Source organism: Hymenobacter ginkgonis, assembly GCF_009755225.1.
GTDB classification, from domain to species: domain Bacteria; phylum Bacteroidota; class Bacteroidia; order Cytophagales; family Hymenobacteraceae; genus Hymenobacter; species Hymenobacter ginkgonis.
This window is the reverse complement of record NZ_WQKZ01000001.1, coordinates 115,344-346,029: the sequence shown is the minus strand read 5'-3', so window position 1 is coordinate 346,029 and position 230,686 is coordinate 115,344. Positions and strand designations below refer to the sequence as shown.

Here is a 230,686-nt window from a genome sequence, read left to right as displayed (position 1 = left end):
GGTCGATGGCGCTGCGCACCATGATGCGGTGCAGCCAGCCGCGCAGCGAGCCGGCCAGGTCGGGGTAGCGGGTAGTATCGAAGCGAGGCAATTCTTGAAAGACTTTCAGAAAGCCATCGTTCACGGCTTCTACCGCCGTGTCGCGGTCGTGCAGGTAGCGCAGGCAGATGCTAAGGGCAAAGGCATAGTACTCCTGGTAGAACTGGCGCTGGCTAGGCCGGTCTAGTCCCCGGCATCCGGCGAGCATCTCGGTAAGCTGGACAGGAGTAGGACTAGGCATAACCAGGGGTGGCAAAATATCATGTCTGACTGCTTGCTACTACCTAACTCGGACCGACTTTCGAAAAGGTTGCCGTTATGATACAAAAAATTACTAGGATTCTTAAATTACTTTTCCTACCCCTAACCAGCCGGGCCCCCACAAAAACACCCGTCTGAAATCAGACGGGTGTTTTTGTGGGGGCCCGGCTTTGGGAGGTGCGGTTTTTATTCGGACAGGGCCGACGGGCCGCTAGTCCCAGTGCGCCAAATGCTGGTCGAGCAGCTCGCGCAAGTCGAGCAGGCGGCGGCCTACCTGGGCCAGGCTATCGATGGGCACTGGCACCTTTGTGCCGTGGCGGGCAAACATATAGCGCACCAGCGCTGTGAGGGCCTGCACTTCTTCTTGCAGCTGCGCACGCAGGGGCACCCAGCACGCCTTGCCCCCATCGGGCTGGCTGAGGCACAGGTGCCGCACGGCCACCGTTTGGCTCACCAGCGCCGCCAACTGCTCCAAAATGCGCTGCTCGTCGGGGCTAAACGTGCGGGGCTGCCGGTCGATGATGCACAGGGAGCCGATGTTGCGGTGGTCGGGCATGCGCAGGGGCGCCGCCGCGTAAAAACGTATGTGATTGATGCGGGCCGCCTGGGCAGCTTGCGCCGTAATGTGCGGGTCTTGCTCCAGCGACAAGTCTTGGTAAACCACGGCTTTATTGTGCAAAATCGCCGTCGAGCACAGGGCCTCTTCGCGGGGCTGCGCCTCGTTGTCGGGCATCCCGTAATTGGCTTTATACACTACCTCCACTTCATCGACGAGGGCAATCAGCGAGATGGGCAGGCTAAAGATGCGGGCCGCAAGCGCCACAAACTCATCAAACACTGCTTCATTCAAAGAGTGCAAAATGTCATAATGCTGCAGGCTGCGTAAGCGCTCAGCCTCGTCGGGCGGAAGTAGGGTAGCAGGTATAGCAGCCATATAACGTTAATAAGCGTGTTCTTCTTTTTACAAACGTACACTAAACCAAGTAAATACAAAAAACTAACTACTTCGGAATCTTGGTTAATATCTTAATTTTCAACAAGATAAGTAGCCAATAATTTTCTCAAGCCAAAAAATAGCTGCGCTAGTACTCGCGCGCCCTACCTCGCTGCGCAGCAGCCAATTCGAGCGCCCAAGCGCTGGCTGAAGTCGCTGTTTTCGCCGACCCGTAAACTACAGTTTAAAATTGGTTTAATACAAAAAGCGCCTCAGCCGCATGGCTGAAGCGCTAGTGTAACAAGCCAGGCCTTCGCACTGCCGCGTGGCTAGGGAGCTACTCGATGGGGGTGAGGGGGGTAGGCGCCGGCGCAGAGGAAGCCGTGGGGCGTTTAGCAGCCGCAGGGCGGCGCGTGGGGGCAGCTAGCGTAGTCAGCGAGGGTTTGGGGCGGGCAGCTTTGCGGGGCGGCTCGGGCGGGGTAGCGGGGGTAGGCACCGGGGCTAGCTCGGCAGTGGGCGGGGCGGGGTGGCGGCGCTGCTTGATAAGCTGCTTGGCCAGGCGCTTAATACTTTTTTGGAGGGGCTTGGCGAGGCTGGTAGCACCTTCGGGCACCGGCCCTAGGTAGGGCTGCAACACCGTAACAAGCTCGGCAGCCAGGGTTTTGCGGGCTTGCTTGGCCGTGGGAGGCGCTAAGGGCGGGGCGGGTTTCGCGGGTTTTGCGGCCTTACGCTGCTGCTTGGCGAGCTGCTTGGCCAGTTTGTGCAGGGTTTTAGCCACGGCTTTGGGGCGCTGGGTGGTGACTGCAACGGGTTCGAGGCCGAGGTGCGGGGCCACAGCGGCTACCAGCTGGTCGGACAGGACTTTTTTAGATTTACTCATACCAGGAAAGAAAAAAGGGATTGGGCGGGAATAACGAGAACTTGCAGCGCAACTATACTTATTTGGCACCTTACTAAAGCGGTGGCGAGTAAGCCAGCTAGCCGGGGCAAAACAGCCAGGCCGCCGTACTACGCCCGCTGCGCCAGTCGGCTTTTGCCAACCAACTGTTCGGCGGGTAAGTTTTGTGGGCCGTTCGGCTGCCGGGCAAGCTTACGCTTACGGGCAGCACCAGGCGCTGCTGGCCTACCCTACCCCGGTTGGGGCGCTAGTAGCTGGCCATATCCTGGTCGAGGTAGCACCAGGCCCAGTGCTCGCCGGGCTGGGCCGAGGTAATAACCGGGTGCTGCGTGGCGTGGAAGTGCTTGGTCGCGTGCTTGTTTTTGGAATCGTCGCAGCAGCCTACGTGGCCGCACTGCTGGCAGATGCGCAGGTGCACCCAGGTGTCGCCCAGGGCCACGCACTCGGGGCACACGTGGCGGGTATCGTGCTTCAGATGAGCTACATCGAGTGCAGTAAGGTGCGAGCAGAGCGTTTCCATAGGCGAAGGGGGTAGGGTGAGGGCCGGCAGCACTAGCCTGCCACTGGCAAGGTAGCACTACCCAGCAAATTTTTGCCCACCTTGGCCCGCCCGCCACTTATAGCCGAGACGGGGCCACGCCATACGTTTTTTTGAAGGCAAACGAGAAGTGTGATAAGTCTTCAAACCCTACCGCCAGGTACACTTCGGATGGTGCCTGGCCTTTTTCCTTTATCAAATAATGGGCCTCCTGCAAGCGGCGCTGCTGGAGCCAGCGGCTGGGCGAGCTCCGAAATATCTTCTCGAAATCGCGCTTGAAGGTGGCCAAGCTTCGACCGGTGAGGTAGGCGAAGCGCTTCAGGGCTACATTGAAGCGAAAGTTTTGGCTCATAAAGGCTTCCAAGTCGATTTTGCCGGGCGCTGCAAAGTCAAAAAGCACGTCGCGCAGCTCGGGGTTGGCTTGCAGCAGTAGCAGCACGGCCTCGCGCACTTTGAGGGCCAGCAGGTGCTCGTTGCCGGGCTGCTGCAAGTGCTCGTAGGGCCGCAGCGACGCCACAAAGCTGCGATAAAGTGGCGTGGCGGGCAGCCGCCGAATGCCGCCCGCGCCGCCCACCGGCGGCGGGGCAGCCTGGTAGCCATAATCGAGGCTGATGCGGCGCAGCGTTTCCTGGTCGAGGTACACCGACAAAGCCTGAAACTCGCCCCCGGCGGGCGGCTGCTTGCTGAATTTCACCAGTTGGTTGCGCTGGCAAAACCGAAAATCGCCCTCCTCAAACGTGTGCGCGCCGTGCCCATCAGTCATGGTAAGCGAGCCGGCCAGCTGGTAGCCAAAAATGTGCTCGGGCACAAACTGCTCGCCCTCCCGGCTGCGGGCCACGTAGCACGAATACTGGATGGCGGACCGGCTCGGGCCGGCGGCGGAGCTGAACATAGGAAGTAGCCAAAGGGAGAAAAACAAACCCCAGCCCGCTGGGCTGGGGTAGGGCAGTTTACGAATTACCTTTCAAGCCGGTATACGCTTGGCCTGCTGTAGTTTCCAGAAAACTAACAGCTTCGTCGTGGTCGGTAGAAATGCTGACGGGCAGCCACTTTTCCAGTTCGGCTAGTTTCTCGGCTTCGGCTTGCTTGACGATGCCCACGGCTTCGCTGCCGAGGAGCAAATGAATGGGCGGCTCGGGGCTTTCGACCAGGTTAAGCAGGACTTGCGCGGCCTTATCGGGGTCGCCCATCGGCACAAACTGGCCACTGGCAAAGAAATCGGCGCGCCAGCCCACGGTGGTTTCGTAGCCTTCTACTGGCGCGGCGTAGGTCATGGAAGCGCCGGCCCAGTCGGTGCGAAAGCCGCCCGGCTCGACGCAGGTTACGCGGATGCCCAATGGCGCTACTTCCTTAGCCAGCGCCTCGCTGAAGCCGCCTAGCCCAAACTTGGCGGCCTGGTAGATGGAAACACCCGCCCCGCCCACGCGCCCGCCCACCGAGCTGATTTGCAGGAGGTGGCCCGCCCGCTGGCGCCGCAAATGCGGCAGCACAGCCCGCGTAATGGCGATGGGAGCATACAGATTAGTTTCGAGCTGGCTGCGCACCTGCGCCTCGGTAAAGGCCTCGGCCGCGCCAATGATGCCAAAGCCAGCATTGTTCACCACCACGTCGAGGCGGCCGAAGTGGGCCACGGCGGCCGCTACGGCGGCTTCAATCTGGGCCGGGTTGGTCACGTCGAGCGGCAGGGGTAGGATGCGGGCGCCATACTGCGCCACGAGGTCGGCTAGCTGCTCGGGCTGGCGCGCGGTGGCGGCTACTTGGTCGCCGTGGGCCAGCACGGCGGCGGTTAGGCTCCGGCCCAGCCCCCGCGAGCTGCCGGTAATAAACCATACATTACTCATGATTTTGAGAGGGGTTAAGTTCTCTGCAAAGGTCTGGCTGCACACAGCCAGGCACTTTGTTAAGCAGCTCAAACTTGGTTTGTTGTACGGCTCACCCGGGAATGCAACCCTAGCCCAGAGGCGTATTGCCACACCCAGCTACGGCAGTAAAAACCGAAAGCCCTACCCCCTCAACCTGAGTCGAGGGGGTAGGGCTTTCTAACTTAAAGCAAACAGGGTGTCGGCTTATGCTTCCTGCTTCAGCGAGGCCATGTCAATGACGTAGCGGAAGCGTACTTCCTCGTCCTGCATCTGGCTGTAGGCATCGTTGATATATTGAATATCAATGGCCTGCGTTTCGGGCAAGATATTGTGCTCGGCGCAGAAATCCAGCACTTCCTGGGTTTCGGCGATGCTGCCGATGATGGAGCCGGCCACCGAACGGCGGTGCATAGCTACCTCTTGGTTATTCAGGGGCAGCTTATACGGCCCCAGCAGGCCCACCGTGGTAATGACGCCGTTGCGCTTGGCCAGCTTCACGTAGTCGTTCACGTCGAAGGCATCGGGGATGGTGATGAGGATGAGGTCGAACTGCAACTCGTGGGCTTCCATGGCCTTCGAGTCGGTCGAAATCAGTATTTCGTGAGCGCCTAGTTGCTCGGCGGCTTCGCGCTTCTTCTCGTCGCGCGTTACGGCCGTTACGGTGGCGCCCAGGGCGCGGGCTATTTGCACGGCCATGTGGCCCAGGCCGCCAATGCCCACCACGGCCACGCTTTTGCCGGGGCCAGCACCCCAATATTTGAGTGGCGCATACGTCGTAACGCCCGCGCACAAAATGGGCGCGGCGGCCGCGATGTCCAGCGCTTTGGGAATGCTAAGCACGAACGATTCCTTCACCACAATGTCCGTCGAATAGCCGCCGAAGGTGTTAAAATCCTTGTTCTGGGGCTTCATGTAGCCGTTGTAGGTGGCCGTCCAGCTCACGGGGCCTTCGCAGTAGTTTTCCTCCTTTTCTTGGCAGGCAGGGCACACGCCGCACGAGTCTACCATGCAGCCCACACCCACCACGTCGCCCACCTTAAACTTGCTAACGCTGCTGCCAGCTTCCACCACACGGCCCACAATTTCGTGGCCCGGCACGCAGGGATAAATCGTGTTGTGCCAGTCGTTTTTCACCTGGTGTAGGTCGGAATGGCACACGCCGCAGTAGAGAATCTCGATGTGTACTTCGTCGGCCTTGGGCGCGTAGCGCTCCACTTCCATCTCGGAAAGGCTGTTGAGGATAGAGTTACTAGCTCCGTAGGCTTTGACTTTGTAGGCTTCCATAAGGACTGGTTAGAAAAGGGAGTGGCGTGGCGAAAACCCGCGCCAGCCGGGCTGGGCGCGAATTCTTCGTCCTAACGTATACTCTTGGAAGAGGTTGGGCCTTTTCACCTGCCTCGCCTACGCAGTGGCGGTGGAGCGGCGCTGCACCAGTTCCGAGTTCAGCACCACGCTCTGGCTGGGCGAAATGGCGCGTTTTTTCTCCACGGCTTGCAGCAGAATGCGGGCCGCCTCGCGGCCAATGTCGTGGGCGGGCTGGGTGATGGTGGTGAGCGGCGGGTCGAAAAGCGACACGCTTTCGAGGTTGGAAAAACCCACCACTTTCACATCCTCCGGAATGCGGCGGCCCAGCTGCCGGCACACGTGGTAGGCACTGACGGCCAAGCGCTCGACGGAAGCAAAAATGCCGTCGATATCGGGCCGGTGCTGCATCAGGTCCTGGAGCCGGCCCACGTTCTGCTCGTTGTTCATGGTGCCAGCCAGGATGAGGTCGGGGTCGGGGGGTAGGCCGTGGGCGTGCAGGGCATCGCGGTAGCCTTGCAGGCGGTTGCGGCCAATGGATAGGTTATTGGAAATCAGCAGGTGGGCAATGTGCCGGCAACCCGCGGCCAGCAGGTGCTCGGTGGCCTGGTAGCTGCTCTCGTAGTCGTTGGTAGTAACCTGGGCAGTGGCGATTTCACTGCGCACGCGGTCAAAAAACACCAGCGGAATATTGGCATCCCGCAGGCTGCGAATGTGGGCCGTGTCCTCGGTGCCGCTGGCCACCGACATCAAAATGCCATCGACGCGCCCGCCCTTAAGGTGCTGAATGATGGCGACTTCGCGGGCATAGTCGTCGTGGGTGAGGTAGATGAGCACGTGGTAACCGCGCTGGCGGGCAGCCTCCTCAATGCCATTGATGGCCAGGGCAAAGAAGTGATTGGTGACTTTGGGGATGACGACCCCAATGGTTTTGCTTTGGTTGCGGCGCAGGCTGCTGGCGTAGGCATTGGGCTCGTAGTGCAGGGCCGTGGCCAGGGCGCGCACGCGCTCCTTGGTGGCGGCCGACACTTCGTAGCTGTCTTGCAGGGCGCGCGAAACCGTGGCGATAGACAGGTTCAGCTCTTCAGCCAAACGCTTGAGGTTCACGGGCTTCATAACTATAAGGCGGGTAGGCGGAATAAAAGCGTAGGGTAGCGAACGGATTTTTGGGCCCGGATAAATACCTGGCAATATAAGCGGCACAGCTGCCCGCCGGGCCCAGGGCGAGCCCAGCGGGCACCAGCTGAGTGTAAACGTTTACGTAAATAAATCCCCGTTTTGGCAGCTGAACAACAGGCGAACAGGTGGTACTTCGCAGGGCAGAAAGCTATTAAAAGCCTCACGGGCAGCTAGTCGTTCCCTACCCTTCAGTAAGGAGCCAAGCTCCGCCAGCTGCTACCTGCCGCTTCTTCGAAATCTATTTTCCCACCCTCCTATGACAGCTTCTCTACGCTCGGCGCGTTGGCGCTACGTACGGCCCCTGGTACTGCTTCCGGCGCTTAGCCTGAGTACCGGGGCTACCCTGCTGGCGGCGCCGCGGCCCGCCTCCTACCCTACTGCGGTGCTGGCCGATATCACCATCACCGGGCAGGTGCTCGACGAGAAAGGCCAGGGCCTGCCCGGCGTCAACGTCATCGTGAAGGGCACCAGCAACGGCGTGCAAACTAATGCCAGCGGCGCCTACCGCATTGTGGCCCCGGCCAACGCCACCCTGATATTCTCGTTCGTGGGCTACCTGGCCTCCGAAGTGGCGGTGGATGGCCGCACCACCGTCAATACCTCGCTCAGGGCGGATGCCCAAAGCCTTAACGAGGTAGTAGTGGTAGGCTACGGCGCCCAGGAGCGCAAGCTGCTGGCCACGTCCATTTCCACCATTTCGGCTCGCAACGTGGAGCTGGTGCCGGTGGCCACGCCTAGCGAGGCGCTGGTAGGCCTGGTGGCGGGCGCCCAAATCACGGAGCCCACCGGCGAGCCGGGCGCCCCGGCCACTATCCGCATTCGCGGGCTGGGCTCTATCTCGGCCGGCAACAGCCCGCTGTACGTGGTAGATGGCTACCCCCTCAACAGTTCGGATAGCTTCAGCCAGATTCCACCCACCGACATCGAGTCAATTCAGGTGCTGAAGGATGCGGCGGCGTGCGCTATTTATGGTTCGCGCGGCGGCAACGGCATTATTATCGTGACCACCAAGCACGGCGTGGTGGGCAAAACCAAGTTTGCGGCCAATGTGTACACCGGCTTCCAAACGGTGAGCAAGCGCGTGGACGTGCTCAACGGCCCGCAGTACCTAGACTACCTCAAGGAAGGTTTTGCCAACGCCAACCGCACGATTCCGGCGGCCCTGCTGGCCGACCCCAGCACCTACGCCAACACCGATTGGCAGGACGAGATTTTCCGGACCGGCATCCAGAGCAACTACCAGGTGTCGGCGTCGGGGGGTAGCGACAAAACGCGTTTTTACGTATCGGGTGGCTATTTCAAGCAGAAGGGCATTGTGGAAGGCACCGGCTTCGACCGCTTTTCGCTGCGCGCCAACTACGACGCGCAGCTGTCGGATAAGGTAAAGCTGACGGTGAACTTCGCGCCCTCGTTTTCGCGCACCGATACCAAGCCGCTGTCGGGCAACTTCAACAACGCTACCATCTCGGGCGGCGGGCCGAGCAACGTGCCGGCGGCCATCACCAGCGCCCTCATTGCGCCGCCAATCTTCCCGGTGCGCATCGCCAACGGCGACTACTCGCTGACGACGAACGCGCTGGGTGGCAACGCTATCTCGTCGGGCCTGTTCAACGCTGTGGCGCCGCTCGACCTCTACCAAGACCGCACCAACCTCGCACGGGGCCTGGGCAACGTGGCGCTCGACTACGTGATTTTCAAGGGACTGACATTCCGCACCAACGCCGGGGCCGAGCTGCTCAACAGCCGCCGCGCCTGGTACATCCCCGCTACCCTGCCCACCAACGCGCAAGCGCGGGCCAACCTGTCGAACCCGATTCTGGCCAACATCGACGCCCGCCAGCTCAATAGCACCAACTACAATTGGCTGTGGGAGAACACACTGACGTATAACCACACCTTCGCCACCGACCACAACCTGACGCTGCTGGCTGGCTACTCGGCCCAGCGCAACACCCTGGAAGGCAGCAACGTATTTGGCCAGAGCGGCACCTATACCAACACGGCCATCGACTACGCCACGGCGGCGGGCCAGCTGTTTGGCTCGGCCTCGTACACAGCCAACTCGCTGAGCTCGGCCTTCGGGCGGCTCGACTACGCCTTTAAGGAGCGCTACATCATCACGGCTGCGCTGCGCACGGATGGCTCGTCGCGCTTCGGCCCCGACAACCGCTACGCCACGTTCCCTTCGGTGGCACTGGCCTGGCGCGCGGGCGAGGAAAATTTCATCAAGCGCTTTCCGGTCATTAGCGAGTTGAAAGTGCGCGGCAGCTTCGGCGTGACGGGCAACAACAACATCGGCGACTACACTTACCAGAGCTACCAGACGGCCGCCAACTACGTGTTTGGCGCCAACACCGGGGCCCGCGTCTTCGGCTTCGCCCCCAACGGCGTGAACGTGCGCGACCTCACCTGGGAAACTAATACGCAGTACGACGCGGGCTTCGACCTGGGCTTCTTCCACGACCGCATTTACCTGACGGCCGCCGCCTACCAGCGCAACACCACCAACCTGCTGCTCAACCGCAACGTGCCCGCCGTGATTGGCTATACCACCCGCACCTTCGGCAACGTGGGTGAGGTGCGCAACCGCGGCCTGGAGTTCCAGCTCAACACGGCCAACCTCGTGGGCCACGGCTTCACCTGGAGCACGTCGGCCAACATTTCGGTCAACCGCAACCAGGTGATGGCCCTCAGCGGCGCCACCGACCAGATTCTCTACGACGCCGTGTTTGGCTACACCAGCTCCATTCGGGTGGTGCCGGGCCAGCCGCTGGGCGCCTACTACGGCTACGAGCAAATTGGCGTGTATAAAGACCAGGCCGACGTGGATGCCAGCGCCAAGTGGGCCAGCGGCGGCTCGGCCCCCGGCGACCTCAAGTTTAAGGACATCAACGGCGACGGCGTTATCGACTCGAAGGACATTACCCAGATTGGCAACCCGTTTCCGAAGTTCACCTACGGCATGGTCAACACCTTCGGCTACAAGAACTTCTCGCTGTCGGTAACCATTCAGGGCTCGCAGGGCAACGACATCTTGTACGCCGGCGACCGCTACGTCAACAACTTTCCGGCCCAGGCCAACGCTCGCACCAACGTGCTCGGCCGCTGGCACTCGCCCACCGACCCCGGCAACGGCTGGGAGCCCCGCGTGACCTCCACGGCCCCGTCGTCGCTCACCTCGTTTAGCTCGCACTACGTGTTCGACGGCTCCTTCCTGCGGGTGCGTACCGTGAACCTGCGCTACGCCCTGCCCGAAGCTATAGTCGGCAAAGTGGGCCTGGCCAGCGCCAGCGTGTACGCCGCCGCCCAAAACCTCTTCACCTTCACCAGCTACTTCGGCTACAACCCGGAGGCCAACCTCTACGGCAATACCACGGCGCCCACCTACGGCGTCGACCAGGGGTCGTACCCCATGGCCCGCACCGTCACGCTCGGGGTAACAATTGGTTTCTAAGTAGTTTAATCACAAGTAGCTATGCGCTTGAAAAGCAATTTTGCCGCAGCCGGCCTGGTGGGCCTGCTCGGCCTGACGACCCTTGCCACCACCTCGTGCAACAAGGATTTTATTGACCTCAACGACCCTACCCGCGTTCCTACCTCGGAGACGTACCAGGACTCGCTCAGCATTGCCACCGGCGTAGTGGCTGCCTACTCGACCCTGCAAGACATTTATGGCAAGCTGAACACCAACATCGGCCTGTTTGCCTTCACCGAAGTGCCGTCCGACAACAGCTACTCGGTGGTCGACGGGCAGGGGGTAGGCGAGTTTGAGTACTTCACCTACACCTCCGGCAACGGCCGCATCCAGAGCCAGTGGGCGGCCACCTACCGCGCCGTGGCCCGCTGCAACGTGATTCTGAGCCGCGCGCCCGCCGTGAAGCTCACCGCCGCCACCCGCAACCGCTACCTGGCCGAAGTCAAATTCATTCGGGCCCTGGCCTACTTCGACGCCGTGCAGATATGGGGTGATATTCCGCTGGTAACGGGCGAAATCGCCACCATTTCCGATGCCTACACCTTCGGCCGCACGCCGGCCGCCACGGTGTACGCTCAGATTGAAAAAGACCTGATGGAGGCCCAGGCCGACTTACCCGTGTCGTACACGTCGGCCAACGACCTAGGCCGCGTAACCAAAGGCGCCGCCCGCGGCCTGCTCGGCAAGGTGTACCTCACCGAAAAGAAGTACGCCCTGGCCGAATCGACGCTGCGCTCCTTCCTGACTGACTACGACAACACCACCTACAAGCTGCAACCCAACTACGCCGACATCTTCTTGACCACCAATGAGGTGAACTCGGAAATCATCTTTGCGGTGCGCTACTCGAAGGGTGGCCTGGGGGTAGGGAGCCCGTTCACCAACTTCTTCGCCCCGACTTCGGCCCAGTCGGGCGGCAGCGGCGCCAGCCAGTACAACTCGGCTCGCCAAGACTTGCTGGACGCCTTTAAGGCCAGCGGCACCGCCGACACCCGCGCCGTGGCCTCCTACGGCGGCCCCGTGACGGTGACCGGCCAGCCCACGTACTACACCAAGAAGTACATGGACGTGCCTACCACCACCGGCGACGGCGAAAACGACTGGATAGTGCTGCGCCACGCCGACGTGCTGCTCATGTACGCTGAGGTGCTGAACGAGCTAGCACGCCCCACCGAAGCCGTGCCCTACCTCAACCGTGTGCGCACGCGGGCCGGCCTCGCGGGCGTAGCCACTACCCTTAGCCAAGCCGACTTGCGGCTGCAAATTGAGAAAGACCGCCGCTTGGAACTCAACTTTGAGGGCCACCGCTGGTTCGACCTGCTGCGCACTGGCCGCGCCCTGAGCGTGATAAATGCGCACTTCGCCACCTACCAGATTAAAGTAGGTGCCAGCGTGGTGCAGTTGCAGCCCTTCCAATTGCTGTTTCCGCTGCCGATTCAGGAAATCCAGACCAACCCCGTGTTGACGCAGAACCCCGGCTACAATTAATGTGCGACGGCGAATTAAATGAAGGAGTAAGAAGCAAATGAGTTGAGCTGCATAGTAATTCAAAAAAAAATTACTTAGACCGTCCGGCTGAGCTTGTCGAAGCAGCTCTACCGCTTCATTGCAACGAAGCAGTAGAGTTGCTTCAACAAGCTCAGCCGGACGGTCTCATGACTTGTCACATAATTTGATTTCTCCTTCTCAACTCAATACCCTGCCCTACCCCCCTCTATGCAGATAAGCTTTTGGCCCAAAACGCTGGCCGTCCTGGCGCTTTTTCTTACCCTTGGCGGCGCCGGCGTGCGCGCCCAGTCGGGCCTGATTCAGCAGGCGCCGGCCCGGCGCGTACTCAGCCTCAACGGCAGCTGGAACTACATCATCGACCCCTACGAAAACGGTTTCTACGACTACCGTCGCGAGGCGTTCGACCAGTCGAAAACTGGCAAAGGCGGCTACTACGACAACCAAAAGCCCAGCAATTCGCAGGAGCCCGAACTGATTGAGTACGACTTCGACCACTCGCCCGCCCTGCAAGTGCCCGGCGATTGGAACTCGCAAGACCCCAAGCTCTTGTACTACGAAGGCACTATCTGGTTTAAGAAGAATTTCAAGTTGACGCCCACGGCGGGCAAGCGGTATTTCATCTACTTCGGGGCCATCAACTACGAGGCGCACATCTACCTCAACGGCAAGAAGCTGGGCATGCACCGCGGCGGCTTCACGCCCATTCAGTACGAGGTGACGGGCAAGCTCGACCCGAGCGGCGACAACTTCGTGGTGGTGAAGGCCGATAACACCCGCCACGCCGACGCCGTGCCCACCATCAACACCGACTGGTGGAACTACGGCGGCATCACCCGCGACGTGTTTATTGCCGAAGCGCCCGGCACGTTCATCAAGGACTACGAAGTGCAGCTGGCCAAAAACGAGCCCGGTACCCTGGCCGGCTACGTGCAGCTAAACGGCGGGGGTAGGGCCGGCCAAACCGTGACGCTTAGCATTGCGGAGGCGGGCCTCAAGCAAACGGTAAAAACCGATACGGCGGGCCGCGCCACTTTCCGCCTGCCGGCCAAAAAACTAAGCTTGTGGTCGCCACGCAGCCCTAAGCTTTACGCCGTGAGCTTGACCAGCGGCCCCGACGTGGTACAGGACAAGATTGGGTTTCGCACCATCCAGACCAAGGGCCAGGATATTTTGCTGAACGGCAAATCGACGTTTATGCGCGGCATTTCTATCCACGATGAAAACCCGTTGATACCCGGCCGCGCCCGCGGCGAGGGCGACCTGCGCATGCTGCTCACCTGGGCCAAAGAGCTGGGCTGCAACTACGTGCGCCTAGCCCACTACCCCCACAACGAAGCCATGCTGCGCCTAGCCGACGAAATGGGCCTGCTCGTGTGGGCCGAAGTGCCGGTGTACTGGACCATCGCCTGGGAAAACCCCGCCACTTACCAAAACGCCGAAGCCCAGCTCTCGGACCTCATTTCGATGGGGAAAAACCGGGCCAGCATCGTGGTGTGGTCGGTGGGCAACGAGACGCCGCTCGGCGACCCGCGCCTAAAATTCATGACCAGCCTCATTAAAAAAGCGCGCAGTTTAGACGATACCCGCCTCGTGGCCGCCGCCCTGGAGCTACACCGCGAAGGCAGCACCGTGCACGTCGACGACCCGCTGGGCGAGTACCTCGACCTGACGAGCTTCAATGAATACGCCGGCTGGTACTGGGGCGGCATGCCGAGCGAAATCACGAAGTACAAGTTCGAGATTAAGTACAATAAACCCGTGATGATTAGCGAGTTTGGCGGCGATGCGCTGGCCGGTTACCACGGCGACGCCAACACCCGCTGGAGCGAGGAATACCAGGAGGCGCTGTACGTGAACCAGCTCAAGATGCTGGGCGCCATCCCCGGCCTGCGCGGTATGACGCCCTGGATATTGACCGACTTCCGCGCCACCCGCCGCCAGCACCCGGTGTACCAAAACGGCTTCAACCGCAAGGGCTTGATTTCGAGCACGGGCGTGAAGAAGAAGGCTTTCTACGTGTTGCAGGAATACTACCGCCAGCAGGCCGCGAAATACGACGGGAAATAACTGATGAGAACCACACTCCAGAACGTCATGCTCCATCTGGCGTCCGCTTTGCGGGTAGGGAAAGGACTGTTACTGGCTGGTGCCCTGCTCGCAACCCTCGCTGCCGCCCACGCCCAAACTCCCGCCGATACCACCGAATACACCCTGCGCGTGGCGGCTAAAAAAACTATTAACAACTCGCAAACCAACGGCAAAGCGGGCTTTTCGGCGTACCAGGAATACCCCACCCGCACCGTTGCACAGCTCCAGAATTTCACCCCGGCCGAGGTGAAGCTGAGCAAGTACGGCGGGCGCTTGGATAAGCGCACCACGGCCACGGGTTTCTTCCACGTGCAGAAAATTGGGGGCCGCTGGTGGGCCATCGACCCCGCGGGCTACTACTACCTGCACAACGCCCTGAACGACTTGCAGCCCGGCAACTCGGCCCGCAACGAGCAGGCGCTGAAGGCGCAGTTTGGCAACCGGGCGGGCTGGCTGGCCGCCACGCGCAAGCTCTTGTTTAGCAACGGCTTCAATGGCTCGGGCGCGTGGTCGGCTACCCAGGATATTCGGGCGAGTAAGGACCAAAACCAGCAGCCGCTGGCCTACACCGTCAACCTCGATTTTATGAGTGGCTATGGCAACCAGCGCGGCGGCACCTACGTGCAGCCCGGCCACAAGGGCTACCCCAACGACGCCATTTTCGTGTTCGACCCCGGTTTTGAGGCCTTCTGCGAAGCGCACGCCAAGCAACTGAGCCAGTACAAACAAGACCCCAATCTGTTTGGCTATTTTTCGGACAATGAGCTGCCGCTGCTGCGCAAAAACCTCGACGGCTACCTGGCCCTACCCCCCTCCGAACCCGGCTACCAGGCCGCCAAAAAATGGGCCGACGAGCGGGGCATCAGCCCGGCCACCATCACCGACCAAAACCGGCAGGACTTCCTGGCCTTTGCGGCCGAGCGCTACTTTTCCATCGTGGCGAAGGCCCTGAAGAAATACGACCCTAACCACATGTACCTGGGCTGCCGCTTCCACGGCGCGCAGCGCTACTACCCCGAGCTGCTGCGCGTGGCCGGCAAGTACCTCGATGTGGTCAGCATCAATTACTACAACAATTGGACGCCCGAAAAGCAGTGGGTAGCCGATTGGGAAACGTTGACGGGCAAGCCGTTTATCGTAACGGAATGGTACGTGAAAGGCGAGGATGCGCCCGGCCTGGCCAACACCGCCGGCGCCGGCTGGGTCGTCAAAACCCAGGCCGACCGCGGGTTATTTTACCAGAATTTCACCCTCGGGTTGCTCGAATCGAAGAACTGCGTGGGTTGGCACTGGTTTAAGTACCAAGACAATGACCCGACCAAAGAGGGCGCCGAGCCCTCGAACACCAACGCCAACAAGGGCATCGTCGATAACACCTTTCAGCCCTACCAGCCGCTGCTGGATAAGATGAAAGAGTTAAACCAGCAGATGTACCACCTGGCCGATTTCTTTGACAGCCGCTCGCCCCACCAGCCATGATGCGCCGCAATCTTCTTTGGCTGGGTGGCTGGGCGCTGGCGCTACTGCCCGCCGCGGGGCTGCGGGCGCAGGCGCTCAAGCCGCGCGTGCGGGAGGTGGTGCATCCACCCGCGCAACGGAGCAAGTTTCGGCTCTATCTGCTGGTGGGCCAGTCGAATATGGCCGGCCGCGGCACCGTCGAAGCCCAGGACACTTTGCCCAATCGGCACGTGCTGCGCCTAAACCCGGCCGGGCAGTGGGAGGTGGCCAAAGACCCGCTGCACTTCGATAAGCCTGTGGCGGGCGTAGGGCCGGGGCTAGCCTTTGGCCGGGCCATGGCGGCGGCCGATACCAGCCTGGTTATCGGCCTGATTCCGTGCGCGGTGGGCGGCTCGGGCATTGATGCCTGGGCGCCCGGCGCCTACTTCGCCGGCACCCAAACGCACCCCTACGACGACGCGCTGGCCCGTGCCCGCACGGCCCAGGCGACGGGCACGCTGGCGGGCATTATCTGGCATCAGGGCGAAACGGACAGCAACCCCGACAAAAGCCCCGCGTATGCCGCCAAGCTCGCGGCGCTCATTGCCCAGTTTCGGGCCGATTTGCCAGGCCCTACCCTGCCTTTTGTGGCGGGGCAGCTGCCGGCTTTTCAGTTTACCAAAACCGGCCCCGACGGCGTGGCGCACCCCAACCCCGATGCCGGCCGCGTCAACGAGGCGGTGGCGGGGCTTGGCCAAACGGTGCGCTACTACGCCTTCGTGCCCGCCAACGGCACCACCGACCGCGGCGACCAGCTGCATTTTGATGCCGCCTCGACCCGCCTGCTGGGGCGGCGCTACGCCCAGGCCATGCTGCGGCTGCAACGCCAGGCCCCACGCCGGCCGTAAAAGCCGCGTCAGCCAACTCCCCTACCCCCTCTTGCTTTCATGAGAAATATTTTCCTCGCTTTTTTGCTTGCCCCTACCCTGCCGCTGGTGGCCCAGGCCCAACAGCCAGTGGAGCAGCGCATTACCAATTTGCTCCAGCAGATGACGCTGGAAGAGAAAGTGGGCCAGCTCAACCAATACTCGGGCCGCGAGCTGACGGGCCCGGCCAGCGCCCGCAAAAACGACCAGCTCAACGCCATCCGCACCGGGCAGGTGGGCTCGATGCTGAACGTGAAAGGCGCGCAAAGCACCCGCGAGATTCAGGCCGAAGCCTTAAAATCGCGGCTGCACATCCCGCTGTTATTCAGCCTCGACGTTATTCACGGCTATAAAACGGTGTTCCCGATTCCGCTGGGCGAAGCCGCCAGTTGGGATATGGACGCTATTCGGCTGGGCGCGCACGTGGCGGCCAAAGAGGCCGCGGCGGCCGGCATCCACTGGACGTTTGCGCCGATGGTGGACGTGGGCCGCGACCCACGCTGGGGCCGCGTGATGGAAGGCGCTGGCGAAGACACCTACCTCGGCGCTCAGATTGCGCGGGCGCGGGTGCTGGGTTTTCAGGGTGAAAAGCTAGGCGGCACCGATGCCGTGATGGCTTGCGCCAAACACTTTGCTGCCTACGGCGCGGCCATTGCGGGCCGCGACTACAACGCCGTGGATATGAGCCTGCAGCAACTGTGGGAAACCTACCTACCCCCCTTTCGGGCGGCGGCCGACGCGGGCGTGGCCACATTCATGAACTCGTTTAACACCCTCAACGGCGTGCCCGCTACGGGCAATAGCTACTTGCAGCGCGACATTTTGAAGGGCAAATGGCAGTACCCCGGCTTTGTGGTGAGCGACTGGGGTAGCATCCGCGAGATGGTGCCTTGGGGCTACGCCCTCGACCTGCGCGACGCCGCCCAAAAAGCCCTGACGGCCGGCAGCGACATGGACATGGAAAGCGATGCCTACCACGGCAACCTCACCAAGCTGGTGCAGGCCGGCAAGGTAGATGTGGCGCTGGTGGACGAGGCCGTGCGCCGCATTCTGCGCAAGAAATTCGAATTGGGCCTCTTCAACGACCCCTACAAATTCTCGAGCACCGGGCGCGAAAAGCAGGTCCTCAACGACCCGCAAAACCGCCAGGCTGCCCGCCAGGTAGCGCGCAAGTCGCTGGTGCTGCTTAAGAATGACAACCAGGCCCTACCCCTGCGCCGGGAGTGGGGCAAGCTAGCCATCATCGGCCCGCTGGCTAAGGCCAAGCGCGACCTCGACGGCAGCTGGGTGCCCGAGGCCGATACCACGCTGATTACGAGTGTGTACGAGGGCCTCGACCAGCGATTGGATGCCAAAACCCAGCTGCTTTATGCCAAGGGCTGCGAGGTGCTCGGCGACTCGCGCGCCGGCTTTGCCCAAGCCGTAGAAACCGCTAAAAATGCCGATGCCGTGGTGCTGACCGTGGGCGAAACCTGGGACATGAGCGGCGAAGCCAAGTCGCGCGCCGACATCCATTTGCCCGGCGTGCAGGAAGAATTGTTTCAGGCGTTGAAAGCTACCGGCAAGCCCATCATTGTGCTAGTATTTGGGGGTAGGCCGCTCATCTTCAACACCATCGCCGACCAGGCCGATGCCATTTTGATGGCCTGGTGGCCCGGCGCCGAGGGCGGCCACGCCCTGGCCGACGTGCTGAGTGGCGACTACAACCCGGCCGGCAAGCTGCCCATCACGTTTCCACGCGCCGTGGGCCAGATTCCGATTGCCTACAACCAGCAGTACAGCACCGGCCGGCCGGTCACCAAGTCTGGCGATACCAAGTACCGCTCGGCCTACATCGACACGCCCAATACACCGCGCTATGCCTTCGGTTACGGCCTGAGCTACACCAAGTTTACTTATTCCGACCTCCAAATCAGCCGCCCGCAGCTTGCGCCCACCGAAACGGTGCAGGTGCAGTTTACGCTCACCAATACTGGCTCCGTGGCTGGCGAGGAAGTGGCCCAGCTTTACTTGCATGATATAGTGGCTTCTACGGTGCGCCCCCTCAAGGAGCTGAAGGATTTTCAAAAGGTGCTGCTCAAGCCAGGTGAAAGCAAAACCCTGACATTCAACATTACCAAAGACAAGCTGGCTTTCTACAACCAGCAGCTGGCCTGGGTGGCCGAGCCCGGCGAGTTTCAACTAATGGTGGGCAGCGCCTCCGACGACATTCGCCTGACGGGTATAGTGGAGTTGCTACCGTAGCCGCATTTTTTTGTCAATCAAGCCTCTTCCAGCACCTTGTCTCGTCAGTCATGCTGACGCAGGAAGCATCTTGGCAGGGCAGAACTGCTACCGTACGAGCCTGGCAAGATGCTTCCTGCGTCAGCATGACAAACGATTAACAAATTGCTCATAATCAAAAATATTATTGCTTATTCATGTCTGCGCTAACTCAATTTTCTTTACAGGATAAAGTCGTCGTTATCACGGGGGCTACCGGCGTGTTGGGCGCGGCCCTGTCGCTGGCAGTGGCCGAGGCGGGGGCCAAAGTCGTGGTGATGGGCCGCGATGCGGCGCGGGCCGAGGCGCGGGCGGCCGCCATTAGGGGGGTAGGCGGCGAGGCGCTCGTCATTCTGGCCGACGTGCTTGATACGCCGCAGCTCGAAGCCGCCCGCGACCACATACTGGCCACTTGGGGCCGCATCGACGGGCTCGTGAATGCTGCCGGCGGCAATATGCCCGGCGCTACCGTGAGCCCCAGCCAGGATTTATTCGACGTCAGCATTGCCGATACGCGCCATGCGGTAGACCTAAATCTGTTCGGCACCGTTATCCCGACCACCGTTTTTGGGCGCGTGATGGCGGCGCAGGGCAAGGGCTCCATCGTCAATATTTCTTCGCTCACGGCGCAGCGGCCGCTTACGCGGGTACTCGGCTACACGCTGGCGAAGAAGTCGATAGAAGCCTACACGCAGTGGATGGCCGTGGAGCTGGGCCTGCGCTACGGCGGTGGCATTCGCATGAATGCCATTGCGCCGGGCGTATTCCTCACCGAACAAAACCGCCATTTGATGCTCGAAACAGACGGCTCGCTCACGGAGCGCGCCCGCAAGTTTATCGCCAACACGCCTTTCCAGCGCTTCGGCGAGGCCGAAGAACTAGCGGGCACCCTCATCTACTTACTCAGCGACGCCTCGAAGTTTGTGAGCGGCGAAACCGTGCTGGTTGATGGCGGCTTCAACGCCTATAGCGGCGTGTGATTGAAGCTAATGATGCTTGTAGCCATTCGTGGTTAATTAATTAGGTAGTCGTGCTGGCGGGGCGCCTCCCCCCTACCCCCTCTCCTTCAGCGAGGGGGAGCCTGCCGACCGCTCAAGACCGGTGTATCCTCGCTGAAGGACAAGGAATTAGGGGGTGAGGCTTTCTATGGAGGGCGACTACTTACTCCCTTTTAAAGCCCTACTCAATACCTTAAATCATCCCACTCATCTTTTATGCCCCTTATCCAAAGCTGGCGCTGGTTTGGCCCCAACGACCCCGTGAGCCTGTCCGACATCCGCCAGGCGGGTGCTACTGACGTGGTTTCGGCCCTGCACCAAATTCCGAATGGCGAGGTGTGGCCGGTGGCCGCCATCCGCGAGCGCCAGGCGCTTGTTGCCGCGGCCGGCCTCACGTGGAGCGTGGTAGAAAGCGTGCCCGTGCACGAAAACATCAAAACCCGCACCGGCGAATACCAGCGCTATATCCTTAATTACCAAACATCTATTCGCAATCTGGCGGCCTGCGGCATTTATACGGTCACGTACAATTTCATGCCTGTACTCGACTGGACGCGCACGGATTTGGCTTTTCCCGTAGCCGATGGCTCGCGGGCACTGCGCTTTGAAAAGGCGGCGTTCGTGGCCTTCGATGCGCTGCTGCTTCGGCGCCAGACCGCGGCCCAAGCCTACACCGCTGAGGAGCTGGCCCGCGCTCAAGTCCGCTTCGAGGGCATGAGCGAGGCCGAGCGCCAGCAACTGCAACGCAACGTGATTGCGGGGCTGCCGGGCAGCGAGGAGAGCTTCACGCTGGCGCAGTTTCAGCAGGCGCTGGATGCGTACGCGGGCATTGACGCCAACCAGTTGCGCCAGCACCTGATTTTGTTTTTGCAGGCCATTGTGCCGGTGGCCGAAGAGGTAGGCGTGAACCTGGCCATTCATCCCGACGACCCGCCCTACCCCATCTTGGGGCTGCCGCGGGTGGTGAGCACGGCCGACGACGTGGCCGCGCTGGCAGCGGCCGTGCCGTCGGTGCGCAACGGGCTGTGCTTCTGCACTGGCTCGTTTGGGGTGCGGGCTGATAACGACTTGCCGGCCATGGTGCGCGCGTTTACCCCGCGCATTCACTTCATCCATTTGCGCAGTACGCAGCGCGACGCCGAGGGCAACTTCTACGAAGCCAACCACTTGGAAGGTGATGTGGACATGTACGCCGTTATGCGCGAGCTGGTCGGCGTGATGCGCCAGCGCCAGGTAAGCCTACCCATGCGCCCCGACCACGGCCACCAAATGCTCGACGATTTGCACAAGCAAACCAACCCCGGCTACTCGGCCATTGGCCGCCTGCGCGGCTTGGCCGAGCTGCGCGGCTTGGAGCTAGGCATCAGCCGCTCGCTCGGGTAAAATGCAAAGCGTGGGGGCTATTTCGCAGAAAAAAAACGTCCTGCTGCGCGTAGTGCAGCAGGACGTTTTTTTTCTGCGTGTGCTACACCTATTTAGCAAGCCAGTAGAGCGCCCCAGTTGTGAGCGCACCCACAAGTGTGTTCAGTAGGTTTACGGCATTGTTGGTGAGGTAGTGGCGGCGCTCGAGGGTGGCACCCAGCAGCGAATCGGCAAAATTGCCGGCCGTGCCAGCCAGCAGCAGCCACCCAAAAGCCGCGCTCCAGCCAGCACCCAGGCAGTAAACGGCCGCGATAAGAGCGCTACCCGCCAAGCCTAACAGTGTGCCTTCGAGACTGACCACGCCATTTAGCCCGCGGGTGTCGGGCTTGAAGGTGAGCACGTTGTAGTAGCGCCGGCCATACACATTGCCTAGCTCCGAGGCTAGAGTGTCGGCGGTAGCGGCGGCGAAGCTGCCCGCCAGCAGCAGCTGGCCCCACGGGGCGGCGGGGGGGTAGCGCCAGCTGAGTAAGCCCAGCGCGCCAGCCACGCCGGCATTGGCTATTACCTGGCCGGCGGTGCGGCGGCCTTTGTTTTCTTCGGCCAAGCCGAGACGGCGCTTGTCGGCCACTTTCCAGGCAGAAGCGGCTGTGCCCAGCCCAAAAAACAGCGCCAGCAGCGCCAGGCCCACGAACCCCGCCCCGAGGTAGATGAGCAAGCCCAGCAGCCCGCCCATCCACACAGCCGGAGTGGTGAGCTTGCCGGCCCGCGCGCTGTAGCCCATACCCAGCGCCAGCAGCAGCAACACGATACCAAGTTGGAAAAACATCATTCGGGCTTCGGGACGCTGGCGGCGACGGGAAACCTTACCCCCTGCCACCAGGCACTTCCTTCGGCACAAAGTAAAGCTCACGGCCACGGCCGGCGCACATTGGCGAGCTCTCGCCCTACCCGGGGCTGCAGTGCCCAAAGGGAGCGTCTACCCCGCAAAATCAGTGGCAGTACCGAAACTATCGCCCTACCCGATAAAATCTTGCATAGCCGCCAGCACCTCGCGGGGCGCGCTGAGGTGGGGGCAATGGCCGGTAGCTTGCAGCGTAACGAGGGTGGCCTGGGGCAGGTGCTCGAGCAGGTATTGCCCCACTTCGGTGGGCACGGCCACGTCGTCGGCGCATTGCAGCAGCAGCGTGGGCAAGTGCAGTTGCGGCAGCAGGGCGCGGTTATCGCCCCAGAAGCTGAGCTGCACAATCTGCTTGGCAATTTCGGGGTCAGACTGGCAGAAGTAGCCGGCCAGCTCGTAGCCCAGGGTAGCGGGGTAGTCTTGCCCAACTAGCATGATGGCAAACGCGTTGGCCCACTGCTGGTAGTTGGCGTCCATGGTCGCCAGCAGGTCGGCCACGTCTTTGCGCTCGAAGCCGCCGTAGTAGCCCGGCTCGTTGAGGTAGTAGGGCGAGGCGGCCAGCAGCACGGCTTTCGCAAAATACTGCGGCGCCCGAATGGCGGCCAGCAGCGCAATCATGGCGCCCGCCGAATGGCCCACGATAATGGCCTCCCGCACATCCAAGGCCCGGCAGATAGCCACCACGTCCTGGGCATAGCCATCGAGGGTGGCGTACTTCTGGGGTCGTAGGCCGCACGGTCGGCGCGGCCGGTACCCATCTGGTCAAACAGCACCAGCTGGTAGCGCGTGGCCAAAGCGGGTGTGAGGTAGTGCCACACCTGCTGGTTGCAGTTGAAGCCATTGCAAAAAATCAGCGTGGGCTGGCCACGACCGACTACCTGCACATTGTGGCGCTGGAGCACGGCCCAGTTTTCACTGTTTCGGATTAGGGGTGCTTCTCGGTGGTGAGGAACGGTAAAAGATTTCATATCGTGCAAGGGAAAGCAGGCCATCAACAAAGCTTTTACTTGCGGCGCCACCAGCTGTTTTGCTCGTGCAAATACCTTGCCTATCAAGCAATAGTCATACTTTGGGCACCCCGCCCCTACCCCCGCCCGTGGTGCCTAGCCCAGCCGGCAGCCGCCTGGCTAGGAGGCATCAGGCTTGCGGCCGAATAGAGCTTGCAGCAAGCCCACGTTGGCAATAATCAGCACCGTGGTGAAGTACGAAACCACCATTTCGGCCATGGCGCATACCTGCGCCGCCGGGCTTAGTGGGTGCAGTTCGCCGCCGCCCGCGGTCGTAAACTTGCCCAGGCTGAAATACAAAAACGTGAGCATCTGCCGCCAGGCCGCTTGTGGGCCGCTGGGTAGGTAAAACGAGTCGTCGCTGATTTCGTGAAGGCAGTAATAATCAATACCAAACGAGCAAACAATCAGCAGCACGTGCAGCGCCAAAAAGCTCAGCAGGTGCTGAAGGTGATAGGGCGAAGTCACCGTTTGGCGAATCCAGCGCAAGATGGCTACCAGAAAATACGCCACCTTGGCCGCCGTCAGCAGCAGGAGCAGCGCCGTATTCACGCGCGGGCTGTTCAGTTCATAAAAATCGAATACGAGCAGCAGCGCCCCGCCCATAATAAAGCTCACGAAGAGCAGCGTAACGCGCACAAGAGGGATTCGCATAACGAGAAAAAGCTAGGGTCGGCGGAAGGTAACGCGCACGCCCGATGCCCACCCAAATGCGTGGGCCGCTCCGCAGCAAAAAGCGGGGGTAGGGAAAGCAGCCTATGCTTTCCCTACCCCCGCTTTAGTGCCGAAGCTGCATGCCGGCTAGCGCCCGCCGGGCGGGCAGTTTTCCTTGAGGAACTTGGTGTAGGTGGCCGCCAGGTGGCGGCTGGTACCCTCGCCCTCCGAGATGCTGTGCGTACGGTTGGGGTAGCTCATGAGCTGGAAGGTTTTACCGTCTTTCACCAGCTCGTTTATCATCTGTTCGGCGTTGTTGTAGTGCACGTTATCGTCGCCGGTGCCGTGCACGAGCAGCAGGTTGCCGCGCAGGTTTTTGGCGTGGGCCAACGGCGAGTTATCCACGAAAAAGTGCTTGTCTTCGGGCACGAGGCCCATGTAGCGCTCCTGGTAAATGTTGTCGTAGTTGAGCTGGTTGTCCACGGCCGCGATGGAGATACCTGTCTTATAAATCTGCGGGTACTGGAACATCAGGTTGAGCGTAGACGAGCCGCCGCCGCTCCAGCCCCACACCGCCACGCGGCTGGTATCAACGAAGCTGTTTTTGAGTACTTCCTTGGCACCCATGGCCTGGTCGCGGATGTTGAGCGCGCCAATGTTGTGGTAGATGGCCTTGCGAAACTCGCGGCCGCGCGGGGCGGGCGCGCCCCGGTTTTCGAGCGAGGCGTAGATGTAACCGTCGTCGGCCATATTGCCCTGGTAGAGGCGGTTGAGGCCCGTACCCACGCGGTCGGTTACGGTCTGGCTAGCTGGCTCGCCATACACGTAGAATACGATGGGATACTTCTTCTTGGGGTCGAAATTGGTGGGCTTCACCATCCAGCCGTCCAGGGTCACGCCATCGGCGGTTTTCACCTGAAAGAACTCGGTTTTGGGCAGCTTCATTGCGGCCATGCCGGCCGGCGGTGTGGGGCTCTCGCCGCCGCTCAGGCGTTGGTGGGCGGGTAGGCTCACCACGTCGGCTACGGGCGTGTGGGCCGCGCTGGAGTAGGTATGCAGCGCAATTTTGCCGTTGGGCGAAATATCGTAATTGTGCCAGCCGGCTTGCGCCATGGGCGTGAGGCGCGTGGCGCTACCCCCCTTCAGGGGCACGTGGTAGAGGTAGGTTTGGGTGGCGTTGGTGGGCGAGGCCATGAAGTAGATTTCGCCCCCGACCTCGTCGATGTTTTCGAGGCTAATCACGTCGTAGTTGCCGGGCGTCAGCAGCTTCTCCTTGCCGGTGCGGTCTATCGAATAAAGGTGGCGCCAACCGTCTTTTTCGCTGGCCCACACGAAGCTCTGGCCCTTGTTAATCCAATTCCAGCCCACGGCCGGGTCTTTGGCGTCAATCCAAGCCTTGTCGGTTTCGCTGAAAATGGCCTTGACCGCGCCGGTGCTGGCGTTGGCCAAAATAATATTGCTCTCGTTCTGGCGGCGGTTGAGCTGCTGCACAATCAGCTCGCTGGGGCCGGCCCACTCCATGCGCGGCAGGTAGTGCTGCACGGCGTCGCCGGGGATATCCATCCACTTGGTAGCGCCGCCGGCCACCGGCACCACGCCAATGCGGGCGCGGCTGGGGTCTTCGCCTACCACCGGGTACTCCACGGGCACCGTATAGGGATAGAGCTGGTCGGTAGTGTTCAGCATCAAGTAGTTGCGCGTCTTGGTCGCGTCGAGCTGCCAGTAGGCCAAGCTCTGGCCGTTGGGCGCCCAGCGGAAGCCGTCGCGGCAGTCCAGCTCCTCCTCATACACCCAGTCGAAGGTGCCGTTGATGAGCTTATCGGTGCCGTCGGTGGTGAGCTGGGTAATGCGGTTATCGGCCAGGTTTTCGACGTACAAGTTGTGTTCGCTCACGTAGGCCACCTTGCTGCCATCGGGCGAAAATTTGGCAAACATCAGCGACGACTCGGGCCGGCCCTTGCCGAGCTGCACCAGCTTGTTGGTGCCTAGGTTATACACCCAGTAGTCGCCGCGGGTGTCGTAGCGCCACACTTTTTTGGTGTTGGTGTTGAGCAAAACCAGCTTGCCGTTATCAGACATAGCAAAGCGGCGCACCTTGAGCGGGGCCGTTTGGCCGGCGGGCGTTAATTGCTGCTTGCTGAGGATGGTGACGGCCTGGCCCGTTTTGCGGGCATCGAGCTGCACTATTTCATCTTGCTGCACCTTCAGGTAGCCATAGCCATCTTTGGTCCATTGGGTGCCGGGGCCCACCTGCGCCTGCGCGGCCGCGGCGGTAAGTAAAAGGGCGAGGGTCGCGCCCGCGTGGCGGACTGCGTGCTGTATCATGCGGAGAAAAACAAGAGAGTTAGTTGGCTGAAATTACCCCCCGCCAACCGAATGCGCGCGGCGCGGCAGCCCGTTCTCCCTGGTTTTACTTCGCATATAACAGACTTACAGCCCATTCAGCATTCAAATAGCCGTCGCCCTTTGCGCCCTACCCTGCCACTAGCGAACCAGCTCCGCAGTGGGCTGCAACTCGCGCAACGCATCAGCCAGCACCTGGTACGAGTGCACCCGCGCTTCGTGGTTGAAAATATTCGACACGGCCATCACTTCATCGACCTGCGTTTGGGCGATAAATTCCTGCAAATCTTGCTGAATGGTGGCTTTGCTGCCGATAAACGAGTAGGCCAGCATCTGCATCACGGCCTGCTGCTGCGCAGGGCCCCACTGCATAGTTTCGACGGGCGGCAGCAAGGGCGCCGGCCGGCCCGTGATAACGCCCAGCATAAACTGCTGCAACGACGTGGCCAGCCACTGGGCCTCGGCATCGGTGTCGGCGGCAATTACGTTTACGCAGGCGATTACGTAGGGCTGGGCCAGGGCGGCCGAGGGCCGGAAATTGCGCCGGTAGATGTCGAGTGCCGCCAACAGTTGACCCGGCGCAAAGTGGCTGGCAAAGGCGTAGGGCAAGCCCATAGCCGCTGCCAGGTAGGCGCTGTCGGTGCTCGAGCCGAGCACGTAAATCGGAATATCTAACCCCTCGCCCGGAATGGCGCGCACGGCGGCCCCGCTATTAGCAGCCGAGAAATACGTTTGCAGTTGCTGGATATCGCGCGGAAAATCTTGCGCCCCCCCGAAGCGGCTGCCCCGAATGGCCTGCGCCGTCAGCTGGTCGGAGCCCGGCGCGCGGCCCAGGCCCAGGTCGATGCGGCCGGGGTAGAGCGAGGCCAGCGTGCCCAGCTGCTCGGCTACTACCAGCGGCGCGTGGTTGGGCAGCATAATGCCGCCCGAGCCTACGCGCAGCGTAGTGGTGCCCCCCGCGATGTAGCCAATCAGCACCACCGGGGCCGAGCTGGCCACGCTGGCCATGTTGTGGTGCTCGGAAAGCCAGAAGCGCGTGTAGCCGAACTGCTCGACGTGCTGCGCCAAATCGAGGCTGTGGCGGAAGGTATCGGTAGGCGTGGCACCGGCCACGATGGGCGCCAAATCAAGCACCGAAAACGCAACTGTGGCGGGAGAACTGGTTTTCATCCTAGTAGTAGAGTAGAAAGGCCTCTAACCACGGCGGCCGCATAAAAGTTGACGCTTGCCTACCCCCTTGCTGGCTGCTTGCCGCGCCGACTGGGCCTTTGCCCCGGCAGTTCGGCGAGCCAGCGCGCATTTTTGCAGCCGGTTGTGCTATTTCGGCCCGCAGCCTTTTGTGCCTATGAAAATCTTATTAGTCGAAGACGAACCCTCGGTGGCCAGCTTTCTGCACCAGGGCCTTACGGAACAGGGCTACACCGTGGACCTGGCCGCCGACGGCCTGCTGGGGCTGCGCCGCGCCCAAAGCACGCGCTACGACTGCCTTATTCTTGACCAGATGCTGCCCGGCCTCAGCGGGCTGGAGGTGTGCCGCCAGGTGCGCGCCCACGATGCGGGCGTGCCCATTTTGCTGCTCACGGCGCTGGGCGAAACCGACGACAAAATCCGGGGCCTCGACGCTGGGGCCGACGATTACCTTGTCAAGCCCTTTGCTTTTGAGGAGCTGCTGGCCCGCCTGCGGGCGCTGGTGCGGCGGCGCACCGAAGCGCCCGCTCAACTCGCGACCCTGCACCTGGCCGACCTCAGCCTCGACCCCGCCACCAAGCGCGTGGAGCGCGCCGGCCAGCAGGTGCAGCTCACGGCCCGCGAGTTTTCGCTGCTCGAATATTTGCTGCGCAACCAAGGCCGCGTAGTGAGCCGCGCCAACCTGCTGGAGCACGTCTGGGATTTGAGCTTTGACACAGGTTCCAACGTCATTGACGTGTACATCAACTTTCTGCGCAAAAAAATCGACAAAGGTTTCGAGCCCAAATTGATTCACACGCTGGTAGGCATGGGCTACGTACTGAAAATCGGAGGGTAGGGACCAGTGATTAATGATTAATTAATGGCTGCTAATTGATAATAAAGAACGTCATGCCTATCGGGCGTCCTGACAGGAAGCATCTTGCTCGCATCGTTGCACGGCGCGAATGAAGCGGTAGCAAGGCTTCCTGTCGGGACGCCCGATAGGCATGACGTTCGTTTTGGCAATCATTAATCACTCAACTATTAACTATTAATCAATTGTCCATTAGTTAGTTAATTATTACGCAATGACTATTCGCCTGCGCTTGGCGCTGCAATTTGGGGCAATTCTGGGCGTGACGCTGCTGCTGTTTGCGCTGGTGATTTACGTGGTCACGCAGGAATCGCGGCGCGAGGTATTTACCCAAAGCCTGTTTCGGCGTACGCAGGTGGTGGGGCATGCCTACGCCGACGGCTTGCAGCACACCGATGCCGGGCAGCAGGCGTCGTACCGGCTGTATTTGCGCCAGCTTTACCGCACGCTGCCCAGCGAAGAAGGCCGGGTATACGACGCGAACAACCACCTGGTATTTCGGGAAGGCCAGGCGCTGGCCAAGCCCGTGCCCGCGGCGTGGCTGGCCGAGGTGCGCCGCACCGGCAGCGCCGTGCTCGAGCCCGAAACCAACTACCACGAAACGGTGGGCCTGCTCTACCACGATGCCCACCTGGGCCCGCTGGTGGTGGTAGCTTCGTCGGTAGATGAGGACAGCCGCCAGCAGCTGCGGCAGCTGCGGCGCCTGCTGGCGGGCGGCTTGCTGGTGGCGCTGCTGGCGGGCGGCGTGGGCAGCTGGGCTTTTGCGGGGCGGGCGCTGTGGCCGCTGCGGCGCATGGTGCGCGAGGTCGATGGCATCACGGCCACCGACCTAAGCCAGCGCCTCACCCACGCCACCGGCGCCGCCGACGAAATTGGGCGCCTGGCCCAGCGCTTCAACAGCCTGCTCGACCGCTTGGAGGCAGCCTTTGCCGGCCAGCGCACCTTCGTGCGCGATGCCTCGCACGAGCTGCGCACGCCGCTCACGGCCCTCACTGGCGAGCTGGAAGTGGCGCTGCTGCAAGCCGAACGCCCCACGGCCGAGTACCGGCGCGTGCTCCAGCGCACCCTCGACTCGGCCCGCCAGCTCAACAGCCTCACCAACGGCCTGCTGCAAATAGCGCGCGCCTCCGACGACCCCTCGCAGGTGCCCATGGGCCCCGTGCGGCTCGACGAGCTGCTGCTGCAAGCCTACGAGTTGCTGCTGCAACGCTACCCCACCTGCCGCGTCGACCTCGACTTGGGCGAAGCCGACGAGGCCGGCGCGGGCACCTTACGCGGCAACGAGGCCCTGCTGCTGTCGGCGGTGCTTAACGTGCTCGACAATGCCTGCAAGTTTTCGGCTGGTACGGGCCAGCCAGTCACGGCTACGTTGGCGCGCAGCCCTACCCGCCTCGCCCTGGTTGTGGCCGACGAAGGCCCCGGCATGAGCCCCGCCGACTTGCAGCAGGTGTTCGTGCCGTTTTTCCGGGCGGCGGCCGCGCGGGCGGTACCGGGCCACGGCATCGGGCTGCCGCTTACGGCGCGCATCATGGCGCTGCACGGCGGCACGGTGCGCGTAGCCAGCGAGCCCGGCCAGGGCACCCGCGTGCGCCTAGAGTGGCCAGCAAGCCGGTGATGGCAACACGCTTCACGGCAGTTTTCTGGCTGGATTTTTTCTGTGGAATGTTCCATCTCGTTAAAAAACCCCGCATTTCCTTCCTACAAGCACTTTAATTTCCTTTTAATCTGGCTTTAACGCCTACTTAATAGGGTATTCGTAAGCTTGTGACCCTGCGCTGAGGGGGGCCGTGCGTGCGGCTTTCTTCAGGCGCCCCCTACGCTTATGACGCACGTTATTTCTTCGCCGGCCCACACCGGGGCGCCCATCGCGGCCCCTACCCCCCCGGCCGGGCCGCAGCCGTCGCCCTTTAGCTCGCTGGGCCAAGATGCGCCCGCCGGGCTGGTGGTATTTCTGGTGGCATTGCCCCTGTGCTTGGGCATTTCGCTGGCTTCGGGGGCGCCGCTGCTGGCGGGTATCGTGGCGGGCATTGTGGGGGGGGTAGTGGTGAGCTGGCTCAGCGGTTCGCACGTGAGCGTGAGCGGCCCGGCGGCGGGCCTCACCATCATTATGCTGTCGGCCATTGCCACCTTGGGCTCGTTTCCGGCGGTGCTCACGGCTACGGCAATAGCCGGCGTGATGCAGCTGCTGCTGGGCGTGGCGCGGGCGGGCATTATTGCGCTGTACTTTCCGGCAGCAGTTATCCGGGGCATGCTGGCGGCCATCGGCATTATCTTGATTTTGAAGCAGCTGCCGCACTTCTTCGGGGCCGATATGGACTACTTCGAGGACATGGAGTTTTTCCAGGCCGACGGGCTGAATACCTTCTCGGAGCTTAGCAAGGCGTTGCAGGCCATCAGTCCCGGCTCGGTGCTGGTGGGGGTAGTATCGCTGGGGCTGCTTCTGGCCTGGGACAGGCCCTTGGTGCGCCGCCAAGCCTGGTCGCGGCTGGTGCCGGGTGCCCTGGTGGCGGTAGTAGCGGCCGTGGGCCTCAACCAGTTGCTGCACACGCTGGCCCCGGCCTGGCAGGTGCGGCCCGAGCACTTGGTGCACCTGCCCGTGGTGACGTCGCTCAGCCAGCTAGCGCACGAAATGAGCTGGCTCGACCTCGAAGCCTTCCGCCGGCCGGTTACTTACGGCGTGGCGTTTACCATTGCTATTGTGGCCTCGCTCGAAACGCTGCTTAGCATCGAGGCCGTCGATAATCTCGACCCCCAGAAGCGCCACACGCCGCCTAACCGCGAACTGCTGGCCCAGGGTGCTGGCAACCTGGTAAGCGCTTTGCTCGGGGGCCTGCCCCTCACGGCCGTTATTGTGCGCTCGTCGGCCAATATTGCGGCCGGGGCACGCACGCGCCTGGCGGCCTTCATCCACGGGCTGCTGCTACTGGCGAGCCTGCTATTTTTGGGCCGCGTGCTGAATTTGATTCCGCTCTCGGCGCTGGCGGCGGTGCTGCTGGTGGTGGGCTTCAAGCTCACCAAGCCCGCGCTCTACCGCGGGCAGTGGCGGCTGGGCTGGGCACAGTTTGGGCCCTTTATTTTCACCATTATAGCGGTGCTCTTCACCGACTTGCTCAAGGGGGTTAGCATCGGGTTGGTGCTGGGTTTCTTCTTCATTCTCAAAGACAACGCCAAGGCCGGCTCCTACCTACGCCAAGACCCGAACCCGAACGCTGACGCCGACGACCGCCTGCACCTGCACTTACCCGAGCACGTGTCATTTTTAAATAAAGCCAGCATCGTGACTACCCTCGAACAGCTGCCCACCGGCAGCCGCGTGCTGCTCGACGGCAGCCGCTCCGACGTCATCGACCACGATGTATTGGAGGCCATTGAGGCCTTTCGGCAGGCGGCCCCGGCACGCGGCATCGAGCTAGAGCTGCGCGGCATTCGCCAGGTGGCACTGGCCGGGCACTAGGCTTATGTACGCCTTGTGCTTTCTACTTACTTAGCTGCTATTATAACCTTTATGAAAAATACCAGAGCCTCTTCCGCTCCTAGCATCGACGCTATTTTAGAGAATAACAAGCAATGGGTAGCCACCAAGAATGCCGAGGACCCGGCGTTTTTCCAGCGCCTGGCCAACGGGCAAACCCCGCGCTACCTCTTCATCGGCTGCTCCGACTCGCGGGTGCCGGCCTCGGGCATCACGGGCACGGGACCGGGCGAGATGTTTGTGCACCGCAACATCGCCAACCTGGTGGTGCACTCCGACATGAACCTGCTGAGCGTGCTCCAGTACGCGGTGGAAGTGCTTGGCGTGCAAGACATTCTGGTGGTGGGCCACTACGGCTGCGGGGGCGTGGCGGCAGCGGCGGCCAACAAGCAGTACGGGCTGATTGACAACTGGCTGGTCAACATCCGCGACGTGGTGCGCCTGCACGAGACGGAGCTGCTGCGCATCAGCGAGGAGAAGCAGCGCCTGCGCCGGCTCGTGGAGCTGAACGTAATCGAGCAGGTGCATAACCTAGCCAAAACCAACATCATCCAGAACGCCATGCGCACCGACAAGCCCCCGCGCCTGCACGGCCTCGTCTACGACATCGCCGACGGCGTACTCAAAGATTTGAACGTGAGTGACGGTGCTGGCCTCTACGATTTGGCGCACATTTACCGCACCGAGGCGAAGCATACGGAGGCTACTCGCCAGCCCGTTAAACTGGCCAGCACTCCCGCAGTCGCTGCTCATGGCCTCCCCACCGGCGCGGAGCCGGCCCAGCCACCGAAGCCAGCCAAAGCAGCTAAGCGGCAAGTGGCTTAATCACGCGGCCGGCCCTACCCCCCTGCCGCGTGCCGAAGGGGGTAAGCCAGCAGTTCCTAGCTAAGAAGACGCCGGGCCCCGGCAACCAGCACTAAGTTGGGTTGCCGGGGCCCGGCGTTGGGCTTTGTGCCCTGCCAATGCCCGCGAATAGCTTGGCCGCTTGCCCATTACTTACCCGCCAGGCGGGGGCTACCCCCCTTTGGGCCGGCAACGTTTGCGTAAGTACTGCCCGCCCCAAACGTTGCCGGGCGCCGAAACTCCCTTAATATTGGTGCCGGTAAGGGAGCCGGGCAGCCTGTTGGCTGGTGAGCTTCCCTTTGCCAAACCCTGCATTGCCGCGCCTCGCTGGCGATGAAACCGCCCACCTATCCATAACCCACTCAAGGAAATGACCAAAATCAGCGTAGCGAACCCAGTTGTTGAGCTCGATGGCGACGAAATGACGCGCATCATCTGGAAATTTATTAAGGATAAGTTGATTACCCCCTACCTGGACGTAGACATTAAGTACTACGACCTGGGGATTGAGTACCGCGATGAAACCAACGACCAGGTAACCATCGACGCGGCTAACGCCATTAAGCAGTACGGCGTGGGCATCAAGTGCGCGACCATCACGCCCGACGAGGACCGCGTGAAAGAGTTCAACCTCAAGCAGATGTGGAAGTCGCCGAACGGCACCATCCGCAATATCCTGGATGGCACCGTGTTTCGCGAGCCCATTGTGATGAGCAACGTGCCCCGCCTGGTGCCCAACTGGACCGCCCCTATTTGTATTGGCCGCCACGCATTTGGCGACCAGTACCGCGCCACCGATTTTGTGACCAAGGGCAAGGGCAAGCTCACTATCACCTTCACGCCCGAAGATGGCGGCGAGGTGCAGTCGTTTGAGGTGTTTAACTTCAAAAACGACGGGGTGGCGCTGGCCATGTACAACACCGACGAGAGCATCCGGGGCTTTGCCCACGCCTGCTTCAACCAGGCCCTGATGAAGGGCTGGCCGCTGTACCTGAGCACCAAAAACACCATCCTTAAGAAGTACGATGGCCGGTTTAAGGACATCTTCCAGGAGATTTACGAGCAGGATTACACCGAGAAATTCAAGGCGGCCGGCATCACCTACGAGCACCGCCTGATTGACGACATGGTGGCCTCGGCCCTGAAATGGAACGGCAACTTCGTGTGGGCCTGCAAGAACTACGACGGCGACGTGCAGAGCGACACGGTAGCCCAGGGCTTTGGCTCGCTGGGCCTGATGACCTCGACCCTGGTGACGCCCGACGGCACCGTGATGGAGGCCGAAGCTGCCCACGGCACCGTGACGCGCCACTACCGCGACCACCAGAAGGGCAAGCCGACCTCGACCAACCCCATTGCCAGCATCTTCGCCTGGACGCGCGGCCTGGAATTCCGCGGCAAGCTCGACGGCAACCAAGAGCTTATCGACTTCTGCCACGCCCTAGAGGCCGTGTGCGTCGAGACCGTAGAAAGCGGCAAGATGACCAAGGACCTCGCCGTTTGCATCCACGGCAACAAGGTGGAGCACGGCCGCGACTACCTCTACACCGAGGAGTTTTTGGAGGCCCTCGACGAGAATTTGAAAGCTAAACTGGGCAAGTAGGCCCTACCCCCCCGTGTAGCCCGAAAGCCCCGCTGGTACTACCAGCGGGGCTTTTTTGGGTGCGTAGTAATGGCGCTAGTCAAACGATGCTGCCATCGCCCTACCCCTGCTAAACGGGCTGACCGCTACGATAGCAGCCGCGCCTGGTGGGCAGCATTGATGAGGGCGGGGGCATTTTTGAGGGTGGCCAGGGCCACTTCCTTGGCGGCTTGCTTTAGTTCGTCGGGGCTGATGTCGCGGGTTTCTTCGCGCACCAAATCGGCCAGCGTTTGGAAGGCGTGGGAAAGGGCTTGGCGCCGGGGGCGCTCGCCGTGCAGCTCGGCGTAGGCCACGGCCAGGTGCGCCTGAATTTTTTTGCGCCGGGCCCGAAACACCGACTCGCTTGCCACTTGCGGCTGAATGGCATCGAGCAACGCGACCAGGGGCAAGAGCTTGGTAGCAGTGGCCGCTGCCTTGGCCACTACTGCCCCTTCTAGGCGCGCACGCCGGCTGCGGGTAGGCTCGGCGTCGCCGCCGGGCGGAGTGCTGGCGGCCGAGGAACCCGGCGGCGCACCAAACGCCTCCTCTCTTAGCAAGTCAATGTAAACAGGCAGCATACGATGCGCTTCAAAGGGTGAGAGGCCCCGCCCAGGTAGGGGCCCAAAAGCGCCCGGCTGCAAAATGCCTGCCAAGCGGCTGCGCAAGCGGGCCAGCATAGCTACTTCGTGCCTAGGTGGCGCTCGTTGAGGGGGCGACCTAGGCCGCAAGGCAGGTTTTGACCCTGGCCGTGAGTGGGCCAGCCAAAGTAGTTGGGTACTTTGCCAACTGCCGAGGCTGCTGGCACGTTTTAGCGCCCTACCCCTAGCTCACCCCATGACTTCCTTTGCTCATCGCCTGCGAAAATTTCTGTACGAAAACGGCTTACTGCTAGCCACTTTTGTGCTCATTGCCAGCAGTTTAGTTGGCCAGGTATTGACCGGCTGGCACGACAACAACGACGATTTGCAGCAAATGGGCCTTGCTACCCTCTCGCTGGGGCAGTACCTGGGCTCGGGGCATTTGCTGGAGGCCACGTTTGAAAACTGGGAGAGCGAGTTTTTGCAGATGGGCGTGTACGTGGTGCTCACCATCGGGCTGCGGCAAAAAGGGTCGCCGGAATCGAAAAAGCTTACCGGCGAGGAAGACGTAGACCAGCAGCCCGACCCGGCCAAGCCCGATGCGCCCTGGCCCGTGCGGCGGGGCGGCTGGTGGCTGCGCCTCTACCAGCATTCGCTCAGCATCGTCTTCCTGCTTTTATTTCTGGGCGCTATGTACCTGCACGCCCGCGGCGGCACCATTGTGTACAACATCGAGCAGGCCCACGAGGGCAAGCCGCTGGTAGACGTGTGGGGCTACCTACACACGAGCCGCTTCTGGTTCGAGTCGTTTCAGAACTGGCAGAGCGAGTTTGTTTCCATTTTCTCGCTGGTCAGCCTCTCCATTTTTCTGCGCCAGCAGTCCTCGCCGCAGTCCAAACCCGTGGATGCGGCCACATCGGAAACCGGCAAGTAACGGCGATTTCACCCCGAAAAACCTTGGCGCAGTTGCTAAGGCACCTCCTGGTAGCGCACCCGAAAGGAGCCATTGGCCAAGCTCAGCTGCTCGACTTGCTTCGTCCAGTGTTTGTCGCGCTGAAGCACTGCCTCGAAACGGCCTTCCACAATTTTGGCCACGGTGTCGAGGCGCGTGACTTGCAGGGTGGGTAGGCTTGCCGCATCGGCCGTTGCGTAGCTGTTGGTAGCCGCATCGAAGCCGACCAGCACATACCAGGCAGCCGGCAGCGCCTGCACCGGCGCGAGGGCGGGCCGCGCCGGCAAGGCAAAACCCAGGCTTAGGGAGGTGGCCTCGGCGGCCGTGCCCGCCTGGCCAAATACATAGAATTGCTTCTTCGACTTGACGTAGGTGCCCGAGCCGGGGGCTACCCACAAGGCGGCGCCCGTGTTGGCGCGCACAAAAAACTCGGGTTGGCCAGGCGCCGCTTCTTCGGGCGGCACGGCCGTGTCCTTACTACACGCCCCTACCCCCCCTACTAGGAGCAAGCCAACCGCCACGCGTACCAACTTAATTTTCATATAAATAGGCAGGAAGAGTTCTTGTTCAAGAGTGCAGCCGAGCTTGTGCAGGTTGCAAGTAACAAGCCAATTTGATAATTTACCGGATAGCAGCGCCAAAAAAGAAGCCCGTACTGACGTAGTCGGCACGGGCTTCTTTCTTAGCACCAGTATGTCAAACCTACACCAGTTTATCGGGCGTAATGGGCAACTCGCGCACGCGCTTGCCGGTGGCATTGAAGATAGCATTGGCAATGGCCGGGGCCACGCCGATGGTGGCAATTTCGCCGATGCCCTTCGTACCTAAGGCATTGACGTGCAGGTCGGGCTGGTTTACGAAGTACACCTCCACAGCCGGCGCATCGGCGTGCACGGGCACGTGGTAGTCGGCAAAGTCTTTGGTGACGTAGCGGCCGTAGCGGTCGTCGATAATGGCGTGCTCCATCAGGGCCATGCCAATGCCGCCCACGGCGCCGCCTTTCATTTGGTTGGCGGCAGTTTTTTGGTTGATGATGGTGCCCGCGTCGGCGCACGACACGAGCTTGCTCACCCGCACTTCGCCGGTGAGGGCGTGCACCCGCACCTCGGCAAAGTGCACCGAAAACGAGTACATCGAATACAGCTGCCCATCGTTGCCGGTGGGCTTCGACTCGACGTTGACGAGCGCCGCGCCGGGCTGCTTCAGCAAGTCGGCGTAGGGCACGCGGGTAGCGGCGTTGCTACCCAGCGTGAGGTAGCCATTGGCCAGCGCCACGTCTTCTTTCTTGGCCGAAGCAAAGGCTGGCGCACCAGCTGCCGCCAGCTCGCGCAGCTTGTCTTTCAGCGCCATACACGCATCTTGCACGGCTTGGCCTACCGTGTTTACGGTAGAGGAGCCACCCTGCGAACCCGACTGCGGGAAGCCGGAATTGCCCAGCTCGAAACGGATTTTTTCGGGGGGTAGGCCCAGGGTATCGGCCGCAATCTGGGTCATGGCCGTGCCCGTGCCGGGGCCGATGTCGGTGGTGGCGCACTGAAGCACCACGGTGCCGTTGGGTAGCAGCTGGGCGCTGACGTGGGCCGCGCCGCGGTGCGCCCCAAACGTGCCTACCCCCATGCCGTAACCCACCAGCCAGTCGCCGTCGCGCAGCGCGCCGGGCTCCAGCTTCCGCTTAGTCCAGCCGATGCGCTCGGCGCCGGCCCGGTAGCATTCTTTGAGAAACTTCGTGCTCCAGGGACGGTTTTTCTCGGGGTCCTGGTCGGTGTAGTTGCGCAGCCGGAACTCCAGCGGGTCGAGTTTGAGCAGGTAGGCCATTTCATCCATAGCCGACTCTAGGGCGAAAGCGCCGGTGGCCTCACCGGGGCCGCGCATCCAAATGGGCGTGCCTACGTCGAGGGCCGCAATGCGGTAGCGCGTCGTCAGGTTGGGCGACTGGTACATCATGCGCGTCTGGGCCAGCGTCGACTCGGTAAACTCTTCGTAGGTAGAGGTTTGGCCGATGCTCTCGTGCGTGATGGCCGTAATTTTACCGTCGGCCGTGGCACTCATGCCCACTTTTTGCCAGGTGTAGGGCCGGTAGCCCACCTGCGTAAACATCTGCTCGCGGGTCAGCATCAGCTTCACCGGCCGGCCTACTACCTTGGCCCCGATGATGGCGGCCGACTCGTGTGGCCAGCTGTGCAGCGCGTTGCCGAAAGCCCCACCCACGAAGGTGGCAATAACTTGCACATTGGCCTCGGGCAAATTCCACTCCTTGGCAAAGTCGCGGCGCGTGCCGATGGTGCCCTGCGTCTTGTCGTAAATGGTGAGCCGGTCGGGCGCCTCCCAATGCGCCGTGATGGCCTGCATCTCCATCGGGTGGTGCATTTCGGTCGGAATCACGTACTCCTGCTCGATTTTTAGGGCCGCCGTTTTGTAGGCGTCGGCCTGCCCGCGCTGGTAGTCGGCCATCGGCGACTTCGGGTTTTTCTGAGCCGACGTTGGCAGAAAGGCATCCTTTGCCCCGGCTGCCATATTGGTTTGGTGGGTTTCCTGGGTGTAGTGCGCCATCACGAGCCGCGCCGCGTAGCGGGCCCGCTCAAACGTATCGGCCACCACCAGCGCAATGGGCTGGTCGTTGAAGCGCACCTTATCGTCGTGAAATATCTTGAGCGGCCCGCCCACTGTTTGGGGCTGTGAGGGGTCCTTACCCGTCGGCTTAAAGCCCGGCACCTGGGGCGAATTGAGGTGAGTAATGACGGCCAGCACCCCCGGCGCACCCACCGCGGCCTTGGTATCAATATGCGCGATGCGGCCCTTGGCAATCGTGCTGCCTACTAGCACCCCGTAGCTCATGCCCGGCAGTTCGTACTCGGCCGAGTATTTGGCCGCGCCGGTCACTTTTTGGTGGCCATCCACCCGGTTCATCGGGGCCCCGATTTGCTTGTCTAGCGTTTTCATATCGAATCGGAGAAATTAGACGGCAGCCGCCGTTTTGAGGGCCTGCACAATCGTATTGGGGGCCAGGCGCAGCTTGTAGGCGTTGTGCTTAAAGGCTTTAGCGCCCTGCATAGCCACCGTAGCAGCCTGCCGGAAGGTGTCTTCTGTGGCGGGCTTGCCTACCAGCACTTGCTCGGCGGCCGTCAGGCGCCAGGGCTTGTGGGCTACCCCCCCCATCGCCAGGCGGGCTGCTTTAATAGTGTTACCATCCAGGTCTAGCGCCGCCGCAACCGACAACAGGGCAAAGGCGTAGCTAGCCCGCTCGCGCACTTTTTGGTAATGCACGTGCTTGGTAAACGGGCTGTCGGGCACGTCTACGGCGGTTATCAACTCGCCGGGCTCCAGGTTGGAATCGCGCTCCGGCGTGTCGCCGGGCAGGCGATGAAAATCGGCGAAGGCCAGCTGCCGGTTGCCCTTGGGGCCGCTCACTAGCACCGTAGCATCGAGGGCTACCAGCGCCACACTCATATCCGAAGGGTGCACGGCAATGCACTTATCGCTAAAACCGAAGATGGCGTGCATGCGATTAATGCCTTCGAGCGCGCCGCAACCCGTGCCGGGCTGGCGCTTATTGCACGGCATGCTCAGGTCATAGAAATAGGTGCAGCGCGTGCGTTGCAGCATATTGCCGCCCACGGTGGCCATGTTGCGCAGTTGGGGCGAGGCGCCGGCATTCAGGGCCAAAGACAGCAGCGGATGGCGCTCGCGCACCTGCGCATCGTTGGCCACGGCCGAGTTTAGGGCCAGTGCACCCAATCGCAAGGTGTTGCCCTGCCTTTCGATTTTGGCGAGGGGTAGGCGGTTGATATCCACCAGCTTTTGGGGCGTCATCACGCCGCGCTTCATCAAATCGACGAGGTTGGTACCGCCCGCGATGAACTTGGCGTTGGCATCCTTCGCCACCGCATCGATGGCAGCTTGCGGCTTGGTGGGCCGCACGTATTGGAACTGGTTCATACTTTTTGCCCTCCCTGCTTCACGTCTTGAATGGCGGCCACAATGTTGGCGTAGGCCCCGCAGCGGCAGATGTTGCCGCTCATGTACTCCCGGATTTCACCTTCCGAGCCAGCGTGGCCTTCGCGCACGCACGCCACGGCGCTCATAATCTGGCCCGGCGTGCAGTAACCGCACTGAAAGCCGTCGTGCTTCACAAACGCTTCCTGCATCGGGTGCAGCTTGTCGCCATCGGCCAGCCCCTCGATGGTCGTGATTTCCTGGCCGTCGTGCATCACCGCAAAGCTCAAACACGCGTTTACGCGCTGGCCATCGACGTGCACAGTGCAGGCGCCGCACTGGCCGTAGTCGCAGCCTTTTTTGGTGCCGGTGAGGTGCAGCTGCTCGCGCAACAGGTCGAGCAGGGTAGCGCGCGGCTCTACCGAAAGTTTGTGCTTCACCCCGTTGACTTTCAAGCTCAACGGGATTTTTTCGAAGGCATCGGCTACTCGCTCGTCGAGCTTAGCGGCGGCAGCCGACACTACCGGGCCCGGCACCAAAGCCAGCGCCGTAAGCAACGACGACTGCTTGAGAAATGTGCGCCGGTTTTCGTCGTGGTTGGCCGGCACATCCGGCTCAGAATTCATAGCCATGTGGTAAGGGAATTTAGAAGTAGAGAAGCAAGGACAGCGCCCGGCGGGCGTAGTTGCCACCCAAATGGGCCTTTGCAACCGCCAGGCGGTAGTGCCGGTTCGGCGGGGCTTGGCCTTTTTAAGCAAGTTAAGCCGGTTTCCCTCTAAACCCTAGCGCGTAGCAGGCAGCCCCCGGCTACTAAGCACGCACCAAGTTTGAGGGGGGTGGCCGGCCGGTTTTCGGGCCCTACCCCCCTCTAGTGCGAAGCGCACCCCCGGCCGAATGGGCAACCGAAGCAAAGCCGGGCACTGGTAATTGGGGCCGTTAGGAGTTGCCCACCAGGGCGCCGGCTCAAGCTGTATGCTGACGCGCCTTGCATTCAGACAGTCGCGGCACAGGCGCACGCCGCCACTATTTCGGTCGCGGCGCCGAAATCTCAGAAACCCTCTCTAAAATTAAGTCTGCCCACCGGGCACGTGGGCGCCCCAACGGAGTGGTCGCTTTGGCCCAGTACCTCCGCTCCGACGAGGCGGGCGTCGTCGCGGGCTATGGCTTGCCCGGCGGTGGCGGGCAGCCAACGCAACTGCACGGTTTTGAGGGCCGCGCATGCTTTAAAACAAGGGGGTAGGGCAAGGGCTACGCGTGGAAGGCGGCGCGCACCGCGACTAGGCCCTCGCCAACGCGTAGTTCAGCGCTAGCGCGCTACAATCACGTGGGTAAAATCTTCTCCCAGCCAAGGCCGGGCCGGACTAGGCTGCACACCGTTGGTGGCAGGCGCCGGCCAACTTACCGGGCGCAGGGCCGCCAGGTGTTCGAGGCGATTATCAATCGAAGGCAAATAGGTGGGGAGTACTGAGTTCTTAGTCATACAAGACGGCGTAAAAAGTACTTACTGCCACTACCAGTCGGTGGGCTAAGTTGCTACTAAATTACTTTGCGCCGCTCTGCGCTTCCAACTAGCCGCTTAAAAACCAGTATTTTACCAGCCACTCTCTGCGGAAACTACGTGCTCCCTCACCAAACATACGGATGTGGCTCGCCCACCCCCTACCCCACCCCGAACAAGGACGCGAGCCAGCCAGCCGCCTGGTATAAACCGGCCAATAAAACCGCTGCTGGGCTGCGCTAAGGCCTATCTGCGAAACCCTACCCGGCTTTTTGAGGGGTAGGGTTTCGCAGGCAGGCCTGGGGGGTGGCGAGTGTACTTGCCTATTCCATCAGGAGGCGCCGCACGTGCGGCCCGGTGCGCACAGCGTATACCCCGCGGCTTAGCAGCAGGGTAGCCGTGCCGGCGGCATCGGTGGTGGTGGCAAGCACTTGGCGGCCCAGTGCATCAAACACTTGCACGAGCGCGCCCGCGGGTGCCCCCGCCAGCCGGGCCGATACGTGCGCCGGATTGGGCAGCAGCGTTAGTTCGCCAGGGCTGCTTTCTACGGCCTGCACCGGCGAGTACGTGAGCGTGCCGTCCAGGTCCACCTGCCGCAGCCGGTAGTATAAGGTAGGGCCACCGGGCGGCAGCGCTGCGTCGGTGAGGGCGTAGGAGTGGGTGGCCGTGGTTGTGCCTGCCCCTTCGACCGAGCCAATGGCCACGAACGTGTGGGCATCGGTGCTCCGCTCGGCCACAAAGCGGGCGCTGTTGCGCTCGCTGGCGGTCGTCCAGTTTAGCCGCACGGCGCCGGGCGCGGCTTGTGCCGAGAAAGCTACCAGCGTGACGGGCAGCGGGGTATTACTAATAGCTAGCTGAAACGGAAAATCTACACTGGCCCCGGCGCCCGCATCCGTGAGGGTGCTCCAGGTGCCAAAGCTGCTCTGTAGCGCATCGGCCCCCGGCACTTGCCCCTGCCCCGCCATCGTAACGGGCAGGTAATAATGCGTGGCCAGGGCCGTGGAGGCCCACTCTACCCAGTACGTGCCGGGGGGCAGGGTAAGGGCGGGGGCGATGGCCGCATCTACTTGCCAAACGTGGCGGGTAGTGCCCGCCGCCTCGTAGATGATGCGGTAGACCTGGGCATCGCGGCTGCCCACCAGGCGGTTGGTAGTAAGGTCGCCAAACACGATGGCGGAACCTACTGCGGTGGGCGGGCCATTCCAAATGCGCAGGTAGAGCGCCGTAATGGGCGACGCCTCCCCCATGTATCCCGTTTGGTACGGAAAGAACGAGGCCCTGGTCAGCGTCCACGGCTGCCCGGCCGGCACCGTAAAATTGTCGGCCAGCGTGTTGATGCCGCTTGTGGCCGAGAAGCCAAAGGTGCCCGCGTTAGCGGGCGCCTCGCTCCAGGTATAGCCCGCTGGCGCCGCCGTGCCGTTGGTCGTCAGAGCGCCCGTGGAAAACGGGCCGTTGGCATAGAGCTGGGCGTGGGACAACGGAACAATGCCTAACAGCAATAGTAAAAAACTTACAAAGGATAGACGTTTTTGCATAAGAATAAAAAATAAGCATAACTACAGTCCTGACAAAGATATAATCCTATCATCAGCAATAAAAACTTGAAATAAGTCTAAAATTTAGCCATTTCAACAGGTGTTACTATAGTCAATGAACTAGATTCAGCTTCCTGTGCAAAGCACAAAAAAGCCCCATCATCTAGTGGGGCTTTTTGAGGTGATGGCTTCGCAAACGCGGAGTTTGGGTAGCCAACTGGCCACTTGGCGGGCTGGGCAACGTAGGAAGGCGATAGGCAATTAATACTGCCAAATACGGACCGGCTAACTAGCAGGCAGCGGTGCCGGCGGCAGTGCACCCAGCGCAACGGCTGGGGCGGCCAAGGCCGCAGGGCTAACGGGGCCCTACCACCCTCGAGGAAGCTTTTACGTAAGTGGGCTACTTCTTACTCCCCTGCCGCTATGTCTACCGAATTAATTAATGGTTTTGGCAAAATTTACTTACGTATTAGCTACGACGCCGCTAACCACTGGGTCTTTAATGAGTGGATAGGCTACCAAACGTATGTGGGTATTGTGGCAGGGGCCGATGCCTGCCTGCTGCCTTTGGTAGAGCACAGCTGCGCATACCTGCTCAACGATAACCGCCAAGTAATTGGCCCCTGGGACCACGCCGTGGAGTGGATTGTGACCAACTGGGCTCCGCGCGCCATTGCTGGGGGCCTCACGCACTTTGCCAACGTCGTGAGCGCGGAAGCATTGGCAGCAACCTCGGCGCGAGCCATGGCGCTGGGCCTGGAAGGCCAGTGTCAGATGCATTTGTTTGCCGACATCGAGCTAGCCCAGCAGTGGCTGCGCGACGCCCAACTACATGCCCAGCCGAAGCACACCTAAGCCAGGGGTAGGCGGCTAGGGCACCAGGCCCAGCGCTTTGAGCACGCGCGCTTGGTCTGAGAGGTCGCCCACCAGGCGGCGCACCAAACCGGGTCGTTTTTTGATTAGGCAAGGCATGCCAAGCAGCTCTTCCTGCTCGGCAACTTCGGGATGCTGCTGCACATCGACCACGGTTAGAACGTAGCGACCAAGCAGGTGCTGCTCACACAGCTGCTGAATGTTGCGCAGTGCCAGGGCCGATTTAGACGTGGTGCCCATCACAAAGAGGTGCAGGTCGTATTCGGGCGCGGAGGCTGAGTCAGCAGGCGCTGAAAATACGCTCATCAAGGAAACTAGTACTGTGAAAGGCCGCAAAGATAACAGGCCTGCCCGCGCTGCTACTGGCAGCTACCGGTTGGGGCCGTTGCTTGGGCAGCCATTCGGCCTTGCACAGTGATTGAACGCCAGCATTGCGCCACCACACGAGCCTACTAGTTTCCTAAAAACCAAGGCACTATACCTGGGCGCGCTAACTCAGTTGGGGGCTAATGGCCCAGTTTTTCTGCGGCAGCGCCAAGCCACGCTGCTTGGGCATTGGCATTGGCATTGGCATTGGCTGCTCATACTGCTGCGCTAGCTCCTCTTCCTGCTCTTGGGCCAGCATGTGGGCCCATTCGTCCGGGGTTAGGGGGTAGGGCGGCGTTGGTTCGCCTTCCTGCAGCCAGCTTATTGCTTGCTGCCACTTCCGAATAATTATCTGTGACCATTGCATAGATAGGGGTTGCCCGGGCCAGGTAGCCTCTCCTGCCGAGCGCCGATAACTGTACTCGGCACGGCCAGCTCGAGTTACCAATTTACCAGTAAATCAGTATTTTAACCAGTAAATATCCCGATTTTACACCCTGCCCTTGTTGCCGTGCGAAAAACACTTACGGCCCGCTGCGGTGGCACCAGCCTTAGGCACTGGCCTCGGCGTCCCCGCAGTTTTACCGCGTGGCGGCCGGCGGCGCAGCCGGGGCCTACCCCCTTCTAACCGCCGCAGCTACCCTCGCGCTACTGGGAGGGGGTAGGCTATTTTTAGAAGTGCTGCTGCAGAATAGCCTCCACTTTCTCTCGCGTCAGTGGCTTGTTGATTAAGCCGGCCACGGCCAGTTCTTGCAGCCGTTGTAGTTCCCGGCTGTGCACCGACGTGGTGAGCAAAATGATGGTGCTCGGGTGCTGCGCCGCTAGGGGCAGTTGCTGGTAGGCTTCTATAAAAGCAATGCCGCCCATGATGGGCATATTGACATCTAGCAGGATAAGCACCGGGCAAGAAGCGGCGGGCGCCACGCAGGTTTGCGTGAGGATTTGCAACGCCTCGGCGCCATTCTCGGCCACTAGCAGCTGCTCGGCCACTTCCATCTTCTGGAGCAGCAGCTTATGAAGAAAATTGGTGGTTGGGTCGTCATCGACTAGCAACACGGTGGAGAGCTTGGGCACGTAAAAGTCGGGGAGTATAGCGGCAAATTTGAATTTATATGTATTACGGACTTACGCCAAAAAAGTGACGGTGAAAGTGGTACCAACGTTGGGCTCGCTTTGCACCGCAATAGTACCTCCGGCGTTCTCGACCATGCGCTTGACCATGTACAGGCCCACGCCGGTACCCGCAACGTGGGTGTGCAGGCGGCGAAAAATACCGTAGAGCTGGGTTTGCTGCTGCGCATCTAGGCCCAGCCCGTTGTCCTGCACTGCCAGCGTTACTAGCCCGTCGGCTCGGGCGGCCCGCAGCACTATTACCGGCGGCCGGTTGGGCGCGTGGTACTTAATGGCATTGCTGAGCAGGTTGTACACCACTGAGCGCAGGTTTTGAGGCGCAAACGACACGCACAGGCCAGGGGCCACCTCCACGGTAAGCTGCGCCGCGGCGGCCGTTAGCAGCGGCTCTAGGTCTAGGCGCACGGCCTCCACTGCGGCGGCTACCGGCACTTCTTCGGCAAGCGGGGCGTGGGCCCGCTGGAGGCGGGCAATATCGGTGAGCTGGCTGATGGTAGCCTGAAAGCGCTCGATGGACCCCTGCATTAATTGCAGCAGGTGCGGCACCAGCTCATCCGGTTGCGCTTCTCCGGCGGGCAGCTGCTCGCGCAGGGCCAGCAGCAGGCCCTCAATATTGGTGATGGGGGCCTTGAGGTCGTGCGACGCGGTATAAATAAAATTATCCAGGTCCACGTTGGTGCGCGTGAGTTGCGCGTTGGAAGAGTTGAGGGCCTCGTTGGTGACTTGCAGCTCTTCGTTCATGGCCGCCATTTCCTCGTTTAGGGTCTGCATTTGCTGGCGGGCGCGCACTTGCTCGGTCACCTCGAAGGCAAAAACCAGCACGCCATCAATCTGCCCCTGCTCGTCGTAGCGCGCCTGCTGAATGTAGTTAAAGTAGCGGTCCTCTAGCGCCCCGTCGCTGGGGCGGGCGAGCCGAATAAGAATGTCCAGGTCTTCGTGCATGATGCCGGTTTCGTACACCTGGCGAAGAGTACGGTACACGGCATGGCCCGCAATTTCGGGCAGGGCGGCCAGGATGGGCCGCCTCAGCAGCAGCCGGCCCGGAAAGAGCTGCTGGTAGCCAGGGTTTACCAGTTCATACACCAGCTCTGGCCCGCTCAGAATGCAAACGGCGGCTGGAGCTTGCATAAACAGGCGCTCAAGCTGCTGCTGCTGGCGCTCTGCTAGTAGGCGGGCTGCTTGCACCTCCCGGGTGCGTGCGGCCACTAGCTCGTCCAGCTCCTGGTTGAACTGCTGGAGCTGCTGCTGGGTACGCAGCAAATCAGTATTCGCGGCCAGAAATTCTTCGTTGGTGGCGCGCAGCTCTTCATTAGCGGCGGCCAGCTCCTCGTTGAGGTCCTGCACTTGGTAGCGGGTAAGCACTTGCGTCGTTACCTCATAGGCAAAGACCATGATGCCATCAATGGCCCCTTGCAGGTTGTAGCGGGCCTGGTAAATGAAGTTATAGTAACGCTGCTCGAGGTCGTGCACGCCCAGGTTATCGTGGTCGAGCTGCACCAGCATCTCGGTGGCGTGGTAGGGCTCGCCCGTTTGGTACACGCGGTCGAGCAGGCTAAAAATGGGCTGGCCAGTTAGCTCGGGCATAGCATCGGCGATGGGCCGGCCCAGCAGGGGCCGGCGGCCAACCAGCGCCTGGTAGGGAGGATTAACGAACTGGAAAATGTGCTGCGGCCCCTCAAATATGCAAATCATGGCTGGGGCCTGTTCCAGCACGTTGTGCAGCTGCGCGCGCTGGCGGTTGGCCTCGGCATAAGCGGCATATTCGCGGGCTTGGCTTTCGCGCAGCTGCTCCTCGGCCAGGCGGCTGGCCGTAATGTCTTGCACTGAATGAATGAGGTACTGCACCTGCCCTTGCGCATCTAGCAACGGGGTATTGCAGGTTTGCCAATAGCGCTCTAAAAACTGGCCTGGCGCGGCTGGGTTGGGTATGTCGTAGCGCAACGGGGCCATTTGGTGCGGCTGGCTGGTGGCCAGCACCTGCTCGAGCGACGCACGCAGGCTGCGGCTGCCCTGGGCCGTGGGCGCGGCGGGGTTATCCGGAAAAACCTCTAGTAGCGCCTGGCCGAGCAGCTCGGCGCGCGGCACGAGCGAGACGGCCACATAGCCGTCGCTAACGGCCGCAATCTGCAAGTCTGGGGTGAGCACTAGATTGGCGCCCGGTAGGACATTGAAAAGGGGTAGTTGCGGAAGTACGTCGAACACAGAAGCAGCAGATTGGATGGGCGAGGGCATCGGCACGCGCCCCCACCACGAAGTACGGAAGGCCAGCACGCTACCATTTGTACGCGAAGATGGCACATCGGCTTTCGCTAATTGCACTTTCGCTACCGCCTCCTTCCGGCAACTGCCCTATTTACTAGCAAACAGTCGGCCCGCGGGTGGGGGGTAGGGCCCGTATAAATCGCGGGCCCTACCCCCACCCGCAGGCCGACTGACCACTGGTTGGTTCGTATTACTAGCGCAGGGGTGGCCGTTCTCCCCGCTTTTTCCAGCCATTTGCGCCCTTTTAGGTAGTGGTGTGTCCTCCCCTAGCGCGGGCCTACTCCCCTTGGGTGGTCTTGGCTAGCACAATATTCTTTTTGGCAAAGTCAGCGGCAGCGTCGTTAAGCTGCTTGGCCGAGAGCGTTTGGCTACCCTCCTCAATGAGGACGCGGTAGCGAAACGTCACGGATTCCCCTTTCTTGAGTTGGAGATTCTTAGCCGTTGCGCCATTGGTGAATACTTTCTCGCCCAGCGGGTTAGCGGCAAACAAGCCGTAACCGCGCGCGTGCCAGAAGGTGGGGTAATTGGGGTTTTTCGGGTGGTCGAGAATGGCCACGCTCACCGAGTCGGCACCCATCTTGCCATACACTTTGCACCAAGCACCGCGCGTGCTCCAGGCCGCATTGCCGCTCTTACCGGCGCTGGTAATGTAATTGCCGGTGGCCGTTTTGTCGGTGCCGGCCTTCACGATGGTAACGTTGCCTTTGTCGTCGGTGTATTTTTCGTCTTTATCAGATGGCATTTGCAACTCGTGCGCCAGGCGCAAACCCAGCAGCCCGTCTTTGGCATCCGTAAACGTGACTTCGGTGGCGGCTTTCAGGGTCGTTACCCGGTCGATGGTGCGCTCGTGGCTGGTGCCGCTAAACTCGAAGCGCGTGGTTTCTTCCAGCAAAACCTCGTTTTTCTGATTGGTCCAGTTGGCATGGTAAGACAGCACACCCGTCGGGCCGCTGGCGGTGGTCAAAATCCGGTCGGTTTTAATCCAGCCGTACGAGCCTTTTTTCTCCTTCGGAATGGCGTAAGAATTATTCCAAAAGTCCAGGCCATTCACGTTTTCAAAGTTGAACCACAGGCCAATGTGGTGCGGGTGGTCGGTGGGGTCGCCGGGCTTGGGGTTAAGCGGAAAACCCCGGGTAACGATAGTCCCGTCGGCAGCGCGCAGGGGGTAGAGCACCGGCTTCTCCAACGTATCGGGGTACAGAAAGCTGGTAAACAGCTCCTTGCCCACAAACACGTCAATTTTTTTGCCGGTGGCACTCTTAGCTACCCGGACCAGCTCCGATTTTTGGGCGACGGCTTGGAAGGTGCAGGCTAGCAGCAGGGCACTGCCGCCAAGCAAAGGGAAATAGCGCATCATGTTTCGAGTTAAGTGCTTACACAATAAAGGCTTTGCCACCGACCATCACTTCCTGGGTTTTCTCGTCAAAGGTGGCTTTTTGGCCGCTGTGCACCGCCGCGTTGGTCATGATGGTGGCAATGGAGTGGCTGTAGCCCGCCTCCACGGGTGCGTTGGGCTGCTGGCGGCTGCGCACGCACTCCATCCAGTTGCGGATGTGGTTGGACGTCAGCTTGTCGCCGCCCGTGTTAGCGGAGGCGATAACGGGCTCGGCGGCCGATAAACTCATCTCGGGCAGCAAGTTGGCTTTCATTTGCATGGCCTCGGCCATTTTCTGGGTCAGGCCGCCCCTGGGCGATACCGTATTGGTATTCAGGTTAAGCTCGCCGCCGTTGGAGTAGTAGATTTCGGCCGGGTGCTCGTCGCCGTTGTGCATCCGCGAGCCAAACGTGACCTGGAATCCACTGCTCATATCCTGCACGGGGCCGTAGTCGAACACCGCCGTAATGGTATCCCAGTTGCGGCGGCCGTCTTTCCACTCGTAGATGCCGCCGTTGGCCACCACGCTGCGCGGGTGCTGCAAGCCACTGAACCAGTGTACGGTATCAATCTGGTGGCTCATCCACTGGCCCGGCAGGCCCGAAGAGTACGGCCAGAACAACCGAAACTCCAAGTACTTGCGCGCATCAAATGCCTCGGCGGGCCGGTTCATCAGGTAGCGCTTCCAGTCGGTGTCGGCTTCCTTGAGTTGCGGAATCAGTTCGGGGCGGCGCCAGCGGCCGGGCTGGTTCACGTTCCAGGTCAGCTCCACCATCGTGATGGGACCAAATTTGCCCGACTTGATAAACTGCTCGGCGGCGTGGTAGTTGGCCCCGCTGCGGCGCTGCGAGCCAATCTGCACAATCTGCTTCGAGGCCTTAATGGCCTTTAGCGCGGCGCGGTTGTCCTCCATCGTCTCGGCAAACGGCTTCTCTACGTACGCATCGCAGCCCGCCCGCACGGCCTCAATGGCGTGCAGGGCGTGCTGAAAATCGGCGGTGCTGATAAACACGGCGTCCACCAGCTTTTTGTCGTACATCTCCTCGTTGTTGCGGCAGGCCAGCACGTTATGCTGCATCTTCTCCTTCCAGGTCGCGGCGCCTTCTTCGCGGCGCTTTTTCCAGATGTCGGACACGGCCACTACGTCAAAGTTCAATTCTTTGTAGTGGCTCATAAAACACGGAATGTGCGAGCCTCGGTGGCGGTCGGAGAAGCCCACCACCCCAACGCGCACGCGGTCGTTGGCCCCAATAATGCGTTTGTAGCTACTGGCCGACCAGGAGGTAACGGGTGCCAGCAGCACGCCGGCGCCCGCCATGGCCGTTTGTTTGAGAAATTCGCGACGTGGAGTAGACATGGGGAATTCGTTAGGGGGTAGGGAAAGAATGCTAGCTAATTTAGGGTCTTGACTTTAATGCTGCGGAACGACACGCGGTTGCCGTGGTCTTGCAGCAGCAGGTGGCCGGCCGGGGCCTGCCCAAAGTTTGGCCAGATGTGGTATTTGCTCTGAGCTACCAGCTCCTTGAAAGCTGGTGAGCCGCGCACGTACTCCAGCACTTTGGCGCCGTTCAGGTAGTGCTCCACGTGGTTGTCGGGGTATACCACCACGCGCCCTACGTTCCACTCGCCAATGGGGTGAATGAAGCGCGGCGGATGCTCGGCCGTCATCAAATCGTACAACGACGCCAGCGTGCGGTCGCCGTCGCGGCCCAGCTTGGCGTCGGGGTGCAGCGCATCGTCGAGCACCTGGTATTCTAGCCCGATGGCCGAGCCCTCCGTTTTTTCGGCCAGCGTCACGAAGTATTTCACGCCGCTATTGGCGCCCGGCGTCAGCCGAAACTCGAATGACAAGTCAAAAGCTTTGTATTGGTCATTGGTGACGATGTCGCCGCCATTGGCAGCTTCCTTGCCTTCGGAGGGCAGCACCGTAAGCGTGCCGTCCGTAATCTGCCAGCCCTGCGCCGGGAAGGCGGCGGCTTTGGCACTGCGCCAGCCGGCGTTCGTTTTGCCGTCAAACAGCAACTTCCAGCCGTGCTGCTTCTCGTAGGCCGTCAAGTAGTTAGGCACGAAGTTGACCACGTAGATGTCGGCCGGAAACGCGCTCGGCTTCAGGTTGGCGGTCTTGATGCGGATGTTTTTGAAGTACACTTTCTTGCCTTCCTGCTCCTTGGTCGTGATGCCATGCACCTGCAAGCCAATAAAACCAGTTGGGTCAATGGGGTCCACCACGTAGGCCACCGGCGTGCCATTGAGCCACGTTTTCATCTCGTTGCCAATGCACTCCACTTTGACGTGGTTGTACTGGCCGAGCTTGAACAAGGTCTTGGCCTGCGGGTGCAAATCGAGGGGGTAGAGCCACTGCCGGCGGTCCTCGTCGTACACGCCGCCCGACCAACTGCGCGCCGACGGGTCAATTTCGAACTGCCGGCCGTACACCTTGTTTGCGTGGCCCTCGGTGTTGAAATGGCTGCGCGTTTGCACGCCCGAGTTGCTCACGGCGCTTTCTATTTGCAGGTCTAGCTCTAGTTGAAAATCGCCGTATTCCTTTTCCGTGACCAGAAACGTATTGCCGGAGTTCATGACCGTCGTGCCGACAATCGCGCCATTCTCCACTTTGTAGTCGGCGGTGCCAGCCAAGCGCTTCCAGCCCGTCAGGGTTTTACCATCAAACAGGTTTTGCCAGCCATCCGAGGCCTGCGCGAGCAGTTGGTGGGGCGCTCCTAACAGCAGTGATGCGCTGAAGACACAGCCAATTATCAAGTTAATCTTTTTCAAGGTGGGTGGGAGTAGGTTTTGAATGGTTAGGCAAGTAACGCAACAGCGGCCCTACCCCCTGCGCCGCAGTGCAGGGGGTAGGGCCGTTTTTTAATACCCAGGGTTTTGCGGAAAGGATGCTATACCGCCCGCCGTGCGGTCAATCTGGTCCTGCGGAATGGGCCGCAGTTCGTGCTTGCCCGCCCGAATGTTGGGGGCCGCATCGGGATTATACAATTTTACCCGGTCAATCAAGATACCCCACCGCTTGAGGTCAAACCAGCGGAACATCTCGCCGAGCAACTCGCGCTCGCGCTCTTGCATGATGAAGTCCATGGTCAGCTGGCTAGCCGTGATTTCCATAGCCGCTTCTTTGCCAGCAAACGCGGCCCGGCGGCGCACGGTATTGATAAACGGCAACGCCTCGGCCGTTTTGCCCTGCTTGAAAAGCGCCTCAGCCGCAATTAAATACGTCTCAGCCAAGCGAAACATTAAGAAGTCGCGGCTACCCGGCTGGTACTGCAAGTCGGGCCGCAGCGGGTCCAAAAATTTGGTCAGCGTCGGGAACAGGTTGGGCCGGTACAGGCTGGGCACCAGCACCTGGTAAGGCTTTTTGGCTCGTTGGGCCAGCGTCCATTCTACTCCCGGCAGGTAAATAGCCGTGTCACCAGCCTTGACGGTAATTGACGTTTTGGAAGCATCAAACAGGTTGGTAAACGTGCCCGGGTTGTTGGAGAGGTACACCGTGCGAAAGCTCTTTTGGTAGCGCGAGTCGTTGGTGCGGTTGCTAAATACGGTGTTCAGCGTGTACTCAGTGGGCCGAAACCGCCGGAACGGGCGGCCATAGAAGATATCGCGTTTCATGCCCGCCTGCACGTCGTACTCCATCACGTAGTACAGATGGGTCTCATTGCCAACACCGTTGGTGGTAGGGTCGGAGGTGTACTGGGTAGCAAAAATCACCTCGTCGTTCACCTCACCCGAGCCCTGCTGAAACACGCTGGCAAAGTCTGGCAGCAGCCGGTAGCTATAGTTCTTGATGACGTTTTGGGCGTAGGTAGCGGCCTTGGCGTAGTCGTCGGCCGCGGCGGCCTCCGAGGTGGCCTTGGTCAGGTACACCCGCGCCAGCAGGTGCTCGCACGCGCCCTTGGTTACGCGGCCGTAGTCGGGCGTGGTCGCCGTCAGGTCGGGTAGGGCCGACTCTAAGTCGCTGACAATGGCGGCGTATACCTGCGGCACGGGCGTGCGCGTGGCTTCTTTGCTGGCTGTGGTGCTTTGCTTCAGCACCAGCGGCACCGCCCCAAACTGCTGCACCAGCACGAAATAGTGGTGCGCCCGCAAAAACTTCACTTCCGCTACCCGCCGCTTTTTGGTGGCATCGTCGAGGCCCGTCACGTTGGGCGCCTGGTCGATAACGGCGTTGGCCGTGTTGATACCCACGTAAAAAGCATTCCATACGTCAATGACGGGCTGCGTGCGGCTATCGAGCTGGGTAGTGTACTGGTTCATAAACTTATACGTGCCGTCCGAGCCCATCGTGTAGGTGTCGGTGCCAAACACGGTCAGGTCCATGCCGTTTTCGCGGCCGTAGAAATCGCGCAGCGACGAGTACACTGCCTTCACGCCGGCATCAAAGCCCGCAGCGGTAGTCAGGTAATCGGCACCCACCTGCGATACCACGCTTTCATCGAGCAAACTTTTGCAGGCCTGGCTGGCCAGCAACATCACCGCCACCGCCAACAGCTTACTGTATTTCAACGCTTTCATATAAGAACGAATTAAAAATGCTGGGTGGGAGGAGCTAGAATTTGGCGTTGATGCCGAAAGTTATTTGCCGCGCCGAAGGCGTTTGGTCGGGGCCCACGATGTCGGAAGTTTCCGGGTCGATGCCCTTGTACTTCGAGCGGTAGGTAGCAAAAATGAAGGGCTGCAAAATGCTCGTGTACACGCGCAAGCCGCTGATTTTCATTTTGCTGTACACGGCCGGCGAGAAATTGTAGCCGAAGTTGATGTTGCGCACTTTCACGAAGGAGCCATCGAAGTATTGCAGCGTGGTGTTATAAATCGGGAACTCCTGGTCCTTATTCGGCCGCGGAAAGTCGTTGGTCGCGTTGGTGGGCGTCCAGTAGTTCACGTCCAGGTTGTTGTAGCGCCCGGCCAGGTTGTTGTTGGTAGTGTGGAAGGTGCTCCGAATCATGTTCCCTACCCGGGCATAAATGAAGAAGGACAAGTCGAAGCCCTTGAACTCGAAGCGGTTGGTGATGCCGCCCGACCAATCGGGGATGGTGCTGCCCAAAATCACCCGGTCGTTGACGGCGTCGATTTTCCCGTCGCCATTCTGGTCTTTAATCTTGATTTGGCCCACCTTCTGGCCGTACAGCTTGGCTTGGTCTTCCTCGCCCGTCTGCCAGATGCCGATTTTCTCGTAATCGTAGTACACTTGCAGCGGCTGCCCAATAAAGCGCTGGTTACCAATGTCATCTACCTTACCATTAAATAACTCGATAATGGCCTCGCGGTTGCGCGTGAACTGCAAGTCGGTCGACCAGCGGAAGCCGCTGGGCAGGTTCACGTTCACGGTAGTTAAAGTTACTTCGAAGCCCCGGTTGCGGGTGTGGCCCACGTTCTGGAGCACGCGGTCGAAGCCGTTGGAAATCGGCAACTGATTGTAGAGCAGCAAGTCGCGCGTATCGGCTTGGTATACTTCAACCGAGCCGTATACCCGGCCCTTCCACAAACTAAAATCGAGGCCCGCGTTGGCAGTGCTGGTCGTTTCCCACTTCAGGTCGTCGTTGCCGAGCGTGCCTACCCGGTAGCCGTAGGCCGGCGCGGTGCCGAAGGCGTAGGAGGTGCGCGCCAGCAGGCTCTGCGTTTGGTAGGGCGAGATGCCGGTGTTGCCAATCGAGCCGTAGCTGGCGCGTAGCTTCAGCTGGTCGAGCCAGGAAATGTTCTTGAAAAATTGCTCTTCGGCCATATTCCAGCCCAGCGCTACCGACGGGAAGAAGCCGTACTTATTATTAGCCCCGAAGCGCGAGGAACCGTCGTAGCGGCCGGTGAGGGTAATGAGGTATTTCTCCTTATAGTCGTAGTTGACGCGGCCCATGAATGATTGTAATGTCCACGTCTGCAAGTCGGTACCCGGCGCATTGAACGAGCCGGCCTGCCCCAGATTGTAGAACGACTGCGTTTCGGCCGACACGGCATTCACGTCGATAAAGGCCGTTTCGTAGCGGTCGCGCTGCAACGAATACAGCGCCGTAACACCCAGGTTGTGTGCCTTGGTTTCGCCAAATTTCCGGTTGTAATTGACGATGTTTTCCAGCGTGTAGTTGAAGCGCTGGCCATATTCGGTGCGGGCCGTGGGCGCGCCCAAGCGGCGGGCATTGGTGAAGGTGCCCGTGAAGCGCCCAAAGCGCTGGTTGGTGATATCGGGGCCGAAATTGAGGCGGTAGGTCAAGCCATCCGCGATTTTCCACTCGCCGTAAATACTGTTGAAAAGGCGGACAGTTTTGGTTTCGGCAACGTTGGCGCCCGGCACCACCTCGGCGGCCGGGTTGGAGCGCAACCCGTCGGGGGTAGGCAAGAAAATCAGGTTGCCTTGGTCGTCGAAGGGCTGGCCCAGGGGGTTTTCGGCCAGTGCACCACCAAATGGGTGGAAGCCCCGGGCCACGTAGTTGGGGTTAGCAAAGCCGTCAAAATTCGGGTTGTTGATGGGGCTGTCGGCCCCGTTATTGACGCTATACACGCCAAACGTGGATGTACCCACCCGAATGTGGCTGTTGATTTGGTGGTCGAGATTCACCCGAAACGTGTAGCGGGTAAAGTCCGTCTGCTTCACGATGCCTCGCTCCTGAAAGTAGTTGCCCGAAATCGCAAACTGCGTTTTCTCGCTACCCCCCTGCACACCAATCTGATGGCTTTGGATGGAGCCCGTGCGCAGCAGCAGCTTTTGGTAGTCGGTGCTGCGGCCCTTAGCAATGCCATCGAGCTCAATGGCGCTGAAGATTTTCTTGTCCGAAGCGGTCCGGTCGGCATCGTCGTAGAGGCCAGCCGTGCGGTAGGCTTCGCGCTTATACTCAGCAAACTGCGGCCCGTCCATCATATCCACCTCGCTCAGGGCGTTGGAGAAGCCAGCGTAGGCATCGTAGCCCACCGTGGTTTTGCCCGCTTTGCCGCGGCGGGTAGTTACCAGCACTACCCCGTTGGCCCCGCGCGAGCCGTAGATGCCGGTGGCCGAGGCGTCCTTCAGCACCTCCATCGAGGCAATATCCTGCGGGTTGATGTCGTCGATGCCGCCCGCCAGCGGAATACCATCGACCACGTACAGCGGGTCGTTGGAGGCGTTGATGGACCGCCTACCCCGGATGCGCACCGCCACGCCCCCGCCCGGCTCGCTGCCGGTCTGGATAACATCGACCCCGGCTGCCCGCCCTTGCAAGGCCTGCCGCGGATTGGAGATGGGCAACTCCGTAATTTCCTTGGCCGTAACGGAGGAAATGGCGCCCGTAGTTTGGCTTTTCTTTTGGGTGCCGTAGCCTACTACCACCACATCAGTGAGCGCCTTCACATCCTCCTGCATGGTTACCGCCAGCCGCCGCTGGCTGCCAACGCTAACCGACTGGGTAGCATAGCTGATAGAGGAGAAAACCAGCGTAGCGCCGGCCGGCGCTTTCAGCGAAAAATTGCCGTCGGGGCCAGTACTCGCACCGGTAGTAGTGCCTTTCACTACCACCGTTACGCCGGGCAATGGCTCGCCTTTTGGGTCTACGACCTTGCCGCTGATTTCAACGGCGTTTTGCTGCGCCCAAGCCCCGTGGGTAGCGCCGGCCAGCAATAGGAGGAACAGGAGTGCTACCCTTGCGGGAAGCCACGAGTAACGTGTTGCCATAAGTGTGGGAATTCTAAGAGTAGGAAAGAACCAGGGGAATCGCAAGACGGCGCAAGACTCGAAGACCGTAACCAAGGCTCTACTAGGCAGCTGCCATTCAAGTAGTTGGGCTAGGCTTTACTTCTCAATCACCAGGCACCAGGCAAACGCCTAGCGAGTGACTACTCAGAGGGGCACTTTAGGATAAGACGGACTCTATGGAGCATAGAATACCTGCCAACTCAAGATTGATGGTATAAATATCCTACTTATTCATCTAAAAATCATCCTGTACTCTCCCGATTATGGGTTTTTGATGAAATAATAATTCAGTTGCCTTGTGTGCCTCTCCACTGCACTTATGGCATTACAACTATTCTTATAAGCAGCGCTTAAAAAAAGAAGCAGATAAGTAAGCTGGGGTAGCAGGTGAGTACAGGACGCGGCGCCTACCCTAAAACAGAAATTGCTCTTTGGTTGGGGCTGTACAAAAGATAAGCAGAACAATATATCAAAAGCAGAGAAGACTTTGACTATAAACTTATTAGAAAGAGCAACCGCTTGCTCGTTTTGCGGCAAGCAAAACCTAACTTGGTAGTGCTTCTAGCTGCTTTGCTAGAGCTGCTGGCAGCCAGGCACACCGACCCAAAAGCCAACGAGAAAGAATTTGCACAATAAGCTGTTATTGGCTTCTTACCCCCTCCCCCTTTACACCATGCTCCTTGGGCTTCTCGTTGTACTTGCTGGCTGGTTGCTTCCGCCTACCCCAGCCTCGGAGGTGCGGCGGGCCTTCCATTTGAGCGGCTATGCCCAGGGCACGACCTATGCCATTACGTACTACGCCCCCGATAGCCTCGTAACCAGCCAAGACATTACCACCCAGCTAGCCGAAATCGATGCGTCGATGTCGCTCTACCAGCCGGGCTCGCTGATTAATCAGTTCAACCAATCGGCCAGGGGTATTGTGGCCGACCAGCACCTGCGGGTGGTAGTGCGCAAGGCCCTGCAAGTGTACCAGGCCACGGGCGGGCGGTTTGATGCTACCGTTGAGCCGCTGGTGCAGGCTTGGGGCTTTGGCACTCGGCCCGTGGCAGCCCCACCTTCGGCGGCAACTATTCGGGCGATTTTGCCGCACATCGGCTCCGACAAAATTCATTTAAAAGGTGATTCGCTGGTGAAGGATTTGCCGGCTATGCACCTCGACCTCAACGGCATTGCGCAGGGCTATTCCGTAGATGTGCTGGCCACGCTGCTAGAGCGCCACCACATTCAGGACTACTTGGTGGAGCTAGGGGGTGAGATTCGGGTACGGGGCCACAAATGGCCCAGCGGCGAGCTAATGCGCATTGGCATTGAGCAGCCCGATACCAGTGCCTTCGCGGCGGCGGCCATGCAGCAAGTCATCTGCCTGCCCGCGGGCGGAGTTACCACCTCAGGCAACTACCGCAAGTTTCGGCAATGGGGAGGGGTAAGGAGCGCGCACCTAATTGACCCTAAGACTGGATACGCTTTTCAAAACGAGTTAATTAGTGTAACCGTTGTGGCCACCGACGCCCTAACGGCTGATGCTTATGATAATGCCCTGATGGGCATGGGGCTCGCCAGCGCGCTCACTTTTTTAAAGCAAAACCCGGCGCTGCAAGCCTACCTCATCTACCAGCGGCCCGACGGCACGGCGGCAGCCACCGCCACTGCCGGGCTGCAACAACTTCTTTCCCACCCATGACAAACGTGCTTCGAAGAGATTTTTGCAAACAAGCTGGCCTGCTCACGGGCAGCCTATTGCTACACCACCAATTGGCTGAGGCCTTCGCGCCTCGGCACCTGACGGGCAAAATCCGCATTGGCATTATTGGCTGCGGCGACCGGGGCACGGGGCTGCTCAAAATTTTGCAGGAGCTACCCTCGCTGTTTGAGGTGACAGCGCTGTGCGACGAATTGCCCTTCCGGCTGCATGATGCCCAGAAAATCGGTACGGCCAGCAAAGCCAAAACTTATGCCGATTACCACGCCCTACTGGACTCGCGGGCGGTGGAGGCTGTCATCATCTCGGTGCCGCTCGACCGGCACTTCCAGATAGCCAAGGATGCGCTACTAGCCGGCAAGCAGGTGTACCTGGAAAAAACCATGACCTATGACATTGCCCAGGCTCTAGAACTGGTGCGCTTGTCTCAGCAGCGACCCAACCAGACGCTGCAAATTGGGCATCAGTACCGGTCCTCGCCGCTATACTACCGGGTGAAGGAAATGATAAAGCAGGGCTACCTAGGCAAGGTAACGCAGATAGACTGCCGCTGGGACCGCAATGGCAGCTGGCGCCGCCCGGTGCCGGAGCCGGGGCTAGAGCGCAAAATCAACTGGCGCATGTACCGCGAATACTCGGGGGGCCTAGCAGCCGAGCTGCTGTCGCACCAGCTAGATTTCATCAACTGGGCCTTCGACACGCACGCCGACGAAGTTTTCGGTACTGGCGGCATCGACTACTATAAAGATGGGCGCGAAACCTACGACAATGTGCAAGTAATGGTGCGCTACACCCAAGCTGGCATGGTGGGCAATTTTGGGGCTACCTGCGGCAACGCCCGCGATGGCTACTTGTTTAAGCTAAAAGGCACTAAAGGCACTATTTCGCTGCTGATTGACCAGGGGATTTACTACCCTGAGCAAGAAACCCTCAAACAATACGGCACCGTAGATGGCGTGACGGGCGCCACCAAAATAACTTGGGACAAGAATGGGGGCATCCCCATCGTCACTGGCAAAGAGCCCCTCAAAGATGGGTCGTGGTACGCACTAAGTGATTTTTACCGCGCCATCAGCGAGAAGCAGTTACCTGATTCTAACGTTGTAACCGGCGCCCGAGCGGCCTGCACCGTGCACCTAGCCAATCGTGCCATTTATAACCACACGGTGGAAAAGTGGCAGCCCGCATACGACCTAAGCTAGTAGTCTGACTGACAGTAAAATTCACTTGCATTGCGGCGCATTTTCCGTGCCTCCAGGGTAGGTAGCTACCGCAGCAAGTAGACCTAGCTATTGCTGCGTTGAGTAACCTATTTTCAGGAATATCCTCTACTATCTGAGCCTCATAAGTTCAGTGTTAGCACTGTAGCGCCTGAATATATCCGACATCTACCTTCATTATAACAGAAGGCCGCTTTCTCAACGGCGCTGTCGTTTTGGTTATTTGCATTTTTTAGTACCAAAAATTACTTTCAATTGCACTTTACACATTCGCAGTCATGGCAAACACACGCAAGTTTCCAGACAAGTTGACTTTGACTAAGTCTGACTTAGCAATGATAGACCTTGGTATCAAGCTTTTGCAAGATAATAAAACCAAGAACGTACGCGATTTAGCGAAGCTCAAAGCAACTCACGAACCTGGCGTTCTCGTGAGTAGGAATCCAGGGGGAGATGTAGCCATCTGGGTAGAAATTGCCGTAGCAGCGGCAACCTTGGCTTGGGAAGTCTACAAGGCTTGGAAATCAGGCGCGGTACTAGGGGCGAATGTTTTGCCAGCCGAACTTCTGAATAGAATGAAGGTTGAACACGATTTTTCAATCGACCAATTGATTACTGCAAGAGAGCAAATCAACAGAGAGATGAATCTTTGATTGATTAGCAAGATTAGAATACTTTACTAAGTAGTGAGTAGCAGTAGCGCGCAGAGCTTACGTATCAACTCTGCGATTTCAACCTCTAAATATTCTGGGTCTATGATAGGTTTTGGTGCTTGGTTGCCCTGCAATTCCATTAGGAACGCTGCAGGACAACCAAGCACCCACCTGCTTTTCAAAATGGTTTAGCCTGGCCCCTTTTGACTAATCACAATACAAGTAGATACTTTGGTAATACCCCTATTAGGCTACAAAAAGTATCTGTACTACTTAATTTTTAATCTAAAAAGTAATACTTATAAAATGGATATATTCGTAGCCATTTTTTTAGGATTATGGTTTTTTATATCCGTAATCTGGCAATTCCAACTCAATATACTATTAAAGTACCGAGGCTACGACTTTATTGGAGTCTTACCTAATTGGACTTTTTTCGCTCCAAATCCAGGAACTAGCGATTACCATATAATATACAGATTAGCGCAAGGCGATGAAATTACTTCTGATTGGCAAGAAGTACCATTGATAGTTTTTAGAACGTCTTATAATTTTATTTGGAACCCTGACAAAAGAGAAATTAAACAATTATTTGATTGCACAAGCTCCTTAATTAGGTTGGCCCAGAGATGCCACAAAGAACAAATGAGTCAGCATCTGCTTACCAACAATTTATGCACATGCGTCCCGTATTTACTTATCTTGAACACAGTCAATAGCTTTTCTTTTAAGTACTCAGACGCGAATGCATCGCACATACAGTTTGCGCTTGTTGAAAGCTTTGGCCTGCATTCTGAAGAGAGTCCTAGGCCAATACTAAGTTCTCCATTTCACCAAACTGCCATCCGCACTAGCAATCATGAATACGCCCACGTATTTTAGAATAGTAATAATCTTATTTACTATAGGGCAACTTATTACAACCACTGAACTTCTTTTTTTATATAATAAAGGTAATTTTTCTGATAGGGGGGCATTTCCTTGGAGAATAATCAGCTTAGATATAAATACATGGCTCAATAATAAGTACGCCGCCAAAATTCTAGATTACTTATTGAATAAATACTTGTTATATATACTCATTTTAGAACTCATCCTATTAACATTACTGCCTTTTATCACTATTCATACCTGGACATTTACCTTTGTTGCGCTAATTCTTGTAGTTTGCTTGCTTCTAATTCAGCTTAGAACTACTTATGGAGGCGAAGGGTCGGACCAAATGGCTTTAATACTTGTAGTAGCTATTTTCTTAGGGCTAAATAAATACTCATCGCAACTAAGTGAAAAATATTGCCTGTATTTCATCGCATTCCAATCTTGCTTGGCATACGAAACGGCAGGCGTTGCCAAAATAATATCAAAAAAATGGCGTAGCGGAGAAGCAGTTTACCAAATATTTAGTACTGGCTCTTTTGGTAGCCTAGGTTTTTCCTCGCTTTTGAAGAGAAGCGGATATTTGAGTTTATTCTTGTGCTGGAACGTGATAATAATGGAAATAACGTTTCCGTTATGCTTAGTTGTTCCTTTACCATTTTCTTATATCATTTTGTTTTGGGGTGTTACTTTTCACTTATTCAATGCTGTATTCATGGGACTAAATTCGTTTTTTTGGCTATTCACGGCTACTTACCCAGCTATATTATTTGTGATAAGTAATCTAAACATCTACCCCTAAATAATAGCGCTTCATTTATACGAGCAAACTCAAACAGTGCCTGGTAGGCAATTGATGCAAGCCTACTGTAAAGCGACCCGTGGGTACTCAAGCCGAGGTAACTATAGCGCACCTGCTTCTCGGGTAGCAATGCCAGTAAAATGGAACTACCGGACTACTACATCACCACAATTTCACGGCGGTAGTCTAGGGTGCATATGGGCAGCGCCCCGCGTTTCATCAGGCCATTTGCGCCTACCAACGACTTCTACCTGGACATATAAGGGTACAACGACACCACGCTTCGCAGTAAGGCAGTGTTCCCGTCTATACACGTGCTGACGCCGTTGGACAGCTGCCGCATCGCGCTCTCACAGGTCACATCGAGTACGAGGCGGCAGCAACCGTCTTTGTAAGGGCGCAAGAGTATTTGAGGGAAGGCGTACTGCCTAGGTCCGCGAGCTAGTACGGGGGGTAGTGGTGCTAACAATAGAACACCCCGTATGTGCGTCCCCTACTAGCGGTGCCTAGCGAACGTGGGGTTGCCATGCTATTAGCACTACCTATATTAACGGCTCATTCCACTTCTACCTACTCATTTACTTCATGGAAAAAGTAACGGGCCTCGGCGGCGTATTTTTCAAATGCGATAATCCGCAAGAAATGAACGACTGGTACGCGAGAAATCTCGGACTGGCTACCAGTGAGCACGGGACAACGTTTAAGTGGCGTCAAGTCGATAATCCGTCGAAACAAGGTACCACTACTTGGAGCACGTTTCCGCAGGATACCACCTATTTCAACCCGTCAGCCAAGCCCTTTATGATTAATTACCGGGTGGAAAATATCGTGGAGTTAGTAGCAGAACTACGGAAGAACGATGTGACTATCCTTGATGAGATTGCCGAATATGCCTATGGCAAATTCGTCCATTTGCTCGACCCGGAGGGAAATATACTTGAGCTTTGGGAGCCAGCCGCGGAAGAAGCTCCAGCGAACGAGGACGGGTAAACCAGCTGGCTTTCGGTAGTAGGTATAGAAGAGTCTTGCCGTACGCAGGGCTCGCTTCCATTCGCGGGGTTTGCCGGTGTAAGGTTTGCGTGGGGTCTAGGAGAATAGGGGGTGAAAGCACTATTTCAGCGGCACTGACTTGGTTTTAGTAGCGATGAAATCGTTGACAAACTCGCTGTAGTGAATGAGGACGTGGCCCGCGTGGGCACTATTGCGTACAATCGGAATCACGTCAGCCTCCCATTGGTTGTAATGAGTGGGGAAGGGGACTACGCTCTGCTGCCAGCCGCCCGGCCGGCAAGTAACTAGGTGGTAGCTACTCCGGCAGTTAGTGAACCAAGATGGAGAATGCCTAGATAATCGCGCCGGCCAGCCCCCAAGTGGTGAAAGACGTTTAATTCGCCCCCAAGGAATTGGTCAAGGGCATAGGGGCGCAGGGCCTGATTGGAACTAGTAAGATAGCTGACGCACCGGCCCACGCAACCCTCCCCGGTCGAATCTACCTCGGGTAACACTAGCCACACGTATTCGGCCGTACCGTTGCCATCGAAATTGCCTTGCACGGCTCCAGGAGGAGGAACTGAGCTAACGGGGGCAGCGCCGCGCGAGGGGCAGTAGGTAGGTGAGCGGCCGGACGCTCGCAACCCACAAGTAGGCCTAATGTAGTGAAAGTAAAAAACACCCTGGGGCTGCGGGGCTTTTTGCGTGGTACCGGCCTAGCAGACTACTTGGCTACCTGCCGGGCCATGCGCTGCCGAATAGCATCGTGGCTGCGGTAAAAATCCATCTCGTAAGAGTAGGGGTCTGTATTCCAGAAGGCATTAAAGGCCTCCAGGTTGTTACGGAGGCGATTGAACTCCTTTTCTTGCGCTACATCGAGTAGCAGGGCAGTCGAATCAGCTTGCAGAGCGGTAAAGCGCCCCGCTAGCAATTGCTCAATTGCAATTACTTCCGTACCACCCTGATTAGCGCGAGGGACTTTCTTGGCGGGGGTGCGTTTCTGCGAAAATGTGTGCGCCTGGTAGGTGGCAGGCAGCACGAAAAGAGTGGCCTTCTGCTGGGATGTGTTGCGCTGGGTAGCTAGCCTGCCTGCTAGCCCAAGACCATTGAGAAGGTTAGGGCTAAGTTGTGCGTGTGCAGAAAGAGTGCCACTAAATAAGCCGGTTAAGAGTAGAAGTTTCTTCATAGACAAATATAGTAAAAGCTCCTCTGTTGAGCGAGAATTATTCCCTACTCTCGGGGCCAGCAAGTGCCACCCTGCGTATAGCTAAAAGTAGAAGCGACCCTACAGATGAGGGTTGCGAGAGCAGTGAAGCTGCATTTTGGTGCTGATAATCAAAAATCCCAACTAAGCACGACTTCTGTAGCGCTGTGCTACCTGAGATGCTAATGACGACGCCGAATACTTCGGTCGGCACTCTCGGCGGAGGTAAAACAGGGGTGTAAAATAAAAAAAGGCCTCTACGCTAGCGTAGAGGCCTTTTTAGTGGGCCCACTTGGAATCGAACCAAGGACCTGCTGATTATGAGTCAGCTGCTCTAACCGATTGAGCTATAGGCCCGGTGCCGCAAACGCAGGGCTTTTGGCTGGATCAAAGTTACGGCGGGTTTTGGTTTTTTGAGTGGCTGGCATGGGTTTTCTATCCCGACCTTTGTGGGCTAGTACCATCCTTGACTCGCCGCCTACCCCACTTATGAAGCCCAACCTGCTCTTTGACTTTGGTGGTGTCATCATTAACATCGACTATGCCCGCACGCCCGATGCGCTACGCCGCCTCAGCCGAGCCAATAGCGCGGTTGACTTAAGCCAAGCAAGCCAGAGCGAGCTGTTTGACCAGATGGAAACCGGCCAGCTTTCGCCCGCCGAGTTTCGGGCTGCCCTGCGCGAACACTACGAACTGAACGCCACCGACGCCGAAATCGACGCCGCCTGGAATGCCCTGCTGCTCGACGTGCCCGCCGAGCGGCTCGCCCTCATTGGCGAGCTACGGCGGCAGGGGCACCAGACGGCCCTGCTTTCTAATACCAACCAGCTGCACATTGAAGAAGTGAACCGCCGCTTGGCCCAGCAATACGGCTTCAAAAACGGAATTGCCGATTGCCTCGACCGCGTGTTTTATTCACAGGAAGTGGGCTTCCGCAAGCCGGGTGAGGAGATATTTCGGCACGCGCTGCGCGAAATGAACTGGCAGCCCGCCGATACGTTATTCATTGAAGACAGCCCGCAGCACATTGCTACGGCTCGCCGCCTAGGGCTGCGGGTGCTTTACCTGGCCCCGCCCCTCACCCTTACCACCGCCCTGCCCGAAGCCCTGCGTGCCTTTCCCCGAGAATACCCCGAACGCCCTACCCCCCCTGCCACCCACTGACGACCTCCTCGGCGGCTGGCCCGCCGATGCGGCCGCTGCACCCGCGCCTACGCGCGGAGCCTGGGCGCGCCGCCTGTTTCGACGCTACGAGCGGCCGCCCATGCGGCCCGGGGTACGCTACGCTTTGCACCTGGGGCTGTTTTTACTTACCCTGCTGACTACCGTGCTAGCGGGGGTGCAGCTGGTGCGCCAGGGCCCCGAGTGGCTGGCGTTTGACGTGCTGGGCCACCCAGCGGCCCAGCGCTGGACGGAGCTGGGCTGGGGCTTGGCCTACGCGGTGCCGTTTTTGGGGGTGCTGGCGGTGCACGAGTTTGGGCACTATTTTGTGGCGCGCTATAACCAGGTGCGGACGTCCCTACCGTACTTTTTGCCGGTGCCGTTTGGGCTAGGCACGTTTGGGGCAGTAATTCAGATTAAGGAGCGCATTTTTTCGCGGCGCGAGTTTTTTGACATCGGGCTGGCCGGGCCGCTGGCGGGTTTGCTGGTGGCGGTGCCGCTGCTCATCTACGCCTTCACGCACCTGCCCGACCCGGTCGAGTACTTGCTCGTTACCAATCCGCAGCTAGGCCATTCGGCTCCCGAACTCACGCTGGCCCGGCCCCTGCTCTACCAGCTGCTCGAAAAAGTATTTGCCGCGCCCGGCCGCATTCCGCCCACTAACCAGCTGCTGCACTACCCGCTGCTGCTGGCTGGCGAGCTTAGCTTGTTTTTCACGGCCCTCAACTTGTTGCCCATCGGCCAGCTCGACGGCGGGCATATTTTGTACGGCTTGCTGGGGCCGCGCCGGGCGGGTCGGCTGTCGGCGGGGCTATTTGTGGTGTTTATTTTTTATGCTGGGCTAGGCATTTTCTCGCTGCGCAGCGGCTGGCAAACCTGGCTCTATGGCGGGGCGCCCTACGCTTGGTACCTCTGGCTGACCTTGCGCAAGTTGCTGCCCCAGGCGCGGCAAGTGCTGGCGGTTGCGGCACTGGTGTGGGTAGCACAGCTCACCGTGGCTACCCTGTGGCCAGGCACGTTGGGCCAACCTGGCTGGCTGATTTTTGGGCTGTTGCTGGGGCGAGTATCGGGCATTTACCACCCCTCGGCGCCCGACGAGCGCCCCCTCAGCCGGGGCCGCCAAGTGCTGGGCTGGGTAATGGTTATCTTATTTATTCTTTGTTTTTCGTCGTCGCCCCTTGTCGAGGTGCGCTGGACAGCTATTTAGCCAAAGTGGGGGTAGGCGCCCAGCTTTTCGGCTGTATTTTTAGGACTTCATGCAATTTCACCAACGCCAATTTACCCGCTCTACGCAGCTTGCGCTGCGCGAGCACGGGTTTTATATCAGCCAGCGCGACGGCCGGGGCCAGGTCGCTATGGCCGTCGAGCTACCCTACGAAGAATTGCTGCCCTTGCGCCTCGAATACCGCAACACCGTGCCTCGCCGCCAGCTGCTTTGGGGCTTGGGCGGCCTGCTTTACGTAGGCTTGCACCTGACTCGGCCGCTTTTGGCGGATAGCCAGCCGCTATCCAACGAGGCGTGGGCCGGAGCATTTGGCGTGGGGGTAGGGCTTATTCTATTTTTCTTATACGGCCTCCACAACTGGTGGCACCAGGCTATTTTGCACACCTCGCGCCTGCAAGTAGTGCTGGCCGACCACCCCCGCGACCGCCGCCAGCTGCGCGCCTTCGTTAGCAATTTGCAAAGCCATACCAAGGCCTACCTGCGCCGCGAGTACAGCCTCGTGAACCCGCTGGGCCTCATTGAGCCGCAGTTGCGGCGCCTGGCCTGGCTGCACGAGCTCGACGTGCTCAGTACTCCCGAGGCGCAGGCGCTGGCTACCCGCCTCACGGGCCGCCTGCCCGGCCGCGGCATCAAGAGCATGGGCCAGCGGCTAGAGGCTCCGTATGTGAATTAGGTGGGAAAGTGGTAAGCCCAGCCATAACCCCGTGGCCCTCCCCCCTCGTATCGGCGAGGTACTCTACCCCCCTCCCACGCTATGAGCATTACCCTAAATCGCACGGCGCTCACTTTCGCCAAAAGCCTCATTAAAGAAGGCAAAATCAAGAACGACGAAGGCCACTGGGGCCAGCACAACCCCGGCTCAGCTCAGGAAAATGCATTCCTCAAAAAACACGAAATCGACGAGTATGCCCAATGGCACCTTGGCGAAGACAAAACCCAGAGCGAAGACAATAAAGGCCGCTACAAATTCCCGTACGGCGACTTCAAAACCGTGCATCGCGACGGGCTGATTGCCGCTAAGGAGCGCGCCGCGCAGCAAGGCTACCACGACATTGAAAAAGCCGCCGACGAGTTGCTGCAAGCGCTAGAAAAAAAGGCAGCCTGAGCATAAGCCGCTCGTAAAGCAAGGGGGTAGGGATGGGACGCGGCGAACGCATTTCCCATCCCTACCCCCTTGCTTTGGCGGCACCAGCTGGGCCGCGGACATACACAATGGTTTATTAAGCAGCCTGGTAACCCATCATGCCGCCTACTAGGTTGCGCACATTGGTAAAGCCTTGCTGGGTGAGGAAAGCCTTGGCCGAAGCCGAGCGCCCCCCGCTTTTGCAATGCACGATTACTTCCTGGTCTTTTAATTCTTCGAGGTCGTCGAGCTTTTCGGGCAGGGTACCGAGCGGGATATTTTGGCTGCCGGGAATGCGGCTTTCTTCGGCCTCCCAGGTTTCGCGCACGTCGATGATGTGGGGCGTTTCGCCGGTTTGCTGGCGCTGCTTCAGTTCGGCGGAGGTGATGTCGGGCATAAGGTATGCTATAAGGAAAACATTGAAAATGAGCAGCCTATTCTACCACCAATCGGCGAGTGGCACTGCTACCGTCGGGCAAAGTTAGCTGCACCATATACACCCCGCCCGGCAAGCCAGCCGGCAAGCGCAGCGTCGGCTGCCCAGCCTCGGCGGCGGCTTGCTGCCACACTTGGCGGCCCAGCACGTCGAGCAGCGCGGCGCGGCTAAAGGTGGGCCCGCTCACGGCTACCGTGGTATTGGAGGGGGTAGGGTTAGGGTAAAGGCTAAATTGGGCGCTAACGGCTTGCTGCGCTTGGGTAGCCAGCACGCTATTGTTCATAACGGGCCGCAGCAGCAGCGCGCCGCCCGTAGCGGGCTGAAAGGGCGTCCAGGTGCCTTGCTGGGTATAAAACAGCGAAGAGGCGGGCGTCTGGTTGTTCAAATCGAGGCCATAGAGCAAAAACTGCCCGTTGGCAGGCTGGCCATAGCCCACGTAAAACCGACCCGACACGGCGACCGGCGTGGCAAAGCGCACCTCATAAAACCCCTGACTAACCAACTTTTGGTCGAGCGTAAACGTGCTGGTGGCTAGCGGAGTAGGACCCGGCTGGCCATTAGCATCTGCCCACACCGCTACCGTCACCGAGCGATTCAGAAAGTTCTCGCCCCCTTGGCTAGTAGGAATATTATTGAATACGGGCAGCAGGCGCACGGCACTTACCTGGTCGGCTTTAGTAGCGGCAAAGGCTACGGCTAGGTAGCTCGTCGGCCCGGTGCTAACGGCAGGAATGCCAAAGCTTTGCTCGGCCGTGCCATCGTCATAGGCATAGTAATTACTCAGTTCCAAGTCGCGGCTTACGGTGTCATTGGCCAGCGTTAGGGGGTTGGTTTCCCTTGTTTGCAGCGCCAAAGTGTAGCGGAAGCGCCGCGCCTGCGTCGAAAGCGACAGCGGGGCTGTGCTAGCGTCACCCGTAATGACATCTTGCCGGGCATTGGCCAGTTCGGGGCGGTTGCCTGTTACCCAGGTGGCGGGGCCAAAACCGCCGGTAGTCAGCTCGCGCACCGTACCCTGCCAAGCAATAGGGATGGGGTTGCCGGTAGCAGTCAGGTTATTGACAGTGGCCGTTACGGCCGGGTTTAGCTCGCTCGTTGTGGCTGCGTTGTACTGCCACACCGGCATAGCGGTGTAGCGGCGCAAAGGGCTGCTCAGCCCCCGGCTGATGGCAACATCTTGAAAGATAGTGTCATTATCCGCCCGGTTGTTATTCACATAAATGTAGTCGAGCCCAAATGCGTCGCGGGCCGAAGACTGATTGCCCGACGCCCGAAACCGGAACCGAAAGCTACTGTGAAAATAAGCAGCCTGGTTAATGGCAAAAATCTGCTGCCGGAACTTAGTCGATTTATTGGCGCCTAGGTACGTCCAGATGGTGTTCCAGCGCCCCGCATTATCCAAAAATTCCAACGTTAGGCTCACCGGCGTGCTGCTGCTATTGCTCACTGGCGACCCGGCCAGCGACCCGGCCTGCCAGGCGTAGCTCAAATACACCCGGCTACCCGCCGAAAACGCGCTCAGGTCGAGGGGCAGCGAAGTCAGCGTGTCGGTTTTGCTATAAAACGAAGCGGAGCTACTATTATAGGGTAAGCCATTGGCGCGCAAGCCATCTAGCGTAACGGTGCCGCGCGTAAGGGGCTCAATGGCCAAGCGGTTGCTTACGTAGGCGCCGCCCCCGCCGTAGTGCTGCGTCAGCCCTACGCCATCGGGGTAGTCGGTGGCGGCCGCTTGCCAGCGCAAAGGGCTCGGCTGGCCATCGAGGGGGGTAGTAAAATCGTCGAAAAACGGCAGCCCGAGCGCCGCCGTGCGCTGCTGCGCCGAAGTAATGGCCGGGACGGGCGCCGTTGTCGTCCGGCCCAGGTCGGCCGAAAGGGGTTGGGTGGGGAGGAGTACGGGCGTCGTTTGGGCCTGGGCCGCGAAGCCTAGCAGCACAGCCGGCAACCCAAGTAAGCGGAGCAATTGGCGCATAGCGAGTAGCTAAATAGTTATTGACGGATAGCTTTTTTAGGGCAGCCGCTTAACCAACGCAAAACGCCAGCTAATAGTCAACTGCTACCCGCCAACAGCTCAAAAATTTATTCGGCAACCCACAGGTCTACCAGCTGGCCCATGCGAATGGTGGCACCGGGCGCCGCTACTGGCCGCTGGCGCACTACGGTGCCGGGCGTTTGGCCGGTTTCGGCAGGCTGTTTAAACACCTCGCCTACTTCTAAGTGCTGGCCAGCTAGTAGCGTACGCGCCTCATCCTCGGGCATGTTTAGCAAGCTGGGCACCTCAAACTCGGTATTGCCGAGGCCGTCGCCCACTTCCAAGTCTACCTTGGTTCCCTTGGCAATGGCCGCGCCGGGCGCAATTTCCTTACCCCCCACCAGCTGCTTGAGCACAGCATTTTGGGCCACGTTGGGCACCAGCTTTATCTGGCCGATGGCCAAATCGTAGCTTGCCAAAATGAGCTGCGCGTTCTTCACCGAGCCATCCGTGAGCTTGGGCATCTTGATGACCGGCGGCCGGCGCATCGAAATGGAAATGTAGATTTTGCGGTCCTGCTTCACCTTTTCGCCGGGCGCGGGCTCCTGCGTGAGCACCGTAAAAGGCCGGGTACCTGGCGAGTAGCTACTGTCATCGACGAAGTATGCCAGCTTGCGCTCGTCGAGGTAGTTTTCGAGGTCAGCCACGTTCATGCCCGTTATTTTGGGCACCACAATGGTTTCGCCGTGGTGCGTAGTAAGGGGCAGGTAGAGGTAGAAAAAGCCCAGCACCAGCGTAGCCACTAGGGCCGCAATCACGGCTAGGTGCTTGAAAACATCGAACCAGGTATCAGATTTTAGAAAGGACATACTGCAAAAGAACGTCATGCGGAGCTTGCCGAAGCCCTTGGCATGGATTGGTAACTTAATCGCTAAACGATTGAATTAGTACACCACGCAGAGGCTTCAGCAAGCTCCGCATGACGTTCTGGGTTGATTAATTACTCGTGATAATTTTCTCGGCGCGCGCTTTGCCAAAGTCCAGAATCCGGTCGATGAACTGGTACGGCGTGTAGCCGGCCAGCGCCGTTTGGTGGAAAATGCAGGTAGCGGGCGTCATGCCGGGTAGGGAGTTGACTTCAATAATGAGCACTTCTACCGCGCCCGACTGCCGCACCCGCACAAAGGCGTCGATGCGGGCGTAGCCCTCAATGTGCAGTATTTCGGCCACTTGGCGCAGCGTGCGCTTCACTTCGTCGCTGATGCGCTGGCGCTCGGCGGCGTCGGTGGCGTAGCGGGCGGGCGTGATATTCTGTCCTTCGCCGGCCAAAAACTTCTCCTCCAAGCTCAGCACTTCGCCGGTTGCCAGGGCTTCGCTGGCCTCAAAAACCTCGATTTGCAACTGGCCCGTAGTGTCGTACGACGTGAGCAGGCCGCCCGTAACCTCCAGGAACTTCGCCGCGCCATCGGGGCCGATGAGCGTTTCGACCAAGAAGGCCTCTTTCTGCGGAAACTCCTCCTTAAAGCCTAAATGAAGCACCTCGGCCGGGCCAGCCAGCAAGTCCTCTTGCTGCCGGAAAATCTGCTCGCTAAAAGCGGCCAGCTCGGCGCGGTTCTTTATCTTTTTCACCGCCGACGAGCAGCCGTCATCCGCTGGCTTGGCAATGAAGGGGTAAGGGAATTCGTCCTCCAGGCTGCGGTAAAACGCCTCCGCATCGGCATTCCACTCCAGGCGGTAAGCCAGGCGGTGGTTGGCCACGCGCAGGCCGGCCTCGCGCAGGCGGCGGTTGGTTTCGAACTTGTTGATGGTCACAGCGCTGCTGGCCGCGCCCGAGCCGTTGTAGGGCAGGCCAAATTTCTCCAGCTCCTGCTGCAAGGCGCCATCTTCGCCGGGCCGGCCATGCAGGGCAATGAATACTTCATCGGCCCGCTCGGCCAGTTCTTCAAATGAAATGCGGCGCGGCGCGGCCACCGGCTGCCCAGCGTAGGTGCCTGTAATGCCCGCCGCCTCTTGCCGGATGCGCGCCAGCACCGGATGAGCCGCGTGGCCGGCTTCGGCCTGCTCGATTTTCTCACGAATATCGTCGGCATTATCCTTGAGCATCACGTTGATGGGTAGCTCGTAGAGGCGAAACTCCTCACTGTTGCCGGCCAAGAAAATCGGCATCGGCCGGTACTTCACCGACGACGAGAGCTTCTCATAAATATTGCGCCCACTCTCCACCGAAATATGCCGCTCGGAGGAGTAGCCGCCCATGATTACGGCCACGCGCAGGCGGTCGTCCTGCACCTGCTGGCGCGCCGCAATGGCCGCGTCGAGCTGGCCCAGCTGCGCCGTGAGCTGCACGGGCTTCAGCCCGCCGCGCCGCCGCGCCGCCAGCGATGTGCGAATGAGGTAAGTAAGGAACTGGCTGGGGTTCAGCCCAATCTCGGCGGCTTGGTGAAAGAAGAACGACGCCGGCAGCATGCCGCTGGTCGTGTTCGGGTCGTTGAGAAAGATGGTGCCATCGGCCTGAATAAAGCCGTCGAGCCGCGCATACACTTCGAAGCCAAAAGTGCGGAACATGGCCTGGCACTGCTGCCGAATGCGCTCAATGTCCGCCTCGGGCAAGTCGATGGGCGTGACCTTGCGGGCCAGGCCCGGCAGGTATTTGGCGCGGTAGTCGAAGACCTCGGTGCCCTTCACGATTTCGGTGGGGGGTAGGGCCAGTGGCTGGCCGTTTTCATCTTCCACCACAATGCACGAAAACTCGCGGCCGGCCACGAAGCTCTCCACCAGCACTTGCGTTTCGCCCGTGGTGCTGGCAAGCACCACCGCCGACGCGCTCGGGAAAGCCGTCATCAGGAAGTCGAGCAGGGCCTCGGGATGTGCAAAAATTGTGGCGGTTGCGCCGGGTACCGCCGGCAGGTCGGCGTGGTGGGCGGTGGCCGTTACGGGCAGGCCAATGCCCTCGCGGATGTCGGCAAGCTGCCGCACCCAGGCCAGGCGGCCGTGCTCGTCCAGCTCCTCCCATTCGGCAGCGGTGAGGGTACGGCGAAACAGCGCCCGGTCTACGGCCGCGCTGAACAGTGCGGGGTCTTCCGCCTTTAAAATACTGATACCGATGCTACTACCCTGGCGCGGCGCCTTCAGCACCAGCGGCAGGCCCAGTTCGCGGCCCAGCATAGAGAGCGTAGCGGCCGGGTCGGCGGTGGCCCAATCTTCGGCCGTGAGCACGTAAAAATCGGGGGTAGGCAGCCCGGTAGCTTTGAGCAGTTTCTTCTGCGCAATCTTATCAATGCCAAACGCCGAGGGCAAAATACCGGAGCCCGAGTAAGGGATACCTACCCACTCCAGCAAGCCCTGAATGGCGCCGTCTTCGCCACCCGGCCCGTGCAGGGCCAGAAAGGCAAAGTCCATCAGCTTAGGCAATTCGCTGGCTTGCACTTGGCGGCCGACGTGGCCAATTAGCTCCGCTAGGGCTTCTTCGCTCAGCTCGCCTAGGCTTTCGAGGTACACCTGCCAGGGGTGGCGCGCGGGGGGTAGGGCCGCCACGGGCGGGTAGAAATCGCGGATGGTACCCTTGTAGAGGTACTGCCAGTCGAGCAGAATAAAGTGCCCCTGGCTATCTACAAAAATGGGGACGGGCTGAAACAAGCCTTTATCCAGGTTGTCAAAAACAGTGCGCCCGCCGGCGAAGGAAATTTCCCGCTCGCGCGAGGTGCCGCCAAAGAAAATGCCGATTCTCATCATGTCGGGTGCAAAGGTAGTTTAGGCAAGGGGGTAGGGCCGGCAGGGCAAAGAAGAACGGCTGGCTTCTACTTTGCACCCGCAAACTCGTACACCTGTTCTGTACTGGTTCATTTCTCACCTACTCACTTTCTCGTGAACACCCTCGCCAACTACAACTTCGCCGGCCACCGTGCCGTGGTGCGCGTCGATTTCAACGTGCCGCTCGATAAAGACCTGCACATCACCGACGACACCCGCATTCGGGCCGCCACGCCCACTATTCAAAAGATTTTGGCCGATGGGGGCGCGGTAGTGCTGCTCTCGCATTTGGGCCGGCCCAAAGGCGGCTACGAAAAGAAATATTCGCTCGAAAGCCTGGTGCTGCGCTTGCAACAGGAATACGGCCGCGAGGTGATTTGGGGCGGCGACGTGCTCTCCGACGAAGCTTTTGCCAAGTCGCAAGCCTTGCAGCCTGGCCAAGTGCTATTGCTTGATAACGTGCGCTTTCACCCCGAGGAAGAGGCCGGCGACGACGCCTTCGCTACCAAGCTGGCGCGCCTCGGCGATGTGTACGTAAACGATGCCTTCGGCGCGGCACACCGCCGCCACGCGTCTACGGCCGTAATGGCTAGCCACTTCCCCGCCCAAAACCGGGTGGGCGGCCTGCTGCTGCAAGGCGAGCTCGACAACGCCCAAAAGGTGCTCGACAACCCCGAGCGCCCCTTCACGGCCATCATGGGCGGCGCCAAGATTTCCGATAAAATTCAGCTCATCGAAAAGCTACTCGATAAGGTGGATACCCTACTTATCGGCGGGGGCATGGCCTATACCTTCGCCGTGGCGGAGGGGGGTAGCGTAGGCGGTTCGCTGCTCGAAGCCGACAAAGTAGACTTGGCCAAGCGCCTCATCGAGCTGGCAAAAGCCAAAGGGGTGAACCTAGTGCTGCCCGGCGACAGCCTCATTGCCAACCGCTTTGCCAACGATGCCGACGTAGACGTGGCGCCCAACCACAGCATTCCCGTGGGCTGGATGGGCCTTGACCTAGGCCCCGACGCCCGCGAGGAGTTTGCCGAAATCATTCACCATTCCAAAACCATTCTCTGGAACGGCCCCATGGGCGTGTTTGAACTGAGCAACTTCTCGCTTGGCACCGAATACATAGCCCGCGCCATTGCCGAAGCCACCGAGGCCGGCGCCTACTCGCTCATTGGCGGCGGCGACTCGGCGGCGGCGGTGCAGCAGCTCGGCTTTGCCGACCGCGTGAGCTATATCTCGACCGGTGGTGGCGCCCTGCTCGAATTTATGGAGGGCAAGGAGCTGCCTGGCGTCACGGCGCTGGGGTAGGGCTGGCTTAAAGTATAGGTAAGGCACTCTATAAGCAAAGGCCGTCCTGCTGAGCTGCTTCGGCAAGCTCAGCAGGACGGCCTTTTGTCAATAGTTATGTAAAAAACCTGGCCATATTCTGGCCGGGTTTTTTGTTGGGTGGCAACGGCAAGGCGCGTTCGGCAGTATAGCTTATTATCCACCCCAATTGAAAACAACATGACTGACCACGAAATAGAATTCGCCAAAATGGCCCGCCTAGCTTACCGCGAACTGACCGACCAGCGCCCGCAGTGGGAGCAGCGCAGCCCCGCGATGGTAGCCGATTTTGAGCAGCTTAATAACTTCCTGCAAGCCTTTGAGGAAGTGTCGTCGCGCGAGGGTACCAAGAGCGGCAAAGAATATACCGACGCCCGTGACCGCGCCGAGCATGCCGCCGAAGCAGCCGCTGGCCGCATTGTGCGCGGCCTGCGCGTGCTGCAAGTGAATAGCCACAACCCCGCCCTAGCCACGGTAGCTAGCTACACGCCCAACGCCCTCAACCCGCTGCACGGCGAGGAACTCCTAGGCGCCCTCAACGCGATTGCATCCGCGGCCGCTGGCGTGGCGCCGCTGCTCGCCAACGAGGGCGTGACGGATGAGCACCTCAAAACGCTCGATGACGCTATTGCACTTTACACTCCGCTGGCGACGCTCAACAACAGCACTGTGAAACAGGGTGACGGCCTGCGCTCGACGGCCCGCCAAGTGGTGAAAGGCCTGCGCACCGTGCTCCAGCGCCTCGATGCCCGCATCGACAACTTACGCGATGAGATTCCGGGCCTCGCCCAGCGCTACGACGATGCCCGCCGCACCGCCGACTCTTCCTACTCCGCCCCCACCGGCCAACGCGAAGGCGGCGATGGCTCGGAAGGTGGCATCGGCCGCGAAGCCGCTGGCAACGCCTTCGGCCCCGAGGCACAGCCCGGCTCGTAATGACGGAGTAGGGTAACTAATTAGGCCGTCCTGCTTCGCAGGACGGCCTTTTTTACGTATTACGCCTTTGTGGCGCCAACGCTCAGCCGGCCATCGGCGGCGTAGGCTAGTTGGCCCAGCTCGACCAGCGTGCGCAAGGCACTCGCTATCGTAGGGGCTTCGGCGGTGGGGTAGCGGGCTACTACCTGGCGGGGCAGCAGCGGGGTAGCCCGTAGCAGTTCTAGCAACCCGGCTTGTAGCCGGGCAGTGTCGGGAGGCGCTTGCCGGGCTTTTTTGTGGGCCAGGCACACATCGCACACGCCGCAAGCCAGGGCATCGGGCTCAGCAAAATAATTGAGTAAAAGCTGCTGGCGGCAGCGGCTGGTGCTAGCCGCGTATTCGATAACGGCGGCGGTTTGCTGCTCAGTAAGCTGGCGGGCTGCCTGGAGGCGGCGCTCGTCAAGCGGCAGCTGGGGCGCGTCGTAGCGGGGGGTAGTGAAAAGGGCCTGCGGCAACTCGCGCTTCGGCTGGTAGTGCAGCACGCCGGCGCTGTGCAGGTAGCGCAGCTGGCGCACCACATCGGTGGTGCTCTGGCGCAAGTGCCGGCTCAGCGCGCCTTCCGAAATGGGCTGAAATGCAACGAACAACTCGCCGCCGTATAGCCTTAACAGGGCTTTAATAAGCAAATCGTGCTGCGCATTGGCTACCTGAAACTGGTATAAATCCTGCTGATTGCTGATGAGCTGCACCCGCGCCGGTTGGTTCACGGCTTCCGTCACTTGCACAAAGCCCTGCTGCTCCAGCGCCTTGAGCGCGTGGTGGGTATCGACGGCCTTGAGGCGGTAGGTTTCGGCAAACAGGCCCAAGTCGAAGTCGAACGCTACCAGCTCGCCGCCCCCCACGGCCGTGCGCGAGTAGTTGGCCAGTGCCTGGTACACGCGGCGCACAACGTCGGCGGGCGGGTGGGCCAGCGTGGCTTGGCGGCGCAGACTGTCGGCATCGGCCGGGCCGCTCAGCAGCACCGCAAACGCGTAGAGGCCGTCGCGGCCGGCGCGGCCAGCTTCTTGGTAGTAGGCTTCGAGGGTGGCGGGCGCGTCGAGATGTGCTACCACGCGCACGTCGGGCTTGTCGATGCCCATACCAAAGGCATTGGTGGCCACAATGATGCGTATTTTGTCCGCCAGCCAGGCCTGCTGCACGCGGGTGCGCTGCTCGGGGGGTAGGCCGGCGTGGTAGGCCGCGGCGGGCAGCTTCTGCTGCACCAGCCACGCGGCCGTATCCTCGGCTTGGCGGCGGGTGCGGGCGTACACAATGCCGGTTTTGCCGGGCCCTACCCCCCGCAAGACCTCCAACAGTCGGCGAAATTTATCCTCGGTGTGCAGCACCGAATACGAGAGCTTGGGCCGGGCAAAGCTTTGGGTGAAAATGCCGTAGCCGGGCCGGAAATTTAGCTTCTCCACGATGTCCTGCCGCACCTGCCCGGTGGCCGTGGCCGTGAGCGCAATGCACGGCACCGTGGCCGGCAGCAGTGCCCGCAGCTCAGCAATGCGCAGGTAGGGCGGCCGAAAATCGTAGCCCCACTGCGAGAGGCAGTGTGCCTCGTCAATGGCCAGCAAGCCCACGTTCATGCGCGCCACCCGGGCCCGAAACAAGTCGGTGAGCAGCCGCTCGGGCGATACATACAAGAACTTTATTTCCTTGCTGTACACGCAGTTGTCGAGCGCCTGGTCGATTTCCTGGTGGCTCATGCCCGCGTATACCGCTTCGGCCTTGAGGCCGCGCTTGCGGAGGTTCTCCACTTGGTCGCGCATCAGGGCAATGAGCGGCGACACCACCACGCAGATGCCCGGCCGCGCCAGCGCCGGCACCTGGAAGCACACGCTTTTGCCCCCGCCGGTGGGTAGCAGCGCCAGCGCATCGTGGCCCGCCAGCACCGCCTCCATGATTTCCTGCTGCCCCGGCCGAAACTGCTGGTGCCCCCAGTACTGGCGCAGCAGGGCAAGCGGTTCGGCGGCAGAGGTGGCAAGCATACAGTAAAATTACGCCAACTGCGCAAACGCATGGCGCCGTCCCCTACCCTCTTTCGCAGTAAAGAGCCTACTTTCTACTATGGTGCGGTAGCCACCGCTTTCTTTGAGAGGGGGTAGTAGCACGCAAAAAAGCCCGGCACCTCACGGCGCCGGGCTTTTCGTTGTATTCTCCATTAAAGTTTAGGCGGCTACGGCCGTCGTGCCTTCGCGGTCTTCAATGGCTTTGCGCAGCTTGTCGATGGCCTGGGTCGCACGCTCCTCGTCGAGGCGATTGATGTTGAGCAACATCTTGGTCTTCTCTTGGCGCGTGATGAGCGGGTGGTTTAGCAAGCGAATGATTTCTTCCTTCTGGCTAGCGGTAGCATACTGCACTGGGGCAACAACAGGGGCTTCAGCCGCTGGAGCCTCGGCCGGTGCGGCGGGGGTAGGGGCCGTGGTCACAGCGCGCATGACGGGTGCAGCGGGTTCAGCAGCTACGGGCAGCGCCGGAGCCGGCACGTTGCCCGAGTATTCCATTTCCTCGGCGGGGGTAGGCTCGTAGCCAGCGGCGCGGATAATCCAGGCCAGGATGTTGCGGTAAGCCTTGCCCACGGCGCGGGTCTGCGCCATGCTAGCAATGGCAAACTCTTGGTAGAATTTCTTGCCGCTCTCCTTATTCGAGCAGATGGCAAAGCCAGCGCCTACCGTAGTGCCGTGGCGCAGGTCGTAGAGCGTCACTTTAGCTTGGTATTTCAGCTCCTGGTCGTTGCTCACGTTGATGACGTGCTCCACGATGGGCACGATGCCCAAGCGCGAGCCAGCGTACTGCCAGCCCTCCACATTCACAAACTCTTTGCCTTGCACCTGCGTGCTAAGCTTGTTGTCTTTGATAAACTTGGCCAAGTCCTTCGCCAGGTCGAGCGTCTCGTCCGATTTGGCGATGTCGTAGCTCTCCACGCGAACCGTCTTTTTGGCGGCAGCAGTAGTTTCCTTCGGGGTTTTGGTGGCTTCGGTCATGGTTTGGGTGGCCAGGGGCCGGTTATCGTTCTGTAGTACGAATATCAAACCAACCAGGGACAAATAGTGTTCCACTAAAGCCAATTTTATTAGTAAAATTTAGTGCTGATAATCAAGGTGTTTAGGAGAGGGTTAAAATAATTTTTTACAGGGACGATTTTCCAAGCTCCTTAGCTAATCTTCCGTTAGTAAAAACGCTAAAAAGACGGTCATACTAAGCAAAATAAAGTATCTCGTTCGCGCCGTTGGGTTAGTAACCCAGCGATTTGAGCGCGATGCTTCGGTTTGCTTAGTATGACCGTCTTTGTTGGCTGCTTATCAACGCCACCCCTACCCCCTATTCCTCCACAATGTGGCCGTCGCGCATCACAATGCGGCGGTCGGCCATCTGGGCTAGGGTGTCGTTGTGGGTCACAATGACGAAGGTTTGGCCAAACTCCTTGCGCAGCCAGAAGAATAGCTCGTGCAATTCCTGGGCATTGCGCGAGTCGAGGTTGCCGCTGGGCTCGTCGGCAAAGATGATTTCGGGCGAGTTAATGAGGGCGCGGGCCACCGACACGCGCTGCTGCTCGCCGCCGCTCATCTCGCTGGGTTTGTGGTCTACGCGGTGGTCGAGGTTGAGCAGGCCGAGCAGTTCGCGCGCCCGCACGCGCACTTCTTTCTCCGAGCGGTTGGCCAGGAAGGCAGGCAAGCACACGTTTTCGAGGGCTGTGAACTCGGGCAGCAAGTTGTGAAACTGAAACACGAAGCCGATGTGGCGGTTGCGAAACTTAGCCAGCGATGTGCGTCCAAGCTTTGTAACCGCCTCTCCATCAAAAAGTACGTCGCCCGAGTCGGGGTTGTCGAGCGTGCCCAGAATATGAAGCAGCGTGCTTTTGCCGGCCCCCGACGAGCCTACGATGCTTACTACCTCCGCCCGGTCGATGGTGAGGTCGATGCCCTTGAGCACTTCCAGCGAGTTGTAACTTTTACGAAGGTTGATAGCTTGCAGCAAAGCGTGGGCAGGGTTGGGTAGTACAGTATATGTACGGCAAAGCTACGCGGAAAGACTAGCGGCCATCGGGCCAGCGGCTGTGATGAGCCCGGTAAAGCAGCTGCTCCCGAATGAGCAGCCAGAACGGGTCGTGCGGGGACAGTTTGGGGGCGATTGCCGGGCTACTATTCGCTGCGCTCGCTATAACGGACAATTTTACGCTCCCCGTTCCCCCTCCCGGCCCTACCTTCGCGCCCAATAACTATCTCCCCCCTACCCCCCTCCGATGAACATTCACGAGTATCAAGGCAAGGAAATTCTGAAAAAATACGGCGTGCGCGTGCAGGAAGGCATTACCGCCGACACGGCCGATGACGCCGTGGAAGCCGCCAAAAAGCTCAACGAGCAAACCGGCACCAGCTGGTACGTCATTAAGGCCCAGATACATGCCGGCGGCCGGGGCAAAGGCGGCGGCGTAAAGCTTGCCAAAAACCTGGAGCAGGTAAAAGATATTGCTGGCCAAATTTTGGGCATGCAGCTCGTGACCAAGCAAACGGGCCCCGAAGGCCGCTTGGTTAACAAAGTGCTTATCGCGCAGGACGTGTACTACCCCGGCGAAAGCCCCACCAAGGAGTACTACATGAGCGTGCTGCTAGACCGCACCAGCGGCAAAAATGTTATCATCTACACCACCGAGGGTGGCATGGATATCGAGGAGGTAGCCGAGTCGCACCCCGAGAAAATTCTGAAGGAATTCATCGACCCTGCCGTGGGTCTGCAAGGCTTCCAGGCCCGCAAAATTGCCTTCGGCCTTGGCCTCGAAGGCGAGGCGCAGAAGGAAATGGTGAAGTTTGTAACGGCTTTATACAAAGCTTACGACGAAACCGACTCGGCCATGTTCGAGATTAACCCGGTGCTGAAAACGTCGGACAATAAAATTTTGGCCGTAGACGCCAAGGTGACGCTGGACGACAACGCGCTGTACCGCCACAAGGATTTCATTGCCCTGCGCGACATCAACGAAGAGGACCCCTTGGAAGTAGAAGCCTCCGAGTCGAACCTGAACTATGTGAAACTCGACGGCAACGTGGGCTGCATGGTAAACGGCGCCGGCTTGGCCATGGCCACTATGGACATCATCAAGCTTTCGGGTGGCGAGCCCGCCAACTTCCTCGACGTAGGGGGTGGAGCCAACGCCCAAACGGTTGAGGCGGGCTTCCGCATCATCCTGAAGGACCCGAACGTGAAGGCTATCCTGATTAACATCTTCGGTGGCATCGTGCGTTGCGACCGCGTGGCCAACGGCGTGGTGGAAGCCTACAAAAAAATCGGCGATATCCGCGTGCCCATCATTGTGCGCCTGCAAGGCACCAACGCCGAAGAAGGCGCCCGCATCATCGACGAAAGCGGCCTAAAAGTGTACTCGGCTACCCTGCTGAAGGACGCTGCTGCCCGCGTGAAAGAAGTGCTGGCCGCTGCGTAAGTAGCAAGCCGCCACTTGTTTTTTAAAAGCCCGTCTAGTAACCCAGACGGGCTTTTTTGGTTAGTAGCTTAGCATATACTGCACCCGGAACGTCATCACTCTTTCCCCTTTTCCACTATGGAATTCACCCGCTTAGGAAACACTGGCCTCCAGGTTTCCAAAATTTGCCTGGGCACCATGACCTACGGCACGCCCACCGAACGCTGGCCCTGGGCACTCAACGAAGAGGCTAGCCGGCCTTTTATTCAGAAAGCCTTAGAGCTGGGTATCAACTTCTTCGACACAGCCGACGTGTACTCGAATGGCGCCAGCGAAGAAGTGGTGGGTAGGGCACTGCGCGACTTTGCCAAGCGCGACGAGGTGGTGCTGGCCACTAAGGTTTTTAACGCAATGGGGCCGGGGCCGAATGACAAAGGGCTGTCGCGCAAGCACATTATGAGCGCCATCGACGCCAGCCTTCAGCGCCTAGGCACCGACTACGTAGACCTCTACCAGATTCACCGCTGGGACTACAACACGCCAATTGAGGAGACGCTGGAGGCGCTGCACGATGTGGTGAAGGCTGGCAAGGCGCGCTATATCGGAGCGTCGTCGATGTTTTCGTGGCAGTTCGCACAGGCTTTATACCTGGCCGACAAGCATAATTGGACGCGCTTCGTGAGCATGCAGCCGCACTACAACTTGGTGTACCGTGAGGAGGAACGCGAAATGCTGCCGCTATGCGCCGACCAGAAAATCGGCGTTATTCCGTGGTCGCCACTCGCCCGCGGGCTGCTCACTGGGGGCCGGGGTAGGGAACGCAACGAAACCGAGCGCGCCAAAACCGACGGCTTCGGCAAAACCCTCTACGGCCGCGACGACGATTTTGCGGTGGCCGACCGCGTGACCGAAATTGCGCAGGAGCGTGGCCTACCCAACGCGCAAATTGCCTTGGCTTGGATGCTAAGCAAGCCGGTCATCACTTCGCCCATTGTGGGCGCCAGCAAGCCCGGCCACCTCGAAGACGCCGTAGCCGCGGTAGAGGTAAAGCTGTCGGCTGATGAAATTAAGCGCCTGGAGGAGCCTTATCAGCCCCACCCGGTATTAGGCTTTAGCTAAAGCTAAAAGGCAGGGGTAGGGCTGCCTTACTCCTACCCCACCTCAAACTGCTAACATAAAAGAGGCCCGCCTGAATAATTCAGGCGGGCCTCTTTTATGTTAGCAACTGTGAACTAGGCAGCTACGCCGCCTTTTTCAGCTACCCCAGCGTTTTCTTCGGGGGCTACCGGAATGGCTTCGCCTTTTACTTTGAGTTCAACTTCCATGTTGCCACGCGTACCAACCGAGTAAGGGCAAATTTTGTGGGCAGCTCGTACCATTTCAATGGTCTTAGCTTGGTCAAACGACTTCAGGTCTACGTCCAGAATAGCGCTCAGGCCATAGCCTTCGCCCTCTTGGAACAGCGTTACCGAGCATTTCACTTCGGTACCGGGGTCGAGTTTGTCGCCGGCGCGCTGCGCAATCACGAGCAGGGCCTGCTGAAAGCACGACGAATAACCGGCCGCAAATAGCTCTTCGGGGTTAGTAGCCCCTTTTTTACCACCGAGGCCTTCGGGCACCGACATGTCGAGGTCGATAATACCCGTGGTCGAGCGCACGTGGCCGCTGCGGCCACCCACAGCCGTAGCGTCGGCCGTGTAGAGAGTTTTCTTAGTAGATTCCATGAGGAAAAGGAAATGAGCGGGTTTGGAGAAGACTAACCGATTTTTGGCGCCTAGGGTTGTGTTCGGCACACCCGAATCGGACAAAAACCTGTCTAGGTTTGGCTGCGCCAGCTTTTATGGCTAGTTTTGCACCCCCGTACTGGTCGCGTAGTACAACGGATAGTATGGGAGCCTCCGAAGCTCTAGATCTAGGTTCGATTCCTAGCGCGACCACTTAAAAGCCCTTTGCGCCAGCGCAAGGGGCTTTTTTATTTACTAAGGCAGCTGTTTAGAAGCAAATACCGCTCGGGTTGGTGGCGCGGCTTCCGGCAAGTAATTGGCTAAGCGCCGGGTAGCGCAAGGCCATGCAACCCGGCAACGTGCTTCTTACTCTTCTTCCTACCTATACCTTTCTTTCTGATTTTATGAAACGGATTTTTCTACTGCTGGGCAGCACATTGCTGCTAACGGGCACTGCGCAAGCGCAAGCCGGCCTGCGCGTGGGGGGTAGCCTTTCGCGCTTCAACAATTCTACCGGCAACTACATTTACCACAACAGTTCGGGCAGTCTACTCGGCTACCAGGTAGGTTTGTACTACCAAGTATCGCTGGGCAAGCATTTGTCGCTGGTGCCCGAAGTGCAGTTTAGTAGGGAGCGCATGACCCTAACCCGCTATACTTCTGATATTACCGATGGCGGCTTAAATGCCGACTACCGCGAGCGCTTTAGCTATTTGAACGTGCCCGTGCTACTGCGCCTAGCCCTGGGGCCCGTGTACGTGGAGGCTGGGCCGCAAGCCAGCTACCTACTAGGCGGCCGCGAAACTGGCACCGTGGTAGCCGGCGGTTTTGCGGGCACCACAGTCTATACTGTAGACCGGGAAGTTATCAACCGCTACCGGCGCTGGGACGTGGGCCCGAGCATAGGGGTAGGCGTGCAGCTACCCGCGGGCGTTGGCCTAAATGTGCGGGCGTATCAGGGTCTGGCTTCGCTGCCCCACGACTCAGAAGCCAACACGGGGCACCTATACCGCAAATCACTGCAAGTTTCGCTGACCTACCAGCTTCCAGGTCATTAACTAAGTGCAGCGGTTGCTCTTCGCTTGGCGCAACCAAACCGGTGCCCTCATCAGGAGTGGTTTACGATAACGTAAACCACTCCTGATGAGGGCACTAAACATATAGTAGGCTTTTATAAAACTTGGAATAGTTGCTGATAGGCCGTAGCATAACCAACCCAAGTAAGTGCTTTTGGGAAAGAGCTGATGAGACAAAATAATTGAGCTATCAAAAATGCTTTTGCTCTTATCCGTTTAATAGTGCGCTACAAAAATTTAATTAATTGGACGAAAACAGTATGGTGAATTGATAGTTGCCCCCTAACTTTAGGCCATGAACTATCCCTATCCCACCTACCAATCTTTGCAAGTTTCTTCATCTGTTACTGAGCAAAGCCGTCAGCGCTTGGTTACGGCCATTCTTTCGTTTGGCAAAAATACCGCGCTGTTTCCCGAACCCTATCAGCAACAGCTACTTGAGCAGTTCAACCGTGGGCGCCTGACAATTGACGAAGTAGTATATTACCTAGAAACTAAAGAACTCTCCCAGCAAGGCAACTGGCAGTTTTAAGCACGAAGGCTACCAATGGGTTAAGGGGGTAGGGCCCAGCTACGGCACCCTTACCCCCACCCTAGCGGCCCAACTCAAGCAGGGTTTGGTAACCTAACGTACTGGCATCTATTTAGCCACTTAAAGGCTACGGTTACTCAGGGCTATGCTGGCAATTTTGTACAAGACTAGCTGTGCTTCGACTGCCGGCAGTTACGTTGGCTCAACAAGTAGTTTATTATTTGGGAAATAAGTCACTTGAAAGGCAAGATTGCTTTTTAGGCGTAGCAACGAGCTAGGCACGCGGAATAGGGCTTTGGCTATGAATAGTTTACTTATTCTTCAGCGCCTTTTGACAATGGGTAAGATTGACAATTGGGCTAAATTTGGTTTGCCACCCCGAAGACTAGGCTGGTTGGAAACTCTAAAAAAAGTTCCATCCGCAATCCAGATACTTCTTGCTATCGTACTACCGAGTATATGGAGCATGATTACCCCAATAGATTTGCCATTTTTACACGCGCTAACAACACTTCTTGGCAGAGCCAACTGCGTTGTAGCGTTCGCTTGTACCTCGCGATGGGCGAGCATCCGGTACAGGCCCAAGAACTAGAAGCTCATTTGCGCCGCACGGAGGATGAATTAGTGCATTACCTGTTGGAGGGCGAGCCGCCGACCACCGCGACCCTGAAGCAGGCCCAAACTGTTTTGGATATGGCCCAGAGCGCACTATTAGCATCGGAGCCTGAAGTGCAGACCTTGCTCCGTGAACTGACAGCGGAGCAGGCAACCAAGCTCTGGGCCCCGGAGTTTACTCCGGCAGCTGAGCCCGGAGAGTAGCAAGTGCCTAAGCAGCCCGGCTAGCTTTGCTTGCAAACAGTTTAATACCAGGCCCAAACTTAGGCAGCACTATGACTGGTTTAGGAGGGCAGGAAACGCCGCCTCGGGGCAGCTTTTGGGCCCTACCCCATCCAAAACGAACCAGGAAGCAGCAAAACCCGCATGTTTAATGACGGAGAACTAGTCAAAAAGGCTAGCTCGTTGTTTTCTTTGCGGGCGCGCCGCCCTTTGCGCCGCCCCTATCTGCTCATGGCAACATCCACCCTCACCGGCCTGCGCGCCGGCGTTCTGCACGGCGACGAAGTGCAGGCCCTCTTTCAGCATGCCAAAGCCAATGGCTATGCTTTGCCCGCCGTGAACGTGACGGGCACCGATACCGTAAACGCCGTGCTGGAAGCTGCCCGCGACCTCAACTCGCCGGTTATCATTCAGTTCTCTAACGGCGGCGCGCAGTTTTTTGCTGGCAAGGGCTTGCCCAACGACAAGCAGCAGGCCAGTATTGCGGGCGGTATTTCGGGCGCGCACCACGTGCACCTCATGGCCGAAGCCTACGGCGTGCCCGTAATTTTGCATACCGACCACGCCGCCAAAAAGCTGCTACCCTGGATTGATGGCCTGCTCGACGCCGGCGAGAAATACTACGCTCAGCATGGCCAGCCGCTATTTAGCTCGCACATGCTCGACTTGTCGGAGGAGCCGATTGAGGAAAACATCGAAATCTGCCGCGAATACCTGGCTCGCATGGCCAAAATTGGTATGACGCTCGAAATTGAGCTTGGCGTGACCGGCGGTGAGGAAGACGGGGTAGATAACTCCGATGTGGACTCGTCGAAGCTCTACACGCAGCCCGAAGAAGTGGCTTATGCCTACGAGCAACTGCGCGAAATCAGCCCGCGTTTCACGATTGCGGCAGCATTTGGCAACGTGCACGGCGTGTACAAGCCCGGCAATGTGAAGCTGCAACCCAAGATTTTGCACAACTCGCAGGAGCACCTGCGTGCCAAGCACAGCATCGCCGACGAGTTGCCCATCGACTTCGTATTTCACGGCGGCTCGGGCTCTTCGCAGGAGGAAATCCGCGAGGCCATCGGCTACGGTGCCATCAAGATGAACATCGACACCGATTTGCAGTGGGCGTTCTGGGAAGGCATCAAGAATTATTACGTCAAGAACGAAGGCTTTTTGCAGGGCCAGATTGGCAATCCCAATGGGGTCGATTCGCCTAATAAGAAGTACTACGACCCGCGCGTGTGGCTGCGTGAAGGCGAGAAAACCTTCGTTACGCGCCTTAAAAGTGCTTTCGAAGACCTGAACGCCGTGAACCGCCGGCCCTAATGGCCGAACCTAAAACAGAAAGCCCAACCGTTTTGCCGCGGTTGGGCTTTCTGTCTTTCAAGAGGTTAGCGAAATATTACAGGGGGTAGCAAACCCCAACCCCGAGGCTACCCGTATAGTCGGCCAAACATTCTCTCACCCCGACCTTATGAAAAAGACCCTTTTCCCCGTTGCTGCGCTGGCCCTCACCTTGTTTGCCGCTGCTCCTGTTTTGGCTCAAACCTCTACCAGCGATGGTGGCGACAAAAATAAAACCACCACCGACGGCATGACCGTTAAAACCAAGGTGGCTGACGATGGCAAAATGAAGGTGAAAGGCAAAGACGATGCGGGCAACAGCATGAAAGCCACCACCAAGCCGCGCAAAGGCAAGAAAGGCATGGATAACATGAGCGGCCCCGGCGTGATGGTAGGCGGTGCCATGATGGTGCCTAATAAAGACATCGTGGACAACGCCGTAAACTCTAGCGACCACACGACGCTGGTGGCCGCCGTGAAAGCCGCTGGTTTGGTTGAAACGCTGAAAGGCGCCGGCCCCTTCACCGTATTTGCGCCCACCAACGCAGCTTTTGATAAGCTACCCGCTGGCACGGTATCGACCCTCACCCAGCCCGAAAACAAGGTTACCCTCACCAAAATCCTGACCTACCACGTGCTGCCCGGCCGCATTATGGCCGAAGACCTCACTGATGGCCGCACGCTGACCACGGTAGAAGGCGAAACCCTGACCGTAGTGAAGAAAGACGGCAACGTAATGTTGCGCGACGCTAAAGGTGGCATGAGCACGGTAGCCATCGCCAACATTGTGGATTCGAACGGCGTAACCCACGTGATTGACACAGTGTTGATGCCAGCCAACTAAGGCTCTACCCCACTGCTTAGGCATCGGCTTTTAAAAGCTGCTTTCCGCGTGTTACCTAGTTTCGGGTAGCACGTGGAGAGCAGCTTTTTTGCTAAATAGTACATTTTTAACGCTGTAGCTAAGAGGCCTGTTGGGTTATTTTTCTGTAAAGGCTTCGTAAGTGCGGCCCTACCCCCTGCTTTTAGCCTCACCTTTGCTGAGTGATTCGTATTCCATTTTATCGTTTTCCTATGCATAGACTTTTCCGCTTAGTATTAGTATGCTTGAGTTTGGGGCCACTGCTGGGCCGGGCCCAAACGGTGCCCACAGTGCCTGCTCCGGCCCCGGCTAACCTTACCAGCCAGGCGCTACGCGACTGGCTGCGCACTAACTGGTACGACCCCTACCGCCGCGAATTGAGCTACGCCGATGCCCGCGCCAAGATGTACAACTACGCTGACAACTACGATAATAAAGTAGTGTGTGTATACTCGGGTTATTCAGAAACGGTGCCCTATAGCTTCACCAACACCAGCACGAGCGTAGTAACGAGCATCAACTGCGAGCACAGCATTCCGCAATCGTGGTTTAAGGAAACCGTGCGGATGCGCTCGGATATGCACCACCTCTACCCCACCTATATTACCTGGAACAGTAACCGCGGCTCGGACCCCTACGCCGAGATTCCGGACGCGCAAACCCGGCTGTGGATGCGCCTAACGCAGAGCCAGACCAGTATCCCAACCACCAACATCGACGAGTACAGCGAAGATACCAATTCGCAGTTTGAACCCCGCGAGGACCACAAGGGTAACCTGGCGCGCACAGCCTTTTACTTCTATACGATGCACGCTGGCCAGCCCGACCTGGTAGCAACTGGCCACAACGACATCAATACGCTAGCCGACCTCAACACGTTGTATCAGTGGCACCTAGCCGACCCGGTAGACGAGCACGAACGCGAGCGCAACCGCCGCGTAGCCGCCAGCCAGGGCAATTATAACCCGTATATCAACGACCCGACGCTGGTGGCGCGAGCTTGGGGCTTTGCGCCAACGGGACCGGTTATCTCGTTTGCGACGGCCACGAGCAGCGTTCCCGAAGGCAACAGCGGCTTTACTACCTACACAGCCACGCTCAACGTAAGCCCGGCCCCTACGGCTGCCCTCGTGGTGCAAGTGGCGCTGGATGCTACCAGCTCGACGGCAACCAGCGGAGTAGATTTCACCTTCCCTACCCCCACCACCGTAACCTTTGCCGCCGGCCAAACCAGCCAGACGGTAAGCCTGACCGTGACCGGCGACACCCAGCCCGAAGCCGATGAAACGGTAGTACTGACGCTGCAAAACCCGGGCACTGGCGCCAGCCTGGGCGGTCCCAGTACTCACACGCTCATACTCACTAATGACGATGGCAACCCGCCCACGGTGGCTTTCGCTACTGCCACGGGCAGCCTACCCGAAGGCAACAGCGGCACCAGTACCTACGCCGCCACCGTCACGCTCGCTAATCCGGGCAACCTTCCCTTTCCCATCATGGTGCCCGTGCTGGTGGATGCGGCCAGCACCGCTAGCAGCCCCAGCGATTATATTTTGGCTACCAATACCTTAACATTTGCCAGCGCTACGGCCTTGAGCCAGACAGTACGCGTGACCGTGATAGGCGACTTGCTCCCTGAGCCCAACGAAACAGTGGTACTGCGCTTGGGCACACCTAGCGCAGCCGGCCTAGTGCTGGGCGCGGCGCGCACGCATACGCTCACCATCGGCAACGACGATGCCGCGCCTGTTGGGGGCAGCTGCACCGACCCTTTTTTCTCGAAATATTTTGAGTCGGCGGCGGGCAATACAAAGGCGCTAGAAATCTTCAACCCTACTGCTTCGCCGCTGGATTTGAGCGGGTTGCGGGTCGAACTGTTTGCGCCCGGCGCCACTACTCCTACTTCTACGGCTACCCTTACGGGCACAGTAGCGGCCAGTGGCGTGTACGTAATCGCCAATACGGGCGTCACCGATACGGGCGTCAAAGCCGTGGCCAATTTGCAGTCGAATGTGTGCTTCTTCAACGGGCCGCACGCGCTGGTGCTGTTTGATGGCACTGATACGCTGGATGTTATTGGCGTGGTAGGTCGCACGCCGGCCGGTGCAGGCACGAGTTGGGCCGTGGCTAGCGGCGGCAACACCCGCGACAACTCGCTGGTGCGCCTGCCCACTACCGGCCGCGGCAACAGCCGCTGGTTTGGCCCTACTGGCGCGGCCACAACCTGGCAAGCCCAGGGCACCGACAACTTCACTGGCTTGGGCAGCTATACTTCAACGGCTTGTGCTACCGTGCTGGCCGTGCGCGGCGCCAGCGCCGGCCGCCCTACCCTCACTATTTATCCGAACCCGGCCACTGGCCACGCCAGCTTGCTGCTGCCTGGCGCCCCAGCCACCCAACCAGCCACCGTAGAAGTACTAGATGCAGTGGGCCGCTTGGTGCGCCACCTCACGGCGCCGCTTGGCGCTACGCTCCCCGCCGAACTGGGGCTAACCGGATTGCCCGCAGGCCTCTACGCAGTGCGTGTGGCTACGGCTGAAGGTCAATATATAGGCCGACTGGTCGTAGAATAGCCGGTGGGTGATTAAAATGCTGGTTTAAACCGTTTATCGTGCACCAACTATTGGGTAATTTAGAAGGTTCTTGCGGTATACTAAAAGCCCGGCGGCATCCAATGCCGCCGGGCTTTTAGTATACCGCAAGAACCTTCTAAATTACTCGCGTACAATGCGCTGCACTAAGCTACCGGCAGGCCCAGCTACCCGCAGTAAGTACAGGCCAGCGGGCAGCGCGGCGAGGGTTATTTCTCCGCCGGTAGCGGGCAAAGTTGCCTGCACCACTACCCGACCCAGCGCGTCGAGGACCTGAGCGGTGGCTGGGCCAAACTGAGTGGGTAGGCGAATGTGCAACTCGCCAGTTGTGGGGTTTGGATACACTTGCCCCAGCACCGCAGGCGCAGCCGGCACGGTAGCCAATACTTGCTGTGTATACAGAGCCGCGGCGGCTTGAGCGGCCGCTTGCAGTTCGGCCAGCGAAGGCGCCGCTAGCACGGCAAAAGCCACGGTGGCCGAGTCGCCGGGAGCCAGGCGCGGCACCAACGTGCTCACTACCGTCGATACATCGGCGCCCTGGTTAGCCCCCGCCTCGCGGTTTGTGCGGCCAAAGCCGCCGCTGAGTGCCAAATACTTTTCGGCGGGGCTAAAGCCATCAGCTAAGTAAATAGGGGTACCCGCGGGAGCGCCGTTGTTAATGGCGTACACGCCGGCCGGCCGCGGCCCCAGCACCTGCACACCCGTGTACACCTGGCTGGCTACGGGGTCGAAGCAGTAGCTCAAACGGTTGACAGAATCCCAGCGAGCTACGTTGAGGCCAGGATTGCCGGGCAAATCCCAGTCGGTAAAAATCCCAGCGTAAAGTGCCTTCAGCGTGTCGGCCGTTAGGTTACGCAAGGAGTAGTCGAGCAAAATCAGGTTGCGGCGCGCGGCGGGGGTAGCCCAGCTTTGGCCGTGCTGGCGCACGCGCACCCCCACCGAGCGCGGAAGCTGCGGGTCGGGCAGCGAATCGCGAAACGTGCCGCGCACTTCCTGGTCGGCGCGGGGGCCGGGAGCCAGCCGCACGGCCTGGGCCAAGGTGAAGAATGACTGCCGCGACGCGCTACCCCGGCTGCGCAGGCGGTCGGCCACGCGGGTCGGCGAGGTGGCCAGCAGCAGCCCGCCCTCGCTAAGCAGTGGCTCACCGTCTCGGTAGCGCGCGCCTAGCCCCACCGCCGCCGTCAGGTCATCGTAACCCAGGTTGCCCCGGCTGGTAAGGCTCAGGCTCAAGTCGCCGGCGTCGAGCTGCGCAAAATCAGGGTTTACCAGCACCGTCACGTATTGGTCAGCCTGATAGCCATCACTTCCTACAAAATGATACCGCAGCAGGGCCGACGTATTCACGGGCACGCCGCTAGCCGCCACCGCCAGCCGAAACGGCGCCGCCTCGTTGGTGGCCTGCGTCAGCGTGGCCAGGTTGCCTACGGCAAATGTGCCCTGCCGCACCGTGACGTAGGGCGACTGCGACGTAAGCGTTACGGTGAGGCCACTGATAGGCAGCAGCAGGTTGCGCACCGTCACGGCCAAACTGATGGTATCGCCGGGGGTATAGCCCGTGGGCTTGGCCGGCAGGTAGGTGCTCTGCACTACCCGCGCCTCGCGCTGATTAAGCGCCGCCACGGCCTTACCCACATTGAGGGTACCCGTGCCTAACAAACCAATGTAAGGCACATTGGCCGGCAGGTTATAAATAGCGGCATTGGCCGTGCGGCGCAGCTGCGCCCGCACCTGCTCGGCACGCAGTTGCGGAAAGCGCGCCCGCACCAGCGCTGCCGCGCCCGCCACCTGCGGCGCCGAAAAGGAAGTACCCGTACCCGCTCGGTAGTCCGTATCCGTAACGCCGCCCGTACTCGGTATTTCTACCCCCGTAGCTGCTAGGTCAACGCGAGTGTTATAGGTTGAGAAGGCGGCGATAACACCGCCGCCATCCGTAGCGGCTACCGCTAGCACATGGTCGTAGGAGGCCGGGTAAACGAGTACATTGGCGGGCGTGTTGCCGGCCGCGGCCACCAGCACCGCGTCGCGGTTTACGGCCGCATAGGTGCACACATCTTGCTCGAAGCGCGAGTAGCCCCCTACCCCACCCCACGACATGTTAATGATTTGGCAGCCGTGGTCGGCCGCGTACACGATGGCCTCGTAGCCCGCGAAAGCCCCCGGCACCGAGCCCGGAAATATTTGCAGCGGCAGCCATTTGCAGCCAAACCCTACGCCGAGAAATCCTTTGCCGTTATTGGCCTGCGCCGCCGCCAGGCCAGCCGACATACTGCCATGAACGTCAACGCTTTCGTAGGAGGGGTCGTTGTTGTTGTGCGCCATATCCCAACCCCGAAAGTTGTCGATATAGCCGTCCTTATCATCATCAATGCCATTGATAGGGTCGGCATAATTGTATTTTATCTGCCGCACTAAATCCTCGTGGTTGAGGCGGAAACCGGTATCCGTAATGCCAATTACGATGCTCGTATCGCCTTGCGTCGCGTCCCAGCCCCGGTAGGCGTTTATCAGTTTCAGGTATGTCGCGCTGCTCTGCGTCGAGTCGGCGCGCGGGTCGTTAGGTTGGTAAAATGGCGCACGCACGTACACCGGCTCCACGTATTCTACCGCACCAGTGGCCAGCAGCAGCGCCCGGGCCTTGGCTAGGTTAAGGGGGGTAGGCACCGTGCAGTGGTAAATCAGCCGCAGGTCTACGCTGCCGGGCTGCTCGGGACTTGGGACCTGCGTAAAGGGAAATTTTTGCGTTAGCCCCGTGGCTGCCAAGGCCCGCAGGGCTGGTTGCACTGTACCCAGGCTGCTGCCAGGTGCTAAGCCCTGTTTTAGTTTAATAATAAGTTGCCCTGGGGCAGTAGCAGGTGCCACTTGCCCCCAGGCTGGCAGCAAGCCGCCGCACAATAGTATTAAGAAAGTAAAAATTTGCCTCATAGATTGTTATGTACCAAAGCAGAAAGCTAAATTAAGCGCAAAAAATCTCACTGACCCGTACCTACCAAAAAAGCGCGTCCGGGTAGGAATACTTATTCGCTGCAACAGCCATTTCTATCTTAATTTATAATTTTTAGCAGAGTGCAACTGCTCGCGGCACAACTATTACGCGGCGGGCCAGTGTCGAGGCAGCGCCACCTCACGCGCTAGCGGCGCCGCCCCCGACGCATAAAGGCCGGCCAATACAGCACTCGCGGCTTCGGCCAGTTCCAGGTGGTAGTCGGGGTGCAGCTTTTCAGCTTGGCGCAGGGCCTCTTGGGTGCGGCGCACTAGGTGCTGCAATAGCGGTTGGGTAGGGCCGTGCAGGCGCGCCACCAAGTCGGCCTGGTGCCGAAATACGTTGGCCAGCAGCCGAAAGCTCAGCTCCAACTCGCCCCAGCTGTCGCCCGTGATGCGGGTGTGGTAAGCCAGCCGCGCCTGCAACTGCCGCAAGATAACGAGCAGGTCGTTAGGCGTTTGGTGGTAGCCGCGCACGGGGTCATCAACTTGGTGCTGTAGGGCGGCGCGGCGGTCGGCCAGCGCATCGGGCCCTTCGAGCAAGCGAAAAGCCAGCTGCTCGGTCAGCACGGCATCTTGGGCCACGAGGCGGGCCAATAGTTGGTCTTTTTCCTTCTGCGGCAGGTCGAAGAGGGCGCGGCGCAAATCGGGGGGTAGGGCGGGCAATAGGGCGTGCGTTTTAAATTGTAAGATTCAGGCACAAACGGTTTTTGCCTAAGCTAAAGTTATAACTTCTTCAAACTACCGAACTCTTTAGCGGGTCAAACGAAACAGGCTTAAAATAATAAGCATAACAAGTACCAGCACAGACGGTCGCCAAATTTGCTGCTGTAAGCTTTTAAGTTCTGTTAACCAGTTTGGTTCGTCTGGAGCTAAGGGGACATATGATACACAGACGCAACAGCCCCATGCATTATTAATGGAATTATAAGTTCTTCGTTTTCGAGGCAGTTCTTTGTTTGTGATAGCATAAAGAATTATAGGTTTATGACGCGTATCAAGCCAATACCTTTTTTGGTTAGCCACAAGCATCATATCTAGCATCTTAACCAAGTCTTTATAGGTAGCGCTAGCCCGAAGGCGAATGCGTAGGCCGCTAGCATAAGTGGAATCAGCTTGCATAGCCACTAAAGAAGCTTCTATTGTGCTGGCACTAAAAAAATCAGCTAAAGGATTACCCCCATATTCTACGGTGCGCCAGGGCCGCAGCTCATCCAACTTGCTTACTGATTGATAGGGAGTGTTAAAAGGAGTTTCCGTACTGCCGGAAAAGCGCTTGTAGGAAGCTAGGCCAGTGGTGTCCGGCTTTAGGGCGGGCATGGTCAGTTGCACCATATTTGCTAGGCGTAGCTGCCGCCACTGGGTTCGCAATTCCAGGCAGCCTAGTAGCAATAAAAACCCCAGCGACAGCCAGCCTGGTGGCAATAATAAACGACGGCGAAACCGGTAGGGCACGAACATATACGGCAGCAAAAAGAATCACTACCAACCCTGATGCCCCTACCCCTTCTATTCCACAAAAAGAGCCAGTAGCCTTGCGGCTACCGGCTCTTTTTGGGTAGTTTACACAGTATGGAAAGAGGTGTTATTCGGCATCGCCCTCGGTAGAGAGGGTTTTGCCTTGGTGCTGCATTTCGGGCAGCGTGAAGTTGGCTTCGCTGGGGCGAACCAATTCATCGGGGAGGTTCTCGTCGGAAGCGGGGGCCGAGCCGGTGGGAGCCTGCATATCGGAGCGCATCGAATCGTCCATCATGTCGGCCATTTGCTGGCCGCTGTTGTCGTCGAATACTTGGCCAGCCGTTTCGCGGTCGAGGAAGCTATCCGATTCCTTTTCGGTTTCGGTGCGCGCGTTGTTCGAGGCGTCGGCTTGCGAATCGGTGGTGGCCGTAGCGGCAGCTTTACCGTTGAGGTTGTTGCCGGGGGCGGTTTGAGGAATGGAAGCCATATGATTAGTCGTTGGAACCGTGTTCTTTATTGTTTTCTTCCTGCCAAGTAGGTGTGGCGTGGCCGCCGGCGTAGCGAGGGTCATCTTGAGCCCAGGCGGCGCCTTGTACGTCGGCATCGGCGTTTTGGGAGGCGCGCACAGCCTGCGGGTCTTGGTTTTGGGTTGCGTGGCCGCGCTGTTCGGTAGGGTCGGCGCCGGCGGTTTCGGAGGAATAATCTTCGGTACCCGAAGCGTTGGGCTTGCGAAACTCGCTGAATTCGTCAGGGTTATCGTTGCTACCGTCGTTGTTGGCAGTTTTAGCAGCAGCCGCATCTACGTCGCTGGGCTTGCCGAAGCTGCCGTACTGCGGGGTGCCGGCTTCCGCTTCCTTGGCTGGGTCGTTGGGATTGAGGTGGGCATGCTCGGCGCGGTCGCGCTGACCAGCGGGCCGGGGGTCGGCAGCCGCGTCTTCGGCAGTGTCGGGGGAGGACGAGAAGATACTCATGGGAGGGAAGGAAAAGGAATCGAAAAACCATTCGGGCCACGCCCGGCTTTATGTTTACTCCCCTTTACGGGTTCTGGTTTTTTCTGGCCAATTCGCCCCGTGGCAACGGCGTATCAACCAGCCCTCCCCTACCCCCTTTCTACTTGACTATGAATATCAAACACAACGCAGCCGACCAGGAATTTACCAGCGGCCCCGCCGACGACCAAGCCGAGCTCGCCTATTCGCTCCCTACCCCCGGCGTGATTGATTTCGTGCACACCTTCGTGCCCGAGGACCGCCGCGGCCAGGGCGAAGCCGACCAATTGGCCCGCGCTGGCCTCGCCTACGCCCGCCAGCACCACCTGAAAGCTCGCACCAGTTGCGAGTTTATGGCTGCCTTTGCCGAGCAGCACCAGGATGAGTACCAGGATGTGCTGGAAGGGTAAGCGCTAACTAGGGTAAGCACTAACGCCTTCTTACAAAAAGAATATTAGGCATAATAAAGCGAAGCATCTCGCTTTATTATGCTGACGTTCTTTATCATCTATTTCCAACAACTCCTTACCGCCGGCTAAAGCGCAGGCGCAGCTCGCCATTTGGCCGCAGAGTAATGAGCGGGTTCATGCCCGGCGTAAGCTGGGCAGCGGGCGCTACCCGGAAGCGGCGCAGGGTTTGAATAAGCACTAATTGCAACTCGGTGAGGGCAAACTGGTTGCCCACGCACAGGCGCGGCCCGCTGCCGAAAGGCAGGTAGCCGTAGGCAGGCGGCGCGGGCACGGCACTTGCTGCAAAGCGCTCAGGGCGAAACACTTCGGCGTCGGGCCAGAGGCCGGGGTGGTGGTGCAGGCCGTAGATGTAGAGCGAAAACAGCGTACCCTTGGCAATGGGCACGCCTTGAAACTCATCGGCTTCGGTAGCCACGCGGTCCATTATCCAAGCGGGGGGGTAGAGGCGCATAGCCTCCTGCACCACTTGCAGGGCGTAGGGCAGGCGGGGCAAGTCGCCGAACTCCACGGCTTGGTCATCGGGCAGCTCGTGGGCAATTTCGTCGGCCAGCTTTTGCTGCGTTTCGGGGTGGTGGGCCAGCAGCGAGAAGGCCCAAGCCAGGGCGTTGGCCGAGGTTTCGTGGCCAGCCACGAGCAAGATATTTAGCTCGTCGAGCAATTGGTTTTCGCTCATCGCGGTGCCATCGTCTTCGTAGCGAGCATCGAGCAGCATCTGCAACAGGTCGTCGGGGGGTAGGGCGCCGGGCGCGGCGGCGGCCTGGGCCGCCTGGTGCCGGCCAATGGCCGCGCGCACCAACTCGCGCAGGTTGGTGGCCAGTTGGTCGTGGCGAGTGTAGTTGCCGCGCGCCCAGTGCCAGGGCCGCAAATACGGCTGCCGAATGGTATTGACGTAAAACGCCTGAATGGCCGTGAGCCAGTCGCTCAGCTGGGCGAGTTGGTTTTCGCCCAGGCTATTGCCAAACACCGACCGCGCCACGATGCGAAACGCTACCCCCGTCATAGCGGCGTGGGCGTCCAACGCCACTACCGGTTGCTGGTCAGAAAGTTGAGCTGCCAAGCCGTTTACCCATTCATCGGCCGCGGCCCGCATAAGCCGCGTGAGGCCAGCCAGCCGCTGGCGGTGAAAACCCGGCTGAATAAGCCGGCGCTGGCGCAGCCAGTCGGCGCCCTCGTTGGTGAGCAGCCCGCGGCCCAGGTAGCGCAACAACCCGTGCGTGAGGTCCGATTTGAAGTAGCGGCGGTGGTTTTTCTGTAAAATGTGCTGCACCAGCGCCGGGTCGCGCGTGACTACCGACGGCCGCACACCGCCCAAATACAGGCGCACGGTGTCGCCGTAGTGGGCCAGCAACTGGTTGAGCGCGCCAATGGGGTCGCGGGCCGACTTCATCGAATTGCGCAGCGTGAGCAGGCGCGGCACCTGCGGCCAGGCTGCGGGGGTAGGGGCGTTGGCAGGCATGGCTTAAGCAGGTAGTTCCAGCTCCCGCGGCAAGTCGAATTTCAGCTCGCGGCTCTTTTTGCGGCCGTGCAGCTGGGTCAGGAAGTCATCCAGCTCCGACTTGTATTCAAGCCACAGGTCTTCGTGCAGGTGCTTCACAATGAGCTGGGTAAGGCGCACCGCTAGCCGCGCCGTGGTCACGTAAAACCCCTGGTACACGCTGTCGAACTGCCCGGTGTAATTGTCAAAAATCAGCCGCAGCGTATACATGCCCAAGTCTACTTCGAGCTGCTTGCTTTTGGTGACGCGCCGGGCGCGGCCCGCCTCTTGGTTGGCCCCGCGCAGGGCTTTGACGAGGCTGCGGTTGAGCAAGCGGCCCGTCACGGCTACGTTGAACAGTTCGTGGATGCGGTCGGCGCTGGCCTCGTACACGCTGGCGAGCGTCACGTCGGGCAGCAGCTCGAAGCTGAAGGTGTCGTAGAGCTCAGCGTCGCGGCGCACGGCGCGCAGCAGCAGGGCCTCTTTTTCCTTGTCGGAGAGGCGGGCCAGGGCTTTTTTAAACGGGGCAGAAGGAACGGGCATAGGGGTAGCCGGCGCTGGGCCGGGCCGAAATTTACGGCGCGCCGGCCCCTACCCCCTCGCCCGGCCGCAACACCAGCGCCGCCCGGCGGTTTAGCTAGCCACGGCCCTTGCCCTACCCCCCGCCCTGGGCCGGAGGTAGCCGCGCGGGCAGGCAACGCTCACTCTTTTTTCCACCAACATGAAATACAACCTCTTAGGCAATACCGGCCTGAAAGTATCGGAGCTCTGCCTGGGCACCATGACCTTCGGCCCCAGCACGGGCCGCTTTGCCGCCATCAATGGCGTAGACCAGGCCGGCGCCGATGCCCTGCTCAAGCGCTCACTTGATGCGGGTATCAATTTTATCGACACGGCTAATATCTACACCGAAGGCCAGTCGGAAGAAATAACTGGCCAGGGCCTGCACAACCTCGGCATTAATCGCTACGACGTGGTGCTGGCCACCAAAGTGCGTGGCACCATGGGCCCCGGCCCCAACGATGTGGGCCTCACGCGCAAGCACATCATCGCCCAGGCCGAAGCCAGCCTCAAGCGCCTCAAAACCGATTACATCGACCTGTACCAAACCCACAGCTTCGACTCGCTCACGCCTTGGGAGGAAACCCTGCGCGCCCTCGACGACCTAGTGCGCAGCGGCAAGGTGCGCTACATTGGGGCTAGCAACGTGGCCGCCTGGCAGCTCATGAAGGCGCTTGGCGTGTCGCACTACCAGCGCCTCGAAAAGTACGTGTCGCTGCAAGCCTACTATACCATCGCGGGCCGCGATTTGGAGCGCGAGCTCGTGCCCCTTTTGCTCGACCAGAAGGTGGGCCTCATGGTGTGGAGCCCCCTGGCCGGAGGCTTTCTCAGCGGCAAATACACCCGCGAAAACCAGCAGGCCGATGGCCGCCGGGGCGGTAGCGGCTTCGATTTCCCGCCCGTCAATAAAGAATTGGCTTTCAACATCATCGACGTACTGAAGTCCATGGCCGACGCCAAAGGCAGCACGGTAGCGTCGCTGGCCCTGGCTTGGCTGCTGCACCAAAAGGTAGTGAGCACCGTCATCATCGGGGCCAAAAAAATGGAGCAACTAGAGGACAACCTCAAAGCCGTAGACGTGCAGTTTTCGCCCGAAGAATTGCAGCAGCTTGACGAAGTAAGCAAGCTTGCCCCCGAGTACCCCGGCTGGATGCTGACCATGACCGGCGGCGACCGCAAGGCCGAGTAAGCTCGCCTAATTAGTTTAAGAAGAACGTCCGGCTAAGCTGGCGCAGCATCTTCTATTGCTTCATCCAATGATGCAGTAGAAGATGCTGCGCCAGCTTAGCCGGACGTTCTTTTCGGGGCCACTTATTATGTTTTCCACCCCATTATCCTGGGCTTTTGCGAAACGAAACCGCCGGCCGTGGGGTTATTATTCGAATGCTGCTTTCCTACTGTCGGCTTCAGCCGCCGTATTTTTGTGCCATGGCTTTCCCTGCTACCCGCCCGCAAATTGACTACGATGATGACGTACTGCTGCTCGAAGAAGAGCAGGAGCTGCGCACACTCGTGGTGTATAATGATGATGTCAACACCTTCGACCACGTCATTCAGACGCTTATCGATGTGTGCGGCCACGAGCCCGAGCAGGCCGAGCAGTGCACGCTGCTCATCCACCACAAGGGGAAATGCGCGGTCAAAAACGGCACGTTTGACGAGCTAGCCCCGCGCTGCTCGGCCATCCACGACCGGGGTATTTCGGCAGATATCGTTTGATTTTTATCCTAAGTACCCGTCATGCTTTGGCAAGCAACTGCTACACGAGCATGATTGTCCCACGCCCTGAATGGATTTTCCTTCCAAACTGATTGAAAACGCAGTAGTTGAACTGTCGCGCCTACCCGGCATTGGCAAGAAAACGGCGCTGCGCCTGGCCTTGCACCTGCTGAAAGCCGAAAGCGATACCACCGCTAACCTGGCCGAGGCGCTTGCCAAAATGCGCTTCGATATCACGTATTGCCGCACCTGCCACAGCATTTCGGACAGCGAGGAGTGCTTTATTTGCGCCAACCAGCTGCGCGACCACAGCACGGTGTGCGTAGTGGCCGACGTGCGCGACGTGATTGCCATCGAAAATACAGGCCAGTACCAGGGCGTGTACCACGTGCTGGGCGGCGTCATCTCGCCCATTGAGGGGGTAGGGCCGGCCGACTTGCAGGTTGATTCGCTGGTGGCCCGCGCGGCAGCCGACGATTCCGAAATCCGCGAAGTCATCTTGGCCATTTCACCCACTATGGAGGGCGACACTACGGCTTTCTACCTCTCGCGCCGCCTGCGCGACTTCGAGCAACTCAACATCAGCACCATTGCCCGCGGCATTCCGATGGGTGGCGAGCTGGAGTATGCCGACGAGATAACCCTCGGGCGTTCTATTGTGGAGCGCCAGCGCCAAGCGCGCTAACCCACCCTAAACTAGCCTAACGTCCTGCTTCGTTTACCGAAGCAGGACGTTTCTTTTTGGGCGGCACTACTAACTTCGCTGCCCCGTGGTGAAGCTTTCTGTCGTCATTGTCAACTACAACGTTTGCTACTTTCTGGAGCAGGCCCTCTTGTCGGTTCGCCAAGCGGTGGCGAAGTTGGGCCAGCCCGTCGAAGTATTTGTGGTCGATAATAACTCGGCCGACAATTCGGTAGCCATGGTGCGGGCGCGGTTTCCGGAAGTTATTCTTATCGAGAACAAAGACAACCCCGGTTTCTCGAAAGGCAACAACCAAGCCCTGCGCCGAGCCACCGGCCAGTACCAACTGCTGCTGAACCCCGACACGCTGGTGGAGGAAGACACCTTCCGGCTGTGCTGCGAGTTTATGGATGCGCACCCGCGCTGCGGCGGCCTGGGCGTGCAAATGCTTGATGGCCAAGGCCAGTTTCTACCCGAAAGCAAGCGCGGGCTCCCTACCCCCTCGGTGGCGTTTTACAAGATGTTTGGGCTGGCGCAGCTTTTGCCGCGCTCGCGCACCTTTGGACGTTACCACCTGGGGTATCTCGACAAGAACGAGGCGCACCAGATTGAGGTGCTAAGCGGCGCGTTTATGCTACTGCGCCAGGCGGCCCTGGCCGAAATAGGGCTGCTGGACGAAGATTATTTTATGTACGGCGAGGACATCGACCTCTCGTATCGCCTCACGCAGGGCGGCTGGCAAAATTGGTATTTCCCCGGCACCCGCATCATTCATTACAAAGGCGAAAGCACGAAGCGCACGAGCGTCAACTACGTGTTCGTGTTTTATCGGGCGATGGTCATTTTTGCCCAGAAGCACTTCGCGCCGGGCCGGGCCGGGCTGTTTTCGGGGCTGATAAACGGGGCCATCTGGCTGCGGGCCGGCGCGGCGGTAGCCCGCCGCTGGGCCACCGCCGCCGCGCCCATCCTGGCCGATGCGGGCCTGCTCTACGCCGGCATGTACGCCCTCAAAACCTACTGGGAGCACAACCAGAAGTACGTGCGCCTGCCCTACCCCCCCCAGTACATGCTGGTGGCTGTGCCGGTGTACATCGTGGTGTGGCTGCTAGCTACTTGGCTAAGCGGCGGCTACGACCGCCCCGCCCGCACAGGGCCCGTGATGCGCGGCATCGTGGTGGGCACAGTGCTGATTTCGGCTGGCTCTAATTTCCTAGATAGCTGGCGTTTTTCGAAGGCGCTCATTGTGCTGGGCGGCGCCTGGGCGGTGGCCGCACTAGTGGGGCGCCGGCTGCTGGCCCACTGGCTGCGCCACGGCAACCTGCGCCTCAGCGAAACCCGGCCCAAGCGCCTGGCCATCATCGGCTCGGCGGCCGAAAGCCAGCGCGTGCGCCAGCTGCTGGCCGCGGCGCAGGTGCCAGCCAGCATCATCGGCTACATTCCGCCAGCAGCGGTGCAGCCGGGCCAGGGGCCAGCCCTACCCCCCTCGTCTGAGCAACTCGGCGAGCTGCGGCAACTACCCGAATTGGTGCGGATTTATGAGTTGAACGAGCTCATTTTTTGCAGTAAGGACCTGCCGGCCAGCCAGATTATAAGCCTCATGCTGAGCCTACCCCCCCAGCCGACGGTCAACTACAAGATTTTGCCCGAGGATAGCCAGTACATCATCGGCAGCAACGGCAAAAATGCCTCCGGCGACTACTACACCCTCGACCTGAACCTGCGCCTGGCCCAGCCCGCCCAGCGCCGCACCAAACGCCTGCTCGACCTACTGGCTAGCCTGGCGCTGCTACTCGCTACCCCCTTCCTTATCTGGGGCCTGCGCCAGCCCGGTGGGCTGCTGCCCAACATTGGCCGGGTGCTGCTGGGCCGGCGCAGCTGGGTGGGCCTGCGCTACACCCCCGAGGCGGCGGGGCCGCCCGCGGTGCTTTCGCCGGCCGATGCAGCCGGGCCCGCCCTACCCCCCGCCGACGCCGCTACCCGCCGCCGCCTAGAGTTTTTGTACGCCAAAGACTACGAGTACGACATGGACCTGCGCACGCTCTGGCGCGGCTGGCGCGGCCTGGGCAGCCGCTGATGGTAGCCACTGATGTTAGCGAAAAACACCTACCAGCGAACCAGCCGGAGGCTGTGTCCAAACCCCGCCAGGCATTAGCACAGCAGCCCGGCCATGCCTTTCACTTGCAGCCGGGCAAAATTCCGCACCCGCTCAAACCGCGCCTGAGTAGCTTCCAACTCGGCGTCTTTGGGCAGCCGCACGGGCACCTGCACGGCCAGCCGCTCAAACACGGCGGCGGCGATGTCGAGGTAGCCGAGCAGCAACAGATAGAGCTGCTTTTTCTCGTCTTCCGAGTAGCCCTTCGTGCGGATGGCTTTGGTCAGCGTATCCAGCTGGGCCGTTTCGTCGGTGAATAAGTCGCGCAGGGCGCTGCGCTGCCGGTCGTACTCGGCCAGCAGCTCGGCCTCCACAGCTGAGGCCAAAAAAGGGAAGGCATCAGCAAAAGCTACTGCTTTCGTAAAGGCTGCTTCGGCCTGGTAAATAAGGGCTAGGTGCTTTTGCAAGCTTACCCACAGCCCGGTGCGGGCACGGTCGAAGGCGGTACTAGTTGTTTCGGTCATGATTTGCTTGAAACGGCGATTCGTAGCTGCACAGTTGCTTGGGGTGGTCGGTCTAGCGCAGTGCCCGCGTTAGAGTGGCAAGCGTAAAAATGAGGCGGGGCGCCGCCGCGGCGCACCAGCCACAGAAGTACGGTTAAAGGAGAACCCGGTAGCCCGCAAAAGAGAATTCGTGCGCTTTTTTAGTTGTAAATGCCTGACTTTCAGACAAATTTTGACTGTCAATGGCCAGCAGCTGTAAGCAACAAATTGCCTCACTAGCAATGCTGAAACGGTTTCTGTTGCTAATCAGGCCTACCCATGCCTGCCAGTTGCTATTGGTTAGCATCGGCAATTTGGTAGGGCTCCTTACACCGTTGATTACTCATATCCTTTAGCTATTCCACTGTTCGGCTTAAAAATACCCACTAGTGGGTATTGCTGCCCGTTTACAGGCCCAGTAGTTTTGCTTCAATAGAAACTAAACAAGTTTTTATTGTACTAATTTTCCCCAACTTTATGAAAAAAATCTACACGGCCTCTTGTTTACTCGTAATCACAGCCCTGTCGGGATTTACAACTCCAACCACGAAGCAGCCATTAGTCACTCACTACGCGTTTGTGACTGCCACGGAGTGGGATAAATCCTTGGACGAGCCGGGTCATGCTGGTCGCGTAGCGCTCACCACGGGCATTGTAGAGTTTTCGTGCGACAATAGCGGGAGTATGGTCGCGCATCAGTTTATAACTTACTATAAAGGTGAAGAGGAAACGACCACTAGAGGGTTAGAGTACGGCTCCCCTTTAGATGGCTGGGTTTATGACACCTACGACAAGGCAGTGGCGGCTCGCCGGTTTATGATAGCCAATAATAATAACCTAGAGCATAAGCGAAGAATTGAGGGTTTCTCTGCTACCTGCGAGTAAGCTGAGCCTAGCCGTCATAACGACTCACTACTAGCACCAGCTAACCGTCATTTGCAATAAGCAGATTTACTGTATTTAGGCAATGAATAGCTGTTTTCACCTATTCATTGCCCAAATACAGTCGCTGCTAGTAGCAGCTTAAGTGACAAGTAGCTAGCACCTCCTACCCTCAAAATTTATGAAAAGACTTTTTACTTGCTGCTACTTTTTCATGTGCACTTTCGCTGCCCAGGCGCAGCAGAAACCAACCCAAGAAGCTACCCTGGCTTTCATGAACCGGGTTTTAAATGAAGCTAAAGGAGTAGCTGTGGATAAAGGAACGAGCAACGAGCACCGGTATCTCGATGTAACGCTCAGAAAAGACTATTACCACTCGCAAACAGCAATACCAGGAAGCGACTATACAAATAATGTGTACATCGAAGGCATACCCTGGGACACCTTCGACGGATTTGGTCGTTCTACTGAAATTGGTAACTGCACGGACATATTTGTGCGTTTTAAAGCTACCCTACGCGTTAGCATGAAAAGGGGAGATACCCAGAGCTGGGATAGCTTTTATATAAACGGATTAGATTTCATTGTCTTAACAGAGAAAACGGATAGTTTTAGGAAGGCTTGCCTCCGGCTGGCAGAAACGGTTACAGAAGAAAACAAAGACCCGTTTAAAGATTAGTTTTCCGTTCTAGCTGCTTCAGTTTAATCAGAAGCAACTAAAGCTGAAAAAAGCAAAAAGCTGCGGCAAAAAGCAATAGCTGATGCTATTGCTTTTTGCCGCAGCTTTTTGCTAAATAAGCATCTACATAATTCTTGTAGTTATTAATCCGGGCAAAGCCGGCCGAATTGCTTTGCAGCTTGGCATTGTAGCTGGCAATGGCTTTGTCTAGCAAGGTTACCTGCGTTTCTATAACTTCCCGGCTGCCATAGTACTCCTGAAAAGACGCGATATTGCCCGCCAAATTTTGGAGTAAAGCCGCGCTTTTTGTGAGTTGATTTAAATCACTAAGCGCTTCAGCGGCTACAGTCATGACGATGTCATCGGTAGTGGCACCAGATAAGGCCGTTTTGCCCCCTTTGACGTAGAGTTCTATACTTTCCTTGTTGGCTACTAAAAAACTCACCGGCTTTTTCGCCATTCGCCTCAGCGCGCCCTGCGGCGTGGCAATTCCTAAAAAGTCTTCGGTGGTGTTAGCCAGGGTTTTTACGGCAAGCAGCCCTACCTGCCAGTTAGACGTGGACCAGTTGCTTTCCTTCAGCAGGTCGCTTTTAAGGCGTTTGACGTCCGCGACGTGATTCTGCTGAATCGCGTATTTATCTCGCTGCTTATTCCACAGGCTCAGCAGTTCCACGTCGCGGTAATACACCAAGTCTTCGCAGCTCATGGCTCGGCCCGTCGCAGGCCGCGACGCCGCTTGCTTGCCCAGTACCGCGCGGCAGTCAATTACGTTCACGATGCTGAAACCCACATTTTCGGGGTATAGCTTCATATCAGTAGCTACCTGCGTGTCAATGGATTCGCGCGTGGGGCCGCCGTAAAAGGTATAATGCGGAACTACCTTCCGCTCCCTACCCTCCGAACACTGCCTCGACTTGAGCACCAACGCCACGTAATACTCCTGGCTGGCAGCCACGTAGTAATTAGTGTAGGTGTACTTGCCCCGCCCTACGGCCTGTATCAAGGAGTCGGTCAGGCGCTTGCGCGTATCGGCTGCTACTTCGGCCGCCACCCACCGGGCCTGCGGACGCACACAAACGGGGTTTCCGCAGGGGGGCACCATTTCTAGCTGCAGCACGCCCATAAAAACCCAACGCTTAGCCGATTGGGCTTGGCTAGTATGGAAGGCGCACCCCCAAATAGCTAGGGCAACAAACCAACTAATAAGTCTCTGTGAATTCATAGGAGCAGAAAACAGCGAGAATAGTGCAAGATATTAGTAGCAAGACCGATAGCAAGGTCATTTCACGTGGCCAAGCTACGCACAGAATAGTAGCGGAAGCAAAGGCAGCTTCCACATTATCAGCTGTTTTGAGTTACTAGCTACTGCTTTGCACAATATGGGTGTGCCATTAGAGCCCCGCCGAGGCCCACTCCTCGAAGAAATACGATTAAAAGTGAAGTAAATACCAAGTGGATAGCCCGCAAAAGGAGGCCACCGAATACTTTTGTTATTCGCACACCTTATTATCCTAAAGTTATGACGCCTAGTAGTGTTGCCCCGGCCCCAATGGCCGACCCGACCGCCTACCTCTCCGACCGCGTGCTGCACATGCAGGAATCGGCTACCATCGCGATGGCTAAAAAGAGCCGCGAGTTGGCGGCTAAGGGGGTCGATGTAGTCAATTTGAGCTTTGGTGAGCCCGATTTTCAGACGCCGCAGTACATCAAGGACGCTGCCAAGCAGGCACTCGACGAAGGCTTTACGTTTTACACGCCCGTACCCGGCTACCTTGACTTGCGCCAGGCTATCTGCGACAAGTTTCAGCGCGACAACAACTTAAGCTACAAGCCCACCGAAATAGTGGTGAGCACCGGTGCCAAGCAGTCGCTCACCAATGCCGTGCTGGCGCTGGTGAACCCCGGCGACGAGGTCATTATTTTCTCGCCCTACTGGGTGAGCTACGCGGCCATCGTGGAGCTGGCCGACGGCGTGCCCGTGCCCATCATGGGTAGCCTCGACAACGACTACAAGGTGACGGCCGCCGAGTTTGCCGCCGCCATCACGCCGCGCACTAAGCTGGTGATGTATTCGTCGCCTTGCAACCCGACTGGCGCCGTATTCAGCCGCGCCGAACTGAGCGCGATTGCCGACGTGCTGGCGCAGCACCCACACATTTTTGCGCTGGCCGACGAGATTTACGAGTACATCAACTTTACTGGCGAGCACGTAAGTCTGGCCCAGTTTGCAGCCGTGAAAGACCAGGTTATTACCGTCAATGGCTTCTCGAAAGGCTACGCCATGACGGGCTGGCGCCTGGGCTATATGGCTGCCCGCCAAGATATTGCCGCTGCCTGCGACAAATTGCAGGGCCAGATTACGTCCGGCACTTGCTCTATCGCGCAGCGCGCCGGCCTGGCCGCCCTGAAGGGGGGTAGGGCCTCGGCCGATGAGATGGTGGCCGCCTACCACCGCCGCCGCGACTTGGTGCTGGAACTTGCCAAAGATATTCCGGGCCTGAAAACGCCCACCCCCGACGGCGCTTTCTACATTTTCCCCGATGTGTCGGCTTTCTTCGGCCGCACCGCGCCCGATGGCAGCACCATCAACGACTCGTCGGATTTGGCTTTGTACTTGCTCAATGATGCGCACGTGGCCTCGGTGAGCGGCGACTCGTTTGGCGCCCCCGACTGCATTCGGTTCAGCACCGCCGCCGCCGATGAGAAGCTGCGCGTGGCCTTCGAGCGAATTAAGGTGAGCCTAGCGAAGCTGAGTTAGCGGGTAGGCCCGCAAAGTACTGCTTTAAAAGAACGTCCGGCTGAGCCTCGCGAAGCATCTCGCCCGCTTTGTTGGGTTGCTACCCCCAATAGCGTGCGCGAGGTGCTTTGCGAGGCTCAGCCGGACGTTCTTTTTAAATACCCTCTCTGAGGAGGAAGGCTACATGGGCGCCGCCGTACCTTTGGGGTACTTATGAATTTGCTATCCGCCGAGAATATCTCGAAGAATTACGCCGACCGTTGGCTATTTAAAGACCTCAACTTTGGCCTGCAACAGGGCCAGCGCGTGGCTTTTGTGGGCATAAATGGCACCGGCAAGACCACGCTGCTGCGCGTACTAGCCGGCCTCGAAACCCCCGACACCGGCTCGGTAAGCACCCGCAAGGCCATTCGGGTGACGTATTTGGGCCAACAGCCGGTGTTTGATGAAAGCCTGACGGTGGAAGAAACCATCTTCGCTAGCCAGAACGACACACTGCGCGCCATCAAGGACTACGAGCACGTGGTGAACGACCCCAACCACAAGCCCGACGACTTGCAGCGGGTGATGGAGCTCATGGATACCCTCAACGCCTGGGATTACGAGGCGCAGGTGCAGCAGATACTCGGGCGCCTGGGCATCCTAGGCGAGCTTTTACAGCGCAACGTGAGCATGCTTTCGGGCGGGCAGCGCAAGCGCGTAGCCTTGGCCCGCGTGCTCATCGAAGAGCCTGACGTGCTGCTGCTTGATGAGCCCACCAACCACCTGGATTTGGCCACTATCGAGTGGCTCGAAAACCGGTTATCGTCCCCTACCCTCACTTTGCTGATGGTGACCCACGACCGCTACTTCCTCGACAAAGTGGCGAACGAAATTGTGGAACTGGACAAGGGCCAGATGTACCGCTACCAGGGCAACTACGCCTACTTTGTGGAGAAAAAGGCTGACCGCGAGATGCGCGAGGCTACGGAGGTAGAAAAGGCTCGCCAACTCTTCAAAAAGGAACTGGACTGGATGCGCCGCATGCCTCAGGCCCGCGGCACCAAGCAGAAGGCGCGCATCGACGCCTTCTACATTACTAAGGAAAAAGCCAGCACCAACCTCAGCAAGCAGCAGGTAGAGCTAAGCGTGAAAACGACGCGCCAGGGCGGCAAAATCATTGAAGCTGAACACCTAAATAAAAAGTTTGGCGACAATGTGGTGTTGGATGATTTCAGCTACGTGTTTAAGAAGAAGGACCGGATTGGGCTAGTTGGGCCCAATGGCGCGGGCAAGTCTACGCTGCTCAATATGCTGACCGGCAAGCTTAAGCCCGACTCCGGCACCATCGATGTAGGCCTCACGACGGTGTTTGGCTACTATACCCAGACCGAGTTGGAGTTTGACCCTACGCAGCGCGTGATTGATATTGTGAAGGAAGTGGCCGAAGTGGTAGAGCTTGCCAACGGCGACGTGCTCACGGCCAGTCAGTTCCTGAATTTATTCTTGTTTCCGCCGGCCCAGCAGTACACACTGGTGAGCAAGCTGAGCGGCGGCGAAAAGCGCCGCTTGCAACTGCTGCGCGTGCTGATTAAGAACCCCAACTTCCTGATTCTTGACGAGCCGACCAACGACTTGGACTTGGCCACGCTCAATATCCTGGAAGATTTTCTGCTGCACTTTACGGGCTGCTTGCTCATTGTGAGCCACGACCGTTACTTCCTCGATAACCTGGCCGAGCACTTGTTTGTGCTGGAGCCAGGCGGGGCCGTGCTCAATTTCCCCGGCAACTACACCGACTACCGCGACTACCTAGCCGAGCGCGAAACTGAAGCAGCCCTCGAAGAAGAGGAAAAAGCCGCCAAGGCCTCCCGTGCCGCGGCTAAGGCTACGGCCGCCGCCCCTGCCCCTACCCCCCCACCCGCTGCTCAGCCACCCAAGCGCCGCGCTTCCTTCGCCGAAAAGAAAGAGTTTGAGCAGTTGGAGAAGGACATTGCCGCCTTGGAAAAAGAAAAGGAGCAATTGGTGGCCAACCTGGCCACCGGCCAAGGCTCGCGCCAAGACCTGATTGCCTGGCCTGCCCGCCTGCAAGCCGTTGATAAAGAGCTCGATGCTAAGGGCGAGCGCTGGCTAGAGCTGAGCGATTTTATGTAGTAAAGTAGCGCAGTGTAAGCAAAGAAAGAACGTCCTGCTGAGCTTGCGGGGCATCGCGCTCGAATCATTGGATTCACAACCCTTTTGATTCGAGCAAGATGCCTCGCGTTGCTCGGCAGGACGTTCTTTTTTATTTAGTAACCTATTAAAAACCTACGCTTTCCAGAGCTCGTGCTCCTGGCCTTTGCTGGTGGTGAGGATGAAGCGCGGCGGGTTGGCGCGCAGCACGAGGCGCACGCGGCCGGGGTACTTCTCCGAATCGACCCACACGCCATCTTCTTTCTGAGGCTTGTCGGTGGCGGGCAAGTAGGCAGTGGGCAGCAGCACGTCGGTATCGGACTTGAGGTCGAGGTGGACTTTTTCGAGGGCTGCTTCGAGGTCGGCGCCAAAGTCGTCGTTGAAGTCATCTTCGAGGTCGTGCAAGGCCTCCTCCACGTCGTCGTAGCGCGCGTCGTCGTAGGTGAGCGTGTGCAGCTCGGCTTTCTTCTCAATCAGGGCCAGCAGGGCGGCATTCAGGTCAGCGGCGTTCATCGGGGAAAGCGGGGAAAAGACAAAGGAATGTGGGTGCGGCACAAATTTGCGCATGAAACGGCAAACAATCTGCCCAACCGCGGCGCCGCTGGGCCGTTTAGACAAGGCATGTCCCTTTCCTACCTATTGGCTAGCGCGGTGCTGCTGGCGCTGCTACTGGTTTTTTACCGCTACCTCACCGCCGACCAACGCCGCCGCCGCGCGGCGCTGGCTACCCCCTTTCCAGTGGCTTGGCGCACCTTACTAGCTGAGCATGTGGCCTTCTACGACGGCTTGGCTGATGCCGACAAAACGCGCTTCGAGCAGGCTATGCAGTTGTTTTTGGCCCGCACCCGCCTCACGGGCATCCAAACCGAAGTCGATGACCTCACGCGGGTGCTTACGGCGGCCGCGGCAGTTATTCCGGTATTTGGTTTTCCGGGTTGGGAATATCCGACGCTGCATGAGGTGCTAATAGTGCCCGATGCCTGGCAACTCGAAACCCGCCCCGACCAAGAAGTACGGCCGCTGCAAGGCACGCTGCTGGGCTCGGTGCAACGCTTCCAAAACGACCAATACATGCGCCTGAGCCGCGCTGCCCTAGTGCAAGGCTTCACCGACGCCGAGGACAAGCACAATGTGGGCGTGCACGAGTTTGCCCACTTGGTAGACGAGGCTGATGGCCAAATTGACGGTATTCCGGGCGCGGGCCTACCCCCCGCCCTGCTGCGCCCCTGGGCCGAGGTGATGCAGCGCGAGCTGGCGGCCATTCGGGCCGGGCACTCCGACATTGACTCCTACGCGGGCACCAACGAAGCCGAGTTTTTTGCGGTGGTAAACGAATATTTTTTCGAGCGCCCCGAAAAGCTCCAGGAAAACCACCCCGAGCTGTTCGACTTGCTCAGCCAGGCCCTGCACCAGCACCCCGAGCAAACCCTCGGCGCCAGCCCCGGCCACCTCGACCCGCGCCAGTGGCTACGCCAGCTGCGCGCCAAAAAGAAGGTGCTGGGCCGCAACTCGCCTTGCCCCTGCGGCTCGGGCAAGAAGTATAAGGATTGTCATTTGGCCAGCGCAGCTTGAATCGTTAAAAAAGAAACAAGCACGTTAGGCGGCACCAGTTTAGTCGTTGTTGCTGAGTAGTATTGTAGGAAAGACGTTAGTTTATCGGCTACCTTGTTCCTACTTAGTACTTTTCTAATTTTGCGTTATTCTATTTTAGTAGCAGGCTTTGCAGTCGGTATAGCGCTTTGCAGCCGAGAAGGCCAAGCGCAAGGAATTTATTACCTGCCAGCGCCTCAGGTACAGGCGCCGGCCGCCCCAGGCTCAGCATTTGTAGCTAGGGTAGTGGATGCCCGGCCGCAGCGCACCAGCATCGGACGGGTTAACGTAAGCAAGTTCGTGCTGCCGGCACCAGCTACTTTCCGCGATGGGTTAGCACCTACCCTGCTCGCGTTTTTTGCGCAGTATGCACCCGGTCAGAATGGTGCTACGCCGCTGGTGCTACGGGTGACTAACCTGGAAATCGGCGAAACGCCGGAACCTACCGCTAGTTTCATCGCCGATTTCTATGCCCCTCAGCCTGATAGCAGTTACAAACTGGTAGCTCACTTCGCCCAAACGCTTAGCAAGCGGCTCGGGCTTTTCGCCGATGCTACCGCTAAGCTCAACAGCACCTTAGGCGAGCTGCTGCTGAATGCTGCGCTACTGGGCCGCGACCAAGCCACTTGGCTCCACTCTGGCATCAACTACCCCGCCGCCTATGTACTGGCCACGTCAACGCAGCCGGCCGAAATGCTGCCGGTGCTAAACCCGGGTGTGCAACTGCGGGCAGGCTTTTATTATTCGCTGCCTGAGTTTTGGTATAACCAACCGGGTGAGCCCTGCCAGCCTGAGGTCGAGTCGCATCCCTACTACACCGCCGAGTGGGCTGGTGATAGGGAGGTTAAGCCTTACCGCCGCACTACCGATAACCAGCGCGTGCTGGCTACGGATGTTTGGGGTTTTAGCGATGGCCAAGATTTCTACTTAAAACGAGGTGCTAGCTTCTACCGGCTGGAACGCCGCGGCCAGGGCTTTGTTTTTCACGGCCGCATTGGCGACGACCCAGCCTACCAGGCGGCAGCTAGTAGCCGTGCGGCTGGCCAAGCATATATGACAGGCTGGGCCTTGGCCGCCGCGGCCGCGCCTTCCCCTTCGCGTAGGGCCTTATTCAGCCTAAGTCCGCTTACGGGCGGCACTAGCCTTGACCCAGCCGCTAGCAGTCCGCCGCTGGCCATGCGGCCTGCCCAGCTGTTTGTGTATCGGCCTCGCAACGCCAAAGGGCCGGTGGCCCGCATCCGGCTGGCGCCCGGCCAGCCTCTTCAGGAGCTAGCAGCCGGCGACTATCTCACGCTTTCGCCCCCAGCCGACCAGGCTTTGCAAGTAGGCACCTTGCTTGGCACTGGTCTCGAAGCTAATTTGTCGGTTATGCCCACCGCCGAGGCGCCGATTTATCTGGAATATCGGCCCGTGGAGACGTCGCCTCTTCGGCAGGTAGCAACTAATGAAGGCACGGCCGCGCTCAATCGACTAGTGCGGTAGCCAGCAAACTCAGAAAGCGGGGGGTACCTCATAATAGGCCTACAGAGAACAAGTTGAAGTTGCTACATTAGCACCTGAACTTCAACCTCTTCTCCCACGCTCATGAAAACTGCTGCCCCCTGGCTGCTCCTGTTGCTGGCGCTGCTGGCCCTACCCCACCCTAGCGCGGCGCAGCCTGCGCAACCTGCGCTCATTGACCGCGAGCTATTGTTTGGCGACCCCGAGATTTCGGGCGGCCAGCTCTCGCCCGATGGCAAGTTTCTGTCGTTCATCAAGCCTTATAATGGGACGCGCAATATTTGGGTGAAGGGATTGAAAGAACCCTTTGCCAGTGCCCGGCCCATGACCAACGACCAGGCCCGGCCGGTGCGGGACTACTTCTGGAGCCGCGATGGCAAGTACCTGCTGTACTCGCAGGATAAGGGCGGCGACGAAAACTTCAACATCTACGCCGTAGACCCCGCGGCGGCCCTACCCCCCGGCCAGGCAGTGCCTATGGCCCGCGACCTCACCGGGCTCAAGGGTGTGCGGGTTGTCATTTATAATGTGCCGCTGACCGACCCCAACACGCTCTACATCGGCCTCAACGACCGCGACAAGGCCTGGCACGACTTGTACAAATTGAACCTGACTACCGGCCAAAAAACCCTGGTGCGCCAGAACAATGACCGCCTCACGGGCTGGATATTTGACTGGAGCGACCAGCCGCGGCTGGCCTCGCGCTCGAACCCCGACGGCAGCACCGAGTGGCTACGCATCAGCGGCGAGCAGTTTTTGCCCTGCTACCGCACTACGCTCAATGAGGAAAGCGACGTGGTGGGCTTTGCCAAAGACAACCAACACGTGTACCTGACCACTAACAAAGGTGCCGGCCGCGACCGCTCCGAAATCTTACTGTTTGACCCCGCTACTGGCCAGGAAAAGCTTTTCGCCGCCGACCCGCTGCACCGCGTAGACGCTGGCCGCCTGGAGATATCAGAAAAGACGCACGAGCCGGCGTATTTGGACTACGACGACGACCGCCTGCGGCGCGTGTGGTTGGATAAGAGCTACGAGCAGGATTTCAAAACTATAACTGCTAAGCTGCCGGGCCTCGAAGTGTACCCTGCCTCGCACACCACCGACGAGCGCCTGTGGCTGCTGAGCGCCACCGACGCTACCCACCCCAGCGTGTCGTACCTCTTCGACCGCCAAACCAAACAGCTCACCGAGCAGTACCAAACGCGGCCTAAGCTGCCGGTGGCCGACCTGGCCCCCATGACGGTGGTGCGCTACAAGTCGTCGGATGGCCTGGAGATTCCGGCCTACCTCACGCTGCCCAAGGGGGTAGCCGCGAAAAACCTGCCGGTGATTATTTTCCCGCACGGCGGGCCCTGGAGCCGCAGCACCTACGGCTTCAATGCCTACCACCAGTTTTTGGCCAACCGGGGTTACGCGGTGCTGTCGCCCAACTTCCGGGCCTCGACTGGCTACGGCAAGAAGTTTTTGAACGCCGGCAACAACGAGTGGGGCCAGAAAATGCAGGACGACCTAACCTGGGGCGTGAAGTACTTGGTGGCCCAGGGCCTGGCCGACCCGAAGCGCGTGGGCATCATGGGCGGCTCGTACGGCGGCTACGCCACGCTGGCGGGGGTAGCCTTCACGCCTGACCTGTATGCGGCGGGCGTGGCCATTGTGGCGCCCTCCAACCTGATTACGCTGCTCAACTCGATTCCGGCGTATTGGGAGCCCATTCGCAAGCAGTTTTACGAGCGTATGGGCGACCCCAACACGGCCGCCGGCAAGGCGCAGCTCGTGCGGCAGTCGCCGCTTACTTCGGCCGCCAAAATCAAAACGCCGCTTATGGTAGTGCAGGGCGCCAACGACCCGCGCGTGAACAAAGCCGAAGCCGACCAGATTGTGGTGGCTCTGCGCGACCGCAACTACCCCGTGCAGTACTTGCTAGCCCCCGACGAAGGCCACGGTTTCGCCCGCCCCGTCAACAACTTGGCGATGATTGCGGCCTCCGAAAAATTCTTGGCCCAGTACCTGCACGGCCGCTACCAGGAAAGCATGACGCCCGCCGTGGCCCAGCGCCTGGCCGAGATTACGGTAGACCCGAAGACGGTGACGCTGGCCGCGCCGAGTATGGCGGCGAGTAAGTGATGTGGCAAGGGCAGGTATTTCTACCTGTTTTGTTTTTAGCCTTGCGTTAGGCAAATTAACTGCCTGATTTTCTGATGGCTTTGCTATTCATTCCACGCTCCTCCTCTGCGCATGCAAACCTCCCTACCCCTCTTGGCTACGGCTACCCTATTGGCATTTGGCGGCGGCCACGCCAGCGTGCCCGCCGCTACCCGGCCCGCCGCGGCCGGGCCAGCCACGATGACCGCCTTATTCCAACAATTCTCCGATGCGATGCAGCAGCAGGATATAGCCAAAGCCACTGCCTGCCTAGCAAAGAATGTGCGGCTACTTGGCAATACAAATGCGCTCAGCGGCCGGGATTCACTCAGCACTTACTGGCTCAAGAATTCATTCGGCACGACCACCAATTTAAAGCTTACTCCCTTGCGCTTGGGCGGCGATGCAAGCATGGGCTACGCTACAGGTACCTATACCTATGACCTCAAGCCGATGGCGACTTATCCGGCGGGTGCCTCATCGCGCGGCTCATACATGATATTAGGCCGTAAGGAGGGTGCTACCTGGCAGATTGCCTATGTGCACTTAGCTGAGGAGCCTATTAAGGCCAACAAGTAATACCTGCTTTTTCAGTTACAAAAGGCTGCTGGGAGCCCATCTACCAGCAGCCTTTTGTAGCGCGTTTTTCACGAGCATTGTCTCCTAATTCACCCTCTTCCTTAACTATGAAAAACGCCCTACCCCTCCTGGCGCTGGCTACGCTGCTAGGCGGTTGCTCTAGCAACGCGAGCACGCCACCCGCCGAAGCTGCCGCTTCTAGCACTGCCATGGCTTCTACCACCATTGGCGAGCAGTTTATGGAAGCCGCGATGAAAGAAGACACCGCTAAAATCCGGAGCCTACTGGCAGACCGCGTAGTGGTACTGGGGTCTTCGCCAAAACAACGGCTAACCGGCAAAGACTCGGCAGCTACCATTGCTTTTGCGAAAGATGGTAGAACCGCCGATTTCAAGTTTACGCCACTAGCCAAAGGTGGTGATGCCAACATGGTCTACTATTCGGGCTTTTACTCCCAAAAAGTATTGCCTTCGCCCAAATACAAGCAAGGTGGAATAGATGCAGGCTCCTACCTGATGATAGCCAGCAAAGACAGCAAGAATGACTGGAAGATTAGCTACTTCCATTTTGCCTCGGTTCCCTTGCAGGTAAACAAGTAGTACCCAATAGCTACGCTTGCCCGAAGGCTGCTGGCAACTTAGTTGCCAGCAGCCTTTTGCTTTAATGAGCGGCCCTACCCCAGCTCCACGGCCGGGTCCCAGTACAGCTTTTTGAACTCGACCACCACATCGTCCTCCACGCGCACGCCTTCGGCTTCGAGGCGCTCCTGCATGGCGGTGGGGGTAGGGAAATGGTGGCGCCCCGTGAGCTGCCCCAGCCGGTTGACAACGCGGTGGGCGGGCACCGGCGCATCGCGCTGAAGGGTGGCGGCGTCGAGGTTGGCGGCCATGAGGGCGTAGCCCACGGCGCGCGAGCCGTGCTTGGCGCCCAGGTAATGCGCAATGGCGCCGTAGCTCGTGACGCGGCCCGGCGGCACCAGCCGCACTACCTCGTGCACATCGGCAAAGTAGTTGCGCTCGGTGGGGGGGGTAGGCGGCGGGGCGAGGGGCTTTTTCATGGACGTGAAAATACGCGCCCGGCCCTGCCAGCGGCGCAACCTCCGGCTGCGGGGCCGCGTCATTGCGCTCGCGCACTGAACCCGAACTTAGTGCCTGCTGTTGACCGCCTCCCGGCTGCTAGCCCGCTTTGCAAGCGTGCTTACGGCTGATTCTCACCTTATTCTATGCGCTTTTTTACTTCAGCTCCGCTTTTATTAGCCAGTGCTACGCTGGTGTTACTGGCCAGCTGCCAAACCAAAACCGATGAGAAAGGCGGTAAGGATGCCAAAAAGAATGCCGGCCCGGCCTTAGTTGATGTGCTGGTAGCCCGCCCCTCAGCCGTGAGCGATTCGCTCGAAGCCAACGGCGCGGTAGTGGCCAACGACTACGTCGAGCTGCACCCCGAAGTGAACGGCCGCCTCACCTATCTCAACGTAAATGAGGGCCGCCACGTGAGCAAGGGCGCCATTATTGCCCGCATCAACGATGCCGACTTGCAGGCCAACCTGCAAAAAACCCGCGCCCTGCTGCAAGTGTCGCGCCTCTCGCAAGAGCGCCTCGAAAAGCTGCTGAAAGTGCAGGGCGTGAACCAGGCCGACTACGACTTGGCCGTAAGCCAGGTGCGCAGCAACGAGGCCGATGCCGCCTATACCCAGGCCATGCTGGCCAAAACGGTTATTCGGGCGCCCTTTACCGGCGTGCTGGGCTTGCGCCAGGTGAGCCCCGGCGCCTACGTGACGCCCACCACCATCATCGCTACGCTGCAGGCCGATACCAAGCTCAAGGTCGATTTCACCCTGCCCGAAGCCAACGGCGCCATCGTGCAGCCCGGCTCGGTGGTGACGGTGCAGCTGGCCGGCAACCCGCCGCGCCGCTACCCCGCCACCGTGGTGGCCCAAGAAAGCCAGGTTAACCAAACCACCCGCAACCTGACGGTGCGCGCCCAGCTACCCCCCGGTGCGCAGGCCAGCCCCGGCGCATTTGCCAAGGTGAGCGTGAGCACGGGCGCGGCCCGCCGCAGCGTGCTGCTGCCCACCAACGCCATCATGCCCGGCGACCAGTCGGACCAGGTGGTGCTCGTGAAAAATGGCAAAGCTTTAATGAAAGACGTGCGCACCGGCGACCGCCAAAGCGACCAAATTGCCGTGATAAGCGGCCTGGCCGCCGGCGACTCAGTCGTGACCAACGGTGTGCTGTTTACGCAGCCCGGCAAGCCGGTAAAGGTGCGGCGGGCGGCGGCTAAACAGTAAAAAGAATCAAAAAAGACCGTCGTACCGAACGCAGCGAAGCCCCTTGCTCGCTTCATTTGAACCAGTAATTCAACGACTCACGCGAGATGCTTCCCTGCGTTCAGCATGACGTTCTTTTTGCGTTGTATTTCGATAAACTATGAACATATCTGAGTTATCTCTGAAGCGGCCCGTGCTGGCAACGGTGCTCAACCTGCTGCTGATACTTTTCGGGGGGGTAGGGTTTTCGTTTCTGGCGCTGCGCGACTACCCGGCCATCGACCCGCCGATTATCAGCGTGAGCACCTCGTATACGGGCGCCAACGCCGACGTGATTGAGAACCAGATAACGGAGCCGCTGGAGAAGCAGATTAACGGTATTCCCGGCATCCGCTCCATCACCAGCAGCTCGTCGCTGGGTTCGAGCAACATCACAGTCGAGTTCAACCTAGGCGTCGATTTGGAGGCGGCCGCCTCCGACGTGCGCGACAAGGTGGGCCAGGGCGTGCGCTCGCTGCCGCAGGATATTGATGCCCCGCCGGTGGTGTCGAAGGCCGACGCCAACTCCGACAACATCCTCATTTTGGCGGTGCAGAGCCGCACCAAAAGCCTGCTCGACCTCAGCGACTACGCCGAGAACAATTTGCAGCAGCGCTTCCAGACGATTGATGGGGTATCGGGCGTTAACATCTTTGGCCAGAAGCGTTTTGCGATGCGCCTGTGGCTCGACCCCAACAAGATGAACGCCTACAACGTGTCGTTTACGGACGTGCAGAGCGCGCTCAACGCCGAGAACGTGGAGGTACCGGCCGGTAAAATTTACGGCGGCAAAACCGAGCTGACCATCCGCACCATGGCGCGCTTCACCACCGAGCAGCAGTTCCGCGACCTCATTTTGCGCGAAAGCAAAACCGGCATTGTGCGCCTCGGCGACGTGGCCCGCGTGGTACTCGGCCCCGAAAACTACGAGCAGAGCTGGAAGGTAAATGGCGCCTACGCCATCGGGCTAGCCATTGTGCCGCAGCCGGGCTCCAACTATGTGCAGATTGCCGAAGAGTTTTACAAACGCCTCGACGAGGTGAAAAAGGAGAACAAATCGGACATCCAGTTGCGGGTGCTCACCGACAATACCAAGATTGTGCGCAACTCGATTGACGAAGTGATTGAGACACTGCTCATCTCGTTTGGGCTAGTGGTATTGGTTATTTTCTTCTTCTTCCGCAACTGGCTCATCGCCCTGCGCCCACTCATCGACATTCCCATCTCGCTGATTGCCACGTTCTTCGTGATGTATCTGGCGGGTTTTACAATTAACATCCTGACGTTGCTGGGCATTGTACTGGCCACTGGCCTGGTGGTAGACGACGGCATTGTGGTGACGGAAAATATCTTCCGCAAGCTGGAAGACGGTCTCAGCATCCGCGACGCGGCGCGGGAGGGTAGCAAGGAGATTTTCTTCGCCGTTATTTCCACTTCGCTCACGCTAGCCGTGGTGTTCCTACCCGTCATTTTCCTAGAAGGCTTCACCGGGCGCTTGTTCCGCGAGTTTGGGGTGGTAGTGGCCGGCGCGGTGCTTATTTCGGCGTTTGTCTCGCTCACCATCACGCCCGTGCTCAACGTGGCGTTGCACCGTGAAGGCGCCGGCCACGGCAAATTTTACGAGAAAACCGAGCCCTTCTTTACCGGCATGGAAAACTGGTACGGGCGCTTAGTAGGCAGCTTTTTGCGGGTGCGCAGCGTGGCGTGGGTGGTCGTAGCGGTGTGCGGCGCCCTCATCTACTTCGTGGGTAAAAGCATTCCCACCGAGCTGGCCCCGCTCGAAGACCGCAGCAGCGTGCGCATATCCATGACGGCGCCCGAAGGCACCAGCTTCGCGGCGATGCAGAAAATCGGCGACCAGGTGGCGGGTTTCGTCACCGATTCGGTGCCCGAGAATGACTTTGTATTTGCCGTTACGCCGGGCATGGGCGGCGGAGGCGGCTCAAACAGCGGCCAAGTGCGCGTGGGCCTTGTGCCACCCGACGAGCGCAAGCGCACGCAGGAAGTAATCGCCAAGTACTTAACCAAGAACACCAAGCGCTTCAACGACGCCCGCATTTTCGTGGTGCAGGAGCAGACCATCGCCGTGGGCTCGGGGGCGAAGAGCGGCTTGCCCGTGCAGTTTGTGCTGCAAAATGTGGACTTGGCGCGCATCCGCACGTCCCTACCCAAGTTTTTGGCGGCTGCCCGGCAAGACCCGACCTTTCAGAACGTCGATGCTAACCTCAAGTTCAACAAGCCCGAGGTGCAGCTTACCTTCGACCGGCTTAAAATCAGGGATTTGGGCCTAACTACGCAAGACGTGGTAGGGGCCGTGCAGGGCGCCTTTGGCGGCCGGCGCATGGCCTACTTCCTCATCAATGGGCGCCAATACCAGGTGATTGGGCAGGTGGAGCGCGGCGAACGCAGCGCGCCCACCGACATCAGCCGCCTATACGTCACCAATAGCCGCGGCGAGAGCATTCCGCTTTCGGCCGTGGTGCACCAGGTAGAAGACTCGAACCCGGCTACGCTCTACCACTTCAACCGCCTGAAATCGGCCACGGTATCGGCCCAATTGGCCGAGGGCAAAACGGTGGGCGACGGTGTGCGCGCCATGCAAGCCATCGCCGACAAAGTGCTCGACCCCTCGTTCCAAACGGCCCTCACGGGCTCGTCGCGCGACTTTGCCGAAAGCTCGGGCAACACGGCTTTTGCCTTTATGCTGGCGCTGGTGTTGATTTATTTGCTGCTGGCGGCACAGTTCGAGAGCTTCCGCGACCCGCTCACCATCCTCATTACGGTGCCGCTGGCGCTGGCTGGCGCGTTGCTTAGCTTGTGGGCCTTTGGGCAGACGCTCAACATCTTCTCGCAAATTGGGATGATTATGTTGATTGGCCTCGTGACCAAAAACGGTATCCTCATCGTGGAGTTTGCTAATCACCAGCGCGATGCCGGCCTACCCCTCCGCAAAGCGGTGCAGCTGGCCGCGCAGCAGCGCCTACGCCCTATTTTGATGACTTCACTGGCCACGGCCCTCGGTGCCCTACCCATCGCCCTAAGCCTGGGTGCCGCCAGCACCAGCCGCCGGCCGCTGGGCATCGTGATTGTGGGCGGCATTCTGTTTTCGCTCCTGCTCACGCTGTTGGTAATTCCGGCCGTGTACACCTTTGTGGCCAAAGAACACAAGCCGGAAGCGGCCGATTCGGAAGTGATTCCTGCCCACGAGCCAGCCGAGGTAGTGGCCTAGCCAGCTTCACCCTACCCCCTCTCGGGTGGGGAGGGTAAACTGGCTGCTAACTGCTAGTTTTAGAGCGAAGATTTAAAAACTGGCTCCTCCTTTTTTGAAAGGGAGGCTAAGGGGTGAGGTTAGCCAGGCCAATTACCCCTGCTATTTCAAACAGTTCATGAAAGTATTGTTCAACAGCTTGTTGCTGTTTAGTTTCAGCTTGGTCGCCTCGGCCCAAACGGCACCGGGCACCACCCCGGCGCGCTCGCCGGCAGGCCCTACCCCCGGCCCGGTGCTCACGCTGCACGATGCCCTGACGACGGCGCTCAAAAACAGCCTCGACATTCAAATCAGCCAAACCAATGTGGAGGTGCAAAACCTGCGCAACAACGCGGGCTTTGCTGGTGCGCTGCCCAACGTGGCGCTGAATGCCAGCAACAACGTGATAATCAACAATACCCGGCAGGAATTTAATGCCGGCGACCCGCGCGCCGCTACTGGCGCACGCTCGACGCAGTACAACGTGGGGCTGGCGGGCAGCTACCTGCTCTACAACGGCGGCCGGGTGGTGGCCACTCGCAAGCGGCTGGATGAGCTGGCCCAAATCAGCCAGCTCCAGCTGAATTCGACGGTGCAGAACGTGCTGGCCGACGTGAGCCTGAAGTACTACGCCGTGGTGCAGCAGCAGCGCTACATCCGCACCCTGGAGGCCTCGGTGGAGGTGTCGCGCCAGAAATTGCGCCTCATCGATGCGCGCCAGAGCGTGGGCTTGGCCAACAACGCCGACCGCTTCCAGGCGCAGCTCGACCTCAACGCCCAGCTGCTCACGCAGCAGCAGCAAGTACTGGCCGCCCAGCAAGCAACCGCCGATTTGCTGCGCGCCCTCACCCTGGATTTGAACCAAGCCGTGGCCGTGGAAGACACCATTCCGGTAGACCGCAGCCTGAGCTGGGCCGAGCTGCAAGGCGCCTTGGATAAGAACCCCGACCTGCTGGCGGCCGACCGCCAAGTGCGCGTTAATGAGCTGATTGAGCGCGAAACCCGCGCCAATCGCTACCCCTCCTTTGGCCTGAATGCCGGTACCAACTTCGCCCGCAGCCAAAACGCCGTGGGCAACACACTTTTCAACCAGAGCTACGGCCCCTACGCTGGGCTGGGGCTGTCGGTGCCCGTTTACACTGGGGGCGTTAATAAAAAGCTGGTCGATATTGCTCGCCTCAACACCCGCACTACCGAGCTGCAACGCGAGACCTTGCAACGCAACTACCGCCTCAACGCACTGAAGGCGTGGGAGTCGTACGAAAAACAGCTCAGCCTCGTCACCACCGCCGAGCAGAGCTATACTACTGCCCGCCAACTCCTCAAGCTGGTGCAAATGCGCCTCGATGCTGGACTCTCAACCCTGGTTGATGTGAAGCTTGCCCAACAAAGCTTCGAGGACGCCGGCTACCGGCTCGTCAACTACCGCTACGCCGCCAAGTCGGCCGAGATTACGCTGCGGCAGCTAGCGGCGCTGCTCACGCCGTAGCAGGGGGGTAGGGCTGTTGATGCTACTAGAGCCAGAAAAAACGTCAGGCTGAACAAAGTGCAGCACCTCGCTTACATCGACAGGTTTTTAACCCAACGATGCCAACAAGATGCTGCACTTTGTTCAGCCTGACGTTCTGTTTAATAGCGCCCTACCCCTCGTTGTTACGGGCAGCCTCGTCGCGGTTGGGCTTAGTGAGAAAACTGCGCGTGATGGGCGTTTCGCTTTCGTAGCCTTTGCGGCGCTCGTTGGCGGCGGCGCTTTCGCCGGTGGCGGGTAGGGCCCGGTTTACCCAAGCCAGTACATCGACGGTGGTGCCGGGTAGCAGGCCGTGGAAGCCGGCCAACAGCTTGGCGGGTAGGGAAAGAATGAGCTCGCCGTCGCCGCGGCGAGCGGCGTTCCAAATGCGGCGGGCGGCCTGTTCGGCGCTCATCGTGAAGCCGGGTAGGGCATCGGCAACGCTAAACCAGGCGTATTCTTTTTCGTGCTGGCCTTTCACATCGGCGTTTTGAGCGCTGCCGGTGCGCAGCAAGCCGGGGCACACGGTGGTCACATAAATACCAAATTGGCTCAGCTCAGCCCGGAAGCCTTCGGACAAGCCCACCAAGGCAAATTTGCTGGCGCTGTAAGCTGTGAGGTGCGGAATGGCCACTTTGCCGCCCAGCGAGGAGATATTGATAATGCGCCCCTCGCCGCGCAGCCGCATGCCCGGCAGCACCGCCTGCATGGCGTGGAAGGGTGCCCAGAAGTGCGTGTTCATGGCATCCTCAAAGTCACGGGCATCCATGTTTTCGAGCGGCCCGCCGATGATGATGCCGGCATTGTTGACCAGCACTTCCACCGGCCCCAGTTGGCTTTCAACTTCGGCCACCAGGGCGCGCACCTCGTTGCCATCGGTGAGGTCGCGGCTGAAGGTGAGCACGCTCTTTTCCGTGCCGCCATAGGTTAGCAAATCTTGGCGGGCGCGGGCCAGTTCCTGTTCATCGCGAGCGCAAATGGCCACGCGGGCACCTTCGGCTACAGCGCGCCGGGCCAGTACCAAGCCCAGGCCGCGCGAGCCCCCGGTGATGAGCACGGTGCGCCCCGTAAGCTCGTACGAGCCCCGGCGATTGCGCCAAACGGTGGTGGCCAGGGCTGCCAAGCCGAGGCTAGCAGCCCAAACCCAGGAGGAAGTGCGGGAAGTTGGTTTCATGCCCTACTGTATGGTTTTTGGGCCCGAAAGGTTGCATTCGCACCCACAACCTAGAACGGGCCACCGGGCCGCACCAACTGCGCCGCCCGGTGGCCCGTTCTACAACAGGTAGCTTAAGGGCTTAGTTGCCCAGCTTATCTTGGAAGAAGGCTAGGGTGAAGGCCCAGGCCTCGGCGGCCGCGTCTTTGTTGTAGCTAGGGCGCTCGTCGCAGTTGAAACCGTGGTCGGCGTACGAGATAACGGTGTTGATATAGGGCTTACCCGTCGCGTCTACGGCGTCGATGATGGTCTTGATATTGTCTTTGGAAATGTGAGCATCGAGCCCGCCCCAGAAGAACAGATGCGGGGCGTGCAGGTCTTTAGCCATCGCGGTGCGGGTGTGCAGGCCACCTCCGTAGTACGATACGGCCGCCGACAGCGGCACCGTGGCATTGGCCACGAACGACACCTGGCCACCCAGGCAAAAGCCGATGGCGCCAATTTTATCTTGCTGCACATTGCCCTGGCTTTGCAGCCAGTCGTAGGCAGCCCGCGCATCCTGGGCCAGGCCCTCGGGTGTGATGGCGCCGTAGTGCGGCATGGCAGCGGCAAAATTATCGTACCCAATTTCGAGGCCCGCCTCGGCGGTGCGGTGAAACAGTTCGGGCGCTACTACCACGTAGCCTGCGGCAGCCAGGCGGTCGGCTACGCTGCGAATGTGGTGGTTTACGCCAAAAGCCTCCTGAAAGAGAATGATGCCGGGCGCGGCAGTAGTATTCTGAGGCTGGGCCACGTAGGCGTGCATCTCGGTGCCATCGGCCACCTTCAGAATTTGGGAATTGGGAGTGCTCATAAACGGGGTTGAGAGGGGAATTTGCAGCCAGAAACAAGGCGTTGGAGGTTGATGTTTTAACCCAGTCTATCCTATTTGCCTATTCTTCCCAAGCTATGTCTCCTACCCCCGTCTTACGCCTGAGCGTGCTCGACCAGTCGCCCGTGCGCCCCGGCGCCACCGCCCGCCAGGCCCTACGCGAAACAACTGAGCTGGCCCAGCTCGCCGACCGCCTAGGCTACACCCGCTTTTGGGTGAGCGAGCACCACAATACGACCACGCTGGCCGGCTCGGCGCCTGAGGTGCTCCTGGCCCACCTTGGCGCGCACACCCAGCGCATCCGGCTGGGCTCGGGCGGCGTGATGCTACCCCACTACTCGGCCCTGAAGGTGGCCGAAAACTTTAAGCTGCTCGAAGCGCTGCACCCCGGCCGCATCGACCTGGGCATAGGCCGCGCCCCCGGTGCCGACCGCCTCACAGCCTATGCCCTCAACCCCAGCAACAAGTTTGACGAACAGACTTTTGTGGAGCAGCTCATGGACTTGCAGGCCTATTTGCAGGATGAGGAAGTGCCCGAAACGATTCACGAGCGGGTGAAAGCCATTCCAAAAATTGACACCGCGCCCGCGCTCTGGCTGCTGAGTTCGAGCGGCCAAAGCGGGCTGTTTGCGGCGCAGCTGGGCATGGCGTTTTCGTTTGCGCAGTTCATCAACCCCAGCGGTGGGCCGGCCGCAGTGCGGGCCTACCGCGAGCAGTTTCAGCCGTCGGCTATGCTGGCGGCGCCCGCAGCCAACGTAGCGCTGTTTGTGCTGTGCGCCGATACCGAGGAGAAGGCCGAGCAGCTGCGCAAAGCCATGCTGATACAGCTGCTGCGCTTCGACCAAGGCATTCGTGGGCCCTACCCCACTGCGGCCGAGGCAGCTGCCTATACCTTCAGCCCCGAAGAGGAAGCGCGCCTGAAATACCACAAGGGCCGCGTGGTCAGCGGCACGGCGACGCAGGTGCACGCCCACCTCACACGCATTGCGGCGGCCTACGACGTGGACGAGCTTACCATCGTCACCATCACGGCCGATTTTCAAGACCGGCTGCGTTCGTACGAGCTGCTAGCCGAGGCATTTGCCCTCCCGGCTACCCCCACCACACCGGCTCCGCAGCTGGCCTATGCCTAGCCCTACCCCTGCCTTTCACAACGAGCCCTGGCCAACTGGCCGGGGCTTTTTGTTTGGTTTGTTTGGATTGATTCTACGTAAGCTCCTTTTTTTTCGTGGCTAAATACGTTGTATTCAGCTTTTCCTCTCTACCGGTAAAAAAACTATTTGGAACCCTTCTAAACAAGTAGCACATTTGCATCAGATTTGAACGATTCTAAATAACTGATGCGTCAACTTTTCCTCCCTGTACTGCTCTCGGGCAGCTTGCTGCCGACTCTCACCTTTGCCCAAGCGCCGGCTCCTGCCGCACCGCACCATGCGCGCCATAGCCGCATGGGGACCATTGTGGGCCACGTGGAACTGGCTGATGGCCAAAGTGCCGACCATATTTCGGTGATGGTGCGCGGCACTACGCAGGGCACCACGCCCGACGCCGCGGGCAACTTTAGTCTCGAAGCCCCCACGGGTTGGCAGGTGCTCACCTTCACCGGCCTGGGCTACTCGGCGCAGGAAAATACAGTGGAAGTATTCGCCAACCGCTCTACCACGGCGCCGACCTTGAAGATGGAGCGCGGCAACCGCCAGCTCGATGAGGTGACGGTAACGGGCACGAGCGTCATCAACCGCCCAGCCACGGCTAGCAAGAGCGACATCGCGCCCCTCGACCTGCCCCAAAGCATTGGGGTAGTGACGAGTACTATTATTACCGACCAGCAAATAAACCGCCTGGGCGACGCCCTGCGCAACGTGAGCGGCGTGTCGCTCACGCAGCAACGGGGCGGCGTGGCCGAAACGTTTTCGGCCCGCGGCTACAGCATTGGCGTGGCCGGCTCGGGCGGCAGCATCTTCAAAAACGGCTTGCTTTCGAACACCCAGGGTTTTCCCGACGCTAGTACCCTGGAGTCGGTGGAGGTCTTGAAGGGCGCGGCGGCGCTACTCTACGGCAACGTATCGGGCGGCTTGATTATCAATACCGTAACTAAGAAGCCGCGCTATAACTGGGGCGGTTCGGTGGAGATGCGCACCGGCAGCTACGGCTTGTACAAGCCAATTATCGACCTGTACGGGCCGCTGACTAAAAACCTGGCTTTCCGGGTGGTGGGCACTTATGAAAACGCTAAGAGCTACCGCGACGTGGTGACCTCGAAGCGCCTCTACGTGAACCCTTCGCTGATGTACAAATTTGGCGAAAAAACCGATTTGCTGGTGCAAGGCGACTACCTGCGCTCCGACATCACGCCCGATGCGGGGGTAGGCATTATCAACCAAAATGTGGATGCCCGCCTGCCCGATGGCATTACGCGCTCCAACTTCATCAATGCAACGTGGGCCTACAACGTGACCGACCAGGCCAGCGCCTCGGCCGTGCTCAACCACCGCTTTTCTGACCAGTGGCGCATCAATGCCATTGCCGGCATCATGGATACCCGCGTGCACGGCCTCGGGGTGGCCGTACCGAATGGCAATATTGCCCTTAACGGCGATTGGGGCCGCTCGCTGAGCGGGGTGCAAACGGCTGAGCGCGATTACAACGCCCAACTGAACCTGAACGGCAAGTTCGAAACCGGCCCGCTGACTCACCAACTGCTGGTGGGGGCCGATGCGCTGCGCATCGTCACCAACAACGCCTCGAGCTATGCCTACTATGGGTTGAACGGTAGCCCCGTAACGTCGAAGACGACCAACGGCATTAGCTATAACTACGACATTATCAATATCAGCGACCGCAGCAAGTATGTAGAACGCACCGATGGCATTACGTACAATGTGACGGGCTACACAGTGTCGCCGTCGTACCGCTTCGGCGGCTACGTGCAGGATTTGATTACCATTGTGCCCATGCTGAAAGTGCTGGGCGGCGTGCGCTACTCGTATCAGAACGTGCTGCAAACCACCAGCACCAACACCCTGAATGGGGTTGAAACCCTTGGGGCCGCGGCCGATAAGGCCGACCGGGCCTGGTCGCCCAAGGGCGCGCTGATTTTCCAACCCCTACCCACCCTTTCGTTCTACACCAGCTACGCCAACAACTTCATTACCAACGCGGGCCTACTCGATACCAACTTGCAGCCGCTGCGCCCGTCGTACGTTAACCAGTACGAGGCCGGGGTGAAAGCCGAGCTCTTCGGCAGCCGCCTGTTTGCCAATGCCGCCGTGTACCGCTACCGCAACAGCAACCTGGCGCAAACCACTTTTACACTGGCTGATGGCTCTGCTACTACCCTCACTACCGTGCGCGACCTAACTGGCGAAACCACCAGCGACGGCGTAGACTTGGACGTGAGCGGCAGCTTCTCGAAAGACTTCTACTTCAATGTCGGCTACGCCTACAATTTTGCCCGCTACACCCACACCACGGGCGTGGTAGGTACCCAGATTGAGGGCGAGCGCCTGACCAACAACCCGGCAAACACCGCCAACGGCTCCGTTTTCTACACCTTCGACCGGGCCGGCCTGCGCGGCCTCAAAGTAGGAGCCTCGGCCTTCTACACCGGCCAGCGCCTGGGCGGCAACAACAACGCAGTCCTCGACCCCATCACACTGCAACCCACCCTGGCCAATGGGGCCGCCAACCCCCGGTATGTGCCCTACTACAGCCGCACTATTTCGCTAACTGGCTTCACCACCATCGACCTGTCGGTGGGCTACGCCTACAGCCACTTCTCCATCTTGGCCAAGCTCTCCAACATCACCAACTCGCTGAACTACTTGGTGCACGACCGCTACAGCATCAACCCGGTTCCGCCCCGCCAGTTCCTAACCACGGTGGCCTACCGCTTCTAAGCCCAGCTAAATCAGGGTATGTTGAGAATCTATGAAAAACTCGAAAAGACGGTCCTGCTGAGCTGGTCGAAGCATCTCGCTCGCACCATGTGGGTTCGTTCAACGAGGCGAGCAAGATGGTTCAATCGGCTCAGCAGGACGTTCCAGAGGCCTTTTTCAGTAAATCCCGAACACATTCTTACTTATCAAAGCACCAAGAAGCCTCCGATTGCTTAGCACAATCGGAGGCTTCTTGGTGCTTTAGTTTTCTCGCCTTGCCTACCCCCTCGCTACCTCCCAGCCTAGTTTGAGAATAAACCCGCTTACCACCACCAAAAACAACACCCGCACGAAGCTCGTGCCGCGCCGCAGCGCTAGCCGGGCGCCTAGCGTCGAGCCCAGCACGTTGCAAGCGGCCATGGGCAAGGCAATGTGGTAAAGCACTTGGCCGGTTGAGATAAAGTAGGCCAGCCCGGTAATATTGGTGGCGATATTCACTACCTTGGCCGAGGCAGAAGCGGCCAGAAAATCGTAGCCAAACAGCCCCACGAACGCAAACAGCAGCAGGCTGCCCGTGCCCGGCCCAAAAAAGCCGTCGTAAAACCCGATGGCGGCGCCCAGCCCTACCCCCGTCCACAGCTCGCGGCGGCCGTGTAAGCGCGGTGCGTGCAGGCTGCCGAAGTCTTTGCGCCAGAAGGTGTAGGCGGCCATCAGCACCAGCAGCGCCAGCACCAGCGGCTTCACCAAGTCTTTGTTGAGGCCACTCACGGCGCGGGCGCCGAGCAGCGCAAAGCAGCCCGCCACCACGGCCGCCACGGCCACCGTGCGCCAGCGAATAGGTACGCCACTAAGCCCCCGCAAGTAGCGCAGCGCCGATGCCGAAGTGCCCGCCAAGCTGGCTACCTTGCCCGTGCCCAGCACAGTTGGCACCGGCACTTCGGGCAGCAATAGTAGCAAGGCGGGCAGCTGAATGAGGCCCCCGCCGCCCACCATGCCATCAATCAGCCCGGCCAAAAACGCGAAGAAACAGAGCAGAGGCAGCACGACGGGGGTAGGCATAATGCGGGCAAAAGTAAGGGCCGGCTGGCCCGGCCGCATCTTTCAACCAGCTTTCACCGTAGCTTCATTTACGGGTGTACTTGCCTGAAAGTCAGTATTAACAGCCAACTCGCCACCAACTTATTTACATCATATTTTTTCCGTCCAGGATGAAAAACGTTACGATTTGCTGGCTAGCTGGCGCATTAGCGCTGGCTAGCTGCCACGCCCAGGCGCAGTCGGGCGCGGTGCTGGGCACGTACCAAGTGGGCACAACTACGCTCACGGCTACGGCCCTCACTACGGGCCTGCGCACGCCGTGGGAATTGCTGTGGGGCCCCGATAACTTCTTATGGATGACGGAACGCGGCGGCCGCATCAGCCGCGTAAACCCGACCACGGGCCAAGTCCTACCCCTGCTTACGGTGGCCGATGTGACGGAGACGGGCGAGAGCGGCCTGCTGGGCATGGCCCTGCACCCCGACCTGCTTGGCGCCGCGCCCTACGTGTATGTGGTGTACAACTACACGGCCAGCGGCGCGCTTAAGGAGAAGCTGGTGCGTCTCACGTACTCGGCCAGCACGGGCACGCTGGGCAGCCCGCTTGTGCTGCTCGATAATATTTCGTCAGTGCCAACGCATAATGGCTCGAGGCTGCTCATCCTGCCCGACCGCACGCTGCTCATGACTACCGGCGACGCCCAAAACCAGCCCGAAGCCCAGAGCACGATTTCACTCAATGGCAAGATTTTGCGCCTCAACCTCGATGGCACGGCCGCGGCCGACAACCCTACCCCCGGCAGCCGGCTCTACACCTTCGGCCACCGCAATCCGCAGGGCCTCGTGCAGGCGCCGTCGGGCAAAATCTACAGCTCGGAGCACGGCCCCGACAACGATGACGAGGTAAACCTCATCGAGCCCGGCCGCAACTACGGCTGGCCCACCGTGCAGGGCTTCTGCAACTTGACGGCCGAGCAAACCTTCTGCACCGCCAACAACGTGCGCGAGCCGCTAGTGGCTTATACGCCTACCCTGGCCGTGGCCGGCATCACATATTACAACAACCCCGCCGTGCCGGGCTGGGACAATTCGCTGCTCATGACCAGCCTAAAAGCCGGCACCTTTATCCAGCTTCAGCTGAACGCCGACGGCACCCAGATAACCAGCCAAACCAACCTCTGGGCTGGCACCTACGGGCGGCTCCGCGCCGTGTGCGTGTCGCCCCAGGGCCGCGTGTACCTCAGCACCAGCAACCAGGATGGCCGCGGCAACCCCGGCGCCACCGACGACCGCGTTATCGTGCTCGAAAACCGCGCTTATCTGGCCGCTGCCAGTGCCAGCACCCCGGCTCCTACCCTCAGCATTTCGCCTAACCCCGCTTCGGCCCTAGTTTCATTGCGCCGCAGCAACGCTACCGGCACGGCGGCCGTGCGCGTATTCGACGGCCTAGGCCGGGCGGTGCGGCAGGCCAGCTTTGCAGCGGGGCAAACTGATATAGAGTTACCCCTTAGTGGCTTAGCAGCTGGGCTATACGTGGTGGAAACTGCCTCACTGACTAACCAACCCAGCCGGGCGCGGCTGGTAGTGCAGTAGGCACTCCTGGATTGCTACCACTAAAGAACGTCCTGCTGCGCTTGTGCGCAGCAGGACGTTCTTTAGTTAAGTGGTTTGCAGCCTTCGAGACGGCTAAAATGGCGGCTCCTCGCCAAAGCTGTTGCTCTTCGGAAAAGCCACGGGCGAGGGCGCATCGTTCATCTTGCTACCCAGGCGAATAGTATTGGGCGCAAAGCCGGCGCCTGGGGCCCCTCCCCCCCCGCCAGCCTCCGAGTCGAAGTTGCTGGTAGGAAAAGAGTTCGGCGTGTACGCGGCAGCGGCGTCGCCAAATCCCGCGTCGCCACCATCGAAGCCGTCGAGGTCAGCAAACTTGGTGAAGCGGCCGATGAACTTGAGCTGCACCGTTTCGAGCGAGCCGTTTCGGTGCTTGGCAATGATAACCTCGCCCATACCCTGGGTAGGGTTACCCATCTCGTCTTCGGTAATCTTATAGTATTCAGGGCGGTACAAGAAGATAACCATGTCGGCGTCCTGCTCGATAGAGCCCGATTCACGCAGGTCACTCAGCTGAGGCTTCTTGTCGCCGCCGCGAGTTTCCACCGAACGCGAGAGCTGCGACAGCGCAATCACCGGAATGTTCAGCTCCTTGGCAATGCCCTTAAGCGCCCGCGAGATGCTGGCAATTTCCTGCTCGCGGTTGCCACCCGGCCGGCCGGCTTCGCCGCCGCTCATCAGCTGCAAGTAGTCGATGATGATGAGCTGAATATCGTGCTGCGACTTGAGGCGCCGGCACTTGGCCCGCAGCTCGCGGATACTGAGCGCAGGCGTGTCATCAATAAAAATCGGGGCCGACGACAGGGCCGAAATCTTGTGGTTGAGCTGCGCCCACTCGTAGTCGGCGAGGTTGCCTTTCTTAATCTTCTCAGAGTCTAGCTCCGCCTCGGCCGAAATCAGACGATTGACGAGCTGCAACGACGACATTTCAAGTGAGAAAATGGCGACTGGCTTTTTAAAATCGACCGCCGCGTTGCGCATGGCCGACACCACGAAAGCGGTTTTGCCCATGCCTGGCCGCGCCGCAATAATCACGAGGTCAGAGGGTTGCCAGCCGCTCGTAACGCGGTCGAGGGCCGAGAAGCCGGTGGGTACACCGGTGAGGCCGTCCTTCTGGTGCTTCTTTTCTTCGAGTTCCTTAATGGCCTTCACCATCAAGTCCTGCATCGAATCGACGCCCTTGCGCATGTTGTCTTCCGACACTTGGAAGATGTTTTTCTCGGTGGCGTCGAGCAGCTCAAAGACGTCGGTAGTTTCCTCGTAGGCGTCGCGCAAGATGTCGGTAGCCGTGCGAATGAGTTCGCGCTTAATGGCTGCCTCCAAGATGACGCGGGCGTGGGCCTCGATGTTGGCGGCCGAGTTGATTTGCATTGTGAGGCCGGCCACGTAGCCTACCCCCCCAGCGGCCTCCAGCTCGCCCATTTCGCGCAGCTCCTGCACCACGGTGAGCTGGTCGATGGGCTCCGACTTATCGAACAAGTTACTGATGGCCTTGTAGATGCGCTGGTGGCCGTCTTTATAAAAGCTTTGCGATTTGAGAATATCGACCACCGTAGTAAGGGCATCCTTCTCCAGCATGAGGGCGCCAAGCACGGCAGCTTCCATTTCGAGGCGCTGCGGGGGCAGCTTACCGCTAGGCGACAGCGGCACGGGCAGCCGCGCGCCGCGCCCGCCCTGGAAGGCGGCAGCGGCGCGGGCCGCAGATTGCTTAAGGCGGTCGTCCATACGGTCGTTCATGTAGGCAGGCAGGGGCAAAAGGCGGATAATAGAGCAAGTGGCCACCTCCGAAAAAGCGACCAGGCCAGGCAGGACCTGAACTAACAAAGCTAACTTAAAGCAGACGAAATGAAAGCTGGCCCCGCCTATTTCTTTTAAGCAGCAGGCCAGCTCGACTGGGAACGCCGCCGTACTTTCGCCCCCTTCAACCGGCTGGCTGCGCGCTGCTTAGGCACTGGCTTTGCGTGGGCTGGCGGCCCTACCCTGGCCGCTAGCAGAGAGCAGTATTAAGCCGTAAGTATTTAACAAAAAGACACTTGGAAAATATCCATCTGATTGCCGTGGGCGGTAGCATTATGCACAACCTGGCCCTGGCACTGCACCGGCGCGGGGCCCACGTAACGGGTTCGGACGACGAGATTTTTGAGCCCGCCCGCGCTCGCTTGGCCGCCGCCGGCCTCCTACCCCCCTCCGAAGGCTGGGACGCTGCCCGCATCACCCCCGACCTTTCGGCCGTGATTGTGGGCATGCACGCCCGGCCCGACAACCCCGAGCTGGCGCGTGCCCAAGAGCTGGGCCTGAAAATTTATTCCTTCCCCGAGTACATCTACGAGGCCAGCAAAGACAAGCAGCGCGTGGTAATTGGCGGCTCGCACGGCAAGACGAGCATCACGGCGCTGATTCTGCACGTGCTGCGGTTTCACGGCCGCAAGTTTGACTACGCGGTGGGCGCGCAGCTGGCAGGCTTCGATTTGATGGTGCAACTCACGGACGACGCGCCGATTATCATTATCGAAGGCGATGAATATTTGTCGTCGCCCATCGACCGGCGGCCCAAGTTTCACTTGTATCAGCACCACATCGGCGTGATTTCGGGCATCAGCTGGGACCACATCAACGTGTTTCCGACCGAGGAAATCTACCGCGAGCAGTTCGAGATTTTTGCTCGCCAAACCCCCAAAGCTGGCGTGCTCATCTACGACCGCGACGACGAGCAAACCCAGCTGGTGGCCGTGCCCACCAGCCCCGATGTGCGCTACGTGGGCTACGGCCCGCACGAAAATATTATCCGCGACGGTCAAACATTCCTTGTCACTAAGAAGGACGAGGAAGTGCCCATTCAAATATTTGGCGAGCACAACCTGCGCAATATTTCGGCGGCTAAGGAGGTGTGCAAGCAGCTGGGCATCAAGGGCAAGGATTTTTATAAAGCCGTGGCCACGTTCAAGGGTGCGGCGCGGCGGCTCGAATTGGTGCAGGCCGGCGCTACCTCGGTGGTGTACAAGGATTTTGCCCACGCGCCCAGCAAGTTGCGCGCCACAGCCCGCGCCCTGAAGCAGCAGTTTCCGGCGCGTCGGCTGGTGGCGTGCCTCGAGCTGCACACGTTTAGCTCGCTCAACCCGGCCTTTTTGCCGCAGTACGCGCACTGCTTCGACGCGCCCGATGTGGCGGTGGTGTATTTCAACCCCCACGTGCTGGAGCACAAGCGCCTACCCCCCCTCGCGCCCGAGCAGGTGGCGGCGGCCTTTGCGCGGCCCGACCTGCGCGTGTTCACCGACAGCCGGGCGCTGGCGGCCTTCCTGCACGAGCAGCAGTGGGCTAATGCCAACCTGCTGCTGATGACTTCCGGCACCTTCGACGGCCTCGACCTCCCGGCCCTAGCCGCCGAAGTGGTGGGGTAGCGTTTGGGCTAATTAGCTGCTTTTTTCGTGCCTGAGGCTTCGCGGTGAGGCCCGCGGGGTATCAGGCACGTTTTATCCTCACCTTCATGACTATTCCGCCGCCTACGCTTAAGCAGGTTATTGACTTCGTGCTCTTGATGCTCACGGTGGTGGGAGGGGCAGTTATTGGCGCGGTGCAGTATCGCCGCCTGCCGCAAAACCTGCGCTACCTCGCCTGGCTGGCTTGGTTTGAGCTGCCGCTGGAGCTGCTGGGTAGTGCGCTGGGGTTTTTGCACCACAACAACCTGTTTATCATGCCTTTTTACACGGTGGGCGAGCTGGCGCTGCTGGCGCTGGTGTACCGCAGCACCTTGCAATCGGCCGCTTTCAACCGGGCCCTGCCGTGGCTGGTGGGCGGCTTCACGGCCTACACCGTGCTCGATAGCCTGCTGGCCGCCGACCTCACGTCGTGGTTCCGGCCTGGGCAGCAGGTCATTCAGAGCTTGCTTATTTTGGGAATGGTAAGCCTTTATTTTCGCAAGCTGCTGCGCGAACTGCTCGTGCGGCACCTCGAGCGCGAGCCCATGTTCTGGGTGTCGGTGGGGCTGGCGCTCTATTTTGTGGGCTACCTGCAAATTGCGCTGTTCAGCAACTACATGCTCAAGCACTATTCGCTGCAATTCAACCGGAACATCTGGAATATCAATTTCGGGCTGACCCTCGTGCTGCACAGCTGCTACTGCTGGGCGCTGGGGCGGCGCGGGCAGCCCACGGCGCCGGCTTGGCCCACCGAGGTGGGGTAGGGCTGGTTTTGCTTGAGCATTTGCTTTACGTAGTTTTGGCAGCAAACCTCAGCTAACCAGCGCAGTAAGCGGCGCCGAGAGCGGGGTTTTGCCCCGGCATGTCTCCCTTACCGTTTTTGCTATGAACCTGCTCGAAGCCCGCGCCGAACGCATTCCGACCACCATCTACCCCGACTCGGAACAGGCCTCCGTGGCGGTAGCCCGCGAGGTGGCCCGTCTCATTCGGGAGCGGGCGGCGCAGGGGCGGCCCGCCGTGCTGGGCCTAGCCACCGGCTCTACCCCCACCCGCCTCTACGAGGAGCTGGTGCGGCTGCACCGCGAAGAAGGCCTGAGCTTTGCCAACGTCATCAGCTTCAATCTCGACGAGTATTATCCCATGACGCCCAGCTCGTTGCAGAGCTATGTGCGCTTCATGCACGAGTATTTGTTCGACCACATCGACATTCGGCCCGAGAACGTGCACATCCCCGATGGCACGGTGCCACCCGAGCAAGTGGCCGAGTTTTGCCGCCGCTACGAGGAGCAGATTCGCGAAGCCGGCGGCATCGATTTGCAGCTTCTGGGCATCGGGCGCACCGGCCACATCGGCTTCAACGAGCCGGGTTCGGGGCCGGCGTCGCGCACCCGCCTCATCACCCTCGACCACATCACGCGCACCGATGCGGCCTCCGATTTTTACGGCGAAGAGCACGTGCCGCGCCGCGCACTCACGATGGGGGTAGGCACAATTTTGGAGGCCCACGAAATTGTGCTGCTAGCTTGGGGCGAGGGCAAAGCCGCCGTGGTGAAGCGCATGACCGAGGGCGAGCCCACCGACTCGGTGCCCGCCACCTACTTGCAGCGCCACCCCCACGTGCGCGTGGTGCTCGACGAGGCCGCCAGCGCCGAGCTCACCCGCGTGAAAACGCCCTGGCTGGCCGGCATCGCCAGCAATTGGCAGCGGCCCGCCACCGTGCGCAAAGCCGTGACGTGGCTGGCCCACCAACTCGCCAAACCCATCCTCAAGCTCACCGATGAGGAATACAACGAGCACGGCCTCTCGGATTTGCTGGCCGAATCGGGCCCGGCGTATAGCATTAATATCAAGGTGTTTAACGAGCTGCAACACACCATTACGGGCTGGCCGGGCGGCAAGCCCGACGCCGACGACACCTATCGCCCTGAACGCGCCCTACCCCCTCATAAGCGAGTGCTCATCTTCTCGCCGCACCCCGACGACGACGTGATTTCGATGGGCGGCACGCTGCTGCGTCTCGTGGACCAGGGCCACGAGGTGCACGTGGCCTACCAGACCTCGGGCAACATTGCCGTGTTTGACGACGAGGCCATTCGCTTCGCGGATTTTGCGGCGGAATACGACCAGCTATTTCAGCAAAACGACCCGGCGGGCGAGCAGTTCTACCACCGCGTATCCGACTTTTTGCATACCAAAGCGCCCGGCCAGGTCGATTCGGCCGAGGTGCAGCAGCTCAAGGGCCTCATTCGGCGCGGCGAAGCCAAAGCTGCCTTGCGCTACGCCGGCCTCGACCCCGACCAGCGCGCGCACTTTCAGGACTTGCCGTTTTACGAAACTGGCCGGGTGCGCAAGAAGCCACTGGGCGAGGAAGATATCCAGCTCACCATCAATCTGCTGAATCAGATTCGGCCGCAGCAACTTTACGCAGCCGGCGACCTCTCGGACCCGCACGGCACGCACCGCGTGTGCCTAGCGGCCATTTTTGAAGCGATACACCGCCTGCAAGCGGCGGGCAGCGAGTGGCTGCCCGACTGCTGGGTGTGGCTCTACCGCGGTGCCTGGCAAGAGTGGGACGTGGACCAGATTGAGATGGCCGTGCCGCTTTCGCCGCAGGAGCTGATTCGCAAGCGCCGCGCCATTTTCAAGCACCAAAGCCAGAAAGACCGCCCGCTGTTTCCGGGGGCCGACCAACGCGAATTTTGGCAGCGCGCCGAGGAGCGCAACCGCACCACCGCCAAGCTCTACGACCAGCTGGGCTTGCCCGAGTACGAGGCCATTGAGGCGTTTGTGCGCTGGCATTTTTAGACTGATTAAAAGGGCCTGTTCTCCTCTTAACAAAAAGAACGTTATAAAAGAGGCGGTCCTGCTCATCTGGTGTCCGCTTGCCGAAGCACCGCGCTCGCTTCATCTAACGAGGCGAGCGCGGTGCTTCGGCAAGCGGACACCAGATGAGCAGGAGGTTCTTTTCAGCACTATTCCTCCCAATTCCTTACCAGCCCTACCCCTCCCTTTATGCGCTACCTACTTATGCCCTGCACCGTGTACACTGGCACCGAAGTTTTGCCCGACCACGCGGTGCTTATTAACGGCGAGCGCATTGAAGCAGTGCTGCCCGCCAGTGGCGAGCTACCCGCCGAGGTGCCCCGCCGCGATGGCCGTGGCCTGCACCTGTGCCCGGGCTTCGTGGACTTGCAGATTTATGGCGGGGGCGGCGTGCTATTCTCCGTAGAGCCCACGCCGGCAGTGTTGGCGCGGCTGCGGGCGCACACGCTGCGGCACGGCACCACCAGCTTTATGCCCTGCCTGCCCACCAGTCCGCCCGCCCTGATGGCGCAGGCACTGGCCACCGTGCAGGCCGCGCTGCCCACCATGCCCGGCCTGCTAGGCCTGCACCTCGAAGGGCCCTACATCAACCCGCTTAAGAAAGGTGCCCACCAGGCCGAGTTTATCCAAACCCCTACCCCCCAAGCTATTGACGAGCTGCTGACCGCTGCCGCCGGCGCTCTCCGCTTGATGACGCTGGCCCCCGAGCGCGTGAGCCCACCCGTGGTGGCCCGGCTGCGGGCGGCGGGGGTAGTGCTGTCGGCGGGGCATTCGGCGGCCACGTACGAGGAGGCTTCGGCAGCTTTTGAGCAGGGCGTTAGCACGACTACGCACTTGTTCAATGCCATGTCGGGGTTTGAAAGCCGGGCACCGGGTTTGGTGGGGGCCGTGTACGACGCGGCCCAGGTCCAGGCAAGCATCATCGCCGATGGCGTGCACTGCGCTTACGCAGCCCTGCGCATCAGCCAAAAAATACTGGGCGAGCGCCTGTTTCTCATCACCGATGCCGTGGAAAATAGCACGTACGGCGCCTACCGTTTTCACCAGCAGGGCGACTATTTTGTGGATGAAAACGGCACGCTGGCCGGCTCGGCGCTCACCATGCTCACCGCCGTGCGCAACTGCGTGCAGCACGTGGGCCTACCCCTACCCGAAGCCTTGCGCATGGCTTCGCTGTACCCCGCGCGAGTGATTGGCTTGGCCAACGAAATCGGCCGCATTGCGCCCGGCTACCGCGCCGATATGTGCTTGTTTGACGACGACTACCAGGCCCACGCCACTATTATAAGCGGCGAATTTCACGCCTATAGCGCGGCACCTCACGCCTATAGCGCGGTACCTACGGCTTAGGCGCGGTGGGTAGGGGTCGGGTGCGGCGGCCGCTGTCGTTGGCAAGCAGTACGGCTAGGGCCGTAAGGGCGAGGCGCAAGGCCCATTTGCTGGCAGTGTTCATCGGCGCACAAATACTTCGTTAGCGGTTAAGACTTGGAGCGTGCAGCTGCTACCCCCCACGGTATCGTCGCAGGTAGTGCCCACGATTTGGCCATCCTCAAAGTCGAAGTAGCAGGTGGGGCAGCCCGTGCTGCTGAGCACGTAGCGGTCGGCGTTGGGCGTGAGGTAAAACGTGCCGTCGTCGGTGCCGCGCAGGGGCAGCGCCATGGCCCGAAACTTCCCATTGTTCAGGCCCATACCTATCAGGAAGTAGGCGGGCTTGTCTTTGGGGTCGCCGGGGGCTTTGCGCACTAGCACGCGGTCGATGACTGTGCCATCGTGAAACTGCCGGATGAGCGCCGAGGCCAGCACCGACTGCGGCGTTTTATAATCGACTACCCCCGCCTCGGTCAGCTGCATGATTTGCCGGCTGCTGGCCGCGCCGCTCAGGGCCGCGTCGGCGTTGCTGATGCTCTGGCCTGAGCGCGTGGGGTCGGCCTGCTCGCGGCGCCGGGTAGTTTCGCACGAAGATGTTGAGAACATTAACAACCCCGTGAGCAAGCCCAGCAGCAGCAGTCCAAATAAGCGGGAAAGGGTACGCATTGCGGTAGAAGTAGGGCGTATAAAGTATAAATTAGCGGCGCTCAGATTGCAAAACGATAAATGTAACACGCACCCAGTCAAGCACATGAATAATCATATTTAATTCATAATTTATAACTTCTAACTCCTACTTCCCGCGCTAGCGCGGCTTGTAGTACTTCTGGGCTTCGGGTAGCAAGCGCTGCAAATCGGCCACGCGGGTAGCATCGGCGGGGTGGCTCGACAAAAATTCGGGGGTAGTGTTTTGGCTCTGCGCGGCCATGCGCTGCCAGAACGGAATTGCCTGCGCTGGGTTGTAGCCGGCCATCGCCATGAAGATGAGCCCCAGGTGGTCGGCTTCGCTCTCCTGGTTGCGGCTGAACTTGAGCAGCAAGCCCTGGGCACCTAGCTGCGTACCCGTGCCCACGGCACTAGCAAAAATGCTGTTAGTGGCCGCCGGGTTCTTGGTCAGCGCCGTCGATACGGCCGTGGTGCCGAGTTGCGCCAGCATCTGGTCGCTCATGCGCTCGGCACCGTGCTTGGCTACGGCGTGGGCAATCTCGTGGCCCATTACCACGGCCAGGCCGGTTTCGTCGCGGGTGAGGGGTAGGATGCCGGTGTACACGGCCACTTTGCCGCCGGGCATGCACCAAGCATTCACCGTTTTGGGGTCGTCGATGAGGTTAAACTCCCACTGGTAGCCTTCGAGCTGGCTCGACTGCCCTTGCTGCCGAAAATACTGCTCCACGGCCGCCTGAATGCGCTGGCCTACGCGCCGCACCATGGCTACTTCGGTGGCATTGGTCGAGAGCTTGGCCGTGCCCAGCGTTTCCTTGTACTGGGTAACGGCTAGGGCGTTCATCTCGCTATCGCCCACTAGGCTCAGCTGGCGGCGGCCCGTGATGGGCACCGTGGTGCAGCCAGCGGCGAGTAGCAGGCAACTGGCAAGTACAATTTTTTTAAGCATGGGAAAGGAAGGTTTTGCTGAAAGAAGAGCGAGGCGAACCCGGCTTAAAACAGCACATATAAGGCCAGTTTTAAAGCCGGGCAGCCGAGCCTATACGCAACCGGGCGGGGGAAATGTTTACTTTGTGCTTTGGAGAACGCCCCAGGCCGGGCGCAGCCCCCACCCCAAAACCAGCGTACTCCCCCTGCCTTTAGTCCCTCTGTTCATGAAAATTATTTGCATCGGCCGTAATTACGCCGACCATATTGCTGAGCTGCAAAACGAAACGCCCGCCGCCCCCGTCATTTTCCTTAAGCCCGAAACGGCGCTGGTGCAGCGCGGCCAGCCGTTTTTTGTGCCCGCCTTCTCGCAAGACGTTCACCACGAGCTAGAGTTGGTGCTGCGCGTGAGCAAAAACGGCCGCCACATCGAGGAAAAATTTGCGCACACCTACTTCGACGCCATTGGCCTGGGCATCGATTTCACGGCCCGCGACCTGCAAAGCGAACTCAAGAAAAAAGGCTTGCCTTGGGAGCTGGCCAAAGCCTTCGACGGCTCGGCGCCCGTGTCGCCCACCTTTAAGCCAGTGGCCGACTTCCCCGATTTTGCCAACATCAACTTCCAGCTCGAAGTAAACGGCGAAGTGCGCCAGCAAGGCAATTCGGGGCTGATGCTGCACCCGTTTGCCAAAATTATCGCCTTCGTGTCGCAGTACATCACCCTCAAGCAGGGCGACCTCATTTTTACGGGCACGCCCGCCGGCGTGGGCCCAGTAAAGCCGGGCGACGAGCTAGTTGGCTACTTAGAAGGCGAGAAAATATTGGAAGTGCCCGTGCGGTAATACTGGCGTAGCCCTACCCCCTACCCCTGCCCTGGGGAAAGGGGAGCTACGGCGACGTTACATTAGAGAACGTCCGGCTCCCCTCGCCCGCAGGGCAGGAGTAGGGGGTAGGGCTGCACATACAGTTAGCGCTAGCCACTGCTTTATCCTTCTTCTCTTCCGTTATCCAAGCTATATATTTTGCTGACTATAAACTTGTTGCGCCGGCTCGCGTTGCCGGCGTTGGGTGCTATTCTATTGCTACCCCCTACCGCCCGTGCCCAAGACGAGGGAGATGACACGGCGGCGCATCGGCCCACGGGGCCCATTCGGCCGGCGGCTACGGCCGCCGGAACCTCGGCATCGGCCGTGGCAACCGGCTACTTCCTCATACCAGTGGCGCCCGGCCAGCCGGGCTACCTGGCCGCCAGCATGGGCGAGCTGCGGCCCAACCACTTCCACGGCGGCCTCGATGTGAAAACCGGCGGCGGGGTTAATAAACCCGTGTACGCCTCGGCCGATGGCTACATCTCGCGGCTCAAGCAGTCGTCGTTTGGCTACGGCAACGTGCTGTATATCACCCACCCCAATGGACTGACAACGGTGTACGGCCACCTCAATAAGTTTGAGTGCGCAGTGGGCGCCGAGCTCCTGCGCCACCAGTACGAGAAGCAGACCTACGAACTAGAGCTGTTTTTCGACAAAAACCAGTTCCCGGTGAAGCGCGGCCAGGTGGTGGCGCTTTCGGGCAACACCGGGGGCTCGGCCGGCCCGCACGTGCACTGGGAAGTGCGCGACGCTGAGCAGCGCCAACTAAACCCCTTGCAATGGGGCGGCCTGCCCGAAATTCAGGACCATGTCGGGCCCATTTTGCAGGCCCTGGCCGTAGAGCCGCTGGCTATCGGCGCGCGGGTGCGCGGGCGTTTCGAGCGGGCCCTGCTGGTGCCGAAGTTGCAGCCGCTGGCTGGCGCCCACACTACCTGGCCCGATACCATTGCCTGCTTTGGGCAGGTGGGGCTGTTGCTGCAAGGCTTCGACCGCTTTGATAATGCCTGGAATAAGAACGGCATCCAGCGCGTGACGGTGCGCGTGAATGGCCAGCCGCACTACCAGCACGTTATCGACGCGGTGCCTTTTCCGAACGGCTCGCGGCAGGTCAACAATTTTGTCGATTATTTCTACCAGCACACCACTGGCCGCATGCTGCAAAAGCTGTGGGTAGACGAAGGCAACGACCTCGGCTTCTACACGCCCGCCGGCGCTGGCCAGGGCAAGCTGAACGTGGAAGCTGGCAAGGTCTATAGCATTGATATTGAGCTGGCTGACTCCTACGATAATAAGAGCACAGCCCACTTGGTGCTGCGCGGCGAGCCTGCCAAATACGCCGAGTTTTCTGGCGCAGCCGCGGCACCCGCTATCCCGAAGCTGCGCTACGACATTACCCGCAACTTGCTAAAAGTGACCGTGGCGGCCGCCGACAGCGGCAACCTGGTGCTGCGGCGCGGCAACCGCACCCTCCAAATCCGGCCTAGCTACGCGGCTGGGCACGAAGCTACTTACCTCTACGACCTGCGCGCGGGCCTGCCCGACTCGCTGTTTTTTGAGGGGGTAGAGAAGGCGTTTGACCGCCAAGTGATGATACCAACCGGCCAGGAAACGAGCTACACCACGGCGCACCTCAACCTGATTTTTGGGCCGCAAACGTTGTTTTCGCCCCTTTACTTAGGCACGGCCTACCACGCGGCCACGGCCGCCGCCCCCGAAACTTGGACGATTGGCACGCCACTGGTGCCGCTCTACCTGCCGTTGCGCCTCACCCTGAAGCCCACTACCCCCCCCGCCGACCTACCCCGCACCGCCATCTACAGCGTGACGGCCAAGGGCGGCCGGGCCTACGTGGGCGGCACCTGGAACGAGACGGGCACCCAGATTTCAGCCAACGTGAAGCAGTTTGGGCAGTTCCGCCTCTACACCGATACCAAGGCGCCCGAGGCGCGGCTGCTGGGCCGCCAGGGTGGGCAGTTGCTGTTTCGGGTGGGCGACGATATGTCGGGGCTGGCTTCGTACCGGCTGCTCATTGGCGGGCGCTTCCGGTTGCTACGCTATGAGTATAAGAACAATACGCTCTTCACGGTGGCCGGCGATACCCTAGGCCCGGCCCTGCGCGGCCCCGCCGAGCTGCGCCTCACCGACCAGGTCGGCAACGAGCGGGTAATTCCGCTGAGCTTGTAATTTTATTTTGCCCGTCATGTTGCGCAAAGCGCAGCATCTCTACCGCTTCGATTGATTAGTAACCTGAACAACGTGGTAAAGAGGCTGTGCTTTGCTCGGCATGGCATTTTTTTTCAGTGTCTTTCACCTCCGACCAGTTAACGAAAATGCTTCCCGAACCCGGCACCATTGCGCCCGATTTCACCGCTCCCGACCAACACGGTAATACTTTCGCCCTAAGCAGCTTGCGGGGCAAGAAAGTGGCTTTGTATTTCTACCCCAAGGATGATACGCCCGGCTGCACCGCCCAAGCCTGCAACCTGCGCGACAACGAAGGCCTGCTCGCCGCCCAGGGCATCCAAGTAGTGGGCGTGAGCACCGACGACGCGGCCTCGCACGGCAAATTTGCGGCGAAATACGACCTGAATTTTCCGCTCGTGGCCGATGCCGACAAAGCCATTGTGCAGGCCTACGGCGTGTGGCAGGAAAAGAAAAACTACGGCAAAACTTACTGGGGCACCGTGCGCACCACCTTTCTCATCAACGAAGAAGGTGTCATTGAGAAGGTTATCAAGCGCCCCGATACCAAGGAGCACGCCGCGCAGGTACTGAAATAGGTACGGTCAAAAAAGAACGTCATACTGACGAAGGAAGCATCTTAGTAGGTTCGCTGGGGTGCAAATCCACTGAACCTGCCAAGATGCTTCCTTCGTCAGCATGACGTGCTGTATAAATCAGGAGAGTAACGCTATATTTCCTACCCCCCATTCACCAGCAGAAGCTTGCCGACGTGGGTGCTGCTTTGCATCAATTTTTGGGCCTGAGCGGCTTCCGCTAGCGGAAAAGTGCGGTAGATAACCGGGTTAAGTTGGCCGCTGGCCGCGAGCGGCCACACGTGCTTTTCTACCTCGGCAGCCAGCGCGGCTTTGAAATCGGCGGAGCGCGGGCGCAGCATACTGCCGCTGAGGGTGAGGCGCTTGGTCATGATGTCGAGCAAGTTGATTTCGGCTTTGGCGCCCTGCATGGCGTTGATGGATTGGAGGCGGCCGTCGGGGCGAAGCAAGCGCAGGTTTTTGGCGGTGTAGTCGCCGCCTACCATGTCGAAAATGACGTCGATGGCCTCGTCCTTTAGGGCTTCCTCAAAATCCGCTTCTTTATAGTTCACGCAGGTAGCAGCGCCAAATTCTTCGCAGGCGCGGCACTTATCGGCCGAGCCGGCGGTGGCCAGTACCCGGCTGCCCAGCGCGTGCGCCACCTGAATAACCGTGAGGCCGATGCCGCTGCTGCCGCCGTGCACGAGCAGCGTTTCGCCGGGTTGCAAGGCGGCTTTCTGAAACACATTGAACCACACCGTGAACGCGGTTTCGGGCAGGGAAGCGGCTTCTTCGACCGACCAGCCAGCCGGGATAGGTAAGCAGTGCCGGGCATCGACGACCACATACTCGGCATAAGCGCCTTCGCTGACGAGGGCGCACACCTCGTCGCCCACGTGCCAGCGCGGGGCGGTGGCCCCTACCCCCACTACTTCGCCCGATACCTCGAGGCCGGGCACCACGCCGGCCACGGGGCCGCCGCCGTACTTGCCCTCGCGCAGGGCAATATCGGAGCGGTTGAGGCCGGTGGCGCGCACCCGGATGAGCACTTCGTGGGCGGCGGGCACGGGCTGCGGGCGCTCTTGGAGTTGAAGCACGTTGGGGCCGCCGGCCTGAGTAATCACAATAGCTTTCATGAGGCGTAAAGACGCAGCGAAGCCGCTGGCCGTTGTGCCCGCGGACAAATTAGTACGGGGCCACGGCCAGCGGCTGGCGCGCCCTACCCCCCAACTTCTGGCCAACCCAGCTGGTTAGGGTGGCGTTACCTCACTGAAAACTTCATTTATTCCCATGGAAAAGTTAACCGGAAAAGTCGCCCTTGTAACGGGCGCGGGCAAAGGCATTGGCAAGGCTGTGGCACTGGCACTAGCCCACGAAGGTGTGCATGTGGGCCTGCTGGCGCGCTCCGCCGACCAGCTTGCCGAGGTGGCCGCCGAGCTGCAAAAGCTGGGCGTGAAAACCAGCGTGGCTACCGCCGATGTGGCCGACGAAGCCGCCGTGAACGCCGCCGTGGCCCACATCACCGGCGAACTGGGAACGCTTGATATCCTGATAAATAACGCCGGCATCGGCACGTTTGCCAAGTTCTTGGACATGCCGCCGGCCGACTGGGAGCACATTATCCGGGTGAACCTGCTGGGCGTGTACTACGTGACGCGCGCCGCCTTGCCCGCCATGATAGAACGGCAAACGGGCGACATCATCAACATTTCCTCGACCTCGGGGCTGCGTGCGGCGGCGGGCAGCAGCGCCTACAGCGCCTCCAAATTTGCCGTAATGGGGCTAAGCGAGGCACTGATGCAGGAGGTGCGCAAGCATAATATCCGCGTGTCGGCCCTCACGCCTAGCACAGTAGCTACTGAGCTGGCTATCAGCAATAACCTCACCGACGGCAACCCCGACAAGGTGATGCAACCCGAGGATATTGCCGAGTTTATTGTCTCGCAGCTGAAGCTGAATCGGCGCATTTTCATCAAGGAGGCCGGGTTGTGGTCAACTAACCCGTAGGGCTCTATAAAGCACCAGAAAACCAAAAAGGACGTCATGCTTCGTTCAGCATGACGTCCTTTTTTTATGCATATCGAGCTTTTTTTATTCGTTGAATAACGTGTTTGTGCAATAAGCTGCGCGGTGGCATCAGGTAGCCAGTCCCTACCCCACCGCTTATGTATCAACTCGTACTCACGTTGCTTTTGTGCTGGCTGGCTCTGCCAGTTTTGGCACAGCAGCAGCTGGCTAAGGCCCGCCAGAGCAGCTACCTCACCAAGGTTTTTCGGCTGACTGAAGCCCAGGCGCGTCGCCTCTACGAGCGCGGGCTGCGAGCAGCGCGGCCCGATTTTTTTGCGGTGGCCGTCGATTCCTTTCGCACCGATTCGCTGGTGCGGCACCCGCTGCCACTGGGCTACTACTTGGTGGCCCACACCGAAGGCCCCGAGCTAGTGTACTGGCTGCGAGCCGATACCGACCGCACCGTGGAGGTGCTCGACAACCAAGTGGACCTCGTGCTAGTGGTGCGCGACTCGCTGGGCCAGCCGCTGCCCACTGCGCAAGTGGCGGTAGGGGGCCACGCCGTGCCCTACGACGCGGCCACCCACACCTACCGCCGCGCCCACGCCGGGCGGGCGGGCCTGGTAGCCGTGACGCAGGCCGGGCGCACCACGTTTCACCCCTTAGAGCAGTCGTTTCCGAGGGCTGCATACCGCCAGAGCGGCTTCGTGAGGCTGAGCAAGCGGGTCGTGTTTGGGGTGCCGTTGGGCTACCTCACCGTGCCCGCCTGGAACCTGGGGCGCGATGTGAAGCATCCGTCGTACACCACTAGCGGGCTGGTGGGGCTGGTGCGCTCGGCCTTTAGCGAGGAGGTGCGCGAACGGCGCCAGGAGCAACGCCGGCAGTGGCGCGGTGCCCGCTGGCGCAGCTACCTGGTAGTGAGCCAGCCACGCTACCGGCCCACCGGCGACACCCTGCGCCTGAAGGCGCGGGTGCTGCGGCGCGGCAGTGGCCGGCCTGCTACCCTACCCCTCACGCTGTGGCTGAGCGGGGGTGGCCTGGGCCGCGAAAAGCGCCTGGCTACGCTGCGCCCGGTGCGGCCCGGCTCCTACGAATTCTCCCTACCCCTCGCCGATACGCTGGGCCTGCGGACCGACACGTCGCCGGTGCTGCGCCTGGCCGATAAAGACGATAACACGCTGGCTACTGGCAATTTTCAGCTTGAAGACTATGAGTTGAACAACGCGCAGTATGCGCTGCGGGCGCTCGAAAAAGAACCCCGGCGCGGCCAGCCGCAGGCCGTGTTTTTGCGCGGCACCGATGCCAACGACTTGCCCCTGCTCGATGCGCGGGTGCGGCTGGCGGTGGTGCCTGGCGGTGAGCCGGGCGTGCTGGCCGGCCGCCGCTTGTTTGTGCCCGACACGCTTTGGACGCACACCCAGGCGCTGGACGCGCTGGGCGAAACCCGCGTGAACTTGCCCGCTCGCATTTTCCCCAACGCGGATATCAGCTACGAGATAGCGGCCACGTTTCTGACTACCGACAACGAGCGGCACGCCGAAAACCTATCTCTCTTTTACCGCCGCGACCCCGGCCGGTTGCACCTCACTCTCGGCCACGATTCGGTGCGCCTGAGCTACGACTCGCTGGGCCACTACCGGCCGCACCGTGCGCTGCTGCGGGTGGCAGCCAGCCAAGCGCGCGGCAGCGCGGCGGCCCTCCAGCCGCGGCCAGTGCAGCTACCCACCTCGCTACCCCTCAACCCGCAGGCCTACGGCTACACCCTGACCGATGCGGCCGGACGCTCGGAATACCTCAACCTACCCACCCAAAATGCGGACCTTAGCCTGGCCTCCGACCGCTCGACGGACTCGGTGCACCTGGTGGTGAACAACCCCCGGCGGCTGCCGTTCTGGTACTTCGTGTACCGGGGCAACGCGCTGCGCTACCGCGGCTACGCCACCGATTATCAACTGAAAGTCAAAGATAAAAGCCTGACGCCCTGGCATGTGTCGCTGCACTACTACTGGGGCGAGCGCCTGCGCGCCGACGAGTACACCGTGGCGCCACCCCAGCCCCGGCTGGCCGTGGCTACCGACCAGCCCGAGGTGGCTTACCCCGGCCAGCGGCTGCGGCTAGGCTTCACGGTCACGGACGAGGGCGGCCGACCCGTGCCCAACGCCGACCTCACGGCCTATGCTTATACCAGCAAGTTTGGGGCGGCCGTGCTGCCAGCGTTGCCCAGCTTTGCGCGGCCAGTGCTGGGGCGGCAGTCGCGGCGGCGCTTTGGGCTGAGCGAGCAGTTTGCAAATAGGCCCAACGCTACCGGCCAGCAGCTGCTCGACTGGCGGCACTGGCGCACGCAGCTGGGGCTCGATTCGCTGCGGTTTTACAGCTTTCTGTACCCCGATGGTGGCGCATTTTACGAGTACCGGCCGGCACCGGGCGGGCTTACGCAGGTGGCCCCGTTCGTGGTCGATTCGGGCCGGGTGCAGGCGCCCATTGCGTTCTATATCGACGGCCAGCCAGCTTATATTCACTCCCTTAACCAACACGAGCCCTACACCGCCGTGGCTACGAGCGGCTACCACACCATTAGCCTGCGTACGGCCACCCGGCTCGTGACGCTGCAAGCGGTGTACCTACGGGCGGGCCACAAGCTCACGCTCAGCATCGACCTCAACCAGCCGTGCCGGGAGCTGCACGTAGAGAAGCGCCTACCCCTGCTTTCGCCCACCGAGGAGCTGGCGTTGCAGCGCACCATCGTGGCGGTGGCCCCGGAGGATGCGCGGGCCCATGTGCCTGCCATGTTGCGCCAGGGGCTGGTGCTGCACCCGCTGTTGGGCAATAGCTACACGTATAGCCGCTTGCAGCTGGCTGGCCCGTTCCGGCCCGATTCGGTGGTGCTGAATCCCCTGTCAGAGCGGCCGCGCACGTTTTTGTTCGCCCCGCTGTACAGCTACACTTTTTACCCAGGGGTGTTGAAAATGACGTGCATCGAGCCGGCTCAGCTGGGGCGCATGAGCCAGGCCGGCCTGGCGCGGCCCTTGCCGCTGGGCGACTTTGCCTATAGCGAAGTACCTAAGGAACAGCACCAGCAGGTATATTCCTGGCCAGTGGTAATGCCGCGCCTACCGGTATTTGCCGAGCACTACCGCACTCTGCCGGGCCAGGGCCGGCTGGCGGTGCGCCTACCCCCTGTTGCGGGCGCAACCACTCCCTCAAATGCCTTGCCCGAGGCGCTGTGCACGTTGCTCACGCGGCCCGACCAGCCGCGCTTCTCGCGCCTGGGGCGGGGGGTAGAGGTGCTCCAGGCCCTGGCGCCCGGCCGCTACCGAGTGGCCGTGCTGCTGGCCGATAGTACCTGCCTGGCCCCCACCGAAATTATTTTGGTCGAGGCCAATGGCCAAACCTACGTGCAGCTGCGCCGAGCCGACCGGCAACCATACGGCCCGCTCAGCCGGCGCCTGCTGAAAATGCGGCGCGCCCTGCTGCCGGTGCTGGCTGCCGAGCGCCCCACCCGCCGCGAAACCCGCGCCGAGCAGCCGCTGCACCCCCGCCTCGACTGGCGCACGCTGCACGGCCGCGTCACGGAGGCGCAGTCGGGCGAGGGCCTGCCCGGCGTAACGGTGCTGGTGAAGGGCACTGCCCTGGGCGTTTCGACTGACGCCAGCGGCGCCTACTCGCTGCAAGTACCCCCGGCAGCGCGGATATTGGTTTTTTCGTCGGTCGGCTACGCTTCGCAGGAGTTAGCTATTACGAATAATGGCCCATTCAATACGGCACTTGCTGCTGATATCAAACAACTTGACGAAGTAGTGGTGACCGGCTACGGCACGCAGTCACGTCATGACCTAACCGCTAGTGTAACCACCGTAAATATGCTGCAAGGCCGGGTGGCGGGGGTTGCCATTACGAATGCTACGTCCGTCATAATTCGGGGCAACACCGCCATTGCGGCCTCGCAGCAGCCATTGTATATCGTTAATGGCCTGACTTTTAATGGCAAACTGAGCGACTTGGCCCCGGCCGATATTGCCGAAATGCGCACCCTGGATGTGGCCGCCGCCACGGCCCTCTACGGGACGCGGGCCAGCCATGGCGCCGTACTCATTACGACCAAGAGTGGCGCCGCGCTGGCCGGCTTGCCCGACTTGCAGGCGGGCGGCGACCCGCGCCTGGGCTTGCGCCAGCATTTTGCCGACCATGCTTGGTGGCGCCCTACCCTCACTACCGACGGCCAGGGCCGTGCCCACGCCGATGTGGTGCTGCCCGACGACGTGACGAGCTGGGACACTTTTGTGGTGGGCTCGGATGGGCGCGGGCGCGTGGGCGCCGCTACCGGGCGGCTGCGGGCGTTCAAAGCTTTGCGGGCTGAACTGGCGGTGCCGCGCTTTTTGGTGGCCGGCGACCGGGTGCAGGTGCTGGGCAAGGTGCTCAACTACCAACCCGACACGGCACAGGTGACCACAACTTTCCGGGTAGGCGAGCGGGTGGTGCGCCAGCAGGCCCGGCGCGTGAGCGCAGCCTTTATCGACACGCTAACCGTGACGGCCCCGGCTGTGGCAGTGGCTGATTCGGTGCAACTCACCTTCGGCTTGCAGCAAGCCAATGGCTTTGCCGATGGCGAGCAGCGCCGGGTGCCGGTGCTGCCCGCCGGCACCCGCGAGCGCGTGGGCACCTTTGCCCTCCTCACGGCTATCGATACTACGGTGGCCCTACCCCTCGACCCCCAGCTGGGTGAAGTGACGGTGCGCCTGGAAAGCGACGCGCTGCCCGTGCTGCTAGCCGAAATTCAGCATTTGCAAGAATATGCCTACCTCTGCAACGAGCAAATGGCCTCGCGCCTGCACGGGCTGCTGCTCGAGCAGCGCATTCGCGAGCAACAGCATGCGGCGTTTAAAGGGAAAAAGGCGGTTAGCTTTCTGGTTCGCCGCCTGCAAGAAGGCCGCGACAAAGGCACTGGCCTGTGGGGCACCTGGCCTACTTCGGAGGTGAGCCCCTGGGCCACGGTGCACGTGGTAGAGGCGCTGCTGGCCGCCGAGCGGGCCGGCTACCCCGTCGATTTTAACCGCGACGAGGTACAGCGTTTTTTGCTGAGCGAGCTGGACCAAAGCGCCAACCACCTGCCGGAACTGCGCGGGTATTTCCGGCGCGACGACGACCAGATTCGGCTGCTGCACCTGCTACACGCCCTGGGCGCGCCGGTCGACTACGCCACCTACGTGCGCCACATCGAGCGGGCCGCCCCGCGCCGCCTACCCCTCGACCGCTACCTGGCCCTCAGCGCGTTGCGCCAGGAGCTACGTCTGCCTTACCAGCTCGACAGCTTGCAGCGCTACCGCCTGCGCACCGAGCTGGGCGGCGTTTTTTATACCGATACGCTGCACACGAGCTCGTACTTCCGCTACCTACTGCCCGACCGCGTGGGCACCACGCTACTTGCCTATACGGTGCTGCGCACGCAGGGCGGCCACACGGCCGAGCTGGCGCGCATCCGCGCGTTTTTGCTGGGGCTGCGCGGCGGCGGGTACTGGGAAAGCACCTACCAGGCAGCCCAGATACTGGCCACCATTGGGCCCGATTTGCTGGCGCCCGGCGGGGGCGCGGCGGCCCAGGTGCAGGTTAGGGGGCCGGCGGGGGCAGGGCTGCCGACGGGCCTCATCACCACCTTTCCGTTTGTGGCCAAGCTGGCGGCTACGGGCCCACTTACGCTGCGCAAAACGGGCGGCCTGCCTGTGTACGCCACCGCCTACCAAACCCGCTGGAACCCTACCCCCCTCGCCGCGGCCAAGCCCTTCGTAGTCACGACCACGCTGGCCGGGCAGGCAGGTGGCCGCGTAGCCTTGCCCGCCGGCAAGCCCACCGAACTGGTCGTTACGGTGGAGGTGAAAGCCGAGGCGCGCTACGTGCTGCTGGAAGTACCCATTCCGGCGGGCTGCTCGTATGGCCCGCCCGCCACGCCCAGCCCCTTGGAGGTGCACCGCGAGTACTTGAAGCAGCAGGCGGGCATTTTTATCGATTGGCTGCCCATTGGCAAGCACACGTTTCGGGTGGCGTTGCAGCCGCGCTACCGCGGCAGCTACACCCTCAACCCGGCACGGGCCGAACTGCTGTACTTCCCCACCAAGTTTGGGCGCACGGCTAGCAAACAGGTGCTAGTGCGGTAGCGTAGCTAACACGTGAGGCCGGGGCTGCTTTGCGAGTAGCCCCGCCGTGTTGCCTGGTCTAGTCTATCGTTTGCAAAAGCGCAGTAGTAGCGTTGGTTTCTAACGCCGGCCACGCCGCGGGCAAATAGCTTTTGCTACCCCTTCCGGGCAGCAAAAGCTATTCGCCCGCGGCGTGGCCGGCGCTGGCATTTGGGGCACGTGTCCTGTCTAAAAATTTCTGAAAGCTGGAAGCTGTGTTGCTTGCCGGCAGGGTAGCCTTAGGGCGTAACCGCTGCCTAGGGGCCGTATTCTTCCTATTTTAATAGGGATAAAACTGCTTTCTAGTGCGTTGGGGCCGTACTGCTTTTTTGGCAGCATTCAGACTGCCTTTATGTTGTGTATAATTGTGAGAAAATGGGATATTCACAATAGAATCTACTTTACCCCATGCGAGGAATGTGATGCTGCCATTAGCTAAACAAGCTATTACTTGCTTTATCGGTGGGCGCTGGGTCGTGCTGCTTGCGCTTGGCCACAAGCCGGGCGACTAGCGCCCGCCTTCGGCGCGCGACCAGCTGCCTGGGCCACGCGGGCGGCGCAAGCTCATACGAGGCTTCGGCTTTGTAGCGCTGGCCGCAACTGCTTGCTTACCTGAGGCATTGCTAGCTACTTGGCACGTTGGCGGCGCTGGCAGTTGCTACTGGTGCTGCCCCCTGGGCCCAGCCTGCACCGGGGCTAAGCAAGTGTTCTCCCCTACCCCCGCTTGGCTCCCAAACGACTGCTTTTTTTCTACTCTTCGGCTACTCTCACCGCCTTTATATGATTTCAACTCTACTTCGCTGGTTAGGTTCGCTGCCAGGGCTGGTACTTTTCCTGCTGGTACTGGGGGCGGCCCACCCAGCCCTGGCCACACACTTGCTGGGCGGTGAGATGACGTATCGCTACGTAGATGCTAACGGCCCGACTACCGCGCCGCTGCGCTACGAAATAACCGTGACGCTGTACAACAACTGCGCCTCGAGCACGCTGCGCACGTCGGCCAGCGTCGGCATTTATGACCAGGCTACCGGGTCCCGGGTGATACTGACGTCGGTCAACTACCCGTATACGACGACTTACGCCGGCCAAATAGGCATGATGAGCATGGACCAAACGTCCATCACGCCGTGTATTGCACCAGTCATTCCGCCGGGCTGCACCATAACGGGGGCGTCGTTGCCCTACCGGCTGCAAAAGTTTGTGGGCATTGTGAACCTGCCGCTGTCGTCTCAAGGCTACTACGCCTTGTTTACCGACGGCAACCGCAACGTGGACATTACCAACCTGTACGTGCCCGGCGACCAGTCGCTGACGCTGTACGTGGCCCTGAGCCCGCCGCAGATACCCAACCACTCGCCGGTGTTTTCGGACGAGGCCGTGGCTATTGTGTGCGCCAACGATACTACCGTGCTGCTCAACAACGCCGTAGACGCCGACGGCGACCGGCTGGTGTATTCGTTTGGGCAGCCCTTTGGCACCGTTAGCGGCCTGGGCGTACTACCTACCGGCAGCTTTGTGCCTCCGGCGCCACTGCTCGCTTATGTGCCGGGCGCGGGCTATTCGGCCACTACCCCCTTCGGCACGAGCGCGGGTAATTTTGCCATTCTTGACCCCACTACGGGGCTGGCTAAGTACGGCGCTACCGTGGTGGGGCGCAAGTACGTGGTGGCGGTAGATGTGAAAGAATACCGCACCATCGGTGGCCAGGAAGTGCTGATAGGTACTACCCGGCGCGATTTGCAGCTGGTGGTGGCTTCGTGCCCACCCACCAAGCCGCCGGTGCTGCCGGCGCATGCCGTTACGCCACGCGACTATACTGTGGAGGCGGGCGGCACGCTCAGCATTCCCATCACCGTCACGCAGTCCGACAACCACCCCATGACCCTGACGCTCAACAGCGTGCTGCTCGATGGGCCAGGCGGCTACCAAGCCACGCTCGACGGCAACCCCGGCACCGTGGCGCCGGGCAACCCCACGGGCACGGCCACCGTGAGCGGCACCAACGGCACCGTAACCGGCACTTTGGTATACGCCACTAGCTGCGCCGATGCCCGCGCCACGCCCTACGATGTGGCCCTAACTGTGAAGGACACCGGCTGCGCTGGTAAAACGGTGGCCGACATTTTCCACATCACTGTGACCAAGCCGAGGGGACCGACGGCCATCAGCGGCGACCAAACGGTGTGCATTCTCAACCCGGTGCGTACCTACACGGCCAGCGGCGGCACCGCGCCCAAGCTAAGCTGGCGCGTGGTGGGTGGCACCATTGTGGGCAGCAACACCGCTAATCCCGTGCAGGTACAGTGGACCACGCCCGGCGGTGGCACCCTCGTGGCTCGCGGCGTTACGCAGTATGGCTGCCCAACCGACTCGGTGACGCAGCGCGTGACCGTGACGCCCAGTAGCCCCCTAGTGGTGGCGGGCGCGCTCAACCTTTGCCAGGGGGGTAGCACTACCCTAACCGTAACGGGTGGCAACGCGCCGTATACCGTAGTGGGCGGCGCTACCCCCCTTACGGGGGCCGGTCCGTTTGTACTGAACCCCACCCAAACGACCACTTACACCATTACGGGCACTAGAATAGGCCCCAACTGCGGGTACAATGCGCAGGTAACGGTAACGGTGAATCCGCTGCCAGCCGCGGCGCCCGGCTCGGGCGCCGCTATCTGCTCGGGCGGCACTGCGCAGCTGGGGGCGGCGCCGGTGGCGGGCCTTACGTACAGCTGGAGCCCAGCTACCGGCCTCAGCAGCACGAGCGTAGCCAACCCCACGGTGACACTGACTAACACCACGGGCGCGCCCACCACCCAGACGTATACCCTGACCACAACTAGTGCCGCCGGCTGCACGAGCACCGGCACGGTAACCGTGACAGTAAACCCACTGCCGGTGGCTGTGCCCGGCGGCGCCCTCACCACCTGCTCGGGCACGGCGGCGCCGCTAGGAGCCGCACCGGTGGCGGGCCTTACGTATAGCTGGAGCCCGGCTACCGGCCTCAGCAGCACGAGCGTAGCCAACCCCACGGTGACACTGACTAACACCACGAGCGCGCCCATCACCCAGACGTATACCTTGACCACGGCCAGTGCCGCCGGTTGCACGAGCACCGGCACGGTGACTGTGACGGTCAACCCCGCAGTGGCGGCAGGCACTATCGGCAGCGACCAAACGGTGTGCGCAGGTACTACCCTACCTACCCTCACCAGCACGGCCGGGGCCAGCGGCGGCACCGGCACGTATACCTATCAATGGGAATCATCTACCGACAATGCGACCTGGACGGCTATAGCTGGCGCCACCGGGACCACCTACACACCAAGCTCGATTACGGTCGTTACTTACTACCGGCGGCGGGCCGCTTCGGGCACGTGCGCGGTAGACTTTTCCAACGTGGTGACGCTGCGCTTGCAGCCAATGCTCGTGTCGGGGGTAACGCTGGCCACCCCGCCAGCGCAATGTGCGGGCACAGCCTTCACCTTTAGCCCGGCACCCTCCAATGCGGGGACGGCCCCCAGCTACCGTTGGTTTGTCAACAATGTGCAGGTGGCCACCAGCGCCACATTCACCAGCAGCACGCTGGCCAACGGCGACCAGGTGCGGGTAGAGCTAACGCCTACCCCCGGCTTTTGCGCCAGCGGCCCGGCAGTGGCTACCGTCACCATCAGCCTAACGCCGGTGGCACTGCCCACGGCCACCATTAGCGCCAAAACTTTGCTGCCGGTTTGCGCCGGCGACCCGGTTACGTTTAGCCTCGACAACACGGCCAATCCCGGCCCTACCCCCCAGTACCAGTGGCAGGTAAATGGCGTGAACGTGGCCGGCGCCCAGGCCACTACCTTCACCAGCAGCACGCTGCGCGATGGCCAAACCGTGACGCTAACCATGCGCACCACCACAGCGTGCGGCCCGCTCACGGTAGTGTCAAACGCAGTGCGGGTAGCCGTTAACCCGGCCGTGGTAGTCAGTGCTGGGCCCGACAAAGAAATCATGGAAGGCGACCAAGTGACGCTCGAAGGCACGGCCAGCGGCAGCTTCCCCGTGACGTGGACGCCAGGCCTTGGCCTGACGTTTGCGGGCGGCAACCAGCTGCGGCCCGTGGTGTCGCCGGCCGCCACAACCACCTACACGCTGGCGGCCAAGGTGGGCGACTGCGCCGGCAGCAGCTCCGTAACCGTGACGGTGCGGCCGCGCCTGCGCATCCCGAGTGCCTTTAGCCCCAACGGTGACGGCCAAGACGATACTTGGGAAATCGACCACATCGGCGACTACACCGCCAATCACGTGCTGGTATTCAACCGCTGGGGCAACAAGATTTTTGAAGCCTCAGGCTACGGCCGCAGCAACGAGTGGAACGGCAACATGGGCGGGCAGCCGGCTCCCATTGGCACCTACTACTACGTCATCACCTTAGGTAATGGCAAGTCGTATAGCGGCCCTATCACGGTCGTGTATTAGGCCTTGCGCCGGGCACGTGGCACACTGTCAATCAGCTTATTGCTGGCCATTGACAGTGTGCCACGTGCCCGGCTATTTTTTTCTAACCGGAAGACTATTCAACAGCATCGCTTTGTGAGAAAACAACTACTTAGGTTACTGCTTTTGCTGGGGGTAGCAACGGGGACTGCTCGGCCAGGGCAAGCGCAGCAGCTGGCTCAGTACAGCCAGTACATGAACAACAACTACTTGCTGAACCCCGCGGTGGCGGGCACCGAAGACTATATCGACCTCAAGTTCAGTTACCGCACGCAGTGGACCGGCCTGGAGGGCGCCCCCAAAACGTACTACGCCAGCGTCAATTCGGCGCTGGGCGGCTTCCACTCGCAGCCCAAGCGCACGATGCAGGACTGGCACCGCAGCTACCACTCGCTGGGCGCCATCGTGTACAGCGACGTGACGGGGCCCACCAGCCGCACCGGCGTGTACGGCTCCTACACGTACAACCTGCCCCTGTCGCGTACCCTGCGCCTGGCGCTGGGCGTGTCGCTGGGCATGCAGCAGTTTGCCGTCGATGGCTCGCAATTGCAGTTTCACAACGTGAATACGATTGCCGCCAGCCAGGCGTCGATGGTGCCCGATGCCACGTTGGGCGCGTGGCTTTACAGCCTCGATTTCTACGCCGGGCTGTCGTCGGCCCAACTATTGGGCAATCAGCTTGATATTGCTTACTCGCCCACCAACCAACTGGTATACAGCAACAAGCTAGAGCGCCACTACTTTGCTACGGCGGGCGTACGCCTCCCCCTAAGCAACGATTTTTCGCTAGTACCGTCGGTGCTCGTCAAGTTTATGTCGCCCGCCCCCGCTGCTCTCGACCTCAACGCCAAGGTCAAATTTCGGGATTTATTGTGGGCGGGGGCCTCGTGGCGCGCTTCCGATGCTTTTGTGGGCATGTTGGGCGTCAACTTCAGCACCGTAGGCAGCCTGAGTTACTCCTACGACGCTAGTACCTCCGCCCTAGCCGCTTACCAGTGGGGCAGCCACGAAGTCCTGCTTACTATCAAGCTCAAGAAAACGCCCAAAGTCGTGTGTCCCGACCGGTTTTGGTAGGCTAGCCGGTTCTACCCTACCCCCCTCGGATGGCGGCAGGGGGTAGCGCGCAGGGTTTATCGCCGCTCAATTATTGGTAAGGAAACCGTGCAACGCCAAGTGAGGCACGTCTTGGGCCTTACCCCCTGCTACTCCACATGGAACAGCACCTTCACGGCCGTCACGAAGAAGTTGACCCCAATCGCCAGCGTCAAAAAGCCCATAATGCGGGCCAGCGCTGCCATACCGGGCCGGCCCATCAGGCGCGTGAGCCGCAGCGACGACACCAGAATAACGAAGGCCGCCAGCGCCACCAGCGCAAACCCCAGCACGGTCAGGGCCTTGTCGGCATACGTGGGCCGGATGAGGCCAATGCATAGCGCCATCGAGCCTGGCCCCGAGAGCATGGGCATGGCGAGCGGCGTAAAGCTGATGTCGTCTTTTTGCATGCTTTCTTCGAGGGCATCGGGGCCCACGCGGTCGCGATTAGCGCCCGGCGTCAGCAGCTCGAAAGCCGAGCGCATGAGCAGGATGCCGCCCGCAATGCGCAAATGCTGAATGTTGATGCCAAAGAAGTTAAGAATATATTGCCCCCCAAAAAATGCCACTGACAAAATAGCCACCATGTACACGCAGGCTCGCAAGGCAGTAGCCGTGCGCGCGCGGTTGCTGTCGTCGCTGGTCATGGTCAGAAAAACCGGCATGGCCCCAAAGGGATTAACCACCGAAAACAACGTCGTGAACGTAGCGAGCAAAACTTCCATGCCCAAAGGTAAGGCGGGGTAGCAAGGCCGAAAGTAACTGCCTAAAAAAGCTACTTTTACTCGCCTGGCTGGCTCGTGGCTCGCCGAATAAGCGCGGCCGTAGTTTACCCATCCCCCTGCCTACTTTTGCTTGCGTGTCCACTTTTTATTTATTGCTGCACGGCCTAGGGCTGCTGCTGAGTGGGGCCGGGCTGCTAGCAACCCTACTCCCACTGCTTCGCCAAACTGCCTGGTGGATTCGCGTTTTCGACTTTCCTCGCCTCCAGATTGTGGCCGGGCTGCTGCTGAGCTTGTTGCTGCTGGCTGTGCCTACCCCCTCCCTCACGGCCACCCAAACCTTGGCCCTGTGCTTGGCAGTACTGGCCGCCGTGGCCTACCAGGCCACCCGCATCTGGCCCTACACGCCCCTGCACCGCAAGCAGGTGAAAGACAGCCAGCGCCCCGCCACCGACGACGCCAATCATGTCAGCATTTTAGTCACCAACGTGCTGATGTACAACCGCGATGCGTCGCGTTGCCTGGGGCTCATTCGCGAGTTTCGGCCCGATGTGGTACTAGCTGTCGAAACCGATGACTGGTGGCTGAGCCAGCTCGCGGGTATCACAAAAGACTACCCCTACACTTGCCACGCTCCACTGCCCAACACCTACGGCATGCTGGTATTTTCGCGCCTGCCGCTGGTCGATTTTGAGATTCGCTACCTGCTCGACGCCGATATCCCGTCCTTCCACGGGCGGGTGGTGCTGCGCAATGGGGTGCAGGCCGCGCTGCACTTTGTGCACCCTAAGCCGCCTGCCCCGCAGGAGGCCAAAACCAGCACCCGGCGCGATGCCGAATTGCTGCTGGTCGGCCGCGCCATTCAGCACCACGATGGGCCTACCATCGTGGCCGGCGACCTCAACGATGTGGCGTGGTCGCATACTTCAGAGTTGTTTCGGCGGCTGGCGCGGCTCCTCGACCCACGCATCGGGCGCGGGCTGCTGCCTACCTTCCACGCCGACTATAAGCTGCTGCGTTGGCCCCTCGACCACGTGTTTCATTCGGCGCATTTTCGCTTGCAGCGCATCGAGCGGTTGTCCCACATCGGCTCCGACCACTACCCCATCTACCTACGCCTAAGCTACGAGCCTCAGGGCTGGCAAGAACAAGAGCAAGAGTTAGAAACCCCTAACGCCGAAGACCGCCTCGAAGCCAGCGAGAAAATCCACCAAGCTGCCGTAGAAGAGCCTGCTTAGCGCACTGAGCTGAATACTGAGCCACCTAATAGACTTGCACGGTTTTACTCACAAAAAACGCCTGGCGCTACCGCCAGGCGTTTTTGTATAAATAGGGAAGGCAGGATATAGTAGAGATAATAGTGCTTGAATATTATAGGTTAGGGGCGCGCTTTGGGGTAGGGCGCGCTTCGGCAGTGGCGGTACTCGTGGAGGGGCGCCGCCGAATGAGGCTGCTAAGGCGGCCCTTGGGCGTGCGCATCGTGGGCCGAATCCGCAGCGTTACCCGCTCGCGGCGCAGTTCGCCAAAGCCTAGCGCAAAGTTGCGCAAAGCCGGCATGGCGTCGTTGCCGAGCAGCTTGTAGGTGTTCATCGCAAACGAGAGCGGGATAGTTACGGAGTCGCGCGCAGGCAGCTCGACGTTGGTGGCAAGGCGGCCGGCGCCCAGCACTTTGCCGTCTACTAGCACCGTATAGTCGAAGCCCGTAAGGGCGGTTTCCTCCAGATTAGGGTTGTAGGCGCTGAGCTTAAGGCTCATTTTCAGGGGCAAGTCGCGGTTCACGTAGCCGGTAATCAGCTGGTTGCGGCGGGGTAGGTCCACGTCGGCAGGCTGGTGCAGCGGCAGCACATCGAGCGAGCCCAAGCTAGCCGCATCAATAGCCCGCACCCGAAACCGGGGCTCTAGGTTAACGGCTCCTTCCTGGCGGGTTTCGCGCAGGGTGCAGCTCGTGCCAAGCATCAAGCCAAGTAGGGGTAGCAAACAAATAAGACGGCGAATAAATAGCATAGCAGTGTTTATTAGCCGACCTACGAAGTGTTTCAACTAACCGATGGGCAAAGCAAGAAATAAAAACCGTGCCGGGAACTGATTTTTCGCTGAACAAGCGACGCGACCGGTTGTAACCAACACTTTCCACTGCGGAAAAATTGTGGTCGTGGTATTATTTCTTTTTCTGTTGAGGTTATTTCCAGATGAGGCAGCTAGTTGCTACCTACTCTAGCTCACCATCAAAGTGGTTGATAAATTAGAGGTCGACTCAAATAAGCAATAATTAGTAATTATTAAGCAAGTTATACAAAATACTTTCACCAACCCTACCACCTCCTAAGCATTGTTCAAAAATAAAATTACTCAACAGTAGCAATAAGGCCTAAAATCGTGATTTTATCATGCAAATTGACTTATTAATTTTTATAATACAACGGTTTATAAACCATGTGCAAACTTATTTTTTTCATATAAAATAAAAATAGTAAGCTGCTAGTTATTGGCTATCTATTTTCTTATAACACCTTATCTCCAGGCCTACATAAAGCAGTTGTTGCCTGCTGGCGCTAACCTAGCTGGTCCCCGGCAAGCAAGGCAGGTTGTGCTGTGGCCTGCGCTGGTAAGCTTCACCTACTAAAGCTGGTTAGGATTGGCTAGGGCCGCACGGGCTCGAATATCATCTGCCGAATCGTTGTTTCATACGTCAGGTATTGGCCCGGTAGGCGGCGCTCCTCCACAGCGCAATAGTGCACCATTAAGTGGCCTTGGGCATCGATGCCCGTTTGCATAATACCGCCGCCGCTTTTCAGCAGCCCGTGCAGCAGTAGGTAGCGCTGGTTTACTAGCTCATAGTTGCGCTGCATGGCTTGCGGCCCCGCTACCTGGCCCGGCTGCTGCGCTAGCAGCTTGAATTTCTTATCCGTAAACTCGGCATCTACCCCCGCTGGTATATCGATTGCGCGAGCGCTCCGGTAGAATCGCTGGTCGGCCACCCGAAAGGAATCGCGGTGCACCACTAGCCGGTGCGCCACGCCGTGCCACTGCCCCAGCAGGCGGCGTGGGTCGGCTACGCGCAAGGCCGTGTCGAGCTGGGCGTGCGGCCGGGCCGAGGGCTGGACGGTCCACACCCGTACGCCATCGGGGCGCACGTAGCCTAGGCCTACTTGGGTGCGGCGCAAGGTCGGCGTTAGCAGGCGCTCGTAGGTGGCATAGGCTTGCTCCCACTGGGTGGCGGGCAACAATTGGGGTAGGGCCGTTGCATAAATAGCCGGAAACCGGCTGGTATCAACTGCTGCTCCGGGCCTCGGCAACGCTAGTAGGGGTAGGGCATCCGCCCCTGCCTGGGCCGGCTTATCCTGAGCAGCAGTAACCAGCGCTACGCCCAGCAACATGGCTAGTAGCCCCACCTTTTGGCGCATTTGCACACCTATTTTCATGGGCGCAAGCTAAACAAAAAAGGGCCAAAAGCATCAGCTTTCGGCCCTTTTTCACGTCCACAAAATCTATGAAATCCGTGGTCTATTTACCATCCACTTCTTCGTAGTCAACGTCCGTTACGTGGTCGCCGGCTGGCTGGCCCTGGCCGTTCGGCTGGCCTTGGCCATCGGCGCCGGGGAAACCTTGGCCGCCGGGCTGGCCACCTTGGGCACCAGCCGCCGCGTACATTTCCTGCGAAGCAGCTTCCCACGCCTTGTTCAGCGCAGCCACGCCAGCGTCGATGCTGTTGAGGTCTTTGCTTTCGTGCGCTTTCTTGAGGTCGGCGAGGGCGCCTTCTACGGCGGTTTTGTTGCCGTCGCTTAGCTTGTCGCCAAACTCCTTGAGTTGCTTCTCAGTCTGAAAAATGAGCGAGTCAGCGTCGTTCACCTTCTTAATGCGCTCAGCTTCAGCTTTGTCGGCGTCGGCGTTGGCAGTAGCCTCGTTGCGCATGCGCTCGATGTCCTGCTCCGAAAGGCCCGAGCTAGCTTCGATGCGAATTTTTTGCTCTTTGCCGGTGCCTTTGTCCTTCGCCGTTACGTTCAGGATGCCGTTGGCGTCGATGTCGAACGTTACCTCAATTTGCGGTACGCCGCGGGGTGCGGGCGGAATGCTGTCGAGGTGAAACTTGCCGATGGTGCGGTTTTGGCCGGCCAGTGGGCGCTCGCCTTGCAGCACGTGGATTTCTACCGAAGGCTGCGAGTCCGAAGCCGTCGAGAAGGTTTCCGATTTCTTGGTCGGGATAGTGGTATTCGACTCGATGAGTTTGGTCATCACGCCGCCCATCGTCTCAATGCCCAGCGAGAGCGGGGTTACGTCGAGCAGCAGCACGTCTTTTACTTCGCCGGTGAGCACACCGCCTTGGATAGCCGCGCCGATGGCCACTACTTCGTCGGGGTTTACACCTTTCGAAGGCTTCTTGCCGAAGAACTTCTCTACCTCTTCCTGGATGCGCGGAATGCGGGTCGAACCACCTACGAGGATAACCTCGTCGATTTGCGAGGCCGACAAGCCAGCATCTTGGAGCGCTTTTTTGCAGGGCTCCATCGAACGGCGCACCAGCTCATCGCTCAATTGCTCAAACTTGGCCCGGCTCAGTTTTACTACTAAGTGCTTAGGGCCCGAGGCGGTAGCCGTGATGTAAGGCAGGTTGATTTCGGTCTCGTTTGAGCTCGAAAGCTCTACTTTAGCCTTTTCAGCGGCTTCTTTCAAGCGCTGGAGGGCCATGGGGTCATTGCGCAGGTCGAGGCCTTCATTTTCCGACTTAAACTGGTCGGCCAGGAAGTTGATAATAACTTGGTCGAAGTCGTCACCGCCCAAGTGCGTATCCCCGTTGGTGCTCAGTACTTCAAACACGCCATCGCCCAGCTCGAGGATGGAAATATCGAACGTACCGCCACCGAGGTCATACACAGCGATTTTCTGGTCTTTATGCTTCTTGTCGAGGCCGTAGGCCAAAGCAGCGGCCGTAGGCTCGTTGATAATGCGTTTTACATCGAGGCCCGCAATGGCACCGGCTTCTTTCGTAGCCTGGCGCTGGGCGTCGTTGAAGTAAGCCGGCACCGTGATAACGGCTTCGGTCACAGTCGTACCGAGGTAGTCTTCGGCCGTCTGCTTCATTTTTTGCAGCACCATCGCCGAGATTTCCTGCGGCGTGTAGTTGCGGTCGCCAATTTTAACGGCCACCGTATTGTTGGGGCCGGGCACTACGTCGTAGGCCACGTACTTGCTTTCGGCAGTCACCTCATTGAAGTGGCGGCCCATAAAGCGCTTGATGCTGGCAATGGTATTTTTGGGGTTGGTAACGGCCTGGCGCTTAGCCGGGTCGCCCACCTTGCGCTCGCCCTTGCCGTTGTCTAGGAAAGCGACAATCGACGGGGTAGTGCGGCGGCCCTCGGAGTTGGGGATAACGACCGGCTCGTTGCCTTCCATTACAGCGACGCACGAGTTGGTAGTGCCTAAGTCAATACCGATGATTTTGCCCATGATACTAGGGTGATGAAGTTTAAAAGTAAGGAGGTGTTCGGGTTGGGGTAGCAGCTAGGCGCCGCTGCTGGCTTACTTACAAGGGCCGTACCAGCCGCATTTTTCTGCCAGAATGGCGGGGGCTACCCCCCCTTTGGTGGCGCACCTGCCAGCCCGGCGGCGCCTGGCACCGCAAGCGGGGGGTAGGCCTGCCGTAGTAGCAGGTTGGCGGCAACAGCGTGTGGATAGCCTGAGCCAGAAAAACCAACAGTTTAGCAAGGATTGCACTGTTTTTATAACAAAAACGCGCTTAAGGTGGGGTTTATCTATTTACTTTGCTAGGAAATATTCAACTAAACTTCATAATTTACAATTTTTTACTTTTTAAATGAAGAAACTTCTTCTCGTAGCCTTGGCAGCACTCACCCTGACGACTGCTTGCAAAAAAAATGATGACAGCACGCCTACCCCGGCGGTGTCCACAACCATGCAGGTATCAAGCAGCCTGACGGGCGCCCAAGAGATTCCGGCCGTTACCACGTCGGCCACCGGTGCCATGACGGGCACCTACGACACGAGCACGCGGGTACTCACCTATGCTGTTACGTACGCGGGGTTATCGTCGGCTCCTACGGGCGGGCACTTGCACTTGGGTGGCCCCACGGTGGCCAGCGGCCCGGTGTCTATTGCGTTCACCAACGTGGCTACGTCGCCCATCACGGGCACCGTTACGCTGAGCACCACGCAGGCTGATGCGCTACTAGCCAGCGGCGGCGGCATGTACGTGAACCTGCACACGACGGCCAATGGCAACGGTGAAATCCGGGGCAACGTGGTGGTGAAATAACCACGGCAGTCCGCTCATTCTACCTGGTTACCGAGCCGGTCGCTACCCCAGCGGCCGGCTCGTTGCGTTTTAATCTGGGTCGGGGGTAGCAACTTTGAGGCGGGGTAGGGCGTCCTTGCCCTCACGTACCCGACTTTTCCGATTTTTCGCTTACTCATGAAGTTTTTTTCTGCCGCGTTGCCGGGCTGCCTGTTGCTCGCCCTAACGGCTCAGGCCCAGGCTCCTACTACCCCCACCGCCGCGCCCGACTCGCCCTACCGGCCATCCTCTACCAAGGTCAGCGACCTGGTGCACACCAAGCTGGCCGTACGCTTCGACTACGCCAAGCACTACCTCTACGGCCAGGAATGGGTAACGCTGAAGCCCCACGCCTACGCCACCGATTCGCTGCGCCTCGATGCCAAGGGCATGGATATCAAAACGGTAGCCATGATGAGCGGCGGTGCCCAGCAGCCGCTCAAATACGACTACTCGGATAAAATGAACCTGCGCATCAACCTGGGCCGCAGCTTTAAGCCTGACGAGGAATACGTTATTTATATCGAGTACACCTCGAAGCCCGACGAACTGAAGGTGCAGGGCTCGGCCGCCATCACGGATGCCAAGGGCCTGTATTTCATCAACCCCGACAGCACCGTGAAGGGCAAGCCGGTGCAGGTGTGGACGCAGGGCGAAACGGAAGGCTCGTCGGCCTGGTTTCCGACCATCGACCGGCCCAACCAGAAGACGACCGAGGAAATCGCTATGACGGTGCCGGCCAAGTACACCACCCTCAGCAACGGCCGCCTCGTGAGCCAGACGCCCGCCGGCCCTGGCCTGCGCACCGACACCTGGAAAATGGAGCTCGCCCACTCGCCCTACCTGTTTATGATGGCGGTAGGCGATTTCAAAATCTACAAGGACACCTGGCGCAATAAGGAAGTTAATTATTACCTGGAGCCCAAGTACGCGCCCTTTGCCAAGCAGATTTTTGGCAACACGCCCGACATGCTGGAGTTTTTCAGCCAGCGCCTGGGCGTCGAATATCCGTGGAATAAATACGCCCAGATTGTGGCCCGCGACTACGTGAGCGGCGCCATGGAAAACACCAGCGCCACGCTGCACGGCGAGCAGGTGCAACTGACGGACCGCGAGTTGCTAGACCGCGAATACTCGGGCGAGTCGGTGATTGCGCACGAGCTATTTCACCAGTGGTTTGGCGACTACGTGACGGCCGAATCGTGGTCGAACATCACCGTGAATGAGTCGATGGCCGACTTTTCGGAGGCGCTCTACGCCCAGCACAAGTACGGCCAAGACGCCGCCGATGCCCACAACTACCGCTACTTGCGTGCTTACCTGGCCAGCCCCCGCGACGCGGGCAAAAACCTGGTGCGCTTCCACTACAACAGCCAAGAGGACGTATTCGACCTAGTGAGCTACCAGAAAGGCGGCGCCATTGTGCAGATGCTCCGCACCTACTTGGGCGACGATGTATTCTTCGCGGGCTTGCAGAAGTATTTGACTGACAATAAATTCGGCAACGGCGAAGCCCACCAGATGCGCCTGGCCATGGAAGCTGTATCGGGCCAAGACCTGAACTGGTTCTACAACCAGTGGTACTTCAACAGCGGCCACCCGGTAGTGACGATTGACTACGGCTGGGACGCGGGCACCAAAACCCAGAGCGTTACCATCAAGCAGACGCAGGCGGGCCAGGTATTTCAGTTGCCGCTGGCCATCGACTATTATGTGAATGGCAAAGCCCAGCGCCAGCGCGTGACCATGACGCAGGCTACGCAAACGTTCTCCCTACCCCTCGCCACCCGGCCGACGCTGGTAAACGTGGACGCCGAGAAATTCACGCTCTGGCAAAAAACCGACAACAAGCCGCTGGCCGAGTACCTATATCAGTACAGCCACGCGCCGCTATTTGTGGACCGCCGCGAGGCCGTGGATGCTGCCCTGGCCCAGCAGACGACTAATCCCGCCGCCCGCGCCGTAGTGCTGGCAGCCCTCAAAGACAAGTATTACCAACTGCGCATTACGGCCATTCAGGGCCTGAAGCTGGATAACAAGGACGTGGCCAAGGCCGCGGCGCCCATCTTACGGCAGCTAGCCACTACCGAAACTGAAAACCACGTGCGCGCCGCGGCTTTGGTAGCCTTAGGGATGCTCAAAGACAAAAAGGACGAGAAAGTGCTGACGGCCGCCCTCAGCAGCCAGTCGTACGGGGTGCAGGGCGCAGCTTTGCAAGCCCTGGGCGAAATCAGCCCGGCTGCGGCGCTGGCGCGCGCTAAGACGTTTGAGCCCGATGCACACTTGGCACCGGCCATCACGGCCACGTATGCCCGCCAGGGTGGCGCCGCGCAGTGGCCCTACGTGCGCACTGCTTACGATGCCGCCTCGGGCCGCAGCCGCTACGGCCTGATGCAGCCGATGCTGGCAATGCTGAACCGACTCGACGACCCCACTGCCTTTGCCGAAGATGTGGACCGCCTCCAGAAGCTGGCTTCCTCCTCGCAGTTTAAGGCGCGCGGCATGGACAAAGGCATTGTAGCTGCCCTGCAAAATGTGTCCGCGGCCCAAAGCGGCAAGCCCAACGCCGCCCAAAACCAAGCGACTATAGCGGCGGCCGTGCAGGCTATTCAGGCCGCCAAGTAGGGGCAGGGAAGGCAAGGCCGTTTGTATTAAAAAGAACGTCTTGCTGGGCAAAGCGAAGCATCTCGCTCGGGTCGTTAGAACAGTATTCTAGCGATTTGATTGAGATGCTTCGCTTTGCCCAGCAGGACGTTCTTTTTTGGTTTTGCTAGTTGTTCGGCTTAGGCTGTGCCAAAAAAGCTGGACGCTACGTTGAACCATTCCCGCGGGTTGCGTGTCGGGATACCTATGCGCAAGACCACTCCGCTGGTGCTGGCGGCCCTGCTCGCAGGCCACCTCACCCCCGCCCTGGCCCAAAACACGCCGGAAGAAAACAACGACAACGCCGACGCGCCCTTTGTGCAGCACGTGCGGCCCGACCGGCCCGGCCAGACCATCACGGCCGGGGTGCTGCGGCCGGGTCAGTTTCAGCTCGAAACCGGCTGGCAGCGCTACTCGTCTGGCGGGGGGGTAGGGCTTAGCAGCACTGCGGCGCTGCTACGCATCGGGTTCTTCAACAGCATGGAGTTTCGAGTAAGCCAGGGCTACGTGTTTGGTACGCCGGGCCTACCCCAGCTAAGCGGCGAGAGCCCCACGTTGCGCCCCGATTCGGTGGGCTGGGCGCCGCTCACCGTAGGCACCAAGCTGATGCTAACCCCCGACCGGGCTAGCCGCTTCCAAGTTGCCCTTTTGGCTGAAGTGGCCCTCCCCCACACCGGCACCAATGGCCTGCGCCGCAGCACCTGGGCCCCTGGCGGGCGCCTGCTGGTGAGCCAGCAGCTAGGCCGCCGAGCCGCCCTAGAGGGCAACTTTGGCTTTAGCCAGCAGGGCCTCACCATGGCCGATGCCTTGCGCGGCCAATACCTTGGCTCGCTGGCCCTTACAGCTCCCCTCACCGATAAATCTGGCTACTTTGTGGAGGCCTACGGCCGGGGCCGCGACCAGCTAACTACCGGCGGCACGGCTGGCCTCTACTACCGCCCCTGGACCGGCCTGCGCTTCGATGCCACGGTGGGCAAGGTGCTGGGCGGTGTGCAGGCCGGGGCTACTACAGTGGGGGTAGGGCTGGCTTTCCGGGTGGGCGGCAACTAATTTCACTTAATTACCAAGCTTAAGTACAGGTATATAGCTCGGCTCGGCAAGGAGAATAACGCAGCTTGGCCGTTGACTTAAATAATTTTCAGGTTAATTTCTGCTACTCTAGGCCGGCTCGCAACGTATAGTAGCGGACCGGCCTTTTTAGAAACAGCTATTACCTATGCGCTCCCTTTTTTTTGCTCTTCCTTGTCTGTTACTAGTTGGTGCCGCGTGCCAGCGCACCACCGAGCGCGGTAACTCGGCCCCGATGGTTAGCTCCATTACACCCGATGCGCCGCTGCGCGAAACCCGTTGGGTACTGCGGCAGCTAGCTGGCCAGCCCGTGCCCGCCGTAGAGCCCAATGGCCAAGAACCTTTTCTGCGCATTACTGGCGCGGGCACGGCCGAGGGCCAAGGTAGCTGCAACCATTTTCGGGGTGGCCTAAAGCCAGTTACCAACGACGGTGAGCTGCAATTTGGCCCGCTGCTGAGCACGCGCATGGCCTGCCCAGGCCTGGAAACTGAGCAGAAGTTTACACAAGCCCTAGACTCTACACGTGCCTACCGAGTAGCGGGCAATACGCTGCTGCTCTATGCCGATGCCGAACGCACTGGCACGCCACTGGCGCAGCTAGAGGCCGTGTATTTGCGCTAAGCTACTTTTCGGGGGCTACGCGGGTGGGCGTTTGCGTGCCCGCCACAATACCTTGTGCACTGCGGGCAATGGCCGAAATAACGGCTGTCATATTCTTGACGTCCAGGCTGCTTACTTCGTCATCGACACTGTGGTAGAGTTTATCGGTCGGAATTTGGTCGGTACTGATGGTATGCGCTGGCACGCCCAGCCGGGCCAGGGTAGCATTGTCGGAGCGGTAGAAAAGGTTTTGCTCGGGATACGGGTCAGGCTCGAATCTAAATTCGGTCCCCTTTAGATTGGCTTGTAGCAGCGAGCCAAAATCGGATTTCTCATACCCCGTGATGAACGCCGTGTTGGGGCCAAACTTGGCGGGCTTGCCAATCATCTCGATATTAAACATGGCCGTCAGCTGCTTGGGGTCGAGTTGCTGCGAGAAGTAGCGTGCACCAAAACCACCGATTTCCTCCGCCGTAAAGGCCACAAAAATTAGCGGGCGGGCATTATCGCGGCGCTTCTTAAAATACTCGGCTAGCGCCACTACCGCCGTAGTGCCGCTGGCATCGTCGTCGGCCCCGTTGGCAATAGAATCGCCATTTACTACCGGCTTGATAATGCCCAAATGGTCGTAGTGGCCCGAAAAAATGACTTTTTCGGCGGCGCGTGCCTTGTCTCGGCCGGGCAGGTAGCCCACCACGTTGCGCAGCGTTATGGATTTGGTGGCCGCGCTGGCCACCACCTGAAACGTTGGGCTGGGTGGTACCGGCGCACTGGCCAGCACCAACACGCTCGCGTAGGGGCTACCCCCCTGCTCGGCCCGCAGCTGCGGCTCTTTAAACCGGCTAGCCAACGACTGAAAAGCCGTGGCCTGCGCGGGGTCAAACACGACCAGCGTATTCTTAGTGGGCCGAAAAATCTCTCGGTAATGCGCCTGCACCTTATCCTGCGAGCCCAGCAGCAGCACGTGCACGCTGTCTTTCTCAGTCCAGTTCAGCTGCGGCTGCGTGGTAAGGGCTACGGCGCGGCCCGCGGGTACGGCGGCGCCATTCAGCGTTACGGCCAGGCTTGTCACCGCCGATTGGTAGGCCGGAAACTCCTGCATGAAGCCCGTGGCACCGGGCAGCGGCTGCAAGCCAATGCGCGTGAACTCGCCAGCCAGAAATTCGGCGGCCTTCAATTGGCCGGGCTGGGCGGTAGCGCGGCCCTGCATATCGTCGGCCGCCAGGGTCGTGAGCACCCGCTCCACCGTGGCGCCCGAAACGGCCGCTTTGGTTTGGGCAATTGCAGGCGCGGCGCTGGTTAGCAGCGCGCACGCCATCCATAAAATACGCATAGAGAAATTTCTTAGTACCGTCAAACGTCGTTTTTCTACCCCCCTACCCCACCGTCAGCACTAAGTCGTCGGCTTGCACCCGGGTGCCCTCGCCGAGTGTGATGCTGGCCACCGTGAGGTCTTCGGGCGCCGTAACGGTGGTTTCCATTTTCATAGCCTCGATAACGAACAGCGGCGCATTGCGTGGCACCTGCTGGCCGGGTTGTACCAGCATTTTGCTAAGTAAGCCTTGCAGCGGGGCCGCAATTTGCTTGGTGTTGGCGCGGTCGGCTTTGGCATTGTGCACCGTTTTAACGGCCACGCTTTGGTCGCGCACTTCGAGGTTGCGGGTTTGGCCGTTGAGCGCGAAGAACATCGTGCGCATTCCCTCCTCATTCACCGGGCCGATGGACTGGAGCCGGATAATAATCGACTTGCCGCGCGCGATTTCAATGATGGTTTCCTCGCCCTCTTTTAACCCAAAGAAAAAGACGGGGGTAGGAATGCGGCTCACGTCGCCGTAGCTCTGCCGGAAGGCCCAGTAATCGGCGAACACCTTGGGGTAGAGCAGGCTAGAAAGCAAATCGGTGAACTGCGCGTAGGGGTGCGTTTTCTCAAATTCTGCCCATTCCTGGTCGAAATCAATGGGGGCGAGGTGCTCGCCTGGCCGGTCAGTGAATGGCTTTTCGTCGCGCAGCACGGCGTGCTGGATATCGGCCGGCCAGCCGCCCAGTGGCTGGCCAATATCACCGCGCAGCAGCTCGCGCACCGACTCGGGGAAGTTCAGCGTCTCGCCCTTGCTGATGACCTCCTCGGGCGTGAGGTCGTTAGAAACCATGAACAGCGACAAGTCGCCGACGACCTTAGACGAAGGCGTCACCTTCGGAATATCACCCAGTAACTGGTTGGCATCGTGAAAACGCTGCTTCACTTCCTCAAACTTGTCGAGCAAACCCAATGCCGCCGCCTGCGGCCGCAGGTTAGAATATTGCCCGCCCGGAATCTCGTGCTCGTACACTTCGGCGGTGCCCGCCAGCAGGCCCGATTCGAAGGGATAGTATTGCTCGCGCAGCGCCTCCCAGTAATCGCTAAACTGATTAAGGCTGGCCTGGTCGAACTCGCGGTGGCGCGGCGAGTGGCGCAGCATCTCAACCACCGCGTTAAAATTGGGCTGCGAAGTGAGGCCCGAAAGGCCGCCCAGCGCCACATCAATCACATTTACGCCCGCCTCCACGGCCTTGAGGTAGGTAGCAGCTTGCAGGCTGCTCGTGTCGTGGGTGTGCAGGTGAATGGGAATTTTGACGGTTTCGCGCAGGGCGGGTATCAGCTCGGCGGCGGCGTAGGGCTTCAGCAAACCCGCCATATCCTTGATGCAGAGGATATGCGCGCCGGCATCTTCGAGCTGCTTGGCCAGCGTGAGGTAATAAGCCAGGTTGTATTTGGGCCGGCTTGGGTCAAGAATATCGCCGGTGTAGCAGATGCTGCCTTCGGCGAGCCCCGGCGTTTGCTTGCGCACGAAATTGAGGCACGATTCCATGCCCTTCATCCAGTTGAGCGAATCGAAAATGCGGAAAATATCCACGCCTTTTTCGCTGGCCGTAGCCACAAATTTCTCCGTTAGGTTATCCGGATAAGCCTTGTAGCCTACCCCATTGGCCCCGCGAATGAGCATTTGCAGCAAGATATTGGGCACCGCCTCGCGCAGCCGCGTTAGCCGCGCCCACGGGTCTTCGTGCAGAAAACGTAGCGCTACGTCGAACGTGGCGCCGCCCCACACTTCGAGCGAGAATGTTTGGGGGTGCTGGCGGGCGTAGCGGCCGGCCACTTTCAGCATGTCGATGGTGCGCATACGCGTGGCCAGCAGGCTCTGGTGGGCGTCGCGCAGCGTGGTGTCGGTATAGTGAATGTACGGTTCCTGGCGCAGCCACTCGGCAAATTTTTCGGGCCCTAGGGCCTGCAGTTTTTGCTTGGTACCCTCGGCGGGGGGTAGGCTGAGGTCGGCGGCGGGCAGCGGCGCTTTGCGCACTTGGCGGCGCTCGTCCACGCGGCCGGCTACGTCGGGGTTGCCGTTCACCACAATCTCGCCGAGGTAGTTGAGAATGCGCGTGGCGCGGTCGAGCCGGGTTTTAAATTGCAGCAGCTCGGGATGGTCCTTGATGAAATCGACGGTTGCGTGGCCCGCCTGAAACTCGGGGTTACGCACGATATTCTGCAAAAATTGCATATTCGTTTTCACTCCCCGCACCCGAAACTCGTCGAGCGTGCGCAGCATTTTTTGGGCCGCACTGGCTAGCGTAGGCGCGTGCGCCGACACTTTCACCAGCAGCGAATCGAAAAACGGCGAAATAATGGCGCCCTGGTACACCGAGCCCTGGTCGAGCCGAATGCCAAAGCCGCCCGCCGAGCGGTAGGCCACAATGGTGCCGTAGTCGGGCTTGAAATCATTGGTTGCGTCCTCAGTAGTAATGCGGCACTGCACCGCCACGCCCATGCGCGGCACCACCACGTCGGGTCCCAAGCCGATTTCGGGCGATTCGAGGGGGTAGCCCGAGGCGATGAACAACTGCGTTTTAATCAAGTCGACGCCCGTAATCATCTCCGTTACGGTATGCTCGACTTGGATGCGGGGGTTGACCTCGATAAAGTAAATGCGGTCCAGCTCCGGATTTACTAAAAACTCGACCGTGCCCACGTTGTCGTAGCCTACCGCCCGGCCAATCTGCAAAGCGTAGCCGTAGAGGCGCTGGCGCAGCGACTCGGTAAGGTCCACGGCGGGCGCTACCTCCACTACTTTTTGGAAGCGCCGCTGCACCGAGCAATCGCGCTCATAAAGGTGCGTGAGGTGGCCGTGCTGGTCGCCCACCAGCTGCACTTCGATGTGCTTAGGCCGCTCCACAAATTTTTCCAGGAAAACGGTGTCGTCGCCAAAGGCGTTTTGCGCCTCACTGCGGGCTTCAAAAAAACCTTTTTCCAGCTGCTCATCGTCGCGGATGACGCGCATGCCCCTACCCCCCCCGCCCGAGGCCGCCTTCAGCATCACGGGGTAGCCGATGCGGTGCGCTTCGGCCAGTGCCACGTCGATGTCAGTTAGCTCATTTTCACTGCTTTCGATGAGCGGCACCTCGCACTTGAGGGCCACGGCCTTAGCGGCTACTTTGTCGCCGAGCGCTTCCATCACTTCGGGGCGCGGGCCCACAAAAATGATGTTTTCGGCGCGGCAACGCCGGGCCAGCTCGGCATTTTCGCTCAAAAACCCGTAGCCCGGATGAATGGCGTCGGCGCCATTTTCCTTGGCCAGCTTGATGATGCCCTCAATGTCCAGGTACGGCCGCAGCGGCTCGTCGTCGCGGCCAATCTGGTAGGCTTCATCGGCCTTGTAGCGGTGCAGCGAGTTACGGTCCTCGTAGGTGTAGAGGGCCATCGTGGGGATGCCTAACTCGCTGGCGGCGCGAAACACACGAATCGCTATTTCGCCGCGATTAGCAACGAGCAACTTGGTAATTTTCATACGAGTAGGGGTGGCAAGGGCGACAGACTAGCGGCTAAACTACGCCGCCTGTCCCAGCAACCCAAACCCTACCCCTCCCCTACTCTGCCACTGCAGCACCGGCCCAAGGCAACCGCGCCCGCACCTGCTGCAACCGGGCTGCCAAATCGGACAGGCCCGGCCGGTGCACACTACCCAAGTGGGTAGTAGCAAACTCCTTATGCGGCACATAGTTACCAGCCTCTACTGCCTGGCCTACTTGCTTGTACGCATCCCGAAATGGCACGCCGCTTTGAATGAGCTGATTAATATTTTCCACCGAAAAAATAGCATCGTACTTCGGCTGGTCTATCACACCGGACACTACTTTCAGGGCCGGCACGGCAAACAGCAGAATATCCAGAATATTGGCAAACTGCGTCATCGGCCGAAACAGTATCTCCTTCAAAATCTGGAAGTCGCGGTGGTAGCCGCTCGGCAGATTGCTAATGGTGAGCATAATATCGTTGGGTAGGGCTTGCAGGCGGTTGCAATGCGCGCGCACTAGCTCAAACACATCGGGGTTTTTCTTGTGCGGCATGATGCTGGAGCCCGTCGTGAATTCTTTCGGCAATTCCACAAACCCCAAATCCTGGCTATTGTATAGCACCAAGTCGTAAGCGAGTTTGGCTAATGTGCCCGCCACGCCCGCCATGGCAAATGCCAGAGTTTTCTCCGTTTTGCCACGCAGCATCTGCGCCCCTACCGCACTAATAGCGACGTTGGCAAAACCCATTTCGCGCGTCGTCTGCTCGCGGTCGATGCCAAAGCTGCTGCCAAAACCCGCACCCGAGCCCAACGGATTATGGTCGGCCACGGTATGCGCCGCCTCCAGCAGGCTCATATCGAGCAGCAAGTGTTCGGCATACGCCCCAAACCACAGCCCGAAACTGCTTGGCATTGCTGCCTGAAAATGCGTGTAGCCGGGCAACAAGTCGTTTTTATATTTCTCGCCCTGCTGCAATAATACCTCGGCTAATTCGAGAATTTTGGCGCCAATTTTTTCGGTATAATCCTTAATAAATAATTGAATTGCCGTCAAAACTTGGTCGTTGCGCGAGCGAGCAGTATGGATTTTTTTACCCGCATCGCCGAATTTATCGGTCAGGTAATATTCGATTTTTGAGTGCACGTCCTCAAACTCGGACTCAATCACAAAGGTGCCCTTTTCCACTTGCGCCAACAACTCGTCCAAGCCCGTCAGCAACTGGCTTTCTTCTTCCTTGGATAGTAGGCCGATACTAGCCAGCATTTTCGCCTGCGCCTTCGACGCTTGCATATCAAACTGCGCCAAATACAAGTCTAATTCGCGGTCTTGCCCAACGGTAAATTGCTCGATTTTATCGTTAACGGAAAAGCCTTTCTCCCAAATTTTCATAGCAAATAATTAAGGCTGCGATTTAAAAGTGAAATCGGTCAGCAGTTCAATATAATCCGCAATTCCACTGCGAATTTCGCTCAGTAAAATATACTCGTCCGGCGCGTGCGAACGAGCACTATCGCCGGGGCCCATTTTCAGCGTATCAAAGCGCATCAATGCTTGGTCAGATAGCGTGGGCGAGCCATAAGTAGTTTTACCCATTGCAACCGCCTTACGCACAATCGGATGCTCTAAATTGAGTCCTGATGATTGCAAATGCGTGGAGCGCGGCGTGATTTCAGCCTGCACATTTGCGCGTACCTCGGCAAGAATTTCCTCGTTCGAGTAGCATTCATTTGTACGAATATCAACCACGTAGCGGCACTCGTCGGGCACTACATTGTGCTGAGTGCCCGCGCTAATTTGCGTCACTGTCATTTTCACCGGGCCTAGCAACTCGGACACCTGCGGAAACTGGTACGTGCGCAGCCACGCCACATCGTCCAGTGCTTTGTAGAGCGCGTTTTCACCCTCGTTGCGCGCGGCGTGGCCGGTGCGGCCCCGCGCTACCCCATCAAGTACGAGCAAGCCTTTTTCAGCTACCGCGGCGTGCATACCAGTGGGTTCGCCCACGATACCAAGGTCAATTTTACCCAGTTTAGGCAGAATACTTTTGATGCCATACGCACCCGAAATTTCTTCCTCCGCCGTGACGGCGCAAATTAAATTATAGGCCGTAAGCCGGTTATAAAAATACCGAAATACGGCGAGCAAGCTCACGGCCGACGCCCCAGCATCGTTGCTGCCCAGGCCCGTTAATTTATCACCTTCCAACACTGCGCCGAATGGTGGATACGTCCAGGCAACGCCCGGCTTTACCGTGTCGTGGTGCGAATTGAGTAAGATAGTGGGTTTTTGTGGGTCAAAGTCGTTGCTGAGAGCCCACACATTATTGCCTTGGCGCTGCGCTGGGATAGCGTGTTGCGCCAAGAATTTTTCCAGCATATCAGCCGTACCCGATTCTTCCCGCGAAAATGATTGGATTTGAATTAATTGCTGCAACAAACCAATTGCATCTTCGCTCAACCGGTCAATTAATTCAGACATAAGACGGTGTGCAACGAACGCTGAATATGCAGTGCATGGCCAATAATTACGCGGCTAACACCTTGATGCAACGCAGCAAACGCATTTTCTAATTTAGGGAGCATTCCATCGGCAATAATTCCTTGCTGTTTTAACTCAGCGTAGCTGCTTGAATTAATTTCTTGAATTACCGAATTATCATCGTTCACATCGCGCAGTACCCCATTTTTTTCGAAGCAGTAATGCAGCGTTACTTCGTAAAAATCAGCCAGCGCCACTGCTACTGCCGAGGCGATGGTATCGGCATTGGTATTTAATAATTGACCGTGGCCGTCGTGAATAATAGGGCACAGCACGGGCGTGAGGTTAGCAGTTACGAGTTGCTGTATAAAGGTTGCGTTGACACTGGCCGGCGTTAAGTCGCCTACAAAACCATAGTCAACATCTTTCACAGGCCGCTTAATACCTTGAATAACATTGCCATCGGCACCGCTTAGGCCGAGGGCATTTACACCTAGGCGTTGCAGTTCGGCCACTACTTGCTTGTTGGTTTTGCCAGCATAGAACATGGTGACAATATCCAGCGTGGCGGCGTCCGTAACGCGGCGCCCGTTGATGAGTTGGGGGGTAAGGCCTAGCTCGCGCATCATCGTGCTGGCACCTTTGCCGCCACCATGCACCAAGATTTTAAGGCCGGTAGTTTGCGCCAGCAACTCCAGGAATTTGATTAATTCGGCCGTGTCGTCGATAATGCCGCCGCCAATTTTATATATAGTTAATGCAGGCTTGTTCATAATTTGTTCATCGCCAAGGCTACCTACCACCGCGAAAAAAAACACCTTTTCTATTGCAAGCAAAAGTAGGAACTTTTACCTTTGCGGCTCCATTATGGCCCTTGGTTTGCTAGTTCACTTACTAGCCCACGGCTGCTTTCTGCAATGACTTACTTGGTTCGCACCAATTCTCTGCTTTCCACCACGGCCCGTTTGGGCTTGGAAAGTGTGCGCACGCTAGTCTGTGCGTTGTTGCGACGACCCTAGCCGGCTTCAACCGCCGGATGCTGGCCTGTGAGGCCAGCTTTTACCGGGCAACTCTCGTATTAGCTAGCTTATCCTAGTAGAGAGCCCGGCCGCTTAACCGATAGATTTCGGGTTTTCTGCCGCTAACTCGCTTGTCGCGAGGGCCGGTTAACTGCGTCTCTTCCCTTAAGTCTTTCCCTTTTATAATCATGACAATTCGGGTTGCAACGGCAGCAGACACGCACTATGCGGACCTGCTGTGCCAGTGGTACATCGAGTCGGCCAAGCAGCGGGGCACTGGCATCGCTAAGCGCGACCCGGAATATGTGCGCGAGAAAATGCGCCAGGGGAACTCCGTTATCGCTTTCGTGGAAGGTGAATTGGCGGGTTTCTGTTACATTGAAACCTTCGAAAGCGGTAAGTTTGTGGCTAATTCGGGCCTCGTTGTAAATACCGAATTACGCAAGCATGGCTTGGGCCGCGCTATCAAGCGCGAGGTTTTTCGGCTATCGCGCACCAAATATCCTACCGCCAAGATTTTCGGTATCACAACCAGTCTGGCCGTGATGAAAATCAACAGCGACTTGGGCTACAAGCCGGTGACTTTCTCGGAGTTGACAACCAGCGAGGACTTCTGGAAAGGCTGCAAAAGCTGCAAAAACTTCGGCATCCTCACCGAGAATGAGCGCAAAATGTGCCTCTGCACAGGCATGGTATTCGACGATGTCAACGCGCCCCTACCCGCCTCCGAAATGGATGAGGACACGTCGGGCATCGCCGAGGACCTAAAACTGCCAATTGTGGCTGCATCGCCAGCATAGCCTTGGTTAGGAATTATGGGGGTAGGGATGCCCCCGTATGCTCGCCCTCTTTCCATACATTTCACTAGTTAGTTTCTTTTAAAAACGGAGTATCGCTCTGTTTTCCATACAGATGAAGAAAAAGGCAATTGTAGCGTACAGCGGCGGCCTCGACACGTCGTACTGCGTAGTAAACCTCTCGCAGGAACATGACTTGGAGATTCACACGGTTATCGTCAATTCGGGCGGTTTTTCGGCCGAGGAATTGGTGTCTATCGAAAAGCGCGCCTACGAGTTGGGCTCGGTGAAGCACGAAGTAATTGATATTACCGAGCGCTATTACCACGACTGCCTGCGCTATCTATTGTTTGGCAATGTGTTGAAAAATGACACCTACCCCCTCTCGGTGAGTGCAGAGCGTATGTTTCAGGCGCTCGCCATTGCTGAATATGCCAAGCGCGAAAACGCCGAGTATATCGTGCACGGCAGCACCGGGGCCGGCAACGACCAGGTCCGTTTCGACGTGGCCTTCGCCGTCATTGCGCCGGATGTGGAGATTATTACGCCCATCCGCGACCAGAAATTGACGCGCCAGCAGGAAATCGACTACCTGCAAAGTCAGGGCTTCGAGATGAGTTGGGAAAAGGCCAAGTACTCCATCAATCGGGGCATTTGGGGTACCAGCGTGGGCGGCGTCGAAACGCTGACTTCGCGCCAAGCTTTACCAGAGAGCGCCTACCCTACCCAGCTTTCTAAGACCGAGCCGAGCCAGCTGGAAATCACCTTTGAAAAAGGCGAGCCAGTGGCGCTGAATGGCGAGAAAATGGGTGCCGTGGCGCTCATTCAAAAGATTAACGAATTGGCTGGTGCTTATGCCATTGGTCGCGACACGCACGTGGGCGATACCATTCTGGGTATCAAAGGCCGCGTGGGTTTTGAGGCTCCAGCGGCGCTGCTGCTCATCAAAGCGCACCACTTGCTGGAAAAGCACACGCTCTCGCGCTGGCAGCAGCTACATAAGGAGCCGGTGGCGACCTGGTACGGCACGCTGCTGCACGAGGCGCAATACCTCGACCCGGTGATGCGCGATTTTGAGGCCTTCCTCACGTCGTCTCAGGCGCACGTGTCGGGTACGGTGTTCGTAGAGTTGCGGCCTTATCACTTTGAGCTACTGGGCATTGAATCGAAATACGATATGATGCAATCGAAGGTGGCGACCTACGGCGAGGAAAACAATGCCTGGGATTCGCGCGATGCCCGTGGCTTCATCAAAATCTTCGGCAATCAACTGAAAATTCACGCTAGCCTGAACGATGAGCAAGCGTAAGGCCGGCATTGTGGGGGGCGCCGGCTATACAGCCGGCGAATTGGTGCGGCTGCTGCTGCACCATCCAGCGGTTGAAGTTGGCGCCGTGGTCAGCTCTACGCAGGCTGGGCAGCCGCTATACAGCGTGCACGACGACCTGTTGGGCGACACCGACCTTCTATTTCAGAGTGAGCTGAACGGCGATGAGGACGTGGTCTTTCTGTGTTTAGGGCACGGAAATTCCCGCGAGTTCTTGCTGAAGAATTTCCTACCCCCCACTACCAAAGTAGTAGACTTAAGCAATGACTTTCGGCTCGCCGCCGACCGGGAGGTTGTAGGTCGGCACTTCGTGTACGGCTTGCCGGAAGCCAACCGCGAGACTATTCGCACTGCCGATAGCATTGCCAATCCAGGCTGCTTTGCTACGGCTATTCAGCTAGCACTATTGCCACTGGCAGCGGCTGGGCAACTGAACGACGCAGTGCACGTGTCGGCCATCACTGGCTCGACGGGCGCAGGGCGCGGCCTGGTTGAGACGACTGGCTACACCTGGCGCACGGGCAACGTGTCAGTTTACAAAGCCTTCACGCACCAGCACTTAGGTGAGATTGGCGAGACGCTGGTGGGCTTGCATTCGGGCTTCGAAAAGGCGATTAATTTCATTCCCTACCGGGGCAACTTCACACGAGGCATCTTCGCATCAGTTTATACTACCTGCGAACTTTTAATACCAGAAGTACAAAAGCTGTACTCTGACTATTATCACGATGCGCCTTTTACAGTGATTTCGGAGAGGGAAATCCATCTGAAACAAGTAGTTAACACAAACAAGTGTATACTACACCTTGAAAAGCACGGCGACCAGCTGCTTATCACCTCGGCCCTCGATAACTTGCTGAAAGGCGCATCAGGGCAGGCCATTCAGAATATGAACCTGCTGTTTGGCTGGCCCGAAACGGCCGGCTTGCAAAGCAAAGCCTCTTTCTTTTAGCCATGAACTTATTCGACGTTTATCCGCTCGTAGATATCACGCCGGTGCGGGCGCTCGGCGCGACGCTTTGGGACGAGAACGGCCAGCAATACCTGGATTTTTACGGCGGCCACGCCGTGATTTCCATCGGCCACAGCCACCCGCACTACGTGCAGCGCGTGCAGGAGCAGGTGGCCAAAATTGGCTTTTACTCCAACTCGGTGAAAATCCCGATTCAGCAGGAGTTGGCCGCGAAGCTGGGCGAGCTGTCGGGCTACCCCGACTATACGCTGTTTCTGTGCAACTCGGGGGCCGAGGCTAACGAGAATGCGCTGAAACTGGCGTCGTTTCACACCGGCAAGAACCGTGTGGTTGCCTTCAAGGGCGCCTTTCACGGCCGTACGTCCGGCGCAGTAGCCGCCACCGACAACCCCAAAATCGTAGCGCCCTTTAATGCAGGCCATGCCGTTTCGTTTGTAGAATACGACCTGAAGGAGGTAGCTGCAGTGCTACAAGGTGGCGATGTCTGCGCGGTCATTATCGAGCCAATTCAGGGGGTAGGCGGTGTTATTCTACCCTCCGATGAGTTCTTGCAGGGCCTGTCGCTGCTCTGCGGAGCGCACAACGTGGTGCTGATTGCAGACGAGGTGCAGAGCGGCTACGGCCGGAGCGGCGAGTTTTTCGCACATCAGCACGCGGGCATTCGGCCGGGTATTATCACCACGGCCAAGGGCATGGGCAACGGCTTTCCGATTGGCGGCGTGCTAATTTCGCCAGAGTTTAAGGCGTCGTATGGCTTGCTGGGCACTACGTTTGGCGGCAACCACTTGGCTTGCGCGGCGGGCCTGGCGGTGCTCGAAGTTTTGGAACAGGAAAACCTGGTAGCGCACGCGGCCGAGCTAGGCGCGTACATCATGCAGGAGCTGCGCACCCACAGCCAGGCCTCGGTAGTGCGCGGGCGCGGGCTGATGATAGGCGTGAAGTACGATTTCCCCATCAAGGAAATCCGTGACAAGCTAATGTTTGAGCACCACATCTTCGTGGGCAATGCCAGCGACCCGAACGTACTGCGTTTGCTACCCCCCCTAAACATCACTAAGGCCGAGGCTGACCTATTTTTGCAGGCGCTATACGCGCTGGAACCGGCCAAGGTGCCGGTTGACAACACAGTGGTCGAGCAGGATTAACGCCTATCACCTATCATGCTGAGCTTGCGAAACATCTTATTACGCCAGAACAAATCGTTCAAGCCTAATAAGATATTTCGCAAGCTCAGCGTGTAAAAAAGGCTTTGTGAATTAATCGATTAGCGACAAACGGAGTAGCACTCTACTTTACACATACTCAACAAGCGTGGAAAATACGAAGCTGGTAAAACTGGTATTAGCCGACGGTACCGAAATTGAAGGCAAGTCGTTTGGGGCCTACACGGCATCGGCGGGCGAGGTCGTGTTCAGCACGGCCATGACGGGCTACCCCGAAAACCTGACCGACCCTTCCTTCCGGGGCCAGATTCTGGTGCTGACCTACCCGATGGTGGGCAACTACGGCGTGCCGATGGAGCAAATTGAGCAGGATATTTCGAGTGCGCTCGAATCGAGCCAGGTGCATATTTCGGGCCTCGTAGTGTCGTATTATTCAGAAGAATACAACCACTGGAACGCCTCGCAAAGCCTGAGCGAGTGGCTGGCCGCGCACGATATTCCGGGCATCTACGACGTGGATACCCGCTTCTTAACCAAGAAATTGCGTGAAGAAGGCGCAATGCTCGGCAAAATCGTGACGCCCGACCACGACATCCCGCTGCACGACCCCAACGAGGACAACCTCGTGGCCCAGGTGAGCGTGGACGGCGTGAAGCACTACGGCAGCGGCAAGCACAAAATCGTGCTGGTCGATTGCGGCGTGAAAAACAACATCATCCGCTGCCTGCTGGAGCGCGACGTGGAGCTAACCCGTGTGCCCTGGGACTACGATTTCAACCAGCTCGACTACGACGGCCTGTTCCTAAGCAACGGCCCCGGCGACCCCACCACCTGCGAAAAAACCATCGGCCACCTGCGCACCGCGCTGGCCGGCGACAAACCGATTTTTGGCATCTGCCTGGGCATCCAGCTCATGGGCTTGGCCTGCGGCGGCAGCACCTACAAGCTGAAATACGGCCACCGCAGCCACAACCAGCCTGTGCGCCAGCTCGGCACCAACAAGTGCTACGTGACCTCGCAAAACCACGGTTTCGCGGTGGATATGAAGAACCTGCCCGCCGAGTGGGAAGGCTTGTTTGAGAACCTGAACGACGGCACTTGCGAGGGCATCCGCCACAAAACCAAGCCGTTCTTCGCCGTGCAGTTCCACCCCGAAGCCGCCGGCGGGCCAGTGGATACCGAATATCTGTTTGACGACTTTTTGGCTTCGGTGGAGACGTATAAGAGTACCAAGTAACGTTAGAGCCCGTCCGTCATGCTGAGCGGAGCGCAGCGAAGTCGAAGCATCTCTACCGCTTCGTTGCGACCGTCCGCTCATAATTCAAAGTCTTATGCGACCAAATGACTTGCCCGAACGCTGGAAAGTCAAACTGCAAGACCATTTAATTGCAATAGGCAGTAAATACAAGACGCTTGGTTCCGGTGACTTTCCACGTGACAATGTGGTACGCATCAATTTTGAAGACGAATCAAAAGTTGAGTTCAGGTATGCGTTTATTATCAATGCTCCTGAATTGCAAGAAATATGCGTATTCACCGAGCACTGTGGCTATCACATTTTCCATTCTTATGACGAATTGAACGTTGTGATAGAAGACCCTAGCGACTCTTTGGAAAACTACTAGCATGTACGTCTACATCTTGACCAATCCGACCAAAACGACGCTATACCTCGGTGTTACCAGCGACCTCAATCGGCGGCTCTACGAGCATAGCAGTGGGCGCGGTGACGCTAACAAATTCAGCGGAAAATATCAGACGGATTTGTTAATGTATTTTGAAATATGCCTTGATGCTACGCAAGCCATAGCGCGGGAAAAGCAATTGAAAGGCTGGACGCGGCGTAAGAAAGACGCGCTGATTAATGCATTTAATCCCACTTGGGAAGCAATTGATTTAGAGACTTGGGCAGGTTGAAAGCAACGAAGCGGTAGAGATGCTTCGACTTCGCTGCGCTCCGCTCAGCATGACGATGCGGGGTTACTGCGCTACAAACGTTATTTAATTTTTACACTCGCTTCCTTCTCACTTAGAAGGCTTTAAGCAACCAATGAAAGACATCAAGAAAGTACTGGTTCTCGGCTCGGGCGCTCTAAAAATCGGCGAGGCGGGCGAATTTGACTATTCCGGTTCGCAGGCGCTGAAGGCGCTGAAGGAAGAAGGCATTACGACCATCCTGATTAACCCCAATATTGCCACGGTGCAAACGTCGGACAATATTGCCGATGATGTGTATTTTCTGCCCGTCACGCCGTATTTCGTCGAGGAAGTAATTAAGAAGGAAAAACCCGACGGCATTCTGGTGGCGTTTGGGGGGCAAACGGCGCTGAACTGCGCGGTGCAGCTCTACCGGAATAATATTTTCGAGAAGTACAACGTACGCGTGCTCGGCACGCCGGTGCAGTCGATTATCGACACCGAGGACCGGGATATTTTCATTGACAAACTCAATGAAATCGACGTAAAAACGGCCCGTAGTCGGGCCGTTACCACGATGGACGATGCCATCGCGGCGGGCCTGGAAATTGGCTTTCCGCTGATTATTCGGGCGGCGTTTGCGCTGGGTGGCCTGGGCAGCGGCTTTGCCGATAACGAGGACGAGCTGCGGGCGCTGGCCGAGCGGGCGTTTGCGACTTCGAGCCAGATTTTGGTGGAAGAGTCGCTGAAGGGCTGGAAGGAAGTGGAGTACGAAGTGGTGCGCGACTGCTATGATAACTGTATCACGGTCTGCAACATGGAGAACTTCGACCCCATCGGTATTCACACCGGCGAGAGCATCGTGGTGGCCCCGTCGCAGACGCTCAGTAACCGCGAGTACCACAAGCTGCGGCAGATTGGCATCAAGACCATTCGGCACCTGGGCATCGTGGGCGAGTGCAACATTCAGTACGCGCTCGACCCAGTGTCGGAAGATTACCGCGTGATTGAGGTGAACGCGCGCTTGTCGCGCTCGTCGGCGCTGGCCTCGAAAGCGACGGGCTACCCCCTCGCTTTTGTAGCGGCCAAGCTGGCGCTGGGCTACGGGCTGTTTGAGGTGAAAAACAGCGTGACGCAGACGACCTCCGCGCTATTTGAGCCGGCACTCGACTACGTGGTGGTGAAGCTACCGCGCTGGGACCTGGGCAAATTTGACGGCGTGACCCGGCAGATTGGTAGCAGTATGAAGAGCGTGGGTGAGGTAATGGCCATCGGGCGCTCGTTTGAAGAAGCCATTCAGAAGGGCCTGCGGATGCTGGACACCGGCCGCCGCGGCTTCGTAGCCAACCGGCCCGAAGCACCCGTGACTAATGCCCAGGTAGACAAGCTCCTGAGCGACCCTAATGAGGAGCGCATATTCGCTATCAATCAGGCGTTTGAGCTAGGATACACGGTGCAGCAAATCCACGATTTAACGAAAATCGACCTGTGGTTTTTGCAGCGCCTAAGCACTATTTTTGAAATGGGCCAGCGCCTTCTACCCCTAGGTGATGGCACGTCTGCCGATAAAGCGCTACTAGCCGAAGCCAAGAAATTAGGCTTTTCGGATATGCAGTTGGCCGCCAAGTTCTATGGCGAAAATGACTTGCGCAACAGCGAGTTGCGCGTACGTAAGCGCCGCAAGGAGCTGGGTGTTTTGCCGGTAGTGAAGCAGATTGATACCCTAGCGGCGGAGTTTCCGGCCAAGACCAACTACCTCTACCTCACCTACCACGGCACGGAGAACGACCTGGCGCCCGAAACTGAGAAGGCGGTGGCCGTGCTTGGCTCGGGCGTGTACCGCATCGGCAGCAGCGTGGAGTTTGACTGGTGCGGCGTGAACGCGGTGCAAACCGCCGCCGCCGAGGGCTACAAAACCATCGTTATCAACTACAACCCCGAAACCGTTTCGACCGACTACGACGTGAGCGACCGGCTGTATTTCGAGGAGCTGTCGTTTGAGCGGGTGATGGATATTCTGGATTTTGAGCAGCCGGGCGGGGTTATTCTCTCCACGGGCGGCCAGATTCCGAACAACCTCGCCATGCGCCTGCACCAGGAAAACGTGCCGGTGCTGGGCACCTCGCCCGAGCGCATCGACGAGGCCGAAAACCGCCACAAATTCTCGTCGATTATGGACGAGCTGGGGATTTCGCAGCCGCGCTGGAGCGAGCTTTCGACCTTGGAAGGTGTGTTTGAGTTCGTGGGCAAGGTAGGTTTCCCGGTGCTCATCCGGCCGAGCTACGTGCTTTCGGGCGCGGCGATGAACGTGGTTTCCAACAAAGAAGAACTGGAAAACTTCCTGAAAGTGGCCAAGGAAGTGAGCACCGAATACCCAGTGGTGGTATCGGAGTTCATCGAGGAAGCCAAGGAAATCGAGCTGGACGCGGTGGCCGACCACGGCGAAATCGTGAGCTACGCCATCTCGGAGCACGTCGAGTTTGCAGGCGTGCATTCGGGCGACGCCACCATGTACTACCCCCCCCAAAAGGTGTATGTGGAGACGGTGCGCCGCCTCAAGGCCATTGCCGAGAAAATCGCCAAGCGCTACGAAATCAGCGGGCCGTTCAACATCCAGTTTCTGGGCAAAAACAACGACCTGAAGGTAATCGAGTGCAACATCCGCGCCTCGCGCAGCTTCCCCTTCGTGTCGAAAGTATCGGGCAATAACCTGATTACGAAGGCCACGAAAGTACTTTTGGGCGTGCCCGTAGACCGCGACGCCAGCGAGCTGGTATACGATTCTAACTTCGTGGGTGTCAAAGCTTCGCAGTTCTCCTTCACCCGCTTGGCCGGCGCCGACCCGGTGCTGACCGTGGATATGTCCTCAACCGGCGAGGTCGGCTGCCTGGGCGACACCGCCGATGAGGCGCTGCTTAAATCGATGTTGTCGGTAGGCTACCGCATCCCCCAAAAATCGGTACTGATTTCGGGTGGCCCCATCGCCTCGAAAGTGACGCTGCTGCCGGTGGCGAAGCTGCTGGGCCAGCGCGGCTTCACGCTTTACGCCACCGAGGGCACGCACAAGTTTCTCGCCGAAAACGGCCTGGACACTACCTTACTCCACTGGCCCGACAGCCAGCAGCAGCCCAACGTGCTCGACTATCTGCGAAACAAAGAAATCGAAATGGTCATCAATATCCCAAAAAACCTGACGAAAGGCGAGTTGGATAATGACTACAAGATTCGCCGCATGGCTGTCGATTTTAGCATTCCGCTGCTGACGAATGCGCGATTGGCGAGCGCATTTATTAATGCATTCTGCGAGTTGGAAATGAGCGACTTAAAAATCAAGAGCTGGAACGAGTATAAAGCTCAGTAGCAGTCTTAAATGATAAATAACAGAACGTCATGCTGAGCTCGTTGAAGCATCTCTACCGCTTCGTTGGATTACGAACCCTAACGACACAGTAGAGATGCTTCGACAAGCTCAGCATGACGTTCTACTTTTGGCTTTATGCTACTTTAATTAAGAAATGAAGAACTTCCTCTCCTTCGCTGATGCAGGCGAATACAAGGCACTGTTGCGGCAGGCACTGGATATCAAAGCTAACCCCTACGGCTACCAGCACGTGGGCAAAAACAAAACCGTTGGTTTGATATTCTTCAACCCTAGCCTGCGCACCCGCCTTAGCAGCTTAAAAGCCGCTTACAACCTAGGTGCGCAAGCCTGGGTGCTGAACGCAGGGGCCGACTCGTGGACGCTGGAAATGGCTGACGGAGCCGTGATGAACGGCACCACGCAAGAGCATATTAAGGATGCCATCGCGGTGATGAGCCAGTATTGCGATGTACTGGGTGTGCGCACGTTTCCGACCTTAAAAGACAAGGAGGCCGACTACAGCGAGGAGGTGCTTACCAAAATTCTGCACTACGCCACGGTACCAGTTATCAGCCTGGAAAGCGCTACGCTGCACCCATTACAGTCGTTTGCTGACCTCATTACGGTGGCCGAAACGAAGAAAAAGGAGCGCGTGAAAGTGGTGCTAACCTGGGCCCCGCACGTGCGCGCCCTACCGCAGTGCGTGCCAAACTCGTTTGCCGACTGGTTTTCGGAAATCGACTGGGTGGATTTTGTCATCACCCATCCGCAAGGCTACGAGCTAGACCCAAAATTCACGAAGGGCGCGACCATCGAGTACGACCAGCGCAAGGCGCTGGAAGGGGCCGACTACGTACAGGCCAAAAACTGGAGCAGTTACCGCGACTACGGCCAAGTGCTCAGCAACGACCCGAGTTGGATGCTTACGCCCGAGCACATGGCCCGCACCAACGACGCGAAATTTATTCACTGCCTGCCCGTACGGCGCAACGTAGAAGTATCAGATGCGGTGCTCGATTCACCTAATTCACTAATCGTCCAGGAGGCGGGTAACCGGACGTTTTCGATGCAGACGGTGCTGCATGAGTTGCTGAAATAATGGCTGACCTCACTATCCGCTCTATCGCCCCTGGCGATAATGTGGCCCTGGCTCGCGTTATCCGCGACACGCTCACTGAATACGGCGCGGCCAAGCCCGGCACCGCTTACTACGACACAGCTACTGACCAGCTCTACGAGCTGTTTCAGCAGACGCCCCGTAGTGCCTATTTCGTAGCCGAACAGGAGGGCGAAATATTCGGTGGCGGCGGCATTTTCCCTACTGAAAACTTACCATCCGATACGGTAGAGCTGGTAAAGCTCTACCTGCTGCCCGCCGCTCGGGGTAGGGGCGTGGGCAAAGCGCTCATCGACCAGTGCCTGCAAGCCGCTAGCGCTGCTGGCTACACCCGCGTATATCTCGAAACCACGGAGGAATTGACGCAGGCCATTCCACTTTACGAGCGGCTGGGCTTCACCTATCTGCCGCAGGCGCTGGGCAACAGCGGCCACTTCGGCTGCCAAATTTGGATGATTAAGGCGGTTTAATAGCGGATGGGTGGCCTCGCCCGCTGGCCTATATTTATGCCCTAGCCCGCCCGCTACCTACCTGCGTGCGAGCTAGCGGTGAGCCTTGAGGGCTTGTTGCTGAAAAGAACTTATCTGATGCTGAGAAAAACTCCCAAAAACTACGGCTGCTGTTGTGGCCCCGCTCCCCGTTGAGTTGGTGAAATAAGGTCCCTAGGGCCAGTTCTTGGCGTTTTCATTTTCATAGCATGCTTTCTACCCCTGAGGTTGCGGCCCGACCTGACCTAGTTCGCGGCATTCGGCGCTGGGACTTCGTTGCCCTCATCGTCAACATTACCATCGGGGCGGGGATTTTGGGTTTGCCAGCCAAGATTTACGCGCTGGTCGGCGATTATAGCTTGGTGGCGTATGGCGTGAGCGCGGCCATTGTGGCGCTCATTATCCTGTGCTTTGCGGAGGTCAGCAGCCGGTTTAGCGGGGCGGGAGGGCCGTATTTGTACGCCCGAGAGGCGTTTGGGCGGCTGGTGGGGTTTGAGGTAGGCTGGCTGCTGTGGGTTTCGCGGCTAGCAAGCTTCGCGGCGCTCTGCAATTTATTTGTGGAATACGCGGCGTATTTCTGGCCGGCCGTGGGCAGAGGGGCCGGGCGGGCGGCATTTATGAGCGGACTCATTGCCAGCTTGTTGCTGCTCAATCTGGTGGGCGTGCGCACGGCTTCGCTGGTGAATAACCTATTTACCGTCAGCAAGCTGCTGGTATTGGTGGCGTTTACGGCGGTGGGACTGTTTTTCGTTGATTGGCACGCGTTTTCCTTCGCGGTGCGGCCTACTTACCCGAGCTTTTCGGGGGCGGTGCTGTTGCTCATTTTCACCTTTTCGGGGTTTGATGTAGCGGCCATTCCGGCGGGTGAAATTCAGCAGCCGCAGCGCAACGTGCCATTTGCGCTGTTTACGGCCATTGGTACGGTGGCCGTGCTGTTTTTGCTGGTGCAGGTGGTGTGTATCGGCACACTGCCGGGGCTGGCCACTGCTGAGCGCCCCCTGGCCGCCGCCACTGCTCAGTTTATGGGTCCAGCGGCTGCGGCGGGGGTAGCGGCCGCGGCCATGCTCACGGCCCTAGGCACTCTCAATGCATTGATGCTGACCGGCCCGCGCCTGCTGTTTGCGCTAGCCGAGCAGGGGCAAATTCCGGCAGTTTTTGGGGCTTTGCACCCACGCTTTCGCACGCCCTACGTGGCGTTGTTTGTGTCGGCGGCTCTGAAGCTGGTGCTCGCCATTTCGGGCACGTTTCTGTATGCGCTCACGCTCAGCACCATTATTCGGCTCACGTATTTTGCCCTCACCTGCGCCGCGTTGCCGGTGCTGCGCAGCCGCTACCCTAGCCGGCCCGCGCCGTTTCGGGTGTGGGGTGGCGGCGTGGTGGCGGTAGTGTGCGTGGGCCTGTGCCTGTGGCTGCTCGGTAGTAGCAAAGGCACCGAGGCGCGCGATGTGGCCGTGGCCGCCCTGGCGGGGCTAGGGCTTTATTTCTTGTTTAATTACCGCAAACCGCTGGCGGCTAGATAGACAACCACACCGCTGTTTTATAAACCATGAAAATCACGTCTGTCATGCAGAGCGCAGCGAAGCATCTCGCGTGCAGCAGTAAACCCAGACGTCAGCATGCGAGATGCTTCGCTGCGCTCTGCATGACCTGAACAATGATTTTTCAAATAGCTTTTAAAGCTGTCTTCTACCTGTCTACTTTATTCGATGCCCCTAGCCTCTCCTATTGCCTCAGTAGCTATTCGCACGCCGCAGCGCGTGGCCGAAATATCATGGTTTGATGACCTCTGCGGGGGCGACACGCAGTATTTGAGCGTGCTCGATGGCGCTTATCGTAGCTCGTGGGCGCACTGCCGCGACATCACACTAGCGGCCGAGCGGCTGGGCTATTCCAATATTCTGCTGCCTACTTCCTACACCGTGGGGCAGGATGTGATGACGTTCGCGGCTGGAATTGCTCTGCAAACGTCGCGCATCAACCTGCTCACGGCTATTCGCACTGGCGAGATTCACCCGCCCATGCTGGCCCGCGCCCTGGCCTCGCTCGACCACATGCTTGAGGGTCGGCTTACTATCAACATCATCAATTCTGACCTGCCTGGCCTACGCGAAGATGCGGGCCTGCGCTACCAGCGCTGCGCCGAAACCATCGAGATTTTGCGCCAGGCCTGGACGCAGGAGCGCATCGTGCATAAGGGCGAACTCTACCAATTCGACATGCCCTCTGACCCGGCCAAGCCTTATCAGCAAAACGGTGGGCCGCTACTCTATTTCGGTGGCACCTCGGAGGGGGCTAGGGCGGTGTGCGCGCAGTACTGCGACCTGTTTCTGATGTGGCCTGAAACCGAGGAAATGCTCTACGAAACGATGCAGGACCTAAGTGTCCGCGCCGCCCGCCACGGCCGCCAGATTGATTTTGGTTTGCGCATCCACGTTATCGTGCGCGAAACCGAGGACGAGGCCCGCGCCTACGCCCGCAAGCTCATGTCGAAATTCGACCCCGTGAAGGGCGCCGAAATCAAGAGCCGCGCCCAGGACTCGTGGTCGCTGGGCGTGCACCGCCAGAACCAGTTGCGCGAGCACGCCGACAACGAAGGCTTCGTGGAGCCATTGCTGTGGACTGATATCGGCAAGGCTCGCTCGGGCGCCGGCGGGGCCCTAGTGGGCACGCCTGACCAAATAGTGGAGAAGCTCAACCGCTACATGGACATGGGTTTCCGGGCCTTCATCTTCTCGGGCTATCCGCTGCTCGACGAGGCCGATTATTTCGCCCGCTATGTGCTGCCGCGCCTGCCCAATGTCTCGATGCCCGAGGTACAGGGGCGGCGGCCGCTGACCACGCCCGTCACGCCACTCACCACGGCGCCCCTCCGCTAGGGCTCGCACTGGCCTATTTTCCCTACCCCCAAGCGGCTATGCAACCGATACTTCCCCTCCTATTTGCGGCGATAGTGGGGATGCGCCACGCCTTCGAGCCCGACCACCTGCTGGCCATAAGCACCCTCGTAGCGCGCCACGACCGCCTACGCCCAGCCCTTAAAGACGGCCTGCTCTGGGGCCTGGGCCACACCACGATGCTCGTAGTGTTTGGCTCGCTCATCATCTTCAGCCGGGCCACGTTTTTGCAGTCGCCCTATTTCGAGGCGGCCGTGGGCGTAATGCTGATTGGCCTGGGTATCAGCCGACTGGTCGATAAGAATTCCTACCGTCCCATTCAGCTTTCCAAGCAGCGGGCGGGCTTTGCCTACACCGTAGGCCTGGTGCACGGGCTAGCCGGCAGCGGCGCGCTGGTCTTATTGGTAATGAGCGAGATACGGCAGGCTAGCTGGGCCATTGTCTACATTCTCATTTTCGGGCTAGGGTCGATGCTGGGGATGCTGGCCGCCGCTAGCCTCATGCGCCTGCCCTTCACCTCGCGTATGCGGCTGGGCCGCCGGCTGCAAGCCGGCGCGGTGGTGCTGTCGTCGGTGCTAAGCATCGGCTACGGCGGGTGGATGGTGTGGACGCACGTGTAGGCATCTGCCCTCTTAACCCGTCCGTCATGCAGAGTGTAGCGAAGCATCTCGCTCGCACCGCTACTTACTTTTCCTACATATTGTCATGCAGACCGAAGGGAAGCATCTCGCTCGCTTCGTTGATTTAGTACCCCTAGCGTCAGCACGCGAGATGCCTCCCTTCGGTCTGCATGACAATGACCTGCTTTAGTCTTACCTCCATGTACGTCTACATGCTCACCAATAATATCCGTACCGTACTCTACATCGGCGTGACAAATGACTTGGTACGGCGGCTTTCCGAGCATAGTGATGCCCTAGGCCAACGCACTAAATTCACTGGCCGCTATCAAGCCAACCTACTTGTGTACTTCGAGCTTTGCGCTGATGCTAACCAGGCCATTGCCCGCGAAAAAGAATTGAAAGGCTGGAGCCGCGCCAAAAAAGAAAAGCTACTAGCCAGCTTTAACCCAGCATGGGAAGCCATAGATTTGGAAACGTGGACTGGCGCGCCTGACTTACATTAGCCCGCTAAATACCATCCGTCATGCAGAGCGCAGCGAAGCATCTCGCGTGCTGACGCTAGGGATAATAATCCGACGTCAGCACGCGAGATGCTTCGCTGCGCTCTGCATGACCGAATATCGCCCCCTATACCCATGCACCTCGCCCCCAAAGACCTTGACAAGTTGGTATTGCACCAGGCCGGCGTAGTGGCCCAGAAGCGCTACGCCCGCGGCCTACGCCTCAATTACCCCGAGGCCGCCGCCCTGCTCGCCACCCAGCTGCTGGAGTTTATCCGTGACGGCGAATCGGTGGCCACGCTTATGGACAAGGGCAAGCAGCTCCTGGGCCTGGCCGACGTGCTGGAGGGCGTGGCCGACCTGCTGCACGAGGTGCAGGTAGAGGGCACTTTCCCCGACGGCACCAAGCTCGTGACCGTGCACCAGCCCATTTGCCGCGAGCACGGCTCGTCCGAGCTGGCCCTCTACGGCAGCGGCCTCAGCCGCACGGCCCCGGCCGCCGCGCCGGTGCCCGCCGCCGTGCCGGGCGAGTACCTGCTGGCCGACGGCGACATTATCCTGAACGAAAACCGCCCCGTTATCGAGCTGGAGGTGCTTAACCGGGGCGACCGGCCGGTGCAGGTGGGCTCGCACTACCCCTTCTTCGAAACCAACGCGGGGCTGGACTTCGACCGGGCGGCGGCCTTCGGCTACCGGCTCCACATCCCGGCCGGCACGGCGGTGCGCTTCGAGCCGGGCGAGCGCAAGCGCGTGCAGCTGGTAGCGCTGGCCGGCGAGCGCCGCGTATACGGCGGCAACGGTTGGATTGATGGCTCGCTCGATGAAGCCGGCAAGCAACAGGCGCTCGGGAAGCTGGGGTAACGCTTTACTAGTTACAAGTCATGAAAGGCATACCTATTACAGCAAGCGTATTACTCTTTTGCAGCTTATCAGTTAATGTCTGTTATGGACAGCGTCACAATAAAATATATGAGGCCACTTTCGATAGTAGCCTTAAAGCTCATGTACTAATTGATAAAGCAAGCTTTACTAAATACGTTTTAGATACAGCACGCGTATATATTACCGCCGTTGATAGTAGTGGTAGGCAACTATGGAAAACCCATCCTAGAGAAGCGAATAAACTTGAACCCTATCGCACCTCGAAACCTATAATATGGAGATTTTATTTCGATAACTTTTCACCAGACGATTATATAAGTAAGAAAGAGAAAAGAAAGAAATTGAAGAACGGTACTCTTGATAAGGGCAGAGAGGTCATTTGGATAGTTTACAATAATTCTCAACTTGGTTTTGTAGACAAACGCACTGGCGAATTCACATTATTATTTCAGTTGTAAAACCTAATCTATGTCCCTACCCCTTTCCCGGCAGGCGTATGCTGCTATGTATGGCCCGACCGTGGGCGACCGGGTGCGCCTGGGCGATACCGACCTGCTGCTGGAGGTCGAGCGCGACTACTGCGTGTACGGCGAGGAATGCAAGTTTGGCGGCGGCAAAACCCTGCGCGATGGCATGGGGCAGGCGGCCGGCATCGGGCAGGCCGACGCGCTCGACCTGCTGATTACCAACGCACTGGTGCTCGACTACACCGGCGTGTACAAGGCCGATATTGGCATCAAGGGCGGGCGCATCGTGGGCATTGGCAAGGCGGGCAACCCGCACATCATGCCCGGCGTGGACCCGCGCCTGGTGGTGGGCGTGACCACCGAAGTGGTGGCCGGCGAGGGGCACATTCTCACGGCGGGCGGCATCGACTGCCACATCCACTTCATTTGCCCGCAGCAAATAACCGAGGCGCTGGCCTCGGGCGTGACCACGATGGTGGGCGGTGGCACCGGTCCGGCCGCCGGCACCACGGCCACCACCTGCACGCCGGGCGCATTTTACATCGAACTGATGCTCAAGGCCACCGACGCTTTCCCGATGAACTTCGGGTTTTTGGGCAAGGGCAACTCTTCGAAACCCGAGGGGCTAGCCGAGCAGGTAGAGGCCGGGGCGCTGGGCTTTAAGCTGCACGAGGACTGGGGCACTACCCCGGCCACGATTGATAACTGCCTGACCATCGCCGACAAGTACGACGTGCAGGTGTGTATCCACACTGATACGCTCAACGAGAGCGGCTTCGTGGAGAACTCGGTGGCGGCCTTCAAGGGGCGCACCATTCACTCGTACCACACGGAGGGCGCGGGCGGCGGGCACGCGCCCGACATCATCAAGATTTGCGGCGAGCCCAACGTCATTCCGTCGAGCACCAACCCCACGCGGCCGTTTACGGTGAACACCATCGACGAGCACCTCGACATGCTGCTCGTGTGCCACCACCTCGACAAGAACATCCCCGAGGACGTGGCCTTTGCCGAGAGCCGCATCCGCCCCGAAACCATTGCCGCCGAAGATATTCTGCACGATATGGGCGCGCTGAGCATCATCAGCAGCGACTCGCAGGCGATGGGCCGGGTGGGCGAGGTCATCACCCGCACCTGGCAAACGGCCCACAAGATGCGCCAGCAGCGCGGCCCCCTGCCTGAAGATGCTGACGCGAAGCGCCCGAACGACAACTTCCGCGCCCGCCGCTACGTGGCCAAGTACACCATCAACCCCGCCCGCGCCCACGGCATGGCCGACGAAATCGGCTCCATCGAAATCGGTAAGCTAGCCGACTTGGTGCTCTGGAAACCGGCCCTGTTCGGCTCGCGGCCGGAGATGATACTCAAAGGCGGCGTCATCGTGCAGGCCCAGATGGGCGACCCGAATGCTTCGATTCCGACGCCGCAGCCGTCATTTTCGCGGCCCATGTTTGGGGCCTACGGCGGGGGGGTAGGGTATTGCTCGGTGGCGTTCGTGTCGGGCGCTTCGCTAGAGAAGGTGTCGTCAGAATATGGGTTGAGTAAGCGTGTGGTGGCGGTGAAGGGCTGCCGCACGGTAGCCAAGAAGGACATGGCCCTGAACGACTACCTACCTAATATTTCGGTGGACCCGGAAACGTACCGGGTGATGGTCGATGGCGTGCACCTGACGTGCGAGCCAGCGCAGACGCTGCCGCTGGCGCAGCTGTATAATCTGTTTTAACGGGTAACCTTACCCCCCACCTTCTCCTTGGGGAGAGGGGGAGCTTGGCGACTTTTAACGCAAACTCACGGTCGCTTACGGTCGGCTCCCCCTCTCCCCAAGGAGAGGGGCCCGGGGGGTGAGGTTACCCGCCCGCCGAGCTACCCTAGCAGCAATTTCAAATGCCGCTCAATATCCGCCAGCACCTCGGGCAACCGCTGCAACACCGCCGCATTGCTATAACGCACCACCAAAAACCCGCGCTCCTGCAACGCGTGCGTACGCCCGCCGTCATAATCTGCTTCTTCCGGCACCGCGTGAATTTCGCCGTCCACTTCCACCACCAACCAAGCTGGCAAGCACACAAAATCCACGATGTAGTCCTCAATGGCATGTTGGCGCCGAAAGCGCGGGCCTAGCTGATTACCCCGTAGCGCCTGCCATAGCTGTACTTCGGCCGGTGTGGGCCGTCGGCGATTTTCGCGGGCAAAGCCCTTCAGATTTTTCCACCGCTGCCGGTCGGTGGTGAAGGTATGAATAGAGCTATCGCTAGGGCCAAGGTTTGCCATGCAGGCAAGTTACACGTTTTCAACGCGCCTTGGCCGATGGCCCTGCCATCCTAGTAGTAGCGCTACTTTCGCTCTTATGCCGCACCTCGCCCGCCTGCTCCACCTTGCCGATTCGGCCTTGCCCACCGGCTCGTTCGCCTATTCTTACGGGCTGGAAAGCAGCATAACTTTTGGCCTTGTCAAGACCGAAACCGAGTTTCGCTCCTACCTCTATTCGTTTTTGCAGCAGGCGATGGGGTTTGAGATTCCTTTCGTCACGTCGGCGGCGCAGGCCACTGACGGCGACCTCCCTACCCTGCTCACCGAGTACGATGCCCAGCTACTCACGCCGGCGCTGCACCGGGCTAGCCTCACGCAGGGCAAAAACTGGCTGAAGCTGCTAGATACTTTTTACCCGGAGGCCGAGCTAGCCGAACTGGGCCGGGCGCTAGCGCGGCAGTTGCTGCCGGCGCATTTCGTGCCGCTATTTGGGCTGAGCCTGGGGAAAACCGGCTTTTCGCTGGCTGATATTCAGGCTACTTACCTACATCTTGCCTTGCGCGACCAGCTGAGCGCGGCCATTCGGCTGGGCTTTATTGGGCCGATGGCGGGGCACTTGTTGCAACACGATTTTTACGCTATTTTTGAGAGTTTACTGGATTCAGCCGATATTCGGCCTTATACCCAAGCTACTCGCTGTACCTTGCTACTCGACGTGGCCCAGATATTTCACGACGATATTTACTCGCGACTCTTTCAGAATTAACCGCTTATGGCTTTCGTTGAGAAACTGGCGCTGCTGCTGCACGGCCACAGCCACGAGGCGCTAGAGTCGCCGGGCAGCTTTGCGGAGCGCGAAACCCGCCGCCTACCCCCCTACCGCAACTTCCGCAAGCGGGCGTTTACGGTGGGTATCGGCGGGCCGGTGGGCACTGGTAAGACTGCGCTACTCAAGGCTTTATGCGAAAATTTGCGCGACGATTACCGGCTGGGCGTAGTCACCAACGACATTTTTACCCGCGAGGATGCCGAGTTTTTAATTAGCCAAAGCGCCCTCACCGCCGACCGCATCGTGGGCGTTGAAACCGGTGGCTGCCCGCACGCGGCCATTCGGGAAGACATTTCGCTAAATATGGATGCGCTCGAAGGCCTGATGCTACGCTTTGATAATCAACTAGATTACCTCTTTGTAGAAAGCGGCGGTGATAACCTAGCTGCCCATTTTAGCCGCGAGCTGGTCGATTATTCGATTTACGTGATTGATGTATCGGGCGGCGACAAAGTGCCGCGCAAAGGTGGGCCGGGCATTACGCAGGCCGACTTATTGGTTATCAATAAAATAGACTTAGCTCCAATGGTAAAAGCCGACCTCGCCGTGATGGACCGCGACTCGCGCCGCATGCGAGGCGATGGGCCATTCGTTTTCGCCCGCGCCTCCGACGGCCACAACCTGGGAGTGATTATTGACCACATTCACATGGCTAGAACGCAGGCGCTAGCCGCCGTGCGCGAAGACCGAAGATAACTGACAATCACCTGCTTACCCTCATGCGCAGGTGAACCCCTTGCCTACCCCCTCTGTCTGACAGAGGATGCCCTGGCGGTACTCTGGTACCGCACCCCTTACCCTACCCCTCCCCACCCGCCTCACTCTGGAAAGCCTCTGTCGGCTTCGCACTAGCTCCATTTTTGGAGCCTAGCCGCGACGCCTACCGGCGTGGCTAGCCTAACCCCAACTCCGCCCCTCCAGCGAGGAGCGCTTGGGCAAGTGAGCGCGTGTTTCCCCAGCAACTACAATTAGCTAGCAATCAGCCATGACTACGCCCACCCTTTACCGGCCCGAGTTTGAGCACGATTCGTGCGGCACGGGTTTTATCACCTACATCGACGGGCGCAAAAGCCACCAGATTGTGGCCGATGCCCTCACAATGCTCGCCAACATGGAGCACCGCGGGGCCTGCGGCTGCGACTCCGACTCGGGCGATGGCGCGGGGGTACTTATTCAGCTGCCACACTGGTTTTTACTGGAGGAGTGCGTGGCGCACGGCATTCGGCTGCCCGAGCCGGGCGGCTACGGCGTGGGCATGGTTTTTTTTCCGAAAAAGGAAAAGCTGCGCGAGGCGAGCCGGGCCATCATTGCGGAGGCAGCGCAGCGGCTGGGTATCACGGTGCTGGGCTACCGGCCGGTGCCGGTGCGCACCGAGGGCATTGGCGTCACGGCTTTGTCGGCCGAGCCAACGATTGAGCAGCTATTTTTGGGCCGGCCGGCGGGGCTAGCCACCGAGGCCGACTTCGAACGCAAGCTCTACGTACTGCGGCGGTTGGTTATCAAGCTCTTGAAGGAGCAGGCGCCAGCCGCACTCGATGCGTTTTACTTCGCGTCGCTCTCGTGCCGCACGATTGTGTATAAAGGGCAACTGACGACGTTTCAGGTGGGCATGTACTACCCCGACCTGAGCGACGAGCGCGTGACGTCGGCTTTTGGGCTGGTGCATTCGCGCTTTTCCACCAACACGATGCCCTCGTGGAAGCTAGCCCAGCCGTTTCGCTACCTCGCTCATAATGGGGAGATTAATACGCTGCGTGGCAACCTAAACTGGTTTTACGCGGGCCTCCCTACCTACACCTCGCCCTACTTCTCGGCCGAGGAAATGGAGATGCTGCTGCCGGTGGTAGACCCTGGCCAGTCGGACTCGGCCTGCCTCGACAACATTGTGGAACTGCTACTGCACTGCGGCCGCTCGCTGCCCCATGTGATGATGATGCTGGTACCCGAAGCCTGGGACGGCAACGAGCAGATGGACCCACTCAAAAAGGCCTTCTACGAGTTCCACGCCACATTTATGGCCCCCTGGGATGGCCCAGCAGCGCTCAATTTCACCGATGGCACGCTGGTTGGTGCGATGCTCGACCGCAATGGCCTGCGGCCTTTGCGCTACGCCATCACCAACGACGGGCGCGTGCTGGTGGCTTCTGAAGCAGGGGTACTGCCGCTAGCCCCGGAGAGTATTATTAAGAAGGGCCGCTTGCAGCCGGGTAAGATGTTTGTGGTTGATACGGCGGCCGGCCGCATCCTCACCGACCGCGAAATAAAAGCGCAAGCCGCTGGCCAACAGCCGTATGGCACTTGGCTCGAAAACTACCAGATTCGGATGGAAGACCTGCCCGAGCCGCGCCAAGTGTTTACCGACCTCGGCGCGGAGGCCGTACTGAAGTACCAGCAGGTGTTTGGCTACAGCCGCGAAGACTTGGAAACTGTGCTTGCCCCGATGGCCCTCGACGCCAAAGAGCCCATTGGCTCGATGGGCGTGGACGTGCCGCTGGCGGTGCTTTCCGACCAGCCGCAGCACATCAGCAGCTACTTCAAGCAGTTCTTTGCGCAGGTTACCAACCCGCCCATCGACCCTATTCGGGAGCGGCTGGTGATGAGCCTAGCCACATTTATCGGTAATAATGGCAACATCTTGGATGAGAACCAGATGCACTGCCACTGCGTGGCCGCCAAGCACCCGATTCTTACCAATTTAGAGCTGGAAAAGCTGCGGAGTATTGACACGGGCTCCTTCCACGCCAAGACTTTGCAGACTTACTTCAAGGCCGATGGCAAGCCGGGCGCCATGCAGCGCGGCTTAGAGCGGCTTTGTCGCTACGCGGAAGACGCTGTCAGTGACGGCTTTGAGGTACTCATTCTTTCCGACCGGGCGATGGATTCGGAGCATGCGCCGATACCGTCGCTGCTGGCGGTATCGGCCGTACACCACCACCTCATTAAGCGCGGCATGCGCGGTTCGGTGGGCCTCGTAGTGGAGGCCGGCGATGTGTGGGAAGTACACCATTTTGCCTGCTTGCTGGCCTTTGGGGCCACGGCTATCAACCCGTACTTGGCGCTGGCTACCATTCAGACGCGCCACGCGGCGGGACATCTGGCGTCGGACTTGCCGTATAGCAAGTTGGCTTACAACTACATCAAAGCCGTGTGCGACGGACTGCTGAAGATTTTCTCGAAGATGGGGATTTCGACTTTGCAGAGCTACCACGGCGCGCAGGTGTTTGAGATTCTGGGTATCAACCAAAATGTTGTAGACCAGTACTTTACGGGAGCTGTGACGCGTATTCAAGGGCTGGGGCTGGACGAGATTGCCAAGGAAACGCTCTACAAGCATTTTCATGGCTTTAAGCAGGAGACGACCGTCGGCCCCGAATTGCTGGCCACGGGTGGCGTATACCAGTGGCGGCGCAAGGGCGAGGCGCACATGTTTGACCCTGAGACGGTTCACTTGCTGCAACACGCCACCCGCACCGGCAACTACGCTACCTATCAGAAATACGCCAAGCTGCTCAACGAGCATCCCAACCAGCTGTTTACCATTCGCGGGCTGCTGGGTTTTGCCAAGCACCGGCCGAGCATCGCGCTGGAAGAAGTGGAGCCAGCCGAGGCCATTATGAAGCGGTTTGCGACGGGCGCGATGTCGTTTGGCTCCATCTCGCACGAGGCGCATAGCACCTTGGCCATCGCCATGAACCGCATCGGCGGCAAGAGCAATACGGGCGAAGGTGGGGAAGACCCGCTGCGCTACGAACAGATGGAAAACGGCGATTCGATGCGCTCGGCCATCAAGCAAATTGCCTCGGCCCGCTTCGGTGTGACGGCGCACTACCTGACCAATGCCGACGAGCTGCAAATTAAAATGGCCCAAGGCGCCAAGCCTGGCGAGGGCGGCCAACTGCCTGGTCACAAGGTGGATGATTGGATTGCCAAAGTGCGCCACGCCACGCCGGGGGTAGGCCTCATTTCGCCGCCGCCGCACCACGATATCTACTCCATCGAAGACCTGGCGCAGCTGATTTTCGACCTCAAAAACGCCAACCGCGCGGCCCGCATCAACGTGAAGCTGGTGAGCAAAGCGGGGGTAGGCACCATCGCGGCGGGCGTGGCGAAGGCGCACGCCGATGTGATTCTCATCTCGGGCTACGACGGTGGCACGGGCGCGTCGCCGCTCAGCAGCATCCGCCACGCCGGCCTACCCTGGGAACTAGGATTAGCTGAAGCGCACCAAACGTTGCTGCGCAGCCAGCTCCGCAGCCGCGTGGTGCTGCAAGCCGACGGCCAACTAAAAACCGGCCGCGACCTCGCCGTGGCTGCCCTGCTAGGGGCCGAAGAATTTGGCGTAGCCACGGCGGCGCTCATCGCGGGCGGATGCATTATGATGCGCAAGTGCCACCTCAACACCTGCCCGGTGGGTGTGGCCACCCAGGACCCCGAGCTGCGTAAGTTGTTCAGCGGCAAGCCCGAGCACATTGTCAACCTCTTCCGCTTTTTGGCCGAAGAACTGCGTGAAATCATGGCTGAGTTGGGCTTCCGCACGCTGAACGAGATGGTGGGCCGCAGCGAATTTTTGAAAGTAAACTCCGAAGCCGGCCACTGGAAAGCCAAGCTCATCGACCTCGACGCGGTGCTGCACCCCGCCCCAAATATCTCGGGCGGCACCCTTTACAATAGCGAAAGCCAGGACCACGGCATCGCCGAGGTGCTCGACTGGCAACTGCTGGCACACGCCCAGCCCGCCCTGGAGCGCCAGGAGACCGTAATGGCTGAGTTCGACGTAAGAAATACCGACCGCACCATCGGCACGCTGCTCTCGAATGAGGTGGCCAAGCGCTACCAAGCCGCTGGCCTGCCTAGCGATACCATCCGCTACAAGTTTACTGGCTCGGCTGGGCAAAGCTTTGGTGCATTCTCTTCCAAAGGCTTGACTTTTAGGCTAGAAGGCGAAGCCAATGACTACGTGGGCAAGGGGCTAAGCGGGGCGCGGCTGGCCATTTTCCCGCCCGCCGCCAGCACGTTTATCCCCGAAAACAACATCCTCATCGGCAACGTGGCGCTCTATGGGGCAACCTCGGGCGAGCTTTACGTGCGCGGCAAGGCGGGCGAGCGCTTTGCGGTGCGCAACTCGGGCGCGACGGCCGTCGTGGAGGGGGTAGGCGACCACGGCTGCGAGTACATGACCGGCGGGCGGGTGCTGGTATTGGGTCGCACGGGCCGCAATTTTGCGGCGGGCATGAGCGGCGGTCTGGCTTGGGTCTACGACCCCACCGGCCAGTTCCCCGTGAACTGCAACCCCGATATGGTGGCGCTGGAAGGGTTGACGGAAACAGACGAAGCCGACATCCAGGCCTTGCTTAAAAACCACCACGAGCTAACGGGCAGCCACTTGGCTAATTTCCTGCTGGGCAACTGGGAGGAGGAAGCGGGGCGGTTTGTGAAGGTGTTTCCGCTCGAGTATAAGCGGGTGCTGGAGAAGGCAGCAACCCACTAAGTGCCTAAGCCACGTTTTAAAAGCAGTAACTACTTAGTTTGTAATGGGCAATATTACCGGCTTCAAAGAATACCCGCGCACTGTGCCGCCCAAAGCGGCCCCGACCGAGCGCGTGGCGCACTACCAGGAATTCATCGGCCTCTATCCCGAAAAAGAGCTGCATAACCAGGCCGCCCGCTGCATGAACTGCGGGGTTCCCTTCTGCCACTCGGGCTGCCCGCTGGGCAACATCATCCCCGAATTCAACGAGGCAGTGTATCGGCAAGACTGGCGCGAGGCGTACGATATCCTCTCGGCTACCAATAACTTCCCCGAGTTTACGGGCCGCATCTGCCCTGCGCCGTGCGAGTCGGCGTGCGTGCTGAGCATCCACAGCGCGCCGGTGGCCATTGAGGAAATTGAGAAGCACATCATCGAAATTGCCTTCGAGAAAGGCTACGTGCAGCCCACTGCGCCAGTGCTCAAAACCGGTAAAACGGTGGCCGTAGTGGGCTCGGGCCCAGCCGGGCTAGCGGTGGCGGCGCAACTCGCCGAGGCCGGTCACATCGTCACCGTTTTCGAGCGCGACCCGCACCCCGGCGGATTGCTGCGTTACGGCGTGCCCGATTTCAAACTCGAAAAATGGGTGATTGAGCGCCGCATCAAGCTGCTCGAAGACGCCGGCGTAACCTTCCGCTGCAACGTCGAAATCGGCCGCGATATGACCGCCGACGAGTTGCGCCGCACCTTCGACGCGGTGGTGCTGGCGGGCGGGGCTTCGGCCCCGCGCGAGCTGCCGCTGCCCGGCCGCGACCTCAAGGGTATTCACTACGCCATGGAATACCTTACCCAGCAAAACCGCCGCGTGAGCGACACGCCCGTGGACAGCGAGCACATTCTGGCCGATGGCCTCGATGTGGTGGTCATCGGCAGCGGCGACACGGGCTCCGACTGCGTGGGCACTGCCAACCGCCAGCAAGCCAGATCGGTAGCGCAGTTTGCCATGATGCACCAGCCCGGCGAGGAGCGCCCCGCGCACACTCCCTGGCCGCTTTACCCCACTATTTTCCGCACCAGCAGCTCGCACGAAGAGGGCTGCCAGCGCTATTGGGGCGTGAATACCAAGGCCTTCTTGGGCGACGAAAACGGCGACGTGCGCGCTCTGCTCGTGAGCGACGTCACGTGGGAAACCGACGACCTGGGCCGCCGCGTCCGCTTCGAGGAAGTGCCCGGCTCCGACCGCGAAATCCCGTGCCAACTGGTGCTATTAGCCCTGGGCTTTACCGGCCCGGCCAACGCGGGCTTGCTCGGCCAACTAGGGGTAGGCCTCGACACGCGCGGCAACGTGCACGCACCCGAAACTACCTACCATACCAGCGTGCCCGGCGTATTTGCGGCCGGCGATATGCGCCGCGGCCAGTCGCTCATCGTGTGGGCTATTTCGGAAGGCCGCGAAGCCGCCCGCCAAGTCGATATGTACTTGATGGGCAAGACGAACCTACCAAGCAAGAACGCGGTGGGGATGTTTGGATGAGAACTGGGAATTGGTCTAAAAAGGAAAGCCCCGCAAGCAGCTGCTTGCGGGGCTTTCCTTTTGGTTTTGGCCAAACTAGTATGTGTAAACAACGTGACAAGTCACTAAGGGGAGCAAGCTGAACAATCACCCCGCTGGCGACAGCGAATCTACTAATTCGCACAGTTCGTCGGTGTCGGTAAAAAGGGTGTCGCCGGCAAAGGCCAGGCTATCGAGTGAGCGCTGGGCGGCTTCGGGATGACCCGCGCCGCAGGCATCGCGCACCACTATGGGCAGGTAGCCGAGGTCGGCGGCGTGGCGCACAGTGGGCTCGATGCCGATTTCCATAGCTGCACCTATGAGGATGATGGTGCGCACGCCCAGGTCGCGCAAGGCGATGTCGAGCCAAGTGCCTTCGAAAGCCGACATGCTGAGCTTATCAAACACGGCTTCGCTGGCCAGGGGCGCCAGCTCGGGTAGCACACCGAGGCCGGGGCTATCGCGCAGAAACCAGGGGCGCACCTGGCGCGGGTCATCGGTGCGCTGCCAAGCCAAAGCCATGCGCATTTGGGCGGTGCCCATTAGCTCAACGGGCAGCGACAAATGCCGCGAAAAGAAGACGGGCAACCCAGCCGTGCGAGCGGCGGTTACTATTCGCAGCAGGCGGGCCGTAAGGGGCGCTGGCTCGGGCAACTGCGAAAAGATGCCTACTTGGGCATCATACACGAGCAGCGCTGGGCGCACTGCCCGCAGGCTTTCGGGCAAGGTGCGCGGCACCGGTAGGCCCCGGTGCATAGTAAAGGAGGCATCCATAGGCAAAGGCGAAGCGCATACTGGTGCGCCGCAATGGGTGGCAAACCAGCCTAAATTACACTTGAACTAGTGAATTAGTACGCAGCGGCTTACGCTGGCAGCCCAACTTTGTAGCCGCCCGTAGCCATGTTGCGTGCTACGCAAAAATGTGCCTACCCTACGCTAGCCTAACTGGCAATCCGTTGGCATAGCCTTGCCGGCACTAGCACGAGAGCTCATGGGTCGGCTCACCGCCACTAAATAACTCTACCAAATGCGCTAGCCCACCCGGCGAGTGCAGCGCCGCCGTTTGCGCCAGCGTTTCCTGCGCTACTGTGGCGGCGCGCTGACGCATAGACTGCTCGTAGGCAGCAATAGCGGCTTGCGCATTTGAAAATTGACTGTCGGCCAAGCAGTTGCTTAGCTCAAGTGCGTCGAGCATGGCCATGTTCACGCCTTCGCCGGCGTAGGGCGGCATGAGGTGGGCCGCGTCGCCGAGGAGGGTGAGGTTGGGCTGGGAGGCCCAGGCTTGGGTTGGGGGGAAGCAGTACTGTGGGCGGGGCACGAAGTAGGCGTGGTCGGCGGCAAATAACTCGTCCCAGAGGCTAGCCCAGCCCACAAACTCTTGCCGAAACCAGGTTTGCACCTGCGCTGCATTTTTGAAATCTATGCCGCTGTCGCGGGCCCACAACTCGGGGGTTTTGCAGCCGGTGTAGAACGCCAGGCCGCCGTCGCCTTTGGCGCTTACTATCAGGGTTTTTTCGTCGCCCAAGGCGAATATTTTGCCGCCTTGCAGCAAGGCGCAGATGCGGGGCGCGTGCTGCGCGGCGTCGGGCAGGGCGCCTTCTACCACCGTAATGCCGATGTAGAACGGGGTAACTGGCGTTACGAAAGGCCGGATTTTAGAGTTGGCTCCGTCGGCCCCAACTACGATATCGGCCGTGGTGGCAGTGCCATTTTGGAAGGTGATTTCCCAGCCTGGCCCGGCTGGCTTCATCGACGCAAAGTGGCTGTCCCAAACCACCGTGCCGGGCTGCAACGAATCGAGCAAGAGGTCGCGCAGCGGGCCGCGGTCGATTTCGGGGCGGAAGTGCGGGTCGCCAAAGGTGGCGGTTTGGGCTTCTGCGTGCTCGTCGAGCACGAGGGTGGCGTGCTGGTCTACGAGGCGCAGGTGCTCGGCTCCCGGCCGGTAATGCTTTTTAAACTCGTCGAGCAGGCCGGCTTGGCGCAGGGCAGCTAGCCCCGACTCGTGGTGCAGGTCGAGGGTAGCGCCCTGCACACGCACATCGCGGTCGCGGTCGCGCTCATAAACCTTGACGGTGGCACCACGCAGCTGGAGCAAGCGGGCGAGGGTAAGGCCACCGGGGCCGCCGCCGATGATGGCTATCTTCTTGTCTTGAATAAGCATGGCTGAATACGGGGTAGGATTCAGCACAAAACTATGGGGGGGGGTAGGGCGGCGAATTGTATAAATCGGTCGTCTTGGTTGCGGGCCAATTCTTTGGGGACCACGCCTGCGTATTTCTTGACTTCCCGAATAAAATGGGCTTGGTCGGCGAAGTTTTGCTCGGGAAATAGTTTACCAGCCTTAAGGTGCTGGAACGAGGCGCGAAACCGCAGAATATTGGAATAGGCTTTCAGCGGAAGGCCGAACATCTGCTGGAAATACCGATTAATTTGGCGACTACTCCAGGCGGCCGCGGTGGCCAACTCCTCCACGGCCAGCGCGCCATTGGAGGCGTAAAGTAGGTTGAATAGTTTGCGCTTGCGGGCATCTAGTTCGAGGGGAAGCAGGTGCATAATTTGCGCAGATATTTTCGCGCAAAAACCATCGAAATCGCTAAAATCCTCAGCAGTAATGCCCAGGTAGTCGGCGGGCAGGTAGCGGCCGGTATGCAGCAAATCTGCAATGCGAATGGGGAGGATGTATTCGACTGCCAAGAGCTTCCAACTGACGGCGAGCATCCGGCATTTGGGCGGAATGATTTGCGTGCTGGGCTGGCTATCCAGGCCGACAAGCGCGACGTGGTACGGCTCGGTGGCCGAGTCCGAAAATAGCACGTCGGGCCGGCCATCGGGCACGAGGGTTACGCGCTGCTCGCTATCGGAATGGTTTAGCAGCAGCCAGTAGCTTTCTACCAGTTCAGCGAGCGCTGGGGGCGGCTGCGCCACGCGGTAATCGAGGTCGCTGAAGGGCATTTTGCGCGCGGAATTAAGGTCGTTTTTAGGGGTAATGTACGGCCGCTCTGCTGGATGACCTCGCCCCTACCCCCCTCCCCGCGTAAGGAGATAGGACCCGAAGGCCCGCCACTAGTACCACCGCTTTAACCTGCTTCTAGACTGGCAGGCCAATGGTATAGGTGCCGATGTAGCCGCCGGTCGCCGCATCGGGAACGATATGGAGGAGGGTGTGGGCCAGCACGGTAGAAGACTCGCCAAATACGTGGTCGGCCGCGTTGGCGACGACGGAGGTATTGTTGCCGTGCTTGTTGTAGGGCGGCTTGGCGTACACGGCGGCATTGATGGCGTCGGGGAAGGCCACCTGGCTGATAAGCACCTTCTTTTTGCCAATAAATACTTCGAAGTGGATGTGGGTAATGCGGCCCTCGTACCAACCGGGGTAAATGCTCTCGAACGTGACCTGGCCGTGGGCGTCGGTGCGCTGGATGCCGCGGCAGAAGGTTTGGTTGGTAAAATCGCGGTTGCCGAGGTAGCCGCGCTCGCTGAACTCAGAATAGTAGCCGTCGGCGTCGCAGTGCCACACATCGATGCGGGCGTTGGGAATAGCGGCGCAGCCATTTTTGGTATCAACCAGCGTAAGGGTAAATTGCAGGGGTAGGCCCGCGCGCTGCTCGGCAATGCTGCGGCGCACCAGGGCGCCCTTGCTGCTGAGGTCGTAGGGAAAGGGGCCTTCCTCTAGCTCGGGGGTAGAGTAGCAGGCGCTGCCATCGGCGGTGTGGCCGGTGGGGCCGGGCTTGCTGGTATGGTGGGGCGGCGGGGGGCCACCAGGCCCCCCGGGGGGCGGGCCGCTAGGGCCGTCACCGGGTGGGGGGCCGCCTTTCCAGCCGGGCGGGGGACTGCCGCCCGGTGGAGGGCCTGGGCGGCCAGCAGTGCGGGCGCTGTCGGCTGAGGCGGTGCCGGTGTTGGCAGTTTGGCTACCATCGGAGGCGCAGCCGAGCTGCTGCAACAGCAGCGGGGCCACGGCCGAGCCCAGCGCTATTTTGCGAATAAAGTCTTTGCGGGTGAGCATACTAATTGAATCTGTTCGGGCATCAGGGTACCAACGAAACAAAATTCAGCTTAGCCCCGGGCTACGGGGCCATGCAATCGGCGGGGGTAGGCGGACTACCGACGAGCGGGGAAGAATCGCCGAATACGACCTGCCCGGCGGGCGGCCTCAATACTTCCGTTTTAGCGGGCTAAACCCCAGCAGTTCCTTCCCCGCTAAGGCGGCCGATAGCGCTTGGTACACCGGCTCTAAATCGAGCCGCGAGTTGCCTAATGCGCGCACCAGCAATACGTTGTCCCGCGCCTGAGTCACGGCCACTACATAGGGCCGGCCGGTTAGCTGCGCGTGCAGCTCGGTTTGGCCAGGGGGGGGTAGGCGGCGCAGCGCCGCGGCCAGCTGCTGAAAGCGCGCCGCACCGGGCGGCCCCACGAGGTACAGCGACAGTGCCGAATGATACGGCCCAAACGTGGCCTGCGAGGTAGCTAAATGCTCGGCGGGCCGCAGGGCAAAACGGTCGAGCACAACTAAGCGGCCACCCACGCTCACGCGTAGTTCGGTCGCGAAGGACGTGAAGGCGAATTTCTCGCCTATATCGGTGCGGCCGGCGTGCCACCAGTCGGCCAGCAGCAGGGTAGCGCTATCGGCCAGGTGCCAGTGCTGAGCTTGGTGGTAGCGGCTATTGGCCTGGGGCACCAAGGGGTCGGGCAGCACCACGGCCAGGGCGTTTTCGGCTACGTGGCCTTCGGTAAGCTGCTCGGCCTGGCGGCCATCTATCGACTTGAAGATGCGCGTATTGGCTTGCGTGGTGAGTAGCAGGCCGCTCCCCGCCTCGCAATGCACCCGCAGCCGGATGCTATCGCCGGCCACCAGGCCACCGCCGTAGCTGGCCAGTACGGCGTGGCAGGCGGAGCCGGCCGGCGCGGCAGGATTGATAATCTTGAGCGGCTGCATGCTGCGGCTGGCCACCAGCCGCGACTGCTGCCGCACCTGCGCCACCGCCAGCTCGCTCCACTGGTAGTCGGGAGGGTCGGGCATAGTTGGAGCGGCAAGATAGGGGCGCCCCGTGGCCCTACCCCCTTATTTGTGCACGAGGTGCAGCTCCTCAGCGGCAAATATGCGTGCGAGCTTACGCTTGCGCTCCACCAGCTGGAAGGTGGCGCGGTCGTCGCGCTCACTCCAAAATACGTCGGAAATAAGGCCGCGGTGCGGCAGCTGGCCGGGGGCCGGCTGCACCTCCTCCACCAAGTCGCCGAAGCTGAAAGTAGGCTTGTTGTACAGCTCTTTAAACAGCTCACCGCGCACCAAAAACTGCTGCTCGTCGTAGCGGATAGTTATCCAGTCCGAGTCGTCATCGGCGGGGCTTATCTTTTCAAACACCTTGCCCACGGGCTCCAGCAGCTCAAACGAACGGCGGTTGGCGGGGTGCAAGTAGCGGTAGCCGTAGGCGGGCAACCAGGCATAGAGACCGTAAATGAGGGGGGTAGGGCGGCGCATAAAAGGAAAATAACAGGTGCTCCACACGGGGAGAGGGCTGCTTAGCTACGCCTGGCTAACCAAAAAGAACCGGCCGTGGTTGCCGGCCCTATCCCACTAGCGGGCTTTTTGCCTGATTATCAACTAGTGCGGCTAGCAATATTATCGAAAATCCAGTTTGTTCACAATTTAGTAATACTGCCAAACCACCCTAGTACAGAAGGGCCAGTACATTTACTTTCTACCTTTTGAGGTGCAGTATTTTCCCATTTTCCTTCTTTTACTATGATAAACTTCTCCTCTTTCACTATTCGCCGTACCCTGTTTGCCGCCACGCTGGGGCTGCTGAGTGCGTCGAGTGCGCTGGCCCAAGCGCCCGTGGCCTTTACGGCCGGCAACTTTGTGGTGGTGCGCGTGGGCGATGGCGCGGCCGCGCTTAGCAGCGCCGCCACGGCTACTTTCCTGCAAGAATACACCCGCACGGGCACGCTGGTGCAAACCATTGCGCTGCCCACGGCCGACGCCGGCACTACGCTGGCCTTCACCGAAACCGGCTCTTCTACGGCCGATGCCAGCCTTTCGCGCTCGGCCGATGGCCGCTACCTCATACTGCCCGGCTACAACGCGGCCGCTGGCACGGCCGCCGTAGCTACTACGGCCTCGGCCACTACCAACCGCCTCATTGGGCGCATTGGGGCCGATGGCGTCCTCAACGCCACGACCCGTATTTCGGATGCTTTTAGCGGCACTACTGGCAGTGGGGTCAACATCCGGGGAGCCGCCTCGGCCAACGGCAGCTCGTTTTATGCGGTAGGCAGCGCCGGCGGGGTGGTTTATACCACGTTTGGCAACACGGGCGCCAGCACTACCCTCTCAACGGGTTCGCCAACTAACCTGCGGTCAGTTAATATTTTCGGAGGCAATCTGTACGTGTCGTCGTCATCGTCGCCCACGTTTGGGGTGCTGCAAGTGGGCACGGGCCTACCTACCGCCGCGGGCCAGACCCTGGCGCTGCTCAACGGCTTTTCTACTACCACCGGGCCTAGTTCGTACGGCTTTTTCTTCACTGACCAGAGCGCCGCGGTGCCGGGCCTGGACGTAGTATACGTAGCCGATGACCGCGCTACCGCCGACGGCGGCATCCAGAAATGGAGCCTAGTCGGCACTACCTGGACCCTGAATGGCACCATTGGCGGCAGCACCACGGCGGCGCTGCGCGGCCTGGCGGGCAGCGTGAGCGGCACTACCGTTACGCTAGTGGCCAGCGGGGGCGGCGGACTGTACGCCGTCACGGATAATGCGGGCTACAACGCGGCGCCTAGCATAGCCGCCCTACCGGCCGCCATTGCCACGCCGGGCACCAATACGGCGTTTCGCGGGGTGGCGCCGGCGCCGCTGGCCACGGCCCTCGCGGCCCGCACTGCCACCGCAGCCGAGTTGTCGCTCTACCCCAACCCCGTGCAAGACATGCTGACCATCAGCCTACCTACGGGCTCGGTAGCGGGCCACACGGCTGAACTGCGTGATTTGCTTGGCCGCTCGGTGCGCACCGCCGCCACCCTACCCCCCTCGGGCCAGTTGAGCCTGGCAGGGCTAGCGGCTGGCACGTATTTGCTCACGCTCGATGGCAGCCTGACGCAACGCATCAGCAAGACGGAATAAACCTATATTTTGCTAATTAACAGTCTATTGTTCAGCAAGAAGCTCCCGCCTTATGGTGGGAGCTTTTTTGTGGTATTTCGGCAGTGAGCGCGGCAGTTTTACTAGCAGGCTTCGTGAGCGCCCAAATTTGTGGGCGACTCGCCTAGTATTAATAAGCAATTTATTCTCAATATTTTACTAAACCTTCGCCAACTGAATTAGCCAAGTGCCACTGGCCAAAAATAACGCCTGCTATATCCGGAAGGCAGCGGTACTCGTACACAGGTGCTTTAACTGCTGGCCGCGCCAGTTGGCCCTGTCTGTTGGGGCCAGCGCGACAGCTTTTTTTTATGTCCACTTCTACCGCCTCAAAACGCGCCGCTAAGCCGGCTGCGGCTGCCTCTAAGGCTACTAATACTCCTACTACGGCCCCCAGCGCGGCCCCCGTTCGCGAGGGATTTGGGGCCCTACCCCACCCCGGCGGCACCACCTTCCGGGTGTGGGCGCCGGCCGCCAGCGCCGTATCGGTGGTGGGCACTTTTAATAATTGGGACAAGCAGGCGCACCCGCTGCAAGCCGAAACCGATGGCAACTGGGCCGCCGACTTGCCCGGCGTGCAAGCCGGCGCAGGCTACAAGTACGTGCTGCAAACCCCCGCCGGCGAGCTTACCCGCAACGACCCCTACGCCCGGGCCGTCACCAACTCGGCGGGACACTCGCTGGTATTTGACCCCTTTGATTTTGACTGGGAAGGTGATAATTTTCAGATGCCCGTTTGGAACGACCTGATTATTTACGAGCTGCACATTGGCACTTTCAACGTGAAGCAAGAAGGCCAACCTGGCACGTTTCGCGATGTGATTGAGCGCTTGGACTACCTGAGAAATCTGGGTGTCAATTGCATCGAGATTATGCCGGCTACCGAGTTTCCGGGGGCGTATTCGTGGGGCTACAATCCGTCGAACCCCTTCGCGCTCGAAAGTGATTATGGCGGGGCCGAGGGCTTCCGCGAGCTGGTGAAGGCGGCGCACCAGCAAGGCATTGCGGTGATACTGGATGTGGTGTACAACCACTTCGGGCCCGGCGACCTCGATTTGTGGCAATTTGATGGTTGGCAGGAAAATGATGGCGGCGGCATTTATTTTTACAACGACTGGCGCGCCAAAACGCCCTGGGGCGACAACCGCCCCGACTACGGCCGCCCCGAAGTGCGCCGCTACATCCGCGACAATGCCCTGATGTGGCTCGAAGACTACCACTGCGACGGCCTGCGCATGGATGCCATCGCCTTCATTCGCAACGTGAATGGCGAGGAAGACCCCGGCGCCGACCTGCCCGATGGCTGGAGCCTGATGCGCTGGGTAAACGAGGAAATTCGCAACCGCCAGCCTTGGAAAATTACCATTGCCGAGGACTTGCGCTCGAACCCCGCCATCACGGCCGGCCCCGACCAGGGCGGCGAGGGCTTTTCGGCCCAGTGGTCGGCGTCCTTCATCTACCCGGTGCACGAGGCGCTTACCCAAATGGAAGACCGCGACCGCGACATGCACGCCGTGAGCCGCGCCATTTGCACGGCCTATAATGGCGATGCCTTCCAGCGCGTTATCTACACCGAAAGCCACGACGAGGTAGCCAACGGCAAAAGCCGCCTACCCGAAGAAATCATGCCGGGCAATGTAGACAACTACTTCGCCAAGAAGCGCATGGTGCTGGGCGCGGGCTTGGTGTTTACGGCGCCGGGCATCCCGATGCTGTTTCAGGGGCAGGAATTTTTGGCGCCCGGCTCGTTCAACGACACCGAGCCGCTACAGTGGGATTGGGCCGAAGCCCACGGCGGCCTCACCCAGCTCTACCGCGACCTGATTGCGCTGCGGCGCGATTTGCGCGGCGTCACGCCGGGTTTGCGCGGCCAGGGCTGCCACGTGTCGCATGTGAATAACGACGACAAAATCCTGGCCTTCGCCCGCTGGGACGACAGCCCCGAAAACGCTACTATCGTGGTCATTAATTTCGCCAACCAATCGCAGCAGGGGTACACCATCGGCTTGCCCGCGGGCGGCGAGTGGACGGTGCGTTTCAACTCAGACTGGGCCGGCTACGATGCGGACTTTCAAGACTTCCCGTGCTTTGGCACCCACACCGAAGACGGTGAATACGATGGCTACGCCCAGCACGGCCACCTCGACCTGGGGCCGTACGCGGTAGTTATCTTGTCGCGCGGCTAAGCCGCTGCCTAGCTGACTACAAAGCGAGGGGGTAGGGAAGGCGTTCATCCGAACGTCCTCCCTACCCCCTCGCTTTGTAGTCAGCTAGGCTAGCAAGCTATACTGGTGCCTGGTCGTAGCGCTCGTCGGCGGGCTGGGGCCAGCCACCCTCAAACATAAACTCGGCCAGCGGCTTGCGGGTGCGGGGCGCCAGCTCGCGCTCGCGCAAGTCGGCGGGCACGGCATCGGCGGCGGCGGGGTAACCGATGGTGAACACCGCTACTGACTGGTAGCCGTCTGGAATACCGAACGCCGTGCGGGCTCCTTCCTGCGAGAAACCCGCCATTTGGTGGATTTGCAGGCCCAGCTCTACGGCCTGAATGGCCAGCGTAGCGGCGGCCTGGCCCACGTCGTGGGTAGCCCAGGCATTGGGGTTGTTATCGTGCGAGAAGGTGGTTTTGGCAATGCTGATGGCCAGCACCGGCGCCTGTTTTACCCACGCCTGGTTGAAGGGCGCCAGGGTACCTAGTATCTTCTCAAACGCCGCGGGGCTGGTAGCCTTGCTGCCCACGATAAAGCGCCAGGGCTGCTCGCCAAAGCACGAGGCAGCCGAGCTGGCAGCCGTAAAGAGTTGCTGCAAAGCCTCGGCTGATACGGCCTGGTCGGTGTAGGCGCGGGGGCTGCGGCGCTGCGTCAGTTGGGGCAGAATGGCGTGCGCTACGGGCAACACGTTGGTAAGGTCAGACATAGAAAAAGGAATAAAATGCGAGTTCTAAATAAGCTCAGCGGCACTTATGTTTTGAACAGCAGGGCCGCCAAGGGCGATTTTTTAACGTAGGAATAATTCGCCTACCGGCTTACCTTTCGCACCCATTCCCCGCCCGTTCTCTACCCGCTTATGCAGCTCCAGCCCTCCGCGCCCGACGCCTTGTTCCCCGATTCTTTGCTCATTGAAGTGGCCTGGGAGGTGTGCAACCAGGTAGGTGGTATTTACACAGTTATCCGCTCGAAGGTGCCGGCCACCATGCCCGCCTGGAACGAGCGCTACTGCTTGCTGGGGCCCTACTTTCCGCAGCAGGCACAGGGCGAGTTTGAGACGTATGACGATGCCCAGCTAGCCCGCATGACCGACCCCTACGCGGTGGCCGTGCGCACGTTGCGCGAGCAGGGCATGGACATTTGCCTCGGGGTGTGGCTCGTGACGGGCCGGCCGCGTACGGTGCTCATCAACCCATTTCAGGTGTACGACCGCCTGGGACAGTTGAAAAGCGACCTCTGGCGCGACCACCAGATTCCGGCGCCCGACAACGACGATTTGCTGCACCAGGTTATTGCTTTTGGGCACCTGGCTGAGCGTTTTATCGAAACGGTGGCTCGCCAAACCGTGAACCAGTGGAAAGTTATCGCCCACTTCCACGAGTGGATGACGGGGGTAGCAATACCCGAGCTGCGCCGCCAGCAAGTGCCCGTGCACCTGGTGTTTACGACGCACGCGACGCTGCTAGGCCGCTACCTGGCCATGAACGACCCCGACTTCTACGACCACCTGATGCTGGTAGATTGGCGCTCGCAGGCGCGCCACTTCAACATTGAGCCGGCCGTGAGCATGGAGCGTGCCGCCGCCCACGGCAGCCACGTGTTTACTACGGTGAGCGAGCTGACGGTGCGCGAGTGCATCTATTTATTGGATAGAATACCCGATGCAGTGCTGCCCAATGGCCTCAACATCGAGCGCTTCGTGGCCCTGCATGAGTTTCAAAACCTGCACAAACTCTATAAGGATAAAATCCACGAGTTTGTAATGGCGCACTTCTTTCAGAGCTATTCCTTTGACCTCGACGAGACGCTGTACTTGTTCACCTCGGGGCGCTACGAGTATCATAACAAGGGTTTTGACCTTACGCTGGAGGCGTTGGCCCGCCTCAACCACCGCCTGCAAGCCAGTGGGCTGAATGGGCAGGTCGTGATGTTTTTCATCACCAAGCGGCCCTACACCAGCATCAACCCGCTGGTGCTGCAAAGCCGCGCCCAGCTCGAGGAAGTGCGCCAAACCTGCCGCGCCATTGAGGAGCAGGTGGGCGAGCGCTTATTTTACGCCGCTGCGGCCAGCCAGGACCACCGCCTGCCCGACCTCGACAACATGGTGGACGATTACTGGAAGCTGCGCTACCGCCGGGGCCTGCAAAGCTGGAAAACTTCGGCCCTACCCTCCGTTATTACCCACAACCTGGTGAACGACCAGGACGATGATATCCTAAACTTCGTGCGCCGCGCCAATTTGGTAAACAACCAGCACGACCGCGTAAAAATTGTGTATCATCCTGACTTTGTGAGCACTACTTCGCCACTTTTTGGCATGGACTACGGGCAGTTTGTGCGCGGCTGCCACCTAGGCGTGTTTCCGAGCTACTACGAGCCCTGGGGCTATACCCCGCTCGAGTGCGTGGCGCGCGGCGTGCCAGCCGTTACGAGCGACCTCTCGGGCTTTGGCGACTACGTGCAGAAAAACGTGGCCGACCACGAGGACAAAGGCATCTTTGTGGTGCGCCGCCAAGAGCGCAGCTTCGACCAAGCCGCCGAGGAACTCACCGAAATGCTCTGGAATTTTGTGCTGCTGAGCCGCCGCGAGCGCATCAGCCAGCGCAACCGGGTAGAGAGTTCCGCCGACATCTTCGACTGGAAAAACTTGCGCGTGTACTACGACCGCGCCTATGCCCTGGCGCTGGAGCGGCAGTAGCGTAAACTTCCATAGGCTTAATTATATAAGTTTGTCAGGGCAAGCGCCGCGTGGCAATTATCTCGGAATACCCTCCAAAGGGGCTCGTTCCGGGATATTTGCCACGCGGCGCTTGCCCTGACAAACGATTTTACAACGTTCGCCAGGAGTAAGGAGGAATGAAAGCCCGAATTTTTACGCTCCTCTTTCTTATTGCTGCCACTGCGGCACTAGCGCACGAGTTTTGGCTGCAGCCCGCTTCCTTTCGAGTGCTGCCGGGCACTGCGGTGCCGCTGCGCCTGCTGAGCGGCGAAAACTTTGCGGGCGAAACCTGGCCCCGGCCCACGCGCCGGGTGCGGCGCTTTGTGCGCTTGGGTCCTACCCCCCTCGATTCGGCTGACCTGCGCCCGGTGCTGCTGGCCGATTCGGTGGCGCCCGCGGTGCGCTGCGGAGCGCCGGGCACGCACGTAGTGGTGCTTACCAGTCAGCCGGCGTTCATGGAGCTGCCGGCTGCGCAGTTTACTGCCTACCTGCGCGAAGAAGGCCTTGACCTGGCCCTGCGCCAGCGCCAGGAAGCCGACGAAAGCGGCACCAAGCCGGGCCGCGAAGCCTACCGCCGCTGCGCCAAAAGCCTGGTTTTTGCCGCCGGGCCCACGGCCCCCGCCGCGGCGGCCGATACCACGTTTCGGCGGGTGCTGGGCCTACCCCTCGAATTGGTGCCCGAGCAAAACCCATATCGCCTGCGGCCTGGTGCGGCCCTTACGGTGCGGGTGCTACGCCAGGGCCAGCCGGTGCCGGGCGCCCTGGTGCAGGTGTGGGATGCCAGCCCGCCCGCGGTGACGGGGCTCAGTCGTTTTTCCGCCAAACCTACGGGCGTTATTACCCCTCAGCATTTTACTACGCACACCAATGCCCAAGGCCGCGTGCTGGTGCGCCTGCCGGGCGCGGGCCCCTACTTGCTGGCGGCCGTGCGCATGGAAGCCGCCCCACCAGCACTGGCCAACCGCGCCGATTGGCTTAGCACATGGGCTTCTCTCACGTTTGGCGGTCCTTCATTTTCTATGAAAGTTTATTAAATTCAACCTATCAATTAGTTAAGGTTGCACCTTCGGTGCCGGTTCATTTTGCATTTTGCAATTTCTTCCTACCTTCGCCCCCCAGCATCCAATTCTCATCGTCCCGCCACGGCTTTTATGAAATACTCCATCGATAAAAAAGAAAGCTACACCGTCATCACCATTGATGAAAAGAAGCTTGATACCACCGTTGCTCCCGATTTGAAATCGGAGTTTGTCAAGCTCAACGCGGAGGGTAACAACAACCTGATACTCGACCTTCAGAATGTTAAGTACACCGACTCGTCGGGCCTAAGCAGCATCCTCATTGCCAATCGCTTGTGCAACTCGACGGGCGGCCTGCTGGTGCTTACCGGCCTGCAAGACCACGTGCTGAAGCTCATCACCATCAGCAAGCTGGAGTCGGTGCTGCACATTCTGCCCACGGTAGAAGAAGGCATTGACCGCATTTTTCTGCACGCCATCGAGCGCGACCTGACGGACAAGGAGTAATTTTTTTTGAGGCTGTTGGCTATTGGCTGTTAGCGCGCGCAAAGCTGGGCTAACAGCCAGTGGCTTTTTTATTTTCGGTGGCTTTGGCCGCCGGCAGCTCGTAGCAGGCAGTTGGGCATGTACGGTAAAAAAGCTATCCCCCAACTATTCGTAGCTAACCGCTTTTTTCGTGACATTTGAGCTTCAGATTCTGGGCAGCGGCTCGGCTACCCCCATGGTGGGCCGCCACCCCACGGCGCAGCTACTGGCCGTAGAGGAAGGCCGCTACCTCATCGATTGCGGCGAAGGCACCCAGCTGCGGCTGCTGGAGCACCGCCGCCGGCTCAGCTCGCTGCGGGTAGTGTTTATTTCGCACCTGCACGGCGACCATTTTTTTGGGCTATTTGGCTTGCTGAGTACCATGCACCTGCAAGGCCGCCAGGAGCCCCTGACGGTAGTAGGCCCGCCCGGCCTCGACCTGGTGCTGACTACCCAGGCCTTCCACTCGCGGATGCAGCCGGGCTACAACATCACCTTCGTGCCCGTTGATACCGAGGCGCACGCCGTGGTGTATGAAGATGCGCTGGTGCGGGTGTGGTCGTTGCCCATGCACCACCGCATTGCGTGCGCGGGCTACTTGTTTGAGGAACAGCCGCGCCGCGACAAGCTCGTGAAGGAGAAGCTGCCCGCCGGCCTTACCCCTACCGAATTGGCGCAGCTCGCCCAGGGCCAGGATTTACCCGCCGACCCGGCTACTGGCCGCCCCGCGCTGGCCCACGCCGACGTGTCGGTGCCGGCCGCGCCGCCCCGCCGCTACGCTTTTTGCTCCGATACCATTTATACGCCCGCCCTGGCCGAGCTGGTGCAGGGCGTGGATTTGCTGTACCACGAGGCCACCTTCTTGCACGATATGCGCGAGCGGGCCGCCCAAACCTACCACAGCACTGCTCGCCAGGCCGCCGAGCTGGCCCACACAGCCGATGCGCATCGCTTGCTAATCGGCCACTTTTCGTCGCGCTACAAGCAGCTAGATGCGCACTTGCAGGAGGCGCGGGAGATTTTCCCCTGGACGGAACTTGCCACCGAAGGCCTATTGGTGAGCGTATAACCTGCTTAGCTTAACGTTTTAAGAAAGTGGTCAGGCTGAGCTTGCCGAAGCATCTCGCGTGGAGCACTAACTCAATCGGCCAACGAGGCGAGCGCGATGCTTCGGCAAACTCAGCCTGACATTCTATTAGCCATTACTACCGTGCCTCCTACCTACGCGCACAAAAAGCAGCAACTGTACCTCGTACTCAGCGGCATTTTTTTGGTAAATGCGTTGCTGGCCGAGATTATCGGCGTGAAGATATTTTCGGTAGAAAAAACCTTTGGCCTTACCGGCAACCTTACGGCCGGGGTACTGGTGTGGCCAGTCGTGTTTATCACCACCGACGTCATCAACGAGTACTTTGGGCGCAAGGGCGTGCTGCGCATCACCTTCCTCACGGTGGCGCTCATTCTGTACGCCTTTCTGGTCATTCTGGGCACTACCAAGCTAGTGCCGGCCGACTTCTGGCTCGACCTGAACAAGACTGACCCGCAGGGCCGGCCCTTCAACATTGAGTTTGCCTACCAAAGCATTTTTCGGCAGGGCTTGGGCATTATTATCGGCTCACTGGTGGCGTTTATCATTGGGCAAGTGCTCGATGCCAGCGTATTTCAGCTGTTTCGGCGCGTCACGGGCAGCAAATTTATTTGGCTGCGGGCCACGGGCTCTACCCTCATTTCACAGCTCGTCGACAGCTTTGTGGTGCTGTATGTGGCGTTTTATGTGTTTGGCAATTGGTCGATGACTCAAGTCCTGGAAGTAGCCAAATTCAACTACTGGTATAAGTTCGCCGCGGCCATTGTGCTTACCCCTGTGCTGTACCTGGCGCACTACGCCATCGACCGCTACCTCGGCCCCGCCGAAACGGCTGAACTGCAGGAAGAAGCCTTGGTTGACAAAAGCGTGTAGCCTACCCCCTATTATTTCTATCATGCGCTCTACCCTATTATTCCTCAGCTTAGTAGCTCCCTTAGCCAGTCGCGCACAGGTGTTCAAGAATGTGGAGGTGGGCAGCTACGTGCTGAGTACTACCCCCCAGGTGCGGCAGCAGGGTGGGTTGTTTTTGCGCAACAGCGAGCAGCTGGTGGTGCGCGATTTGGCGGGCAAAACCGCCACGCTCACGCCGCAGCAAGTAAGCTCATTTCGCCTTGATAACAAGCAGTTTGTAAGCACCGGCGGGTTTCAGCTGCGCGGTGGCTTTGGCGATGCGTACGTGAGCCAAGCCTTTGCCGAGCAGGTGGATAGCGGCCAGGTAGTGCTGCTGCGCTACCGAAGCGTGGCCAGCAACGCGCCCTCCCGGGGCAACCTGGGGTACGGCCAGGGCTCGGCGGGCAGTGTGTATTTACTGCGCCAAGCTACTACCTTAGTAGTTACGCCCATTCAGGCTAGCTGGACGAAGGGCAACCGTCAGTTTCAAGCTGCCCTGCGCCCCTACTTAGCCTCGCGGCCCGACCTACTCCAGCTGCTGGAGGCCAGGCAGTTGGCGCCCGAGCAGTTGCCTCAGGTTATTCACGCCCTCAACCACAACTTGCCCTACCAAGCGGCGGCCAATGGCGCCGCGGCCAAGTAACTATTACCGCATTATTTCGCCATGTCCCGCATTCTCACCGGCATCCAGAGCACCGGCCGCCCACACCTAGGCAACTTGCTCGGCGCCATTCTTCCGGCCATCGAGCTATCGAAAAACCCGGCCAACGAGTCGCTCTACTTCATTGCCGACCTGCACTCGCTCACCACCGTGCGCGACCCGGCGCTACTGCGCGCCAATACCTACGCCGTGGCGGCAGCGTGGCTAGCCTGCGGCTTCGACACCGAGAAAAACCTGTTCTACCGGCAGTCTGATGTGCCGCAGGTAACGGAGCTGGCTTGGTACCTGAACTGCTTCACGCCCTACCCCATGCTGGCCAACGCGCACAGCTTCAAGGACAAAAGCGATAGGCTATCGGACGTGAATGCCGGTGTGTTTTTCTACCCCGTGCTGATGGCGGCCGACATCCTGCTCTACAACGCCGAGGTGGTGCCGGTGGGCAAAGACCAACTTCAGCACCTGGAGATAGCGCGCGACATTGCCCAGGCTTTCAACAACCGCTACGGCGACACGCTGGTGCTGCCCCAGTCCCGCGTCGATGCTGAGCTGATGACCATTCCCGGCATCGACGGAGCCAAGATGAGCAAGAGCTACGGCAACATCATCGACGTGTTTGCCCCCGAAAAGGAGTTGCTGAAAACCATCAAAAGCATCATATCGGACAGCACGCCGCTAGAAGCGCCTAAAAACCCCGACACCGATACCACCTTCAAGCTGTATTCGCTGCTCGCTACCCCCCAGGCTACGGCCGAGATGCGCCAGCGCTACGAGGCCGGTGGCTACGGCTACGGCCACGCCAAGCAGGCCCTCTACGAGCTGATATTGCAACGCTTCGGCGCTGAGCGCGAGCGCTTTTCCTTCTACATGAATAACCTATCCGAGATTGACGCCCAGCTTGCCATCGGTGCTCGCCGCGCCCAAGACTACGGCGCCGGCGTGCTAGCTAAAGTGCGCGCGAAAGTGGGGTATGGTCGGTAGCATTTGAGTTATATAACGCAGAAAAGAGTGTCCTGCTAAGCTTGCCAAACCATCTTGTCCGAATCGTTGGGTTAGTAGTCCAGCGGCGCAAATGAGGTGCTTCGCCAAGCTTAGCAGGACACTCTTTTTAAGCCCCCTCAGAATTGCTGTTGGTGCGAGAAGCTAAAGCCTACTTTGCTACCGCGGCTTACTTGCTGGTTTTCGAGTTTTTGCTTGACGCTGATGCGCTGAATTTCGGGCAGCGGCGGGGCAATCAGGTCGTTGTTGACGGCCGCAATCATGGCGCTTTCCACAAATAGGCGCAGCGATTCGGCGCTTATCACGCTGCCGCTCATGTCGTGGTCGGGCAGTTCGAGTTGCTCCACGCCTTCCAGGAAATAGTGGCTGTCGATGTTGATGAGCAGGCGGCCGAGCAAGTAGCCGGGGTCGTTGAGGCGCTGGTAGCGAATGCTGTCGGCCATAAAATTGTAGGCCATGATGTGCCCAAAGAAGCGCCGCCGGAAGTCGGCCGCCACGTAGGGGGTAGTAAGCGGCCCAAAGTCGTCGGGGAAGGTGACAATGTTGGAGTGCATGACGAACACCAGCAAGTCGCCCGAGAAGCGAATGTGAAATTCCATTTCGTTTACCGACTGATACTCAATCTTTACACTCTGGTCAGCGTCGGCCGTTACCTTTTGGGTCAGTTCCAGGCATAGCTCCTGCGATACTTGGCGCAGCAGCGCAAACGCAGCCTGCGTAGCCCGGTAGATAGCCTGCTTGGCGCTCGATTTTTCGCGCAGGCCCTCGGCAATGAGGTTTACGCGGTCGGGCGGCAGCGTTTCAATGCCCGCTTCGGCGAACTCGGGAGCGGGGGGCGTAGCGGGCGCCTTGGCGCGGGGCTTGCGGGAGCGGGCGGGCTTGGCCGGGGCCGACCCGGTAGCGGGGGTAGAAGCCATAGAGAAGGAATAAAACGGGCGAAACCGGCACCGCGCCGGCCCGCGCAGGCTAGGCAAGAAGGAAGGTGGTGGTACGAAAGCTGGGCAGTTAGGGGTTACAAGAGCGCAAGTAGGGCCCTGAATATGGGTTTACCAACTAGTGAACAGCATACGGGGAGGCAGTTGCCTAATAGCGCTGAGCGCGTCGCCGGCCGCCAAAGATGGTTTCAGTGCCTAATTTCTCAGACAACCTTTGGCGGCTGGCTGCGCCTTTGGAGGGCCTATTACTGTTTATGCCCCCACAAATTACCCCTACTATCCTGTTATTAGCCACTGCGTTAGGGAGCATTGTTTCCTCCGCTAATGGCCAACGGCTTCCTACCCGCCCCGCTACTACCCACCCGGCGGCCACTGCCCGCACAGCTGGCCGCCTAACCGGCTCGGTCACTAACGGCGCTACCGGTGAGGCCATTGCGTATGCTACTGTGGCAGTGCTAACGGAAGCGGGCACGCCCGTGAACGGCGGCGTGTGCGGCGCCAATGGCCAGTTTGTGCTGCCTGGCATCCTACCCGGTACGTATATCCTTCGCGTTAGCTTTTTGGGCTACCAGGACCTTACCCGTTTGGGGGTGGTGGTGCCCGAAGGCGGCACGGTGAATTTGGGAATACTGCCGCTGACGGCGGTGGCCCGCAGGCTAGGCGAAGTGGTTGTGACGGCTGAGAAGCCCTTGGTTGAGGAAAGGGTTGACCGCACGGTGTACCACGCCGAGAACGACCAAACTACCCGCGGGGGCGATGCCACGGACGTGCTCAAGCGCGTGCCCCTGCTCAGCGTAGACCTAGAGGGCAATGTGAGCCTGCGCGGCAGCCAGAATATCCGGGTTCTGCTTAATAACAAGCCCTCGACCATCATGGCCAACAGCATTGCCGATGGCCTGCGCCAGCTGCCGGCCGACCAGATTAAGGCGGTGGAAGTAATTACTTCCCCTTCGGCCAAATACGACGCCGAGGGGTCGGGCGGCATTATTAACATCGTGACCAAGAGCCCTACCCTGCGCGGCGGCCAGCTGAGCCTGGATGGCAGCGGCGGCACCCGTTCGGGTACCCTAAACCTGAACGGGGACTACCGCACGGGCAAAATGGGCTTTGCGCTCGGTGGCTTTGGCCGGGCGGGCTACAACACGCCGGGTAGCTTCGACAATGCCCAGCTGACGACCAACCCGGCGACGGGCCAGCAAACCCAGAGTACCCAGGCGGCGGCTACGCGCCAGCAGCAGCTATTTGGCCGCTACACGCTGGGCTGGGACTACGACCTGGATGCCCATAACTCGCTTGCGGCCTCCCTGGCCTACGGCACGCGCAACGCGACTACCTACCAAGATGCCTTGGCCACCAGCACGACTGCGCTGGCGCTGGGGAGTACCGCGACCTCGGTGCGTAACGTTACAACAACTGACGAGTCGGGCACGGTGGACGCCAGCTTGAGCTATACGCATGCCTACGAGGTGGCCCAGCGCGAACTGAGTGTGCTGGCGTTGTTCAGCCGCAACGACCGCACCTACAACTTTGCCAACGACACCTACGCTGCCAGTGCTGTTGACGTGACCGGCCAGGCGGGCAACGACAACCCCAGCGCCAACCAAGAAGTAACGGCCCAAGTGGACTACCAAACGCCCACGGGTAAAAACCAACTGCTGGAAATAGGCGCGAAAGACATTCAGCGAACCGTGCAAAGCGACTACCGCTACTACGGCCAGTTGGCCCGTACGCAGGCAGATAATTCCTTTCGCTACGACCAGAACGTGGCGGCGGGCTACGTGGCCTACGCCGTGGCCCTGCCCAAAAATTTCACCCTGAAGCCGGGTATGCGCTACGAGTACGCCAGCATTGCGGCCGACTACGGTAGTGGCCCGGTGGGCGACATTCCCAGCTACGGGGTGCTGGTGCCCAGCCTCAATCTATTGCACAAGCTTGCCAACGGCAACGCGCTGCGGCTGGCTTATAACCGGCGCATTCAGCGGCCTTCCCTGCCATTTCTAAACCCGAACCTACAAGCCGCTAACCCCCTGGTTCAAACGTTGGGCAACCCCCTGCTGCACCCCGAATACACCCATAACTATGAGCTAGGATACAGCACTTTACTAAAGCAGGCCAACCTGAATTTCAGCGCTTTCGTGCGCACTACTACCGGCTCCATCCAGTCGGTGCGCACACCGCTCGGCGCCGCAAGCTACCCCGGCGCGGTGCTTGTCACTTACCAAAATATTGGACAGGAGCGCGCTTATGGGGGCAGCGCGTTTGCGGGCCTCAACATCGGCCAGAAGTTTAGCGTCAATGGGGGGGTAGATGCCTACTACCTCGTGCTGCGCAACAACGTAACTGCCCCTAACTACGCCGCCCGCAATGCGGGCCTGGTGGTGGCCGGCCGCCTGTATGGCAGCTACGCGTTGCCCAAGGGCTGGGGGCTACAGGTATTCGGCTTCTACCGGGGGCAGCAGGTGCAGCTGCAAGGCAGCCAAAGCAGCTTTGCCGTCTACAGTTTCAGCCTGAAGCACGACTTGGCCCAGAAGAAAGCCAGCCTGGGCTTCGGGGCCGAAAACTTCTTTTCGCCGCGCAATACAGTTCGCAGTGAGTTTGCGAGCCCGCTGCTCACTCAAAGCAGCCGCGCGGTGCAGCACCTCACGAGCTTTAAAGTGTACTTCAGCTACCGCATCGGGAAGCTGACTGCTGAGCCGCGCCCCCATAAAAACCTGCAAAACAACGACTTGAAACTAGACGAAAATGGGGGCGGCAGCCAGGGCAGCGGCAGCACGCCCGACGCTACCCGACCGGCCCCTCCCGCAACGGCGCCGGCCCCAACGGATAGTACCTCTGGGGTGGCCCCCCGCTTGGTACCAGCCGGGGGCCCGCCCGCGCCCGCCCTACCCCCCAGTTTGGCCCCAGCCCCACCCACGCCAACCACGATGCCGCGTAAGTCACGCCCTTTGCCGGTGGGGCCGCCCTCGCCAGGCACAGCATCACCGGGCGGTAGTGCGCCGGCAGGCAGCCCAGGCGGGCGCCCATAAGCCGCCGGGGCGCATCTTTGTGGCCCCTACCCCCTCCTCTCCTGCTATGGCCGCTCCGATTGTTTGCTTTGGTGAAATCCTCTGGGATATGCTGCCCACGGGCAAACAGCCGGGCGGCGCCCCGTTCAATGTGGCGGTGCACCTGCACCAACTGGGCGTGCCGGCCCAGCTCATTAGCCGAGTGGGCGACGATGAGCTGGGTACCGAGCTGCTCGACTTTATGACGAGCAAAGGCCTGGCTACTAGCTACGTGCAGCGCGGCCACAGCCACCTTACCGGCGTGGTGAAGGCCAACGTGGACGACCGCCAGGAGGTGAGCTACAAGATTGTGCAGCCCGTGGCCTGGGATTATATTCAGCCCGCGCCGGAGCTGGCCGAGCTGGTGGCCGGGGCCGCTATGCTGGTATTTGGCAGCCTGGCCGCCCGCAGCCCCGCCACCCGCGACACGCTGCTGCAGTTGCTGCCCCAGGCCCGCTACCGGGTGTTCGACGTGAACCTGCGGCCGCCGCACTACACCCGCCGCACCGTGGAGCACCTGCTGGGCCAGGCCACTATGGTGAAGCTCAACCACCACGAGCTGGCCGAGCTGCTGGGCTGGCAGGGCCAGGCGGCCCTGCCCGACGCCGAGGCCCTGCCCTACCTGGCGCGGGTGTTTGGCCTAGAGGCAGTGTGCCTCACGCGCGGGGCCGATGGCGCCGCGCTCTGGACCAAAGGCGCATTTTACGAAAGTCCCGGCTTTGTGGTGGAGGTGCAGGACACCATTGGCAGCGGCGATGCTTTTTTGGCGGCGCTGCTGCGCGGCTGGCTGGCCGGCCAGCCGCCCGCCGAGTGCCTGCGCACGGCCTGCGCCCTGGGCGCGCTGGTAGCAGCCCAGGCCGGCGCTACCCCCCTCATTACGCCGGAGGCCCTGGCGGCGCAGCTGGCGGCGGGGTAAGGCCCCTACCCTGCTGCCGTGGCGGCGGGCACGGGCAGCGCCAGAAAAACCCCGGTGCCGTGCCCGGCGTGCGACTGGATATCGAGGGTGCCGCCGAGCAGGCCCACCCGCGTGCGAATGCCGGACAGCCCAATGCCCCCGCGCCCCACCGGCTGGTTGGGGTCGAAGCCCACGCCATCGTCTTCGACGCTGATGTGCAGCTGCTCGTCTTCGCGGCTCACCTGCACGAATACTTCCTGGGCCTGGGCATGCTTCATCACGTTATTAAGCAGCTCTTGCACAATACGATATACGGCGATTTCGAGCATATGGGGCAGCGCATCGCCTAAGCCGTGCAGGTTGAGGTCGACGCGCAGCTGGCTGGGCGGAATGCGCTTCGCAAGTTCTTCGAGGGCCACGACCAGGCCAAAATCTTCGAGAATACCGGGCGTGAGCTCAAACGAGATAGTACGCGTGGTGCGAATGGCCTCGTTGAGCAGCTGCTGGCTGGCGTGCACAGCCTCGGAGGGGGGTAGGGAATCGAGGTGCAGGCGCGTGCCGTAGAGCAGCTGGCCCAGGCCGTTGTGCAGGGCCTCGGCAATGCGGCGGCGCTCCTCTTCCTGGGTAGTGAGGATGGCCGACAGCACTTCCTGCTGCTGGCGCAGCTCCAGGCGGGTAGCTTCCTGGGTGAGGCGGTCGCGCTCGGTCACGTCGCGAAATATTACCAGCACGCCCGTGGGGGCCGCCCCATCGGTGGGCTTCAGGGGCACGTGGTAGGCGTCGTAGTGGCCCTCGCGATGGGTGAAGGACTGGCTGGTCCACGTCACCTGCTCGCCACCCAGCACCCGGCCTACCAGCTGGCGCGCGTAGTCGGTGTCGAGGTGGGGCAGCAGCTCGAAGAGGGGCCGGCCCACCGCTTCGGCCGCCGCGTGACCAAAATAATGGGCGGCTTGGTTGTTCCAGGCCGTGACGCGGCCCGTGGTGTCGATAGCCACAATGCCGTCGATGCTGTTTTCGAGCAGGCTTTGGGTGAAGTCTTTTTCGGCGCGCAGCTGCCGTTTCTGCCGCTCGGCCTCCGTGATGTCCACGGCCAGCACCACGGCCTGCTGGCGCTGCTCATCAAAAAAGCCATAGTCCTTGAAGGCCACCTGCTGGCCCTGCACTTCCGCTTCAAATACAAATTCGACTGGCTGGCCGCTTAGCACCTGCTGCATGGGCCCGCGCATGGCCGGAAACACTTCAAAGACGTTTTTTCCTACCAAGCCATTGTCCTTTATTCCCAGCGCTCTGAGGCCGGCACCTGCCATTTCGAGGTAGGAGCCATCGGGGCGCAGGCGCAGCAGCACCATGGGCATGTGGTTGAGCAGGCGCTCGAGCACCAGGGTTTTGTAGTGCAGGTCGGCTTCGGCGTCGTACAAGGCCGTTACGTCGCGCAGCACCCCTATAAACTGAGGCGGCTGCCCTACCTCCCCGCTCACCACGCGGCCCGCCGACGACACGTGGTGCACTGCGCCCGTGGGCCACACCACGCGGTAGTCGGCGGCCAGGGTTTCTTGGGTGGCAAAGGCCTGCTCCAGGTCGGCCCACACGCGCGCCGTGTCGTCGGCGTGGATGCGGGCCAGCAGCTGCTGCACCGGCACGGGCCCTGGGGCAAAGCTGCCGCCAAAAATAGCCCGCGAGCGCTCGTCCCAGTACACTTGGCGGGTGGCCGTGTCCAGGGTGAAAACGCCGGTTTCGGAGGCCGAGAGGGCCATATTCAGGCGGGCTTCGCTTTCCTGCAGCTGCTGCTCGTTGCGCTTGCGCTCGGTTATGTCGCGCCAGGCAGCGTGCAGCAGCGGCTGGCCCTGCACCTGCACGGGGTTAAACGACATCTCGTCCCACACGGGCTGGCCGGCCGCGTTGAGGCGCTGCCACTCGAGGCGGCACCAGCCGTGGCGCTGGGCGCGCTCCATGCACTGCGTAAGCACCGTCATCGAGCGGCGGCCATCGGGCTGAAACTCGGGCCAAAACTCGCTGAGGGGGTGCCCCACCATCTGCGTAGCCTGCGTGCAGCCCAACAAGCGCATGGCGGCCGCATTCACGTCCACAAAGCGGTGGTCTTCGAGCAGCACCATGCCATCGTTGCTTTGCTCGAAGGTGGCTCGGAAGCGCGCTTCGCTGGCGGCTAGCTCGTCGGCGGCCCGGCGGCGCTCGCTCACATCGAGCAGCACGAGGCGCCAGTAGGCGGGCGGCTGGGTTTCGTCGGGGCCTTCGCTGGCGGCTACCCCCTCTATCTGGGCAAAGAACACGCTGTTGTCGCCCCGGCGCATGGCTACCTCGCAGGTAAGGCGCTCGCCGGGGGCGGCCCACAGCCGCGTCAAAAAATCGGCAAACCGCCCGCGGTCGGCCGCGTCTATGAACAAGGACAGCCGCCGGCCCAGCAGCCGCTGGCGCACCTGGCCCAGCAGCTGGCTAGTGCGCAGGTTTAGCTGGTGCAGGGTGCCCTCGGCCGAGAGCGTGCAGTAGCCCACGGGCGCGAAGTCGTACAGCTCGAGGTATTGCACCCGGCTGGCTTCGGCATCAGACTGGGCCAGCAGCAGCTCCTCGTACTGCATCTCCAGCTCTATCTGGTGCACTTGCAGCTCTTGCACCAAGCGCTGCATATCGGCCGGGGCAGCATCGGGCGGCAGGCTGGCCGTAACCAGCCGGCGGCGCTCGGCGCGGGCGCGCAGGTTTTGCAAGTCCGTCAGCGAATCAAGGTTCTTCATATGCCAGCAAAACCAGTTAACTCCTGTAGCAAGATTACGGGCGCTACCCAGCTTTTGCAAGCTCGACAGGGCAGCTTGCGCAGCCGGCCTTTGGGGGGCCTACGCTGCTACAAGCTACTAAAATAAACTTGCTTTCTCCTGCCGCTAGGTAGTTGAAGGGGAAAGGGTTAAGGACGCCAACTTGGTTTTGCTAGCCGGCTCTTGAATGAGCGGGGCCTACCCCGCCCGCCGCCCGCCAGCTTCGCTAATCGGGCTGGGGCGCGGGCAGCTCGCGCACGCGCAGCAGCACCTGCCCGGTAGGCGCGCCCTGGTATTGCAGCTGGCGCCCGCTCAGCAGCAGGTAGCGGCGGCCCAGGCCCCCAAAGTCGGCCTCCAGGGGCAGGTCGTCAAACTCCTGGTTGCCGGAGGTAGCCTCCAGCAGCTGCTGAAGGAGGTGCAGCAGCGCGGGCTGGTTCCAGGCGCCGCCGTGCAGGCTGGCCAGCGGCTGCCCGGCCAGCTCGGCAGCCGGGCCCCCAAAGGCCCCGGCAAAAGCTTGGTTGGCCCGGTACACGGTCAGGTCGGAGGAGAGGGCCAGCAGCGGCTCGCGCACGGCATCGTGCAAGCTCTCGGTGAAGCGGGCCGTTTCCTGCAAGCGCGTCTCCAGCAGTTTGAGGGCCGTAATTTCGGTGAAAGTGATGACGGCCCCGTTGATGTAATTTTCGAACGAGCGGTAGGGCAAAATGCGCATCGTGTACCACTCATTGCGCGCGGTTTGGATGTTGATTTCGAAGCTCGTGAGGCGGTCGAGCACCTGCTGCACATCGCGCACCAAGTGCTCGTAGCGCAGGTTGGAGGCAAAGTGCGTAAGCGGCCGGCCCACATCGGCGGGCAGCAGGTTGATGATGCGGCCCACCCGCGGCGTAAAGCGCTTCACCACCATGTCATTATCGAGGAAAATAATGGCGATATCGGTGGCATCGAGCAGGTTTTTCATGTCGTTGGCCGTTTGGCCCAGCTCCTCGGTTTTGCTCAGGTACTGCAAGTTGAGGGTCATCAGCTCCTCGTTCAGGCTCTGCATTTCCTCCTTGTTGGTCATGGCCTCCTCGTTGGTGCTTTGCAGCTCCTCGTTGGCGCTTTGCAGTTCCTCGTTGGTGCTTTTGAGCTCCTCCAGACTGCTTTCCATCTCCTCGATGGTGGTTTGGAGGCGGTGCTTGGTATACTGCAGCTCCTTGGTGAGGGCGTCCACCGCGGCGTCGTGGCTTTGCTCGGTGGGCCTTGGCATTTTGGCCTGGCGCACACGGCGGGGGGTAGGCTGGTCCTCAAACGACACCAGCAGCAGGCTAGCCAGCGCCTCGGGCTCGAGCAGGCGCCGCACCACCAGGCGCAGCAGCTGGTGGCCAGCTTCGGTTTTGAGGTGCACATTGTCCACCACCACGTCTTCGCCGGTTTCTACGGCGCGGTGCACAGCGCCGCTTAGCTCAAAGCTCAGCTCCTCGCGGGCCATCTCAAAGAGGTTCATGCCGCTGAGGCCGGGGGCGGGCTCCAGGTACTTGCCGGTGCGCCCGTTCACGTACAGGATTTCGCCCTTGGCCGTGATGACAACTGCCGGGGGGGCATAGGCCTGGAGCAGCGCTTTTTGCACGAAACCGGCAAAAGGGCCGCCTTGGCGGTGGGCAGAGGGGGTAAGCGGCATATGAGCAGTGGGGGGCAGCGGCACCGCCGGGTGGTGGGTAAGAGAAAACGGAAAATTGACCAGCCGCGGCATCGATACGGCCACTTCGGTGCGGCGCGAAATCTTCCACTTCACGTCTAGGGGCTGAAACAGGTCCTGAAAACCCGTTAGGTTTTCGCTCGGCCCCAGAAAAAGCAGCCCGCCGGGGTTGAGGGCGTAATGAAAAATCGGCAGCAGGTTCTTTTGCAGCTCGCCGCTGAGGTAAATCAGCAGGTTGCGGCAGCAGAGCAGGTCGAGCTTGGTGAAGGGCGAGTCCTTGTTGATGTTGTGCAGGGCAAATACTACCACGTCGCGCACTTCTTTGCGGATGTGGTAGTGGCCGTCTTTCTTGAGGAAAAAGCGGTGCAACCGCCCGGCGCTCACATCGGCCGCAATGTTTTCGGAATACACGCCGGCGCGGGCCGTGGCTACGCCGTCGGCCGAGATGTCGGTGGCAAAAATCTGCACCCGGGGGCGGCGGTTGGGGTCAATGGCATCGAGGCACTCGAAAAGCGTCATGGCCAGCGAGTAGGCTTCCTCGCCCGTAGAGCAGCCCGGCGCCCATACCCGAATGGTGCTTTCGGGGGATTTGGCCAGCAGCAGCGG

Annotated in this window: 179 protein-coding genes and 2 tRNA genes (2 of these 181 only partly in view); 103 read left to right on the top strand and 78 right to left on the bottom strand. The window is 59.7% G+C overall.

Going from position 1 to position 230,686, the window contains the following annotated elements; genetic code table 11:
• The 8 genes from GO988_RS01385 to GO988_RS01350 all read right to left on the bottom strand — a co-directional run.
• Positions 1-280 carry the beginning of an RNA polymerase sigma factor gene (locus GO988_RS01385; protein WP_157561741.1) on the bottom strand. 314 nt of this gene lie to the left of the window's left edge, so only the first 280 of its 594 coding nucleotides appear in the window; the start codon lies at positions 278-280; the stop codon falls past the left edge of the window.
• Positions 281-511: 231 nt separating this feature from the next.
• Entirely contained in the window at positions 512-1,234 is a 723-nt protein-coding gene (locus tag GO988_RS01380; protein ID WP_157561740.1) for a GAF domain-containing protein, read from the bottom strand.
• Positions 1,235-1,571: 337 nt separating this feature from the next.
• The gene (locus GO988_RS01375) at positions 1,572-2,114 is read right to left on the bottom strand and encodes a hypothetical protein (RefSeq protein WP_157561739.1); all 543 of its coding nucleotides are present in this window, start codon (positions 2,112-2,114) and stop codon (positions 1,572-1,574) included.
• A 265-nt stretch (positions 2,115-2,379) separates the two neighbouring features.
• Positions 2,380-2,652, bottom strand: a complete 273-nt coding sequence (locus GO988_RS01370) for a UBP-type zinc finger domain-containing protein (RefSeq protein WP_157561738.1) — start codon at positions 2,650-2,652, stop codon at positions 2,380-2,382.
• Between the two features lie 97 nt (positions 2,653-2,749).
• The gene (locus GO988_RS01365; RefSeq protein WP_157561737.1) at positions 2,750-3,562 is read right to left on the bottom strand and encodes a helix-turn-helix domain-containing protein; all 813 of its coding nucleotides are present in this window, start codon (positions 3,560-3,562) and stop codon (positions 2,750-2,752) included.
• Positions 3,563-3,620: 58 nt separating this feature from the next.
• Positions 3,621-4,511, bottom strand: a complete 891-nt coding sequence (locus GO988_RS01360; RefSeq protein ID WP_157561736.1) for an oxidoreductase — start codon at positions 4,509-4,511, stop codon at positions 3,621-3,623.
• 225 nt (positions 4,512-4,736) lie between these two features.
• The gene (locus GO988_RS01355) at positions 4,737-5,816 is read right to left on the bottom strand and encodes an NAD(P)-dependent alcohol dehydrogenase (RefSeq protein ID WP_157561735.1); all 1,080 of its coding nucleotides are present in this window, start codon (positions 5,814-5,816) and stop codon (positions 4,737-4,739) included.
• 117 nt (positions 5,817-5,933) lie between these two features.
• Positions 5,934-6,950, bottom strand: coding sequence for a LacI family DNA-binding transcriptional regulator (locus GO988_RS01350; RefSeq protein WP_157561734.1), 1,017 nt, complete (start codon positions 6,948-6,950; stop codon positions 5,934-5,936).
• Between the two features lie 319 nt (positions 6,951-7,269).
• On the opposite strand from GO988_RS01350, the gene GO988_RS01345 reads away from it, so the two are divergent.
• The 8 genes from GO988_RS01345 (at position 7,270) to uxuA (ending at position 21,091) form a co-directional block, all read left to right on the top strand.
• Positions 7,270-10,467 carry a SusC/RagA family TonB-linked outer membrane protein gene (locus tag GO988_RS01345; protein ID WP_157561733.1) on the top strand — a complete coding sequence of 1,066 codons (3,198 nt, stop codon included), beginning with the start codon at positions 7,270-7,272 and terminating at the stop codon, positions 10,465-10,467.
• Between the two features lie 21 nt (positions 10,468-10,488).
• On the top strand, positions 10,489-11,976 hold the full coding sequence (locus tag GO988_RS01340; RefSeq protein WP_157561732.1) for a RagB/SusD family nutrient uptake outer membrane protein: 1,488 nt from the start codon (positions 10,489-10,491) through the stop codon (positions 11,974-11,976).
• 228 nt (positions 11,977-12,204) lie between these two features.
• Positions 12,205-14,064: a glycoside hydrolase family 2 protein gene (locus GO988_RS01335; RefSeq protein WP_157561731.1), complete on the top strand. Its 1,860-nt coding sequence runs from the start codon at positions 12,205-12,207 to the stop codon at positions 14,062-14,064.
• 3 nt (positions 14,065-14,067) lie between these two features.
• Positions 14,068-15,564, top strand: coding sequence for an agarase (locus tag GO988_RS01330; protein WP_157561730.1), 1,497 nt, complete (start codon positions 14,068-14,070; stop codon positions 15,562-15,564).
• A complete protein-coding gene (locus GO988_RS01325) occupies positions 15,561-16,430 on the top strand; it encodes a sialate O-acetylesterase (RefSeq protein WP_157561729.1) in 870 nt (289 codons plus the stop codon). The genes GO988_RS01330 and GO988_RS01325 overlap by 4 nt, the downstream gene beginning before the upstream one ends.
• Before the next feature lie 39 nt (positions 16,431-16,469).
• The gene (locus GO988_RS01320; protein WP_157561728.1) at positions 16,470-18,692 is read left to right on the top strand and encodes a glycoside hydrolase family 3 N-terminal domain-containing protein; all 2,223 of its coding nucleotides are present in this window, start codon (positions 16,470-16,472) and stop codon (positions 18,690-18,692) included.
• A 176-nt stretch (positions 18,693-18,868) separates the two neighbouring features.
• Positions 18,869-19,690 (top strand): SDR family oxidoreductase, encoded by an 822-nt coding sequence (locus tag GO988_RS01315; protein ID WP_157561727.1) that lies wholly within the window; start codon positions 18,869-18,871, stop codon positions 19,688-19,690.
• Positions 19,691-19,924: 234 nt separating this feature from the next.
• Positions 19,925-21,091, top strand: coding sequence for a mannonate dehydratase (gene uxuA / locus GO988_RS01310; protein ID WP_157561726.1), 1,167 nt, complete (start codon positions 19,925-19,927; stop codon positions 21,089-21,091).
• 88 nt (positions 21,092-21,179) lie between these two features.
• On the opposite strand, the gene GO988_RS01305 is transcribed toward uxuA, so the two are convergent.
• The 6 genes from GO988_RS01305 to GO988_RS01280 all read right to left on the bottom strand — a co-directional run bounded on the left by GO988_RS01305 (position 21,180) and on the right by GO988_RS01280 (position 27,142).
• Positions 21,180-21,899, bottom strand: a complete 720-nt coding sequence (locus GO988_RS01305) for a DUF92 domain-containing protein (RefSeq protein WP_198172459.1) — start codon at positions 21,897-21,899, stop codon at positions 21,180-21,182.
• 186 nt (positions 21,900-22,085) lie between these two features.
• Positions 22,086-22,652 carry an alpha/beta fold hydrolase gene (locus GO988_RS01300; RefSeq protein ID WP_157561725.1) on the bottom strand — a complete coding sequence of 189 codons (567 nt, stop codon included), beginning with the start codon at positions 22,650-22,652 and terminating at the stop codon, positions 22,086-22,088.
• Positions 22,583-22,936 (bottom strand): alpha/beta fold hydrolase, encoded by a 354-nt coding sequence (locus GO988_RS01295; RefSeq protein ID WP_157561724.1) that lies wholly within the window; start codon positions 22,934-22,936, stop codon positions 22,583-22,585. The genes GO988_RS01300 and GO988_RS01295 overlap by 70 nt, the downstream gene beginning before the upstream one ends.
• Positions 22,937-23,095: 159 nt before the next feature.
• Positions 23,096-23,629, bottom strand: a complete 534-nt coding sequence (locus GO988_RS01290) for an ion channel (protein ID WP_157561723.1) — start codon at positions 23,627-23,629, stop codon at positions 23,096-23,098.
• Between the two features lie 147 nt (positions 23,630-23,776).
• On the bottom strand, positions 23,777-25,954 hold the full coding sequence (locus GO988_RS01285) for a S9 family peptidase (protein ID WP_157561722.1): 2,178 nt from the start codon (positions 25,952-25,954) through the stop codon (positions 23,777-23,779).
• A gap of 159 nt (positions 25,955-26,113) precedes the next feature.
• On the bottom strand, positions 26,114-27,142 hold the full coding sequence (locus GO988_RS01280; protein ID WP_157561721.1) for an LLM class flavin-dependent oxidoreductase: 1,029 nt from the start codon (positions 27,140-27,142) through the stop codon (positions 26,114-26,116).
• Between the two features lie 175 nt (positions 27,143-27,317).
• Between GO988_RS01280 and GO988_RS01275 the strand changes: the two genes are divergently transcribed.
• The 5 genes from GO988_RS01275 to GO988_RS01255 all read left to right on the top strand — a co-directional run bounded on the left by GO988_RS01275 (position 27,318) and on the right by GO988_RS01255 (position 33,934).
• A complete protein-coding gene (locus tag GO988_RS01275) occupies positions 27,318-27,998 on the top strand; it encodes a response regulator transcription factor (protein ID WP_157561720.1) in 681 nt (226 codons plus the stop codon).
• Between the two features lie 232 nt (positions 27,999-28,230).
• Positions 28,231-29,631 (top strand): sensor histidine kinase, encoded by a 1,401-nt coding sequence (locus GO988_RS01270; RefSeq protein WP_157561719.1) that lies wholly within the window; start codon positions 28,231-28,233, stop codon positions 29,629-29,631.
• A 207-nt stretch (positions 29,632-29,838) separates the two neighbouring features.
• Complete coding sequence (locus GO988_RS01265) at positions 29,839-31,470, top strand: SulP family inorganic anion transporter (protein WP_157561718.1); 1,632 nt, start codon at positions 29,839-29,841, stop codon at positions 31,468-31,470.
• 51 nt (positions 31,471-31,521) lie between these two features.
• Positions 31,522-32,313 (top strand): carbonic anhydrase, encoded by a 792-nt coding sequence (locus GO988_RS01260; protein WP_157561717.1) that lies wholly within the window; start codon positions 31,522-31,524, stop codon positions 32,311-32,313.
• 388 nt (positions 32,314-32,701) lie between these two features.
• Positions 32,702-33,934, top strand: coding sequence for an NADP-dependent isocitrate dehydrogenase (locus GO988_RS01255; RefSeq protein ID WP_157561716.1), 1,233 nt, complete (start codon positions 32,702-32,704; stop codon positions 33,932-33,934).
• Between the two features lie 125 nt (positions 33,935-34,059).
• On the opposite strand, the gene GO988_RS01250 is transcribed toward GO988_RS01255, so the two are convergent.
• Positions 34,060-34,530, bottom strand: a complete 471-nt coding sequence (locus GO988_RS01250; protein ID WP_157561715.1) for a hypothetical protein — start codon at positions 34,528-34,530, stop codon at positions 34,060-34,062.
• Between the two features lie 256 nt (positions 34,531-34,786).
• Between GO988_RS01250 and GO988_RS01245 the strand changes: the two genes are divergently transcribed.
• Positions 34,787-35,464, top strand: a complete 678-nt coding sequence (locus GO988_RS01245; RefSeq protein WP_232341329.1) for a DUF6766 family protein — start codon at positions 34,787-34,789, stop codon at positions 35,462-35,464.
• Between the two features lie 35 nt (positions 35,465-35,499).
• Here the strand turns inward: GO988_RS01245 and GO988_RS01240 are convergent, their stop codons facing one another.
• The 6 genes from GO988_RS01240 to GO988_RS01215 form a co-directional block, all read right to left on the bottom strand.
• Complete coding sequence (locus GO988_RS01240; RefSeq protein ID WP_157561714.1) at positions 35,500-36,024, bottom strand: hypothetical protein; 525 nt, start codon at positions 36,022-36,024, stop codon at positions 35,500-35,502.
• Positions 36,025-36,184: 160 nt separating this feature from the next.
• A complete protein-coding gene (locus GO988_RS01235; RefSeq protein WP_157561713.1) occupies positions 36,185-38,422 on the bottom strand; it encodes a xanthine dehydrogenase family protein molybdopterin-binding subunit in 2,238 nt (745 codons plus the stop codon).
• Between the two features lie 15 nt (positions 38,423-38,437).
• On the bottom strand, positions 38,438-39,418 hold the full coding sequence (locus GO988_RS01230) for an FAD binding domain-containing protein (RefSeq protein WP_157561712.1): 981 nt from the start codon (positions 39,416-39,418) through the stop codon (positions 38,438-38,440).
• A complete protein-coding gene (locus tag GO988_RS01225) occupies positions 39,415-40,047 on the bottom strand; it encodes a (2Fe-2S)-binding protein (protein WP_198172458.1) in 633 nt (210 codons plus the stop codon). Before GO988_RS01225 ends, GO988_RS01230 begins: the two co-directional genes overlap by 4 nt.
• A 674-nt stretch (positions 40,048-40,721) precedes the next feature.
• A complete protein-coding gene (locus tag GO988_RS01220; protein WP_157561711.1) occupies positions 40,722-40,895 on the bottom strand; it encodes a hypothetical protein in 174 nt (57 codons plus the stop codon).
• A gap of 341 nt (positions 40,896-41,236) precedes the next feature.
• On the bottom strand, positions 41,237-42,391 hold the full coding sequence (locus GO988_RS01215) for a hypothetical protein (RefSeq protein WP_157561710.1): 1,155 nt from the start codon (positions 42,389-42,391) through the stop codon (positions 41,237-41,239).
• A gap of 480 nt (positions 42,392-42,871) precedes the next feature.
• Between GO988_RS01215 and GO988_RS01210 the strand changes: the two genes are divergently transcribed.
• Positions 42,872-43,303, top strand: coding sequence for an STAS/SEC14 domain-containing protein (locus GO988_RS01210; protein ID WP_157561709.1), 432 nt, complete (start codon positions 42,872-42,874; stop codon positions 43,301-43,303).
• Positions 43,304-43,318: 15 nt separating this feature from the next.
• On the opposite strand, the gene GO988_RS01205 is transcribed toward GO988_RS01210, so the two are convergent.
• From GO988_RS01205 to GO988_RS01165, 9 genes are all read right to left on the bottom strand, one after another.
• On the bottom strand, positions 43,319-43,627 hold the full coding sequence (locus tag GO988_RS01205) for a circadian clock KaiB family protein (RefSeq protein ID WP_157561708.1): 309 nt from the start codon (positions 43,625-43,627) through the stop codon (positions 43,319-43,321).
• Between the two features lie 184 nt (positions 43,628-43,811).
• Positions 43,812-44,054 carry a hypothetical protein gene (locus GO988_RS01200; RefSeq protein ID WP_157561707.1) on the bottom strand — a complete coding sequence of 81 codons (243 nt, stop codon included), beginning with the start codon at positions 44,052-44,054 and terminating at the stop codon, positions 43,812-43,814.
• 305 nt (positions 44,055-44,359) lie between these two features.
• On the bottom strand, positions 44,360-44,761 hold the full coding sequence (locus GO988_RS01195) for a response regulator (protein ID WP_317164762.1): 402 nt from the start codon (positions 44,759-44,761) through the stop codon (positions 44,360-44,362).
• A 51-nt stretch (positions 44,762-44,812) separates the two neighbouring features.
• Entirely contained in the window at positions 44,813-47,020 is a 2,208-nt protein-coding gene (locus tag GO988_RS01190; RefSeq protein ID WP_198172457.1) for a PAS domain-containing sensor histidine kinase, read from the bottom strand.
• 337 nt (positions 47,021-47,357) lie between these two features.
• The gene (locus tag GO988_RS01185) at positions 47,358-48,437 is read right to left on the bottom strand and encodes a DUF6807 domain-containing protein (protein WP_157561705.1); all 1,080 of its coding nucleotides are present in this window, start codon (positions 48,435-48,437) and stop codon (positions 47,358-47,360) included.
• Positions 48,438-48,453: 16 nt separating this feature from the next.
• Positions 48,454-49,812, bottom strand: coding sequence for a Gfo/Idh/MocA family protein (locus tag GO988_RS01180; RefSeq protein ID WP_157561704.1), 1,359 nt, complete (start codon positions 49,810-49,812; stop codon positions 48,454-48,456).
• A gap of 35 nt (positions 49,813-49,847) precedes the next feature.
• Positions 49,848-51,230 carry a 3-keto-disaccharide hydrolase gene (locus tag GO988_RS01175; RefSeq protein WP_157561703.1) on the bottom strand — a complete coding sequence of 461 codons (1,383 nt, stop codon included), beginning with the start codon at positions 51,228-51,230 and terminating at the stop codon, positions 49,848-49,850.
• A 90-nt stretch (positions 51,231-51,320) separates the two neighbouring features.
• Positions 51,321-52,976, bottom strand: coding sequence for a RagB/SusD family nutrient uptake outer membrane protein (locus GO988_RS01170; protein ID WP_157561702.1), 1,656 nt, complete (start codon positions 52,974-52,976; stop codon positions 51,321-51,323).
• Between the two features lie 34 nt (positions 52,977-53,010).
• A complete protein-coding gene (locus tag GO988_RS01165) occupies positions 53,011-56,097 on the bottom strand; it encodes a SusC/RagA family TonB-linked outer membrane protein (RefSeq protein ID WP_157561701.1) in 3,087 nt (1,028 codons plus the stop codon).
• Between the two features lie 694 nt (positions 56,098-56,791).
• Here GO988_RS01165 and GO988_RS01160 point away from each other — a divergent pair.
• From GO988_RS01160 to GO988_RS01140, 5 genes are all read left to right on the top strand, one after another.
• Entirely contained in the window at positions 56,792-57,802 is a 1,011-nt protein-coding gene (locus GO988_RS01160) for an FAD:protein FMN transferase (RefSeq protein ID WP_157561700.1), read from the top strand.
• On the top strand, positions 57,799-59,022 hold the full coding sequence (locus GO988_RS01155) for a Gfo/Idh/MocA family protein (protein WP_157561699.1): 1,224 nt from the start codon (positions 57,799-57,801) through the stop codon (positions 59,020-59,022). The genes GO988_RS01160 and GO988_RS01155 overlap by 4 nt, the downstream gene beginning before the upstream one ends.
• Before the next feature lie 296 nt (positions 59,023-59,318).
• The gene (locus GO988_RS01150) at positions 59,319-59,693 is read left to right on the top strand and encodes a hypothetical protein (protein ID WP_157561698.1); all 375 of its coding nucleotides are present in this window, start codon (positions 59,319-59,321) and stop codon (positions 59,691-59,693) included.
• A gap of 859 nt (positions 59,694-60,552) precedes the next feature.
• Positions 60,553-61,371, top strand: a complete 819-nt coding sequence (locus tag GO988_RS01145) for a hypothetical protein (protein WP_157561697.1) — start codon at positions 60,553-60,555, stop codon at positions 61,369-61,371.
• A gap of 585 nt (positions 61,372-61,956) precedes the next feature.
• A complete protein-coding gene (locus GO988_RS01140) occupies positions 61,957-62,361 on the top strand; it encodes a VOC family protein (RefSeq protein WP_157561696.1) in 405 nt (134 codons plus the stop codon).
• A 724-nt stretch (positions 62,362-63,085) separates the two neighbouring features.
• On the opposite strand, the gene GO988_RS01135 is transcribed toward GO988_RS01140, so the two are convergent.
• Both GO988_RS01135 and GO988_RS01130 read right to left on the bottom strand, forming a co-directional pair.
• Complete coding sequence (locus tag GO988_RS01135; RefSeq protein ID WP_157561695.1) at positions 63,086-63,400, bottom strand: hypothetical protein; 315 nt, start codon at positions 63,398-63,400, stop codon at positions 63,086-63,088.
• 448 nt (positions 63,401-63,848) lie between these two features.
• Positions 63,849-63,922, bottom strand: a tRNA-Ile gene (locus GO988_RS01130).
• 132 nt (positions 63,923-64,054) lie between these two features.
• On the opposite strand from GO988_RS01130, the gene GO988_RS01125 reads away from it, so the two are divergent.
• The 4 genes from GO988_RS01125 to GO988_RS01110 all read left to right on the top strand — a co-directional run bounded on the left by GO988_RS01125 (position 64,055) and on the right by GO988_RS01110 (position 67,056).
• Complete coding sequence (locus GO988_RS01125) at positions 64,055-64,729, top strand: HAD family hydrolase (protein WP_198172456.1); 675 nt, start codon at positions 64,055-64,057, stop codon at positions 64,727-64,729.
• Positions 64,677-65,933 (top strand): site-2 protease family protein, encoded by a 1,257-nt coding sequence (locus GO988_RS01120; RefSeq protein ID WP_317164761.1) that lies wholly within the window; start codon positions 64,677-64,679, stop codon positions 65,931-65,933. Before GO988_RS01125 ends, GO988_RS01120 begins: the two co-directional genes overlap by 53 nt.
• Before the next feature lie 49 nt (positions 65,934-65,982).
• A complete protein-coding gene (locus GO988_RS01115; protein WP_157561693.1) occupies positions 65,983-66,624 on the top strand; it encodes a hypothetical protein in 642 nt (213 codons plus the stop codon).
• Between the two features lie 81 nt (positions 66,625-66,705).
• Entirely contained in the window at positions 66,706-67,056 is a 351-nt protein-coding gene (locus GO988_RS01110) for a hypothetical protein (protein WP_157561692.1), read from the top strand.
• A 115-nt stretch (positions 67,057-67,171) separates the two neighbouring features.
• On the opposite strand, the gene GO988_RS01105 is transcribed toward GO988_RS01110, so the two are convergent.
• The 4 genes from GO988_RS01105 to GO988_RS01090 all read right to left on the bottom strand — a co-directional run bounded on the left by GO988_RS01105 (position 67,172) and on the right by GO988_RS01090 (position 73,205).
• A complete protein-coding gene (locus tag GO988_RS01105) occupies positions 67,172-67,471 on the bottom strand; it encodes a rhodanese-like domain-containing protein (protein WP_157561691.1) in 300 nt (99 codons plus the stop codon).
• A gap of 37 nt (positions 67,472-67,508) precedes the next feature.
• The gene (locus tag GO988_RS01100; RefSeq protein ID WP_157561690.1) at positions 67,509-69,476 is read right to left on the bottom strand and encodes a T9SS type A sorting domain-containing protein; all 1,968 of its coding nucleotides are present in this window, start codon (positions 69,474-69,476) and stop codon (positions 67,509-67,511) included.
• Between the two features lie 107 nt (positions 69,477-69,583).
• Positions 69,584-70,345 carry a PASTA domain-containing protein gene (locus GO988_RS01095; RefSeq protein WP_157561689.1) on the bottom strand — a complete coding sequence of 254 codons (762 nt, stop codon included), beginning with the start codon at positions 70,343-70,345 and terminating at the stop codon, positions 69,584-69,586.
• Between the two features lie 127 nt (positions 70,346-70,472).
• A complete protein-coding gene (locus GO988_RS01090) occupies positions 70,473-73,205 on the bottom strand; it encodes a D-alanine--D-alanine ligase family protein (protein WP_198172519.1) in 2,733 nt (910 codons plus the stop codon).
• Between the two features lie 135 nt (positions 73,206-73,340).
• On the opposite strand from GO988_RS01090, the gene GO988_RS01085 reads away from it, so the two are divergent.
• Both GO988_RS01085 and GO988_RS01080 read left to right on the top strand, forming a co-directional pair.
• Complete coding sequence (locus GO988_RS01085; protein WP_317164760.1) at positions 73,341-74,531, top strand: phosphoglycerate kinase; 1,191 nt, start codon at positions 73,341-73,343, stop codon at positions 74,529-74,531.
• A 198-nt stretch (positions 74,532-74,729) separates the two neighbouring features.
• Positions 74,730-75,485 carry a hypothetical protein gene (locus GO988_RS01080; protein WP_157561687.1) on the top strand — a complete coding sequence of 252 codons (756 nt, stop codon included), beginning with the start codon at positions 74,730-74,732 and terminating at the stop codon, positions 75,483-75,485.
• A 59-nt stretch (positions 75,486-75,544) separates the two neighbouring features.
• Here the strand turns inward: GO988_RS01080 and GO988_RS01075 are convergent, their stop codons facing one another.
• The 3 genes from GO988_RS01075 to GO988_RS01065 form a co-directional block, all read right to left on the bottom strand.
• Positions 75,545-77,494 carry a RecQ family ATP-dependent DNA helicase gene (locus tag GO988_RS01075; RefSeq protein ID WP_157561686.1) on the bottom strand — a complete coding sequence of 650 codons (1,950 nt, stop codon included), beginning with the start codon at positions 77,492-77,494 and terminating at the stop codon, positions 75,545-75,547.
• A gap of 180 nt (positions 77,495-77,674) precedes the next feature.
• Positions 77,675-78,538, bottom strand: a complete 864-nt coding sequence (locus tag GO988_RS01070) for a hypothetical protein (protein WP_232341328.1) — start codon at positions 78,536-78,538, stop codon at positions 77,675-77,677.
• Between the two features lie 289 nt (positions 78,539-78,827).
• Entirely contained in the window at positions 78,828-79,484 is a 657-nt protein-coding gene (locus GO988_RS01065) for an ABC transporter ATP-binding protein (RefSeq protein WP_157561685.1), read from the bottom strand.
• Between the two features lie 265 nt (positions 79,485-79,749).
• On the opposite strand from GO988_RS01065, the gene sucC reads away from it, so the two are divergent.
• Entirely contained in the window at positions 79,750-80,946 is a 1,197-nt protein-coding gene (sucC, locus tag GO988_RS01060) for an ADP-forming succinate--CoA ligase subunit beta (protein ID WP_157561684.1), read from the top strand.
• Positions 80,947-81,063: 117 nt separating this feature from the next.
• Positions 81,064-82,044: an aldo/keto reductase gene (locus tag GO988_RS01055; RefSeq protein ID WP_157561683.1), complete on the top strand. Its 981-nt coding sequence runs from the start codon at positions 81,064-81,066 to the stop codon at positions 82,042-82,044.
• 113 nt (positions 82,045-82,157) lie between these two features.
• On the opposite strand, the gene GO988_RS01050 is transcribed toward GO988_RS01055, so the two are convergent.
• Positions 82,158-82,649: an organic hydroperoxide resistance protein gene (locus tag GO988_RS01050; RefSeq protein ID WP_157561682.1), complete on the bottom strand. Its 492-nt coding sequence runs from the start codon at positions 82,647-82,649 to the stop codon at positions 82,158-82,160.
• 141 nt (positions 82,650-82,790) lie between these two features.
• Here GO988_RS01050 and GO988_RS01045 point away from each other — a divergent pair.
• The 7 genes from GO988_RS01045 to GO988_RS01015 all read left to right on the top strand — a co-directional run bounded on the left by GO988_RS01045 (position 82,791) and on the right by GO988_RS01015 (position 89,864).
• Positions 82,791-82,862 (top strand) — tRNA-Arg (locus tag GO988_RS01045).
• 191 nt (positions 82,863-83,053) lie between these two features.
• Positions 83,054-83,707: a porin family protein gene (locus GO988_RS01040; protein ID WP_198172455.1), complete on the top strand. Its 654-nt coding sequence runs from the start codon at positions 83,054-83,056 to the stop codon at positions 83,705-83,707.
• Between the two features lie 313 nt (positions 83,708-84,020).
• Positions 84,021-84,257: a hypothetical protein gene (locus GO988_RS01035; RefSeq protein WP_157561680.1), complete on the top strand. Its 237-nt coding sequence runs from the start codon at positions 84,021-84,023 to the stop codon at positions 84,255-84,257.
• A gap of 459 nt (positions 84,258-84,716) precedes the next feature.
• Complete coding sequence (locus GO988_RS01030) at positions 84,717-85,076, top strand: hypothetical protein (RefSeq protein WP_157561679.1); 360 nt, start codon at positions 84,717-84,719, stop codon at positions 85,074-85,076.
• Positions 85,077-85,325: 249 nt separating this feature from the next.
• Positions 85,326-86,411, top strand: coding sequence for a class II fructose-bisphosphate aldolase (gene fbaA, locus GO988_RS01025; protein WP_157561678.1), 1,086 nt, complete (start codon positions 85,326-85,328; stop codon positions 86,409-86,411).
• A gap of 379 nt (positions 86,412-86,790) precedes the next feature.
• Positions 86,791-87,273, top strand: a complete 483-nt coding sequence (locus tag GO988_RS01020; protein ID WP_232341383.1) for a fasciclin domain-containing protein — start codon at positions 86,791-86,793, stop codon at positions 87,271-87,273.
• Positions 87,274-87,503: 230 nt separating this feature from the next.
• Positions 87,504-89,864 (top strand): endonuclease, encoded by a 2,361-nt coding sequence (locus GO988_RS01015; RefSeq protein WP_157561676.1) that lies wholly within the window; start codon positions 87,504-87,506, stop codon positions 89,862-89,864.
• A gap of 141 nt (positions 89,865-90,005) precedes the next feature.
• Here the strand turns inward: GO988_RS01015 and GO988_RS01010 are convergent, their stop codons facing one another.
• The 5 genes from GO988_RS01010 to GO988_RS00990 all read right to left on the bottom strand — a co-directional run bounded on the left by GO988_RS01010 (position 90,006) and on the right by GO988_RS00990 (position 95,290).
• Positions 90,006-92,663, bottom strand: a complete 2,658-nt coding sequence (locus tag GO988_RS01010; protein ID WP_198172454.1) for a S8 family peptidase — start codon at positions 92,661-92,663, stop codon at positions 90,006-90,008.
• A 306-nt stretch (positions 92,664-92,969) separates the two neighbouring features.
• Positions 92,970-93,527: a hypothetical protein gene (locus tag GO988_RS01005; protein WP_157561674.1), complete on the bottom strand. Its 558-nt coding sequence runs from the start codon at positions 93,525-93,527 to the stop codon at positions 92,970-92,972.
• 87 nt (positions 93,528-93,614) lie between these two features.
• The gene (locus tag GO988_RS01000) at positions 93,615-94,322 is read right to left on the bottom strand and encodes a hypothetical protein (RefSeq protein ID WP_157561673.1); all 708 of its coding nucleotides are present in this window, start codon (positions 94,320-94,322) and stop codon (positions 93,615-93,617) included.
• 124 nt (positions 94,323-94,446) lie between these two features.
• Positions 94,447-94,806 (bottom strand): hypothetical protein, encoded by a 360-nt coding sequence (locus GO988_RS00995; RefSeq protein ID WP_157561672.1) that lies wholly within the window; start codon positions 94,804-94,806, stop codon positions 94,447-94,449.
• 4 nt (positions 94,807-94,810) lie between these two features.
• Positions 94,811-95,290, bottom strand: a complete 480-nt coding sequence (locus GO988_RS00990; RefSeq protein ID WP_157561671.1) for a hypothetical protein — start codon at positions 95,288-95,290, stop codon at positions 94,811-94,813.
• Between the two features lie 50 nt (positions 95,291-95,340).
• Here GO988_RS00990 and GO988_RS00985 point away from each other — a divergent pair, with 50 nt between their 5' ends.
• Positions 95,341-95,718, top strand: coding sequence for a GNAT family N-acetyltransferase (locus tag GO988_RS00985; protein WP_157561670.1), 378 nt, complete (start codon positions 95,341-95,343; stop codon positions 95,716-95,718).
• A gap of 115 nt (positions 95,719-95,833) precedes the next feature.
• Here GO988_RS00985 and GO988_RS00980 read toward each other — a convergent pair whose 3' ends face one another.
• Positions 95,834-97,234: a cytochrome P450 gene (locus GO988_RS00980; protein WP_157561669.1), complete on the bottom strand. Its 1,401-nt coding sequence runs from the start codon at positions 97,232-97,234 to the stop codon at positions 95,834-95,836.
• 3 nt (positions 97,235-97,237) lie between these two features.
• Entirely contained in the window at positions 97,238-97,795 is a 558-nt protein-coding gene (locus tag GO988_RS00975; RefSeq protein ID WP_157561668.1) for a hypothetical protein, read from the bottom strand.
• A gap of 178 nt (positions 97,796-97,973) precedes the next feature.
• On the opposite strand from GO988_RS00975, the gene GO988_RS00970 reads away from it, so the two are divergent.
• The 4 genes from GO988_RS00970 (at position 97,974) to GO988_RS00955 (ending at position 102,288) form a co-directional block, all read left to right on the top strand.
• Positions 97,974-99,002 carry an aldo/keto reductase gene (locus GO988_RS00970; RefSeq protein ID WP_157561667.1) on the top strand — a complete coding sequence of 343 codons (1,029 nt, stop codon included), beginning with the start codon at positions 97,974-97,976 and terminating at the stop codon, positions 99,000-99,002.
• Between the two features lie 239 nt (positions 99,003-99,241).
• Positions 99,242-99,532 carry an ATP-dependent Clp protease adaptor ClpS gene (locus tag GO988_RS00965; RefSeq protein WP_157561666.1) on the top strand — a complete coding sequence of 97 codons (291 nt, stop codon included), beginning with the start codon at positions 99,242-99,244 and terminating at the stop codon, positions 99,530-99,532.
• Between the two features lie 70 nt (positions 99,533-99,602).
• Positions 99,603-100,217, top strand: a complete 615-nt coding sequence (gene recR / locus GO988_RS00960; RefSeq protein WP_157561665.1) for a recombination mediator RecR — start codon at positions 99,603-99,605, stop codon at positions 100,215-100,217.
• An 85-nt stretch (positions 100,218-100,302) separates the two neighbouring features.
• A complete protein-coding gene (locus GO988_RS00955) occupies positions 100,303-102,288 on the top strand; it encodes a glycosyltransferase (protein WP_198172453.1) in 1,986 nt (661 codons plus the stop codon).
• Between the two features lie 74 nt (positions 102,289-102,362).
• On the opposite strand, the gene GO988_RS00950 is transcribed toward GO988_RS00955, so the two are convergent.
• Positions 102,363-102,830 carry a hypothetical protein gene (locus GO988_RS00950; RefSeq protein WP_157561664.1) on the bottom strand — a complete coding sequence of 156 codons (468 nt, stop codon included), beginning with the start codon at positions 102,828-102,830 and terminating at the stop codon, positions 102,363-102,365.
• A gap of 495 nt (positions 102,831-103,325) precedes the next feature.
• Between GO988_RS00950 and GO988_RS00945 the strand changes: the two genes are divergently transcribed.
• A complete protein-coding gene (locus tag GO988_RS00945) occupies positions 103,326-103,733 on the top strand; it encodes a hypothetical protein (RefSeq protein WP_157561663.1) in 408 nt (135 codons plus the stop codon).
• A gap of 178 nt (positions 103,734-103,911) precedes the next feature.
• Positions 103,912-104,409, top strand: coding sequence for a hypothetical protein (locus tag GO988_RS00940; protein WP_157561662.1), 498 nt, complete (start codon positions 103,912-103,914; stop codon positions 104,407-104,409).
• Between the two features lie 85 nt (positions 104,410-104,494).
• Here GO988_RS00940 and GO988_RS00935 read toward each other — a convergent pair whose 3' ends face one another.
• Positions 104,495-105,481 (bottom strand): hypothetical protein, encoded by a 987-nt coding sequence (locus GO988_RS00935; protein ID WP_157561661.1) that lies wholly within the window; start codon positions 105,479-105,481, stop codon positions 104,495-104,497.
• 447 nt (positions 105,482-105,928) lie between these two features.
• Here GO988_RS00935 and GO988_RS00930 point away from each other — a divergent pair, with 447 nt between their 5' ends.
• Together GO988_RS00930 and GO988_RS00925 are read left to right on the top strand one after the other, a co-directional pair.
• Positions 105,929-107,167 carry a pyridoxal phosphate-dependent aminotransferase gene (locus GO988_RS00930; RefSeq protein ID WP_232341327.1) on the top strand — a complete coding sequence of 413 codons (1,239 nt, stop codon included), beginning with the start codon at positions 105,929-105,931 and terminating at the stop codon, positions 107,165-107,167.
• A gap of 192 nt (positions 107,168-107,359) precedes the next feature.
• Positions 107,360-109,279 (top strand): ABC-F family ATP-binding cassette domain-containing protein, encoded by a 1,920-nt coding sequence (locus GO988_RS00925; RefSeq protein WP_157561660.1) that lies wholly within the window; start codon positions 107,360-107,362, stop codon positions 109,277-109,279.
• A 153-nt stretch (positions 109,280-109,432) separates the two neighbouring features.
• Here the strand turns inward: GO988_RS00925 and GO988_RS00920 are convergent, their stop codons facing one another.
• Entirely contained in the window at positions 109,433-109,810 is a 378-nt protein-coding gene (locus tag GO988_RS00920) for a hypothetical protein (protein WP_157561659.1), read from the bottom strand.
• A gap of 108 nt (positions 109,811-109,918) precedes the next feature.
• On the opposite strand from GO988_RS00920, the gene GO988_RS00915 reads away from it, so the two are divergent.
• The 5 genes from GO988_RS00915 (at position 109,919) to GO988_RS00895 (ending at position 115,710) form a co-directional block, all read left to right on the top strand.
• Positions 109,919-110,869 carry a zinc-dependent peptidase gene (locus GO988_RS00915; RefSeq protein ID WP_157561658.1) on the top strand — a complete coding sequence of 317 codons (951 nt, stop codon included), beginning with the start codon at positions 109,919-109,921 and terminating at the stop codon, positions 110,867-110,869.
• Positions 110,870-111,133: 264 nt separating this feature from the next.
• Entirely contained in the window at positions 111,134-112,369 is a 1,236-nt protein-coding gene (locus GO988_RS00910; protein ID WP_157561657.1) for a hypothetical protein, read from the top strand.
• A 102-nt stretch (positions 112,370-112,471) separates the two neighbouring features.
• Positions 112,472-114,514, top strand: coding sequence for a S9 family peptidase (locus tag GO988_RS00905; RefSeq protein ID WP_157561656.1), 2,043 nt, complete (start codon positions 112,472-112,474; stop codon positions 114,512-114,514).
• 111 nt (positions 114,515-114,625) lie between these two features.
• The gene (locus GO988_RS00900) at positions 114,626-115,111 is read left to right on the top strand and encodes a DUF4440 domain-containing protein (RefSeq protein ID WP_157561655.1); all 486 of its coding nucleotides are present in this window, start codon (positions 114,626-114,628) and stop codon (positions 115,109-115,111) included.
• A 107-nt stretch (positions 115,112-115,218) separates the two neighbouring features.
• Positions 115,219-115,710: a hypothetical protein gene (locus GO988_RS00895; protein ID WP_157561654.1), complete on the top strand. Its 492-nt coding sequence runs from the start codon at positions 115,219-115,221 to the stop codon at positions 115,708-115,710.
• 74 nt (positions 115,711-115,784) lie between these two features.
• Here the strand turns inward: GO988_RS00895 and GO988_RS00890 are convergent, their stop codons facing one another.
• Complete coding sequence (locus GO988_RS00890; protein ID WP_157561653.1) at positions 115,785-116,168, bottom strand: MGMT family protein; 384 nt, start codon at positions 116,166-116,168, stop codon at positions 115,785-115,787.
• A gap of 165 nt (positions 116,169-116,333) precedes the next feature.
• Here GO988_RS00890 and GO988_RS00885 point away from each other — a divergent pair, with 165 nt between their 5' ends.
• The 3 genes from GO988_RS00885 (at position 116,334) to GO988_RS00875 (ending at position 122,152) form a co-directional block, all read left to right on the top strand.
• Positions 116,334-117,398: an efflux RND transporter periplasmic adaptor subunit gene (locus GO988_RS00885; protein WP_157561652.1), complete on the top strand. Its 1,065-nt coding sequence runs from the start codon at positions 116,334-116,336 to the stop codon at positions 117,396-117,398.
• 139 nt (positions 117,399-117,537) lie between these two features.
• Positions 117,538-120,645 carry an efflux RND transporter permease subunit gene (locus GO988_RS00880; RefSeq protein ID WP_157561651.1) on the top strand — a complete coding sequence of 1,036 codons (3,108 nt, stop codon included), beginning with the start codon at positions 117,538-117,540 and terminating at the stop codon, positions 120,643-120,645.
• Between the two features lie 157 nt (positions 120,646-120,802).
• Complete coding sequence (locus GO988_RS00875) at positions 120,803-122,152, top strand: TolC family protein (protein ID WP_157561650.1); 1,350 nt, start codon at positions 120,803-120,805, stop codon at positions 122,150-122,152.
• Positions 122,153-122,303: 151 nt separating this feature from the next.
• Here the strand turns inward: GO988_RS00875 and GO988_RS00870 are convergent, their stop codons facing one another.
• Together GO988_RS00870 and GO988_RS00865 are read right to left on the bottom strand one after the other, a co-directional pair.
• The gene (locus GO988_RS00870) at positions 122,304-123,344 is read right to left on the bottom strand and encodes an SDR family NAD(P)-dependent oxidoreductase (RefSeq protein ID WP_157561649.1); all 1,041 of its coding nucleotides are present in this window, start codon (positions 123,342-123,344) and stop codon (positions 122,304-122,306) included.
• A gap of 121 nt (positions 123,345-123,465) precedes the next feature.
• The gene (locus tag GO988_RS00865; protein ID WP_157561648.1) at positions 123,466-124,176 is read right to left on the bottom strand and encodes a dienelactone hydrolase family protein; all 711 of its coding nucleotides are present in this window, start codon (positions 124,174-124,176) and stop codon (positions 123,466-123,468) included.
• A 95-nt stretch (positions 124,177-124,271) separates the two neighbouring features.
• On the opposite strand from GO988_RS00865, the gene GO988_RS00860 reads away from it, so the two are divergent.
• Positions 124,272-125,327: an LLM class flavin-dependent oxidoreductase gene (locus GO988_RS00860; RefSeq protein WP_157561647.1), complete on the top strand. Its 1,056-nt coding sequence runs from the start codon at positions 124,272-124,274 to the stop codon at positions 125,325-125,327.
• Between the two features lie 207 nt (positions 125,328-125,534).
• Positions 125,535-128,093, top strand: a complete 2,559-nt coding sequence (locus tag GO988_RS00855) for a TonB-dependent receptor domain-containing protein (protein WP_157561646.1) — start codon at positions 125,535-125,537, stop codon at positions 128,091-128,093.
• Between the two features lie 258 nt (positions 128,094-128,351).
• Here the strand turns inward: GO988_RS00855 and GO988_RS00850 are convergent, their stop codons facing one another.
• Positions 128,352-129,131, bottom strand: a complete 780-nt coding sequence (locus tag GO988_RS00850; protein ID WP_157561645.1) for a sulfite exporter TauE/SafE family protein — start codon at positions 129,129-129,131, stop codon at positions 128,352-128,354.
• A gap of 149 nt (positions 129,132-129,280) precedes the next feature.
• On the opposite strand from GO988_RS00850, the gene GO988_RS00845 reads away from it, so the two are divergent.
• On the top strand, positions 129,281-130,702 hold the full coding sequence (locus GO988_RS00845) for a PQQ-dependent sugar dehydrogenase (RefSeq protein ID WP_157561644.1): 1,422 nt from the start codon (positions 129,281-129,283) through the stop codon (positions 130,700-130,702).
• Between the two features lie 93 nt (positions 130,703-130,795).
• Here GO988_RS00845 and dnaB read toward each other — a convergent pair whose 3' ends face one another.
• Complete coding sequence (dnaB, locus tag GO988_RS00840) at positions 130,796-132,442, bottom strand: replicative DNA helicase (RefSeq protein ID WP_157562660.1); 1,647 nt, start codon at positions 132,440-132,442, stop codon at positions 130,796-130,798.
• A 308-nt stretch (positions 132,443-132,750) separates the two neighbouring features.
• On the opposite strand from dnaB, the gene GO988_RS00835 reads away from it, so the two are divergent.
• From GO988_RS00835 to nagA, 4 genes are all read left to right on the top strand, one after another.
• Positions 132,751-134,115: a UDP-N-acetylmuramate--L-alanine ligase gene (locus GO988_RS00835; RefSeq protein WP_157561643.1), complete on the top strand. Its 1,365-nt coding sequence runs from the start codon at positions 132,751-132,753 to the stop codon at positions 134,113-134,115.
• Positions 134,116-134,201: 86 nt separating this feature from the next.
• Positions 134,202-134,897 carry a hypothetical protein gene (locus GO988_RS00830; protein ID WP_157561642.1) on the top strand — a complete coding sequence of 232 codons (696 nt, stop codon included), beginning with the start codon at positions 134,202-134,204 and terminating at the stop codon, positions 134,895-134,897.
• Positions 134,898-135,018: 121 nt separating this feature from the next.
• On the top strand, positions 135,019-136,938 hold the full coding sequence (nagB, locus tag GO988_RS00825) for a glucosamine-6-phosphate deaminase (protein WP_157561641.1): 1,920 nt from the start codon (positions 135,019-135,021) through the stop codon (positions 136,936-136,938).
• A 207-nt stretch (positions 136,939-137,145) separates the two neighbouring features.
• Positions 137,146-138,306: an N-acetylglucosamine-6-phosphate deacetylase gene (gene nagA / locus GO988_RS00820; protein ID WP_157561640.1), complete on the top strand. Its 1,161-nt coding sequence runs from the start codon at positions 137,146-137,148 to the stop codon at positions 138,304-138,306.
• Between the two features lie 99 nt (positions 138,307-138,405).
• Here nagA and GO988_RS00815 read toward each other — a convergent pair whose 3' ends face one another.
• Together GO988_RS00815 and GO988_RS00810 are read right to left on the bottom strand one after the other, a co-directional pair.
• Positions 138,406-138,990, bottom strand: a complete 585-nt coding sequence (locus tag GO988_RS00815; protein WP_157561639.1) for a hypothetical protein — start codon at positions 138,988-138,990, stop codon at positions 138,406-138,408.
• 139 nt (positions 138,991-139,129) lie between these two features.
• Positions 139,130-139,936: a M48 family metallopeptidase gene (locus tag GO988_RS00810; RefSeq protein ID WP_157561638.1), complete on the bottom strand. Its 807-nt coding sequence runs from the start codon at positions 139,934-139,936 to the stop codon at positions 139,130-139,132.
• 205 nt (positions 139,937-140,141) lie between these two features.
• Between GO988_RS00810 and GO988_RS00805 the strand changes: the two genes are divergently transcribed.
• The 3 genes from GO988_RS00805 (at position 140,142) to bcp (ending at position 143,563) form a co-directional block, all read left to right on the top strand.
• The gene (locus tag GO988_RS00805) at positions 140,142-140,756 is read left to right on the top strand and encodes a fumarylacetoacetate hydrolase family protein (RefSeq protein WP_157561637.1); all 615 of its coding nucleotides are present in this window, start codon (positions 140,142-140,144) and stop codon (positions 140,754-140,756) included.
• A 180-nt stretch (positions 140,757-140,936) separates the two neighbouring features.
• Positions 140,937-142,967, top strand: coding sequence for a M23 family metallopeptidase (locus tag GO988_RS00800; protein WP_157561636.1), 2,031 nt, complete (start codon positions 140,937-140,939; stop codon positions 142,965-142,967).
• 146 nt (positions 142,968-143,113) lie between these two features.
• Positions 143,114-143,563 carry a thioredoxin-dependent thiol peroxidase gene (gene bcp / locus GO988_RS00795; protein ID WP_157561635.1) on the top strand — a complete coding sequence of 150 codons (450 nt, stop codon included), beginning with the start codon at positions 143,114-143,116 and terminating at the stop codon, positions 143,561-143,563.
• Positions 143,564-143,703: 140 nt separating this feature from the next.
• On the opposite strand, the gene GO988_RS00790 is transcribed toward bcp, so the two are convergent.
• Positions 143,704-144,675, bottom strand: a complete 972-nt coding sequence (locus GO988_RS00790) for an NAD(P)H-quinone oxidoreductase (protein ID WP_157561634.1) — start codon at positions 144,673-144,675, stop codon at positions 143,704-143,706.
• 154 nt (positions 144,676-144,829) lie between these two features.
• On the opposite strand from GO988_RS00790, the gene GO988_RS00785 reads away from it, so the two are divergent.
• From GO988_RS00785 to GO988_RS00770, 4 genes are all read left to right on the top strand, one after another.
• A complete protein-coding gene (locus GO988_RS00785) occupies positions 144,830-145,546 on the top strand; it encodes a 3-ketoacyl-ACP reductase (RefSeq protein ID WP_157561633.1) in 717 nt (238 codons plus the stop codon).
• A 158-nt stretch (positions 145,547-145,704) separates the two neighbouring features.
• The gene (locus GO988_RS00780) at positions 145,705-151,695 is read left to right on the top strand and encodes a carboxypeptidase-like regulatory domain-containing protein (RefSeq protein WP_157561632.1); all 5,991 of its coding nucleotides are present in this window, start codon (positions 145,705-145,707) and stop codon (positions 151,693-151,695) included.
• Between the two features lie 798 nt (positions 151,696-152,493).
• A complete protein-coding gene (locus GO988_RS00775) occupies positions 152,494-156,168 on the top strand; it encodes a gliding motility-associated C-terminal domain-containing protein (protein WP_157561631.1) in 3,675 nt (1,224 codons plus the stop codon).
• A 57-nt stretch (positions 156,169-156,225) separates the two neighbouring features.
• Positions 156,226-157,260, top strand: coding sequence for a PorP/SprF family type IX secretion system membrane protein (locus tag GO988_RS00770; RefSeq protein ID WP_317164758.1), 1,035 nt, complete (start codon positions 156,226-156,228; stop codon positions 157,258-157,260).
• Positions 157,261-157,388: 128 nt separating this feature from the next.
• Here GO988_RS00770 and GO988_RS00765 read toward each other — a convergent pair whose 3' ends face one another.
• Entirely contained in the window at positions 157,389-158,003 is a 615-nt protein-coding gene (locus GO988_RS00765) for a MarC family protein (protein WP_157561629.1), read from the bottom strand.
• Positions 158,004-158,137: 134 nt separating this feature from the next.
• Between GO988_RS00765 and GO988_RS00760 the strand changes: the two genes are divergently transcribed.
• Positions 158,138-159,238 (top strand): endonuclease/exonuclease/phosphatase family protein, encoded by a 1,101-nt coding sequence (locus GO988_RS00760; RefSeq protein ID WP_198172451.1) that lies wholly within the window; start codon positions 158,138-158,140, stop codon positions 159,236-159,238.
• Between the two features lie 133 nt (positions 159,239-159,371).
• Here GO988_RS00760 and GO988_RS00755 read toward each other — a convergent pair whose 3' ends face one another.
• From GO988_RS00755 to dnaK, 3 genes are all read right to left on the bottom strand, one after another.
• Positions 159,372-160,004: an LEA type 2 family protein gene (locus GO988_RS00755; RefSeq protein WP_157561628.1), complete on the bottom strand. Its 633-nt coding sequence runs from the start codon at positions 160,002-160,004 to the stop codon at positions 159,372-159,374.
• Between the two features lie 635 nt (positions 160,005-160,639).
• Positions 160,640-161,422, bottom strand: a complete 783-nt coding sequence (locus GO988_RS00750; RefSeq protein ID WP_157561627.1) for a hypothetical protein — start codon at positions 161,420-161,422, stop codon at positions 160,640-160,642.
• Positions 161,423-161,504: 82 nt separating this feature from the next.
• Complete coding sequence (gene dnaK, locus GO988_RS00745; RefSeq protein WP_157561626.1) at positions 161,505-163,445, bottom strand: molecular chaperone DnaK; 1,941 nt, start codon at positions 163,443-163,445, stop codon at positions 161,505-161,507.
• A 367-nt stretch (positions 163,446-163,812) separates the two neighbouring features.
• Here dnaK and GO988_RS00740 point away from each other — a divergent pair, with 367 nt between their 5' ends.
• From GO988_RS00740 to GO988_RS00725, 4 genes are all read left to right on the top strand, one after another.
• Positions 163,813-164,271, top strand: coding sequence for a CHRD domain-containing protein (locus GO988_RS00740; protein WP_157561625.1), 459 nt, complete (start codon positions 163,813-163,815; stop codon positions 164,269-164,271).
• 156 nt (positions 164,272-164,427) lie between these two features.
• Positions 164,428-166,914: a M1 family aminopeptidase gene (locus tag GO988_RS00735; protein WP_157561624.1), complete on the top strand. Its 2,487-nt coding sequence runs from the start codon at positions 164,428-164,430 to the stop codon at positions 166,912-166,914.
• Positions 166,915-167,139: 225 nt separating this feature from the next.
• On the top strand, positions 167,140-167,982 hold the full coding sequence (locus GO988_RS00730; protein ID WP_157561623.1) for a transporter: 843 nt from the start codon (positions 167,140-167,142) through the stop codon (positions 167,980-167,982).
• 166 nt (positions 167,983-168,148) lie between these two features.
• A complete protein-coding gene (locus tag GO988_RS00725) occupies positions 168,149-168,622 on the top strand; it encodes an META domain-containing protein (protein WP_157561622.1) in 474 nt (157 codons plus the stop codon).
• A gap of 1 nt (position 168,623) precedes the next feature.
• Here GO988_RS00725 and GO988_RS00720 read toward each other — a convergent pair whose 3' ends face one another.
• From GO988_RS00720 to argB, 5 genes are all read right to left on the bottom strand, one after another.
• On the bottom strand, positions 168,624-169,934 hold the full coding sequence (locus GO988_RS00720) for a M20/M25/M40 family metallo-hydrolase (RefSeq protein WP_157561621.1): 1,311 nt from the start codon (positions 169,932-169,934) through the stop codon (positions 168,624-168,626).
• A 43-nt stretch (positions 169,935-169,977) separates the two neighbouring features.
• Positions 169,978-173,421, bottom strand: coding sequence for a pyruvate carboxylase (locus tag GO988_RS00715; RefSeq protein WP_157561620.1), 3,444 nt, complete (start codon positions 173,419-173,421; stop codon positions 169,978-169,980).
• A gap of 79 nt (positions 173,422-173,500) precedes the next feature.
• Positions 173,501-174,817 (bottom strand): argininosuccinate lyase, encoded by a 1,317-nt coding sequence (gene argH, locus GO988_RS00710; protein WP_157561619.1) that lies wholly within the window; start codon positions 174,815-174,817, stop codon positions 173,501-173,503.
• Between the two features lie 9 nt (positions 174,818-174,826).
• On the bottom strand, positions 174,827-175,906 hold the full coding sequence (locus GO988_RS00705; RefSeq protein ID WP_157561618.1) for a M20 family metallo-hydrolase: 1,080 nt from the start codon (positions 175,904-175,906) through the stop codon (positions 174,827-174,829).
• Positions 175,894-176,679 carry an acetylglutamate kinase gene (argB, locus tag GO988_RS00700; protein ID WP_157561617.1) on the bottom strand — a complete coding sequence of 262 codons (786 nt, stop codon included), beginning with the start codon at positions 176,677-176,679 and terminating at the stop codon, positions 175,894-175,896. The genes GO988_RS00705 and argB overlap by 13 nt, the downstream gene beginning before the upstream one ends.
• A gap of 434 nt (positions 176,680-177,113) precedes the next feature.
• On the opposite strand from argB, the gene GO988_RS00695 reads away from it, so the two are divergent.
• From GO988_RS00695 to ureC, 17 genes are all read left to right on the top strand, one after another.
• Positions 177,114-177,725: a GNAT family N-acetyltransferase gene (locus GO988_RS00695; protein WP_198172450.1), complete on the top strand. Its 612-nt coding sequence runs from the start codon at positions 177,114-177,116 to the stop codon at positions 177,723-177,725.
• Between the two features lie 112 nt (positions 177,726-177,837).
• On the top strand, positions 177,838-179,031 hold the full coding sequence (gene argG, locus GO988_RS00690; RefSeq protein ID WP_157561616.1) for an argininosuccinate synthase: 1,194 nt from the start codon (positions 177,838-177,840) through the stop codon (positions 179,029-179,031).
• The gene (gene argC / locus GO988_RS00685) at positions 179,018-180,001 is read left to right on the top strand and encodes an N-acetyl-gamma-glutamyl-phosphate reductase (protein ID WP_157561615.1); all 984 of its coding nucleotides are present in this window, start codon (positions 179,018-179,020) and stop codon (positions 179,999-180,001) included. Before argG ends, argC begins: the two co-directional genes overlap by 14 nt.
• Positions 180,002-180,003: 2 nt before the next feature.
• On the top strand, positions 180,004-181,167 hold the full coding sequence (locus GO988_RS00680) for an aspartate aminotransferase family protein (protein ID WP_157561614.1): 1,164 nt from the start codon (positions 180,004-180,006) through the stop codon (positions 181,165-181,167).
• Positions 181,168-181,333: 166 nt separating this feature from the next.
• Positions 181,334-182,422 carry a glutamine-hydrolyzing carbamoyl-phosphate synthase small subunit gene (carA, locus tag GO988_RS00675; protein WP_317164757.1) on the top strand — a complete coding sequence of 363 codons (1,089 nt, stop codon included), beginning with the start codon at positions 181,334-181,336 and terminating at the stop codon, positions 182,420-182,422.
• A gap of 94 nt (positions 182,423-182,516) precedes the next feature.
• On the top strand, positions 182,517-182,810 hold the full coding sequence (locus GO988_RS00670) for a hypothetical protein (protein ID WP_157561613.1): 294 nt from the start codon (positions 182,517-182,519) through the stop codon (positions 182,808-182,810).
• Between the two features lies 1 nt (position 182,811).
• Positions 182,812-183,102 carry a GIY-YIG nuclease family protein gene (locus GO988_RS00665; protein ID WP_157561612.1) on the top strand — a complete coding sequence of 97 codons (291 nt, stop codon included), beginning with the start codon at positions 182,812-182,814 and terminating at the stop codon, positions 183,100-183,102.
• 133 nt (positions 183,103-183,235) lie between these two features.
• Complete coding sequence (carB, locus tag GO988_RS00660) at positions 183,236-186,463, top strand: carbamoyl-phosphate synthase (glutamine-hydrolyzing) large subunit (RefSeq protein ID WP_157561611.1); 3,228 nt, start codon at positions 183,236-183,238, stop codon at positions 186,461-186,463.
• A 154-nt stretch (positions 186,464-186,617) separates the two neighbouring features.
• On the top strand, positions 186,618-187,562 hold the full coding sequence (locus tag GO988_RS00655) for an N-acetylornithine carbamoyltransferase (RefSeq protein WP_157561610.1): 945 nt from the start codon (positions 186,618-186,620) through the stop codon (positions 187,560-187,562).
• Entirely contained in the window at positions 187,562-188,050 is a 489-nt protein-coding gene (locus GO988_RS00650; RefSeq protein ID WP_157561609.1) for a GNAT family N-acetyltransferase, read from the top strand. The genes GO988_RS00655 and GO988_RS00650 overlap by 1 nt, the downstream gene beginning before the upstream one ends.
• Positions 188,051-188,277: 227 nt before the next feature.
• Positions 188,278-189,588, top strand: coding sequence for an APC family permease (locus tag GO988_RS00645; protein WP_157561608.1), 1,311 nt, complete (start codon positions 188,278-188,280; stop codon positions 189,586-189,588).
• 186 nt (positions 189,589-189,774) lie between these two features.
• The gene (locus GO988_RS00640; RefSeq protein WP_157561607.1) at positions 189,775-190,944 is read left to right on the top strand and encodes an LLM class flavin-dependent oxidoreductase; all 1,170 of its coding nucleotides are present in this window, start codon (positions 189,775-189,777) and stop codon (positions 190,942-190,944) included.
• 38 nt (positions 190,945-190,982) lie between these two features.
• Positions 190,983-191,582, top strand: coding sequence for a HoxN/HupN/NixA family nickel/cobalt transporter (locus GO988_RS00635; RefSeq protein ID WP_157561606.1), 600 nt, complete (start codon positions 190,983-190,985; stop codon positions 191,580-191,582).
• Between the two features lie 200 nt (positions 191,583-191,782).
• Positions 191,783-192,088, top strand: a complete 306-nt coding sequence (locus tag GO988_RS00630) for a GIY-YIG nuclease family protein (RefSeq protein WP_232341326.1) — start codon at positions 191,783-191,785, stop codon at positions 192,086-192,088.
• A gap of 132 nt (positions 192,089-192,220) precedes the next feature.
• Positions 192,221-192,946, top strand: a complete 726-nt coding sequence (locus GO988_RS00625; protein WP_157561605.1) for an urease subunit beta — start codon at positions 192,221-192,223, stop codon at positions 192,944-192,946.
• A gap of 20 nt (positions 192,947-192,966) precedes the next feature.
• Positions 192,967-193,425, top strand: coding sequence for a hypothetical protein (locus GO988_RS00620; RefSeq protein WP_157561604.1), 459 nt, complete (start codon positions 192,967-192,969; stop codon positions 193,423-193,425).
• A 10-nt stretch (positions 193,426-193,435) separates the two neighbouring features.
• Complete coding sequence (gene ureC, locus GO988_RS00615) at positions 193,436-195,157, top strand: urease subunit alpha (protein WP_157561603.1); 1,722 nt, start codon at positions 193,436-193,438, stop codon at positions 195,155-195,157.
• 140 nt (positions 195,158-195,297) lie between these two features.
• Here ureC and GO988_RS00610 read toward each other — a convergent pair whose 3' ends face one another.
• Positions 195,298-195,705, bottom strand: a complete 408-nt coding sequence (locus GO988_RS00610) for an endonuclease domain-containing protein (RefSeq protein ID WP_157561602.1) — start codon at positions 195,703-195,705, stop codon at positions 195,298-195,300.
• Between the two features lie 76 nt (positions 195,706-195,781).
• Here GO988_RS00610 and GO988_RS00605 point away from each other — a divergent pair, with 76 nt between their 5' ends.
• The 4 genes from GO988_RS00605 (at position 195,782) to GO988_RS00590 (ending at position 203,514) form a co-directional block, all read left to right on the top strand.
• Positions 195,782-196,450 carry an urease accessory protein UreF gene (locus GO988_RS00605; RefSeq protein ID WP_198172449.1) on the top strand — a complete coding sequence of 223 codons (669 nt, stop codon included), beginning with the start codon at positions 195,782-195,784 and terminating at the stop codon, positions 196,448-196,450.
• 6 nt (positions 196,451-196,456) lie between these two features.
• Complete coding sequence (gene ureG, locus GO988_RS00600) at positions 196,457-197,209, top strand: urease accessory protein UreG (RefSeq protein WP_157561600.1); 753 nt, start codon at positions 196,457-196,459, stop codon at positions 197,207-197,209.
• A 289-nt stretch (positions 197,210-197,498) separates the two neighbouring features.
• Complete coding sequence (gltB, locus tag GO988_RS00595; protein WP_157561599.1) at positions 197,499-202,001, top strand: glutamate synthase large subunit; 4,503 nt, start codon at positions 197,499-197,501, stop codon at positions 201,999-202,001.
• Positions 202,002-202,044: 43 nt separating this feature from the next.
• Positions 202,045-203,514, top strand: a complete 1,470-nt coding sequence (locus GO988_RS00590) for a glutamate synthase subunit beta (protein WP_157561598.1) — start codon at positions 202,045-202,047, stop codon at positions 203,512-203,514.
• A gap of 126 nt (positions 203,515-203,640) precedes the next feature.
• Here GO988_RS00590 and GO988_RS00585 read toward each other — a convergent pair whose 3' ends face one another.
• The 6 genes from GO988_RS00585 to GO988_RS00560 form a co-directional block, all read right to left on the bottom strand.
• A complete protein-coding gene (locus tag GO988_RS00585; RefSeq protein WP_157561597.1) occupies positions 203,641-204,306 on the bottom strand; it encodes a cysteine hydrolase in 666 nt (221 codons plus the stop codon).
• A gap of 202 nt (positions 204,307-204,508) precedes the next feature.
• On the bottom strand, positions 204,509-205,693 hold the full coding sequence (locus GO988_RS00580; RefSeq protein WP_157561596.1) for an FAD-dependent oxidoreductase: 1,185 nt from the start codon (positions 205,691-205,693) through the stop codon (positions 204,509-204,511).
• Between the two features lie 20 nt (positions 205,694-205,713).
• Entirely contained in the window at positions 205,714-206,484 is a 771-nt protein-coding gene (locus GO988_RS00575; RefSeq protein ID WP_157561595.1) for a helix-turn-helix domain-containing protein, read from the bottom strand.
• A gap of 136 nt (positions 206,485-206,620) precedes the next feature.
• Positions 206,621-207,535: an intradiol ring-cleavage dioxygenase gene (locus GO988_RS24335; protein WP_157561594.1), complete on the bottom strand. Its 915-nt coding sequence runs from the start codon at positions 207,533-207,535 to the stop codon at positions 206,621-206,623.
• Between the two features lie 147 nt (positions 207,536-207,682).
• Complete coding sequence (locus GO988_RS00565; protein WP_157561593.1) at positions 207,683-208,549, bottom strand: urease accessory protein UreD; 867 nt, start codon at positions 208,547-208,549, stop codon at positions 207,683-207,685.
• Positions 208,550-208,591: 42 nt separating this feature from the next.
• Positions 208,592-209,008 (bottom strand): DUF6960 family protein, encoded by a 417-nt coding sequence (locus GO988_RS00560; RefSeq protein ID WP_157561592.1) that lies wholly within the window; start codon positions 209,006-209,008, stop codon positions 208,592-208,594.
• A 264-nt stretch (positions 209,009-209,272) separates the two neighbouring features.
• On the opposite strand from GO988_RS00560, the gene GO988_RS00555 reads away from it, so the two are divergent.
• Together GO988_RS00555 and GO988_RS00550 are read left to right on the top strand one after the other, a co-directional pair.
• Entirely contained in the window at positions 209,273-210,649 is a 1,377-nt protein-coding gene (locus tag GO988_RS00555) for a T9SS type A sorting domain-containing protein (RefSeq protein WP_157561591.1), read from the top strand.
• Positions 210,650-210,978: 329 nt separating this feature from the next.
• Positions 210,979-212,853: an alpha-amylase family glycosyl hydrolase gene (locus tag GO988_RS00550; RefSeq protein WP_157561590.1), complete on the top strand. Its 1,875-nt coding sequence runs from the start codon at positions 210,979-210,981 to the stop codon at positions 212,851-212,853.
• Positions 212,854-212,950: 97 nt separating this feature from the next.
• Here GO988_RS00550 and GO988_RS00545 read toward each other — a convergent pair whose 3' ends face one another.
• Positions 212,951-213,580 carry a nitroreductase family protein gene (locus tag GO988_RS00545; protein WP_157561589.1) on the bottom strand — a complete coding sequence of 210 codons (630 nt, stop codon included), beginning with the start codon at positions 213,578-213,580 and terminating at the stop codon, positions 212,951-212,953.
• 150 nt (positions 213,581-213,730) lie between these two features.
• Between GO988_RS00545 and GO988_RS00540 the strand changes: the two genes are divergently transcribed.
• From GO988_RS00540 to trpS, 7 genes are all read left to right on the top strand, one after another.
• The gene (locus tag GO988_RS00540) at positions 213,731-215,569 is read left to right on the top strand and encodes a glycosyltransferase (protein ID WP_157561588.1); all 1,839 of its coding nucleotides are present in this window, start codon (positions 213,731-213,733) and stop codon (positions 215,567-215,569) included.
• A 158-nt stretch (positions 215,570-215,727) separates the two neighbouring features.
• Positions 215,728-216,624 carry a DUF4198 domain-containing protein gene (locus GO988_RS00535; RefSeq protein WP_157561587.1) on the top strand — a complete coding sequence of 299 codons (897 nt, stop codon included), beginning with the start codon at positions 215,728-215,730 and terminating at the stop codon, positions 216,622-216,624.
• Between the two features lie 117 nt (positions 216,625-216,741).
• Positions 216,742-217,116: an STAS domain-containing protein gene (locus GO988_RS00530; RefSeq protein ID WP_157561586.1), complete on the top strand. Its 375-nt coding sequence runs from the start codon at positions 216,742-216,744 to the stop codon at positions 217,114-217,116.
• Between the two features lie 169 nt (positions 217,117-217,285).
• Complete coding sequence (locus tag GO988_RS00525; RefSeq protein ID WP_317164756.1) at positions 217,286-218,203, top strand: ribonuclease Z; 918 nt, start codon at positions 217,286-217,288, stop codon at positions 218,201-218,203.
• 96 nt (positions 218,204-218,299) lie between these two features.
• The gene (locus GO988_RS00520) at positions 218,300-219,094 is read left to right on the top strand and encodes a queuosine precursor transporter (protein WP_157561585.1); all 795 of its coding nucleotides are present in this window, start codon (positions 218,300-218,302) and stop codon (positions 219,092-219,094) included.
• Positions 219,095-219,116: 22 nt separating this feature from the next.
• Positions 219,117-219,755 (top strand): hypothetical protein, encoded by a 639-nt coding sequence (locus GO988_RS00515; protein ID WP_157561584.1) that lies wholly within the window; start codon positions 219,117-219,119, stop codon positions 219,753-219,755.
• A 21-nt stretch (positions 219,756-219,776) separates the two neighbouring features.
• Positions 219,777-220,751, top strand: coding sequence for a tryptophan--tRNA ligase (gene trpS / locus GO988_RS00510; protein WP_157561583.1), 975 nt, complete (start codon positions 219,777-219,779; stop codon positions 220,749-220,751).
• A gap of 137 nt (positions 220,752-220,888) precedes the next feature.
• Here the strand turns inward: trpS and GO988_RS00505 are convergent, their stop codons facing one another.
• Positions 220,889-221,686 carry a hypothetical protein gene (locus GO988_RS00505; protein ID WP_232341325.1) on the bottom strand — a complete coding sequence of 266 codons (798 nt, stop codon included), beginning with the start codon at positions 221,684-221,686 and terminating at the stop codon, positions 220,889-220,891.
• Between the two features lie 272 nt (positions 221,687-221,958).
• Between GO988_RS00505 and GO988_RS00500 the strand changes: the two genes are divergently transcribed.
• Positions 221,959-224,730 (top strand): TonB-dependent receptor domain-containing protein, encoded by a 2,772-nt coding sequence (locus tag GO988_RS00500; protein ID WP_198172448.1) that lies wholly within the window; start codon positions 221,959-221,961, stop codon positions 224,728-224,730.
• 46 nt (positions 224,731-224,776) lie between these two features.
• Positions 224,777-225,664, top strand: coding sequence for a carbohydrate kinase family protein (locus GO988_RS00495; RefSeq protein ID WP_157561581.1), 888 nt, complete (start codon positions 224,777-224,779; stop codon positions 225,662-225,664).
• A gap of 5 nt (positions 225,665-225,669) precedes the next feature.
• Here GO988_RS00495 and GO988_RS00490 read toward each other — a convergent pair whose 3' ends face one another.
• Together GO988_RS00490 and GO988_RS00485 are read right to left on the bottom strand one after the other, a co-directional pair.
• Complete coding sequence (locus GO988_RS00490) at positions 225,670-228,390, bottom strand: sensor histidine kinase (RefSeq protein WP_157561580.1); 2,721 nt, start codon at positions 228,388-228,390, stop codon at positions 225,670-225,672.
• 244 nt (positions 228,391-228,634) lie between these two features.
• Positions 228,635-230,686, bottom strand: partial view of a CheR family methyltransferase gene (locus GO988_RS00485; RefSeq protein WP_157561579.1) — the 3' portion only. The gene runs 1,011 nt beyond the window's last position; the window shows 2,052 of its 3,063 coding nt (coding positions 1,012-3,063); the start codon falls outside the window, past its right edge; the stop codon is at positions 228,635-228,637.

Coding starts and splice junctions, on each gene's coding strand:
- GO988_RS01380 (WP_157561740.1), bottom strand. CDS start 1,234: ATGGCTGCTATACCTGCTACCCTACTTCCGCCCGACGAGGCTGAGCGC.
- GO988_RS01375 (WP_157561739.1), bottom strand. CDS start 2,114: ATGAGTAAATCTAAAAAAGTCCTGTCCGACCAGCTGGTAGCCGCTGTG.
- GO988_RS01370 (WP_157561738.1), bottom strand. CDS start 2,652: ATGGAAACGCTCTGCTCGCACCTTACTGCACTCGATGTAGCTCATCTG.
- GO988_RS01365 (WP_157561737.1), bottom strand. CDS start 3,562: ATGTTCAGCTCCGCCGCCGGCCCGAGCCGGTCCGCCATCCAGTATTCG.
- GO988_RS01360 (WP_157561736.1), bottom strand. CDS start 4,511: ATGAGTAATGTATGGTTTATTACCGGCAGCTCGCGGGGGCTGGGCCGG.
- GO988_RS01355 (WP_157561735.1), bottom strand. CDS start 5,816: ATGGAAGCCTACAAAGTCAAAGCCTACGGAGCTAGTAACTCTATCCTC.
- GO988_RS01350 (WP_157561734.1), bottom strand. CDS start 6,950: ATGAAGCCCGTGAACCTCAAGCGTTTGGCTGAAGAGCTGAACCTGTCT.
- GO988_RS01345 (WP_157561733.1), top strand. CDS start 7,270: ATGACAGCTTCTCTACGCTCGGCGCGTTGGCGCTACGTACGGCCCCTG.
- GO988_RS01340 (WP_157561732.1), top strand. CDS start 10,489: ATGCGCTTGAAAAGCAATTTTGCCGCAGCCGGCCTGGTGGGCCTGCTC.
- GO988_RS01335 (WP_157561731.1), top strand. CDS start 12,205: ATGCAGATAAGCTTTTGGCCCAAAACGCTGGCCGTCCTGGCGCTTTTT.
- GO988_RS01330 (WP_157561730.1), top strand. CDS start 14,068: ATGAGAACCACACTCCAGAACGTCATGCTCCATCTGGCGTCCGCTTTG.
- GO988_RS01325 (WP_157561729.1), top strand. CDS start 15,561: ATGATGCGCCGCAATCTTCTTTGGCTGGGTGGCTGGGCGCTGGCGCTA.
- GO988_RS01320 (WP_157561728.1), top strand. CDS start 16,470: ATGAGAAATATTTTCCTCGCTTTTTTGCTTGCCCCTACCCTGCCGCTG.
- GO988_RS01315 (WP_157561727.1), top strand. CDS start 18,869: ATGTCTGCGCTAACTCAATTTTCTTTACAGGATAAAGTCGTCGTTATC.
- uxuA (WP_157561726.1), top strand. CDS start 19,925: ATGCCCCTTATCCAAAGCTGGCGCTGGTTTGGCCCCAACGACCCCGTG.
- GO988_RS01305 (WP_198172459.1), bottom strand. CDS start 21,899: ATGATGTTTTTCCAACTTGGTATCGTGTTGCTGCTGCTGGCGCTGGGT.
- GO988_RS01295 (WP_157561724.1), bottom strand. CDS start 22,936: ATGAAATCTTTTACCGTTCCTCACCACCGAGAAGCACCCCTAATCCGA.
- GO988_RS01290 (WP_157561723.1), bottom strand. CDS start 23,629: ATGCGAATCCCTCTTGTGCGCGTTACGCTGCTCTTCGTGAGCTTTATT.
- GO988_RS01285 (WP_157561722.1), bottom strand. CDS start 25,954: ATGATACAGCACGCAGTCCGCCACGCGGGCGCGACCCTCGCCCTTTTA.
- GO988_RS01280 (WP_157561721.1), bottom strand. CDS start 27,142: ATGAAAACCAGTTCTCCCGCCACAGTTGCGTTTTCGGTGCTTGATTTG.
- GO988_RS01275 (WP_157561720.1), top strand. CDS start 27,318: ATGAAAATCTTATTAGTCGAAGACGAACCCTCGGTGGCCAGCTTTCTG.
- GO988_RS01270 (WP_157561719.1), top strand. CDS start 28,231: ATGACTATTCGCCTGCGCTTGGCGCTGCAATTTGGGGCAATTCTGGGC.
- GO988_RS01265 (WP_157561718.1), top strand. CDS start 29,839: ATGACGCACGTTATTTCTTCGCCGGCCCACACCGGGGCGCCCATCGCG.
- GO988_RS01260 (WP_157561717.1), top strand. CDS start 31,522: ATGAAAAATACCAGAGCCTCTTCCGCTCCTAGCATCGACGCTATTTTA.
- GO988_RS01255 (WP_157561716.1), top strand. CDS start 32,702: ATGACCAAAATCAGCGTAGCGAACCCAGTTGTTGAGCTCGATGGCGAC.
- GO988_RS01250 (WP_157561715.1), bottom strand. CDS start 34,530: ATGCTGCCTGTTTACATTGACTTGCTAAGAGAGGAGGCGTTTGGTGCG.
- GO988_RS01245 (WP_232341329.1), top strand. CDS start 34,787: ATGACTTCCTTTGCTCATCGCCTGCGAAAATTTCTGTACGAAAACGGC.
- GO988_RS01240 (WP_157561714.1), bottom strand. CDS start 36,024: ATGAAAATTAAGTTGGTACGCGTGGCGGTTGGCTTGCTCCTAGTAGGG.
- GO988_RS01235 (WP_157561713.1), bottom strand. CDS start 38,422: ATGAAAACGCTAGACAAGCAAATCGGGGCCCCGATGAACCGGGTGGAT.
- GO988_RS01230 (WP_157561712.1), bottom strand. CDS start 39,418: ATGAACCAGTTCCAATACGTGCGGCCCACCAAGCCGCAAGCTGCCATC.
- GO988_RS01225 (WP_198172458.1), bottom strand. CDS start 40,047: ATGGCTATGAATTCTGAGCCGGATGTGCCGGCCAACCACGACGAAAAC.
- GO988_RS01220 (WP_157561711.1), bottom strand. CDS start 40,895: ATGACTAAGAACTCAGTACTCCCCACCTATTTGCCTTCGATTGATAAT.
- GO988_RS01210 (WP_157561709.1), top strand. CDS start 42,872: ATGTCTACCGAATTAATTAATGGTTTTGGCAAAATTTACTTACGTATT.
- GO988_RS01205 (WP_157561708.1), bottom strand. CDS start 43,627: ATGAGCGTATTTTCAGCGCCTGCTGACTCAGCCTCCGCGCCCGAATAC.
- GO988_RS01200 (WP_157561707.1), bottom strand. CDS start 44,054: ATGCAATGGTCACAGATAATTATTCGGAAGTGGCAGCAAGCAATAAGC.
- GO988_RS01185 (WP_157561705.1), bottom strand. CDS start 48,437: ATGATGCGCTATTTCCCTTTGCTTGGCGGCAGTGCCCTGCTGCTAGCC.
- GO988_RS01180 (WP_157561704.1), bottom strand. CDS start 49,812: ATGTCTACTCCACGTCGCGAATTTCTCAAACAAACGGCCATGGCGGGC.
- GO988_RS01170 (WP_157561702.1), bottom strand. CDS start 52,976: ATGAAAGCGTTGAAATACAGTAAGCTGTTGGCGGTGGCGGTGATGTTG.
- GO988_RS01165 (WP_157561701.1), bottom strand. CDS start 56,097: ATGGCAACACGTTACTCGTGGCTTCCCGCAAGGGTAGCACTCCTGTTC.
- GO988_RS01160 (WP_157561700.1), top strand. CDS start 56,792: ATGCTCCTTGGGCTTCTCGTTGTACTTGCTGGCTGGTTGCTTCCGCCT.
- GO988_RS01155 (WP_157561699.1), top strand. CDS start 57,799: ATGACAAACGTGCTTCGAAGAGATTTTTGCAAACAAGCTGGCCTGCTC.
- GO988_RS01150 (WP_157561698.1), top strand. CDS start 59,319: ATGGCAAACACACGCAAGTTTCCAGACAAGTTGACTTTGACTAAGTCT.
- GO988_RS01145 (WP_157561697.1), top strand. CDS start 60,553: ATGAATACGCCCACGTATTTTAGAATAGTAATAATCTTATTTACTATA.
- GO988_RS01140 (WP_157561696.1), top strand. CDS start 61,957: ATGGAAAAAGTAACGGGCCTCGGCGGCGTATTTTTCAAATGCGATAAT.
- GO988_RS01125 (WP_198172456.1), top strand. CDS start 64,055: ATGAAGCCCAACCTGCTCTTTGACTTTGGTGGTGTCATCATTAACATC.
- GO988_RS01115 (WP_157561693.1), top strand. CDS start 65,983: ATGCAATTTCACCAACGCCAATTTACCCGCTCTACGCAGCTTGCGCTG.
- GO988_RS01110 (WP_157561692.1), top strand. CDS start 66,706: ATGAGCATTACCCTAAATCGCACGGCGCTCACTTTCGCCAAAAGCCTC.
- GO988_RS01105 (WP_157561691.1), bottom strand. CDS start 67,471: ATGCCCGACATCACCTCCGCCGAACTGAAGCAGCGCCAGCAAACCGGC.
- GO988_RS01100 (WP_157561690.1), bottom strand. CDS start 69,476: ATGCGCCAATTGCTCCGCTTACTTGGGTTGCCGGCTGTGCTGCTAGGC.
- GO988_RS01095 (WP_157561689.1), bottom strand. CDS start 70,345: ATGTCCTTTCTAAAATCTGATACCTGGTTCGATGTTTTCAAGCACCTA.
- GO988_RS01090 (WP_198172519.1), bottom strand. CDS start 73,205: ATGAGAATCGGCATTTTCTTTGGCGGCACCTCGCGCGAGCGGGAAATT.
- GO988_RS01080 (WP_157561687.1), top strand. CDS start 74,730: ATGACTGACCACGAAATAGAATTCGCCAAAATGGCCCGCCTAGCTTAC.
- GO988_RS01075 (WP_157561686.1), bottom strand. CDS start 77,494: ATGCTTGCCACCTCTGCCGCCGAACCGCTTGCCCTGCTGCGCCAGTAC.
- sucC (WP_157561684.1), top strand. CDS start 79,750: ATGAACATTCACGAGTATCAAGGCAAGGAAATTCTGAAAAAATACGGC.
- GO988_RS01055 (WP_157561683.1), top strand. CDS start 81,064: ATGGAATTCACCCGCTTAGGAAACACTGGCCTCCAGGTTTCCAAAATT.
- GO988_RS01050 (WP_157561682.1), bottom strand. CDS start 82,649: ATGGAATCTACTAAGAAAACTCTCTACACGGCCGACGCTACGGCTGTG.
- GO988_RS01040 (WP_198172455.1), top strand. CDS start 83,054: ATGAAACGGATTTTTCTACTGCTGGGCAGCACATTGCTGCTAACGGGC.
- GO988_RS01035 (WP_157561680.1), top strand. CDS start 84,021: ATGAACTATCCCTATCCCACCTACCAATCTTTGCAAGTTTCTTCATCT.
- GO988_RS01030 (WP_157561679.1), top strand. CDS start 84,717: ATGGAGCATGATTACCCCAATAGATTTGCCATTTTTACACGCGCTAAC.
- fbaA (WP_157561678.1), top strand. CDS start 85,326: ATGGCAACATCCACCCTCACCGGCCTGCGCGCCGGCGTTCTGCACGGC.
- GO988_RS01020 (WP_232341383.1), top strand. CDS start 86,791: ATGGATAACATGAGCGGCCCCGGCGTGATGGTAGGCGGTGCCATGATG.
- GO988_RS01015 (WP_157561676.1), top strand. CDS start 87,504: ATGCATAGACTTTTCCGCTTAGTATTAGTATGCTTGAGTTTGGGGCCA.
- GO988_RS01000 (WP_157561673.1), bottom strand. CDS start 94,322: ATGTTCGTGCCCTACCGGTTTCGCCGTCGTTTATTATTGCCACCAGGC.
- GO988_RS00995 (WP_157561672.1), bottom strand. CDS start 94,806: ATGGCTTCCATTCCTCAAACCGCCCCCGGCAACAACCTCAACGGTAAA.
- GO988_RS00990 (WP_157561671.1), bottom strand. CDS start 95,290: ATGAGTATCTTCTCGTCCTCCCCCGACACTGCCGAAGACGCGGCTGCC.
- GO988_RS00985 (WP_157561670.1), top strand. CDS start 95,341: ATGTTTACTCCCCTTTACGGGTTCTGGTTTTTTCTGGCCAATTCGCCC.
- GO988_RS00980 (WP_157561669.1), bottom strand. CDS start 97,234: ATGCCTGCCAACGCCCCTACCCCCGCAGCCTGGCCGCAGGTGCCGCGC.
- GO988_RS00975 (WP_157561668.1), bottom strand. CDS start 97,795: ATGCCCGTTCCTTCTGCCCCGTTTAAAAAAGCCCTGGCCCGCCTCTCC.
- GO988_RS00970 (WP_157561667.1), top strand. CDS start 97,974: ATGAAATACAACCTCTTAGGCAATACCGGCCTGAAAGTATCGGAGCTC.
- GO988_RS00965 (WP_157561666.1), top strand. CDS start 99,242: ATGGCTTTCCCTGCTACCCGCCCGCAAATTGACTACGATGATGACGTA.
- recR (WP_157561665.1), top strand. CDS start 99,603: ATGGATTTTCCTTCCAAACTGATTGAAAACGCAGTAGTTGAACTGTCG.
- GO988_RS00950 (WP_157561664.1), bottom strand. CDS start 102,830: ATGACCGAAACAACTAGTACCGCCTTCGACCGTGCCCGCACCGGGCTG.
- GO988_RS00945 (WP_157561663.1), top strand. CDS start 103,326: ATGAAAAAAATCTACACGGCCTCTTGTTTACTCGTAATCACAGCCCTG.
- GO988_RS00940 (WP_157561662.1), top strand. CDS start 103,912: ATGAAAAGACTTTTTACTTGCTGCTACTTTTTCATGTGCACTTTCGCT.
- GO988_RS00930 (WP_232341327.1), top strand. CDS start 105,929: ATGACGCCTAGTAGTGTTGCCCCGGCCCCAATGGCCGACCCGACCGCC.
- GO988_RS00925 (WP_157561660.1), top strand. CDS start 107,360: ATGAATTTGCTATCCGCCGAGAATATCTCGAAGAATTACGCCGACCGT.
- GO988_RS00920 (WP_157561659.1), bottom strand. CDS start 109,810: ATGAACGCCGCTGACCTGAATGCCGCCCTGCTGGCCCTGATTGAGAAG.
- GO988_RS00915 (WP_157561658.1), top strand. CDS start 109,919: ATGTCCCTTTCCTACCTATTGGCTAGCGCGGTGCTGCTGGCGCTGCTA.
- GO988_RS00905 (WP_157561656.1), top strand. CDS start 112,472: ATGAAAACTGCTGCCCCCTGGCTGCTCCTGTTGCTGGCGCTGCTGGCC.
- GO988_RS00900 (WP_157561655.1), top strand. CDS start 114,626: ATGCAAACCTCCCTACCCCTCTTGGCTACGGCTACCCTATTGGCATTT.
- GO988_RS00895 (WP_157561654.1), top strand. CDS start 115,219: ATGAAAAACGCCCTACCCCTCCTGGCGCTGGCTACGCTGCTAGGCGGT.
- GO988_RS00890 (WP_157561653.1), bottom strand. CDS start 116,168: ATGAAAAAGCCCCTCGCCCCGCCGCCTACCCCCCCCACCGAGCGCAAC.
- GO988_RS00885 (WP_157561652.1), top strand. CDS start 116,334: ATGCGCTTTTTTACTTCAGCTCCGCTTTTATTAGCCAGTGCTACGCTG.
- GO988_RS00880 (WP_157561651.1), top strand. CDS start 117,538: ATGAACATATCTGAGTTATCTCTGAAGCGGCCCGTGCTGGCAACGGTG.
- GO988_RS00875 (WP_157561650.1), top strand. CDS start 120,803: ATGAAAGTATTGTTCAACAGCTTGTTGCTGTTTAGTTTCAGCTTGGTC.
- GO988_RS00870 (WP_157561649.1), bottom strand. CDS start 123,344: ATGAAACCAACTTCCCGCACTTCCTCCTGGGTTTGGGCTGCTAGCCTC.
- GO988_RS00865 (WP_157561648.1), bottom strand. CDS start 124,176: ATGAGCACTCCCAATTCCCAAATTCTGAAGGTGGCCGATGGCACCGAG.
- GO988_RS00860 (WP_157561647.1), top strand. CDS start 124,272: ATGTCTCCTACCCCCGTCTTACGCCTGAGCGTGCTCGACCAGTCGCCC.
- GO988_RS00855 (WP_157561646.1), top strand. CDS start 125,535: ATGCGTCAACTTTTCCTCCCTGTACTGCTCTCGGGCAGCTTGCTGCCG.
- GO988_RS00850 (WP_157561645.1), bottom strand. CDS start 129,131: ATGCCTACCCCCGTCGTGCTGCCTCTGCTCTGTTTCTTCGCGTTTTTG.
- GO988_RS00845 (WP_157561644.1), top strand. CDS start 129,281: ATGAAAAACGTTACGATTTGCTGGCTAGCTGGCGCATTAGCGCTGGCT.
- dnaB (WP_157562660.1), bottom strand. CDS start 132,442: ATGGACGACCGCCTTAAGCAATCTGCGGCCCGCGCCGCTGCCGCCTTC.
- GO988_RS00830 (WP_157561642.1), top strand. CDS start 134,202: ATGACTATTCCGCCGCCTACGCTTAAGCAGGTTATTGACTTCGTGCTC.
- nagB (WP_157561641.1), top strand. CDS start 135,019: ATGAACCTGCTCGAAGCCCGCGCCGAACGCATTCCGACCACCATCTAC.
- nagA (WP_157561640.1), top strand. CDS start 137,146: ATGCGCTACCTACTTATGCCCTGCACCGTGTACACTGGCACCGAAGTT.
- GO988_RS00815 (WP_157561639.1), bottom strand. CDS start 138,990: ATGCGTACCCTTTCCCGCTTATTTGGACTGCTGCTGCTGGGCTTGCTC.
- GO988_RS00810 (WP_157561638.1), bottom strand. CDS start 139,936: ATGCTTAAAAAAATTGTACTTGCCAGTTGCCTGCTACTCGCCGCTGGC.
- GO988_RS00805 (WP_157561637.1), top strand. CDS start 140,142: ATGAAAATTATTTGCATCGGCCGTAATTACGCCGACCATATTGCTGAG.
- bcp (WP_157561635.1), top strand. CDS start 143,114: ATGCTTCCCGAACCCGGCACCATTGCGCCCGATTTCACCGCTCCCGAC.
- GO988_RS00790 (WP_157561634.1), bottom strand. CDS start 144,675: ATGAAAGCTATTGTGATTACTCAGGCCGGCGGCCCCAACGTGCTTCAA.
- GO988_RS00785 (WP_157561633.1), top strand. CDS start 144,830: ATGGAAAAGTTAACCGGAAAAGTCGCCCTTGTAACGGGCGCGGGCAAA.
- GO988_RS00780 (WP_157561632.1), top strand. CDS start 145,705: ATGTATCAACTCGTACTCACGTTGCTTTTGTGCTGGCTGGCTCTGCCA.
- GO988_RS00775 (WP_157561631.1), top strand. CDS start 152,494: ATGATTTCAACTCTACTTCGCTGGTTAGGTTCGCTGCCAGGGCTGGTA.
- GO988_RS00765 (WP_157561629.1), bottom strand. CDS start 158,003: ATGGAAGTTTTGCTCGCTACGTTCACGACGTTGTTTTCGGTGGTTAAT.
- GO988_RS00755 (WP_157561628.1), bottom strand. CDS start 160,004: ATGCTATTTATTCGCCGTCTTATTTGTTTGCTACCCCTACTTGGCTTG.
- GO988_RS00750 (WP_157561627.1), bottom strand. CDS start 161,422: ATGAAAATAGGTGTGCAAATGCGCCAAAAGGTGGGGCTACTAGCCATG.
- dnaK (WP_157561626.1), bottom strand. CDS start 163,445: ATGGGCAAAATCATCGGTATTGACTTAGGCACTACCAACTCGTGCGTC.
- GO988_RS00740 (WP_157561625.1), top strand. CDS start 163,813: ATGAAGAAACTTCTTCTCGTAGCCTTGGCAGCACTCACCCTGACGACT.
- GO988_RS00735 (WP_157561624.1), top strand. CDS start 164,428: ATGAAGTTTTTTTCTGCCGCGTTGCCGGGCTGCCTGTTGCTCGCCCTA.
- GO988_RS00730 (WP_157561623.1), top strand. CDS start 167,140: ATGCGCAAGACCACTCCGCTGGTGCTGGCGGCCCTGCTCGCAGGCCAC.
- GO988_RS00725 (WP_157561622.1), top strand. CDS start 168,149: ATGCGCTCCCTTTTTTTTGCTCTTCCTTGTCTGTTACTAGTTGGTGCC.
- GO988_RS00720 (WP_157561621.1), bottom strand. CDS start 169,934: ATGCGTATTTTATGGATGGCGTGCGCGCTGCTAACCAGCGCCGCGCCT.
- GO988_RS00715 (WP_157561620.1), bottom strand. CDS start 173,421: ATGAAAATTACCAAGTTGCTCGTTGCTAATCGCGGCGAAATAGCGATT.
- argH (WP_157561619.1), bottom strand. CDS start 174,817: ATGAAAATTTGGGAGAAAGGCTTTTCCGTTAACGATAAAATCGAGCAA.
- GO988_RS00705 (WP_157561618.1), bottom strand. CDS start 175,906: ATGTCTGAATTAATTGACCGGTTGAGCGAAGATGCAATTGGTTTGTTG.
- argB (WP_157561617.1), bottom strand. CDS start 176,679: ATGAACAAGCCTGCATTAACTATATATAAAATTGGCGGCGGCATTATC.
- GO988_RS00695 (WP_198172450.1), top strand. CDS start 177,114: ATGACAATTCGGGTTGCAACGGCAGCAGACACGCACTATGCGGACCTG.
- argG (WP_157561616.1), top strand. CDS start 177,838: ATGAAGAAAAAGGCAATTGTAGCGTACAGCGGCGGCCTCGACACGTCG.
- argC (WP_157561615.1), top strand. CDS start 179,018: ATGAGCAAGCGTAAGGCCGGCATTGTGGGGGGCGCCGGCTATACAGCC.
- GO988_RS00680 (WP_157561614.1), top strand. CDS start 180,004: ATGAACTTATTCGACGTTTATCCGCTCGTAGATATCACGCCGGTGCGG.
- GO988_RS00670 (WP_157561613.1), top strand. CDS start 182,517: ATGCGACCAAATGACTTGCCCGAACGCTGGAAAGTCAAACTGCAAGAC.
- GO988_RS00665 (WP_157561612.1), top strand. CDS start 182,812: ATGTACGTCTACATCTTGACCAATCCGACCAAAACGACGCTATACCTC.
- carB (WP_157561611.1), top strand. CDS start 183,236: ATGAAAGACATCAAGAAAGTACTGGTTCTCGGCTCGGGCGCTCTAAAA.
- GO988_RS00655 (WP_157561610.1), top strand. CDS start 186,618: ATGAAGAACTTCCTCTCCTTCGCTGATGCAGGCGAATACAAGGCACTG.
- GO988_RS00650 (WP_157561609.1), top strand. CDS start 187,562: ATGGCTGACCTCACTATCCGCTCTATCGCCCCTGGCGATAATGTGGCC.
- GO988_RS00645 (WP_157561608.1), top strand. CDS start 188,278: ATGCTTTCTACCCCTGAGGTTGCGGCCCGACCTGACCTAGTTCGCGGC.
- GO988_RS00640 (WP_157561607.1), top strand. CDS start 189,775: ATGCCCCTAGCCTCTCCTATTGCCTCAGTAGCTATTCGCACGCCGCAG.
- GO988_RS00635 (WP_157561606.1), top strand. CDS start 190,983: ATGCAACCGATACTTCCCCTCCTATTTGCGGCGATAGTGGGGATGCGC.
- GO988_RS00630 (WP_232341326.1), top strand. CDS start 191,783: ATGTACGTCTACATGCTCACCAATAATATCCGTACCGTACTCTACATC.
- GO988_RS00625 (WP_157561605.1), top strand. CDS start 192,221: ATGCACCTCGCCCCCAAAGACCTTGACAAGTTGGTATTGCACCAGGCC.
- GO988_RS00620 (WP_157561604.1), top strand. CDS start 192,967: ATGAAAGGCATACCTATTACAGCAAGCGTATTACTCTTTTGCAGCTTA.
- ureC (WP_157561603.1), top strand. CDS start 193,436: ATGTCCCTACCCCTTTCCCGGCAGGCGTATGCTGCTATGTATGGCCCG.
- GO988_RS00610 (WP_157561602.1), bottom strand. CDS start 195,705: ATGGCAAACCTTGGCCCTAGCGATAGCTCTATTCATACCTTCACCACC.
- GO988_RS00605 (WP_198172449.1), top strand. CDS start 195,782: ATGCCGCACCTCGCCCGCCTGCTCCACCTTGCCGATTCGGCCTTGCCC.
- ureG (WP_157561600.1), top strand. CDS start 196,457: ATGGCTTTCGTTGAGAAACTGGCGCTGCTGCTGCACGGCCACAGCCAC.
- gltB (WP_157561599.1), top strand. CDS start 197,499: ATGACTACGCCCACCCTTTACCGGCCCGAGTTTGAGCACGATTCGTGC.
- GO988_RS00590 (WP_157561598.1), top strand. CDS start 202,045: ATGGGCAATATTACCGGCTTCAAAGAATACCCGCGCACTGTGCCGCCC.
- GO988_RS00585 (WP_157561597.1), bottom strand. CDS start 204,306: ATGGATGCCTCCTTTACTATGCACCGGGGCCTACCGGTGCCGCGCACC.
- GO988_RS00580 (WP_157561596.1), bottom strand. CDS start 205,693: ATGCTTATTCAAGACAAGAAGATAGCCATCATCGGCGGCGGCCCCGGT.
- GO988_RS00575 (WP_157561595.1), bottom strand. CDS start 206,484: ATGCCCTTCAGCGACCTCGATTACCGCGTGGCGCAGCCGCCCCCAGCG.
- GO988_RS24335 (WP_157561594.1), bottom strand. CDS start 207,535: ATGCTCACCCGCAAAGACTTTATTCGCAAAATAGCGCTGGGCTCGGCC.
- GO988_RS00565 (WP_157561593.1), bottom strand. CDS start 208,549: ATGCCCGACCCTCCCGACTACCAGTGGAGCGAGCTGGCGGTGGCGCAG.
- GO988_RS00560 (WP_157561592.1), bottom strand. CDS start 209,008: ATGCGCCGCCCTACCCCCCTCATTTACGGTCTCTATGCCTGGTTGCCC.
- GO988_RS00555 (WP_157561591.1), top strand. CDS start 209,273: ATGATAAACTTCTCCTCTTTCACTATTCGCCGTACCCTGTTTGCCGCC.
- GO988_RS00550 (WP_157561590.1), top strand. CDS start 210,979: ATGTCCACTTCTACCGCCTCAAAACGCGCCGCTAAGCCGGCTGCGGCT.
- GO988_RS00545 (WP_157561589.1), bottom strand. CDS start 213,580: ATGTCTGACCTTACCAACGTGTTGCCCGTAGCGCACGCCATTCTGCCC.
- GO988_RS00540 (WP_157561588.1), top strand. CDS start 213,731: ATGCAGCTCCAGCCCTCCGCGCCCGACGCCTTGTTCCCCGATTCTTTG.
- GO988_RS00535 (WP_157561587.1), top strand. CDS start 215,728: ATGAAAGCCCGAATTTTTACGCTCCTCTTTCTTATTGCTGCCACTGCG.
- GO988_RS00530 (WP_157561586.1), top strand. CDS start 216,742: ATGAAATACTCCATCGATAAAAAAGAAAGCTACACCGTCATCACCATT.
- GO988_RS00520 (WP_157561585.1), top strand. CDS start 218,300: ATGCTTCGGCAAACTCAGCCTGACATTCTATTAGCCATTACTACCGTG.
- GO988_RS00515 (WP_157561584.1), top strand. CDS start 219,117: ATGCGCTCTACCCTATTATTCCTCAGCTTAGTAGCTCCCTTAGCCAGT.
- trpS (WP_157561583.1), top strand. CDS start 219,777: ATGTCCCGCATTCTCACCGGCATCCAGAGCACCGGCCGCCCACACCTA.
- GO988_RS00505 (WP_232341325.1), bottom strand. CDS start 221,686: ATGGCTTCTACCCCCGCTACCGGGTCGGCCCCGGCCAAGCCCGCCCGC.
- GO988_RS00500 (WP_198172448.1), top strand. CDS start 221,959: ATGCCCCCACAAATTACCCCTACTATCCTGTTATTAGCCACTGCGTTA.
- GO988_RS00495 (WP_157561581.1), top strand. CDS start 224,777: ATGGCCGCTCCGATTGTTTGCTTTGGTGAAATCCTCTGGGATATGCTG.
- GO988_RS00490 (WP_157561580.1), bottom strand. CDS start 228,390: ATGAAGAACCTTGATTCGCTGACGGACTTGCAAAACCTGCGCGCCCGC.